This window comes from Caballeronia sp. ATUFL_M2_KS44 (assembly GCF_023630965.1).
In the GTDB taxonomy this organism is placed as follows: domain Bacteria; phylum Pseudomonadota; class Gammaproteobacteria; order Burkholderiales; family Burkholderiaceae; genus Caballeronia; species Caballeronia concitans.
The window spans coordinates 1-230686 of record NZ_JALQEA010000051.1 but is presented as its reverse complement, the minus strand read 5'-3'; the positions used below and the strand labels follow the sequence as shown (position 1 = coordinate 230686).

Here is a 230686-nt window from a genome sequence, read left to right as displayed (position 1 = left end):
CTCGACCATCTGCTGCTGCGTGAGCGTGAGATCGGAGACGAGTTCGTTGCCCTTCAGCCCGTTGCCCGGAAAGATTGCTTCGAGCTTCTCGCGCATGAGCTTCGTGGCCGTGCGCCGCCATCCGCGTCCACGCAGTTGCGGATGCACGATGCACATGTTCTCCGCGACCGTCAGGTTCGCGCACAGCGACAGCTCCTGGAACACGCAGCGCACGCCGGCTTCGCGCGCGGCGTTCGCGTCGTAATGCGGCGCGTCGCGGCCGTCCACTTCGATGCGGCCCTGCGTCGGCGCATGCACGCCCGCCAGCACGGCCATCAGCGTGGACTTGCCCGCGCCGTTGTGTCCCGCAATGCCGACGCACTCGCCCTGCATGAAGGTGAAGTCCACGTCGCTCAGCGCGCGCACGCGCCCGAAGGTCTTGCCGATGCCTTCGAAGCGTATCAGCGCTTCACGTCCGGCAACGGTGTCTCCTGTTCCGCCCATTCACATGCTCCATGCGTGGCGTTATGTTGGCGTTGCTTCGGTATGCTTGGCTCTTCGGAACATCGTGTCTCCTTTATTCTTGTGCTGAAGTCTTTTGTCGGTTCAATGCGTGATGCGTCAGCGCGATCTCTGCGATGCGCGCTGACAAGGAAGCGAAAGGTGCGGGGATGGATATGAGCCCGCGATGGAAGCGAGGCGCATGAAGACGCGGCGGCGAGCGCCGGCATGGAAGTACTGAAACGACATCATCATGAGCACGCCTCTTTGGAGCGCATCCGCGAAAACGCCGATGCTCTGCTTTCAAACAGTTGCCTTCAGGATTGCCTTCAGTTTCGTTGCGGTCTGGCCAATTTGAGTGGTCAGGCCACTGGACCGCCGAGGCAGTATAGCGACTGCAATTGCGTCGTGCAATTCGATTAACGAAGCGGGTAATGAAACGCGAATGAACCTGCCGATGGATGTGCCGAGCCTCAGGCCGAACGCGCCGCGAAGATCGCGATGCGCGCGCATCTGCGCAACGTGCATCGCCGATTGTTCGCCGATTAGCCTTCGTTCAGGTCTCCTTCGCTGGAACGAAACGTGCAATTACGCGTGTATCGACACCACCGGTACACGCATATGGACACCTCCCGCTTTACATCGAAAGTCGTCATCGTGACGGGCGCAGGCTCGGGCATCGGCGAAGGCACGGCGCGCCGGTTCGCCGCCGAAGGCGCGAATGTCGTGCTGGCCGGGCGCACACAGGAGAAGCTCGAACGCGTCGCGCGCGATCTCGACTCCGAACGCACGCTCGTTCACCGTTGCGACGTCTCGCGTTATGCGGACGCCGAGGACTTGATCGAGGCCGCCGTCGCGCGTTTCGGGCGCATCGACGTGCTCGTGAACAACGCGGGCGTCGCGCCGACGGGACGCATCGATGAAGCATCGCTCGACGACTGGCACACGATCATGTCGACCGATCTCGACGGCGTCTTCTATTGCAGCCGCGCGGCCATCCGTCATCTGATCGAGACGAAGGGTTCGATCGTCAATGTGTCGTCGGTATCGGGACTGGGCGGCGACTGGGGCATGAGTTTCTACAACGCGGCCAAGGGCGCGGTGACCAACTTCACGCGCGCGCTCGCGATGGATCATGGCCGCGACGGCGTGCGCGTGAACGCCGTGTGCCCGAGCCTGACCGCGAGCGATCTCACGCAGGACATGCTCGATAACGAGCAACTGATGGCGAAGTTTCGCGAGCGCATTCCGCTGGGCCGCGCTGCACAACCGGACGATATCGCCGCTGTCATCGCGTTCCTCGCAAGCGACGACGCGCGCTTCGTCACGGGCGTGAATCTGCCTGTCGATGGCGGCCTGAGCGCGTCCAACGGACAGCCGCCGCAAGCGTAGAACGTTGCGTCGAGGAAGCGCGCAAGGCTCGGCGTCGCGTTGAAACGCTTACAAGCCTTGCGCCCCGCGCGCGTTGTTCTTGCTGACCGGCGAAGGCTTGCCGGGTTTCGCGCCCGGCATGCCGGTGCCGCCCGTGTCGCGGCTCATGCCGCTGCCCTGGCCGCCGTTCGTCACGGCGCCGCCGGTTTGCGCGTTCGGCGACCCGTGAATGCGCGGCCCTTGTGTGGATGACGCCGCCGCTGCGTTGCCGCTCGATGGCAGGCCCGCGCCCTGTCCGCCCGATCCGCCGCCGGGGCAGCCTCCGCCGCCGCAGCCCAGACCGCCGCCCGCCGCGTGGACCGTGCTCGCGAGCGCAAGCAGCGCGCTCGACATGATGAGCTTGATGGTGTTCGCTTTCATTCGTCTCGTCGACTCGATCGATGTTGCACGCCGATGTTGCACGCGATTGTTCAAAGCGACAGCGCTTCGTGCTCGTCTATCCACGCAATCGCGCCCTCTTTCGCGAAGGCAATCGCCTCGTTCTCGTCGACGAACGACAGATGAAACTCCATGTCGTGCGACTCCACTTCGTCGCCGTCATTCACGGTCGGCAGGTAAATGCGCGCATCGCCGACGATGCTTTCGTTCTCGATGCTCGCCGACGTATGAATGGTGCATGACCGATATCTCGATTCCATGACGTGCCTCCGCGCTGAATTGTTCGAAAGATGCGCGACACCGCAGCATAAGCCGTGCCGGTGCGCCGGGCACGCCGAATGCACGACCGTAGCGATCGAAGCCATCATGAACGAGCGAGGACACAATGCAGAACGCTGAAGGCAACCCGTCGCAGACGCAGCAAAACGAAATGGCGGCGAAGAGTCCGGTCAAGACGCCCGCGAGCGGCACCGCCGGTCCGGACGCGCAAACGCAAGCCGCGGAGTTCGGCAACACGAAGAACGCGGGATCGGCTGAACCGGGCGCGGCGGAGCACAACAAGCCGTTGCCGTCGTTCGACGACAAAGCCGCCGAGCGCGACGCCGGCGACCCCGTTCAGCGCGCGAACAGCCGCATCCGATCGGTGGATTCGGACGGCATGGAATCCACGGACGATACGGTCGATACCGACGCGAAGTCGATCGAAGCGCGCCGCGATCTGTCGGGATGGCACGACAACGTCATCACGTCGAACGCGACCTTGTCCAATTACGTGCCGACGCCCGCGCTGGGACTCGGCGGCATCGAGAGCCGTCCGACGGGCAACCTGCCGTCGATCTTGCCGAAGAAGGGTTATCGCGTGGTCATGGGCGAAACGGAATACGACGAGCAGGTCAACGGTTCGAAGGCATCGCATGTATTCACGCTCGAACGCGTGGACGAAGCGTGACGAGCACGGTTTGCTGAAGGAGAAACACGGTGGGCATCTTTGGACGAGGCGCGGCGAGCGGCCTCTATGTGTCGGAGTTCGAGCAGTTCCTCAACCGGTTGAAGAACGATCATCCCGAGATGGACCGCAACCAGATGATCGGCCGCGCGCTGCTGTGGGACAAGCTGCCGCGACTGCCGGATTCCGGCGACGTAGCGGGCAAGGAAGGCGCGCTGCGCCAGCCGTCGTACGTGTATTACAGCGATAACGATTGAAGTCCGCGGTCACGCCGATGCATCGCGTTGTGCAAGATCGCCTTGCCCTTGCAGCCATGCGCAGAACGACTTCACGAGTTCATCGGCAGGTTTCGCGTCCGGAATGTACGTACAATACACGCGCGACGGCAGACGCGGCCCTTCGAACGGCATCACGAGACGGCCGGCGGCGAGATCGTCGGCGACGAGCGCGGTCGGTCCCATTGCAATGCCTATCCCGTCGATCGCGCCCTGCAGCGTCAAATAGAAGTGATCGAACGTGACGACCGCTGCGGGCCGCAATCCGGGCACATTCGCCTTCGTGAGCCAGTCGGGCCACAGTCGCGGCAGGCTCGACGTATGAAGCATGGTATGCCGATGCAAGTCGGCGGGCGTGCGTAGCGGCACGCGCTGCAACAGCGCGGGGCTGCATACGGGCAGACGCTCCTCCGAAAGGAAGGGCTGCATCGAATAACCATAGAACGTATCGGGACCGCCGCGAATGATGACGTCGTAGCCTTCCTTCAGCGCTTCGAGCGGCTCGTTGGACGTATCCACGTTCACGTCGATATCCGCATGCGCCGCGCGAAACTCCGCGAGTCTCGGCACGAGCCAGCGCAACGCGAATGTCGCGGGCGCATTCACGGACAACGTTCGCGGCACGGCCCTGGATAGGCCGTATCGCGCGGTGGCCTGGGCGAGCTGCTCGAACAACGGACCGATATCCGATAGATAAGCCTCCGCTGCCGCCGTCAACACGACGCGCCGATTGCGCCGCTCGAACAGCGATGCGCCGAGCCATGCTTCCAGAAGCCGCACCTGCTGGCTCACGGCGCCTTGCGTGACATGCAGTTCGGCGGCGGCGCTCTTGAAGCTGCCGAGCCGTCCGGCAGCTTCGAACGCGCGCAACGCATTCAGCGAAGGCAGGTCTCTTTTCATTCGCAAGAGCAAATCTAACGTGACGAGCCAATTTATCTGGTTTGTGGGGCCGGGACAAGATAGTTATTCTTCTCCATATTCTCTCGAACCGGATTCCGCATGCTCAGTTACACCGGCGGCTTCGTGCTCCTCGCCGCCCTGCTTCACGCAAGCTGGAACGCGATGCTGCACGGCAATCGCGACCGCTTTCTCTCGATGACATGGATGAGCATCGCGATGGCGGCGGTATCGTCGGTGGCGGTGATCGCATTGCCCTTGCCCGCCGATGCCGCGTGGCCCTGCATCGTCGCTTCGGGGCTCGTGCATATCGTCTATAACGTGAGCCTCGTGCGCTCGTATAAACGCGGCGATCTCGCGCAGGCGTATCCCATCGCGCGCGGCTCGTCGCCGATGCTCGTCACGCTGGGCGCGGCGGTCTTCGCGCACGAGGCGATCGGTCCGCTGCATGCGTTCGGCATCGTGCTGATCTCCGGCGGCATCATGGCGCTCGCGTTGCAGGGCCGGCATGTATCGCGTTCGAGCGCGCTCGCCGCGTTCGTCACCGGCGTGACCATCGCGGTCTACACGGTCATCGACGGCATCGGCGTGCGCGCATCGAACGGACAGGCGCTCGCGTACACCGCGTGGATGTTCATGTTCTACTGGCTCATGCCGCTGCTATTCGTTACGATGCGCGGACTTCCCGCACTCTGGACGCCCATGCGCGACGCGCCGATGGCCATCGGTTCGTCAGTCGTCGGCGGGCTTGTTTCGATCGCGGCGTACGGCATCGTGATATGGGCGATGCAGTCGGGCGCGATGGGTGCTGTATCGGCGCTGCGCGAAACGAGCGTCGTGTTCGCGGCGCTGATCGGCAGAGTGTTCCTGCGCGAAACGGTCAGCGCGAAACGCTGGCTCGCGTGCGTGGTCGTCGCGGCGGGCGCGGTGTGTCTCGGCATGTGAGGGCTTTGCATGGGGTATGTGATCGTACTGGTCGTCGGGCTCTTGGCCGGCGTGTTGAGCGGTATCATCGGCACGGGTTCGTCGATGATGCTCATGCCCGTGCTCGTCATCATGTACGGGCCGCAGCGCGCCGTGCCGATCATGGCGATCGCGTCGATCCTCGGCAATCTCGGCAAAGTGCTTTCGTGGTGGCGCGAAATCGACTGGAAAGCGTGCATCGCGTATAGCGTGACCGCCATGCCCGCCGCGATGCTCGGCGTTCGCACGCTGCTCGCGCTGCCTTCGCGCACCGTCGATCTCGCGCTCGGCGTGTTCTTCGTCGCGATGGTCCCCACGCGGCGATGGCTCGCACGCAGGTCCATCCGCTTCTCGCTCGTTCAGCTTTCGATGATCGGCGCGGTAGTGGGCTTTCTGACGGGCATCGTCGTCTCGACGGGGCCGATCACCGTGCCCGTGTTCATGAACTATGGCCTCGTGAAAGGCGCGTTTCTCGCGACCGAAGCAGCCGGTTCGCTCGCCGTGTACGGCGCCAAGGTGCTGACGTTCCGCGGGTCGGGCGCGCTGCCGCTGAGCATCGTCGCGCAAGGGTTGATCACGGGCGTCTCGATCATGGCGGGGACGTTCTGTGCGCGCGGCATCGTCGCGAGAATGTCGGCGGATGCGTTCAGGCTCGTCGTCGATGCGTTGATGCTGTCGTCGGGATTGACGCTGCTGTGGGCCGCGAGCCGATGAACCGGACGATACCGCGGCTTCATGCAGAAACCGCGGCATCGTACCGTCATTCAGCTCACTGCGACGCGCACGTGAAGCTCGACGCGACGTTCACGTTGCCCGAGCCGTTATAGCGCGGGAACGTCGGATACTCGCAGAGCGGCCGCGTGCGGCCCGGCACGCCCGCCGTATCCGCGACGGTCTGCGCGGGCGGCGTCACGCCTCGTTCGACCCAGTTTTCGAGCGTCGTCAGCGAATCCCACGAAGCGTTGAAGATGGTGCTGACCGAGTGCCCATAGCCGGGAATCTCGTAGTAACGCACGAAGTTCGCGACCGTCGATGCGCCCATCGTCTGCTGCAGACGCACGTAATACTGCTCCGTGGACTGCGTGCTGACGAGTGCATCGGACATGCCGTGCGCCATCAGTATCTTGCCGCCCTTCTGGTTGAACGCGGACAGGTCCGTCTTGTTCATGTCCTGTTCGGCAGTCAGCGCACTGATGCGCGCCTGATACGCGCCCGGATTCTGAGGATCGACGTTGAGCGAATTGACGTTCGGATTGCGCGCGACGAAGTATCGAATCCACTGGTCCCAGAAGGTGCTGAAGTAAGGCGCGGTCGTGGGCATGGGATTGGCCGGCGGCAACAGGTTCAGCGACAGCGTGATGACGCTCGCCTGCAACGCCGACGCATTCACGACACCGAGATCCGCGCCCCACACGTTGAAGCCCGGATATTGCGTCTCGCCGCTCGCGAGCGGATACGCGAACGTGATCGGCGTCGCGTAGACCTTCAGCGCGGTGATCTGCGCATCCGAGAGACACGTGAGGCCGGTATCGCCGCCGCCCGGGCAACGCAGCGGCGCGCCGTTGAGCATGGCCGTCGCGGGATCGAAGGTCGCGTTGCATGCGGGGATGTTGCTGATGAGGCCGTCGGCGACGCCGTCGAGCGCATCGCACGTGGCGGTGGCGGAATCGAGCAGGGCCTTGCGCTTCGCCTGGCTCAGGTACGCGCCGGGCTGCGCGAGCGCCCGCGTGATGCGGCCGAATTGCAGATCGAGCGTCGCGGCATTCCACGCCGGATACAGCGCGATGATGCCGTCCCAGTCCTGCGGCCAGCGCTGCGCGACGGCAAGCGCCTCGCGTCCGCCCGACGATCCGCCCGCGAAGTACGCGCGCTGCGGCTTGCTCACCGCATAACGCTTCGACAGCAGATAGAGAGCCGTGTCGCGCGTCTTCTTGAGCGCGTCGCTGGAGAAGTTCGCGACGGCTTCGTCGTTCACGCCGAACGAGCCGTCGCGGCTGCCGAGCGTACCGGCCTGGTGGCCCGAATCGCTGCCGAACACGGCGTAACCGCGTGCGAGCGGCGCGGGCTGCGCGGTCGGTCCGGCGGGCACGTTACCGGTCACGACGGGCACGGTGCCGTCGTATCCGCCGCCGCCGAGCATCACCATCTTGCTGTTCCACTGCGTCGGCATCGCGATCCGGAAGGTGATCTTCGGCGCGGCCTGATCGACCGGAGCGATGGTGCCATCGACCTGGCAATATTCGGGCGTCGCGCTGACGCCCGTTCCCGATGCCGCCACGGTCGTCGCGGCGGTGTCGGTCGCGCCCGTCGTCTGCAAGCCGATCGCGCTCGCCGGCACGTTCATGCCCGCGAGTTGCGCGCAAGTCATCGGCGTGGACGTGGACGATGACGAATCGTCGTCATGTCCGCCGCATGCCGCGAGCGCGAGCGCGGCGAGCGGTGCGGTAACGATTACCCCGTGATGAACCAAAGAGCGGCCGTTTCTGACTGGCATGTCCCTCTCCTCCTGGTTGTTTGCTTCGCTATATCGACGGTTTCAACGCGACGCCGTGCTTTCACTTGCAAGCTCGAAGCAAGGCGTGACGCATCGTCGTCGCAGGCGCGGGAGAACGTCAATCGGGATATGCACTTCATCGCGCAAGAAGGAAGGCCATTGGCGCTTTCCTCCTTGCGCGAACCACGCGGCCGCGTGCGATCAGTCGTAAAGCACTGCCGCGATCTTCGGGTCGTTCATGTTGCTCTTGTCGTACCAGTAGAAGCCGGTATCGACCTTCTTCGGCAGCTTCTCGCCCTTGAGCGCCTTCACCGCCGAATCCACCACGCATTTGCCGATGCCGATAGGATTCTGCGTGATCGCGCCCGCCATGAGCCCCGAGCTGATGTCCGCCTTTTGTTCCTTGCCGGAGTCATAGCCGATCAGGACGAGCTTCTTGCCCGACTCCTTCACGCCGATGGCCGCGCCCTCGGCGGAGCCTTCGTTCGCGCCGAAGATGCCCTTGATGTTCGGATTGCCCTGGATCATCGCCTTCGCGATCTCGGCGGATTTCAGGTGATCGCCGCCGCCGTACTGCACCGATACGATCTTGATGTTCGGATGCTTCGCCTTCATCTCGTTCAGGAAGCCGTCGCGACGATCGATGCCCGTGCGGCTCGTCTGGTCGTGAACGATCACGCCCACTTCGCCCGAGTTGCCGATGGCGTCGGCCATCTTGTCGGCGGCGAGCGCGGCGGCGGCGAGATTGTCGGTGGCGCACGTCGTGAGCGGAATGTCGCCGTCCACGCCCGAGTCGAACGCGATGATCGGAATCTTGTTGTTCTGCGCGCGCTTGAGCAGCGGAATGGCGGCCTTGCTGTCGAGCGCGGCGATGCCGATGGCTTGCGGCTTCTTCGCGAGCGCGGCGGAAAGCATGTCGATCTGCTTGTCGACCATGGCTTCGGTTTCAGGCCCTTCGAAGCTGATCTTGACCTTCTGTTCCTTCGCGGCCTGTTCCGCGCCGGACTTCACGGCCTGCCAGAACTGATGCTGGAAGCCCTTGGAAATGAGTGGAATGTAGGCTTCGTCCGCGTAGGCAGTGCTCGTCGCGGTGGCGATCGCGCTCAAACCAATCAGGACACCGATGATTCTTCTTTTGAACATAATGGATCTCCTCCAGAGGTAGGCTATCGGTTTCGACTCGTTGCACGAGTCTCGTTGTGCTCCTGTCTGATGCTTCTCTTCAGCGCTTTTTCAACGCTTCTTCAACGCTTCCTGCGCCGCAGAATATCCGCGTACACCGCGAGAATGATGATGAGGCCCGTCACGACGATCTGCCATTCCTGCGCAACCGACATGATGCGCAGGCCGTTGGTCAGCACGCTCATGATGAATGCGCCGATGATGGTGCCGAGGATCGTTCCCGCGCCGCCGCTCAGCGACGTTCCGCCGATGACCACCGCCGCGATTGCATCGAGTTCATAGCCTTGTCCGAGCGCGGGCTGCGCGGAGTTGAGGCGCGACGCGATGAGAAGACCCGCGATGCCGCAGATCGCGCCGCCGAGACCATAGATCGCGATCTTCCAGCGGTCCACGTTCACGCCCGAGAGCCGCACCGCTTCTTCGTTGCTGCCGAGCGCGAACGTGTAGCGACCGAGCGCGGTGCGATTGAGCGTGATGGAACTCACAATGGCGATGACGAACAGAATGAGCACGGCGTTCGGAATCGGCACGCTCGGCAAGAAGTAGCCGATCAGCGAGTCCTGCGAAATCATGTAGAAGTTCTCGGTGTCGGTGAAGTAGATCGGCTTGTTCGCGGAGACGACGAGCGACAGTCCCTTCAGCAGCATCATCATGCCGAGCGTCGCGATGAACGGCGGTATCTTCATCTTCGCCGTCAGCGTGCCGGAAATGGTGCCGCACAGCGCGCCCGTGCCGATGGCCGCGACGATGCCGAGCCACATCGGCAAATGCCAGTAAGTGAGGAACACGCCGCAGATCACGGCGGTGAAGGTCATGAGCGTGCCCACCGACAAGTCGATGCCGCCCGTGATGATGACGAACGTGGACGCAATGGCGAGCACGCCGTTGACCGCCGTCGCCTGCAGAATGCCGAGGATGTTGTCCATCTGCATGAACGCGGGCGAAGCGAAGCTGAAGAACACGAGCAGCAAGATAAGGCTCGCGAAAGCAAGCAGCTTCTGTAGCGCGGTCGGCGTGAAGACGCGGGCGCGCAGGCCGCTCGCGCGTCGCTGGCCGGCGAGCGCGGCGCTATCGGAAGGCTGGGATGGCTGGTTCATGGTCGTTCCTCGCGGCTCATGCCGCTTGCATGGTGGGACGCCGCGTCGCGAGCTGCATGATGCGCTCTTGCGTCGCTTCGCTCGCGGAAAGCTCGCCGGTAATGCGCCCTTCGCACATCACGACAATGCGGTCGCTCATGCGCAAAATCTCCGGCAGTTCGGATGAAATCATCACGATGGCCTTGCCCTGCCCGGCGAGCGCGCGCAATAGCCGATAGATCTCGCTCTTCGCGCCGACATCGATGCCGCGTGTGGGTTCATCGAAGAAGAGCACGTCGCAATCGCGTTCCAGCCACTTCGCGATGACGATCTTCTGTTGATTGCCGCCCGAAAGCAGGCGCACGGGCTGCGTGGGCGACGGCGTGCGTATCGCGAGCAGGCCGATGAAATGCGATGCGGACTTGCGGATGCGCATGCGCCGCAGGAACATGCCCGCCCACAGGAACTTGCCGAGATTCGACATGACGATGTTCGATTCCACATCCATGCCTGTGGCGAGGCCGAAGCGCTTGCGGTCTTCCGACAAATAGCCGATGCCGCGCGCCACCGCATCGCTCGGCTGTTTGATATGCGCCTTCGCGCCCTTCACGATGATCTCGCCGGACTCGATCGGATCCGCGCCGAACACCGCGCGCGCGACTTCTGTGCGGCCCGCGCCCATGAGGCCCGCGAAGCCGAGAATCTCGCCTTTGCGCAGCGTGAAGCTCACATCGCGCACGAGCGGCCCCGCGTTGAGATGCCTCACGTCGAGCGCGACATCGCCCTGTTCCGAGCCGCCCAGAAACGATGTCAGGTCCGTGAGCGTACGGCCCACCATCATGCCGATGATCGTGTCCACGCTCGTCTCGCGCGTGCTCACGGTCGCGACATATTCGCCGTCGCGCAGCACGGTCACGCGGTCCGATATTTGTTCCAGCTCGTCCATCTTGTGCGAGATATAGACGATGCCCACGCCCCGGTCGCGCAACTGGCGAATGATGCGAAACAGTTCGGCGATCTCGGCGTCGTTGAGCGCAGAAGTTGGCTCGTCCATGATGAGCACGCGCGAATCGAAGGACAAGGCCTTCGCGATCTCCACCATCTGCTGGCTCGCGACGGTAAGCGTGCCGACGATCGTGCGCGGATCGAGATTCACGTGCATGCGCGAAAGGATGTCGCGCGCGGCTTCGTTGAGCTTGTCTTCGTCGAGCAGGAGGCCCATGAGCTTGCGCGGCTCGCGTCCGATGAAGATGTTCTGCGCGACGGTCAGATGATTCATCAGATGCAGTTCCTGATGAATGATGCCGATGCCGAGCGCCTGCGCCTCGCGCGGGCTCGTGAATTCGACCGGCTGGCCGTCCACGAACATGTCGCCCGAATCGCGGCTATAGACGCCGGCAAGTATCTTCATCAGCGTGGATTTGCCCGCGCCGTTCTCGCCCATCAGCGCATGGACTTCGCCCGGCATGAGGTCGAACTTCACTTCATGCAGCGCGCGCACGCCCGGGAAACGCTTGCTGAGCTTGTCGACGGAAATGAGCGGAGTCATGGAGTCCCGTGTCATGTGGTTCGATCATGCTTGCCGATACCGCTGAACATCCACTGCTACTGCTCGAAGAGATCCGGTCTCTTTCCGGCCGAACGATGCAACTCCGCCACCACTTGATCGAGATGATCGTGCATGGCTTTGGCGGCGGCATCGGCTTCGCCTTTTCGTATCGCTTCGAAGATGTGTTCGTGCTCCGCGAGCGTATGCACGAGGCGCTCCGGACTGGCGAGAAGCTGCCGCGCACGATCCAGCGCGTTGCGCGATACCGCGACGATCTCCTTCACGCGCGGCAACGCAATGGCGTCGAGCAAAATCTCGTGAAACGCGAGGTCCAGTGCATGAAACGCGAGACGCTCGCCGTTCGCGACCGCCGCGCGCTGCTGCTCCAGATTGCCGGCCAATGCGTCGAGCGTGGCGGGCGCGAGCGTGAGCGCCACGCCGCGCACCGTTTCGACTTCCAGCGCGCTGCGAATGAAAAGATGCTGATGAATGTCCCGCAAAGCGATGGGCTTCACGCGCGTGCCGCGCTGCGGCAAGACTTCGACGAGACCCGCGTGCTCCAGTCTCGCAAGCGCAGCCGTGACAGGAAAACGCGATACGCCCATGCGCTCGCAGACTGCAATCTTGTCGATCATCATTCCCGGTTCGAGCGCCAGCGTGACGATGGCTTCGCGCAATGCCTCCTCGACCGCATCGGTCAGGCTGCCCCGCTGCGCGCTGCCGATCTTGTGCAACGCATCATACGGAGTACTGATGGTGGTCGTATCGGACGAAGTGCTCACGGCAGGCTTGATTTCCGATGAAGATGCTAGCATGCTAGAAAGCAGATTCGATGTTGTCAACGCGTGCAAATGCCTAGCCAATAGTTGAGACGCGCGGCGACATCGAAACTCACTGGTGTTCATTGGGTGTTCATTGGTATTTACCCGCAGACCGAAGTCGATCGCCATCGCCCCGGAGACCTTTCTGATGACCACGATCACCAACCTGTCCGTTCGGGACATTCGCTTTCCCACCTCGCGTTCGCTCGATGGCTCGGACGCCATGAACGCCGCGCCGGATTACTCGGCCACCTACGTCACACTCGAAACGGATTCATCGGCCGGACTCACCGGCCACGGCCTCACGTTCACCATCGGACGCGGCAACGAGATATGCGTCGCTGCGGTGCAGGCGCTCACGCCGCTCATCGTCGGCAAGACGCTCGAAGACATCACCGCGAACATGGGCGCGTTCTGGCGTGCGTTCACGTCGGACAGTCAGTTGCGCTGGATCGGCCCGGACAAGGGCGCCATTCATCTCGCGACGGCGGCGGTCGTCAATGCGGTCTGGGACTTGTGGGCGAAGGCGCAAGGCAAGCCGGTGTGGAAGCTGCTCGTCGACATGACGCCCGAGGAACTCGTGCGTTGCCTGGACTTCCGCTACGTGACGGACGCCATCACGCCGTATGAAGCCATCGCCATTCTGAATCGCCATGCGAAGACGCGCGGCGATCGCGAGAAGGAGATGCTCGAGCGCGGTTATCCGGCCTACACGACATCGGCGGGCTGGCTCGGTTACGACGACGAGAAGATTCGCCGCCTCGCGCGCGAAGGCGTGGCGCAGGGCTGGACGCATTTCAAGCAGAAGGTCGGCGGCAATCTGGAAGAAGACGTGCGGCGCGCGCGCATTCTGCGCGAAGAGATCGGCGCGGACTCGAAACTGATGATGGATGCCAATCAGGTATGGGACGTCGATGAGGCCGTGGCCAACATGCGGCGTCTCGCGGAATTCGATCCATGGTGGATCGAAGAGCCCACGAGCCCCGACGACATACTCGGCCACGCCGCCATCCGGCAGCGGCTGGGTTCCATCGGCGTGGCGACAGGCGAGCATTGCCAGAACCGCGTGATGTTCAAGCAACTGCTGCAAGCTGAGGCCATCGACTTCTGTCAGATCGACAGTTGCCGTCTCGGCGGCCTGAACGAAGTGCTCGTGGTGCTGCTCATGGCCGCGAAGTTCGGCGTGCCGGTGTGTCCGCACGCGGGCGGCGTCGGATTATGCGAGTACGTGCAGCATATTTCGCTCTTCGATTACATCTGCGTGTCGGGGTCGCTCGACAATCGCGTGCTCGAATACGTCGATCACTTGCACGAGCATTTCATCGATCCCGTCGTTATCCGCAACGGGCGATACATGCCGCCGCAGCAGCCGGGCTACAGCATCGAAATGAAAGCGGCCTCGCTCGACAGGCATGTGTTTCCTGACGGCGAGGCCTGGCGCACCTGAACGCATGCCCGGCCCTTCGCGGGTCGGCCAAGTTTCGATTGCCGATCAGCGAAGGCCGCCGCTTGCAATAAGGCTTTCGCCGGTCAGCCAGCGCGCATCGTCCGATGCGAGGAACACCGCGACCGCTGCGATGTCGTCCGGTTGACCGAGGCGGCCGAGCGGCGTTTGCGCGACGATGCCCGTTTGCATTTCCGACCCGATGATGCCTGCGGTGTTCGTGCCTTCGGTCACGACCATGCCCGGATTGATGGAGTTCACGCGGATTTGCTTCGGTCCGAGTTCGCGTGCGAGCGCCCCGGTGATGGCATCGACCGCGCCCTTCGTGCCGCTATAGACAGCGGATGCCGCCGGCGTGATGCGGCTCACGACCGAACTCACGTTGATGATGCTCGCGCCTTCGCCGAGATGCTTCGCGGCGGCTTGCGTCACGAGCAGCACGCCGAGCACGTTCACATTGAACTGCTTATGGAAGTGCTCTTCAGTGATCTCTTCGATGGTGCCGAACTCGTAGATGCCTGAGTTGTTCACGACGATATCGAGCCGTCCATACGTTTCCACCGCCGTGTTCACGATGCCTTGCGCATCCGCCGCTTTCGATACGTCGCCGCCTACTGCAACCGCCTTGCCGTTGGCTGCGGTGATATCGGCAACGACGGCATCCGCGCCGGCCCGGCTGCTCGAATAGTTCACGACGACCGAAGCGCCTTCCGCTGCGAGCGCCTTGGCAATGGCAGCGCCGATACCCTTCGACGCACCCGTGACGACAGCGACCTTACCCGCGAGCTTGCTCATGATGATTTCCTTAGAGGGATGGTTTGCGGCGGTTCATCCATCGAACCGAACTGCTAAGCGCAAATGTAGACAGGTCGTCGAGCGCGATAAAGCGGCTCGAAACGAATTGACTGGCGGGAAATCACGAACAATCGTTTTGCATTAATCGACTCGCGAACTCATGAAGCACTGACTGAACGCGACGACATGCGCCCCACGCGCTTTACTTTCGTGCGTGCGCCGTCATTGCCGCTCGCGACGAGTCCCGGCGACGCGAACATCTCCACGAGTTGCTCACGCAACCACATGTGTGCCGGCGATGTTTCATTGCGCTGATGCCAGAAGAGGCTGATCACGCGATCAGGCGCTTCGAGCGGCGCGCGCACGCTCACGAGTTCGCCCTTCGGCGCGATGCGCTTGCATAGATCGCTCGGCAATACGCCGATGAGATCGCTCGCGCGGATCATGTCGCATGCGACCGTGTAGTGATTCACCGTCGCGACGAGATTGCGCTTCAGTCCACGCGATGCGAGGAAGCTGTCGAACGACGGCTGCGTCTGCCCTGCGAGGCTCACATCGACATGACGTGCATTGAGAAAGCGCCGCGTGGTCAGCTTGCCCGTTGCGGCGAGCGGATGATCGCGGCGCATCACGCAGCCGTACTCGACAGGCCACAACGAAAGCGAACGGATATGCGACGGCGGCAGCGTTTCGTTCACGTACACGCCGATCAGATAGTCCACGCGATTGCCTTCGAGCAGCGCGGGTGCATCGAGCAAAATGTTCGGCACGGTCTGGAAGCGCACGCCGGGCGCGGTCTTGCTGAAGCGCGTAATGAGGCGCGGCATCACGATGCCCGCGACATAGTCGGACATCGACAGGCTGAAGTTGACTTCGGCGAGCGCCGGCAAAAAGGTCTGTTCGTCCAGCGCGCCACGGATGCGACTGAGCGATTCGCCGATGGGACCCCACAGCGCCATGGCGCGTTGCGTCGGCGTGACGCCCGCGCCGTGACGAACGAAGAGCGGATCGCCGAAGGCCTCGCGCAAGCGGCTCAACGCGTTGCTGACAGCGGGTTGCGTGAGCGACAACTTCGTCGCGGCACGCGTGACCGCGCCTTCGGTCATCAACGCTTCGAACACCTTCAGCAGGTTGAGATCGAGAGTTCGAAAGCTCATGGAAAGCCATTCACCGTATCAATGTGCAAGATCACGATTATAAATATGGTTGAGGTCGGACGGACCCTAGAATGGCGAGCTAAGTCATGTGCCCCGCTCTGCTCTGGAGAATCCTGTGTCGAACGTATCCGCGCGCATCGAACGTCTTCCATTTGGACGCTTTCACTGGCGGCTCTTGATGATGGGCGGCTTAGGCTATGCCTTCGACGCAATGGACGCCGCCGCGGTCGCGTTCGTGTTGCCCGTGCTGCGGCACGACTGGGCGCTGACGAGCGTGCAGACCGGCGTGCTCGGCAGCGGCAATTTCATCGGCTACTTCTTCGGCGCGCTCTTCGCGGGCACGCTCGGCGATCTCATCGGCCGGCGCAAGGTGATGATGTATGCGCTGCTGCTTTACAGCATCGCTTCCGTCGTCAGCGCGATGACCGATTCATGGCCCACGTTCCTCGCCTCGCGCATCGTCGCGGGCATGGGAACGGGCGCGGAGAGCGCGATCATCGCGCCGTATCTCGCGGAGTTCGTGGCGAAGCGCTATCGCGGCGTGTTCACGGGCGCGCTCGCGGGCTTCTTCTCGTTCGGCTTCGTGGCGGCGGCGCTGCTCGGCTACTTCATCGTGCCCGCGTTTCCCGAAGGCTGGCGCACGGTGCTCTTCATTACCGCAGCGCCGGTCGTGATGCTGTTGTGGTGGCGGCGTTCGCTGCCCGAATCGCCGCGCTGGCTCGAAAGCCGCAAGCGTCGCGATGAAGCCGAACGCGTGCTCGTCGATATCGAAGCGGACTTCGCGCGTCGCGGCATCGAATTGCCGCGCGCCGAAACAGCGACGCCGAGCGGCGAACCATCGGCTGAGACGGGCACGCTGATCGCCAATTTCCGCGCGCTGTGGGCGGGCCGCCAGGCGCGCATCACGGTGATGACATGGCTCATGTGGCTCTCCATCACCTTCAGCTACTACGCGTTCTTCACGTGGATTCCGGGCCTGCTCGTGCAGCACGGCATGAGCATCACGCGCAGCTTCGGCTATTCGCTCGCGATGTACGTCGCGCAAGTGCCCGGCTACTTCAGCGCGGCATGGTTCAACGAACGCATCGGCCGGCAGGCGACGATCGCGTCGTACATGCTGTGCGGCTGCGCCTGCGCGCTCGGCATGGCGTTCGCGAACACGAACGGCCAGATCATGATCGCGGGCATTCTCCTGTCGTTCTTCATGAACGGCACGTACGCGGGCGTCTATGCGTACACCGCCGAAGTCTTTCCGACCGCCGTGCGCACGACGGGCGCGGGAACGGCATCGGCAATCGGGCGCATCGGTGCGATCGTCTCGCCGATTCTCGTCGGCTATCTGTATCCGGTGTTCGGCTTCGCCGGCGTGTTCGGCGTGACGACCGTCGTCCTGCTGCTCGGCGCGATCGCCGTCGTCGTGATGGGTATTCCCACGCGCGGGCGCTCGCTCGAAGACATCGCGGCGGGCGAAGCATCGGCCATGACGTCGGTTACCGAAGCATCCGCGCGATGACGCGATAAGCCACACATCACGACGCAAAGCCATAACGCCGCTGCGCACGCTCGGGCAGCGGCTTTTTCATGGAGAAGATGACAGTGCAAAGCATCCTGTTCAGCAATGCTGCCGTGCTCGATCCCGCACGGGGCGAACTGCGCGAAGCGCATCACGTGCTCGTCGAAAACGGGCTCGTCAAGGAAGTGTCCGACAAGCCGCTGCAAAGCGCGGCATCGCGGGTGATCGACCTGAAGGGCAAGACGCTGATGCCCGGCCTCATCGATCTGCATGTTCACGTGGTCGCCGTGCAGCTCAATCTCTCGCAGCAAGTGCACATGCCGAACGTGCTCGTGACGCTGCGTTCCGTGCCTATCATGAGCGCGATGCTGCGGCGCGGCTTCACCACCGTGCGCGATGCGGGCGGCGCGGGACATCCGCACAAGGTCGCGGTGGAAAGCGGGCTCGCTGTCGGGCCGCGTCTTTTCGTGGCGGGACGCGCGCTCAGTCAGACCGGCGGACACGGCGACATGCGCGCGCGCTCCGACTACATGGGCAACAGCGCGCCGTGCGGATGCTGCGTGCGCGTAGGCGCGCTTGCACGCGTGGCCGATGGCGTCGATGAAGTGCGCCGCGCCGCGCGCGAAGAACTGCAGATGGGCGCGGATCATCTGAAGATCATGGCGTCGGGCGGCGTGGCGTCACCGACCGATCCCGTCGGCGCATACGGCTATGCGGAAGATGAAGTGCGTGCGATCGTCGAGGAAGCGCGCGCACGCCATACGTATGTGATGGCGCACGCCTACACCGCCGATGCAATCTCGCGCGTCGTGCGCTGGGGCGTACGCACGATCGAGCACGGCAATCTGATCGATGCGCCCGCCGCCAAGCTGATGGCCGAGCACGGCGCATACGTCGTGCCGACGCTCGTCACGTATGAAGCGCTGGCGTCCGAAGGCGCGCAATACGGCCTCGGCGAAGAAAGCGTCGCGAAGATCGAGGACGTGCGCGAGGCGGGCTTGCGCTCGCTCGAAATCTATCGCGATGCAGGCGTGAAGATGGGCTTCGGCTCCGACCTGCTCGGGCCTTCGCAGCGTCTGCAAAGCGACGAATTCCGCATCCGTTCGGAAGTGCTCGGCAACAAGGCGGCGCTGCTCGCCGCGACCACGACCGCCGCCGAAGTGCTCGGCTTGCCCGAGAAGCTCGGCTGCATCGCGCCGGGCGCATGGGCCGACATGATCGTCGTCGACGGCAACCCGCTCGCCGATATCTCCTGCATGCTCGGTCAGGGCGAGCGCATTCCGCTCGTGATGAAAGGCGGCGATATTCAGTTCAACGAACTGTGATTTCAAACCCGGCCGCGAGCTACAGCTTTCCCGGCCGCGGATCGCCGACGAAGCCATCGCGATTCGGCATCTTCACGCGCGGCAACGACTTCGCGTCGAGCCGCGCGTCTTCCGGAACGATCTTGTTCAGATAGAGCACATACGCGCTCACCGCATAGACGTCGTCCGCCGAAAGCGATTGCGGCGCGTTATACGGCATCGCGCGGCGAATGTAGTCGTAGAGCGTCGTCGCGTAAGGCCAGTAACTTCCCACGGTCTTCTTCGGCTTCTCGCTCGACAACGTGCCGATGCCGCCGACGAGCGGATCGCCGACGCCGCCCTCGCCGTTCGCGCCGTGACACATCGCGCATTTCGCGCCGAAGATCTGCTTGCCGTGCGCGACGTCGCCGGAACCTGCGGGCAGATTGTGGCCCGCTGCATCGACGTCGATGTTCCATGACGCAATCGCGTTGCGATCGATGGCATGTCCGATGCCGTAGTCGGTCGCGCACGCCAGCGCGGGTATCATGCACGCAACTGCAATCGATAAGGCCTTAAGCATTGCGCACCTCGCCGCTTTCATCGACGCGCCAGTTCTGGATGCCGTTGTAGTGATACTCCGAGTCGACCCCGCGCGCCGCGACGAGCGCTTCGCGCGTGGGCTGCACGTAGCCGGTTTCATCCGTCGCGCGGCTTTGCAGGTTCGCCGGGCCGCCGTCCCATTGCCAGTCCGCTTCGAAGCGCGTGAGCGCGCGGTCTTGAACCGCGCTCGTGAGACGCGCGGCGCGCCAGGTCTTGCCGCCATCGGTCGATACGTCCACGCTGCGGATGCGCCCGCGTCCCGACCATGCGTAACCGCTGATCGCATAGTAGCCGCGCTCCTTCAGCCGATGCCCCGCCGAAGGACGCGCGATGACCGACTTCGCATCCATCTCGAAGACGAACTGACGCGCGCGGCCATCGGGGAGAAGATCCGTGTACTTAGATGTTTCCTCGCGCGTCATTTCCGGTTCGCGCACGAGCTTCAGACGCCGCAGCCATTTGATGTTCGTGTTGCCTTCGAAGCCCGGCACGATGAGCCGCACCGGATAGCCGTTCTCCGCGCGCAGGCGTTCGCCGTTCTGCGCATAGACCACGAGCGCGCGCTCCATGATGCGATCGAGCGGCAGGCTGCGCGTCATGGCCGCGCCGTCCGCGCCTTCGGCCAGCAGCCATTGAGCGGAAGGATCGACGCCGACTTCATCGAGCAAGGTTGAAAGCCGCACGCCGGTCCATTCGCAGCATGAAAGCAGGCCGTGCGTGAGTTGCAAAGGCAGCCCGCTCGGCCCTTTCCACTCCATTCGGGTATTGCCGGAACATTCGAGGAAGTACACGTGCGACTCGGAAGGCAAACGCACGAGATCGTCCATGCTGAAGATGCGCGGCTCGCGCACGAGTCCGTGTATCACGAGCCGATGCTGGTCCGGATCGATCTTCGGCACGCCCGCATGATGCCGCTCGTACACGAGGCCGTTCGGCGTGAGCGCGCCGAAGAGATCGGCGAGCGGCGTCATCGAGGAGCCGGAGCCGGGCATCGCGGGCGGGCGCGCGGTGCGTCGAATGACTTCGCCTTCGAACGATGCAGGCACGCCATAAGCCGGCGACAGCAGCGGCGCGCCGGGTTCGCGTGTCCATGTGGGCACGGCGAGCGGCGCGATGGCATCGGCACGAAAGGCGGCGCCCGAAGCAACGGCACCGACCGCGCCGGCCGCGAGCTTGCGCATGGCATCGCGCCGGCCTTCGGACAAGGACGGACGCCGCGTCTTTCTCGTTGTTTCTTGCATCGTATGGATTCCGTAATAATTTCGCCAGCGACTCGCATGGACGGTCGCGGTCTTCATGGCATGACAACGCGGCGCACCATTCTATTCAAGGAGCACTCGTCCGCTAACCAAGGACGATTCATATCGTTATGAAGGAAGACGCAGCGCGCGCCTAATCAGGACAAGAACAGGGTGCTCAAAGCGGCTCTGCGGATTGGCGAGCACGAGTCCATCGTTCGTTTCGATCAGCACGCAACGACACGTGAGTTCGCCGCGTTGCAGCAGGCGCGGCGTCAGGACTTGTCGCCGCCTTGCGGCTTCACTTCGGACAGATCGTCCTTCCTCACTTCGGCTTCACGCACGGTCGTGCCTTCGTCGTCCGTTTCGGAAACATCGGTCGTGAACGTTTCGTCGCCGCCTGCTTGCGACGCTTCGTCGGCGTTCTGCGATTGATCCGGCTTGCCGTTCTGCGATGGCGTGCTCATGGCTCACTCCTGCGATGAATATCGATGGACGGAATACGGCGAATGCGGCGCGTGTCCGCGTGCTCACGCAAGCAATCGCAGTGCCCCGAAACGCTTAATTCTTAATCGGTGGAGTAGGCGAGCCGGAACGAAGATTGCTGCCCGACGTTAAGAGCTTCGAAAGCCAGGAGGCATCGATGAACGACCGTCACATGCAGGACCCGTTGATGCCGCTCGCGGCAGGCGTGGTCGCCGGTCTCGCGGCAGCGGCGGGCTTGTTGATCGGCCGTCGCGTGAACGCGCTCGCGCAAACGGGCAAGGGTCATTCGGCGAAGCATCGTCTGCTCGATCTGGCATCCGGCATGATGCAGCCGAAGTATCCGCTCGACGCCATGAGCACGTGGCTCAACGGCTTTCACATGTACGCGGACGACATGGGCCGCCAGGTCGAAGCGCATCACTTCTGCATTCATCTGCGGCACGACCTGCATCAATGCGTGATCTTCGATTCGAACCGGCCGGACGCGCGGCTCATCGGCATCGAATACATCATCTCGGAAGAGCGCTACCGGCAGTTGCCCGAAGAAGAGCGGCGGCTCTGGCATAGCCATCATTACGAGGTGAAGTCGGGCATTCTCGTGGCGCCCGGCATTCCCGAGATGGCCGAGCGCGCGTATTTCAACGATCTCGTCTCCACGTACGGCAAGACGTTTCATACATGGCAGATCGATCGCGACGATTTCCCGTACGGCGCGCCGCAATTGATGATGGGCTTCACGCAAGACGGTCAGCTCGACGAGTCCATGCTCGCCGAACGCGATGCGCGTCTTGGCGTCTCGTGGGAAGAACGCAGGCGCAAACGCTATGACATCCCCGTGCCGGACATCGCACCCGGCGCGAATGCGTGGGAAAGCGGCACGTCAGTGCAGACGACGCTCGAAGAGGTTCCGTTCAAGGACCGGCGCGACGCGTCGTGATCAACGAAACGCACCATGGAGGAAGGACAAATGCGCACGAACCACATCACCCGAATGGCAGTGCTCGCCGCAGTCGTCGCCGCGATGTCGCTCACGGCAGGCTGCAAGCGCGGCTCGGACACCACAGGCAGCACCGCGCCGGCAAGCGATACGGCCGCATCCGCGCCGATGGCGTCCGCGCCCGCCGCATCGCCTGCGCCCGCCACCGCCGCCAGCGACGCACCTTCCGGCGCGAGCCAGTAAGCGCACGGCGCGGCTGCTTCGTCACACAACAGCATGTTCATCGACATGCAGAAGGCGCCCAAGGGAATCGACTGTCCGGCGGGCAAGCAAACGCTGCTCGACACCGCGCGCAGCAACGGCGCGAGCGAGGAAATCACGAATGCGCTCGATGCGCTGCCCGATCGGCAATATGAAAGTCCCGCCGCCGTATCGAAGGCGGTCGGGCAGGAAGAGTAGAAAGCTTTCGTTCAACGGCAACCCGCGCACACGTTGCGCCGCTCTAACCAAAGGGGGAACACAATGAGCATTTTTTCGACCATCCTGAACAAGATTTTCCCGCATGACCATCCGGCCGCGACGGCATCGGGGGCGGCGACGCCGCCGGCTGCGTCGAACGCGGGTGGCGCGCCCGCTGCGGCGCAGGCGAATCCTGGAGCTGCACCGGCCACGGCGGGCACCGAGCCCGCGCGTCCTGCGGTCACGCCGATGCCCGAAGTCGATGTCGAAGCGGTCCTCTCGCAGATGCAGCAGCAGAACGGCGCGAATCTGAACTGGCGCACGTCGATCGTCGATCTGATGAAGCTGCTCGATCTCGACAGCAGCCTGCAGGCGCGCAAGGAACTCGCATCCGAACTGCATTACACCGGCAATACGGACGATTCCGCTTCGATGAACATCTGGCTGCACAAGGAGGTCATGAAGAAGCTCGCGGAGAACGGCGGCAAGGTGCCGGACGATCTCAAGAACTGAAGCATCGATGCACTGAATGACCGAGGCATCAATCAGCGCCATGGCCGGTTCGATCATGCGATCGTGCGTCCGAGGATTCGGCACATAACGTGCTAACCGTTTGCGTCGTTTCCTCAGAAGGATGTGATCGCCATGAAAGAACCGGTCTCCCGCCGCGCGAAGCTCGTCCTGTTTCCGTGGAAGAAAGACTTGTCGGCCAAACCCGGCCTCACCGAAGACGACTATGCGATCTACGCGTCGTATCGCCCGCATGTGAGCGGCGCGTTCGTCGGCACGCTGAAGGTCGTGCGTCTCACCGACGGGCGTCTGCTCTATCCGTTCGATGGCGCCGACGAGATCGGCCCGTTTACGCAGAAGGACGATGCGCGCAACGCGGCGCAGGCACGCGGCAAGGAGATCGTCGAGGCGGATCTCAAGATGCCCGAGCTTTGACTCGCATCCGGCTGAGAAAGACTCGCCATTCCACTCAAGCGAAAGCGCCGCGCACCGTCCGAGCGACGCACGAGCGCGTGCGGGACCGCACCTCGCCTTCGCACGGGAAAGCGCGCAAGCCGCTAGAATGTTCGGTTAGTGAACTTCCGCCCATGCCTTGCGAATTGCCCCGTACAGGGGCAACGAGTATAAGAACCGATGACGAGTGCCATGCGCAGCAGTGAGATACACAACGACGGCGCCCTCCGCGACTGGGCGCGGATCTGGATCGAATCGACGGCGAGCCTCGCGGCCTTCTGCCTGTCGCCCGAAGGCGTCATCCGCACATGGAACCCCGGCGGCGCGGCGATGTATGGCTATGCCGCCGACGAAATCGTCGGACGCCATTACTCCATTTTCTTTCCCGACGACGTCCGCGAGCACGGCATCGTCGAAACGGAACTGCGCGAAGCGCGCGAACACAGGAGCTTCGAGACGGAAGGATGGCGCAAGCGCAAGGACGGCTCGGTGTTCTGGGCGAGCGTGCTGACCACGTCGCTCACGGATCGCGACGGCACGCTGCTCGGCTTCGTCAAGATTGCTCGCGACGAAAGCGACAAGCGCAAGGCGCATGACGCGGTCATCGAAAGCGAGCGGCGTTTCAGGCTGCTCGTGGAAGGCGTCACCGACTATTCCATTTTCATGCTGTCGCCCGAAGGCCTCGTCACCAACTGGAACAACGGGGCGCGGCGCATCAAGGGCTATGCCGCCGACGAGATCATCGGCGCGCACTTCTCCCGCTTCTATTCCCCGGAAGACGCCGCAGCCGGACTGCCCCAACGCGCGCTGGACACCGCCGCGCGCGAAGGGCGTTTCGAGTCGGAAGGCTGGCGTCTGCGCCGCGACGGCACGCGCTTCTGGGCGCATGTGATCGTCGACGCCATCCGCGACGAAACCGGCACGCTCATCGGCTTCGCGAAGATCACGCGCGATGTCACCGAGCGGCGCGAAGCGGATCAACTGCTCGAAGAGACGCGCGCGGCGCTGTTGCAGGCGCAGAAGATGGAAGCGATCGGCAAGCTGACCGGCGGCGTCGCGCACGATTTCAACAACGTGCTTCAGGTGCTGCGCGGCAATCTCGAACTGCTGCGCAGCCGCTGCCTGCACGACAACTGGAGCATGGACCGCCTGGGCAGCGCCATCGACGCCGTCGAGCGCGGCGCCAAACTCGCATCGCAATTGCTTGCGTTCGGGCGCAGGCAGGCGCTGCGGCCGGTATCGGTCAATCTCGCGACGATGGTGCGCGGCATGGACGACCTGCTGCGCCGCGCGCTCGGCGAGACCATCGAAGTGGAGACGGTCGTATCGGGCGGACTGTGGAACGCGTTCGTGGATTCGCATCAGCTTGAAAACGTGCTGTTGAATCTCGCCATCAATGCGCGCGACGCGATGCCCGAAGGCGGCAAGCTCACGCTCGAACTCGCCAACGCCATGCTCGACGACCGCTACGTGCGCTCGCTGTCCGACGTGCCCGCCGGCCAGTACGTGATGCTCGGCGTGACGGACACGGGCATCGGCATGTCGCCGGAAATCGTGGAGCGCGCGTTCGATCCGTTCTTCACCACGAAGCCCGAAGGCGAAGGCACCGGCCTCGGCCTCAGCATGGCGTACGGCTTCGTGAAGCAAAGCGGCGGGCATATCCGCATCTATAGCGAAGTTGGACACGGCACGACGGTGCGCGTGTATCTGCCGCGATCGTCGGTGGAGGCGCATCAGCCCGTCGCGTGGCGCAACACGCCGGTCACGGGCGGCACGGAAACCGTGCTCGTCGTCGAGGACGACCAGAAGGTGCAGGCGACCGTCATCGAAATGCTGGCCGATCTCGGCTACAGCGTGCTGAAGGCGAACAACGCCGATCAGGCGCTCGTGGTGCTGAGCAGCGGCGTGCATGTCGACCTCATCTTCACCGATGTCGTCATGCCCGGTTCCGTGAAGAGTCCCGAAATGGCGCGGCGCGCGCTCGAACTGCAGCCGCAGGTGCGCGTGCTGTTCACGTCGGGTTATACGCAAAACGCGATCGTGCATGGCGGGCGACTCGACCCCGGCGTCGAACTGCTGAGCAAGCCGTATAGCCGCGAAGACCTCGCGTTCAAGATCCGGCAGATGCTCGGTTCTTCGGGCAAGGCCGTCGCCGAAGCCGCCGACGCACCGCCGCCCGCTCCCGTTCAGGCGGCGGGCAAGCGCGTGCTCGTCGTGGAAGACGACAGCGCGACGCGCGAGGCGGTGAGCGAACTGCTCGTCATGCTGGGCCACGATGCCGTCGGCGCGCCGAACGCCCTCGCGGCGCTGGACGCGATGACGCAAGGCACCTTCGACGTGCTCCTCACCGACATCAACTTGCCGGACATGACGGGCATCGATCTGGCGCGGCGCTGGATCGAGCGCTTTCCGCAGGTGCGCGTGATATTCGCGTCGGGCGACAACGTCATGCCGGAAGACGTGCGGGACTTTCCGTGGCAGGCGCTGCGCAAGCCTTACACGCTCGAGCAACTCGAACATGCGTTGCGGGAAGACGGCGGCACCTGACGCAACATTGAAGCGCTAACCGAACCCGCACATTTATCTCAAAAAATAGTTGACTGAAATGTTCGGGTTCGGGCATAATGCTTTTTGAAGTTCAAGAAGTCGATTGCTGTTCATCAATAGTTGGATTCCCCTCCGGTATTCGTTGTCCACTCCCTCCTTGCTGCTTCGCCCTGCTCACTGAGCGATCACACTTATTCATTTCAGGATTCTCATGGATACCGGTACGGTTAAATGGTTCAACGACACCAAGGGTTTCGGCTTCATCACGCCGGATAACGGCGGCGACGACCTCTTCGCACACTTCTCGGAAATTCGCGCCGACGGCTTCAAGAGCCTGGCAGAAGGCCAGAAGGTGAGCTTTGAAACGAAGCGCGGCCCGAAGGGCATGCAAGCCTCGAACATCAAGCCGCTGTAAGCCTGCTGCATCTGCTGCACATCGGGAGCTGAATAATCGGCTCCCGATTTCCTGCTGGTTCTGCCTCCCTTCCGCGTTTTTCTCAGGCCAAGCCGTTTCAGGCCAACTCCCCCCAAAAACGTCTCCCAGACGCAGCACCTACTTTCCGCTTTTTCGTCGGAAAGCATTTACATTTCAAAATTAAAAAATGACATCGATTCAAAATTACCGCGGTTATGCGGTGCATGCCTCCGCGCATCGTCTGCGCGATAACAGTTTCTCCGCGAACGTATTACTCGAACGCGCCGATCAAAATCCCAGCCATGGCGAATATCGCTTTTATTCGCTCGATTACTTCCGCAAGGAAGCCGACGCCATCGAATATTCCCGCCGATGGGCGCAGGACTGGATCGACACGCGCGGCTGATCGCCCGCCACAGCCAGTCGAAAATAAAACGAGCGGTTCGAAACCGGACCGCCGCCGCCTCTTCCGGTAACGTCGACCCGCTACCGCGTCACGCCAGCAGTTTTTCCCTCGCCGAACATTATCGGAATTACGCGCCCGATAATTAAGATTCAACGCGGCAAATGTTTCACACGCCCAAAACAGCCTCAAGCCGCCGCGCCGCCTGCCGATATTCCGTTACAGGGTGGCGTATCCGGCTTGCCGGGCAGGCCTCGTCTCCGGTCCCGGCTTGTAGTCGCATCGTTCCGTCGTTTCTGAGAGAACCACAAAAAGGAAAACATGCGCGTTGCTCCCAAAACGACGAATCGGCAGTTGTTCAACACAATCTGGCCATTCCTGGCGGTCGTCATTTCGCTTCTGGCGATGGCGGCCACGAGTCTCGCGATCATGTCGTCGGTGCGCGCCTATATCGGCGGGGAAAGCACCTGGTCGAAAGGACAGAAGGACGCGGTCTTCTACCTCGTCCGCTACGCCCAGACCGGCGACGAGCAGGCGTTCGCCGAATACCAGAACGCGATCGCGTATCCGCTCAACCTCAAGCGCGCGCGTCTCGCGCTCGATCGGCCCGATCCCGACGTGCCCGCCGCGCGGGCCGCGCTGCTCGCGAGCGGCGTTTATCCCGCCGACGTCGGCGCGGTCATCTGGGTCTTCCGCACGTTCCGGCGCGCGAGCTACTTTCAGGAAGCGGTCGCGTACTGGACCGCGGGCGATCTGCTCGTGGACCAGCTCGCCGACGCGGGCCGCCAGTTGCGCACCGCCGTCAAGCGGGGAGAGGCCGGTCACGACGAAGTCGATCATCTGACCGACGAAGTCTGGAACATCAACGGCACCATCGCGCCGATCTCGCGCGCGTTCGCCGACGTGCTCGGCTCCGCGTTCCGCCAGACGGCGATGCTGCTCTTCACGGTCAACGTCGTGGTCGCGGTGCTGCTCGTCTGCCTGTCCGGGTGGTATGCGCGGCGCTTCATCACCGCGCGGCTCGCCACGGAAAACGCGCTGCGCCGAAGCGAGGCGCGCGCGAAGGCGACGCTCGGCTCCATCGGCGAAGCGGTGATTTCGGTGGGGCCGTCGGGTCTCGTCGAGTTCATCAATCCGGCCGCCGAAAAGCTCTTTTGCCGCGAAGCCGCCGCCTGCGTGAACCGCCCGCTCGGCGCGCTCGTGACGGTGGCGCGCGAGTGGGACCGGCGTCCCGTCGACGTGATCGACGAAGCGCTGAAGGAATCGGAGCCGGAAGCCGTCTGCGGCGACCTCATCCTGACCAACGCGATGGGCGTCGATATCGTCGTGCAGGCCATCACGTCGGTCGTGCGCGATCACTCGGACACGCTCACCGGCGTCGTGCTGCTGCTGCGGAACATGACGCGCGAGCGCGAGTACGTGTCGAACCTCGCATGGCAGGCGACGCACGACGGGCTCACGGGCCTCTTGAACCGCACGGAATTCGAGCGGCGCCTCTCCACCGCGCTCGATCGCGAATCGGACGTCGATCCGTCGCATCGCGCGCAAATGCTGATGATGCTGGACCTCGACCAGTTCAAGGTCGTCAACGATACCTACGGTCACGCCGCCGGCGACGCCATGCTGCGCGAAGTCGCGCTCTTCATCGAAGAATGCCTGCGCGAAGAAGACGTGCTCGGCCGTCTGGGCGGCGACGAGTTCGGCGCGCTGCTCTGCAATTGCGACAAGCACACCGCCATGCAGATCGCGGAGCGGCTGAGAAAGGACGTCGCGGCGTTCGAGTGGTCGTGGGAGACGCACCGGCTGTCGACGAGCGTGAGCATCGGCGTCGTCGATCTTCGGCAAAACGGGCTCGATGTCGAAACGGCCATGCGTTACGGCGATATCGCGTGTTATCTCGCGAAAGAGCGCGGCCGCGACCGCGTGCATCTCGCGGTGCCGGGCGACAAGGAACTCACGCGCCATGCGAGCGAGATGTCGTGGTGCGGACGCATCAAGGATGCGCTCGCGAACGACCGCTTCTGCCTCTACGCGCAAGACATCTGCGCGACCGCGCTGCACGGCGTGCGCCATAACGGGACGGCGCATCCGCGTCATATGGAGATTCTGTTGCGCATGGTGGGCGAGCGCGGCGATATCGTGCCGCCCGGACTTTTCATGCCGGCAGCGGAGCGTTATGGGCTGATGTCCGCCATCGACCGCTGGGTGGTGCGCGCGGTGTTCTCGACGCTCGCGCAGATGCCGGATACCGACGGCATGGAGTACGCAATCAATCTGTCGGGCGCATCGATCGGCGATGAACGCTTTCTCCAGTATCTCAACGAGCAGTTCGCGATCACCGGCGTCGCCGCGTCGTCGATCTGCTTCGAAGTGACCGAGACCACCGCCGTCGCCAATCTCGCCGCCGCCGCGCGTTTCATCCGCGAGCTGAAGAAGCGCGGCTGCAAGTTCGCGCTCGACGACTTCGGCGCGGGCATGTCCTCCTTCGGCTATCTGAAGCATCTACCGGTCGATTACATCAAGATCGACGGCGGATTCATCAAGGACATGCTCAAAGATGCCGTTAATAAGGACATGGTAGCGGCCATCAACGATATCGGCCACTCGATGGGCCGTCTGACGATTGCGGAATACGTGGAAAGCGAGGCGATCCTTCGCGCGCTACGGGAGATGGGCGTCGATTACGTACAAGGCTTCCATGTCGGGCGGCCCGAACCCTGGGCACAGCACGTCGAACATATCAACATCTAAGAGGAGTGCACGTTTTGGATCCGACTTTTCAGCGGGTTGGCGACCTGAAGGACATCGCGAGTTACCCGGCATGGCTTGGCGACGTATTGAACGATACCAGCGAGGCGAAGCAGGCTATCGTCAAGCATCCGATTTTCGCGGCGATGCGCGAGGCGAAGCTCGAAGCTCGCCAGGCCGAAGCGTTCCTCGTGAACGGCTGGCCGGTCGTCGAGCAGTTCCCGCAATACATGGCGATGAACCTGCAAAAGGTGCGCTATGGTCATTCGCGCGGCGAAGACCTGGCGCGCCGCTATCTGACGCGCAATATCCGCGTCGAGCAGAATCACGCCGATTACTGGGTGGACTGGGCCGCCGCCCATGACGTGAGCAAGCGCGCGCTGATGAAGGCCAACGGCCCGACGCTCGCGTACGCGTTGAGCCACTGGTGCTGGAAGAGCAGCAGCACGGACCCGCTCGCGGCCAGCATCGCGGCGACGAACTTCGCGATCGAAGGCGTGACCGGCGAATGGGCGACGCTCGTGTGCAGCAGCGAGACGTACGCGAACAGCTTCCCGGTATCGATTCGCCGCAAGGCCATGCGCTGGCTCAGCCTGCACGCCCATTACGACGATGCGCATCCGTGGGAAGCGCTCGAAATCGTCGCTACGTTGCTCGGCAACGCGCCGGGCGTCGATGAAGTGCACGAAGTGCGTCGCAGCATCGCGATGAGCTACGAGTACTTCAAGATGAGCCTCGACTGCTGCCTGTAACCGACAGTCTTCCGCTGATTCAAGAGCGTCGTCCGTATCCGCCATGCGTTCGTCATGCGCGGAGCGGATTCGCTCTGCCCGGCAACCTGGAACCAATCTGGAAAAGCAATGAACAAGAAGCAATTTGCGTGTGCGGCCGCCGCGGCCCTATGTGTCACGGGCGCTCACGCACAGACGGCGGGCAGTGTCGTCGTCAACGCCGGGTGGATGCACTTCGCGCCGCAGGAATCGAGCGGTCCGTTCAACGTGACCGCACTGGGACAGACCGTGACGCAGCCGGGCGCGGGCGCATCCGTGAGCGACGCCGATACGTTCGGCTTCACCACGACGTACTTCATCACCGATCACATCGCCGCTGAAGGCGTGATCGGCGTGCCGCCCAAGTTCAATCTCTATGGCACCGGCACGCTGGGCCCGTTCGGCAAGCTCGGCTCGGCGCGCGAATGGAGCCCGACGCTGCTGCTCAAGTACTACTTCGGCAGCGCGCAAAGCCGCTTCCGTCCGTATCTCGGCGCGGGCGGCTCGTATGTGTGGTTCTCGGACGAGAAGCTGAACGGCGCGATGGGAAGCGGCGCGTTCCTCTACTCGAACCAGTACGGCAGCGCGCTGACGGGACCGACGAGCGTGAAGCTCAGCAGCTCGTTCGCGCCGGTGGTCAACGCGGGCTTCACGTATAACTTCACCGAACACTGGTCGGCGGCGTTCTCGGTATCGTATATGTGGCTGAAGTCGCGCGCGACGCTCGAAACGCAATCGGCGGTGGGCACGATCAAGAGCGAATCGAAGATCAAGCTCGATCCGGTCGTGACGTTCCTCTCGATCGGCTACAAGTTCTAAGCGGCTTGCCGACGTAGACGGCGATGCCGCCGCCGTTGCGCGCGGCGGCGTGTCTCGTCTTCGGCGCGTGGCGTCAGGACTTCTGTCCGCGGCCTGTTTTTTCCTGCAGTTCCTCGATCCGGCGCGAGGCATCCGCTTTCGTCAGCGACGGATCGAACGGCTCCTTCGCCTCTTCCGAGAGCGTCTTCAGATACGACGCCTGCGCGCCGGTCATCGGCTCGTCGCCGGTCACCCATTCGTCGGGATCCTTCTCGGCATTCGACGTGGGCGATGCCTTCGGGTTGTCGACGTGTTCCGCGTTTTCGCTGCTCTGCCCTTTCATGACGGTGTCCTCCTTGCGTGGCGCTTTATCGTCGATGCACGGCGCAAGGAGCGTGCCTCAATCGTCCGATCCGCGCGATAACGCCCCGCGCACATGCGACACGAAACGCGCGGTCACCGCATGTTCCCGCGCCGATGGCCACGCGAGCCCCACGCGCCACTTCGCCTGTCTGCCCGGCAGCGGCAACACGGTCGCATCGCGCAGCAAGTGTTGCGCGCGCGACGGAATGAACGCGACGCCCACGCCCGCCGCCACCGACGTCAGCACCGACTGCACGTCTTCCGCATGCTGCGTGACGTTCGGCACGAAGCGCCGCTCGCCGCACCATCGGTCGATCTGCGCGGCAAGGCCCGGCCCGCGTGCGCGCGACAACGCAATGAACCCGATGTCGTTCAGCACGTCGAGATTGGCGGGCAGGCGCTTGTAGCGGCTTTGCGCGGGCATGGCGAGCGCGAGGCCTTCATCGATCACCTTGAACGACGACAATCCCGCGTCCGCCGGCAAGCGCAGGAAACCCGCGTCGAGCTTGCCCGCGAGAAGCCGCCGCGCCTGTTCCGCCGACGACAGATCGCTCAACGTGATCGCCACGCCCGGATTCTCGCGCCGAAACCGCGCGATCACGCGCGGCACGAGCGTCAGCACCGACAGACAGATTCCGATGCGCAGATGACCGACGCGCCCGCTGCTCGCATCGCGCGCGCGGGCGAGCATGTCGTCGGCGTCGCTGACGAGCGATTGCGCATCGGGCAGAAAGCGCTCGCCGAACAGCGTGAGTTCCGCGCCGTGCCTGCCGCGCTCGAAGAGCTTGCCGCCGACGCTCGCCTCCAGCGCGCCGATCTGCTTGCTGAGCGCGGGCTGACTCATGTGCAGCGCGTCGGCGGCGCGGCTGAAATGACGCAGTTCCGCGACCGCGATGAACGTCTTCAGCAGTTTGATTTCCATTCGATTTGGTGATTGAACACGGATAATCATTCATTTTACAAATCGAATGATGCGGCGTTCAATGGCTTCCTCAACTTTCGTTCGAGGAGCGTGATATGTCCGTCAAGAAGCCCGCCGGCCGTGCCGATGCAGCGCCGCCCAAGCCTTCTCCACGCCCCCGGCGCATTCGGGTGGAAGAGCGTCCGGCACTCGGGTCGATTGCGTTGAGCTTTGCCGTGGTCCGGCGCGATCCGCGAAGTACGTCGCGGTAAGCGCGCCGCCGCGCGCTGCAGCAATCCGTGACACGCGCGATACTGACCGCCTCGCCCACACGCACGCGCCCTTTCACGAACATGACGCAAGACTCGCTCGTTTCCCTTCCCGCCGTCGATGCACGCAGGCTCATCGGTGACCGCGACGTATCGCCGGTCGAGTTGCTCGACGCGTGCATCGCGCGCATCGAAGCCGTCAATCCCGCCGTCAACGCCATGGCCGCGCGTTGCTTCGAACGCGCGCGCGTGGAAGCGCATCGCGCGGAAGAGGCCGTCATGCAGGGCGAGCCGCTCGGCCTGCTGCATGGCTTGCCCATCGGCGTGAAGGATCTGGAGGAAACGGCGGGCGTGCTCACCACGTACGGCTCGCCGCTTTATCGCGCGAACATTCCCGAGCACGACAACGCGATGGTCGCGCGCATCCGTGCGGCGGGCGCCATCGTCGCCGCGAAGACGAACACGCCGGAGATGGGCGCGGGCGCGAACACGCGCAACGTGGTGTGGGGCGCGACCGGCAATCCGTTCGCGCCTCTGCTGAACGCGGGCGGATCGTCGGGGGGATCGGCGGTCGCGCTCGCCACGAACATGCTGCCGCTTTGCACCGGCTCCGACACGGGCGGCTCGCTGCGCATTCCGGCGGCGCTATGCGGCGTGGTCGGCTTCCGTCCTTCGCCGGGACTCGTGCCGAGCGACCGGCGCGAACTCGGCTGGACGCCCATCACCGTGAGCGGGCCGATGGCGCGCACCGTCGCGGACACGCGCCTTCTGCTGGCGGCGCAAGCGGGCTTCGACGCGCGCGACCCGCTCGGCTACGAAGTCGATGCCAACGCCTTCGCGCAGCGCCGGCCGGTGGATATCGCGCGCTTGCGTATCGGCTTCACCGAAGACTTCGGCAATTGCGCATTGGATGACGCCACGCGCGCCACCTTCCGCGCGAAGATGCAGAAGCTCGCGGCGCATGTGGAGGTGTGCGAGCCCGTCGCGTTCGACATGACCGACGTGCATCGCGCTTTCGATGTCGTTCGCGCGCAGAACTTCATCGCGCAGTTTCGCGAGACGTACGAGCGCGATCCGTCGCTGCTCGGACCGAACACGCGCGCGAACTACGAAATGGGCGTCACGATGACGCTCGCCGATGTCGTGTGGGCGCACGCGACGCAAACCACGCTGTATCGGCGCTTTCAGCAGCAGTTGCAGCGCTACGACATCATCGTGTCGCCGACCACGCCCATCACGCCGTTTCCGTGGTCGCAATGGCATCTCGACGCGATCAACGGCAAGCCGCTCGACACGTACTACCGCTGGCTCGGCCTCACGTATGTCATCTCGCTGATGACGAACCCGGCGGTCTCGCTGCCGTGCGGCGTCGACCATGCGGGCATGCCGTTCGGCATTCAACTCGTCGGCGCGCTTCGTGGCGATGCGCGCCTGCTCGATATCGCCGAAGCGCTCGAAACCGCATTCGCCAACGACGATGCGCTCAAGCGCCCGACGCCCGACCTCGCGAAACTGCGCGCGCCGGTGGCGGAGCTGACATCGATCGTCACGCATCCGCCCGTGCACGGATAAGCGCCCGGTCAGATGCCCGGCATGATGGGATACGGAATGGTGTGGTCTTCCACGTACTTCACGCCGGGAATGTTCACCGAAGCGGTGCGCATGGCTTCGAGCTGTTCCGTGGACCAGACCGTGCCCCACAAATGCACGACGCCGTTGCGCACGACGATATTGCGCCCGGGAAACGCCCAGCCGCGCCCGGAGAGTTCGCCCATGAGCATCGCGCGGATTTCGTTATCGCTCGGGGAGACACCCGGCTCGGCTTCGTCGTCCGGCGCGGAAGCCAGCGCCTGCACGAGATTCGAACGGCTGACGATGCCGACGAGCCGACGCTCGCGCAGCACCGGCACGCGCTTGATGTGCCGGCTTTCGAGCAACGCGGCGATTTCCCCGAGCGACGCGTCTTCTTCCACGCCCACCACGTCGCGGCTCATGATCTCGCCGACCGTGCGCGCGTGCGACTTCACGTAGTCCGCAGCGCCATCGGAACCGACGAGATCGAGCCACCATGAACGCCGGCCCTGGCGCTTCTCGGTATCGGTCTCGCTGCGATGAAGCAGGTCGCCTTCGCTGACCATGCCGATCACATGCCCCTTTTCATCGACGACGGGCGTCGCGCTGATGCGATGCTTCACGAGCAGTTGCGCCAGTGCGCGGACGGTGGTGTCGGGCGTGACGGTCACGACGTTCGATGTCATCACATCGCGTGCTTGCATGATGGGCTCCGTTAATGTTGGATTCGAGTGAATTCGTCAGTTGATCGAAGCGAATGCCGCTTCTGACTCATGCGTGTCCACGATACCCTTCACGCCATGCGCAGCCTTGACGTGTGTCAATCGTGCGTCATATGGGCCACATCAGCGCCGCATGCAGGCCGCGCAGTCATGACGTGACGCGCCAAGTCGCGGCGTCTACACTGGCACATGCGGCCCGCACTTCAACCGATCCGAACCTCAATCGATCCGTTCATGACGCCCGACGAACCGACACTTTCTTCGCCCTTGCAGACCGACGCGCACTTCCGCCTTTTGGTGGAAACGGTCCAGGACTACGCCATCTTTCTGCTCGATGCACGCGGTCATGTCGCTACCTGGAACAATGGCGCGAAACGTATCAAGGGCTATGACGCCTGCGAAATAGTGGGCCGTCATTTTTCGGTCTTTTATCCGCGCGAAGATGTCGATGCGGGCAAGCCGCAACACGAACTCGATGCAGCGGCGCGCGCGGGCCGCATCGAGGACGAAGGCTGGCGCATTCGCAAGGACGGCACGCGCTTCTGGGCGAACGTCGTCGTCACCGCGCTGCATGACGCGAGCGGCAAGCTGATCGGCTTCGCCAAGGTCACGCGCGACATGACCGACCGCCTGCGCCTGGCTGAACTTCAGCATGCGCGCGATCTGTCCGCGCACGTGCAGGCCGCGCTCGAAAACGAACGCGCGTCGATTGCGCGCGAATTGCACGACGATCTCGGCCAGCAACTCGCCGCATTGAAGATGCAGATCGCCACGCTCGGCCATCCGCGCGCCGACGTCCAGCCGATCGAAGCGCAGATCGACACGATCATCGCTTCGGTCAGACGAATCGCGGCCGGCCTGCGCCCGCCCGTGCTCGACGACCTCGGCCTCTTCGCCGCCATCGAATGGCTCGTCAACGACTTTCGCCGGCGCTATGGCATCGAGATCGCGCTCGTGATCGAAGGCGAGGAGATGGAATTCGGCGCGGCGGCATCGACGTCGGTGTTCAGGCTCGTGCAGGAAGCGCTCACGAACGTCGCGCGGCACGCAGAGGCGAGCGAAGTGCGGATCGTCATCGGCTGCACGGCGGCGCACTGCACGTTGCGCATCGAGGACAACGGCCGCGGCGCGATGCTGGGCAAACGCGACCCGAGCGCATTCGGCCTGCTCGGCATGGGCGAACGCGTGCGGCAACTGGGCGGCGTCATCGTGTTTCATAGCAGGCCGGGCGAAGGGTTTCGCATCGACGTGACGCTGCCTTTGAGCGCGATGATGAGCGACGAACGCGCTTGACCTCAATCGCCGATGCGCAACACCGCCGCGCCGGAAAGACGTCCCGCGCGAAGATCGGCGAGCGCCTGGTTTGCATCGGCGAGCGCGTAGGTTTTCGTGCGAATGCGAAGCGCGACGGCGTCCGCGCAGGCCATGAACGCCGCGCCGTCCGCGCGCGTCAGGTTCGCCACCGATACGATGCGCCGCTCGCCCCAAAGCAGCGCATAAGGAAACGCGGGAATGTCGCTCATGTGGATGCCGCCGCACACCACCACGCCGCCCTTCGCCACCGCGCCGAGCGCGACCGGCACGAGCGCACCGGCGGGCGCGAAGATGAGCGCGGCATCGAGTTCGTCGGGCGCGCGTTCGTCGCTGCTGCCGGCCCAGTGCGCGCCGAGATCGAGCGCGAGCGACTGCGCCGCCGTATCGCCGGCTCGCGTGAACGCATAGACCGTGCGTCCTTCGTGCCGCGCCACCTGCGCGACGATATGCGCCGCCGCGCCGAACCCGTAAATGCCGATGCGCTTCGCGTCGCCCGCCATCTTCAGCGTTCTGTAGCCGATGAGTCCGGCGCACAGCAGCGGCGCGGCATCGACATCCGAATAGCGCGGCGGCAACGGCAGGCAGAATCGGCTATCGGCGACGATGCGCGTGGCATAGCCGCCATCGAGCGTATAGCCGGTGAAGCCGGGCGCATCGCACAGATTCTCGCGATGGCTCGCGCAATAACGGCAATGCCCGCACGTGTGGCCGAGCCACGGCACGCCGACGCGCTCGCCGGGCGAGAAGCCTTCGACGCCCGCGCCGACCGCCGCGACGCGCCCGACGACTTCGTGCCCCGGTATCACCGGGCGCTTCGGATGCGCGAGTTCGCCATCGACCACATGCAGGTCGGTGCGGCACACGCCGCACGCGGCGACATCGATCAGCAGTTGACCCGCGCCCGCGACGGGATCGTCGAGTTCGGCGGCGCGCAATTCGGGCGATGTTCCGTCGTAGAGCATCGCGCGCATCACTTGGCTCCGGGCGTCTCGCGTCCGTCGCGCGGTTTCCTCGCGGCTTCGGGCGGTTTCTGCAGCGCGGGTTCGTCACGCGCGGCGGGCGTGTCGCTCGTCACGTGCGAGTCGCGATGCGCGTTAAAGCTCTGCGGCACGCTGCCGCTGAACCGGAAGTAGCCGCTGCGAAGCACGACCGGCTTGCGTCCGACGCTCGTGAGCAATTGCTCGGCGGCGCCTTCTATCGCGACGCGGTTGTTCTCGAACGCGCGCCGCAAGTCCTCTTCCCGCGACGACGCCGCGCCGAAATGGTCGCGCAGCGCTTCCGCCGATATCGTGCAGGCGATGTGCTCGCCGTCCGCGACGGCGTCGAACGTGAGCGCGGGTTCGTCGCCCTGATAGACGGGCGGAGTGGCGGGAAACGCAATGTCCATGATGAGGGGCCTCGCAGGACGTGAGAAGCGCGCGGCGCATGCACCGTGACCTACGCTCTCAATCATCGCGCGCGAGTCTGCACGAACGTTGATGTAGATCAACGCCCGGACGTGCGTTGCCGCAACACCTGCTCCGCATGCTCGAACGCGCGGTGTATTGCGACGCCCGCCTCGGCAGCCGTCATGCCGGGTCCCGGCAACACCTCGAAGTCGCACGTGACCATGTCGAGCCGCGCGCGATGGAGCCTGCGGCCCGATTCGTCGTCGTAAGACTCGACGGTTAGATGACAGTCGAGAATATCGCTCGCCGCGCGCGAAAGGAGCACGAGTTCCGCGCCGGCATCGCGCTCGACCTCGCCGGGACTCGCGAATCCGAGGCACGCAATCTGCATTCCGAGGCCCATGATCGGCAACTCCCCTTGTTCTGTTCTGACTGCCCCGATGCGTTGAAGCACTGACTTCACAGCGTCATGCCGGAATCAGACGACCCACTCCACTTTGTCGATGCGCGCGAGCTTGCGCCGGATGCGATCGGCGAAGGCATCCAGCATGCGGCGTTCGTCCTCGGCGCCCGGATTGCCCCTGATCGCACAGCGCGCCACCGGCTGTTTGCCGCTCGTCGCCGTCATGTCCCTGAATGCGGTGGACTCGCCACGCATGTGCTCCGTGCAGAAAAAGGCGACGTACGGCAGCTTGCGCCGGTTGGCGAGAATCCACGAACGCACCGGCGCGCTCACGGTGCCCGCCCAGACCGGCGTGCCGATGACCACCAGCTCGTAGCACGCGGGCTCGTGCCGGGGCGCGTCGACGCGAACGGTGCGTCCGAACACGGTATCGATGATCGCGCGCGCATAGCCGATCGGCCCCGCGCGATCCTCAGGCTCTGCGACGGCTTCGAAATCGGCCTCGAGCCGTCTGGCGATCGCCGCGCCGACCGCGCGCGTCCGGCCGCTTCGGGAATAGCAGACCACGAGGACTCTGGACACGGCCATTCTCCGCAAGGAACGCGCTTCACGCCACTTCGATGATCACCTTCAGCGCGCCGGTCTCCGCCGCGCGGCTGAACGTGTCGTAGGCATCCAGCACGCGGTTCAGCCCGAAGCGGTGCGTGATGAGCTGCTTCGGCGCGAGCCGCCCCGCGCGCACGGTCTTGAGCAGCATCGGCGTGCTGACGGTATCGACGAGCCGCGTCGTGATGTTGATATTGCGGTCCCACAGCGTTTCCAGATGCAGGTCCGCCTTCACGCCATGCACGCCGACATTCGCGATGGTCCCGCCCGCCGCGATGATCGCCTGGCACAGCTCGAACGTCGACGGCACGCCCACCGCTTCCACCGCGCAATCGACGCCCGCGCCGTCGGTCAGGCGCAGCGTTTCCGCGACGGGATCGGTGCGCGCGATGTCGATGCACGCGCTCGCGCCGAACGTGCTCGCCACTTCGAGCCGATGCTTGTCGCGATCGATCATGATGATTTGCGCCGGCGTGTAGAACTGCGCGGTGAGCAGCGCGGCGAGCCCGATCGGTCCCGCGCCGACGATCGCGACGGTCGAGCCCGGCTGCACGCGGCCGTTGAGCACGCCGCATTCGAAGCCCGTCGGCAGAATGTCCGACAGCATCACGAGCGCTTCTTCCTCCACGCCCGCGGGCACCGGATAGAGGCTCGTGTCGGCGTGCGGAATGCGCACGTATTCGGCCTGCGTGCCGTCGATCTTGTTGCCGAGAATCCAGCCGCCCGTCGCGCAATGCGAGTACATGCCGCGCCGGCACGCATCGCATTTTCCGCACGACGAAATGCACGAGATCAGCACGTGATCGCCCGGCTTGAACGCCGCGACCGCCGCGCCGACATGCTCGACGACGCCCACGCCCTCGTGCCCGAGCACGCGGCCGGGCTCGCACGTCGGCACGTCGCCCTTGAGAATATGCAGGTCGGTGCCGCAGATGGTCGTGCGCGTCACGCGGACGATCGCATCCGTGGGCGCGACGACCTTCGGCAACGGACGTTCGTCGAGCGACTTTCTTCCCGGACCGTGGTAGACGAGTGCTTTCATCATCGGGCTCCTCACGCATTGGCGTTAGTTGAACCCGGCCACTTTATTCGCGCGGCGAAAACGCCCCTTGACCTGCGTCAAGCGATGCGCGAAGCGCGTGCGAAAACGTCAACGCGCCGCGCGCGCGATACGCTTTTGCGGCACGACTTCCGCGAGCAATTCGTCCTGCAGTCCGCGCAGGACATCGACGAACGCGGTGGCGAGCCGCTCGCGCGGCCTGTGCGGCGGAAAGAGCAGATACATCGGGAACAGCGTGGCCGGCAGAAACGGCCGAATGGCGATCTCCGGCCCCGCGAAGTCCCGCGCGACGATCGGATGCGCGAGCGTCACGCCCATGCCGTGCCGCACCATTTCGCAGCACATCGCGGTGTATTGCGCCTCGATGGCGAGCACGCGATTGACGCCCGCGCGCTGGAACACGTCGTCCATCATGGCGCGCGTGCCGTCGCCGTGACAGAGCGAAATGAACGATTCGCCTTCGAGATCCTCGGGCCGGATGACGCGCTTCGCCGCGAGCCTGTGCGCCGCCGGCATCACGCACACGGCCGCCACGCTGGAAAGCTGCTCGATCTCGCAGTCCGACGCCTCGCTGACATACACGGCCACGCCCAGATCGCAGAACTGCGATGCGGTCCAGTGGTTGATCGTGCCCGACGTATTCACGTGCAGCGACACCGTGACTTCAGGAAACAGCGCGACGAAGCGCTTGATGGCATGCGGCACGAGCGTCATGCCCGCCGATGGCATCGCCGCGATGCGAAGGCGCCCGCTGCCCAGATTGCGGATTTGCGCCGCTGCGTTGGCGAGTCCCTGCAAGCCGACGAACGCCCGCTCCACTTCGCGGAAGAACGCGGTGCCTTCGCTCGTCGGGATCAGGCGCACGCCGCTGCGCTGAAAGAGTTGCAGGCCCGTGTCGCGTTCGAGCTGTGAAATGAGGCGGCTCACGTTGGGCTGCGACGTGAACAGCGCCTTGGCGGCGGCGGTCATCGATCCCGAGACCATCACCGCGCGAAACGCCTCGATGTGCTTCAGATTCATGCGCGTTTTCCCTCATCGGAACAACCATGATCCATATCATTCTTGCATGGATAGGTATTTTATTCGTATTGGACGATATAAACCGCGAGCGCGACACTGCCTCTCAGGCTCAGGTTCGAAGCCGCCCCGCACATACCGGAACTGGAGATCGTCGTCATGAAAAGAGCGTTGCATCGCCGTCTGTCCGCCCCCGCCCTCGCCGCACTCTGCCTCGCTGCCCCGCTGCTCTCGCATGCCGAAACGACGCTCTATGTCGCCAACGTGGGCGGCTCGAACGAGCAGTTGTATCGGCAGAAGGTGATTCCGCCTTTCGAGAAGGCGCATGACGTCAAGATCGTCTATGTCGCCGGCAATTCCAGCGACACGCTCGCGAAATTGCAGGCGCAAAAGGGGCACCAGCAGATCAACGTCGCGGTGATGGACGACGGCCCCATGTATCAGGCGATGCAGCTCGGCCTCTGCGCGAAGATCGAAGACGCGCCCGTGATGAACGACCTCTATCCGCTCGCGAAGATCGGGCCGACGGCGGTGGGCGTCGGCATGGTGGCGACCGGCATCGGCTATAACGCGGAAGCGTTCAAGAAGGCGGGCCTGCCGCCGCCCGATTCGTGGAAGGTGCTCACGGACTCGCGCATCAAGGGCAAGCTCGGCGTGCCGCCGATCACCAACACGTATGGCCTGCACACGCTCGTGATGCTCGCGCGCCTGAACGGCGGCGGCGAGAAGAACATCGATCCCGGCTTCACCGCGATGACCAAGCAGGTCGCGCCGAACGTGCTTTCGTGGGCGCCGACGCCCGGCGAGATGGACGGCCAGATGCAATCCGGCGACGTGATTCTCGCGCCCTACGGCAGCGGCCGCGCCGTGGCCCTGCAAAACACGGGCTTTCCGCTCAAGTTCGTCTATCCGAAGGAAGGCGCGGTCGCGCTGCAGGTGGCCGCATGCGCCATCGCGGAGAACGCGCAGCCGCAGCTCTCGCAGCAATTCGTGCAGTACCTCCTCAGCCCCGAAGTGCAGGCGATGCAGGCGCAGGCCATCGGTCTCGGTCCTGTCAACAAGACGGTCAAGCTCACGCCGGACGTCGCCGCGCGCGTGCCTTACGGCCCCGATCAGATCGCGAAGCTCACGCCGATGGACTGGACGAGCATCAACCAGCATCGCACGGAATGGACGGAGCGCTGGAACCGTTCGGTCGAACGCTGATTCCCACACCGGCTCTGGTGCACGTGACTCGATGAAGGAGCAACACGCATGGCCTTCCTGACGCTGCAAGGCATTTCCAAACGCTACGGCGATTTCACCGCCATCGAGCAGCTCGATCTCGATGTCGAGCGCGGCGAACTTCTCTCGCTGCTCGGGCCTTCGGGCTGCGGCAAGACGACGACGCTGCAAATGGTCGCGGGCTTCGTCACGCCGAGCACGGGCCGCATTCTGCTCGATGGCCGCGACATCACGCACGAGCGCCCGGAGAAGCGCGGCATCGGCGTGGTGTTTCAGAGCTATGCGCTCTTTCCGCACATGACGGTTGCGGGCAATGTCGGCTTCGGGCTGGAAATGCGCAAGGTCAAGCGCAAGGAACGCGAAGCGCGCGTGGCCGAAGCGCTCGCGCTCGTGCGGCTCAACGGCCTCGGGCATCGCTATCCGAAGGAACTGTCGGGCGGCCAGCGGCAGCGCGTGGCCATCGCGCGGGCCATTGCGATGGAACCCGAACTGCTGCTGCTCGACGAGCCGATGTCCAACCTCGACGCGAAGCTGCGCGAAGAGATGCACATCGAGTTGCGCGCCATTCAGAAGCGCCTCGGCATCACGACGATTCTCGTCACGCACGATCAGGTCGAAGCGATGACCATGAGCGATCGCATCGCGGTGATGCATCGCGGGACCATCGCGCAACTGAGCACGCCGTACGACGCGTACGAACGCCCCGCGACGCCGTTCGCATCGACGTTCCTCGGGCGCACGAATGCGTTCTCGGGCGAAGTGCTGCGGCGCAATCCGCGTTGCGCGGAAGTATCCGTCGCGGGCGCGACGCTGCATGTGCCGCACGAAGGCCGTCATGTCGATGGCGCGGTGAACGTCTATATCCGCCCCGAAAAGCTGCACCTTTCCAATGGCGATGCGCGCGTGCGCGGACGCATTTCCACGCGCGTGTTCGTCGGCAATCAATGGCTGCTCGAAGTGGAGACGCATCTCGGCAAATTGCGCGTGGCGCAGCCCAATCATGGCGCGCCGCCACCCGAGGAAGGCGATGAAGTCGGACTCGCATGGACCGACGACGATCTGCGCGTGCTCACGCAAGACACGGCGGGAGGCGCGCATGGCCACGCTTGACGACGCGCGTCCCGGCGCCGCGCCGTGGCTGTTGTCCGGCCCCGCGCTGCTGCTTTTCATCGGCCTCCTGCTGGTGCCGCTGCTGCTCACGCTGATGCTGTCGTTCCGCGTCTTCAGCGACACCGCCGGCATTCAGAGCACGTACACACTGACGAACTATTGGGACGTTGTTAGCGATCCTTACTATGGCACGATCTTCCTGCGCACGGCGGGACTCGCGTTCGCGGTCACGCTGCTGTCCATCGTGCTCGGCGTGCCGGAAACCATCGTGCTCGCGCGCATGAAGCGGCCGTGGCAGTCGCTGTGCCTGTTGATCGTGCTCGGTCCGCTGCTCATTTCCGTGGTCGTGAGAACGCTCGGCTGGCAGATCCTGCTCGGCAACAACGGCGTGCTCAACAACGTGCTGCAGGCGCTGCACATCACGGACGAACCCATTCGCCTCGTCTTCACGATGACCGGCATGATCATCGCGCTCACGCACGTTCTCGTGCCCTTCATGGTGATGTCCGTGTGGGCGAACATGCAGAAGCTCGACAGCCAGGTGGAATGGGCGGGCCGCTCGCTCGGCGGATCGCCGTTCGCGGTGTTTCGGCGCGTGGTGTTGCCGCAGATCATGCCGGGCGTGCTGTCCGGATCGATCATCGTGTTCGCGTTGTCGGCATCCGCGTTCGCGACGCCCGCGCTCATCGGCGGACGGCGTCTGAAAGTGGTCGCCACCGCCGCCTACGACGAATTCCTGGGCACGCTGAACTGGCCGCTCGGCGCGAGCATCGCGGTGCTGCTGCTGATCGCGAACGTGGCGATCGTGATGGGCTGCAGCCGGCTCGCCGAACGCCGCTTCAAGCATATCTTCGACTGAGCGCGAGGCAAGGACATGAAACAGAACGGCATACTCGGCCTCGTCTATAACGCGTTTTTTCTCACGTTCATCATCGCGCCGCTCGCGGTGGTGATGCTCGTCGCGTTCACGGACAAAGGCTTCATCTCGATGCCCTTCGATGGCGCGTCGCTGCGCTGGTTCCGCGCGATCCTCGAGAACGGCGACATCGTCGCGGCCTTCTGGCTGTCGGTCCGCCTCGCGTTCGCGGCGGCGACCATCGGCGTGCTGCTCGCGGTGCCCGCCGCGCTCGCCATCGCGCGTTATCGCTTTCCGGGCCGCGCCGCGCTCACGAGCTTCTTTCTCTCGCCGATGATGATTCCCGCGGTCGTGCTCGGCATCGCGTTCCTGCGCTTCCTGTCGCTCATGCATCTGTCGGGATCGTTCTGGTCGCTGGTGTGCGCGCACGTCATCATCGTGCTGCCGTATGCGCTGCGGCTCGCGTTGTCGTCGGCGGTCGGACTGGATCGCGATGCCGAACGCGCCGCGCTCTCGTGTGGCGCGAGCCGCTTCACCGCGTTTCGCCGCGTGGTCCTGCCGATGATCCGCACCGGCGTCGCGGGCGGCTGGGTGCTGTCCTTCATCCAGAGCTTCGACGAACTCACGATGACCATCTTCGTCGCGACGCCCGGCACCACGACGCTGCCCGTCGCCATGTACAACCAGATCGCGCAGACGATCGATCCGCTGGTCGCTTCGGTGTCGGCGGTGCTGATCGTCGGCACGGTGCTCTTGATGATCCTGCTCGACCGCATGGTCGGACTCGACCGCATTCTGATCGGAGAAGCGCGATGACATCTTCCAGCCCCGACGTGCTGGTGCTCGGCGGCGGCCTCGTCGGTTCCGCCGTCGCATACGGCCTCGCCCGCGAAGGCGCGCGCGTGACCGTGCTCGACGAGGACGACGGCGGTTTCCGCGCCTCGCGCGGCAACTTCGGCCTCGTGTGGATTCAGGGCAAGGGCTACGGTCTTTCCCCTTATGCACGATGGTCGCGCAGTTCGGCCACGCGCTGGCCGCAACTGGCGGACGCGCTGTTGCAGGAAACGGGCATCGACGTGGCGCTCAAGCAGCCGGGCGGATTCCACTTCTGCTTCAACGACGCCGAACTCGCCGAGCGCGAAAAACGCCTCTCGACGCTGAAGGCGGAACTGGGCGACTATCCCTACGAAATGCTCGATGCCGCCGACGTGCGCGCGCGCATTCCGCAAATCGGCCCCACGGTGATCGGCGCGAGCTACACGCCGATGGACGGCCACGTCAATCCGCTCAAGCTGCTGCGGGCGCTGCATGTCGCGATGCAGGCGCGCGGCGTGAAGCTCGTGTCGGGCGAACGCGCGGAACGCATCGTGCCCGAGGCGAACGGCTTCGTCGTGCACGGCAAGCGCGGCACGTATCGCGCATCGCGCGTGGTGCTCGCGGCGGGCCTCGGCAATCGCACGCTCGCGCCGTTCGTCGGGCTGAACGCGCCGGTCGCGCCGAATCGCGGGCAAGTGCTCGTGAGCGAACGCGTCGCGCCGTTTCTTCACTATCCGACGCTCAACGTGCGTCAAACCGACGAAGGTTCCGTGCAGTTCGGCGATTCGATGGAAGAAGTCGGCTTCAACGATTTCACCACGACGCACGTGCTCGCCGACATCGCGCGTCGCGGCGTGCGCGCCTTTCCGATGCTGCAGAACGTGCGCCTCGTGCGCATGTGGGCCGCGTTGCGCGTCTACAGCCCCGACGGTTTCCCGATCTACAACCAGTCCGAAGCGCATCCGGGCGCGTTCGTCGTCACGTGTCATAGCGGCGTGACGCTCGCGGCGGCGCATGCGATGCGCATCGCGCCGTGGATCGCGGGCGCGCCGATGCCCGACGAATTGCCCGCGTTTTCCGCGCGCCGTTTCGAGAACGCCGAACAACTGACCCTCGCACACTGAATCCGACATGACTTCTCACACGACGTTGTTCAAGCCGCTAAACGGCGAAGGCGCGGCCATCGACATCTGGTTCAACGATCAGCGCCTGTCCGTGCCGGGCGGCCGTTCGGTCGCGGCGGCGCTCCTCGCGGCGGGCGTGTCGCGCTTTCGTGCGACGCCGGTTTCGGGCGCGCCGCGTGCGCCGTACTGCATGATGGGCGCGTGCTTCGAATGCCTCGTCGAAATAGACGGCGTGCCGAGCCGCCAGAGTTGCATGGTCGAAGTGAAGGCCGGCATGCGGATTCGCTCGCAGGAAGGCGCGCGCGATCTGCCGCCGATGAATCTCACCGATGCCCCTCTGGAGAACGCGCATGGCCGCTGATTTCGCATCCGAAGCCGTCGATGTGGTCGTCGTCGGCGCAGGCCCCGCCGGCATGCGCGCGGCAACCGTCGCGGCGCGCGCGGGCTTGAAGACCGTCTTGATCGACGAACAGGACGCCGTCGGCGGGCAGATTTATCGCGGTATCGTGAAAGCGGATACGCAGCGCAAGCAGATACTCGGCCCCGACTATGCAGCGGGCGCGACCATCGCCGAGTCCTTCGCTGCTTCCGGCGCGCGCCATATCACGAACGCGACCGTGTGGCAGGTCACGCGCGAACGCGGCGTCAATTATCTGAAGGACGGCAAGATCGGCAGCTTTGACGCGCAACGCGTGATTCTCGCGAGCGGCGCGCTGGAACGCCCCTTCCCGATTCCCGGCTGGACGCTGCCCGGCGTGCTCACGGCGGGCGCCGCGCAGATTCTCTTGAAGAGCGCGGGCGAAGTGCCTGCCGCGCCGCCGGTGCTCGCGGGCTGCGGGCCGCTGCTCTATCTGCTCGGCTGGCAATACGTGCGCGCGGGCGTGCCGATCCGCGCATTGGTCGACACGACGCGCCACGAAGATCGCTGGCGCGCGAAGCGTCACATGCTGTCGGCGTTGCGCGCGTGGCCGTTCCTGTCGAAGGGACTGCAACTGATCCGCACGTTGCGCGAAGCCGGCGTGCCGATCTTCGAGGCCGCCGACGATCTGCGCGTGGAAGCGCGCATCGGCACGGACAACGTGGAGCGCGCAGCCGCCCTCACCTTCACGACGCAAGGCGCGGCGCATCGCATCGAAGCCGATGTGATTCTGCTGCATCAGGGCGTCGTGCCGAACACGCAGTTCACGCAGGCGTTGCGCGCATCGCATCGATGGGACGACGCACAGCTCTGCTTTACGCCCAAGGTCGATGCATGGGGCGAGCTGGATGTGCCCGGCATCTTCGTCGCGGGCGATGGCGCGGGTATCGGCGGCGCGCAGGCGGCGGCCTTGCAGGGCATGCTCGCGGGACTCGCCGTGGCCGCGCAACTCGGCGCGATCAACGACGCGAAGCGCGATGCCGAAGCGCTTGCCCAGCGGCGCACGCTCGCGGGCGTGCTGCGCATCCGGCCGTTTCTCGACAGCCTCTATCGTCCGCGCGACGTCAACCGCATTCCGCGCAACGAGACCATCGTGTGCCGATGCGAGGAAGTCACGGCGGGCGAGTTGCGCAAGTTCGTGGAACTGGGTTGTGTGGGACCGAATCAGGCGAAGTCGTTCGGGCGCTGCGGCATGGGCCCGTGCCAGGGTCGCATGTGCGGCCTGACGGTGACGGAAGTCATCGCGGATGCGCGGCGCGTGTCGCCCGCCGAAGTGGGCTATTACCGCATTCGTCCGCCGATCAAGCCGCTCACGCTCGGAGAACTCGCCGGTGAATGACGCACGCGCGGTACAGGAAGCCGATGTGCTCGTGATCGGCGGCGGCCTGCACGGCACGAGCAGCGCGTTCCATCTGGCGCGTCGCGACGCGAAGGTCATCGTGCTCGAAGCGGATTACGTCGCGCGTCATTCGTCCGGCGTGAACGCGGGCGGCGTGCGCACGCTCGGGCGTCCGCTGCCGGAGATTCCGCTCGCGCTGATGTCGCGCGAGATATGGCACGGCATGACCGAACTCATCGGCGAGGATGGCGGCTTCGTTCCATCCGGACAACTAAAGATTGCCGAGACCGACGATGAACTCGAAGCGTGCCGCGAACGCGTCGCGCTGCTCGAATCGCACGGCTTCACGCATGAGAAGGTGATCGATCGCGAGACCGTGCGCGAACTGGAACCCGCGCTCGCGCGGCACGTGACGGGCGGCATTTGGGTCGAGCGCGATGGCTATGCGCTGCCCTTTCGCACGACCACGGCGTTTCGCCTTGCGGCGCAAAGGCTCGGCGTGTGGTTTCTCGAAGGCACGCCGGTGCGGCGCATCGAACAGCGCGGCGCGCGGTGGTTCGCACACACGCCGCAGGGCGCGTTCAGCGCGGAGAAGCTATTGGTCACCGCGGGCGCGTGGTCCGGCGAACTCGCGAAGCAAGTCGGCGAACCGGTGCCGGTGCATCCGGAAGGGCTGATGCTGATGGTCACGCATCGCGTCGCGCCCTTCTGTCGCGCGACGCTCGGCGCAACGGGCCGCCCGCTCTCGTTCAAGCAGTTCGACAACGGCACGGTGGTGATCGGCGGCAAGCTGATTGGCATTGCGGAGTTGGCGAATCGTCATGGCGAAGTGGATTTCATGCGCCTCGTGCGCAGCGCGCAGACCGTCACCGATCTCTTCCCGCATCTGCGTCATCTCGGCGTGAATCGCGCATGGGCCGGCGTGGAAGCGTTCACCGAGGATGAACTGCCGGTGATATCCGCGAGCCGCAAGGCGTCGAATCTCTATTACTCGTTCGGATATTGCGGCAGCGGCTTTCAACTGGGACCGGGCTGCGGCAAGCTCGTGTCGGAACTGATGCTGGATGGCGCGCCATCCCTTTCACTCGATGCATTCGCCATCGACCGATTCGAACCGCGCGTGGCTGCTTCAGACGCACATGTCAGGCATCTCGCCACTCACTGAATCACATACTCAACACCGGAGAACACGCATGAGCGATATCGTTCGCATTGAAACCAATCAGCGCATGAGCCGTGTCGTCAAGGCGGGCGGGCTCGTGTTCGTCGGCGGTCAGACATCCGCCGATCACACGCCCGATATCAAGCTGCAAACCGCGAAGGTGCTGGACAAGATCGACGCGTTCCTCGAAAAAGCCGGCATCGACAAGACGCGGCTCGTGTCCGCGCAAGTGTGGCTCGCGGATATCGACCGCGACTTCGCCGGCATGAACGCCGTGTGGGACGCATGGGTGCCGCAAGGCCACGCGCCCGCGCGCGCGACCGTGCAGGCGAAGCTCGCCGCTCCCGAGTTGCTCGTCGAGATCGCGGTCGTCGCGCTGGCCTGATCGCGTTATCGCGCGTGAATGGCGATGAGCGCGCTAGTTCATCGCTATCGCAGCCGCTGCACCCACGGGCGATCCTTCGATCGCCACCGACGCTCTTCCATCCGGTCCGACCGGCACATCGCCGACGAGCGTCGTGCGATAAAGCTGGCGATCGAAGTCGAGGTCGAAGATATCGCTCGGCGCGAGATGCGCGGTCGCACGGTTATCCCAGAACGCGATGCTGCCCGCTTCCCACTTGAAGCGCACCGTGAACTCGGGCCGCGTCACATGTTCCCACAGCAGTTCGAGCAACACCTGACTCTCGCGCGGCGCGAGTCCCACGATCTGCTTCAGGAAACTCGGGCTCACATACAGTGCGCGTTCACCCGTTTCCGGATGCACGCGCACGAGCGGATGTTCGCTGATCAGCGTGCGTGCATCGACCGCTTTCGAGAACGCATGCGTGCCGCTCGCGCCTTGTGGCGGCGCGAAGCGATGCACGCCGCGCAAGCCATCGACGAATGCGCGCAACGGCGCGGACAGCTTCTCGTACGCGATCACGAGATTGGTCCATTGCGTGTCACCGCCATAGGGCGGAATGGTCACGCCGCGCAGTATCGATGCAAACGGCGGATTCACTGCCGCCGTCACGTCCGTATGCCAGCCGGTCCACGGACGCAGCAGCGCTTGTCCTTCGAAACGCGTCGCCTTGCGGAACTTGGAGATCGAGTAGATTTCCGGGTGACCATCGACATGACCGAACACCGGATGTCCCACCGTCAATTCGCCGAACTGCGCGGAGAACGCGACATGCTGTTCGTGACTCAGAAACTGCTCGCGAAAAAACACGACGCGCCACTTCAGGAGCGCGGCGCGAATGGCCTTCACTTGCGCCGCCGACAACGTCTGCTTCAAGTCGACGCCGCTGATCTCAGCGCCGATATGCGCCGACAGCGGACTGACTTTCACACCGGCATCGTGGGCTTCGATCTCTTCGCGTGAATCATGGGCGATAACGGCTGCGTTCACTGAGGTGTCTCCGTTCGATGGATGAAAGGGCGCTCAACTGCCTTGGGCGTTGGGGTCGTCCGAGAAGAAGTAGTCGCGCCACGACGTCGGCTCGTGCTTGATCACGCCGACCTTGTACAGGAACGCGCCGAGCGAGAGCGTGTTGTTCGGCGTCGTGGCGAAGCTGACTTCCTTGTCGTTGAGAATGCGTTCGACGAATGCGGGCGCGAGCTTCGAGCCGTCCTGCCGGATGTAAATGGATGCCGCTTGCGCCTTGTCGTTTTCGATGAGACGCGCCGCGTCCGCGAGCGCCGCGCGTACCGCCGCGTAGGTCTTCGGATTGTCCTTGCGCCACTTGTCCGATGTGACCGCGACACTGCTCGTCGCGAGGCCGCCGATAATATCGGTAGAACTGATTACTTTGTGAATCTTCGGATCGTCGAGTTCCTGATACTGATACGGCGCATTCGAGAAATGCAGGCTGATGACCGAACTGCCCGAGAGCATCGCGGTTGTGGCGTCCGCGTGCGGCATGCTCACTTCGTAGCGATCGAGGCGTGCATATTGAGCGTCGCCGAACGCCTGCGCGGACGCCATCTGCAAGAGCCGCCCTTGCTGCGATACCGCGACGGACACCACCGCAATGCGGTCTTTCTCGCCGATATCCCTGATGCTGCGAATGCGCGGATCGTTCGAGACGAGGTACACCGGCACCGCGCTTTGCGCCGACATTGCGCGGAAGTCCTGATGCCCCCGCGTGCGATCCCATATCGTCATGAGCGGACCGATGCCGAGCGTCGCGATATCGGCCGCGCCTGACAGCAGCGCTTCGTTCACCGCCGCGCCGCCGGAAAGCGTGGTCCATTGAACGTCGATGGCGAGGCCTGCGCGCGCGCCTTCCTTCTCGATCAGCTTCTGGTCCTTCGCCACTTTCAGCAGCAAGGAACCGACGCCGTATTGATCGACGATCCTGACGCTGCCTTCAGCGTGCGCGCGACTCGAAGGCGCGGCGAACGCGGCGATCAGCGCGATGCAGGAAAAGATGCGTGTGAGCCGGGCGGATGTCGTCATACGATGAACGTTGAGGCGCGAAGCACCGAGAACGTTCACTGTACAGGCGGCATCCTTCTCGCCCAACGAAGAAAGGATGATAGGGATATGCGCTCACGCGCAAAGGCGATGAGCGGAGCGCATGCGCCCCGCCCGGCCCCGATTACTGCGCGGAGAAGTAGAACGCGGCGTTGCGTTGCGGCGTGACGCCGACCACCGTGAGCAAGCCGTTGACGACGGTCGCTTCGACGGGCACGGACACGTTGTTGAGATAACACGTCGAGCCGGAGAAATTCAGCGTGCCGTCGAGCAGATGCTTGCCCGTGGCGCGCGGCGTGAAGCTGCCGGCGAACGTGCACAGTCCGCGCGAATCGGCGGCTGCGCCTTTCGCGGTGCCATCGACGGCGATGGTGATCGTCGCGGCCGGCAAGATGCCCGATGTGCTCGACCACGTGCGCGCCACATCGCTGATGGCGAGCGGCGTGTCGTACGTCACGTTGTAGTTGCCGTTGAAGGGCGTGGTGCTCGTATCGTCCGCTTTCAAAGCGAGCGTCGTGGTTGCGCTGAGCGTGCTCTTCGTTGCGAACGTGCCGGACAGCGCTCCTGCGCGAATCGAGCTGGAAGCGGCGGCGATCGTCGTGGCATCGCTGAAGCTGCCGTTGGTGGCCGTCATGATGCCTTCGATCAGCCACGAGAACGAGCCTTGCTTGGTGAAGACGGTGAAGTACTGCCCTGTTTCCAGCACGATGGTTTGCGCCGCGACCGAGAAATCGCTATCCACCGCGCCGTACCAGATGCCTTCGGGAACCGCGTGCGACGTCTTCGGCACGCAGCTTCTCTGGAGGTTGTTGAGGTCGGTGACGCACGATTCGTCGTGGCCGCCGCCGCCGCAGGCCGCCAGCACGGGCAGCGCGAGCAGCATCGATCGGGAAAGCAGTTTCATGGGGCGTCTTCGTTGTCTTGTGGTTTATCCTGGCTGCCGCTTGTCTTACGGCACGCCGACAACGGGATAACGGATGGACGCCGGGAATCTTTAATGTCACTGCTACGCGGTGTCGCTCCATGCGCCGAAGTGCGCGATTGCTTCCAGCGGCAAGCGCGCACGCGGCGCGAGTTCGCGTTCGACCAACTCCGCAGGCAAAGCCCGCGCGTCGCCGTGATGCGCCACCGAGATCATGCTGAGCGCCGCGAAGCGCTCGGGCACGGCGAACATTCTGGCAAGGCCGATTGCGTCGAAGCCGCCCATGGCATGCGCGGCCAAATCTTGCGCGTGGGCTTGCAGAAGCAGGGCCATCGCGGCTGCGCCGGCATCGTAGCTTGCGCTCGGATTGACCGTGCCTTTCGCGGTGAGCGTGTCGGCGAGCACGGCGATCAACACTTGCGCGTGCTCGTTCCACTTCTGATTGAAGGGCACGAGCAGTGCGAACGCGCGATCGAACGCCTCGCGGTCCTGCGACTTCTCGAACACGAGAAAGCGCCACGGCTGCACGTTATACGCCGACGGCGCCCAGCGCGCCGCTTCCAGCAGCGCGACGACCTGCGCGTGGGGAACGGGGCGGTCCGCATAGGCGCGCGGGCTCCATCGTCCGGCGATGAGCGGATGAATGGCGATATCGGTCGGAGCGGGTCGATGTGTCATTGCAATGGATGCGCCGGGTACGTGATGAACGTTTCGAGCATACCGTCTGCGATAACGTGAAAGAAGCGCTTGCAACGAAGCGTTTGCGATATGCATTCCCGTGCGATCGCTATGGCGACAGTGAGCGTGCGCTGCCGCACTCATGCATATCCTTAGCGGAATTCGTGCGTTCCGGCGTGCGCGCGTGCTGGTTATGATGTCTGGCTCATGGCTTGCATCATTGCCGATCTCATACGAAGGGAGCCTGATCTTGACTCAGCATCAAACATCGAAGAGACCGCTTGTTGTCGGCATTGGCGGGACGACGCGACCGGCGTCATCGACTGAACGCGCATTGGCTTTTGCGTTGAAGGGCGCGCAGGAATCCGGCGCGCGCGTGCAGTTGTTCGGTGGTGCGTTCCTGCAAAGCTTGCCGCATTACGCGCCGGAAACGCGCGAATTGACCGACGAGCAGCACGAGTTGATCGAGGCGGTGCGTGCGGCGGATGCGCTTGTCATTGCGACGCCGGGATATCACGGCGGCATCTCGGGTCTGGTGAAGAATGCGCTGGATACGCTGGAAGAATTGCGCCTTGACGAGCGTCCGTATCTGGATGGCCGCGCGGTCGGCGGCATAGTGACGGCGTATGGATGGCAGGCAGCGGGCACGGTGTTGACTTCGTTGCGTTCGATTGTGCATGCGTTGCGCGGCTGGCCGACGCCGTTCGGCGCGGCCGTGAACACGTTGGAGACGCGCTTCGAAACGAGCGACACCTGCTCCGACCCGAAGGTGGTTGAACAGTTGCGCACGGTGGGAAGACAGGCTTGCACGTTTGCGCTTGCGTTCGGCGATGCGTATCACGTGGGGGAACATCAGGTAGCGGTGGCGCAGAGTTGATGCGTAGTGTGCGTATGGTTTTAGCGAGCCGGGGGGCTCGGAGGACGTGGTGCTCAGTGGGCGCGGAAGGTGATTCAGGGTTGTGTCAAGCTGAGTGCCAACGTGTGTCTACGGAGTGCACCGTCAACAAGAACAGCGGGCGAAAAAGCTGCTTTCTTTGGTTACTTTCTTTGCAGCAGCAAAGAAAGTGACCCCCGCCCCGGGGAGGGGCGACCTAATAGACCGACACGAAAAGAAAGCACATCAGTGCGGCATAAAATCCGCCGACATATGAAAGGCATCGACGGTATACCCCATATTGAAGTACCCGGCCCGAGCATAGATGGCGATCTGTTCGAGCCGCTCCGACGCGCTAGCGTTGAGTCCACGCTGATAACCCCGCACCCGCCGACGCTCGATAACGCGCTCCATCGGCGATGAAAAAGCCCGCAAGCAATGCATGAGAACGTGCGCCATGACTCCTCCATTCGCTGCGTGACGAGACCAATCTAGCAGCACAAAAAAAATCTGCAAAACGACATATCGTGCAATGCATTGCAAAGCACGCGCGATGCATCGCTCTGCAGAATGCCGCAGATAACGATAGCGCCCGAAATCATTTCCCAAGCGAGACAGCGGCCTCTAGCATCACGGACTCTTACGACACACGGGGAAAGCCGATCATGAAACTAAAAGCCGCACTAGCAACCGTCCTGCTCGCAAGCACCATCATCATCATCGGCACACAGGCAGCACAGGCCGCAGGCCAGACAATACGTGTAGGCATCATGTCGGGCGAAGACGAGGACGTCTGGCGCGCCGTCGCCGCGAATGCCGCAAAACAGGGCATCACCGTGAAGGTGACGACCTTCTCCGACTATACGCAGCCCAACGAAGCGCTCGCGCAACGCGACCTCGACGCCAATTCGTTCCAGCACAAGCCCTATCTCGATGCGCAGATCAGCGCGCGTCACTACGACATCGTCCCCGTGGGCTTCACGTACGTGCAGCCCATCGGCCTCTATTCGCGCAAGGTGAAATCCGTGGCGGCATTGCCGCAGAACGCGGCTATCGGCGTGCCGAACGATCCGAGCAATGAAGGCCGCGCGTTGTTGCTGCTTCAGGCGAACGGCATCATCAAGCTGCGCGACGGCGTCGGCTTGCTGCCGACGGCCCGTGATATATCAAGCAATCCGAAACATGTGCAGATAAAGGAATTGGACGCGGGCATTGTCGGACGTGCGATAGGCGATCTGGACGCTGCTGTCGTCAATACCGACTGGGCGATCAAGGCGGGCATCAAGATTCCGCAGGAACGCATTGCGCAAGAGAACGTGACGGGCAATCCGTATCGCAACTTCATCGCGGTCAATGCAAAGGATGCGCAAGCGCCCTGGGTCAAGACGCTGGTGCAGAGCTATCAGCAGGCGAACGTGGCGTCGGCGATTCTGACGGTCTATCACGGCGCGACACTGCCCGCGTGGGAAGGCGCGCCGCAACATTGAACGCGCACCGCGATCACGCGACGCTCAAGCCGCGGCCTCGATCTGTTCAGCCGACAGATTGAACTCGCGCGCAATCGATTGAAGTCGCTCGGACCACTCCCACTTGCCGAACACGTCGTGTACGTTCTGGAGACAACTGAGCAGGCTGATTGTCGAAGGATCGTACACGTTGATGCGTGCGCGGAGCAGGCCCTTCCTGAGCGCCGCAATGCCGGCGTCCATATAGGCCGGAATGCCCTCCGACGATTGCGCGCCGACATAGCGCACAGGGACGCCCTCCATCGCGGTGACATAGTCTTGCGGCTTGATGAAACTGCCTACGGGGCATCCTCCGCAGTAGCCGCGATACGCGCCACCGCCGCGTGGCAACAGCGCCGCGCGGCCCTGGGCCAAGAGATGGTCGACAGCGCGATCGAAGATCTGCTGATGGGTCAAGAAGGTCTGGGTTCGCATGATGCCGCTCCGCTATATCCTAACGTGACAATCAGAGTCTTCAGGTTAAGACGGTCCGCTTTCTCTCGACATAGACGGAGAGCGCTTTCTGAAGCTATCGCGGATGCCCTTGCCGGCTACCGTGATTGTGACGAGTCCGCATTGTATCGGCGCGTTCATCAAGACAGTTGGATACGCTCTCACTCGCAACGCACGGAGCCTGCGTCTGTGATGAATTTCTCGACGCTAAGCATCGCTTCATCATATGAAGCAGAAGAACTGATCTTGCCGCGCAAGATGGAAAATGCTCTCGGTGAATTGATCGCTAACGCGCCGACGACTCGGCCTTCGTGTTCATACACGCCGAGAAACGGCCGAGTGACCGGCGTACCCGTCAAGTTACGCAACTGACCGATGTCCGTGCGTCCGACCGATTGAATCTTCACGCCGTACTGATCCGACCAAAAATACGGCGCGGTTGAAAAACTCATTGCCGACTCCCGACCCGCGAGGAGATTCGCAGCGGCATGTTTTCCCTGGTCGCCGGACACCGTCCACTGTTCGCTTCGAGACGTCGTGCCGCTCCACTCGTTGAGCCAGCTTGCTACGTCGCCAGCGGCATAGATTCGATCGTGCCCGACATTCAACGTTCGATCGCACACGAGTCCGTTGTCGATGTTCAGCCCGGAACCCGCGAGCCATTCGGTATTGGGCACGCAACCGATGCCAACGACCACCACGTCAGCAGGAATCTCGGTTCCATCCGACAGTACGACGGATTGAACGCGGTCCTTGCCGCGAATGGCCTGCACCTGCGCATTGCAACGCAACTGCACGCCATTTTGCTCATGCAACGCGCCGAGCTGCGCCCCGGTAGTCGCGCCGAAAGCCCGCATCAGCGGAGCTTGAGCCGCCTCGAGCACCGTTACCTCCGCTCCGATCAGGCGCGCGCTGGACGCGACTTCCGCACCGATGAATCCCGCGCCGATGACAACCACGCGGGCGCCCGCATGCAATTGCTCTTTCAGGGCGAGTGCGTCGTCGAGCGTGCGCAGCGTGTGCATGCCGCTCAACGCTTCGCCGAAAGGAAGCGTGCGGGCTCGCGCTCCGGTTGCGATGATCAATCCGTCGAACGATATGTCGCCGTCGTCCACGCTGACGCGCTGGTTGACCACGTCCAACGCAGTCGCCCGCTTGCCTAGTAGCGCGTCGACCCGCTGATCGCGAAACCATTGCGCGTCGCGATAAGGAAGTACCGATGCATCGAGATCCCCGGTGAGAATCTGCTTCGAGAGCGGCGGCCGGTCATAGGGCAAATGCAGCTCGTCTCCGACGAGAACGATCTTTCCGTCAAAGCCGTTCTGACGTAACGACTCTACAGCCTTCAGTCCGGCAACATTCGCACCAACGATCAGGATTCGATTCAAACTCATGCGACTCCTCGGAGTTCTCTTTTTTTCTGGCATCTCGTCAGCTAAGCGACAGCCGCAACGCTCGTTCGCTTAAGCACGTAAATGCACCCATGCTCGTCGGGCGACGGATCGCCGGGTAGACCCGCCAGTCGCCGCCCTCATGTTCGAAGAAGTAGATCGTGACCGGCGCCGGCGCTTCGATGCCTTCCACGCGCACACATCGCCCTGTGTTCGGACTTTCCACCTGTATGCGACGCACCCGCAACGGTTGGGTGTGATCGAACCATTTGTCGATCGCCATGCGCAGCGACGCGTGACCGGTGCTCATATGACCCTCCTACCGACGTATGCCAGTGTTCGTGATGAAGAGGGTATGTGAGGGGCCGGCGGCCAAACATATACGGAAGCGGGCTTCTCGAACTACCGTGAATGTTCAACCGTTGCGCCGTATTGAGGCGGGAACCATGACAGTTTCATCAGTCGTTGGAGTGCCGCGTCGTCATCGGCCTCCGATGGCCGTGGGGCTTGCGTTCGCGCGAAGGTTTCATCTGTACAGGCCATCGCGACATAACGGCTTTTCCAGACCGTCATGACGCTTTTGGACGATATCGCTCACTGCACATGTTCGGCGAATTTTTTAATGCCGACGATCTGACTAAGACGCGGTCATCAGCGCGCGCACCTCGCCAGCAGAACAAGCGGAATCCGCGACGATCGACGGCGCCGGGGACAAGACAAAAAATGAAACGACGCCGGCTGCGCGAAGCGCCGTCCGCGGTCGGATTAAAGCGCTTAACTTACAGGAGACAATACGCATGCCTAATGATTACCGACAGCGTTCGAACCTATGGAACGAGGACCTTGCTCCAACCGATGCCCGTCATCGCACATGGCGCTGGCGGCACTTCGCCGCCCTGTGGACAGGCATGGTCATGTGCATTCCCTGCTACATCCTCGCGTCGGGACTCATCGATCAAGGGATGTCGGCAGTCCAGGCAGTCGGCACCGTGCTGCTCGGAAACGCCGTCGTGCTCATCCCGATGCTGTTGATCGGGCACTCGGGAACCAAGTTCGGTGTGCCGTTCGCCGTCATCGTCCGCTCGTCGTTCGGCACGAAGGGCGCGAAGTTGCCCGCATTCCTGCGCGCCATCGTTGCGTGCGGCTGGTTCGGCATTCAGTGCTGGGTCGGCGGAAACGCTATCTATGCAGTCGGCAATATTCTCTTTCATGGCGCGCTGGTCGGGCCAGTGATCGGCTGGGTAGGTATCGATGCAGCGCACCTCGCGTGCTTCTTTGTCTTCTGGGCCTTGCATCTCTACTTCATCTCGCGCGGCCCCGAGTCGATTCGATGGATCGAAACGATCACGGCCCCGGTGAAGATCGCTATCGTTCTCGCGCTGCTGTGGTGGGCTTATAACAAAGCGGGCGGCTTTGGTCCCATTCTGTCCGCGCCGTCTCAGTTCGTCGAAGGCGGGAAGAAGGCCGGTCAGTTCTGGTCGGTCTTCTGGCCCTCGCTGACTGCCATGATCGGCTTCTGGTCCACACTCGCGCTCAATATCCCGGACTTCACCCGGTTCGCCAAGTCCCAGCGCGATCAATGCGTGGGGCAGGCTGTCGGCCTTCCGGTGCCCATGGCCGGCCTTGCTTTCATAGGCGTTGCGGTGACATCGGCCACTGTCACGATTTACGGCAAGGCAATCTGGGACCCCGTCGATCTGGCCGGAAGGATGGAAGGAATCGGCGTGGCGATCGGTCTTGCCATCATCACGCTCGACACGCTTTGCGTGAATCTTGCAGCGAACACCGTCGGGCCGGCATATGATTTCGCGGCCATCTTCCCCCGGCGCATCACGTTCAGCACGGGCGGCTATCTGACTGCGGTGATCGGCGTGCTGATGATGCCGTGGAAGCTGATCGCGTCGACGCAAGGCTTCATCTTCACCTGGCTCATCGGTTATAGCGCGTTGCTTGGGCCCGTACTCGGGATCATGCTCGCGGACTACTGGCTGATTCGACGCCGCGAGATCGAGGTCGACGATCTCTTCAAAGAGCACGGCATCTATCGCTATAAGAACGGCTGGAACCCGGCGGCACTGATCGCGTTGATTCTTTCAGTGCTTCCTAACCTTCCTGGTTTTCTCGCCGTTGCCTTCCCTCAGAGTTTCAGTTGGGTGCCTGCCGGATTCAAGGACGTGTACAACTACTCCTGGTTCGTCGGAGTGTTTCTGTCCATCGTGATTTACTCGATCCTGATGCGTCCGGCGCCTCGCAAATCCACTCACTTCGACATCGAGAGCGTATAGATTTCTCATGGAGCCTTGCGCCTTGAGAGGCGCAGGGCAGGAGGGTTACCCGCATTCGTAATGAAGCGTCGAAGGAGACGCCATGGTCATGAAGCGAATCGTCGTGGTGGGCGGCAGCGTCGCCGGTCTGCGTGCAGTGGAGACGTTGCGCCTGGAAGGGTTCGAGGGAGCCATTACGCTCGTGTGCGGCGAGCCGCATCTGCCCTACGATCGGCCTCCTTTGACCAAGCAGATTCTCACCGGCGAGATCAACGCCGAGCAGTTGTGTTACCGGGATCATCAGTGGTTCGAGCGGAACGCGATAGACCTGTGCCTTGGCACGCCCGCAAGCGGACTCGATATATCCGCGGGCCGGGTTCATCTCGGATCGAGTTCTATACCCTTCGACGGATTGATTGTCGCAACCGGTGCCCGGCCGAAGGTATTCAGCCCGAGGAGTTCTCTACGCGGCATCTTCACGCTGCGGACCATGGACGACGCACTCGCGATCAAAGAGCGGATGTTGCCCGGCGTACGAATGATCTTGATCGGAGCGGGATTCATCGGCAGTGAGATTGCTTCGAGCGCGGCGGCGTGTGGCGTGCAAGTGACGATCGTGGAACTTGCGGAAGCAGCGATGATTCGCGCCGTGGGGCCTCAATTAGGGCGCATTCTGGCCGGACTCCATGACGAGTTCGGCGTAAACGTCGTTTGCAACGCGCGCGTGACGGGCTTCGGCGGTAAAGGATCCGTTGAAGCCGTCATGCTCGACGGCGGGTGGGAATTACCGGCGGACATCGTCGTAGTGGGTGTCGGCGTCGATCCCAACTGCGAATGGCTGATCGGATCGGGCTTGCGCATCGAAGATGGTCTCGCTTGCGACAGTACATTGAGCGCCGGTCCTCGCCACGTCTACGGCGCCGGCGATGTGGTTTCATGGCCGAACGAATGGTGGGGCGGCGTCATGCGGGGCCAGCAGTGGCTCGTGGCAGCGGACCAGGGCAAGCACGCGGCAAGAAATCTCCTTGCGGGTCCCGAGCGAGCCATACCGTTCTCGACGATTCCCTACTTCTGGACCGACCAGTATGGATGTCGTGTGCAGGCTGCCGGGAGAACCGATCTGGGGCAATTGATCGCTGTCGCGGGCGGACTTCGTCAGCGCCCGTTCATTGGCGTGTACAGGCACAACGGACAACTGACCGGCGTGGTGACCATCAACGCTCCGAAGGCGTTCGCCGCCTTGCGTACGTGCCTGCATGAGAAGAGCAGTTTCGATACCGCATTGGAGATGGCAGTAAGAAACTGCCCGCCACCGGATTGACTTCCATTCGAATCGTCATTTGAAAAGGTCTTCTTCCAAAGGACGTACATAACTTCGCGCGTGTGAGTTACTGCATGACTTCCACGCCAGTCCCCGGACGAGAATCGCCGGAGTGAGTCCGTCCTTCGCCATCAGAAGCCCGGCGGCGGCGGCCACCTCGTCTGCCGTTGCCTGTTGAGACACCTGCAACTGTCTGCCGAAAGCATCTCGCCTGCCGATCCAGCTATCCAGCGCCGGCACGCCCGACAGACCGATGGCGACATTGACCAGACCGCGACGCCACGGCCGGCCGAACGTATCGCTCACGATGACGCCCGGTTCGATGCCGGTGCGGTCGTAAATACGGCTCGCGATTCGACGCGCGCTGGCGTCCGGATCTTCGGGCAAGAGGAGAAGCGCATCATCGTCACCGACATTCGATTCGTCTATCGCCGCGTTCGCGCAAATCCATCCTTGCCGATGGCGGCTGATCAGAACGCCGTCCGGCGGGTGATCGCACGCCCGCACGATCTCTGTCGATTCATCCAGGACCGCCTGAACCTTTCTGGCGTCCTTACCCGTGATGCGTGCGTATTCGAGCGCTTCATCGGTCGGAACGATATCGGATGCTTTACGCACGCGCCCTTCCGCTTTCGAAACAATCTTCTGAGCGACGACCACGATATCGCCACGCTGCCAGCGCTTGCCATTCGACCGCATTGCGTCCGCGATCAGTCCGCCTACATCGTCTCCCGCTTTTACTTTGGGAATGCCTGTCAGAGCGAAGATTTCCAACGAATGTGCGTTCTTTTCCAACTTGGCCTCCAGCGTGGCTGGGAAACCAACCCCAGCAGAAATGAGCATGTTTCGACCAATTGGTCGCACATGAATCGATATTAAGTGCGCCGATGTCGACGAAACATGCTCAGACTCGTGAACGTCATCCAAGCGCTCAAGCCGGAATGTCATAACGTATTGGTGAAAATAGCAGTACGGTTCGGATGCAAAGAAAGTGCTGTCAATGGACAAAGATTCGACCGCGTGAAAAAGTCGATTCGAGTGCGCTACCGGAAGCAAACGAGTTCTGTCAGTTGCGGCCGGTACCCCGGCAGTTTCTCTTACGCCGCTTTTGCGCTTCCCTTCCCCTTAATCCTTCGTGCGAGAGGCAATATGTCAGTCAGTCACTCCAGCGCCGACAGTGAAAGGTTGAGGGTTCCGGAGACGCGAGACTCCACGCTCCTCGAGGAATTGCGAGTAGAGCGGCAACGCGGAATCAGCCTGGTCGGGCAGATCGTCGCCAAGCTCGAACAGATGGTCGAATCCGGTCGGCTTCGAGCGGGAACCAAGACGCCGTCCGTCCGCGAACTCGCGAAGCAGCTCGGCGTCAGTACGTTCACCGTGACGGAAGCCTACGACGTCCTCGTTTCGAAGCGCGTACTCACTTCGAGACCGGGCTCCGGGTATTTCGTCACGGCCCGCGTCGCGCATGTGCCGGTGCTTCCCAGCGAAGCGTTGGCCTCGCGCGTGGCCGATCCCGACGCGTGGATGCCCGTGCTCGTGTGGAATCGCAATCCGGATCTATTGCCTGTCGGTTCGGGCGTGCTTCCGCCCGAATGGTGCAGCGAAAGCATGATTCTCCAGGCGGTGCGGCAGGCCATCAAGATGCCGGCGGAGCGGCTCGTTGGATACGGCCATCCGTTGGGGTTTTATCGGCTCCGCCAGCTTCTTGCGCGCGGCTTCACGGAGCGCTTCTGCGCGGTCGCGCCGGAACAAATCATATTGACCAACGGTGTGTCCCACGGCCTGGATCTGGTCGTGCGAAGTCTCCTGAAACCGGGCGACACCGTTCTCATTGAAGACCCCACATACTTCAATATCCACCATCTGCTTCGCAACTATGGCGTCAAGGTGGTTTCGGTGAAACGAAATCACGATGGAATCGATCTCGATCAGCTCGCTTCATTGGCCGCGCTACACCGTCCCAAGGCGATGTATGTCAATACGGTGCTGCAGAATCCACTCTCGACGACGCTTTCGCCTGCGCAGGCGTATCGCATCATTGCGCTGGCGGAGCAGTTCGATTTTCTGATCATCGAGGACGATATCTTTCGCGACCTCGCTTCTCCGTCCGATCCTTCTCTTGCGTCGCTGGACGGACTCAATCGAGTGATTTGTCTTGGCGGATTTTCTAAAACCGTCGCTCCGTCTCTTCGGACAGGGTACATTCTGTGCCCGGGTCAGCTCGTCTCCGATGTCGTGCGTACCAAGATGGCCTGCGGACTGACGACATCCGAGTTGAACGAACGCTGCATTTTCGAGGTACTTTCGGACCCCGGGCATCGCCGATATCTCGATCGGCTACGCATGCGTCTTGCCAACGAGCGCGAGCAGTTTCTTTCGGTGTTGACCGACGTGGGCATGACCGCGCTCGCCACGCCTAAAGGTGGGCTCTTCGTTTGCGCGGGATGGCTTGTTCCGCCCAGTGCTCAATTCAACGCCGAACTCATCACTGAAAAAGCCTCGGAAGCCGGACTCGCCTTCTCACGCGGAGAACTCTTCTCTTTGTCCGCTAAAACGGAAACCGTGTGGTTTCGCTTCAACGTCGCGTATTGTGGGGCGCCGAAACTCAACGTGTTCTTGCGTGAGGTTTCGCGGATGGCTGCGCATCTCGCGAGGGTGCCGGGTCTGTAAGACGGCGCGAGCGGCTGCATGGAGCCGCTTGCTTCGAACGCGCTTCTTCTTGTTATCCGCCGGATAGCCGATGGAGTCCGGCGGCGTGAACAGACAGCAGTAAGTTTGCACAGCGAATGCCGTGCAAGTGCGATTAATATTCGCCCGTTTCGTTGAGCGTCCGATTGAGTGCTTCAGGCCCTTCCATCGCGGCCATGGCGATCTCGCGCATCCACTTTCGCCAGATGATATCCGGCTTGTCCGCAGGCACGGAAACCTCGTCTCTCGACTCGCCGATAGCACGCGGACGATGCGACGCGACGAGCGGCAAGTCTTCCGTCAGAACGATCGACTGCAACGCCAGATGCTCCTGCTCCGACGATCCGTCCGTCGAATGGCACGTGTACCAATAGCTCCGACAGTTCTCGGCGTCGATCGGAGTCGCGTGCATGAAGATCTGCGTGTCCCTCGTTTCCGACCATTTGAAGAACAGAAGAACCGTGAACGGCATATGAACGTGATAAGTGCCCGGACCGAGCATCTTCGAATCCGGACCCGTCGGCGGACCGTACGTGGCGTCTCCCGCGTTGAAGGCGAGGAAGGTGTCGACCTGAAACTCCAGACGCTTTTTATGCTGCGTCACGGGATAAGGCCTGAAACGCGTGTGCGGCGGACCGCCGAGCGTGCCCTGATGCCCATAAGCGAAGTGCGTGACGTCGGTGAAGTTTCCAATCCGACGCCCAGCCGACGCGGGCCAAAGATACGGCTCGCCGAGATGGCATGTCATCTCACTCGAATCCCACGCAGGGAAATGCGGAATAGTCGTATCCGCCCCGCCTTTCATGCGTACCCAGATGAGATCGTACTTGACTTCGCATTCGTACTCTTTCAGCTTCGCGCGTGCCGGGATCGCATCGCCTTCTTGCTGAGACGGAATATCGGTGCATTTCCCCGTCTGGTTGTAGCACCAGCCGTGATAGCGGCAACGAAGCTGATCGCCTTCGATCCATCCCAAACCGAGCGACGCACCGCGATGCGCGCACTTGTCGTCGAACGCACAGATACGGCCACCGAGGTCCACGAGCACGATGCGTTCGCCCAGCAGCATCGTGGTCATCGGACCTTTGCCGCCGTGCGTATGCGACCGAAATTCCTTGACGGTCGCCGCGACGTGCCAGAAGTACTTCCACGTCTCCGCTGTCGATCCGAGATCGTAGGCGACGTCAGGCTTGCTCAGCGGAACGAGCGTTCTGTATTCCGGCGGCTTGCACGGATTGCCGGGATCGATCACGTCGGATGAAGTGATCCACTCCGGCGGATGATAAGAGAGATTTGCATTCAACCAGTTCTGCGCCATTCTTGTCTCCAGATGTTCTAGTACAGGTCTACTTCCTTATCGTTCTCGAATAGAGCAATGCATTGCGTCGGGCAGCTTCGCGCAGCCTTGAGGAGCTGAGGGCGCGGGCACGCGGCCGCCTCGGGCAATACGCCCGCGACGCCGGAATCGAGAAGCACGAAGGCAAGAGGCGCCAAACTCACGCACATTTTCGATCCGCAGCAAATGGATTGATCCAGTTCTATTTTGATCACGAAAGTCTCCCGCACGAATTAGTCTTCGACTGTTGGTTCACGTTGAATACTCTCGACAGCAGCATCGATGGCCGCGAGTGCGATCGTGACGAGCGGCTTCTACGCCCGGCGCAGTCGATGCTTGCATGATCGGCAATCGAGGGTTCATCGAACAGAAGCAGTCGGCATTCGTTCCTTCTAGCGTCATGGGGCAATCGACAAACCGTCTAGCGGTTTCCAACTGTACAGTTCCGCCAACGCCCGCCGTCTTTCCAGTTCAAGCGCCATCCGTCGATTGACAAAGAGACGCTTAAACGATCTCCAGTGGCAGGCGCGAACCGACCGACGACAAGAGCCGGCTCGCCGTCGTTCCCGAGTGCGCCGCGACCTGATCCACGCTCACATGCTGTCCCCAAAGCTCGACGTCGCTTCCGACATGAGCGCCTGGACAGGGATCGAGATCCACGACGATGGTGTCCATCGAAACTCTCTCCAGCACACGCGTCACGATTCCGTCGATCGCGACGGGTGTTCCGGCTTCCGCGGTGTCGGGATAGCCGTCCGCATAGCCACAGGCCACGACACCGATCTTGCGCACCGCGCCCCAACGATTTCCCGCAGTGCCCGCCGACGCGACATCTCTCATGCAAACAACCTTGCTTACGAGTCTCATGACCGGCAGAAAACCCGCGAGGGCCGAACTTCCCGGCGCAGATGCAGGCGAAGCGCCGTATAAGATGACGCCCGCTCTCACCCAGTCGGGCATCGCAAGCGGTGGGTCGAGAATTTCAGCGGAGCCTCCACAACTTCTGTCGCCCTTCATGCCCGAGACCGTTTCGCGAAACTCAATGGCTTCGCGTTTTCTTTCATCCTTCGTCATGGCGTCAATGCGCCCGTAAAGCGTTGTCGACCTGATTGCTTCGACTCGCTTTACCCGTTCGAGTACATTGCGCAGTTCGTTCGGATGGAACCCGGGAATACCGTTGCGGTTCGCCACAGTGACTTCGATATAGATCGGCTTGGCAAATCTCGCGAGTTCCAGAAGACGCAATTGTTCCTCGGTCTGCACGGCCAGCGTCAGCGTGTGTTCCTCGACTGCGTAAAGGTCGCTCCGGTTGTAGGTTCCGTCGACGATCAGCACTGGTCCTTGCCAGCCTGTCTTTCGAAGCTCGACGCCCTGCTCCACGTCACAGACGGCGAATCCAGTGGTCGTGCGAAGGTGCGGAAGAACGACGTCGATCCGATGGCCATACGCATTCGCTTTCACGAGCGCCCAGGTCTTCGAATGAGGCGCGAGGCGACGGATGAGTGCAAGGTTGTGATGCAACGCACATGTATCGATCTTCAGCCCGGTTGGACGCGGCATATTTCGTCTCCAGATTTCCAGCGTCAATGTAACGACGACCGGCAACGGAGCCCCGATACAGTTCGATACTCATGCGCCTCAGCGTTCAGTCGCAACGCAACATGCCGTATTGGTCGAGATTCCAGGATGAGCCATGTCCGCACCCGTTCTGTTACTTCGGTTTCCTTATCTTTATAGACCGAACAACGACCTAAGCCGTTAATCCAGCATTGAGATTTCACCCCTTCCGGTCTGTTCAGGAATTTGGAGCAATACGGTTTCTGGAGACTTTCACCGACTGCCCATGTTGCATCGAATTTTGTCGGCCCACTCTACAGAAACAAGGTCGAGACAAGACACTTCATAAAACGAAGGGCCGTGACAGAAGGCCCGGCAACCTCGGAAGGTTTAGCGCGAGTGCGCGCAACTCTCCGACAGGAGGACAATCCGAAATCGATGGGAAGAGTGAAAGATGGCGAAGAGAAACGCAAGATTCGATGCGAGTTTCAAGCGGGAAGTGGCCCGAATGGTTCGAGACCAGCGGTTATCGGTCAGCGAAGTGTGCCGGTCGATGAACCTCGTCGAGGCAGCCGTGCGGCGTTGGGTAGCCCAGTACGACGCGAAGCCCGCTCGCGATCCGGGCGAAGATGAATCGTTCACGGATGAGCAGCAGCGCATCCGGCAACTTGAAGCGGAGAACCGGCAACTGCGCGAGGACAACGTACTCTTGAAACGAGCGTCGGCCATCCTCGCGCGGGAACTGGAATGACTTGGCGCGATGGATCAATCGCCGACAGAAAGCCGCATCGGATCGTTCACGCCTGTTTCAGAATACGCCGCAACACGCGATCCTCCAGCGCCGACGCTTCCGCCGACGCCTGCCTGCGCGGCCGGGCAAGCGGCACCGGCTGATCCAGCGCAATGCGCCCTTCTTCGATCAACAGAATGCGATCGCCGAGCACCACGGCTTCATGCACGTCGTGCGTGACGAGCAATGCGGTGAAGCGATGCTCGCGCCATAGCCGTTCGATCAGCGCATGCATTTCGATGCGCGTCAGCGCATCGAGCGCGCCGAGCGGTTCATCGAGCAGCAGCAGTTGCGGCCGATGCACCAGCGCACGCGCCAGCGCCACACGCTGTCTTTGTCCGCCGGACAATTGCGAAGGCCAGTCGTTTTCGCGCTCGAGCAGCCCCACTTCGGCGAGCACCGCGCGAGCCTGATCGCGGGCGCCGCGTTTGAGTCCAAGCATCACGTTCTGCAGCACCGTCTTCCACGGCAAGAGGCGCGCGTCCTGAAACATGATGCGCGTATCGAGCGTGGCGCCCTTGCTCGCGCGCTTGACCAACGCGCCGCCGGTCGGCGTTTCGAGTTCGGCGATAAGGCGCAGCAGCGTCGACTTTCCGCAGCCGCTGCGCCCGACGATCGTGACGAAGCTGCCCTGCTCGATCGACAAGTCGAGCGCCGACAATACCGTACGGTCTCCGAACCGTTTTTCGACGCCACGCAATTCGACGGCCACATCGATAGCGGTGCGCGCATGCGGTTGTACGCGTTCGACCGCGAAGCGCTCTTCCATCCTCAACGAAACAGATGCGCTCGCGCTCATGCCTTTCCTCCTCGTTGATACGCGGGATGCCAGCGCAGCGCCACGCGTTCTATCGCTTTCGCGAGCACATCCGCGAGCTTGCCGAGCACCGCGTAAAGCAGAATGCCCACCACGACGACATCGGTTTGCAGGAACTCGCGCGCGTTCATCGTCATATAGCCGATGCCCGATTGCGCGGAAATGGTCTCGGCCACGATCAGCATCACCCACATGAGGCCGAGCGCGAAACGCACGCCGACCAGAATGGAAGGCAATGCGCCCGGCAGAATCACATCGCGATACAGCGCGAAGCCCTTCACGCCATAACTTCGCGCCATTTCGATAAGGGCCGCATCGACCGAACGAATGCCATGAAAAGTATTGACGTAGACCGGAAAGAACACGCCTAGCGCAACCAGAAAAATCTTCGCTTCTTCCTCGATACCGAACCACAGGATCACGAGCGGAATCATGGCGAGCGCGGGAATGTTGCGGATCATCTGCACGGTGGAATCGAGCGCGACTTCGAACGGGCGAAAGAGTCCCGTCCAAAGCCCGAGCACGAGTCCCACGCCGCCGCCGATTACAAGCCCAAGCAACGCGCGCCACGCGCTGACCTTCACGTTGGCCCACATATCGCCGGACTGGATGAGCGCCCACGCCGATTTGACGACGGCAAGCGGCTCCGGCAACACGCGCGTGGACAGCACGCCGGCGCGCGCGGCGTATTCCCAGAGCAGCAGAATCGCAACCGGCACGAGCCACGGCGCGATGGCCGCGCCCACGCGCCTGAATACCGGACCCGCGCTGCGTTTGAACGGCTGCGTCGCGGGTATCGATTGAGTGAGGGCATCGGCCATGCTGCTAGTTCCTTCGATGAAGTGGCACGTTCATGATCAACTCTGGCTCGCGTTCGGCAGATAGCTATTGCCGACGATCTCGCCGAACGGTCCCGACAGCGGCCCCGAACGCTTTTCGACATGCGCGCCACGTTCGCCCAGCAATGGAAACACGAGTTCGGCGAAGCGATACGACTCTTCCAGATGCGGATAGCCCGACAGAATGAACGTCTCGATGCCGAGGTCCGCATATTCCTTCATGCGCGCCGCCACTTGTTCCGGATTCCCAACTAATGCCGTTCCCGCGCCGCCGCGCACGAGCCCCACGCCGGCCCACAGGTTGGGATAGATTTCGAGCGTCTCGCGGCCGCCGCGCTTGCCGCCGTGCAGTTGAGCCATGCGCCGCTGGCCTTCGGAATCCATCTTCGAGAACGCAGCCTGCGCACGCGCGACGGTTTCATCGTCGAGATGGCTGATGAGCGCGTCCGCTGCCGCCCATGCTTCGTCCTCGGTTTCGCGCACGATCACATGCAGACGAATGCCGAAGCGTATCGTGCGGCCCTGCGCTTCGGCGCGGCTGCGGATATCGTCGAGCTTCTTCTTCACGGCTTCGGGCGGTTCGCCCCACGTGAGATACGTGTCGATGTGCGTCGCGGCAATGTCATGCGCCGCCGCCGACGATCCGCCGAACCACAGCGGCGGATGCGGCTTCTGCACCGGCGGATACAGCGCCTTGCCGCCCTTCGATTGCAGATGCTTGCCGTCGAATTCGATCGCTTCGTTCGTATGCGATGCGCTCAGCAGATTGCGCCAGATATGCAGGAATTCATCGGTGATTTCATAGCGCGTGTCGTGATCGACGAAGACGCCGTCGCCTTCCAGCTCGGCGGGATCGCCGCCCGTCACGACATTGATGAGCAGGCGTCCGCCCGAAAGACGGTCGAACGTCGCGGCCATGCGCGCGGAGAGTCCCGGCGATGAAAGACCCGGACGGATCGCGACGAGAAACTTCAGTTTCTTCGTGGTCGCGATAAGGCTTGATGCGACGACCCACGCGTCTTCGCACGAACGTCCCGTGGGCAGCAGCACGCCTTGATAGCCGAGCGTATCGGCGGCGACTGCGATCTGCTGAAAATACGAGAGGTCAGCGGCGCGCGCCCCTTTCGACGTGCCGAGGTAACGGCTGTCACCGTGTGTCGGGATGAACCAGAACACATTCATGCGCTACTCCTCTTTGCCTTTCACAAGTGTTGTCGATGCCGTCGAAGACGAGTAAGCCAGTTTAAGGACGCGATTCGCGGCTGCGAACAATGGAATTCAGCTTTCGATTTCTGCTTTGATGCTTTGGAAGCGGTCGCGTCGCGCTCATCACCATCACGATGATTTGCTTAGATGCAAACGTCATTTCACGGCGCTTTCACGCTTCGCTAGCATGGCAAGCCGGGCCGCGATGACACGCAACACACGCAAGCTGCGCGGCCTCTGAATCCATATGCCGGAGGCTTTTCATCATGAAACACAGGACATTGCAAAGCCGCCGAATCTTTCTGGCCGCACTTGCCGGAACGCTTGGAACCATGGCGTTGCCGTCCTGGGCCAGGTTCGAGAACGACCGCTTCAGAATCGGTTATCAAAAGGCCGCGAGCACGCTCGTGCTGCTGAAGGCGAACGGCACGCTCGAAAAGCAACTCGCGCCGTTAGGCGTGAAAGTGAGTTGGACCGAATTTCCCGCTGGTCCGCAATTGCTCGAAGGATTGAATGTCGGCGCGATCGACTTCGGTTATGTCGGCGAAGCGCCGCCGGTTTTTGCGCAAGCGGCAGGCGCGGACTTCGTCTATACCGCGTATGAAATCCCGACGCCGCGCGCGGAAGGCGTGATCGTCGCGCAGGACTCGCCTATCAAGAGCGTCGCGGATTTGAACGGCAAGAAAGTCGCCTTCAACAAGGGATCGGACGTGCACTGGTTCATCGTCGCGCTGTTGCGCAAACATGGCCTCGAATACACGGACATTCATCCCGTGTTCCTCGCGCCCGCCGATGCACGCGCCGCGCTCGAACGCCAGTCCGTCGATGCATGGGCCATCTGGGACCCGTTCCTCGCGGCAGTGCGCGCGCAAAGCAATGCACGCCTGATCGCGGATGCCGAGGGCGTCGCGAGTCATCACCAGTTCTTTCTGAGCCAGCGTGAATTCGCGCAGAAGCGCAAGGACGTGATCGCCATCGCGATGGATGCGCTCGGCAAGCAAGGGCAATGGGTCAGGCAGAACACGGCGGAAGCCGCCGCGCAGCTCGCGCCGATTCAGGGACTCGATGCCGCGATCATCAAGGCCGGGCTCGCGCATTACGAGCACGTGTATCGCCCGATCGATGCGGCCGTGCTCGACCAGCAGCAGCGCATCGCGGATGCGTTCTACGACCTCAAGCTGATCCCGCGCAAGATCGTGACGAAGGACGCGGCGCTCGCCTAACGCGTCGTGGACGTGCTGGCGCGTAGGGCGATTACATCGACGATGAACGCCACGCCCAGCGCCGCCGCGCCGATGGCGAAGAGCAGCCGGTAATCGCCGCCGCTCTTCGAGAAGAGGAACGACAGCCCGTATGCGGATGCCGCCTGCATCACGGCGAAGCTCGTCGTCGCGGTGCGCCATGCGCGCTTCTGCGCGGCGGGATGATGCGCGAGCAGTTCGTTCGCGCGGCCGAGCACGAGCGGCACGATGCCCGGCGTGAACGCGCCGACCACCACGCTCGATATCATCAGCAACGCCGCATTCGATGAAAGCACCGGCAACACGACCGCCGCGAGCTGAACCAGCAACGCGACACGCAACGCGCGGCCGAAGCCGGCGCGATCCGCGAGATGGCCGCTCAGGAGCGGACCGGCTATCGCGCCGAGACCGTAGAGCACCCAGTAATACGCGCCCGCATCGACGCCACGGCCTAAGCCCCGCGCGACGTAATCGACGAGAAAGATCATGTGCGGCACGAGGCCGACCGCGTTCAGCCCGTACTCCGCGAAGAGCGCACGCAACGCGGGCGTCGGCGCGGGCTTCGTGTGCGGATGATCGCTCGCATGCGACGACGGCGCTTTGTGCGGCGGCCATCCGTTCCACGCGACGACCGTCAGCACGAGCGATACCGCCGCGAGCCCGAGCCATGTCTGGTGCAGACCCTGACGCAGGAGCAGCGGCACGATGGTCCCCGATGCCGCGATGCCGAGCCCGACGCCCGTGAAGATCGCGCCGCCCGCGAAGCCGCGTCGCGACGGCGCGACGTGCGCGAGGATCGTCGGCGCGGCGAGCACCATCAGCGCGCCGCCGGAGATACCCGATGCGAGCCGCCATGCGAAGAACCACGCAAACGAAACGGGATACGCGCACGCGACGAAGGCGATGGTGGCGAGCAGCATCATCGCGCGAAGGACGTTTGCGGCGCGCGCGTGACGCACGAGCGCGCCCGCCGTGAGCGCGCCGACGAGATAGCCGCCGAGATTGGCCGCGCCGAGATAAGCGGCCGTCGATGCCGGAAACCAGTGCGCGCCGATGATCGCGGGCAAGAGCGGCGTATAGGCGAATCGCGCAAGCCCGATGCCGACGAGACTCGCGCTCGCGCCCGCCAGCACGCCGCGCCATATCTGAAATGCCGCGCCCTTGGTTTGATTCGAGACTGCGTGTTGCATGGCGCCTCCGTGGGGATGCACGCAGTTTATAGGCGCGCGATTCGCGAGAGAATCCGCGCGTGACGAAATAGATTCTTCCGCTAGGCGAACGAGTGCTTGCGCGGATCGAGGTGCAATCGCCTGAATTCGCGGCGCAAACGCGGCGTCGCGAAATCGACGAACGCGCGCACTTTCGGCACCGCGAGCCGTCCTTCGGGCGTCAGCAGATGCACGGGCAGCGGCGCGTGCTCGCTATCGGGCAACACGATGCAGAGCGTCGCGTCCTTCACTTCCTTCGCGACGTGATACGAAAAGAGCCGCGTCACGCCCTGCCCATCGACGGCGTAAGCCACCGCCGCGCGCACGGTATTCACGATGATGCGCGGCGCGAACTGCACGACTTGCGGGATCGCCGAGCCGCCCGATGCCGGAAAGCTCCATGAATCGAGGCCGAAATGCGTCATCGAGACGATGCGATGCTGCGCGAGATCGGCGGGCGTTTCTATCGGCGGATGCGCGGCCAGATAGCGCGGCGACGCCGCCACGACGCGCCGCACTTCGCCCACCGGAATGGCGATGAGCGTCGAGTCCGCGAGATGCGCGATGCGCAGCGCGATATCGATGCCTTCATCGATCAGGCTCACGGGCCGGTCGAGCAACTGAAGGCGCACGGAAACGCCGGGAAAGCGGGCGAGGAAGTCGTCGAGCATCGGCGCGAGCAGCGCTTCGCCGGCGGCGACGGGCGCGGTGATCGTCAGAAGGCCGCGCGGCGCGGAACGTTCATGCGCGACGAGCAGGTCCGCTTCTTCGAGATCGGTGAGAATGCGCCGGCACGCGGACGCGTACCGCTCGCCTGCTTCGCTCAACTTGATGGTGCGCGTCGTGCGATGCAGGAGCGCGGTGCCCGTGTGCGCTTCGAGAAACGCGATCGCGCGGCTGACGGCGGCGGGCGACCGTCCGAGCCGCCGTCCCGCGCCCGCGAGACTGCCTTCGTCGAGGATAGCGATGAAGACTTTCATCGCGTCGATTCGGTCCATGTCGATGAGTGCAGTTCGATTGAGTGAGTTCGCCCGGCGCGGCACGCTTGCCGTATTGACCTTCGGAATATACATGAGGCGCTATTTCGCCCGTTATCGCCGCGAATAGCGCGATTGCAATGTACGATGCATGACCCATTGCGCATTCAAGGAGCACGCATCCCATGTCGTCCACTCACGCGATCGCAGCGAGAACCTTCGTTCTCATTCATGGCGCATGGCATGGCGGATGGTGCTGGCGCTTCGTCGCGGACCGGCTCAGGGCGCGCGGGCATCGCGTGTTCGCGCCTTCGCTGACCGGACTCGGCGACCGGCGTCATTTGCTCGCGGCGGCGACATCGCTCGATGTGCCGATAGCGGACATCGAGCACCTCATTGAATCGGAAGAACTGAGCGATGTCGTGCTCGTCGGTCATAGCTTCGGCGGGCTGGTGGCATCGGGCGTGGCGGACCGCAGGCCGGATGCCATTCGCGCGCTCGTCTTTCTGGATAGCCTGCTCGTCGAAAATGGACAGACCGCGTTCGACGTGCTGCCGGCAAGCGTCGTGAAAGAACGCATGGATTCGGTGACGGCGAGCGGGCAAGCGCTCGGGATGCCCGTCAATGGACTCGCGGGCACGGGCATACCGGACGATCATCCGCTTGCCGACTGGGTGCGTCGCAGGCTGACGCCGCATCCGGTGGCGACGTATCGCACGCCGCTGACGTTGAAGCATCCGCTTGGCAACGGCTTGCCGCGCACGTATGTGCATTGCGCGAATCCGTCGTATGAGACGCTCGCCGCGGTGCGCGAGCATGTCCGCGCGTTGCCGGGTTGGCAATGGGAAGCGATCGATACCGGCCACGACGCGATGGTGCTCGCGCCGGATCTGCTGGTGGATGTGCTGGAGCGGTTGGCGGGGTGAGGGTTACTGCGGCCGGCCCGCGTCGATCCACGCCTGCGTGACGGCGAATGTCAGCCGGTATCGGGCGCAGTTGAAGACTTCCAGCTTCGCAAGTTCGTCGAGCAGCATGGGCGCGAAGCCCGGGGCTTGCTCCTCCGTAAGCCCCAGTTCCTGCAGCACCGCAAGCCCGGGTTTGCGATCGCGCACGACGCGACCAATCGCTTCGGTAAGTTGCTCGCGATATCGCAGTCGCAGTGGATTCGGAGCGGCCATCGACTCCATCACGACGACGTACTTTTTCATCGAGCGTCTGTAGGTCCACGCGAACAGGTCGACCGCGCGCGAGACGTCCAGGAACTCATAGACGCCCAGCATCGCCTGTGCATAGTCGTGAGGATCGACATCCAGAAACGACAACGGTGAGCAGTTATAAAGCATCAACGGGATATTGGCCGCAAGGCGACTCGTGCGCTTGTTGCCATCCTCGAACGGCTGCAGGTACGCCAGATTCACCCACAAAAAGAACGCCGCCTCGATCGGGTTCTTGATGAGCCTCGCCTTGCTCAGGATGGTCCCGAGCATCTCTTCCAGCACGCTTGGCACTTGAGTCGGCACGTAGACCGTGTCGCTGATGTTCACCACTTTCTTGCGGATAGCGCCTAGCGCATCGGTGTCCGGAAGAAGGTCTTGCATGAGCACGGCATGCAGATTCCGGATGAGCGGAGTCGAGAGTCCCTGCAGTGGGACGGCATCGACAAGAAACTCGATCGCGGTCTTGTGGTTGAGGAGCATGACCGCGTCCGCGTCACCATCGGCGGTGCCGCGCTTGAACAGATCCTCGGTCGCCAGCAACGTGTAGCGATTGCCTTCCAGTCGCGATGACGACCACGACAGGTCGATCAACAACTGCTCCAGCACCTTGCGCGCATACGTGCCCGCGGGATGCTGCTCGCGCAGACGGCCATCGCGATAGAGCGACTCGGCCAAATCGGGCGGCATCAGCCAGCTCTCGTTCGGTACGTAGTCTTCGACGAAACTGGACCGATAGGTGACCGGATCGCGTGCGGCGAGGGGCAAGTCAAGCTTGCGGCCGAGTTCGATCGCAGCCGAGGACCATTGAGGATAAGCGCTCGCGGACAGGTTCGCGGGCGTTGTGGCCGGCGTCCCGGCAAGCCGGTACCGCGTTGCGCGCGCTTTGCCGCTGCGTGTGAGGCGCCCGCTCGCGTGCAGCATCTCGAGATATCGACGGACGGTCGCAACGCCTGCTCCCGTTATCTGTGCGATGTCAGAAGACGAAATAGCTTCTTGGCCCGATCTGGTCAGGCGCTGAACCACATCTAGAACCGTGGCTGGAGTCAATTTGGCCATTTTTTATCCGCTCAGTATCCGCTCAAGTGAGCGGATACTAGCAAAAAATGAGCGGATATTCGTGCTTTGAGCGGATACTGAGCGGATACTGAGCGGATACTGAGCGGATAGCGAGCGGATAGTGAGCGGATTTCAGATCCTTCGTTTTACGCCACCACCTTCTCCCCAAACGTCTTCGGCACGCCCGCCCGCGCGATAGCCCCGCTGAACGGCTCCCCGGGTAGCCATTCAGCCAGCGTCTCCCGCATCGCGAGCAGCTTGTCCAGGTCGATGCCCGTCCGCAAACCCTCGGCCTCCAGCAAGAACACCGTGTCCTCGGTATTGATGTTCCCGGTCGCATTCGGCGCGAACGGACAGCCGCCCAAGCCGCCGAGCGATGAATCGAACGCGCGCACGCCGGCATCGAGCGCGGCGAACACATTGGCGAGCCCGAGGCCGCGCGTATCGTGGAAATGACACGCCACCGGCACCGTGCCCGCCAGCGCGCACACCTTGCGCATCAACGCGCGCACCTGTCCGGGATTCGCATAGCCGACCGTATCCGCGACGGTGATCTCGTCCGCGCCCGCCTCGATCAGCGTCTCGACCAGGCCGAGCACGATGCGCTCCTCCACCTTCCCCGAGATCGTGCAGCCGAACGCGGTCGCCACGCCCGCGCCCAGCACCACCGGCTTCGCGCGCTCGTCCCGCTCCGCGACGATGCGCGCGAAATCCGCAACCGACTCCGCCGTGCTGCGCCGCACGTTCTTGAGATTGTGCGCATCGCTCGCCGAGAGCACGTAATGCACTTGCGCGACGCCCACATCGAATGCACGCTGCGCGCCCTTCAGATTCGGCACGAGCGCCGCCGCATGCAGGCCGTCTATCGAAAGCGCGCCGCGCGCCACGTCGACCGCATCGGCGAATTGCGGCACGATCTTCGGCGGCACGAACGACGTGACCTCGATCTCGCGCACGCCCGCATCCACCATGCGGCGGCACCATTCGAGCTTCTGCGCGGCCGTGAGGATGGTGCCGACCATCTGCAGGCCATCGCGCAAGCCGACTTCGCGCACACGGACAGCGGGCGTGCCAATTACTGCGTCATTCATTTCGATGTTCCTTTCAAAGCGTCGCATCCGCGACAGTCGCGCCGCCTTCCGCGCGGCCGTCTTCCTTCGCCATCGCAGCCGACGTCGACGGCGCGAACTTCACCGCCGCGATCGCGCCGAGCACCATCAGGAGCGCAATCGCGCCGAGACCGCCGACCATGCTGTTCGTGAGCGTCTTGATCGAGCCGATGATCATCGGGCTCACGAAGCCGCCGAGCAGCCCGAGGCAGTTGATCATCGCCACGCCGCCCGCCGCGCCGCTGCCGCGGATGTAGTCCGTCGAGATCGCCCAGATCAGCGGATTCGGCGCGAGAATGCCGGCGGTCGCAACCGAAAGCGCGGCGAGCGACAGCGCCAGATTGCCCGTCGTGAACGCGGCGACGACAAGCCCCGCCGCGCCGCAGATCATCGCGAGGGCGCAATGCCAGCGGCGCTCCATCGTGCGGTCCGAATGGCGGTTCAGCGTGATGAGCGCGATCCAGCTCACGAAGTACGGAATCGCCGAATAGCAGCCGATGGCAAGCGAACTCGTCACGCCCGCGCTCTTGATGAGCGTCGGCAGCCAGAAGCCGATCGCGAACACGCCCGCGATCTGCGTGAACCACACGAAACCCATCACGTAGACGCGGAAATCGCGCAGCGCGCGGCTGAACGTATGCTCCGTGTGCGTCGCGGAAACGCTCGACGTCTTGCGGATATCGCGCAGCACGAGGTTCTTTTCCGCCTGCGTCAGCCACTTCGCCTGCTCGGGGCCGTCCTGCAGATAGAAATACGCCATCACGCCGAGCACGCTCGCGGGCAGCCCTTGCACGATGAACATCCACTGCCAGCCGTGCAGTCCGCCATAGCCGTTGAAGTACGTCATCAGCGCGCCGGAAAGCGGGCCGCCGAAGAGACCGGCGATACCCGTCGCGCACGTGAAGATCGCGATGACTTTCGCGCGCCGCTCGACCGGATACCAGCGCGTGAGATAGAAGATCACGCCGGGATACAGCCCCGCTTCCGCGAGCCCGAGAAAGAAACGCACGGTGTAGAGATGCGAGGGCAGCGTGACGAACGCCGTCCCCGCCGCGATCAGGCCCCATAGGATCATGATGCGCGAGAACGTGCGCTTCACGCCGATGCGCGCGAGCAGCAGATTGCTCGGCACTTCCATCAGCACGTAGCCGAGAAAGAAGATGCCCGCGCCGACGCTATAGGTGAGATCGCTGAAGCCGACATCGTGCTTCATGTCGAGCTGCGCAATGCCGATGTTGATGCGGTCCAGAAACGCGAACACGTAGCACAGGAACAGGAACGGGATCAGCCTGCGCGTGATCTTGCCGTAGGTCCGCTCCGCGTCGGGCGCGTCGAAACTGCCAGGGTTGGGGGTCATGTCTGTCTCCTCCGGTGAGTCCGGGTATCGTGCCGGCCGGTCGATGCCGGCCGGTGCTTTGCTGCTTGCTGCCTGTCTCTGCTCGTCTGCTGCTTGCGCCGTCGATCAGCGGCCCTTGAACGCGGGCTGACGCTTCTCGTTGTACGCGCTGATGCCTTCCTGTCTGTCCGATGTCGGAATCAGGCGGTTGTACGCTTCGATTTCCACATAAAGGCCCGTGCGCAGATCGCCCTGAATGCCGAGGTCGATCGCCTTCTTCGCCTGCGCCACCGAAAGCGGCGCGCTCGTGCAGATGTCGCGCGCGGCTTCGATCGCATCGGCGAGCACGCGGCCGCGTTCGCACAGGCGATTGACGACGCCCCACGCGAGCGCTTCATCGGCGGTAAAGCGCGCGCCGCGGAAGATCAGCTCCTTCGCGCGCCGCGTGCCGATGGTGCGCGGCAACTGCTGCGTGCCGCCGCCGCCCGGCATGATGCCGCGCTTGACTTCGGTGAAGCCGAAGACCGCATCCTTCGCGGCGTACGCGAAGTCGCATGCGAGCAGCAGTTCCAGCCCGCCCGCCACCGCCGATCCGTTCGCCGCGCAGATCAGCGGCAGCGGGCAATACGTGATCGCGCGGTTCATGCGCTCGAAGAGATAGTGCTGCACGCCGAAGTCTTCGTCGGTCATGCCTTCGCGCTGTTTCAGATCCGCGCCGCCGCAGAACGCGCGATCGCCCGCGCCCGTCAAAATCACGCAGCGATACAGCGACGGGTCCGCCTCCAGCGCGCCGAACACGCGGATGATTTCGTGGCCCATCGTCGTGCTGATCGCATTCGATACCGCCGGACGATTGAGCGTCACGACCAGAATCTGCTGATCGATTTCTTCGAGTTGCAGCGTTTCGAGCGGCGAGTTGCCGAGTTGCTTTGCCAGTTTCAAGGTGTCTCCAGTGGCGTCTTGGCCAGCAGATGATTGTGTTCGCCGAGCTTCGGCGTGCGGCCGACCTGCGCGGGCCGCGCGCCGCCGAACGAAATGGGTACGCCGACGACCGTGGCCGCGCCGTCGTCAGTGGTGCGCAAAAGATCGAGCGCCTTCGTCTGTTCGTGCGCGACGACCTGATCGATGGTCTGCAGCGGACCGCTCGGAATGCCGGCGGCATCGAGCGCGGCGAGCCAGTGCGCGCTGCCCGCCTTCGCGAATTCCACATGCAGCAGTTCGATCAGCTCGACGCGGTTCTGCACGCGTGCGCCGTTGGTGGCGAAGCGCGCATCGGCGGCGAGCGCGGGAACCGCGAGCACATCGCACAGGCGGCGGAACAGGCGGTCGTTGCCGGCCGCGACCATGATCGTGCCGTCCGCGCATTCGAACGCCTGATGCGGCACGATCGCGGCCGTGCCGGAGCCCCATCGTCCCGGCAGCACGCCCGATGCAAGATAGTCGGCGATCTGAATGCCCGCCCAGCTAATCGCCGTTTCGTAGAGCGATACGGAGACCACTTCGCCTTCGCCCGTCGCCTGGCGGCGAAACAGCGCGGACAGCACGCCGATGGCGGCCCACAGTCCCGTGCCCATGTCGTTCACGGAAACGGGGATGCGGCTCGGCGGCTCGCCCGGCTGCCCGAGAAAGCTCATGAGGCCCGAGAGCGCCTGCACGAGCGGATCGTAGCCGGGCTTGTCGCGCAGCGGACCCGCCGTGCCGAACGCGCCGAGATTGCAGTACACGAGCGACGGCTTCATGCGCAGCATCTCGTCCGCGCCGAGACCGTATTTCTCGGTGCCGCCCGCCTTCAGATTCTGCAACACGACATCGGCGCGGGTGCGGATGAGTTCGCGCAGCGCACCGGCTTCATCCGCATTCGACAGCGACATCGCGATGCTCGACTTGCCGTGATTCACCGCATGGAAGAGCGCCGCCGCGCCGTCGATGAACGGCGGGCCCCAGTCGCGCGCATAGTCGCCGCCTTCCGCGCTTTCTATCTTGATGACCGTCGCGCCGAGCGAGCCGAGGATCATGCCCGCATACGGCGCGGCGAGGCTGTGGCCGATCTCGACCACGCACACGCCTGCGAGCGGCAACGGCTTGGCCATGTCGTCGTGCGTGCTCATTCGGCTGTCACCGCGAGCGCGGCTTCTTCGTGCGACACGGTCTCGCCGTCGCCGTAGAAGCGGCGCGCGGCTTCCTCGCTGATGTAGCCGTCGGCGATATCCGCTTCGACGCGTGCGCGTTCGCGCGTCGCCGGGTCGCCATAACCGCCGCTGCCCGCGGGCTGCACGGTCACGCGGTCGCCGCGATACACCACCGTCTGCCCGCCCTTCGCGGCCACTTTCTGCTCGCTGCCGTCCGCGCGCTGCACAGAGCACAGAAAGCGCGTGCCGGGCAAGCCGCCGAAGTGGCCTTCGGGCGCGGACCGTCCGCGTTCGCCGGATACCGTGAACGTGGCTTCGTCGTATTCGACGCGATACACGCGCCGCGACGTGAGACCGCCGCGCCTGCGACCCGCGCCGCCGCTATCGGTGACGAGCGACCATTCCTCGACCACGAGCGGCGACGTCGCTTCGATCATCTCGATCGACTGGCTGCCCGCGTTGCCCACATACACGCGCACGCCGCTCACGCCGTCCTTCTCGGCGCGCGCGCCCATGCCGCCCGCGTGGACATCGTGCATGGTGACGAACGCCTGGCCCGTTTGCGCGACGCGCGCCGCATCCGTATCGCGTCCGCTGAAAATGCCCGCGCACGACGCGCAATTGCTCTGCCCCGTGATGCGTTCCGGCACGGCGGGCGCGAGCGCCTTCAGCAAGAGATCGATCACGCGCGGCGAAGTCTCCGTATTGCCCGACACGACCGACGCCGGATACTGGCAATTCAGCACGCTGCCTTCGGGCGCGATGATCGTCACCGGGCGATAACAGCCCTGGTTGATCTGAATGGCCGGATCGGTCAGCGCCTTCACGGTGAACCACGTGCTGTTGCACGTGACCGACAGCGGACAGTTGATCCCGCCGCGCACTTGCGCGCCGGTGCCGGTGTAATCGAACGTGATGTGATCGCCTTCGACCGTCACCTTCACTTTCAGGAGCGGACGCTCCTGCTTCCAGCCCGGCGCTTCGATCGGATCGAGATACTCTTCCGCTTCGTACACGCCGTCCGGAATGCGCGCGATCTCCGCGCGAATCAGCTTCTCCGAATGATCGAGGCTCTGCGCCATGACTTCGGCGAGCGCCTCCGCGCCGTACTTCGCGACGAGTTCGCCGATGCGCCGGTCGCCCACGAACGTGCCCGCGTATTGCGCCTGAATGTCGAGCAGCAGTTCGTGCGCGTTGCGGCTGTTCTTCGTGAGCAGGTTCAGCATGTCCTTCACCGGCTCGTCGTTGCGATACAGCAGCACCGGCGGAATGCGGATGCCTTCGGCGAACACGTCCCACGTCGTCACGGTATAGCTGCCGGGCGATTGCCCGCCGATATCGGTCCAATGGCCGCGCGTCATCACGAACGCGACGATCTTGCCGTCCGCGAAAACGGGCCGCGTGAACTGCACGTCGGGCTGGTGATTGCCGCCGCCGACATACGCGTCGTTGCTGACGATGACATCGCCGGGGCGCAGGTTCTCGCGGCCCACGGCTTCCACGGAAACGCGCGTCGAGATGACGGCGGAGCCGAGCATCGTCGGGATGTCGTTGCCTTGCGCGACGAGCTGCATGTCGGCGTCGAAGATCGCGGCGGACGAGTCGCCGCTTGCGTGCATCAGCGGGCTGCCCGCCGTGCGCATCATCGCGATCTTCATTTCACGCGCGACCGCGAAGAGACTGCTGCGGATGATTTCGTAGGTAACGATGTCCATGAATCAGGCTGCCAGTTCGATAACGAGGTTGAGATCACGATCGACGCGCGCGACGTGCGACGCCTTCAGCACCGCGCAACTGCTGTGCTCTTCGATCACGGCCGGCCCTTCGATGCTCGCGCCCACCGGAATCTCGGTGCGGGCGAACACGGGCAGCGTGCGCACGTTGCCGTCGAAATACACGTCGCGGGTGCGCGTGGGCGCGGGCGTCGCGCCGCCGTCGCGTTGAGCCGCCGTGCCGCGCCAGCCGGTCGACGTGACCAGTTGCAGCCGCACGTTCGCGACGACGATCGGCTTGTCCTTGCTCACGAAGTTCCATTGCCGCAAATGCGCCGCCTCAAAGCTCGCCGCGAGCGCATCGCAGACGCCTTGCGTGTCGTCCTGCACTTCCACGGTGATGACATCGGGCTGGCCGGCGTAGCGGCAATCCGCGAGACGCACGACCTTCACGCCGTCCGCATCGACGCCGTGGCGCGCAAGCTCTTCCATGCCCTGCGTGCGCAGTTCGTCGAGCGCGCGGCTGAGCGTGGCGTCGTCGATCTTCGCGAGATCGCTTTCGAGCGGGCGCTGATAGTCGTATTGCTGATCGGCCACGGTCATGCCGAACGCGCTGAACAGCCCCGGCAGCGGCGGAATGACGACGCGGCGAATGCCCATTTCCTGCGCGAGATCGACCGCGTGCACCGGGCCCGCGCCGCCGTAGCAGATATAGCTGAACTCGCGCGGATCGTAGCCGCGCTCGACGGTCATGATGCGAATGGCCTGCGCCATCAGCGCGTTCGCGACCGAGCGCACCACTTGCGCGGCTTCCGGCACGGAAAGGCCGAGCGGCTTCGCGATCACGTCGTCGACGACGCGCCACGCGGCCTTCGCATCGAGCTTGAATTCGCCGCCCAGGAAGCTGTCCGGATCGATATAGCCGAGCACGAGATTGCAGTCGGTGACGGTCGGGCGCGTGCCGCCGCGTCCGTAGCACGCGGGACCGGGATCGGCCCCCGCGCTTTCCGGTCCGATACGCACGCCGCCGCCCGCATCGATCCACACGATGGAGCCGCCGCCCGCGCCGACCGAATCGATGTCGATGCTCGGCGAGCGCACCGTGTACGTGTGCAGCACGCTCTTGTTGCGCAGTTCGGGGCGGAAGTCGCGGATGAGCGAGACATCGAACGTGGTGCCGCCCATGTCGCCGAGAATCGCGTTCTTCAGTTCGCTCTTCTCGCAGTTGCGAATGGCCGCCGACACGCCGCCCGCCGGTCCCGATTCCAGCAGCACGATGGGACGGTCCGCGACCATCGCCGGGCTGGCGAGACCGCCGTTCGATTGCATGAAGAGGAACTTGCCCGCGAAGCCCAGTTGCGCGAGCGCGTTGATGAGCCGGCCGATATAGCGCCCGCAGACCGGGCCGAGCATCGCGTTGATGACGGTGGAGCTTGCGCGCTCGTATTCCATCGCTTCGGGATTGACTTCGTGCGATGCGCAAATGAAGCGGTCCGGCAACAGGCGGCGCAGCGTATCGACGGCTTCGCGCTCGTGCTGCGGATTCACATGCGCGTGCAGCAGACACACGGCGACGGCTTCGACATCGGACTCGCGAATCTGCGCGGCGATGGCTTCGAGTTGAGCGTGATCGAGCGGCGTCGCGACGGTGCCGTCGTAACGCATGCGCTCGGTCACTTCGAGCCGCCAGCGGCGTTCGACGAGCGGACGCGGATTGTCGAAGAGCAGGTCGTAAAGATCGGCGCGGTCGTGGCGCGACACGCGGCGCAGTTCGAGAATGTCGCGAAAGCCGTGCGTCGTGACGAGCGCGGTTTTCGCGCCGGTGCCTTCGACGACCATGTTGGTCGCCATCGTCGTGCCGTGTCCGAGGAAGGACACGTCCGTGCTCGCCGCGCCCGACAATTCGAGAATCTTGCGGAAGCCTTCCACGGTGCCGACAACGCGATCTTTCGGCGTCGTGGGAACCTTGGTCGACCAGATGCGGCCCGTTTCGTCATCCACCATGACGACGTCGGTGAAGGTGCCGCCGACATCGATACCGATTCGTTTCAATTGCGTCTCCATGTGCGTTGCGTGCTTTGCGCCCGATGCGCCCGTTGCGGCTATGATCGTGCCGCTCAGGGGGCCCAAGCATCGACGGAACCAGTGTAGAGACGCACGCCCCGCCCGGATAATGAAACCTTCGGATCAGGTGAGTCAGTGGAGTTATATCGGTGATAACCAGTATCGACGCGATCCTGCGGCGCTTGCGCGGGAACCACGTGGCGCTGTTGATCGCGCTCGACGATCACGGGTCGCTTCGCAAGGCCGCGCAGCAGGTCTCGCTTTCGCAGCCGGCGACGACGAAATCCCTGCGCGAAATCGAAGCGATGTTCGGCGCGGAACTGTTCGCGCGTTCGCCGCGCGGCATCGTTGCAAACGAATTGGGACGCTGCGTGATCCGGCATGCGCGCGCGGTGCGATCGGAGATCGGCGCATTGCGCGACGAACTCGCGGCGATCATGCGCGGCGGCGGCGGCACGCTCGCCATCGGCGCGGTGATGGGTTCGGTGCCCGTGTGGCTCACGCCGATCCTGCGATCGCTGCGCGAAGTGCAGCCGGACATTTCGGTGGAAGTGTGGGAGGACAACAGCGCGCGGCTCTTGTCGATGCTCGATCAGCGTCTGCTCGATCTCGTGATCGGCAGGCCGAGCATCAGCGTGCATCCGGATGCTTACGACTTCGTGCCGCTCGAAGCCGAGGAAGTGTGCTTCGTGGTGGATGGCGGCGATGCGCTCGCGAACGTGGAGCGCATCGAACTCGCGGATCTCGCGGACAATCCGTGGATCGTGCCGCAAGCCGCGCTGCCGATGCGCTCGCTGCTGGAGCAACTCTTCGACGAAAGGCAACTGCCGTTTCCGCGCTATGCGATCGAGACGTCATCGACATTCGCGACGCTCGCGCTGCTGCGCTCGGGAAACGGCACGGTCGGGCTCGTGCCGATGAAGGTCGCGCGCTACTTCGAGGAACACGGACTCGTTGCCGTGCTGCCGATCAGGATCGAGCGGCGCGGGCCGCCCTACGGCATCGCGACGCGGCGTGGCGCGACGCTGCCACAGCCGGTGCAAAGGTTCATCGATCTCTGTCTCGCCAGGCGCGACGGGGAAGCCTGACCTAAACTTTCTCGCCCGCCCATTGCTGGCGAATCATTTCGAGCATGCGGCCCCACTCGTAGTCCACGCTATCGGGCTGCATGCGCAGAACGCCCGCGCCCGGCGTGAACGTCAGTTCACCGAAGTAAATCTTGTCTCTCAGCGAATACAGATCGACGCGCACATATTCGAAGTCGCGCGCGAGCGCGCCCGCCGTTTCCAGCAACGCATCGAGATTCTCGGGACGCGGCACCGGCGTTTCGCTCGGCTTGTAATGGCCGAAGCGAATGTTTTGCGCGTTCCAGTTCGCATCGAACGTGTCGCCGTGCGGTATCGCGCCGAAGCGATCCGAGATCACCAGAATATAGATGGTCTGCTTGCCCGACTTCTCGTTGAACACATGGAACTTCAGATCGGGCGGAACGGTGCCGGTATCGTCGAGCAGCAATTCCTCGAAAAAGATGCGCGGCTTGATCGCACGATAATGCCGCTCGCGTGCGATGCGATAAAAATCCGTCGTCAGCCATTCCTGCGCCAATTGCGAAAGCTCTTCGAAAGACGTCGTCGATTTGTCGCGGACAACTTTAACGAAACCGCTTCCGTGATTCGCTTTCATGACGAAAGCCTTCGGCAATTCGTCGAATACGGTTTTAGTAAATACTGAAGGCGCTGCGAGCAGCGGAATCAGGTATTGCGGCCCGATTTTCCGGGCGATGTAATCGCGCACCGCCAGTTTGTCGCTCAAATCGACATAACGCGGATCGGGATGCAGGCAGCGCCGAAGGATTTGCTCGTTGAACGTCAAAGGACGCCGCAGATTAGGGAATCGCCCGATGCGCCTGCGATGAACGAAGCTCAGGAACACATCGTCGGGCAACCACACCTTTGCGCTGTCAAAGAGCCGTTTCGAAAGCGACATCCGGTATTCTCCGTGTGACTATTGTGTAATAGTGGTCGTGATTCAAGCCCCGTTTCGTGAGCGAGCGCCTGGGTCGTGCACCGGTTGGTGGACTGAAATCGTCCCAAGCCAGCGATGCCGCGACCGTGCGGCAGCCCACACTACTCACGCAAAAGACTTGCCTGCCTATTTTGGTTGTATTAAGCGGCTGGCAAAGCGCCGCTCTCATAAAACGAGCGTAGCAGACCGTCAATGGTGAGCGGAGCGCGTTTCCCCACGCTCGTGACCATATTTTTTTAGCTTGACACTTTTGCAAGCAAGGCGAAGTCCCGGTTATCACGGAATGCGAATCGTTTTTGCGAAACGCATTCGAACGTTCGCGAATCCTTCAGTGTCGGCTGCGCACGACGTTAATCGGCCAGATCGCCAAAGAGATCCGGCGTGGCGTCGCTCGCGGGATGTCGCGGCTGCAATGCGCCACCGCGCACCTGCTCCAGCATGTCCGGCGGCAGCCAGGTTTCTTCCATCGCGCCGATGCCGCGCTCGATCATCTGTTGTAGGAAAAACGACTGCTTGTGTCCCGTTACTTCTGCCAATAGCCGCAATCGCTGCTCGATCGCCGGCTCGACACGTACCGCGACCACCTTCAACTTGTTTTCGGCGGTCCTTCTCACCTTCTGCTCCCAGTTCATTGCCGATGCTTCGCGCCGCATCGCGACGCGCACGAAGCGGTGCTTCTACCATGATGTCTTGCTGCGGTGCAATGCTTTTGTGAGCCACGGGTAAGAATTGCGCGATGCATGTTGCACGGCTTGCAAACCGCATCGCCCATTCTTTACGAAGATGAAGCGCGCGCGTCGGCGTGATGAAGGTCGATTGCCAGCTTGCCGCATGGATTGCGCGAATCGCCATTCCTCGAAGAAATGATTGATTGCGACTGCTTAAGCGTCCCTTAAGCGCGCCGCCCGCAGCCTTCCGTTGAGTCCGCCCGTTCGCGACAGCGGACGACGGCAGCCGCTTCGGAGATGTCCATGCGAAACCGAATACCATTGGCCTCGAAAGCTGCGCCTGCGCCGACTGCGGAGGCGCCGGCATGAGCTTGCATTCCGTTCCGATTCCGCTTTGGGTGGTCATCGCGCTGTGCTGCGCGTCGTCGTTGTATGCGACGCTCGTGGCGCTCGTTCATCCGGGATGGCGCGCGTCGGCGCGGGCGTCGCGCATCGATGGCGACGATGCACGCGATATCGTCCACGCGCCGGTCAGCGTGCTCAAGCCGCTATGCGGCGCAGAGCCGCGCCTGTACGCGAATCTCGAGACGTTCTGCAATCAGACGCATCCGTCGTATCAATTGCTGTTCGGCGTCGGGAGCGCGTCGGACGCGGCGGCGCGCGTCGTGCGAACGCTGATGCGAAATTATCCGCGGCTCGATATCGAACTCGTGGTCGATGCCACGCCGCACGGCAGCAACCGCAAGGTGAGCAATCTCGCGAGCCTCGCGGCGCGCGCGCGTCACGATGTGCTCGTGATCGCCGACAGCGACATCGCCGTTCAGCCGGATTACCTCACGCGCGTCACCGCGCCGCTCGCCGATGCGAAGGTCGGCGTGGTCACGTGTCTGTATCGGGGCCGCCGTGTCGGCGGTTTCTGGGCGCGCATGGGCGTGCTTTTCATCGACAAGTGGTTCGCGCCTTCCGTGTATCTGGCGAACGCGCTCGATGTCGATGCCTTCGGCTTCGGCGCGACGATCGCCGTGCGGCGCGATGCGTTGTCGAAAAGCGGCGGCTTCGAAGCGCTGCGCGACATGCTCGCGGACGACTATCGGCTTTCGGAGCGCGTGCGCGCGCTGGGTTTGCGTACCGTGCTGTCCGACGTGGTCGTCACCACGGATGTGACCGAACGCGGCCTCGTCGCGCTATGGCAACGCGAGACGCGCTGGCTTCGCACCATTCGTTCGGTCAATCCGTCGGGGTTCGCCTCGCTGTGCATCACCATCACGACGCCCTGGCTCCTGACGAGCGGATTGCTCGGCTTACACCTCGATTCGAGCGGCGCGGACTTCACGCAATCGGTGGCGGACACCATCGTCGATCTGAGCACGTCGTTCGGATTGAGCGCACGCTTGCTGTTGCACTGGCGCACCGCGCGATCGATGCGCGCGTTCTGGCGCGACTTGCCGCTCATCCCTTTGCGCGACGCGCTGCTCATGCTCGAATGGTGCGCGGCGTGTTTCGGATCGAGCGTGCTGTGGCGCGGCTCGCGCGTTCCCGTCGATGATTCGAACGCGGCGAATCGCGTGCGCGAACAAAGCTCACCCGCCGTCGCCGATACAGGCGATGCATCCGACATCCACTAGCCCGTTTCCCTTGATCGCCAACGAGATCGCATCATGATGCAAACGCTCTTTCTGCAAGCGCCGTCGTTCGACGGCTTCGACGGCGGCGCCGGCTCGCGCTATCAGGCCAAGCGCGAAATCCGCTCGTTCTGGTATCCGACGTGGCTCGCGCAGCCCGCCGCGCTCATTCCCGGCAGCCGCGTGATCGATGCACCCGCCGACGGCCTCTCCGTCGAAGCCACGCTCGACATCGCCGCGCGATACGACCTCGTCATCATCCATACGAGCACGCCTTCCTTCTCGACCGATGCGCTCTTCGCGGAGCACTTGAAAGCGCGTGCGCCGTCGATTCGCATCGGCATGGTGGGCGCGAAGGTGGCCGTCGATCCGCACAACTCGCTTGCGGCCAGCGACGCCATCGACTTCGTGTGCCGCGAAGAGTTCGACTACACGTGCAAGGAAGTCGCCGAAGGCAAGCCTTACGCGTCCATTCAAGGGCTTTCGTATCGCTTGCCGGACGGGTCCATCGAACACAACGCGGCGCGCCCCGTCCTCGAAAACATGGACGAATTGCCGTTCGTCGCGCCCGTGTACAAACGCGATCTGAAGATCGAGAACTACTTCATCGGCTATCTGAACTATCCGTATGTATCGATCTATACGGGCCGCGGCTGCCGTTCGCGCTGCACGTTCTGCCTGTGGCCGCAGACGGTGGGCGGGCACCGGTATCGCGTGCGCTCCGTGGAGAACGTGCTGGAAGAAGTGAAGTGGATTCGCGACAACATGCCGGAAGTGAAAGAGATCATGTTCGACGACGACACCTTCACCGACTTCAAGCCGCGCGTCGAGGAAATCGCACGCGGTCTGGGCAAGCTCGGCGTCACGTGGTCGTGCAATGCGAAGGCCAACGTGCCCTATTCGACGCTCAAGATCATGAAGGAAAACGGCTTGCGCCTTCTGCTCGTCGGCTATGAATCGGGCGATGACCAGATCCTGCTCAACATCAAGAAGGGCTTGCGCACCGACATCGCGCGACGTTTCGCCGAAGACTGCCGCAAGCTCAATATCAAGGTGCACGGCACGTTCATTCTCGGTCTGCCCGGCGAAACTCGCGAGACGATCGAGAAGACCATTCAGTACGCAAAGGAAATCAATCCGCATACGATCCAGGTGTCGCTCGCCGCGCCGTATCCGGGCACGACGCTATATGCGCAGGCTGTCGAGAACGGCTGGCTGGAAGAGAACAAGGTGATCAATCTCGTGAGCAAAGAGGGCGTGCAACTCGCGGCCATCGGCTATCCGCATCTTCCGCGCGAGGACATCTATCACGAGCTGGAACGCTTCTATAAGCGCTTCTACTTCCGGCCGTCGAAGATATGGGAGATCGTGCGCGAGATGCTCACGAGCTGGGACATGATGAAGCGGCGCCTGCGCGAAGGCGTCGAGTTCTTCCGGTTCCTGCACGCGCACGAGGCGCATTGACGTGCGCGGCTTGATCGTCACGGCCGATGACTTCGGCCTGCATAAGCATGTGAACGAAGCAGTCGAACTCGCGCATCGTCAGGGCGTGCTGGACTGCGCGAGCCTGATGGTGAGCGGCGCGGCCGCGCGCGATGCGGTCCATCGCGCGCGCAGGCTGCCGCGCCTGCGCGTGGGCTTGCATATCGTGCTGGCCGATGGACTATCGACGTCGCCGGTCTACGAGATCCCCGCACTCGTCGATGCACACGGCCGCTTCGGCGATCGCATGGTGCGCGACGGCGTGCGCTTCTTCTTTCTGCCGCATGTTCGGCGTCAGTTGCGACACGAAATCCGCGCGCAATTCGAAGCGTTCGCCGCGACGGGTCTTAAACTCGATCACGTCAACGCGCACAAGCACTTTCATCTTCATCCCACGGTGCTTTCGCTGATACTCGAAATCGGCAAGGAATTCGGCATGCGCGCGATGCGTCTGCCTCGCGAGTTAGGCGGACCCGCGTTGCTCGCGCCGTGGACCGCGTGGATGAAAGCGCAATTGAGACGCGAAGGCATTGCGCATAACGACTGGGTCGCGGGCATCGCGGCCACGGGCCGAATGGACGAAGCGACGATGCTCGACGTGCTCGCCCGATCGCCCGAAGGCGTGCTCGAGCTATACAGCCATCCCGCCGTCGCCGGCGACGACGCACCGATCACCGCATCGATGCGCGACTATCGCCACGCGGACGAACTCGCGGCACTGTGCTCGCCGCGCGTGCGGCAAGCCATCGCTGCAACCGGCGCACGGCGCGGAGCATTTTCCGACGTCTTCGCCGTCGCATGATGTCGCTCGTCAAGCGACTCGCATGGCTGCGCTGGCCGATCGCACTGGCGTTATTGATCGCGCTCGCGCTGCACGAAGGCATCTTCGAAGCGTTCGCGCTCATCAAGCGTGCGGGGCCTGTTCTGCTGTGGCTCGTTCCGCTTCACGCGCTGCCGCTCGTGCTCGATGCGCGCGCGTGGCAAGTGCTGCTTCGCGATCGCCTGCCGTTGACGACGCTCTGGTGGATCGCGGTCGTGCGCGAAGCGGTCGGACGCCTGCTGCCCGTGCTCGGCATCGGCGGCGAACTGATCGGCATTCGGCTCGCGGCGCGCTATATGAGCGACGCCGCCGTCGTGAGCGCGTCGGTCATCGTCGAAACGCTCGTGACGATGGCCGTGCAATACGCGCTCGCCATGCTGGGACTCGCGTGCCTCTACATGACGCTCGGTCATGCAGACGGCCTGTCCGCGATCATCGCGTGGGGACTCGCCATGTCCTTGCCGGTTGCCGTCTGCGCATTCGTGGTCGCGCATCGCGGCGCACCGTTTCATCGGCTCGAAGCAATGGCCTGCCGATGGATCGGCGAGTCGCACAAGCTCGTCACGAAGCTCGACGGCAAGCGTCTGGACGCCGAAATCCGTTCGCTTCTGCAACGCACATCGCGATGCGCGTCTGCGTTCGCATGGCAACTCGCGGGCTATGTGCTCGGCGCATCGGAGATTTACCTCGGACTTGCGATGCTCGGGCATCCGGTATCCGTCGCCGGCGCGATAGCGATCGAAGCGCTGACGCAGTGCGTGCGCAATGCGTTCTTCATCATGCCGGCGGGACTCGGCGTGCAGGAGGCGACCATCGTGACCGTGTCGGCGGCGCTCGGCATCGAGCGTGAAGCGGCGTTGTCTCTCGCGCTGCTTCGACGCGCGCGCGAGTTCATCTGGGGCGGCATCGCGCTCACGCTTCTGCGCTTGCTGGGCGCGGCCGATGTGAAAGCGCGTTCAGGCGCGCCGGCCGGTCTGCCGTGATTATCGAATCATCACGATACCGACACGCCAAGCAGATGCCCGACGCCGAACGTGAACGCCGCAGCGGCCAGTCCGATCAGGATCTGGCGCACGGCGGAGAAAGCCGCGCCACGGCCGTTGAAGAGCGACGTGAACATCCCGATCGCGGCGAGCGCGAGGATGCTCAGCGCAATGCATTGAAGGATGGCGGACCGGCCTGAAGACCACAGAAAGGGCATGGCGGGAAACACGGCGCCCGCCGAAAACAGAAGAAACGACACCGCCGCCGCCGACCACGGATTGCCGCCGAGTTCCGCCGGATCGAGACCGAGTTCTTCGCGGGTCAAGGCATCGAGCGCCTTGTCCTTGTCGCGCATGATTTGCGCCGCCACGCGGCTGGCTTCGTCGCTGTCGAGCCCTTTGGCGCGATAGATCACGCGAAGCTCGTGCTCCTCGGCTTCGGGCGTGTGCTCCAGTTCGTCGGCTTCCTTTTGAATCTGCGTCCTCGCGAGTTCGCGCGCGTTGGTCACGGACAACCACTCGCCGAGCGCCATCGAACATGCGCCGGCGATGATGCCCGCGAGCGCCGTCAACAAGATGGATTTGTTCTGCGCGCCCGCCCCGGCGACGCCCATGATGAGGCAGAAGTTCGACACGAGTCCGTCGTTCGCGCCGAGCACCGCCGCACGAAGATCGTTGCCCGACGATACGCCCCGGTGCCACGACTCCGCACTGGCGATCTCATCGCCTTTGGTGGCTGAAGGCTTGCCCTCGTTGGCGAGCGACTGCACGACCTTCGCGTGCCGGTTTTCATCGGCTGACATCGTGGCCGTATCGGGATTGCCGGCGTATTTGTTGCGGTCGGCGAATTCGGCTGCAGCGAGCGACGGCAACACGAAGCGCGGACCGAACACGTGCACGAGTCCTTTCATCAGGACCGTCTTGAAGCTCGGTCCCGTGCGAACGCGCTGATGATTCGCGCCGAGCTTGTCCGCCCACACCTGCGCGTGCTGCTTTTCGGAGGCGGCGAGTTCATCGAACAGGCGCTTGCGATCAGGGCGTTTTTCGACACGCGCAAGCGTCTCGTACAGTTCCGCGCTGTGCAGTTCATCGGCGAGATTCAAGCGATACCGCCGCAGTTCGTGCTTCGATGCCATATCCGTGTTCCGTCGGATGAGACACACGACTGTAGCGCGAGGCTTGCGCGCACGCCGTATAACCCTCAAGTCCGCGATGACCGGAAATGGCAATAATTTGCATTCATGCACTCGGTCGCTTGAGTGCATGAAACATGCGACGGAGAGGCGCAACGTTGCGCCCTCTTAAGCATATCTTCAGCAGCGTCGGATAGACTCGGGGGCCCGTGTACGCCGAGTCATCCTTTCGAGGCAGCCATGAAACGCGATACCGTAGCGATCATTCGGGCACACCTGAAGACCGCTTGCGTTGCAGCGATGCTCATTCAGATCGCGGAACTCGTGAGCATCCAGATTGGGGGAACGAGCGAGACGGTGTTCGAGACGCTGCGGTTTCGACTGCTGGCGGGCACGATCATCGTTTTATTCGTTGTGCTCATGCGCGTGGCCAGCTATTTTGCGTATGTCGAAACCCAGTACCGCCGTTCCCCCGAAACACAGCGCTTCCTGATTCGCATGCATCATCGCTTCACGGGCCGCGAAATGCCAGGCTGAGCCATTACTGCTGGAATATTCACGATGCAACACGACAAACACCCCTCCACGCTTTCCAATGCCGCAACGCGCATCGCCGCCGGCGACGACCGAACGTCTTACGACCGCATTTCAATCGCGCTTCACTGGCTCACCGTCGTGCTCGTGCTGGCCCAGTTCGCGTTGTCGCAAGTCTGGGGCTTCTTCCCGCGCCCGACACGGCACGTTCTGATCGTCACGCACATGTCGTTCGGCATCTTGCTGACGGCGGTGATCGTCGTGCGAATCGTGTGGCGTCTGTCGCCGGGACATCAGGCGCCGGTCGCATCGTCCGGATGGGTGGAGCTTGCAGCCAAGGCCGTCCACTACCTGCTTTACGTGTTGCTGGCTGCGGAAGCCGTGCTCGGGTTCGTGCTGCGCTGGTCCGGCAATGAAGCGATGAGTTTCTTCGGATTACTGATCGCCCCGCCGTTCGCGCCGTTCAGCAAGGCGGCGCATCACACCATCGGCGAAGCGCACGAGTTCATCGGCTGGGCGATCATCGTGCTGGCCGCCGCGCACGCGGCAGCCGCGATGTTCCATCACTTCGTCGTGCGCGATGCCGTGCTCACGCGCATGCTGCCCGGATTGAAGCGGCGCTGAATCGCGCCCGGTTCAAGCCTCGACGCTGTCCGTCTCGCGCGCCGGCGCTTTCGCAACTTGCGCGCGCTGGCCTGCGGTCCAGTATTCGGTCCGCACGCCGATGTCATCGGAGACGAACGGGCCGCCGCGCGTGGCCCGATAATGCGCGAGCGCCTTATAAACGAGGCTTTGCCCGAGCAGCACGATCGGCACGTTGAGCAGCACCATGACGATGTTCATCAGGTCCGACAACGCCCACAGGTTCGGCAACTCCAGTCCGGCGAGCACGGTCAGCGCGCCGAACGGCACGAACACGAGCGATCCCACCACGCGAATGCCGGTAATGAAATGCCGGCTGCGCGAAATGAAGTTCGCGGATATTTCGGCGAACGAGATCATGCCGAGCAGCGTCGTGAACGCGAAGAGTCCATAGCAGACGCACATCACGATGCGAATGACATTGCCCGCCCACACCGGCACGAGCGCTTCGACCGACGCGAGATACACCGTGATCTTCGACGCGCGCACCGATTCCCACGCCTGACCATCCACGGTGCCGGTCCATACGTGCGCCATCACCACGATGAAGCCGGTCATCGTGCAGATGACCATGGTGTCGAAGAACACGCCGAGACTTTGCACGAAGCCCTGTTCGCAAGGGTGATCGTTGTCGGCGATGGCGGCGGCCATCGTGATGGTGCCCTGCCCCGCTTCGTTCGACATCAACCCGCGTTTGACGCCTTGCGCGAGCGCGGTGCCGATGGCGCCGCCGAACAGCGCATGCGGCGCGAACGCACCGACGACGACCTCACGAAAGAAGTAAGGAATCAGCGGCAAGTTGATGCCGATGATGACGAGCGACATCGCGCAGAAGAGCGTCGCCTTGATGGGCACGAGCACGTCGGTATAAGCGGTCACGCGCCGAATGCCGCCCATGATGATGAACGCGCACGCAAGCACGAGCCCCGCCGCGATGACGTAATAGACCGTCGATTGCCGCGCGAGATGCGTGCCGGCGACCGTATCGGCGATAGTGCCGATGGCCGTGAACACGTTAAACGTTTGCGGCGGAACGTTGAATAAAGCGTAGACGATGAACACGAGCGACAGGAACGTGCCAACGAAGCGCCGTCCGCCAAGAATGCGTCGTCCATAGAAGGGCAGGCCGCCGACGAATTCGTTCTGCTTCTTTTCCTTGAAGAGCTGCGCGAGCGTCGATTCCATGAAGGCCGTCGCCATGCCGAAGAACGCGGCGACCCACATCCAGAAGAGCGCGCCGGGTCCGCCGACCGAAATCGCGCCCGTAATGCCGACGATGTTTCCCGGTCCCGCGCGCATCGCGAGTCCGAGCATGAACGATGCAAGCGCGCTGACACCCGTGCTCGACGACTGTCTGCGCAGCATGGTGCGCACGATCTTGCGGACGTTCATCGTCTGGATGAAACGCGTGCGGATGCTGAAGTGAATGCCGACGCCGACGAGCAGCAGGATCGCGAATGGAAACTGCCCGAGCACGGGAATGCGCGAATACGCTTTGATGTTGGTGGGAAAGTCCCAGAGGAAGTCGGAGACGGGCGCGATGAACGCGAAGAATGCGTTCACGGATCGGAAAAGGTCATCCACGCTGGGCCTTTCTGTGTTGCTTCGAGCTGCTTACAGCAGGCATTCGAATTTGGGATATGAATAGCGCACGCGAAAACGCGCGGGCGGCTATTATACGGCCCTCCTTCGCAGCTAACCGCTCGCATCATCGGACGTGCAGGTCATGCAGGCATGAGATGAGCGCACGAATCCGGCGTTCCACTTCGCTTAGATCCTTCGATTCCGCGAGATACGACTCGCGGCGCTTGCACTCGGCTGCGGTGAACCACATGTCGATGAGACAGACGATATACGCAATCATGATGGGCCACTCCACGTTCGTCGTACCGCGGCCCATGTGACGAGCCGCGGCGCACGTCAACTTACTCAGCAGCGGGATTGAAGCCCGCGAAGACATCCGTGCCGCAATGAAGCGTGCGGCGGCGCAAGCCGGCCAGCGCCGCGCCGAGACGCTCGCCCTGCGCCTCGCTGACCATCCCGGTCAAGAGCTTTTCGAAGCGCGGTTCATCGATGCCGGACACGATGTACTGCCAGCGATACGCATCCAGCACGCCGGCATGCACGCGCGCCTCCTCGTCCTCGGACAACGCGCGATCGAGCAGCGCGAAGAAGCACTGAGCATCGGCGACGGCTTGCGCCTGCAGCATGCCGTCGATCGCGCCGACGAGATCGATCAGATCGCCGATGGCTTCATCACGCTCTGCACCGTCGACGCGCCCGTCCTCGCGCATCCACTCCAGTTCGTCGATGATCGCGTGCTGCGACTCTTCCTTCCAGTGAAACAGGAAGATGTCCTTGAAGAGCGGCGACATGCTGTCGTCGGTCTCCATGCTCTCGCGATAGTGCACCTGCGTGACGATTTCGATGCAACAGGTCAACGCTAGAATCGCCCACGTCGATTTGGTGAGGACGAACGCGGCGACGTCGTCGGCATTCGCCATGAAGCGGTAGCCGTACGGCATGACTTCGGCGGCCAGCGCCTCGACGCGCCGAAAGAGTTCCTGATGCTTCAGTTCCTCGTCGGTGAATCGCACGATCGCTTCGAACGCGGTCTGATCGGAAAGCGCGTGGCCGCGCCCGACGTCCATCATCTTCGCACCGATAAAGCGTTCGATCAGCCCGAACATGTTCGCGTAAGTACGGCCCTGAACCTGCGACATCAGACGCCGCTCGGCGGGATCGAGGAACGGCAGGCGGTCGATTTCCGTGAGGCCATCGGGCATGAATTTGTGCGACGGGTCGAAGCGGCGTCCGCGCAGGACGTCGCGGTCGATGTCCCATCGGATGCGCCGCGAAACCTCGATGCATCGCGCGTAGCGTTGTTGGGCGGTGGGCTGGGGAACGGCATTCATATGAGCTCCAGTGAACCTGTGCGTTGAGGAAACGACGGGTCGCCAGAGAAAGGGCTGCATTGCGTCACCGTCTGGAAGCCATTCTCCGAAGACGGCGCGCGGCAGACATGAGGCGGTTGTCCCGGTCGGCACCGGGACTTGAGCGCGCAATGGCCGTTAAGCGGGACACGTGTCCCGGTAGCGCACGTTGCTGGATTTCGCAGCGTCAGGCGGACGGCTGCGCATCGAAGCCCGCGCGCCTGGCAAGCACGATGGCCTGCGCGCGGTTCTCCACTTCGAGCTTCGAGAAGATGCTCGTGATGTGATTGCGCACGGTCTTCTCCGAAAGCGCGAGGCGCGCGGCGATCTGCGCGTTGTCGCGTCCGCCCGCGAGCAATTCGACGATATCGCGCTCGCGCGGCGTGAGTGTCGCGAACGCGGGATCGGCAATCGCCGATGCGGGCAGAAATCCGTGCACTTCTTCGCGCCAGCGCGTCCAGGCCGGCTCGCCTTCGAGCACGAGATGGTTGTCGCTTTCGAGCGGCACGAAGCGCGCCCCCGGAATGTTCCCGGCCAGCAGACGGCTCTCTTCGAAGGGCACGCGCGCGTCTCCGCTCGAATGCAGCACGAGCGTCGGGCACTGCACCTGCGGCAGCAGATCGACCACGTCGATACGATTGAAGACACGCATGATGCGCGCCGCGTTGACGGGCGTCGTGGTCAGCCGCTCCAGTTCGTTGAACCAGTGATGCTGCTCGGGCGTGCCGCCCGGAATGAACTGCGTCGTGAAGAATTGCCGGAACGCCGGATTGTGCTTGCCCCAGCCGAGTTCCGCGAGGCGCACGAGCATTTCGGCCTCTTCGCATTCGGCGGCGCTGCGTGCGCGGATCAGGCGTCCGCGAGCGTAGCCGCCGTGCAGCACGAGATGACTCACGCGCTCGGGATGCTTCACCGCGTAAGCCACCGCGATCGACGCGCCTTGCGAGATGCCGAGGAGCGGAAAGCGCGCGATGCCGCATGCATCGACGACGGTTTCGAGGTCCCACAGCCAGGCATCGAACGAAATATCGGCGACGTCGCGGTCGGAGAGTCCGCAGCCGCGCTGGTCGTATCGGATGAGGGTGTATCGGCTGCAAAGCTCCAGCATCAAATGGCTCCAGACCGGGCTCATGAAGTCCAGTTCCAGATGACTGAGCCAGTTGGCGGCCTTGATGAGCGGCGTACCCGAGCCACACGCCGCATAAGCGATGCGCGCGCCGTCGCTCGCCGTGCACAGGCGGATATGCTGCCGGGGCGGGGTTGAGCGCGGGGCCATCGGAGCGAAAGTATGTATGGAGTACGTACCTATGCGTGCCCGACAGCGCGCGGCCTTCGAGCGTTCCTATGCTCGCGCGCAATGGAATTGAAAGTCAAGAGGGTTGCAAATGTAGGGCGGGAAGTTGCAGTCGTCGGGTTCGCCTGATCGATGACGCATTGCGGCTAACGAGGAGCCTCCGGATGTACTACCGCCAAGCCCAGCCCCACTCCCGCGTTACCATACGTCGGCACGACACATGAAACGATGGTCATGAGGCGCGGAGACAGCTCATCGACGGCGCGGCGCGTTTGCCGCTCCCACGACGCGTCCGCCCAAACCAGGACGATAACGCGTGAACCAACGTGACGACCGAAGCGAAGCGCTCACCCAAAGCGACATCGACAGCATTTCTCCACCACGCACCGGGCTGACGCCGAACGACACGTCGTCCCTCACGCGCGACCCGAATCCGCTGCCCGCGCGCTCGCTCGCGATGGCGCTGTCGCTGGGGAGCGCCATCGCGCTGGGCTTCGCACGCTTTGCGTACGCGCTGCTGCTGCCGCCGATGAAGCAGGACCTCGCCTGGAACTTCGCCCAGGCCGGCGCGATGAACACGGCCAACGCGCTCGGCTATCTGCTCGGCGCGCTGGCCTTTGCACGCTTGTCCCGTCGATGGGCTTCGCAGTCATCGTTCGTCGCCGGCTGCATCGCGACGGCCGTGCTGATGGCGTGCAGCGGCGCCGTCATCCAAACCGACGCCCTGCTCCTCTTGCGCGTCGCCACCGGCGCCGCGAGCGCGCTCGTCTTCGTCAGCGGCGGCGTGCTGGCCGCGCGGCTCGCGTCGCTTTCGCCGCGCCAGGCCGGGCTCATCATCGGCCTGTATTACGGCGGCACGGGATGGGGCATCGTGATGTCGTCGATACTCGTGCCGCTCACCGTCGCGCCCGGCCCGCACGGCTGGCGCTTCGCCTGGTTCGCGCTCGCCGCAGCATGTGCCGCATGTTCGATCATCGGCGTGGCAGCGGCGCGGCGCATCGAGCGCGAACATCCGATCGCAGCGCCGGGTCGCACGGCCGACGCCGCGCACGAACGCGCCGTCCCACGACGACGTTTCGCCCTCGCGCTCGCGGGATACGCGTGCTTCGGCATCGGTTACATCGGCTACATGACGTTCATCGTCGCGCTGCTGAGAAACGCGGGCATGAGCGACGCCGTCGTCATCGGCTTCTATACGCTGCTCGGCGTTGCGACGATTGTTTCCGCGCGGATGTGGTCGGGGCTGCTCGATCGCATGCGCGGCGGTCAGGCGCTCGCGATCCTCAATGCGTTGCTCGCCGTGGCGACGGTCATCCCCGCCGTCGTCGCACATCCGCTCGCAGCGTTCGCGTCGGGCGTATTGTTCGGCGCGACGTTCCTGTCCGCCGTTGCATCGACGACCGCGTTCGTGCGGCACAACGTGCCCGCGAGCCAATGGGGAAGCGGGATCAACGCGTTCACGATCGTGTTTGCGTTCGGTCAGATCGTTGGGCCGACGGTCATCGGGCGCGTATCCGACAGCGCCGGACTCACGCGCGGCCTCGTTTATTCCGCGCTCATTCTCGCGGCCGGAGCGGCGCTGGCGGCGTGCCAGAAGCCTTTGAGCGATGCCGTCGCGAATGAATAAATCTATTCGTTCGGCATCCGAATCAATTACGGAAGCATAGCGCCCTGCTCCACGTGCCTCACGCTCCCGACCGCGTCTTCTTCAGTTTGATCAGAACGTGCGCGCAGAAGGCATCGGCGACCACGCGATTGACCGTGAGAATGTTCTCTGCGCTCAACGATTCGCGCGACAGACCCTGCTTTTCGATCAGCCGCTGCGGAATCAGCTGACTCACGAACGAGTGGCACAGGTCCTTGCGCAGTTGAGCATCCGCGGACTCGAAGAGCTCGCGGCCCGCACGAATCTCCTCGCTCATCTTGGCTCGAGCGGAGTCGTTCTGCGCCTGAATGGTCGCTTCGAGTTGCGCCTGCACGGACTCGCGTTCGCGGCGGCTCTTCTTGTCGTCCTCGAGCTGTTTCGCCTTGATGGCGGCCATCTTCCGGTCCGCATCGCCGATACGATAATTGCCTTCGAGCGCCTTGAAGAGATAGCCGCGCGGACTGACCGTGACCTTGCCTTCGTTCAGCTTGAACCGCGTGTATTCGATCGCCTGCTCCAGACGCTCGTCGGTCCACACCTCGCGATTCTTCGCGAGGCGCTCGAAGTCGGGGGTATCGAACGCGAATTCGTTGTGGAGCAACAGGTACATCGAATCCTGTATGCCCGCGCGCGCCGCGTCCGCGCCCTGCTTCTTGGTGAACCGAAAGCGGATCTTGAGCTTGTCGCGCGTGACGCGATCGGCGTTGGCCTCCCAACTGACATCGAAATCCGACACTTCGTTGAGCTGGTCGATAGCCGGTTCGAGAAAACGCTTCTTGAACTCCTTGACCTCTTTCCGCGACTCGCCGACCTTGCCCGGCCATTCGAGCACTTCGTCGAACGGAAACCATTCGGTGACGCCGTGCCCTTCGCACGGAATCAGTCGATCGTAAATGGCTCGCGCAAGCGAAAGCGAAAACGCAGTCGATGCGCGCAAGCTCAGCCAATGCGCCTTGTACGGGCTGATCAGATACTTGATGACGCGGCCCGATAGCAGCACGCAGACAACATTGCGCTCGATATAGCAGTCGCCGAGCAGGCTGATTGTTCCCCAGGAGTCTTTCTCGGTGAGTTCTTCGATCGACGGCGCGGTCATGATTTCGACGCGCGCCCGCGCCGCGGCCCGCATCTGCGCGATCAGGTGGCTGTGATTACGGCTGTCATAGCGCATGAGCCACTTGAAGTAATTCACATCGGCCGTGAACGTATAGACCTTGTCGTCGATCAGCTCGTCCGGCGCTTTCGTCGCCACGATGAAGTAAGCGGCGTCGAGAACGCGCCGCGCGGCGATGCCGAGTCCGCCGACGCGTGTGAAGATGTTGTTTCTGAGGAAGCCGATGTCACGCGTCGCCTCGGAGATAGCCGTGCCTTGCCCGGACATGTCTTCGTAAATGTCGAGCGCAAGCTGCTGAGGGGTGACGGTGAGATCCTGGTTTTCCATTCTTCGATTCGCAACGGTCCCCGGCACTCTAACAGGCAAGGAAAGCGTGTCAACACAAAAACCGCCCCGGTATTAACGGGAAAGTGGCAGCACAAAAACCGTCCCAGCCGACGCCCTTCGGCCCAAAATCCGCCCCTTCCGTCACAAAAACCATCCGGTCCCGCCCAACTTCCGAGGTACGCAGCACAAAAACCGCCCTGCTCCGCACAAAAACCGCCTCTATCCACAGGCTCGGTCATTGATTTCAAACGAAAATCGCGCCGCTGTTAGTTGGTGGGTGGGTGAAGGTTTACAAAGAACAAAACGAACCTAAAGACGCGCACGGGTTAATTCGCGCGCAATCGAAGCCGGTAACATGCTGATTTCACAGAGGATTTTCAACTCCGACGCGTCTGGCACAAAAACCGACCCGGGGTGCTTTTTGTGCTCGATGTGATTCTCCGCAGTTTCCTTTTCACAGATAGAGATGCGAGTGCCGATCAACATCGGCTCCGGCAGGCACAGGTGATTGCGAAATAGCGATAAAACGGCCTAAAAACTGAGATATTTCAGCGCTACGCAACCCTGTTTACGCGTATTCGTGTATTCTGCGCTTCAGCGTCAATACATGGAGAAAGCGCAGAATGGCCAACGTAGGCAGCCTACCTATGGAAGACCGCAAGGTCTCTCTTCGCGAGGTCGCGGAATTCGCGGACAACCTCGAGCCCTTTTCCGATAACTTAAGAGAACAGATTCTCGCTCCCCGTCCGCGCAAGACCGCTCCGATCTACACCATCAGCGAGCTGGCAGAGATGTGCAACCTGACGCGTCAGCAGATTCAATATCTGGTTACGAAAGGCGAGGGCGGATTGCCGGCGGGAACATTGAACGGTAACGGACGCAGCCGTACGTTCACCCTGCCCGAAGTGCGCGTCTGGGTGAAGATGGCCTCGGACATCTATCAAACCCGCCTCGAAGACGGTCAGGGCGACTTCAAGGGGAAAGTGCTGACGACGGCGCAACTGAAGGGCGGATCGGCCAAGACTACAACGACCGTTTGTCTCGCACAAGCACTGACGCTGTTGGGCCGCAAGGTGCTGCTCATCGACCTCGATCCGCAGGCCTCTGCTTCGGAGTTGTGCGGGCTCTACGCCGAGAAGGAAATTTCCGGCGACGACACCGTGCTCCCCTATATCTATGACCAGAATATCGAAGGCGGCTTGGGTGCGAGCGTTCAGTCGACGTACTGGGACGGCCTCGACATCATTCCCGGTCATACCTTCCTTTATGGCGCCGAGTTCCTGCTTCCGGCGCGGCAGAAGACCATTCAAGGGTACCGATTCTGGGCGGTCCTTCGCCAGGGCCTCGAACCTTTGCGCGCTCAATACGACTACATCTTGATCGACACGTCGCCGTCGCTGTCGTACATGAACCTGAACGCGCTTCTCGCCGCGGACGCGCTCGTCATGCCGATGATCCCCGAGAACCTCGACTTCATCAGCTCGCTGGCCTTTTGGCGGCTGTTCTCCGATGTCGCGGAAGATTTCCTGCCGTACGAGGAAGACAAGGTCTACGACTTCATCTCGATTCTGCTGTCGAAGGTGGACTACGGCAAGACTTCGTCGGCACCGGTTGTTCGTCAGTGGGCTCAAAGCGCTTACGGGCGTTGGCTCGATCCCTTCGAGATTCCAGCGAGTTCGGTGATGAGCGGCGGTGCGTTGTCGTTCTCGACCGCGCTCGACGTCGTGAGCACGCATTCGACTGCGAAGTCGCTTCAACGCGTTCGACAACCGATGATGCAATACGCCAAGTGGCTCGACGACATGTTCGTTAAATCCTGGAGGGAGGCGGCATGAGTAATAACATTCGCGAACAACTCATGGCCAAGACGGCCAACCTTCCCAAGCCTGCGGATTTCAAGGGCGATAAGAAGGATCGCTCGAATCGCGGACCGCAGACGATGCCCGGAATCACGAGCGCGCTGGCAGCGGCGCAGTTGCGGATTCAGGAACTGGAGTCGAAGGGTGTCGAGACGGCGATTCCGCTCGATGCGATCGCTCCTAACCCGTGGCAGCCGCGTCGACAGTTCAGCGAGGCGAAGCTGTCCGAACTGGCGCGTTCAATCGATGAAGTGGGTTTGCTTCAGGCGGTGACCGTACGACGCATCGGGGAGACGTTTCAGCTCGTCGCGGGCGAGCGACGCTTCCGCGCACACAAGCTTATCAACAAGGAATCGATCCGTGCCGTTGTGATCGATTGCACGGACCAGGACATGGCGGCGCTGGCGCTGATGGAAAACGTCACGCGCGACGACTTGTCCGACTACGAAATTGCAATCGCGATTCGGCGAGCCGAAGCGGAGTTTCCTAATCGGACGCGGTTGGCTGAAGCAATGGGGATTTCTCGAAGCGATCTGTACCGGTTTTTGGCGTTCGACTCACTTCCCGACTTTGTCAAGCGAGACCTGGATTTGACGCCGTCGGTGCTCGGTGCTTCTTCGGCGCAGGACGTTGTGAACGCTCTAAAGAAGGCGGGCGAAGCGGGGCTTAAGGCGCTTCATGAATTGTGGCCGCAGGTATTGTCCGGTGACTTGGTTCAGACGAAGCTTGCCGCCAGTTTGAATGCACAGGTAAGCCGAGGCGAGTCCGCCACCGATGCGGGGGGGCGCAGCATCCTGAAGATCTTCGCCGGCAAGGTGCAGGCGGGTAGTATCACAAAGGACGTGAAGGGGTTGACGTTCAAGTTTAAGGCCGGGGTCGTCACCGAGGAGCAGGAGAATCAACTGCGAGAACATATCGGGAAGATGTTTTCGATACGGTCGGAGTAGTCGAACCAACCCGCGCGAGCGGGTTTTTTTTCGCCTTGGTTCGACGCGGCGATGTTCGAATCGGACGGAGTCGCTGACGAACTTGACTCGGGAGTGTCCGAATTCGGACAGTCAAAGGCGACTGCAGACTGATCGTCGTCGTAACGGTTCAGATCGAAGAGTTGCCAAGGTTGCGAAGAGGGATTAACTGTCCAAGAAAATTTGAGGCGGCGACCAGAGGGCTTCCGGCATGTCTCCTTCCATGTGTCCGAATTCGGACACTGGCAGTCCATCGGCTTAAGCCTCCGCAGGCGGGTCAATTCGCGACGAGACTGTTGCGCTTTCTGAGAGCAAGACACCGGCGCGCAAGAACGTCTAGCGTCACGCGATAGATGGCGCTTTACACAACGGCCGTTGGTTCACAAGCTCGCAGTCTGGACCGGATAGCGTGGGCGCGGTCCTTCGCTAAGAAAATCCGCGTTAGCAAGCCGAAGTGTCCGAATTCGGACACTCGCGCCATCCGGTGGATCAGTACCGATGTGAACCAAAACGCGCATCGTAGGTGACGAGGGCGACGAGTCATTGCGGCATCGGCATGGCCAATTGTACGTCGCCGCCCGCGAAATCCGCAAAGGTCCTCGCGAATCCTCCTGTGACTCAACGCGTGCTTACGGCCGGAGACGCACCCTGTTCGCACACGCCCCGTTAGCGGTCACGTGGCAACTGCGGTCGCTTGCACGTCGGCAACGACACGAACCTTTGGTTGAGCGAGCAACGGGAACATCATTGGATAACATTGCTAAGCCATTTTGCCAGCGCGACTTCCGGGTCGGCGGGTGATTGTCCAACTACATGAGTCGCATGCACAGCGAGCGCTTGATGGACCATGCCGGTTAGCCAGCGTTGCGGAGCAAGTGTCCGAATTCGGACACTCACTGCCCATGCACCCGTGGACAACCCACGAGCAAAGAGTCGCAGCGAGCCAAGCGACGAACGTCACCTATCCCTGTGTCGAGTACCTTTCGATATGAATGGGAATCGCTCGAAACATCTATGCCGCGAAAAGCGTGTCTCTCTTGATGCAGTAAGCATAAAGTTTGCGCTGTGATCTGCGAAACCATCCGGCAAGAATAAGAGTCTGCGCGTTCAAATCTGCGATGCCTAATGAAAGACGTTCCGGAGCCTGCTCTTCGCGCGATCGGGCGCGACGAGCGCTTCGAGCAGCGCTCGCATGGACATTGGTCCGATCATCAGCCAGCAGTACTGCGTCGGCGGTGTCGGCCAACGCCTCCAAGTGCCGTTAGCTGGCGGGCCGCAGAATCCTTGCAGACGAGTTTAAACGCATCAGCTGGACGCTCGTACGCCGGTTCAGCGGGCGCGGGGTCGCCGCAGCATTGAAGCATCTGCGACCAATGTAGCTTCGTGGGTCGCTGCTTCGTCGGCGACTTGAACCGCGCCCAGAGTCGCTCGAGGTAGCGAAGGCCGCAGCGCGCAATGAGCGTGGCGCGCCACAGCACGCTAAGAGAAGGTCGGCCTCACCTCCGCAAGCGCGGTGCCTTCCGCCCACGCCAATGAACGGGCTAGCGCCGCACGGGCCAACCCGCGCCTTTTCATATGAAACCGGGCGCGTGTCGGCCATAGGTTACGCGTGGAACATCCCCGGTTGCCGGAAGAAACAAAAAAACGACTTAAAATCAATCGTCTATGCCATCTATCTCGCGTTGTTTCACGCATAGACGCCGGATCGGGACAGTTTTCGGGTCCGATAGGCCAAAAAATGCCAGCGACTGATACCGTCGAGGAAAATCGATACAATTCGTATTGATCGATACGGAAGCCGTAAGCTGCTCGCGGTGCCGACACGAACGTCAGGAGGGCGTCGCAATACAACCCGGCGTAGCCGATGCCCCGAAAGCGCTCAAGCCCGCCGCTTCTGCAAGTCGCGATACGGCTCACCCGCTTTCAGTTGTTCCAGTCTTGCACTTGCAACGGTAAGCGCGCCGAGGCTTGCCCGTCGCAGTTGATGATCGTAAAGCGACACAATCGCGGCCAACTGCTCCACGTCGTTTGCGTCGACGGTCCAGACTCTAGAGCGATCGCCACGATCGAACGTGCTGGCCATCGTTGCGTCTGCGTCTCGCAACGCTTCGTCGGGAAAACACCCATGTCCTGCCTCAGCGAGGAATCTCGCTAGAAGCATCACCTCGGCGACGTGTTGCGCTGGTTCAATGTCGGACGAACCGGCGCGCAGCGCCTCGAGCGACAGATGCGCCTGAAGAGCCAGGTTATCGGCAACGGCGCGGGGGATGGGAAGCAGTTGTGCCTTGCTCAGGCGCTTCTGCGTCGCTTGGGGCGAACGCGCGAAAGGGAGGGCGGTTGGCATATGTCGATCGTTGGTTGACCTCTTCCGGTTAACGAACGCGGCGGCGAAAACCTGAAGGGTCAACTTTCATCCGCCGAGACGAAGCGAATGGAAACTCTTGCGCTGGCTAGCGACGCATGTGCGGCGCGTGCCCGACGCTGGCGCAATATTTCTCTTGAACGCTCGCCCATCGCAGACAGCACCACGAGGAGTCGCGTCTCAGTGCAGCCTCGAAACTTCCAGCGCAAGCTGTGAAACTCTGGACGGTCACCGATATCGCTCTGAAAGCGAACAGCATGGCGTCGCCTAGGCGGATGGCGCTAATCGAATCGATTCATTCCCGTCTAACGCACGGCTTCATGTATGCAACTAACAGCAGGTTTGGCGCACGAAACGTGCGCTCGAACGCGATTGCGCGGACGCGAGCCACGCAACGAGTGAAACGCTGCCGCGCCGTGAGTGACGACGCGACGCAGCATCAACGGCGCAAAGGCATTGCATCGACATGCGTGCCATTGATCCGCGAAACGCGTCCCCTTGCTTTGATATCAAAACATTACCAGCGAGGACGCATGCAGGGCGGCAAGCGATGCGGTCAATCTCAACTTCCACAGAACCGCAGGCGCCGAAGGAGTATCAGAAGCACCGTTCAAGACGCTCCCCGGCTCTGCTAGAAGAAAAAGCACCAAAACAACCGATAAAGATTCCGAATTAAATATAGAGCCTCATGAAACCCCCACCGCCTCCCCCACCAACCCGAAGAACCGCCCCGCATGCTCCGAATTCAACCAGCGCACGACGACAGCCAATCGCGACGAAGGCTCGATCCACATAAACGAGCTTCCCGCCCCGACGCCAAAATAGCTGGATTCCGGCACATCAGGAAACATCTTCCGCCCCGTGTTGAGCCACACGAGATAGCCGTAGAAAGAAGCAAGAGAGCAGGGCGTCCGCATGCGATCGATCCACTCCTTGGACAACACCCGCCGCCCGCCGACGACTCCCTCATCGACCAGCATCTGCGCGATCTTCAACTGATCGTTGGCGCTGATCGACATGCCGCCGCCCCAATGCGTGCCGCCGGGCACGGACTGCATGCGCTTCCCGTCGATCTCGACCCACGCGTGGTCATATCCCGCCCAGTTCCAGTCGTCGCTCAGCCCGCAAGGACGCGCGATCGCCTCGCGAAAAACCTCGGGCAGCGGCGCACGAAACAGATGCAGCAGCGCAAGCGATAGCTGATTGATCCGCACATCGTTGTATTCCCAATACGTGCCGGGCGTTTGCAGCGGCCGCAGATCGCCCTTCTTGCCGTTGGGCGGATCACCGAACGTCACCGAGCGATAATGATCCGCCTGATCCGAAAGCCCGAAGCACTCGCCCTGCCATTCGCTCGTTTGCTGCAGCAACTGCGTCCACGTGATCGGCGCGTTATGCGGATCGTCGAAGCCGATGCCCGGCACACGCTCGCGCACGGGCTCGTCAGGATCGGGCAACAGGCCGCGATCGTGCGCGACGCCCGCCAGCAACGCGAGATACGTCTTCGCGATGCTGAAGGTCAGATCCGCGCGATCCGGCTCGCCCCACGTCGCCAGCACGCGGCCATCGAGCGCGATCGCGCCCGACACCGGCCCGCGATCGTGCACGGGCCCGAGCAGCCGGTTCCACGGCGGCGGATCGTTGACATGCACGCCCCAGTTGCCGTGAACTTGACGATCCCACGTCGATTCATGATCGATCGAAAACTGGATCGCGCGTTGCAATGCTTCATTCATGAGAGAGCTTCCTGACTGGATTCGAGATTCAACGCACGTCGAGGCGCTTGCGCGCCCAGACGAGCGTGAACAGGCTCACGACCGCGGCGATCATCAGATACAGCCCCGGCGCGAGATTGTTGTGCGTCACGGCGATGAGCGATGCCACCGCCAGCGGCGTGAAGCCGCCGAACACCGTCGTGCCGATGTTGTAGCCGAACGCCATGCCCGTCGTGCGCGTGGCCGTCGGGAAGAGTTCGGACATGAGCGCGGGAATCGGCGCGAAATACGTCGCCTTGAGCAGCGCGACCCAGATGACCGCGGCGAGCAGCGTCGGCAGCGACGGATGCGCGTTCATGAACATGAACGCCGGATAGACGGTGAGGAAGAAAATCACCCCGGTCACGAGCATGATGCGCGTGCGTCCGTACTTGTCCGACAGATGCCCGACCACCGGCACGAGGACCATCATGATGAAGCCCGCCGTCAGCGTCGCGATGAAGCCGGACGACGGCGCAAGCCCCAACTGACGCGCCGCGTACGTCGGCATATAGAGCAGCATGTAGTTCGCGGTCGTCGTGAGGACGAGCGATCCGATCGACACGAGCAGCCGTTCCTTCTGCGTCGCGAGCAATTCGCGCACGGGCGACGCGACCTTCTCCGCATGCTCGAACTCGGGCGTCTCGTCCATGCGTCGGCGGATATACAAACCGATCGGGCCGATCAGGACACCGAACAAAAATGGAATGCGCCATCCCCAGCCTTCGAGTTGCGCGGGCGTCAGCGTGCTGGTCAGCACCGCGCCGAACAGCGACGCAAGCAGCGTGCTCGCGCCCTGGCTCGAGAACTGCCAGCTCGACATGAAACCCCGGCGCTCCGGCGCGTGTTCGACGAGAAACGCCGTCGAACTGCCGAACTCGCCGCCCGCCGAGAAGCCCTGCATGAGCCGCGACACGAAGATGAGCACGGGCGCGGCGAGTCCGATGGTCGCGTAGGAGGGCATCAGCGCGACCATCGCGGTGCCCACCGTCATCATCGCGATGGACAGCGTGAGCGACGCCTTGCGGCCATGTCGGTCGCTATACGAGCCGAGCACGAGCGCGCCGACCGGCCGCGCGAGATACGAGAGCGCGAACGTGCCGAGCGTGAGCAGCAGCGAGACGGTGTGATCGTGCGTGGGAAAAAACAGCTTCGACAAGGTTCCCGCGAAGTAGCCGTACACGACGAGGTCGTAGAACTCGAGCGCATTGCCGACCGACGTCGCGACGATCAGCCGGGCGATCTTCTTCTGCGAGACCTGCTCTTGAGGCCGCGCCGAAAGGGTGACGGATTCAGTGCTCATCGCGAACGGCCTCCGGTCGTCTTGCGCGGCAGATGGCGCGCGGGGTTGTCGTCGCCGGCGTCGCCTTCACGCGCGCCGAGATCCCAGAACAGGCCCGCCATGATGCGCAAGCCCTCGCTCGCCACCGAGCCGAGCAGATGCTCGTCCGGCGCGTGCTGCGAACAGCCGGGATAGGAATGCGGCACCCAGAGCGTCGGCATGCCGAGGACATCGGCGAACACGTCGTTCGGCAGCGTGCCGCCGAGATTCGGCAGCAGCACGGGCCGCGCGCCGGTCGTCCGCTCGAGCGATCGCAGCGCCCACTGCACCCACGGATTGTCCGGATCGACGCGCGTGGCCGGCATGCCGCGCTCGACTTCGACATCGACCATCGGGAAGCCGTGTGCATCGAGATGACGGCGCACGATCTGCTGCAGATTCTTCCAGTGGGTGCCGACGACGAAGCGCATCTGCATGTGCGCATAGGCGCTCGGCGGGATCGCGTTCACAGGCTTCTCCGGATTGCCGGTGCGAAACGCCAGCACTTCGACGTTGTTCCAGCCGAACACGCGTTGCGTCGGCGTGAGGCCGGGCTCGCCGTAGTCGGCATCGACGTCCGGTTCGCCCGGATTGCCGCCCACCGTGATATCCGCGAGCGCGCGCACGACCGCATCCGGAATCGCGGGCGGGCGCAGTCCTTCGACGAGGATCTTGCCGTTCGCATCGACCATCGACGCAATCGCGTTCGCGAGCACGATGCCCGGATTGCGCAGCAAGCCGCCCCAGTTGCCCGAGTGATGCGCGCCGTCGCGCAGCTTCACGTCGAGCCTGAAATTGATGACGCCGCGCGAGCCCAGGAACATCGTCGGGCGATCGGCGGCGAGGCGCGGGCCGTCGGATGCGATCAGCACGTCGGCGGCGAGTTCGTCGCGCAATTGCTCGCAGACGGCGAAGAGGCCGGGCGATCCGACTTCCTCGCCGGTCTCGATCAAGAGCTTCAGGTTGAAGCCGAGCTTGCCGCCGCGCGCGTCGAGCACGGCTTTCAGCGCGGCGAGGTTGATGCTGTGCTGGCCCTTGTTGTCGGCGGTGCCGCGCCCGTACCAGCGATCGCCGTCGACCGTCACGCGCCACGGGGAAAGGCCTTCGGACCATTGCGCGTCGTAGCCGCGCACGACATCGCCGTGGCCGTAGCTGAGCACGGTCGGCAGATCGTCGCCTTCATGGCGATGCGCGACGAGAAACGGCCCCACGCCCGCAACCGGATTCGCGACGATGCGGCAACTGAAGCCCCAGTCGCCGAGCGTCGGCGTGAGTTCGTCGTTCAGATACGCGGCGAGGCGCTCGCCGCTGTCGGCCTCCTGGCTTTCGGTGCGATACGCGACGCGCCGCTGCAGGTCGTCGAGGAACGCGCCGGAATCGTAATGGCGCGTGGCGATTTGAATGGCGGTGTCGCGGGTCACATCGTTCTCCGTCTGATTCGAACAGGGCAGCCAGGGCCGCCGACGAATCATGCTGACGTGGACGATATTTCTGGACAATTACAATATTTCTCAGGAACCTTTGCCGTTTCGGCAAAGCGCGCATCGGCGAAAAGACTTCATGGATCAGACGGCGTTACGGTATTTCCTCGAAGTGGCGCGCAGCGGTTCGCTCAGCAAGGCGTCGGAGCGGCTCTTCGTGGCGGTGTCGGCGCTGAGCCGGCAGATCGCGAAAATCGAAGAGCAGATGGGCACGCCGCTTTTCGAGCGCCGTCCGCGCGGCATGGTGCTGACCGAAGCGGGGCGTCTGCTCGCGAATCACGCGCGGCGCAGCCAGTTGGAGGAAGAGCGCGTCATCGACGAAATCCAGGGCTTGAGCGCGGGCGGCCGCGCGACCATTCGCATCGCGGCGTCCGAAGGCGTCGCGCCGGATTTCTTGCCGCAGGCGTTCGCGCATTTCCTGAAGACGCATGCGCGCGCGCATTTTCAGCTCGATGTCTCCGCGCCGTCCATCGCGACGCAGCGCGTGCGCGACGGCACGCACGACATCGCCGTGTGCTTCAGCATGGCGCCCGAAGAGAATGTCCAGGTGCATTACGCGCAGCGCGCGCCCGTCTATGCGCTGATGCGGCGCGGGCATCCGCTCGCGTCGCGCGAAGCGGTGTCGCTGACGGATCTTCACGCGTGGCCGCTCGCGATGCACAACCAGGGCGGCACGCTTCGCCAGCTTTTCGATATCGCGTGCAGTCTCGAAGGCCTCGTCTTCGAGCCGGCGTTCGTCAGCAACTATCACACGGCGATGCAGAGCTTCGTCCGCCTCACCGACGCCGTCACGCTCACGGGCTATCTCACCGTGCGCAGCCGCCTCGAATCGGATGGACTCGCGGCCGTTCCCATCACCAATCCGGAGTTGCATCAACGCACGCTGCAAATCCAGACGATGGCCGGGCGCACCTTGCCGCAGGCGGTCATCGCGTTCGTCGAACTGCTGAAGCGGGCGATCGAGGAGCCGGCAATCATCGATTGAAGGCGGCCGGCGACGCCGCATCGCCTTGCGAATCGACTTTACAAAATCAAAACGTGGCCTCACAATCCGCCATCAAATAATAATGATTCGCATTTAATCATCTTCAGCATCGACCAAGAGACCGAGATATGAATTCATGCAAGACGAGCCCGGCCGCGCTGCGACCGTTGCGACTGGCGGCGCTGCTGTTGTTCGCGGCGACTCAGTGCGCCAACGCGCAATCGACGGATTCGCCCGCGACAGATGCCACCGCGCCCGCCGCATCCGCTTCGCCCGACGCGACATTGCCCGCGGTCAAGGTGACGGCGCAAGGCACTCAAGACTCGCCTTACGGTCCGACGAAAGGCTACGTCGCGAAGGAGAGTTCGACGGCGCTTAAAACCGGCACGCCGATACTCGAAACGCCGCAGTCGGTCTCCGTCGTGACGCAGGATCAGATCGAGCAGCAGAACGCGCAGACGCTGAACGCGGTCGTGCGTTATGTCTCCGGCGTGACGCCCGAGACGCGCGGCGGCATCGCGACGCGTTACGACTTGCTCAAGGTGCGCGGCTTCGACGCCGACACGTATTGGAACGGCCTCAAGCTCATCGGCAATGGATGGTATGCGGTGCCGCAGCTCGATCCGTACATGATGGATCGCGTGGAAGTGCTCAAAGGCCCGGTCTCCGTGCTCTACGGACAAGCCGGGGCGGGCGGTCTGCTGAACATGGAAAGCAAGCTGCCGACCGTGCAGCCGTTTCATGAAGTGGGCGTCGAATTCGGTAACTACGGACACGTGCAGGGCAAGTTCGATCTGTCCGGTCCCATCGCGGGCGATGACCGGTATCTGTTCCGCGTGACCGGCATAGGACGCAAGGAAGACGGGCAGGTGAACATGACGAAGAACGAGCGCATTGCGATTGCGCCGTCGTTCACCTGGCGTCCTGACGACAAGACGTCGCTCACGCTGTTCGCGCTCTATCAGCACGATCCGCGCAGCTCCGCCTACGGCAGCGTGCCGCCGCAAGGCACGGTGCTGTTCAATCCGAACGGCAAGCTGCCGAGTAATTTCTACGACGGCGATCCGAGCTTCGAGAGCTTCAATCGCGTGCAGGAATCCGTCGGGTACAAATTCGAACGGCGTCTCACGAATGCGTGGTCGTTCCGGTCGAACGCGCGCTTCCTGCATCTGGCGCAGGACTACAAGAGCGTCTACGCGAGCGCGCTCGAGGACGATCTGCGCACGCTGGATCGCGGCACGGCGTATTCGGTCGATAACCTCAACACGTTCGCCATCGACAATCAGGTCGAAGGCAATTTTTCGACTGGACCGATCGACCATACGCTGCTCGTCGGCTTCGACTATCAGCACTATGCGACGAACTTCATCTCGGGATTCGGCACGGCGCCGTCCATCGACATGTTCGCGCCGGTCTACAACCAGACCATTGCGCTGCCCGAGCTGTCGAAGCAGGTGTTGAGCGGCACGCAATACGGCGTGTATGCGCAGGACCAGGCGCGCTTCGGCAACGCCATCCTGACGCTCGGCGGTCGTGAAGACTGGGCGAGCAGCAAGACGCGCAACGATACGTTCGGCACTTCGTCGAGCCAGTTCGATCGCGCGTTCACGGGGCGCGCAGGTTTCACGTATGTGTTCGACAACGGCATCGCGCCGTATGTGAGCTATACGGAATCGTTCACGCCGCAAGCGGGCACCGACATCAACGGCAACGCGTTCGATCCGGAGCGCGGGCATCAATATGAAGTGGGCATCAAGTATCAGCCGAAGAACTACAACGCGCTCTTCACGGCGGCGCTTTTCAGTCTGACGCGCGAGAATCTGCTGACCGTCGATGCCGCGAATCCGAACTTCCAGTCGCAAAGCGGCGAGGCGCGTTCGCGCGGCGTCGAACTCGAAGCGAAGGTGAGCCTGACGGATGCGTTGAATGTCTCCGCGAGCTACACGTATCTCAACACCATCTATACGAAGGACAACGGCGGTCTGCAGGGCAAGCATTTGCCTGCGGTGCCGCAAAACGAGGCATCGTTGTGGGCGTATTACACGATCAATCGCGGGCCGCTCGCGGGACTTTCGCTCGGCGCGGGCGGGCGATATACCGGCACGACGTATAGCAGCGACAACGACTTCAAGGTGTCGAGCTTCTTCCTCGTCGATGCGACGCTTCGCTATGACCTGGGCCGCGCGGCATCGCAGTTGAAGGGCGCGGAGTTGTACGTCAACGCGCAGAATCTCTTCGACAAGGAGTATGTGGCTTCCTGCTACTACGGAAGCTGGTGCGCGTTCGGCTATGGCAGGCAGGTTTTCGCGGGCATGAACTATCGGTGGTGATGCGCATGCCGCGTCGTTTCGGAAGAAAAGGCGCGGGTGTTTTGGATGTGTGGCGGGCTAGTCTTTCGTTGGAACGCGGATAAATAATTCGGCATGCTGACGAATTGGTGGCGCACTGCGTTGCTGCGACCGCCGTCGAGATCGATGAACAATTCCCTGATGCCGTTCTCCAGATACCACCCCATTCCTCACACCGGAAACGCCGTCGTCGACAAAATCTCCCGCAACACGACGAACGTGCGTATCTGCCGCACGCCGGGCAGATAAAGCAGCTTCTCCGCATGCAGCCGATTGAAGCTGTCGCTATCGCGCGTGCGGATCAGCATGAAGAAATCGAATTCGCCGGTGACGACGTGACATTCCATGCAGCCCGGCACTTTCTGCGCCGCCTTCTCGAACGCGGTGAAGGACTCGGGCGTCGACCGGTCGAGCACCACGCCGATGAGCACGAGCATGCCGGCATCGAGCGCTTTCGGATTGAGCAGCGCGACGGTCGCGCGGATGAGACCCGCTTCGCGCAGCCGCTCGACGCGACGCAGGCACGCGGGCGGACTCAGATTGACCTTGGCCGCGAGCGCGACGTTGGAGATGGATGCATCGCGCTGAAGCTGGCGGAGAATCGCGCGGTCGACGCGGTCCGTCTGATGCGGCTCTTGCGAAAGCGAGGCTTTTTTCATTGCGTAAAATTGACCTGAAACGAAACGAATCCACGAAGCAAGCACAGACACATTCACAACGTTAGGCCGATCGCATTTTTTTCGCAACCCGGCTGATCGCGACTTTCCCTACGATTGACCACAAGGCATCGCGCAAACACGCGCGGCTGCCAAGGCTCAATCACGAGGATGCCGATCATGAATCTGCAACGTTTTCCCCGCTATCAGCTCACCTTCGGACCGACGCCCATCCAGCCGCTCAAGCGCTTGAGCGCCCATCTCGGCGGCAAGGTCGACCTGTATGCCAAGCGCGAGGACTGCAACAGCGGCCTCGCGTTCGGCGGCAACAAGACGCGCAAGCTCGAATATCTGATTCCCGAAGCGCTCGAACAGGGCTGCGATACGCTCGTCTCCATCGGCGGCATTCAGTCGAATCAGACGCGGCAAGTCGCGGCAGTGGCCGCGCATCTCGGCATGAAATGCGTGCTCGTGCAGGAGAATTGGGTCAATTACTCCGATGCCGTGTACGACCGCGTCGGCAACATTCAGCTTTCGCGGATGATGGGCGCGGACGTGCGGCTCGTCGCCGATGGCTTCGATATCGGCATCCGCAAAAGCTGGCAGGACGCGATGGACAGCGTGCGCGAAGCAGGCGGCAAGCCGTTCCCGATTCCCGCCGGATGCTCGGAGCATCCGCTGGGCGGGCTCGGCTTCGTCGGTTTCGCGGAGGAAGTGCGCCAGCAGGAAGCGGAACTCGGCTTCAAGTTCGACTACATCGTCGTGTGCTCGGTGACGGGCAGCACGCAGGCGGGCATGGTCGCCGGATTTGCAGCCGATGGCCGCGCGCGACGCGTCATCGGCATCGATGCATCGGCCAAGCCGCAGCAGACGCACGAGCAGATCACGCGCATCGCGAAGCACACGGCGGCGCTCGTCGAACTGGGACAGGACATCACGCGCGACGACGTGATTCTCGACACGCGCTTCGGCGGCCCCGAATACGGCCTGCCGAACGAGGGCACGCTGGACGCCATCCGCCTTTGCGCGCGGCTCGAAGGCGTGCTCACCGATCCCGTCTACGAAGGCAAGTCCATGGACGGCATGATCCAGATGGTGCGCAACGGCGAGTTCCCCGAGGGATCGAAGGTCTTGTATGCGCATCTCGGCGGCGTGCCCGCGCTGAACGCGTATAGCTTCCTGTTTCGCAACGGCTGACGCTTTACCTCCCGCGTAATCGACGCAACGCGCGGCCAGGCCGAAGATTCCCTCACGCGAAACAACACAAAGGGAGCTTTGAAATGACCGCCTACGCGATTGGCCATTTGCACGAAGTCGAAATGTGCGCGGACATCGTCGAATATCTGGAACGTATCGACGATACGCTCGCGCCGTTCGACGGCCGCTTCATCATCCACGGCGGACGCTGCGACGTGCGCGAGGGCGAATGGAAGGGCGATCTGATCGTGATCGCGTTCCCGGACCTCTCGCGCGCCCGCGACTGGTACGCGTCGGACGCGTATCGGCGCATTCTGCCGCTGCGCACGCGTCACGCGAGCGGCGCGATCTTCCTGATCGACGGCGTCGATGCCGCCCACCAAGCCACCGACATCCTCCGTTAGCGAGCCTTCGGCCGGCGACGGGCTAAACTTGCGGTTTCCCGCAGTTTTCAGCAGCTTTCGGCTTCGCGCACGCAAAAACGCGCGCGTGCGCGCGCAATCGCTCAACTTGTCTTATGACCGGGCATGGTTGATACTCGAAAGTTGCACCCAACCCGTACGTCGACTTAACGGTTTCGCTAATGAGCACAATTCTTGAAAGCCTTCCGACTGGGCAAAAAGTCGGTATCGCATTCTCAGGTGGCCTCGACACCAGCGCCGCGCTGCACTGGATGCGCCTGAAGGGCGCGGTGCCCTACGCCTACACGGCCAACCTCGGCCAGCCCGACGAAGACGACTACGACTCCATTCCCCGCCGCGCGACGCAATACGGTGCAGAAGGCGCGCGCCTGATCGACTGCCGCGCGCAGCTCGTCGCGGAAGGCATCGCCGCGCTGCAATGCGGCGCGTTTCATATTTCGACGGCCGGCGTCACGTACTTCAACACCACGCCGCTCGGCCGCGCGGTCACGGGCACCATGCTCGTCGCCGCGATGAAGGAAGACGGCGTCAACATCTGGGGTGACGGCAGCACGTACAAGGGCAACGACATCGAGCGCTTCTACCGCTACGGTCTGCTCGTGAATCCGGACCTCAAGATCTACAAGCCGTGGCTCGACCAGCAGTTCATCGACGAACTCGGCGGCCGCGCGGAAATGTCGGAGTTCATGCGCCAGTCGGGCTTCGAGTACAAGATGTCCGCCGAAAAAGCGTATTCCACCGATTCGAACCTGCTCGGCGCGACGCACGAAGCGAAGGATCTGGAAAGCCTGGAGTCGGGCATCCGCATCGTGAATCCGATCATGGGCGTCGCGTTCTGGCGCGACGACGTGAAGGTCGATCGCGAAGAAGTGACCATCCGCTTCGACGAAGGCCGCCCGGTCGCGCTGAACGGCAAGACGTTCACGGACCCGGTGGAACTGATGCTCGAAGCGAACCGCATCGGCGGGCGTCATGGTCTCGGCATGAGCGATCAGATCGAGAACCGCATCATCGAGGCGAAGAGCCGCGGCATCTATGAAGCGCCGGGACTCGCGCTGCTGCACATCGCGTATGAACGGCTCGTCACGGGCATTCATAACGAAGACACCATCGAGCAGTATCGCGAAAACGGGCGACGCCTCGGCCGTCTGCTGTATCAGGGCCGCTGGTTCGACTCGCAAGCCATCATGCTGCGCGAAACCGCGCAACGCTGGGTCGCGCGCGCGATCACCGGCGAAGTCACGCTCGAACTGCGCCGCGGCAACGACTACTCCATTCTCAGCACGAAGTCGCCGAATCTGACGTATCAGCCGGAGCGCCTGTCGATGGAGAAGGTCGCATCGACGTTCTCGCCGCGCGACCGTATCGGCCAGTTGACGATGCGCAATCTCGACATCACCGACACGCGCGACAAGCTGCGCATCTACGCGCAAGTCGGCCTGCTGACGCCGGGCGAGGCGTCGGCGCTGCCGCAAATCAAGGGCGACAGCGAGTAACGCTCGCATCCCGCTCGCCGGATGGGCGCGCCGCGTTCTGCGGGTCCGCGCTCATCCGCGTATCCTGTGCGTCTTGCAACCGATTCCAGGGAGCCGCACTTGACTCGACTGACCATTGCGCTCATCGGCGCAGGAAGCATGGGATCGGCAATCGGCAAGATGCTCGGCGCGTCCGGCGCGCGCGTGCTCACCACGCTCGAAGGCCGCAGCGCTGCGAGCGCTGCCCGCGCGCAGGAAGCCGGCATGGAAGACGCGAGCCTCGCCGATCTCGCCGCATCCGACTTCATTCTCTCCATCGTGCCGCCCGCCGTGGCCGCCGAAACCGCCGAACGTCTCGCGCCCGCGCTAAACGAAGCGTCCAGCAAGGCTGTTTATATCGACTGCAACGCGGTCAGCCCGCAAACCGTCGCGACGATCGCGCGAACCGTCGATGCCACCGGCGCGGCTTTCGTCGATGGCGGGATCATCGGCGCGCCTTCATCGCCCAAGTTTTATTTCTCCGGACCGCATGCGACGCGTGCGAACGTGCTCGGCAACGCCGGCCTCGCCGTGCGTCTGCTCGACGGGCCCGTGGGCGCGGCGTCGGCGCTGAAGATGTCGTACGCGGGCATCACGAAAGGACTGACGGCGCTCGGCTCGGCCATGTCGCTCGCGGCCATGCGCAACGGCGCGGGCGACGCGCTGCTCGCCGAGCTTGCCGAAAGCCAGCCGCAACTCGTCGCCTGGCTCGCGGGCAACGTGCCGCGCATGCCGCCGAAGGCGTATCGCTGGGTGGCGGAGATGGAGGAGATCGCGGCGTTCATCGGCGACGACTTCGCGGAACATCGCATCTACGAAGGCGCGGCGGGCCTGTACGCGCGGCTCGCCCACGATCAATCCGCCACCGATGCGCTCGCCCGCTTCTTCACCGAACGCGGCGAATGACCCCGAAGCGTGCGGTCGTGCGATTTACTGCGTATCCTTTAACGATGTTGCACGCTCGACGCACAGCCTTTCTCATCGAAGTGAAATTCGCGGCTGGCGGCACGCCGGCCCGGCCATCTTTCTAGCAAGAGGTGCTCAATGACCGCAGGAACGTATCAGAACACGCGTCTTTATATTAACGGCGAGTGGTGCGACGCAGAGGGCGGCGCAACCATCGACGTGCTGAATCCGGCTACCGGCGAGAAAATCGGCACGGTCGCGCGGGCCAGCATCGGCGATCTCGACCGCGCGCTCGCGGCGGCGCAAGCCGGCTTCGCGACGTGGCGCAGGATGACCGCGCTCGAACGCGCGTCGCTGATGCGCAAGGCGGCCGCCATCGTGCGCGAACGCGCCGATTCCATCGCCCGCCTGATGACGCAGGAACAGGGCAAGCCGCTCGTCGAAGCGCGCATCGAGGTGAATTCGGCGGCGGACATCATCGAATGGTTCGCGGACGAAGGGCGCCGCGTGTATGGCCGTATCGTGCCGCCGCGCAACGTGAACGCGCAGCAGACGGTGGTGAAGGAGCCGGTCGGGCCGGTCGCCGCGTTCACGCCGTGGAATTTCCCGGTGAATCAGGTCGTGCGCAAGCTCTCGGCTGCGTTGACCACGGGCTGCTCGTTTATCGTGAAGGCGCCGGAAGAGACGCCGGCATCGCCTGCCGAGCTGATCCGCGCGTTCGCCGACGCAGGCGTGCCGAACGGCGTGCTCGGTCTCGTGTTCGGCGATCCGCCCGAAATCTCGAAGTATCTGATCTCGCATCCGGTTATCCGCAAGGTGACGTTCACGGGTTCGACGGCCGTCGGCAAACAACTGGCCGCGCTCGCCGGCCAGTACATGAAGCGCGCGACGATGGAACTCGGCGGCCACGCACCGGTGATCGTCGCGGAAGATGCGGACGTCGAGCTTGCCGTGAAGGCGGCGGGCGCGGCCAAGTTCCGCAACGCGGGGCAGGTCTGCATTTCGCCGACGCGCTTTCTCGTTCACAACAGCGTGCGCGATGACTTCGCGAAGGCGCTGGTCAAGCACGCGGAAGGGTTGTCGGTCGGCGACGGCCTCGCCGAAGGCACGACGCTCGGGCCGCTCGCGAACGCACGCCGCATCACCGCGATGACGAGCGTGATCGAGAACGCGCGCAAGGCGGGCGCGACGGTGGCAACGGGCGGCGAGCGCATCGGCAGCGCGGGCAATTTCTTTGCGCCGACGGTGCTCACCGACGTGCCGCTCGAAGCCGACGTGTTCAACAACGAGCCGTTCGGCCCGGTCGCGGCCATTCGCGGCTTCGACTCGCTGGAAGACGCGATCAAGGAAGCGAATCGTCTGCCGTACGGTCTCGCGGGTTACGCGTTCACGCGTTCGTTCAAGAACGTGCATCTGCTGACGAACCAGCTCGAAGTGGGCATGCTGTGGATCAACCAGCCCGCGACGCCGTGGCCGGAAATGCCGTTCGGCGGCGTGAAGGATTCGGGCTATGGTTCCGAAGGCGGGCCGGAAGCGCTCGAACCGTATCTCGTGACGAAGTCGGTCACGGTGATGGCGGTCTGATTCCGCCGAAGTGTTTGCAAACGCCCGCGCGGTGACGAATCGCGCGGGCGTTTGTCATACATAGACGTACCGCACCAGATGAAAGAACACCGGCGCGGCGAAGCAGATCGAATCGACGCGATCCAGCATTCCGCCGTGCCCCGCGATCATCGATCCCCAGTCCTTCGCGCCGAGCGAGCGCTTCACCGCCGACAGCACCAGTCCGCCGACGAATCCCGCCAGCACGATCGCCAGCGACATGAAAAACGCCGCGCCGAAACCGAACGGCGTCACGCGATACAACGCCGCGCCGCATAACGTCGCGAGCAATCCGCCGCCGACGAATCCCTCCACCGTCTTCGACGGCGACAGCACCGGCGCGATCTTGCGTCGCCCGAAGAGCTTGCCGACGACATACTGCAGCACGTCGCTGATCTGCACGACGAGCAGGAAATAGAACAGCAAAAGCGCGTTCTGTCCGCGATAACCGGCGATATCGAGCGTGAGGAGCGCGGGCGCGTGGCTCAGTCCGTAGACGCACACCATGAGCGCCCAGTTGATGCGCGCGTTGCGGCTCAGGAAGTCGCGCGTGTCTTGCGTCAGGGCGGACAAGAGCGACATCGCGAAGAAAAGGTGCACCGGCACGAAGATGGAATACATGCCGTACCAGTCGATGCCGAGCAACACGTACTGCACCGGCACGGCGACGAAGAACGCGACGAAGAGCGTGGTGTGGTCGCTCTGCGTCGTGGGCGTGAGCGTGATGAACTCGCGCAACGCGAGATACGAGAGCAGCGCGAAGACGACGTAAGTCGCCTTGTCGCCGAGTCCGATGGCGATCGTCATCACCGCGATCATGCCCCACCACGCGCGAATGCGTTCGTTCAGATTGACGATGGTCGCGTTCGTGCGATTCGCCGCTTTGGCGCGCGCGCCGAGTATCGCGCCGATGATCGTCGCCACGACGAGGACGCCGGTGACGCCCGCCACGAGTTGCCAGAAAGTTGTCGGCATGATGTTTTCGATATGCGATGAAGGGACGCGCTCAGCGCGCGTTCGATTGCGGCGCGAGCGCGACGACGGCATCGCGCATGCGGGCGAGGAACGAAGCCTTGTCCTCGCCATCGCGGCGCGCCTGCGGTGCGCCGAAGTGCAGCTTGCAGATGAGCGGTATCGGGAAAATCGCGCCTTTCGGCATGATCCGCTGCAGGTTTTCGAGATAAACGGGCGCGAGTTCGACGTGCGGAAATTCGCTCGCCAGATGAAAGAGGCCGCTTTTGAAGGCTTGCGGCAACGTATCCGCGCCGCGCGTGCCTTCGGGAAAGATGATGATCGACGCGCCGCTTGCGAGCGCATCGCGTACGGGATCGAGCGGATCGCCTCCGGTCTCGCGGCGCCGGTCGATCAGCACGACGTTCAGCAGCTTCTGCGCGATGTGACGCTTGAGCGGACCCGAATCCCAGTAATCGCGCGCGGCGACGGGCCGCACCGCGTCGCGCAAGTGGCGCGGCAACGCGGCGAGCATGGCGAGCGTATCGATATGGCTCGTGTGATTCGAAAAGTACAGCTTCTGCGCGGCGGACGGCGGCCCGGCATGCCACACCGGATAAGCGCCGGCCACGAGCCGCACGAGCGTGAGAAGCAGATCGCGTTGCCAGATGTGCGTGAGTTTCATCGGTCGATGGTTCGAGGTTGAATGTGAACAGGGCGCTATTCCTGTCACAAGCTCAAGATCGACGCAACCGGCCGTGACGACATTTGCCAAATATCGTCGATGCGTTGACACATCCGCCTCTTTAACTAGCTTGGCATTCCTGATGGTTGACGCAAGCCGCGCGGGTCGTGATAGTAGCGCGTTTCATTTCTCGCGCGCCTGCGCGCCTCGTTCCATGAGTCTTTACGCACTGAAACCCCGTTTCCAGGGTCTTTTACGCCCGTTGACCGGCTGGCTGGCCCGCCATGGCGTCACGGCGAATCAGGTGACGCTTGCCGCTGCCATTGGTTCGGTCGCGGTCGGCGCGCTCGCGGGTTTCGCGTCGGCGCATCGCGCGCTGTTTCTGCTGATCCCCGTCTGGCTGTTCGTGCGCATGGCGCTCAACGCCATCGACGGCATGCTCGCCCGCGAGCACGGCCAGAAGAGCGTGCTGGGCGCGTATCTGAACGAACTCGGCGATGTCGTTTCGGACATCGCGCTGGTGCTGCCGTTTCTCGCGATCGGCGGTCTTGCCGCTGCGGATGTCTGGCTGTTCGCGCTGAGCGCGGTGATCGTCGAATGCGCGGGGTTGATCGGGCCGCTCGCGGGCGCGAGCCGTCGATACGATGGTCCGTTCGGCAAGAGCGACCGCGCGCTCGCCATCGGCGCGTTCGCGTTGTGGATCGGTGCGGGCGTAAGCGCGGGGGTTATCGGCACAATCGGCGTGTGGCTGTGGCGCGTGCTGATCGCGCTGGCCGTGCTGACGGCGATGCGTCGCGTGCGCGCGGGGATTGTGGAGACGCGGGCGCGCTAGCTGATGTACACGAGTTGATCGCCGTCGGCGTCGGCGTGTCGAAACGACAGGATGCGCCCGGCGCGCACGTTCAGCAGCACTTGATCGATGCCGTTCACTTCGACGCCGTCGCAACACCATCCGTCGATGGTGAGGAACGAATGGCCGGAGCGCGCGAATTGCCGCTTCAGGTCCATGAGACGCTTGATCGCGCCTTGCCTCGAAGTGAAGTATTGGGTCATTGAACTGGCCGGCGCCGGAATCGCATGAAGCCCGAAGCCTAAGGCGAATCGTCAGACTAATATGTGCGCCAGGCGACACAAGCCGCGTATGCGACACTTCGAAGCGGCGGGCGGACGCCGGCACAGCACGAAAGGACGAGAAAGGACGACGATGAACGACGTGATTCTCCCCGAGGACGACTACGGCGCGACGCTCGGCGACGTGCTCGCGCTTCTGGAGCAGGGCCGGCAGGCGGCGGCGCGCAGCATCAATGCGCTGATGACGGCGACTTACTGGCGCATCGGGCATCGGATCGTCGAATTCGAGCAGGGCGGCGCGGGCCGCGCGGCTTACGGGCAGGCGCTGTTGCAGCGGCTGTCGGCGGATCTGACGAAGCGCTTCGGGCGCGGCTTCGGCGTCGACAATCTGGAACTGATGCGGCTCTTCTATCAGGCGTATCCGGCGGCCGTGACGGAAGCGATTTCCGAATCGGCGGATCGGAAATCGGCGTCGGCGGGGAAGGCGAAATCCGAATCGGCGATTCGGAATTCATCGCTCGCGAATGTGGCCGAGCGATTCCCGCTTTCGTGGACGCACTACGTGCACTTGATGCGGCGCACGCGCTCCGACGACGAACGCCGCTTCTACGAAGGCGAAGCGCTGCGCGGCGGCTGGAGCGTGCGGCAACTCGACCGGCAGATCGGCAGCCAGTTCTATACGCGCACGCTGATGTCCCGCGACAAGCGCGCGATGATCGAGAAGGGAAGCATCGCGGCGCGCGGCGACATCGTGACGCCTGAAGAGGCCATCAAGGATCCGTACGTTCTGGAGTTCCTCGACCTCAAGGACGAGTATTCGGAGAGTCAGCTAGAAGATGCGCTGATTCATCGGCTCGAGGACTTCCTGCTCGAACTCGGTGGCGACTTCACGTTCGTCGGCAGGCAGCGCCGGTTGCGGATAGGCGATAGCTGGTATCGCGTCGACCTGCTGTTCTTTCATCGGCGGCTACGGTGTCTCGTGATCATCGATCTGAAACTCACCGAGCTGAATCACGCGGATGTCGGGCAGATGCACATGTACTGCAATTACGCGCGCGAGCACTGGACGCTGCCGGGCGAGAATCCGCCCGTCGGCCTGATTCTGTGCGCGCGGACCAATGCGGCGGTGGCGAAGTACGCGCTCGACGGGCTGCCGAACAAGGTGCTCGCGGCCGAGTATCACATGATGCTGCCGGACGAAGCGGTGCTGGCGGAGGAACTCGCGCGGGTGCGGCGGGAGTGGGAAGCGGAGCGGGGGAAGGAATGAAGAAAGGCGAGGGCTCATCCACACGCCCCCGCCTGCGCTTCAAGCCTTCGCCGACCGATGCCTCTCGTCCGTGCGACGCGATCCCTTCGTGAACACGAAGAGACTCGCTCCGGCCGCCGCAATCGCGATGCGGCTCGGATTGGCCTTCACGGCATCGATGCCCTTCGCCAGCGCTTGCGCCCACGTCGACGACGGCACGCGTTCGCGGCGCTCGATCTGCCGAACGCGCGGAACGGACGTCACCGAGACGACAGGCGCGGGCATCGGCACGGGGCCGGCTGCATCGGAAGCGGCAGGCGCGTTCGCATCCTCCGCGTCCGCCCGCACCGGCGCCTCACCGCGCGCTTCCACTCTCGTCGCCGCCGCTTCCGCGCCGAGCAGCACCACCGCCGCCGCGAAATACAGCCACATCAAGAGCACCGCGAGCGAGCCTGCCGCGCCGAACGCGTTGGCCGTTCCCGCGTGCGTCAGATAGAGCGCGAACAGCTTCTTGCCGACCGAAAACAGCACAGCGGAGATCGTGCCGCCGACGAGCGCATCGCGCCATTGCACGTGTCCATCGGGCAGATACTTCAGCAGCGCGCCGAACGCGGCGGACAAGATCACGAGCCCGAGCATGAACTGCACGATATCGCCGATGACCACGAGCGGCGACTCCCCGAAGACCCACTTCCCGGCGGCCTGCACGGCGGTGTCCAGCACGAGCGATACGATCAGCAGGAACGCCACGCCCATCACGAGGCCGAAGGAGATGAGGCGCACTTTCACCATCGTGGCGACGCCCGATTTCGGTTTGCCTTCGGCGGGCCAGATGATCGACAACGCCGTGTTCAGCGATGAAAACGTCGCCGACGCGCCCACCGCCAGCAGCACGAACGACACGATCGCCGCAATGCCGCCGCCGCCGCTGCGATGCGCGTGCTCGACGATGGCCTGCACGCTCGCGGCGGCATCGTTGCCGAGCATCCCGCTGATCTGGTGAAAGAGCTGCCCGCGCGCGGCCTCGGCGCCGAACACGAGTCCGGCAATGGCGATGACCATCACGAGCGTCGGCGCAAGCGAGAACGCCGAATAGAACGCGATGCTCGCGGCCATCGGCGCGCCACGGTCGGCGCTGAATCGTTTGAACGTGCGGGTGGGCCACGCGATCACGCGGCTCATGAAGGATTGGGAATGTTGCCCGGCGGTGTGGTCCATCGCTGCCTCCTCGGAATCGTGCCGTAAGCTCCTAGCATCGGGAGTGCCAGCCTTGAATCGGAAGCGATGACGTAGAAGAAGCCTAGCTATCCGTGCCCGGTCTCGACATATCCGGCGTGCCGCGCACGGGCTGTTGATCGGGCTGAAGGTCGGTGTTGTCGGGCAACGTGTCAGGCAACGTCTCCGGCGTGCGCGCGGGCGGCGTGCCGCGCGCTATCTCGGATTGCGAAGGATCGGGCTTTTGCGGATCGGAAGCATCTGGCATGGCGATTCTCCTTGGTGCCGTTTAGCGTGGGTGCGCATCACGCTCTCAGCAACGATCATGCTTGGCGGACACGCGGACGATTAACGCCCGCGTGCCCGAAAAATCACTGCTTGTCGGGCAACGCATACGCGATCACGTAGTCTCCGAGCTTCGTCAGGAACGAGCCATGACCGCCCGCCGCGATCAGCACGTACTGCTTGCCGTTCGCTTCGTACGTCATCGGCGTGGCCTGTCCGCCGGCCGGCAGGCGCGCGTTCCACAACTCGTCGCCGGTATCCGTGCTGAACGCGCGGATGTAGTCGTCCGCCGTCGCGCCGATGAAGAACACGCGGCCCGCCGTCGTCATCGGGCCGCCGAGCATCGGCATGCCCATCTTGAACGGAACCGGAATGGGCGATGCATCGCGCGTCGTACCGATGCGCTTCTTCCAGATCACCTTGTGCGTATCGAGATCGAGCGCCGACACGTAGCCCCACGCCGGCTGCTTGCACGGCAGGCGCAACGGCGAGAGGAACGGATTCAGCGTCACGCCGAACGGCACGCCGTATTGCGGCTGAATGCCGACCTCGGTGCCGGTGCCCGCCTGTCCCGCTTGCGGCGGCTCGATCGGATTGTTCGGCCCGCGCGGAATGAGCCGCGAGACGAACGGCAGCGCGATCGGATTCGCAATCGCAATGCGGCGGTCCGTATCGACGGCGAGCCCGCCCCATTCGAACATGCCGAGATTGCCGGGAAAGACGCGCGTGCCCTGTTCCGACGGCGGCGTGAACGGCCCTTCATAGCGCAGCCGATGAAAGATCACGCGGCACGCGAGCTGGTCGTACATCGTCGCGCCCCACATGTCCGCGCCGGTCAGGTTCTTCTGCGGCCGGTAGGTGAGTTCGGAGAACGGCTGCGTCGGCGAAACGTGATCGCCCGTGGCCGCGCCTTGCGGCACCGGCTGCTCGGGCGCGGGAATGATCGGCTTGCCGGTGCGGCGGTCCAGCACGAAGATGTTGCCGGTCTTCGCGGGCGCGTAGATGGCCGGCACGACGTTGCCGCTCGCATCGCGGATATCCGCGATGGTCGGCTGCGCGGGCAAGTCCATGTCCCATAGATCGTGATGCACCGTCTGATAGAACCACGCGAGCTTGCCCGTCGTTGCATTGAGCGCGAGCAGGCCGCTCGCATAGCGCTCCTGATCTGGCGTGCGATAGCCGCCCCAGATATCGGGCGTGGTGACGCCCATCGGCAAGTAGACCATGTCGAGCTGCGCATCGTAGGCGGCGGGCGCCCACGAGTTCGGCGAGTTCGGCGAATAGCCGTGCTGATCGTCGGGGATCGCGTTGGGATTGGCCGCGCCCGGATCGAAGGCCCACAGCAGCTTGCCGCTTTCCACGTCGAAGCCGCGGATCACGCCCGACGGCTCGTGCGTGCCGTAGTTGTCGGTCACCGCGCCCGCGACGACGATCACCTTCGACGTCACGATGGGCGGCGACGTCGGCTCGTACTGGCCCGGCGTCTTGACCGGCTGCAAGTGCTGGAGATCCACCACGCCGTTCGATCCGAAGCCGGGGCAGCGCTGGCCCGTGGCGGCGTCGAGTTCGAAGAGGCGGCCGTCGTTCACGGGCAGGATGATGCGGCGCGCGCACATCGGCAGCTTCGACGTGTCGTTCGCTTGGCGCGCCTGCGCGGCGGCGGGCGTCTCATAGTAGGAGACGCCCCGGCAAGTGACGTGCTGGAAGCTCGGGTCCGGCTTCAGCTCGGGATTGAAGCGCCATTTTTCCTTGCCGCTCGCGCCGTCGAGCGCGATGGCGTTCTGGTGCGGCGTGCAGAAGAAGAGCGTGCCGTCGACGGCGATCGGCGTGACTTCGTCGGTGATTTCGACGGGATCGTTCGGGCCTTTCATGTCGCCCGTGCGAAAGCTCCACGCTTGCTGGAGATCGCGGACGTTCTTGTCGTTGATCTGCGCGAGCGGCGAATAGCGCGTGCCGCCTTGCGAGTTGCCGTAGGCGAGCCAGTCGCCCGGACGCCCTGACGTTGCGGCAGCGGTAGCCGGTGCAGCCGACCCTTGCCGCGCGAACGATCCGTTGACTTCCTGCGGGTCGTTGAACGCCGCGTACACGAGCGCGATGCCCGTCAGCACGAGCGCCACCGCCACCGCGAGGCCGCCCTTGCCGACCGGACTTGCATACAGCCGATACGTGAACGGCAGCAACAGCCATATGCCGACGACGACGAGCACGTCGAGACGCGGCGCGAGCGCCCAGAAATCGAATCCCGCTTCGACGACCGCCCATATCAGCGTGCCGACGAGCAGCAGCGCGTAGACGAAGAGCGCCGACGCGTTGCGCCGCCCGATGAGCCACGCGACCGCGAGCATGAGGAGACCGGCGATCACGTAATAAGGCGATCCGCCGATGGTGACGAGCCATATGCCGACGCCGCCGAGATAAAGCCCCGATATCGCGAGGAACAGGATGGTGAGCCATTTCACGACGGGAGATGGCGAGCCGGCACGCGGCCGCACCGGCGGGGAGTTCGTATTCATTACGCACCTCTGTTCGGAACGATGGATGGTCGATACGGCCGCGCGGCACAGACGCAAACGTGAACGCAAGCGCCTGTGCCGCGGGCCTTCGGACAACGATCGCAACGATCGTATTGATCGGGACTGTCGGGCCTCAAGCACTCGACGTGCCACCGCCTTCTCCGGCTGCGTATTGCCGAAAGCGCGTGGCTTTCGCTATGCCTGCAATGCGCCGGTGTCCGAGTCGACGATGCTGGCCGCGCTCGCGCGGTTATCCGCCAGATCGCGATACACCGCGAGATAGTCGTGCGCCATGCGCTCCGCACTGAAGCGCTTCTCGAAGGTCTTGCGGCAGCGCGCGCGATCGATCGCGCCGAGATCGCGCACGGCTTGCACGGCTTCATCGACGTTATCGACGATCAGGCCGCTCACGCCCTGTTCGAGCACTTCGGGCACCGCGCCGCGCCTGAACGCGATGACCGGCGTGCCTGACGCCATCGCTTCGATCATGACGAGGCCGAACGGCTCTTCCCAGTCGATCGGAAACACGAGCGCACGTGCATTCGCAAAGAGCGCGCGGCGGGCTTCGCCGCCCACTTCGCCGAGATATTCCACGAACGATTGCGACGCCTCGAGCATCGGCGAGACCGTTTCCTTGAAGTACGCACGTTCGCCGGGATGCACCGCTGCGGCGATCTTCAGCGGCAGGCCCGCGCGCCGCGCGATTTCTATCGCGCGATCGATGCGCTTCTCCGGCATCACGCGTCCGACGAATAGCAGATAGTCGCCGCCGTCCTGCGAATAACGCATCTCGTCCAGCGGCAAGCCGTGATGAACCGTCGCGCGCCAATTCGCATCGGGCATGGCTTCGCGCTGACTGTCCGAGATGGAAACGAGCGGCGCATCCGTGAACGTGGCGAAGAGCGGGCCGTGATCGGCGGGCAGCAGGCGGCCATGCATCGTCGTGATCGACGGGCACGCGAGGAAGCGCTGCATCGGCAAATGCAGGGGTTCCGTGTGGAAGTGGATTACATCGAACTGCGATGAATGTTTGATGACCGCATCGAGCTGACGCAGATGATGACTCGTCGTGTCCCATACGCGTTCGTCGCGCCATAGCGCGGTGGGCGTGCTGCTGTGCAACTGCGCGTGCGTGCGCGAATCCGCCGTGGCGAACAGCGTGACGTCGTGCCCGAGCGCGACGAGCGCTTCGGTGAGGTAAGAGATGATGCGTTCGGTGGCGCCGTATGCGATAGGAGGGACGCTCTCGTAGAGCGGTGCGACCTGTGCGATTTTCATCGATGAATTCCTGTTCGGCCACGCCGATGCATGGCTTCGGTGATGCGGCTTCCGAAGCAATGTTCAGGCCGACGCGCCGCGTTGGATGCGATCGGCGCGCTCGTCGACGGCACGAGGCATGCTCAACCGATGGCCAGCGTTTTCAAACGGAGGACGTCATGACGAAGGTGGCAGAAGTAATGACACGCGGCGTGCAGAGCATTGCGCCGAACGAGAGCATTCGCCGCGCGGCCGAGTTGATGGATGAACTCAACGTCGGCGCGCTGCCCGTCTGCGACGGCGAGCAGCTCAAGGCCGTGATAACGGACCGCGATATCGTGGTGCGCGCGGTATCGGCGGGCAAGGACTCGACGTGCACCGTGCAGGAAGTCGCGAGCGAGCCGGTGGAATGGTGCTTCGAGAACGACGAGATCGAATCCGCGATGGAGCGCATGGAGCAACTTCAGATTCGGCGCATGCCTGTGGTGGACAACGCGAAGCATCTCGTCGGCATGCTCGCGCTGGGCGATATCGCGAGTTACTCGGACGGCGAAGTGTCATCGACGATTCAGGCGATATCCACGCCTTCCGTGCCCGACCGATGATCGCGTCGGCGGACTAGACGCTCACAGCCAGCATGTGAGCATCGCTTCCGGCTCGCTCACGCGCAACGTGTTGAGGATCACGCGCGCGAATGCCGCGCCGAAGATGCCCGTCGATATGACGAGCACCGCCGTCAACGAAGGAATGCCGCCGATGGACGTCGCCACGGCCATCGGCGCAAGCGATGCGAGAGCGCGTGAGCAAGCGCCAGTCCAGCCGACGAATGCACGGAATGCTCCTAGAATGAAGAAGCCGCTGACGTCGGCGGCCATCATTCGAACGATCAGGAGACAGCGATGACGCCTCGCCATGCAGCAGGACTCCTCACGGCAGTCGTGGTCGGCGTAATGGCCGGTTGCGGCGGTTCCGATCATCACGATGCCTACAACGACGCGCCGAAAGTCATCATCGACTCGGACTTCAACACGATGGGCGACGACGGCCAGCTCTTCGCCATGACGACGCAATTGATGGGGCAGGGCAAGGTCAATCTGCTCGGCCTGTGCGTCGTGACCGGCAACGACTGGCTGCTGCAGGAAGAAGCCGATGCGCTGAAGGCAGTCGAGCGCATGGGCGTGCAGGACAAGGTGGGCGTGTATGCGGGCGCGAATTATCCGCTGCAATATGACGTCGCGAGCATCCGCGCGCAGCAGGCCGCGAATCCGAACGGCTACTTCGGCGCGTGGATGCGGCCCGAGCCGACGCAGCAATCGCAACTCACGGCGCCGCCCGACGGCTTCGCGACATCGACGCAACTGAAGGCCGAAGCCGCCGCGGACTTCATGATCGATACGATCAAGCGCTATCCGAACCAGGTGACGATCATCGAAGTCGGACCGCCGACGAACCTCGCGACCGCCGTGCAAAAAGCGCCGGAGATCGTTCCGCTGATCAAGCAGATCGTCTATATGGGCGGCGCGATGAACGTGCCCGGCAACGCGAACGCGGTGGGCGAACTGAACTGGTGGTTCGATCCGGTGGCCGTGCGCACGCTCTTGCAGACGACCATTCCGCAGAAGGTCATTCCGCTCGATGTGACCGACACCGTGCCGCTGACGGAGAGTGTCTATAACCAGATCGTCAATCCGCCGACGGGACAGACGGCGGTGACGCAGGCGTATGCCATCGAGAACGCGGGCGCATTCGCGAACAACACGAATATCTACGACACGCTGACCATCGGATACTTTCTCGATCCGACTTATGCAACACAAACGCAGAGCGCCTACCTCGATATCGATACGACGCCCGGTGAAGATCAGGGACACGTGCGCGTGTATCCGGACGCGCCGGCTGCGGGCGCGTCGCCGCAGAAGATCACATACGTGACGCGGTATGACAACGACAGGTTCTTCAGTTTCTACGTGAACTTACTCACGAGCCCGGTGCCCGTGAAGTTTCAGTAAGTTCAGTCCATGCGCGCTTTGGGAGTGATGGCCGGCGTCACCGGTTCGACGGTTCTTTTGATGGCGCCGCCGAGCGCGCTGCGGTACACGTCGAGATAGGCATTGACCATCGAATCGGGGCTGAAGGTATCGGCGTGTTTGCGCAGCCTGTCATGCACGGACGGTTCCTTCAGCAACGCGATTGCTTCGCGAATCTTTTCGACGAGCGTCTCAGGACGTTCCATGTCGAACACGAGATTCGAGCGCGATTCGATGACTTCGGGAATGCCGCCGCGATTCGCACCGACGACCGGCACGCCATACGAATAGGCTTCGACGATCACGCGCCCGAACGGCTCATACCAGATCGACGGCACGATAAGAATGTCGATGCTTCGAAGGAAATCGTTTGGCTTCACGTGCCCGAGAAATTGCACGCGCGGATCGTCGTACTTCTCCTTCAGCGAGCGAATGTATTCGGGATCGCCATTGCCGCCGTAGACGAGTGTCCAGTCGAGCGTGTTGTCGGCGGTGAGCTGTTCGAGCACGACCTCCGAGCCCTTGTTGCGCTCCACGCGACCGAGCACGCCGAGCCGCACGGGGCCGCTCACGTAGGGCGGCCTTTCATGCAGGGCGGCGTCCTTGCTCGGCACATAGCAGTTGTTGATGACAGCCGTGCGCGTGGCTTGCGGAAAATAGCCGTTATTCAAGTGCTTTTGCAAAACGAAGCGGCTCACGCCGACGGCCACCTGAACGCGGGACGATGCGGCCTTCTTAGGCGCGGAATACAGCGCGCATGAACCGCATTGGCGCTTGCACGGTTCGACGTCGGAAAACATCGTCGTGGCGGGGCACAGCAAGTAGTAATCGCGCGCGGTATGAACAATGGGCACGCCCGCTTTGCGCGCGGCGCGCCATACGTCGACGGAAATGCAAGCGAGATTGCTTGTATGAATGATGTCCGGCTTTTCGCGCGCGATGATGCCGGCGAGCTTGCGCGACATGACGACGTTGACGACATCGATGGCATGCCAGACGAATCGGGCAACGCGCCCGCGTTTCTTCGGCGCATGCGGCCAATAGAGGTTGGCCGAACGCAGACGATAGACCTTGACTCCGTTGAAGTCGGAAACGCTATCCGCGCCTGCCCCCGTTGCACAAGCAACGCACACGTCCATGCCTGCCCTGACGAGCCCCTCGGCGAGCAGTTGCGTGGATACTTCAGCCCCGCCGATCTTGTCCGGGTAGTACAGCGTGTTGACGATGAGTATTTTCACGGCGTTTGAAGTAGTGTCGTCGTCCTTCGATGAGGCGCCCTCGGTCTTGCCTGAAAGATACATTCGTATGCGTTCATATACGTTCTCTGAGGCAAGGGGTACGCCGCTGCAGCCGTCGTGGAAATGAAGCACAACATGGTCCGCAGTTGCGCCATCGCTCCTGGTAAGCAGGAGTTTAGGATAAGCCAAAAAGCTTGAGAAGGCGCAAAGGCAAACGTAAGCAAATGCAAGGCTTCGTATTGCAACAATTCAAACTTCTGATGATGCGTTGGGGCAAAACTTTCTGCTTATGGTGACATCTGGTTACGAGTGAGTGTCAATAGTGCCGCTCGTACTTACTGTTGATTGCCAGTTTCCGCAGGGGATGAAAGGGTTTGGATGGACTGCCTGACAAAGGGTTCAATCGTATTCGTCTGAATGAAAATGGTTTCGTTTGAATCGGGCTAGTGAGTGTTCCGTCACCTTTCATTTGCAGTAGCATTTGCCGCAAGGTAATTAAGATATCTTAACGATTGGGACGAAATTTCTGTGTCGTAACCCACTCATTTATGCAACTTACTCCGCAACGAAGCAACATCGTTCATCGACCAAATGAAGCCGAGCGGCGGAATGAAGATGAGATAGACCTCGGGATGCCCGAAAAACCAGAAGAGATGCTGCCAGAGCAGCACGTCGCCGACTTTGGCCGGGTTATGGAAGTGCGTGCCGACGAGCCGGTCGAGAATGAGCGCCGTGTTGCATGGCATGACCGACGGCATCGCGAAGATCACCACGAACGTCGTCACGATGAAGCGTCGCGCGTCCGCCGCCTTCGGGCGCATAGCGCGCCTGCCACCACCATTGATATACCCCGTCACCTCGATATGCAGCGCGTTCGCCGCCGGCAAGCGCGATATCGCGCGATCCGTGACGACATCCGCGAAGACAAGCCCGACGAGCAGCAACGCGGAGACGATCGTCGCCGTGATCACCGAACGGCTGATCTTGTGCCCGGGCCTTGTGGAGCGCGGTTTGCTGGACGAATTCGGCCGTAAGGAGATTGCCAGCAAGACGAGCGAGGCCGAAAGCATGGATATCGCCAGACAAGTCGTTTCATTCCTCAGTTCGCGCGGCCTGATGCTCGCGACCGCCGAATCGTGCACGGCAGGCTACATCGCGTCGCTGGTTTCGTCGGTGCCGGGAAGCGGCAGTTGCCTCGACGTCGGCTTCGTCGCGTATTCGCCGACGGGCAAGGCCGGCTTTCTCGGCGTGCGCGAAGAAACGATGAAGGCACACGGCCTGACGAGCGAAGCAGTCGCGCGCGAGATGGCGGAAGGCGCGCTGATTCAGGAAGGATGCAGCGCGAATGTCGCGGTATCGAACACCGGTGTCGCCGATACCCCGCCCGACGACGGCCCGCCGTCCGGCACGCAATGCTTCGCGTGGTCCTACAAACTGCGCGGCGGCCCGATCGTGACCTTCAGCGAAACGAAACGCTTCGATGGCGATCGCAACGAAGTCAGAAGCGCCGCCGCGCATTACGCGCTGTCGCGCATCGAGCATTACTTCGATCGTCTGCCACGGCGTTGACTGCGAAACCACGGAAAAGGAGGCGAGCATGCTGGACAAGGACGGCGACGAGCGGCAGTGGCAGCGGCAGGTCATCGAGGAACTGGGCGTGCGCGAACGTTTCGACGCGAACGCCGAAGTCGAACGGCGCGTCGCTTTCCTCGCGGACTATCTGAAGTCGAGCGGACTTCGAACGTACGTGCTGGGCATCAGCGGCGGCGTGGATTCATCGACGGCAGGGCGTCTCGCGCAACTCGCCGTGGAGCGCCTGCGAGCGAGCGGCTACGAGGCGCACTTCGTCGCGGTCAGGCTGCCGTATGGCACGCAGGGCGACGAAGAAGACGCGCAGTTCGCGCTGCAATTCATCCGTCCCGACGAGACGTTCGCCGTCAACGTGAAGCGGCCATCGGATGAAATGCTCGCGGCGCTCAAGGAAGGCGGCGTGCAATACACCGACGATTTCCAGGAAGACTTCGTGCTCGGCAACATCAAGGCGCGCGAGCGGATGATCGCGCAATACGCGATGGCGGGCGCGCGGCGCGGCGTGGTCATCGGCACGGATCACGCGGCGGAATCGTTGATGGGCTTCTTCACGAAGTACGGCGACGGCGGCGCGGACATCCTTCCATTGTCGGGCCTCACCAAGCGCCGCGTGCGCGCGCTCGCGCGGGCGATGGGCGCGGACGAACGCCTCGTCATGAAGATGCCGACGGCGGACCTCGAAACGCTCACGCCACAACGTCCGGACGAAGACAGCTACGGCATCTCGTACGAGAACATCGACGACTTTCTGGAAGGCAAGGATGTCAGCGCGGAAGTGCTCACTACAATCCGCCGCTTCTACACCGCAACGCGCCACAAGCGGGCGCTTCCGGTCGAGTTGCCGCGCGACTGAAATGGGAATGCTGATTGCGCTGCTAACGCCGCATGACCGGCATCACACTGGTCGAACTCACTCATTTGAATTGGAGGCAACATGGCATCGAAAACTTTGCAGGACCTCTTCATTCACGCATTGTCGGATGTGTATAGCGCGGAGAAGCAATTGACGAAGGCGCTGCCCAAGCTCGCGCGCGCAAGCTCGAATGAGCAACTGAAGCAGGCGTTCCAGCAGCATCTGGAAGAAACGAATGGTCAGATCGAACGCATCGATCAGGTCGTGGAAGTGTGCGGGATCAAGCTCAAGCGCATCAAGTGCGTGGCGATGGAAGGCCTCGTGGAAGAAGGACAGGAACAGATCGAGGACTTCGAGCAAGGCCCGATTCGCGATGCCGCGCTGATCGCCGCCGCGCAGAAGGTCGAGCACTATGAGATCGCGACGTACGGCACGCTCGCCACACTCGCGAAGCAACTCGGCCACGAAGAAGCGATGAAGCTGCTCCTCGAAACGCTCCAGGAAGAAAAGTCCACCGACGAAAAACTCACCGAGCTTGCGAAGACTCAGATCGCGGGCGAGGCGCAGGCCGTGGGTTGATTGAGGGACTGCGCATCGCAGCATCACGCGCCGCATCGCCGGCGCGTTTTTTTTTTGCGTTCAGGGAAGGCGGCCGAAGGCGGTTAGAAAGGGAACATCCCTTGCTCGGGCGTTAATTAAAGACAACCAGAAGCCCGAGGCAAGAGACATGGCCGAATCAGACAACGGGGCGCGCAAGAGCGCCGCCTATCCCTATTCTTCCGGCGGCTGGGGATCGCTCAAGGCCGTCGCCAGCGTGCTCGTTCAGGAGAAAGTGCCGCTCAAGGACACGACGGTGCTGCTCAAACAGAACAAGCCGGAAGGCTTCGCGTGCGTGAGCTGCTCGTGGGCCAAGCCTGCGGACCCGCATACGTTCGAGTTCTGCGAAAGCGGCGCGAAGGCGACCGCATGGGACTTGACCGCGAAGCGCATGACGCCGCAGTTCTTCGAGCTTCACACGGTAACGCAACTCAACGCGTGGCACGATCATGATCTCGAAGAAGCAGGCCGTCTCACTGCGCCCTTGCGCTACGACGCTGCAAGCGACAAGTACGTGAGCGTGAGCTGGGAAGAAGCGTTCGAAGACATCGGCCGCGAACTGCGCGGGTTCAATCCGAAGAGCGTGGTGTTCTATGCGTCGGGCCGCGCATCGCTCGAAACGTCGTACATGTTCCAGCTTTTCGCGCGCATGTACGGCACGAACAATCTGCCCGACAGCTCGAACATGTGTCATGAAAGCACGAGCGTCGGGCTTAAAGAGGCCATCGGCGTGGGCGTCGGCACCATCACGCTCGACGACTTCGAGAAGACCGACCTCATGTTCTTCTTCGGACAGAACGTCGGCACCAATAGCCCGCGCATGCTGCATCAGTTGCAGGACGCGAGAAAGCGCGGCGTGCCCATCATCACGTTCAATCCGCTGCGCGAGCCGGGCCTGTTGCAGTTCTCGAACCCGCAATCGCCGGTGGAAATGATCACGCCCGCGCATACGGTCATCAGCACGCAATATCATCAGGTGAAGACGGGCGGCGATTCGGCCGCGTTGCTCGGCATCTGCAAGGCTGTCGTGACTGCCGACGACCGCGCGAAGGAAAGCGGCCAGCCGCGCATACTGGATGTCGAATTCATCGAGCAGCAGACGACAGGCTTCGAAGCGTTCGCGGACTACGTGCGCGCTGCATCGTGGGACGATATCGAGCGCTTGTCCGGTCTCTCGCGCGCGGACCTCGAAGCCGCTGCCGACGAATACATGCGCGCGAACGCCGCCATCGCGCATTACGGCATGGGCATCACGCAGCACAGGGAAGGCGTGCAGAACGTGCGCATGCTCTGCAACCTGCTCTTCTTGCGCGGCAACATAGGCAGGCCGGGCGCGGGGCCGTCGCCGGTGCGCGGGCATTCGAACGTGCAGGGACAGCGCACCGTCGGCATCACCGAGAAGCCGGAGCTTGCGCCGCTCGACAAGCTCGCGAGCCAGTTCCACTTCGAACCGCCGCGCGAAAAAGGCATGAATACCGTCGAAGCATTTCAGGCGATGCTCGAAGGCAAGGTCAACGCCGTGATTAATCTCGGCGGCAATCTCGTGCGTTCGGTGCCGGATCGCGGGCGCATCGAACCGGCGTGGCGCGATCTCGAACTCACTGTGAATATCGCGACCAAGCTCAATCGCAGTCATCTCGTGCACGGCAAGAAGTCGTATATCCTGCCTTGCCTGAGCCGCATCGAAATCGATACACAGGAAAGCGGCGCGCAAGCGGTATCGATGGAAGACAGCACCGGCTGCATTCATGGCTCGCGTGGCGTGGCGGAACCGGCATCGCCCGATGCGCGTTCGGAGCCGTATATCGTCGCGCAAATGGCGAAGCACACGCTCGGCGATCGCTCGACCGTGGACTGGGACCGCTGGCGCAACGACTATGCGCTCGTGCGCGATGAAATCGCGAAGACGTATCCCGAGACCTTCCACGACTTCAACGCGCGGATGTGGACGCCTGGCGGTTTCCCGCGCGATCTGCCCGCGCGCGAGCGCAAGTGGAAGACGAAGAGCGGCAAGGCGGAGTTCTTCGTGCCGGAATCCATCGTCGAAGATCCGGACATGCCCGAGCGCGATGCGCAGGCGCTCAGGCTCATGACGCTTCGCAGCGACAGCCAGTTCAACACGACGATCTATGGTCACGACGACCGTTTTCGCGGCATCAGCGGCGGCCGCATGGTGCTTCTGATGTCCGAAGCCGACATGCAGAGCCACGGCGTGAAGAAGGATGATCGCGTGACCGTGCAGACCATTGCGAACGATGGGTTCGAGCGGCGCGTCGCGGGCTTGCGCATACAGCCGTATGACATTCCCGTGGGCTGCATCGCCGGTTACTACCCCGAGTGCAATCCGCTCCTGCCGCTATGGCATCACGCGAAGGAAAGCAAGGTGCCGGCGGCGAAGTCGATTCCCGTGCATATCGTGGAAGTGAACGGGACGCCGCGCGCGCAATGAAGACGCGCGGCGTCACGTTAGATGCATGAGATGCGTTAAGCGTAGCCCCTTACGCGCTTCATGCGGCGCGATGCCGAAGGCCGCCGACAAGATGCGATAGCGAGCGCACCGAGCGAAACGACCATCAGCGACGCGAGCGGGAACGTACCCATCGTATTCGCCGCGATGGCAGCGGGCCGATGCTGCCCGACGAGCTGCATCCGTCGCACCGTCATGCGATGACCAAGCTCCGACAGCCGCGACGCCAGCGCGCGTTCTGCCGTGGGCAGCAGTACCGTTTCTTCATCCGCGACATGATGAATGACTTCGCGCATGAGCTGCATGAAGCGCGCGTCGTAGGCGGCATCGTCGGGGCCCATTGCGCGCAGCTTCGCGATGTCCTCGCGCATCTTGTCGTGCTCGGGCTTGCTCTTCGCGAGCGTGTCGTCGCCGGGCATGGCTTCGCCAAGCGCCGGATAGAAGATCTCTTCTTCGAGCTGCGCATGAATTTCCAGCGCCGTGCACGCGAGTTCGACGATAGCGCGCTTTCGCCACCACTGGCTGTCCGCGTGATAGCGATGAAACGCAGCCATGACGTGCGTGTGATCCATGCGGATCATCGTCGTGATGGAAGGCGAGCAGGATTGCATATCCACGTTGACTCCTTCTTGAATGTGGGGACATGTTTCTTGTTATGAACGCTCAGGCGCTTTTCGCCGCTTTGAATTGCGAGTGCGTGTAGGGCAAGAGCGCGTCGGGCGCGCGCATGTCACGGGGCATTTCGAATGTGCGAAGCGCTTCGCCGCGCATCGCGTCGGGCGCACGCGGGAAGCCGCTGCGATTGCGATACATCGACACATAGCGTTGCGTACGCACGTGCGATTCCGCTTCGTCGGCCCTGGAGAGCGAGAGCGCGGTATGCACGTCGAGTGCCGTGACGCCCGCGACGTTGACGATCGCGCCGAGCGCATGCGTGCGGCTCTCGTCCTTGTTCATGTCGGACGCGGAGACGAGCGTGGCGAGATCGAGCGCATCGCCGGCGACGCGCGCCCACAAATAAGGAGCGGGATCGCGCGACATCAAAATGCCGATGCCGCACGCAATCTCGCGCAGACCATAGAGCCGCATCAGCGCGGAGTTGGTTCGCACGCCGGCCGCGCGCGCGACCGCGTTAGGCGCGAGCAATTCGGCTGCGCCGAGTGCGAGGCTGTACCAGCCGAGTCCGCGCGCGATCGCCGCGGGCTTGCTGCGTGCATCGCTTTGATTCGCGGGCGACTTGGGAAAGGGGAAGGGGACTTCACTCATGAATTCACCTCTTTTGTGGGAACGGCGGGGGACGTGCTGTGTAAAAGCAAAGCACATTCCGCCTCGCGTCATGGAATGCCCCATGCTGCCGCGACAAGCTCACGTATCTACGACTTACGGCAAGGAGGCAACGCACGATGACAAACGAGAAGCGCCGACTCGGCGGCTGGCTTCCGCGCAAGGAAGACGCGGTCGCGCGGTTCCGCAAGGACTTCGCCGCTCAGGCGATGAAGCGCGCGGCGACGGCGAAGAGAAGCAGCGTCATCGAAGAGTTCGCTGCGTTCATACGCGAGGACCCGGTAGTTCGCATGAACTTCTCGCGCGCGATCGACGAGGCGCGTGCCGAAGGTTTCGAACTCGGTTACGCGAACATCGACGAATGCATGATCCTGCTCGATGCGATGCTCACTTATGCGCCGCCCTTCAGCGAGTCGAGCCTGATCCATTGCCCGATCAACGCGATACTCGACTGGCCGATGGTCATGCCATCGGGCTATGCGCTCTTTCGCGATCCCGCATTCAACAGGCACATGAAGCGCGTGCTGAACACGTGGTCCGGATTCTTGAGCGGACCGCATTCGCGGGAGCATCTGAACACGGACGCGCCGAACGGCTGGTTCAGCGCGGAAGCGGACGGCAAGATCGGCCTCTCGCAGTTTCTATGCGATCCCGAGAAGCCTTACTGGGGATTCTCTTCATGGAATCACTTCTTCACGCGCGAGTTCAGGCCGCACGCACGGCCCGTTGCGCAACCTGACAACGACAAGCTCATCGTCAGCGCGTGCGAGGCGTCGCCGTACAACATCGAGCACGATGTGAAGCTTGAAGATTCGTTCTGGATCAAGTCGCAGCCGTATTCGCTGAAGGAAATCTTCACGGCGAAGGAGACGGCGCTGGCGAAGCGCTTCGTCGGCGGGAGCGTTTATCAGGCTTTCCTGAGTGCGTTTTACTATCATCGCTGGCACGCGCCGGTGAGCGGAACGGTCGTTATCGAAAGGGATAAAAGTTCGTACGTGAGGGTAATAGTTTGTACGGAGGTCGTCGAAACGGCGAATGTAAGTTCGGCGCAGCAAAAGGGATCGGAGGCCTGGTTTGCGTTCGCGATCGCGAGGCGGCCAACGGATCCGTGCACCGGTGCTTTCGGACGCCCTGTAGAACCTCCGATTTTCGTGCGAGAAGACTCGGGTCGGTGAGTGATGAAGGCCCGCCGTCGAACACTGAGCGGCATCTGTTCAGTTGTACCATGACTGGCCGACGCGGCACCTACTTCAACTTCCGAATCGGACAAGCTGCGGCTTTAGGTTACGCCATCAACTCGGCGGGGCCAGCATCGATCGGGCGCCGACTCTATTCCCGCCCATGGCGTATCGCAATCATGCGAGATGAAATGCGCAACGCAGTTCCCAATGTCGTCCCGGACGCGAACACGAACACGCCCGCGCCGGCCGGCGAAACCAGTATCGTCTGGCCCGATGACGGTTCGCTGGGTTTCACGCCCATGGACGACGTGCACGAAGCGTTCTCTTCGCTTGCACTGGAACTGGTGAGCTGCACGGACGCCAAGGCCATCTCGGCGATCGAAGCGTTCGAGAAGCACGCCGTCAGCCATTTCGAACAGCGAGACGAGTGGATGCGCTCGACGAGCTTTCCTCCGCGCGACTGCCATCTCGACGAGCACGCCGCCGTATTGAAATCAGTAAGAGAGGTGGGAGAGGCGATCCGGCAGGACCGGGGTTTCGGCTCAACTCGTGCGAGATCTCGGCCGGTCGCTTTTCGAGTGGTTCCCCGGACACGCCGACTACATGGATTCGGCGCTGGCCGCGTGAATGACGAAACGAACGATGAGTGGAAAGCCTGTCGTGCTGCGGCGCAAGTTCTGACGGCGTCGTCGCGTGCCCGCTGTGCTGGCGCGGCCCACACTGCTTACACATCCTCCAGTGTCTCGCCGCGCTCCGCGATGATGCGCCCCAGCTCGCGCGTCGAGGGCACGCGCCGCATCGGATTCGTCGACTCGGCCTCGTCCTCGGCGAGATTCTCGATGATCGTCAGCAGTACCTTCCGCGCAACGTTGATATCGCGCTCACTCAACCCCGTTACGCTGATCTCGTTGACTTCTTCCGCGAGCGGCACCAGCTTTCTTTTCAGCGCGCGGCCCTCGGCGGTGAGGTACACATGCGTGTTCTTCTTGTTGTCCGGGCGCTGCTGACGTTCGACGAGTCCGAGCTTTTCCATCGCGGTGACGGCCGCAAACGTCGTGGGCGCCATCACGCCTGCCTGTTCGCTCAGCTCGCGCTGCGTGAGGCCATCCGTTTCCCACAGGATGCGCAAAAAAGTCCAGTGCCCGAACGAAACCGAATGCTCGGCGAGCCGCATCTGCAGCGCGCGCACCATCGAGCGCGTCGCGTCCTTCACCAGATGCGCGAGGCGGTCATGGGGCACGGCTTCGTGCCAGTGGCGCAAGATTTCAGCCGTCTCGCGCGGTGCGCCTTCCACAGTCTTCTTTCGTGTCATGACGATCTCTTCTTTCCGAACCAGAGGTCTTGCCCAGCCGACATCATATCCGCTCGATCCGCCGCCTTCGCATTCGCAGTCCGCGCCGCATGTCTCGGTGCAAACCCGAGCTTGTTCGCGTGGTGGCCGGTCCTTATCATTATAGTTAGATATCGAATAAAAAACTTTCGATGGGGGCTGGATTCGACCCCGCATCGTTCCTGTGTGCAGACGCAACGGAGACGTCTTGTGGCCAAATCCACAGTCACGGAGTTCATGTCGGAAGCCGACGCGACGGCCGCGCGTATCGAGGCCACTTATCACAAAGTCACGTGGCGGCTGATGTCGTTCATCTTTGTGTGCTGGGTGCTGAACTACCTCGATCGCGTGAACGTAAGTTTCGCGCAACTGAATCTGAAGCAGGATCTCGGTCTGTCCGATGCCGCTTACGGACTCGGCGTGAGTCTGTTCTTCATCGGCTATATCCTGCTCGAAGTGCCGAGCACGTTGTGGCTCAAGAAGATCGGCGCGCGACTCACGATATCCCGCATCATGATTCTGTGGGGTGGCATTTCCACGGCGATGGCCTTCATGACGTCGCCCACGCAGTTCTATGTCGCGCGCATTCTGCTGGGCGCCGCGGAAGCGGGCTTCTGGCCCGGCATCATCCTGTACCTGACGTATTGGTATCCCGGCGCGCGGCGTGCGCGCATCACGTCGCGTTTTTTGCTCGCGATTGCGGCGGCTGGGATCATCGGCGGTCCGCTCTCGGGCTGGATCCTGCACAACTTCAACGGCACGCTCGGATTCAAGAACTGGCAATGGCTGTTCTTCCTCGAAGGCCTGCCGGCGCTGGCGATGGGCATCGTTGCGTTCTTTTATCTGGTCGACCGGCCGCAGGACGCGCGCTGGCTCGACGACGACCAGAAGAAGATCATCCTCGATGCGCTTGCCGCCGACCGCGCGGAGAAGAAACCGGCGAAGCATACGCGCCATCAGCTGCTCGTCGCGCTCAAAGACCCACGCGTCTATATCCTCGCGGCGGGCTGGGGCACCGTGCCCCTATGCGGAACGATCCTGAATTACTGGACGCCGACGATCATCCGTCAGGCGGGCGTCGCGGACGTGCTGAACGTCGGCCTGTTGTCTGCGTTGCCGTACATCATCGGCGCGCTTGGCATGTTCGCGGTGGCGCGCAGCTCGGACGTGACGCTCGAACGGCGCTGGCACTTTTTCGTCTGCACGGCGGTGGGCGCACTGGGCGGCTTCCTGCTGCCGGTGCTTTCCGGAAATTCCGTCGCGGCCATCGCATGCCTCGGCATGATCTCGATTTCCTATTTCGGCGCGGCCGCGATCATCTGGTCGATTCCGCCTGCGTATCTATCGGACGACGCGGCGGCCGCAGGCATCGGCGCGATCAGTTGTCTCGGGCAAATCGGTGCGTTCTGCGGACCGATCGCACTTGGCTGGATCAAGACGATGACAGGCAGTCTCGCAATCGGCTTGTCCGCGATCGCCGCGCTCGTGGTTCTCGGCGGCTTTGCCGTGCTGATCGGCGTGCCCGCGAACAGCTTGCGCGAGCATGCGGAAAAGCACGCGTGAGTCGCTTGAATCACGCGGCCGCGGAGATCGGCTTTCTCGCAGCATGGCGGCGCCTTCCGGCGCCGTTTTTTTTGGATGGCTCCGCGCGATCCTTCAGGGAAAACCCCCTTGATTCAAAATCATTAGATATCTAATATTAAGTCCATGAATGCGGCGAGGATGAGCCAGCCGCGCAGATGATCAACGAAGCGGGAGAGTGCGGAAATGAGCGAGACGGCGAGCAACGAACTGTCCTTCAGGTCGCTCGTTGTGGTGAAGAAGAACCCCATCGCGGACGGCATTGTGAGCTTCGAATTGCGTGACCCGGAAGGCGGCGCGCTCGCGCCCTTCACGGCGGGTGCGCATGTGACAGTACGTGTGCCGAGCGGTGTGAACCGCAGCTATTCGTTGAGCAACGATCCGGACGAGACCGACCGATACGTGATCGCCGTGAAGCGCGACGCCTCCGGCCGAGGCGGCTCCCGCAGCATGACCGATGACGTGGCGGAGGGCGATCGCATCGAGGTATCGGAGCCGCGCAACGAGTTCGGATTGAGCGAGCGCGCGCGCAGCTTCGTGTTCGTCGCGGGCGGCATCGGCATCACGCCGATTCTGTCGATGATGCGTCATCTCAAGGCCACGTCCGGCCCGCGTTTCAAGCTCTATTACGTGTCGCGCAGCGCAGAAACGACCGCGTTTCTCGATGAATTGTCGAGCGCGGAGTGGAAGCCGCACGTGGTGATTCACCACGATCACGGAGACCTCGCCAACGCCTTCGATTTCTGGCCGGTCTTCGAAAAGCCCGGCAGCGGCGCGCATGTCTACTGTTGCGGTCCGCGCGCGCTCATGGACAGCGTGCACGACATGACCGGCCATTGGCCGGCCGGCGCCGTGCATTTCGAGAGCTTCGGCGTGGATCAGTCGCGCGCGGCGGAAAACACGTCCTTCAGCGTGAAGCTCGAACGCTCGGGCCGTTGTTTCGAGATCCCGAAGGACCGGTCGATCCTCGAAATTTTGCGCGACAACGGCATCCGCGCGCCGAGTTCGTGCGAGAGCGGCACCTGCGGATCGTGCCGCACCACGTTGTGCGCCGGCGAGGCGGACCACCGCGACATGGTGCTCGGCGACGACGAGAAGCACGATCAGATCATGATCTGCGTGTCGCGTGCGAAGAGCGAAGAACTTGTACTCGATCTTTGAAGTATCTGGAGAAGCGTAAATGCTCACACATGACGAAAACGAATTGCTGTGCCGTGTAGAAGGCAATGCACCGATGGGCCAGCTGATGCGCCGCCACTGGACGCCCGTCTGCCTCATCGAGGAAGTCAGCGAGCCGGACGGAGCGCCCGTGAAGGCGCGCGTGTTCGGGGAAGACCTCGTCGTGTTCCGCGATACCGATGGCAACGTCGGCGTGATGGACGAGTACTGTCCGCATCGGCGTGTCTCGCTCGTGTACGGGCGCAACGAGGATTGCGGCCTGCGCTGCCTCTATCACGGCTGGAAGATGGACGTGAAGGGCAACGTGATCGAGATGGTGTCCGAGCCTTCGTCCAGCGACATGACGAAGAAGGTCAAGCACAAGGCGTATGAAACGAAGGAATGGGGTGGCTTCGTGTGGGCGTACATGGGCCCGCAGGACGCGATTCCGGCGTTCGTGCCGCCCGCGTGGGCGCCGGCCGAAGACTCCCGCGTCTCCATCGCGAAAGCGATTCTTCCGTGCAACTGGGCGCAGATTCTCGAAGGCGCCATCGACTCTGCGCACAGTTCGAGCCTGCATTCGTCGGACTTCGTGCCGGCGCGCGTCGGCGGCGCGGAAGCGACTTCGAAGAACTGGCTGCGTCCGTCGACGGACAAGGCGCCGCGTTTGCAGGTGCATCGGACCGAATACGGCTTTCGCTACGCCGCATTGCGACGGCCGATCCAGAACGCCGCCACGCACGATTACGTACGCTCGACGGTGTTCGTCGCGCCCGCTACCGCGTTGATTCCGCCGAACAATCTGTACAACGTCGCCAATATCAATGTGCCGTGCGACGACACCAGCACCGCGTTCTATTTCATGGCGTGGGGCCATCCGGACAAGACGCCTGAGACGGAAACATGGCGCAAGTTTCTCGGGCAGCAGGTCGGCATCGATCTCGACGCTTTCTATCGGCCGCTGCGCAATCACGACAATCGTTTCTGGCAGGATCGTGAAGCGATGAAGGCGGGTAACTTCACCGGCATCAAGGGCTTCCCGAATCAGGACATCGCGATGTGGCTGACGATGGGCCCGATCGCGGATCGCACTGAAGAGCGGCTCGGCGCGAGCGATGTCGCCGTGGTCGAATTTCGGCGCCGCATGCTCGATGCGCTGAAGGCGTTCCAGGCGGGCGAAGCGGCCATCGGCACGGGCGACAAGGTGATCCCGCGCAGCGTGTGCTCCTTTCAGGCGATGGTGCCGAAAGACACCGACTGGAAGCAGTACCCCGCGCGGCCGGTGTGGGTCGAGGCGGCTGGGCAAGCCTCGCCTGAACTTGAATCGAACTATCAGGTTCAGGTCTGATGCAAAAGATCCGCCTGGGCATCGTGGGACTCGGCCGCGCTTTTTCGCTGATGCTGCCGACTTTTCTCGCGGACACGCGAGTGCAGCTTGTCGCTGCCTGCGATCCACGCGCGACGGCGCGTGCGCAGTTCGAGGCCGATTTCGATGCGCCGTCCTTCGACGACATCGACGCGCTCGCCCGCCGCCCTGACATCGATGCCATCTATATCGCGAGTCCGCACCAGTTCCATGCGGTCCATACGCGCGTTGCGGCGGCGCACGGCAAGCATGTGCTCGTCGAAAAGCCGATGGCGCTGTCGCTCGCCGAATGCGACGACATGATCGATGCATGCCGCGTGGCGAACGTGCATCTGATCGTCGGCCATTGCCACAGCTTCGATACGCCTTATCTGCGTACGCGTGAACTGATTGCGTCAGGCGCATTCGGCGCAGTCCGGATGATTCACGCGCTCAACTACACCGACTACCTGTACCGGCCGCGCCGCCCCGAGGAACTGAACACCGAAGAGGGCGGCGGCGCGGTGTTCAGCCAGGCGGCGCATCAGGTCGATATCGTGCGCATGCTCGCGGGCAGCCGTGCGACGCGCATTCGCGCGGCCGTCGGCAGGTGGGATGCAAAGCGTCCGACCGAAGGCGCGTACACCGCGACGTTGTGGTTCGAGAACGGCGCATTCGCCACGCTTTGCTACAACGGCTATGCGCATTTCGACTCGGACGAGTGGACCGGATGGATCGGCGAAATGGGACAGCGGCGCAATGCCGACGAATACGGCGTCGCGCGCCGAAAGCTGTCGCAGGCGACGTCGTCCGATGACGAAGCGCGTCTCAAGGCAGCCGGGACTTACGGCGGAAACGCCTATACGCCCGTATCGCCAATGGCCGATGCGCGCCGGCATCAGCACTTCGGCCCTCTCATCGTGTCGTGCGAGCGCGGCGATTTGCGGCCCTTGCCGCATCAGATAGTCGTGTACGGGGACGAACGGCGCGAGTGCATCGAACTCGACGCGCCGAGCGTGCCTCGCGCGGAAGTGATCGACGAATTGATCGGCGCCGTGCACGGCGGCATCGCGCCACTGCACGACGGCGAGTGGGCGCGCGGGACGCTAGAGATATGTCTCGCGATGCTTCGTTCGAACGCCGAATCGCGCGATGTGCTCATTGGCGGCTAAACAACCCATTCCAGGAAACGTTGACTATGGCGAAGCTGAATCTTTCTATTGCAGTGGGCAACTACGATCGCATGCGGCCGTTGGTCGACGGCGAAGTGCAGATCGACGGGGTCGATCCCGTCTTCATGCTTCAGGAACCGGAAGAAATTTTCTTTCGCGCCTTCCGCCATGCGGATTACGACATCTGCGAACTTTCGCTCTCCAGCTACAGCGTGAAGACCGCAGCGGGAACGAGCCCGTATATCGGCGTTCCGATATTTCCGTCGCGTGCGTTTCGCCATACGTCGATCTATGTGCGCAGCGATCGCGGCATCGAGACGCCGGCCGATCTGAAGGGCAAACGCATCGGCGTGCCCGAATATCAGTTGACGGCCAACGTGTGGGCGCGTTTGTTCCTCGAAGAGGATCACGGACTGAAGGCGTCGGACGTCACCTGGATTCGCGGGGGTTATGAGGAAGCCGGCCGTCTCGAGAAGATCAGTCTCAAGCTGCCCGGCGATGTTCGGCTCGAAAACGCGCCCGAGAATCAGACGATCTCCGGCATGCTCGCGTCCGGCGAAATCGATGCGCTCATCGGGCCTCGCGCGCCGTCGTGTTTCACGGACGGCCATCCGAATGTGAAGTATCTCTTCGACGATCCGCAGAAAGCCGCCGCCGACTGGTACTCACGCACGAAGCTCTTTCCGATCATGCATCTGCTGGGCGTGCGGCGTACGCTTGCGGAGCAGCACCCGTGGCTGCCGGGCGCGGTGGCGAAAGCCTTCGAAAAGAGCAAGGCGATCGCGCTCACGAAGCTGAGCGATACGTCCGCGACCAAGGTCACGCTACCTTTCGTCGAGGAGCAATTGCGCAATGCACGCCGGCTGATGGGACACGACTTCTGGCCATACGGCTTCGAGCCGAACCGGCATGTGCTGTCGCGCTTTCTGAAGCGCCATCACGAAGAAGGGCTGTCGAGCCGGCTGCTGCAGCCGGAGGAATTGTTTCATCCGGCTACGCTGGAGAGCTTCAAGATCTGAGCGTGCCCCGCGGCGTCCGCTCCGGCGTGATCCGGCGCATGACCGACTCCAGGAACGAGACGCCGCCGACTAAACGAGCCGCAAGCGGCAACGGGAGACATCATGCAGGCACGACATCCAGCAGATGAAACGCGCAGCGTGGTCCTGCAGGACGTGATCAACCAGCGCGGGTTATCGCGGTTCCAGGTCGTCACGTTCGTGCTTTGCTTTCTGATTCTCGTACTCGACGGCTACGACACCGTGGTGGTCGGCTACATTGCGCCGGCGCTAACGGCGCACTTCGGGGCCGCGCCCGCGCAGCTCGCACCGATGTTCGGGGCAGGTCTCTTCGGGCTGGCGCTCGGATCGTTTATCTTCGGTCCCGTTGCCGACCGCTTCGGACGCAAGCCGACGCTGCTTGCATCGATTGCGGTTTTCGCGCTCTTCAGTCTGATGTCGGCCTGGGCGAATTCGATCGGCATGCTCATCGCGTTGCGTTTCCTGACCGGTCTCGGACTGGGTGGCGCCATGCCGAACGCGTACACGCTGGCGGCGGAGTATTGCCCCGACCGCCTGCGTTCGACACTCGTCGCGCCCATCGGATGTGGAATCGCCGTGGGCGGCGCACTTGGAGGACTGGTCGCGTCGCGGATGATCGGCGCTTTCGGCTGGCAATCGATGCTTGTCCTGGGCGGTGTCCTGCCGCTGCTCGTCATTGCCGTACTGGCGCCCTGGCTCCCCGAATCGGCGCGATACCTCGTGGCGCGCGGTGGAAGGGAAAGGCAGGCGCGCTCGATCCTGCAAAAGATCGCACCCGACGCCGGTTTCGGTGATGTGGTGATCATGTGCGAAGAGAGGCGGGTGCAGGGCCAGCCGATCAGCCAGTTACTGGGGCCGGGCGTCGGCGGCGGCACCCTGTTGCTTTGGACGACGGCGTTCATGACGCTCTTCGTCATCTATTTCCTCGGCAACTGGCTGCCGATCCTGATTCAGCAGAGCGGGCTGTCGTTCCGGAACGCATCGCTGATGACGGCGCTCTATCTCACCGGCAACAGCCTCGGCGCGATTCTGCTTGGCGTGCTGATGGATCGCATGAATCCGCAGTACGTGCTGTGCGGCGCGTTCGTCTGTGCCGCGATCAGCCTCGCATCGTTCGGCTATCTTTCCGGCATGCCCGCTCTGGCATTGCTGGCGCTCTTCATCACCGGCGTGGGCACCGGCGGCACGATGACCGGCACGAACATTCTTTCGGCAGGCTACTACGCCACGGCGGGACGTGCGACCGGCGTCGCCTGGACGCTCGGCATGGGCCGTGTAGGCTCGATCGTTGGATCGATGACCGGCGGCGCGATGCTGGCCGCGCACTGGGGGCCGAAGGTCATCTTCGGCATCGTCGCTGCGCCACTTGTCGTCGCAGCAGTCAGCGTTCACGCGCTGGCGCGTTATCGTTCTCGACACGCCTATGCCAACCGGGAAGAAGAGGAAGCTGCAATCGGATCGCCGGCGCGTTGAAACGGGCGGAACGGCATGCCCCATTTACCGGTGACCGCTCGGCCCTCCTGCCGCCCGGACCCATGTCGTACATCAGCGAGCCGGGACCGTTCAGCCCTTCCACGTGCTCCAGCAGATTCACCGGCACTCGTGCAGCCGAGACCATGCCGTACAAACCGTTGAGCGCGACATCGGTGGCTTGCACCGCGAAGCCGCGGAGGCGTTCACCGCGACATCGCCAATGGTGCGGGCCTGCGTGTCCTGGATGAATCGTTCGGTGTAGCTGGTCGTGTCGAACGGCTGGTCGATCACGTTCGCCGAATCCAGCACGCCGATGCCGCCCCCGCATGCCACTTGTCCGCCCGCATAAGCTGCGCGCAATGCGCCGATGTGGCTGTGGCTTTGACGACCACGGCAGGCAATGCCGTGGCCGCGGGTATCCCGGTCCTACACAATGAGGCTGTCAACGTCGGACATGGCCCGATCGGCCTGTGCTGATTGGCAATTCCACGCGCGTTCCCCTCGCGAAGCCGACTCGTCCATTCACGATAGTGAATCCAAACCGTAACTTTTTATAACTTTTCCCAATATTCTTTCTCGCGCACGATGGTCCGATCCTTCCGCTATCCGTGATGCCTATAGGCATGCGCGGCAACTGCCTTGCGAGCGACGCAACGCATCGGTTTTTGCGAATTACATCAAGCGCCGAACGAGCGCAACGACACATAACGGAGACAGACATGGTGAGCGCAGATACGACAGCGGCCGGGCAGTGGCGCGGGCGTCATCAAAACAGGTGGGCGCAGTTGGCGATCGGTATCATCTGCATGGGGCTTGTCGCCAATTTCCAGTACGCGTGGACGTTGTTCGTCATGCCCATGGATGCAAAGCACCATTGGGGGCAGGCGGCGATTCAAACCGCCTTCACGATCTTCATCGTCACGGAGACGTGGCTCGTGCCTGTCGAGGGCTGGCTCGTCGATAAATTCGGACCGCGCCCGGTGGTGATGGGCGGCGCGATCTGCGCAGCGATCGGCTGGATCATCGACGCCCATGCCACGACGCTCATTCATTTGTACGTCGCCGCCGTGGTCACAGGAATCGGTGCGGGTTGCGTCTATGGCACGTGCGTCGGCACTGCACTGAAGTGGTTTCCGGACAAGCGTGGTCTCGCGGCCGGTCTGACGGCGGCTGGCTTCGGAGCGGGCGCAGCCATGACCGTGATCCCGATCTCCAACATGATTCAGAACTCCGGCTATGAGAGCGCGTTCACGTTCTTCGGCGCTTTGCAGGGCGCCATCATCTTTATCCTGGCGCTGTTTCTCGTGCGGCCCCATGCGCCTGCGAACATCGTGCCGGCCAAACGCGTCGTCGCGACCATGATCGACTATACGACCGGACAGATGGTGCGAGCGCCCATCTTCTGGGTGCTGTATCTGATGTTCGTCGCGGTCGCGGCGGGCGGCGTCATTGCCACTGCGCAGTTCGGGCCGATCGCCAAGGAATACGGCTTCGCAAGCTTGCCGGTCAGTCTTTTCGGCGCGACCTTGCCGCTGCTGACGATGACGCTGTCCATCGATAACCTGTGCAACGGCTTCACGCGTCCGCTGTGCGGTTTCATCTCCGACAAGATCGGCCGCGAGAACACCATGTTCATCATCTTTCTGAGCGAAGGGGTCGCGCTGCTGGGCTTGATGCAGTTCGGGCAGAATCCCTACCTGTTCATGCTGTTCGCGGCGCTGACGTTCCTGTGCTGGGGCGAGATTTTCTCGATCTTCCCGGCGACCTGCGCCGACACCTTCGGCAGTAAGTACGCGGCCGCCAACGCAGGCACGCTGTACACAGCCAAGGGGACCGCTTCGATGCTGGTGCCACTCGCGTCGGTGCTGGCGTCGCTCGGATCGTGGAACGCCGTTTTCATCGCTACCGCGATCACATCGATCGCGGCGGGCGTGTGCGCGAAGTTCGTACTCGCGCCTATGCGTCGACGCTGGATAGCGAACACGGTCACGCAGACTGCGTCCCAGCCGTCTCTCGACTTGTCTTTGCAGGCAAGCTGGACGGATGCGCCCAGCAAGTCGTCAGCTCGATGAAGACGTCCGGCACGCGCAGACGTAATGGCTGTATCAGCTGACATGGGTTCGAAGTTTCATGCGTGCGGACGCCGATTTCCCATCGCGCGGTCCGCATAGCCCGGCGTGCCCGAGAGATCACCGCGCTCGAAGATGAGTCCGCGGATGCAGCCTGGCTCACGGCACCACGCGCACGTCCGCGCTTGCCGGTTTCGGGCGCCGTCGCGCCTATTGCGCTGCCGGTCCGGTACACGAGCCTGATGGCACCGCAATGCGGCTCTCTTCAATTCTCACCGACGCTTCGCTCATTCCGCAGCAGTAAGCGCTGCCGGTCACGCGCCGAGGCGATCCCGCGTGGCAAGTGCCCGTCCGGGCGCCTCTCGGAATCTATTCATCTCTTCGCATAAGCGCGTTCACGGCGTTTTCCCTAATCCGACTACATTCAAAATGTAGTATCTTGTATATCAGAAGAGGGTTCAGCCGAAGTGTCGGCCGCGTTCACGCAAACGTCTCGCGCACGCGTTGTCCAACGGCGTAGGGAAGCGGCAGACGTCTCCATTGCGCGGTGATGCGGTCGATAGGCGATCCAACAATCGGTCGGTGCACGCACATCGCGGCACCGCAAATAGGAATCAGCAAGCGATGCCATCTGAAACTCGAACACCGGGAGGGGCCGAGATATCTGCCGGCGGATTGACGCTCTCGCTCGAACCCATCAGCGCGGCTGTTTCACTTCGCGATCAGGCTTACGTGAAACTGCATCAGTTGATCGCCAAGGCGGATATCTACCATTCACGAGATGAAATTCGTCTCGACGAGAAAGAGCTGACGGAAGCGCTCGGCGTATCGCGCACGCCGATCCGCGAAGCCATGGCGCTGCTTCAGCAGGAAGGTTTTCTGCGCACCGGCTCGCGCCGCGGTGTTTATATCCTGCGCAAGACCAAGCGCGAGATCGTCGAGATGATTCACATGTGGGCCGCGCTCGAGAGCGCAGCGGCGCAACTCGCGGTTCAGCGCGCCACCGATGAGGAAATTGCCCAGCTTCGCCGCATGTTCGACGACTTCCGGGATTCGACGCCTGCCGAGAATATCGACGAGTACTCGGAAGCGAACATCGCGTTTCATTCGGCCATCGTGCGATTGTCGAAGTCGCAAGTCATCTTCGACACCATCAAGAACATCTTCGTGCACGTGCGCGCCATCCGAAAGGTGGCGCTCCCACAAAGCGACCGCGTGTCGCGTTCGATTCTCGATCACATGCGGATTATCGAGGCGCTCGAAAGACGAGATTCGGAACTGGCCGAGCGGCTCGTGAAGGAGCATTCACTCGACCTGGCCGCCTTTGTCGAAGCCCATTGCGACCACCTTGATTGACAACGGTTCGCAGGCGATCGCGAAGGCCGCGTGACGGATATCCGCAGCCCGATACCCCAGCGTTTTCATGTCGACCCGGTGTGGGTGAGGAATGGTTTCACACGCTGCGTCGCTGCTGTTCCGATCTACTGGTTCACCCCTACCCCGAATCGAAATTAAAGCTTTGACAAATGCTGTATCTGATATCTAGTATATCACCAGCATAAACGGCCTTCAGGAGGAGACAAATGGCAGACGTACTCGAGGCAACAACACAGGAAGCCGCTGAAGTGAAGGCGCCGCAAATGACTGACGGTTTCCATCTCGTCATCGATGCGCTGAAGCTGAACGACATCGACACGATCTTCGGCCTTGTCGGAATTCCCATCACCGACCTCGCCAGACTCGCGCAGGCAGAAGGCATGCGCTTCATCGGCTTTCGCCATGAGCAGCATGCGGGCAATGCGGCCGCGATCGCCGGCTACATGACGCAGAAGCCCGGCATCTGCCTGACCGTGTCGGCGCCGGGCTTCCTGAACGGACTGACGGCACTCGCCAACGCAACGACGAATTGCTTCCCGATGATCCTCATCAGCGGATCGAGCGAGCGCGAGATCGTGGATTTGCAGCAAGGCGATTATGAAGAGATGGACCAGTTGAACGCGGCGAAGCCGTATGCGAAGGCCGCTTACCGCGTGCTGAATGCGGAAGATATCGGCATCGGTGTTGCGCGTGCAATCCGCGCGGCCGTGTCGGGCCGTCCGGGCGGCGTCTATCTCGATCTGCCCGCCAAGCTGCTCGCGCAGACGATCGAGGCGCTCAAAGGCCAGGAATCGCTCGTGAAGGTCGTCGACGCCGCGCCGCGTCAGTTGCCGTCACCGGATTCGGTGAAGCGCGCGCTCGACGTCATCAAGAGCGCGAAGCGTCCGCTGATTCTGCTCGGCAAGGGCGCGGCCTACGCGCAGGCCGACGCGCAGATTCGCGAACTGGTCGAGAAGAGCGGTATTCCGTATCTGCCGATGTCCATGGCGAAGGGTTTGCTGCCTGACACGCATGCGCAATCGGCGTCGGCGGCGCGTTCGTTTGTGTTGCAGGAGGCGGATTGCGTCGTGCTGATCGGCGCGCGTCTCAACTGGCTGCTTTCGCACGGCAAGGGCAAGACCTGGGGCGCGGCGCCCAAGCAGTTCGTGCAGATCGACATCTCGCCGACCGAGATCGACAGCAACGTCGCGATCGCCGCGCCGGTGATCGGTGACATCGGTTCGTGCGTGTCGGCGCTTGTCTCTGGCATCGACGCGGGCTTCCCGAAGCCGTCGAGCGAGTGGACGGGTGCGATCAACGAGCGGAAGAACAAGAACCTCGAAAAGATGGCGGCGACGCTCGCGAAGAATCCGTCGCCGATGAATTTCCACAGCGCGTTACGCGCCATCCGCGACGTGCTGAAGACGCGCCCCGACATCAACGTCGTCAACGAAGGCGCCAACACGCTCGACTATGCACGCAGCATCATCGACATGTACGAGCCGCGCAAGCGTTTCGATTCGGGCACCTGGGGAATCATGGGCATCGGCATGGGCTTCGCGATCGGCGCGGCGGTGACGAGTGGCAAGCAGGTGGTCGCGATCGAAGGCGACAGCGCTTTCGGCTTCAGCGGCATGGAACTCGAAACCATCTGCCGATATGACTTGCCGGTCTGCACCATCGTATTCAACAACAACGGCGTGTATCGCGGCACCGATGTGAACCCGACCGGCGGCAAGGACGTTGCACCGACCGTGTTCGTGAAGAACGCGCGCTACGACAAGATGATCGAGGCGTTCGGTGGGATCGGCTTCAACGCGACCACGCCGGAAGAACTCACGCATGCACTCGAAGAAGCGATCAAGTCGGGCAAACCGACGCTCATCAACGCAGTGATCGACGAAGCGGCCGGCACGGAGAGCGGTCGCCTGACGAACCTGAATCCGCAAAGCGCGGCGATGAAAAAGTAACCAAGACTAATCATCAAGGAGAACTCAATTGAGCGACAAACCACTCAAAGGCATCAAGATCATCGATTTCACGCACGTGCAAGCCGGTCCCGCATGTACGCAGATGCTGGCATGGTTCGGCGCCGACGTGATCAAGGTCGAGCGTCCCGGTTCGGGCGACGTGACGCGTAACCAGCTCCGCGACATTCCGGACGCCGATGCGCTGTACTTCACGATGCTCAACAGCAACAAGCGATCGCTGACGCTCGATACGAAGAAGCCGGAAGGCAAGGAGGTGCTGACCAAGCTCATCAAGGAATCGGACGTGCTGGTCGAGAACTTCGGACCGGGCGCGCTGGACCGCATGGGCTTTTCGTGGGAGAACATCAGGGAACTGAACCCGAAGATGATCGTGGCGTCCGTCAAGGGGTTCAGCGACGGTCACCACTACGACGACCTCAAAGTCTACGAGAACGTCGCGCAGTGCGCGGGTGGCGCGGCATCGACGACGGGCTTCTGGGACGGCCCGCCGACCATCAGCGCCGCCGCGCTCGGCGACAGCAACACCGGCATGCATCTCGCCATCGGCATTCTCACGGCGATCATCGGCCGGCAGCAAACGGGCCGGGGCCAGAAAGTCGCCGTGTCGATGCAGGACAGCGTGCTCAATCTCTGCCGCGTCAAGTTGCGCGATCAGCAGCGCCTGGAGCGCGTCGGCTATCTCGAGGAATATCCGCAATATCCGCACGGCACGTTCAGCGATGTCGTGCCGCGTGGCGGCAACGCGGGCGGCGGCGGACAGCCCGGCTGGGTGCTCAAGTGCAAGGGCTGGGAAACCGATCCGAACGCATATATCTACTTCACGATTCAGGGTCACGCGTGGGCGCCGATTTGCCGCGCCATCGGCAAGCCGGAATGGATTGAAGATCCGAACTACATGACGGCCGAAGCGCGCCAGCCGCACATCTTCGATATCTTCAACACGATCGAGGCATGGCTTGCGGACAAGACCAAGTTCGAAGCTGTCGATATCCTGCGCAAGTTCGATATTCCGTGCGCGCCGGTGCTCACGATGAAGGAACTCGCGAACGACGAATCGTTGCGCGCGAGCGGTTCCATCGTCGAAGTGGATCATAAGGTGCGTGGCAAATACCTCACGGTCGGCAGCCCGATCAAGTTCTCGGAGCTGAAGCCGGAAATCACGGGCTCGCCGCTTCTGGGCGAGCACACCGAGGAAGTGCTGCTCGAACTCGGCTATAGCAAGGAGCAGGTTGCAAGCATGCAGGAAGCGCGCGCCGTCTGACGCGTTTGTAGTGGCAGAAAAACGGTGATCGCCGCCTTCTTCCGTCTTCCTTTCGCTGCATCGGTGCGAAAAGCGATGGTGGAAGAACGGTGGCGGCCCTTCTAAAACGACGGATCGATTCGAGCGTGAGCTTCGATCGACTTCCCACGATCCGGATAACACCATGACCCCCACCATCGACTACGAGCAGCTCGTCAATGCAATTGGCGACGCCGTGATCATTTCGGATGCGAGCGGAGCGATCACCCTGTGGAATCCGGCGGCAGAGCGCATGTTCGGCTTTACCCAGCGCGAAGCATTGGGTCAGTCGCTGGATCTGATCATTCCGGAACGCCTGCGCGGCCGTCATTGGGACGGCTATAACAAAACGATGGCGACGGGCGAAACGCGCTACGGGCACGATCTGCTCAAGGTGCCGGCCGTCGATAAGGCCGGACGCGCGATGTCGATCGCATTTACCGTCGCGTTGTTGCGTTCGCCGCAAGGAGAATTGAGCGGCATCGTCGCGATCATCCGCGATGAAACGGCGCGGTTCCAGGAGGAGCGCGCGCTGCGCAAGCGCATTGCCGAGCTGGAGACGAAAGTCTCCGCCTGAAATTTCAGCGAAGTACAAAACGACAAGCAACAAGGAGACGGCGGCCCGCGTCTGCGCACCACAACGCGCACGGACGCGGCCGCAAGGAGAGAGCGGCCACCCATCCCGCCGGCCGCTTGACTCGATGCCCGCATTCGTGGCTGACCGACCAGGAATTGACCATCATTCGTACCTTGCGCCAGCTTCATGCTGACGCGAGGCGCAGGCGGCTGCGTGCGTCCGGACCATCTCGACGCATCGGCGCGGAAGGTTTTGAGACATCGGGAAAAAAGTGATGAGCTTGTGGATCCGCTATACGCACACGACGGCCGACGATGAGCGCCGCACCGGTTTTGGCTTACTCGACGACGCCAGCGTCATCGAATACGAAGGCGACATGTTCGCCTCGCCGCGTCCGACAGGCCGGACGTTCGATCTCGACAGGATTTCGCTGACGAGCCCGTGCGCACCGGGCCGGATCGTCGCGCTATGGAACAACTTTCATGCACTCTCCGCGAAGCTCGGCAAGGCGCTGCCGAGCCATGCGCTGTATCTGATCAAGCCTTCTACGTCGCTCGCGGGACCGGGCGACACGATCCAGCGTCCCGCCGCATACGGCGGCAAGATCGTCTACGAAGGCGAACTCGGAATCGTGATCGGAAAGCGATGCAGTCATGTGAGCGTCGAAGAAGCCGCCGATTACATATTCGGCTACACATGCGTGAACGACGTCACGGCCGCCGATAACCTGTTCGAAGATCCGAACTTTGCGCAATGGTGCCGCGCGAAAGGCTATGACACGTTCGGCTGCATCGGTCCGGCGATCGCGACCGCGTTCGACTGGAAAGACAAACATGTCGTGACCACGCTCGACGGCGTCGAACGACAGAACTACCCGCTTGCCGACATGGCGTTCTCGCCGCTGGAACAGGTGAGCCTCATTTCTCGCGATATGACCTTGCTGCCAGGCGACGTCATCGCGTGCGGCACTTCGCTGGGCGTGGGTTCGATGCGCGACGGGGCGACGGTCGAGGTCTCGATCGACGGCATCGGCAAATTGACGAACCACGTGTCCGAAGTATTCGCGACGGCTGAAGCACGATAACGCTTCCCGGGCGCGTTCCGCCGCACGCCCCTCAAGAATTCAAACTGTCGATTGGGAACACAGTCATGCCAATGATGATTGCAGTGCCACGGGAGCGCTATCCCGGGGAACGTCGCGTCGCGTTGACGCCGGAAGTCGTCGGACACTTGCTCAAGCTCGGTTTCGAGGTAACCGTCGAGACCGGCGCGGGCGAACACGCCGCATTCCCCGACGAAGCCTATCGCGCCGCGGGCGCGCGGATCGCGGAGAACGCGCCGTCGCTCTATGCGGGGGCGGATATCGTCGTGAAAGTGCGTGCGCCTTCCATCGCACCCGTGGGCGATGAAATCGAGTGGCTGCGCGAGGGATCGACGCTGATCAGCTTTGTCTGGCCGGCGCAGAATGCGGCGCTCTTGACGCAACTCGCCGCGCGCAACGTGACCGTGCTCGCGATGGACTGCGTGCCGCGCATCTCGCGCGCGCAAAAGCTCGATGCACTCAGTTCGATGGCCAACATGGCGGGTTATCGCGCGGTCATCGAAGCCGCGCACCGGTTCGGCCGCGGCTTCATGGGACAGATCACGGCGGCCGGCAAGATCGCTCCGGCGAAGGTGATGGTGATCGGCGCCGGCGTGGCCGGACTGGCCGCGATCGGCGCGGCGCGCAGTCTCGGCGCGATCGTCCGCGCCTTCGATACGCGGCCCGAAGTGCGGCAGCAGGTCGAGAGCATGGGCGCGGAGTTTCTCGAACTCGACTATGTCGAAAACGGCAGCGGCAGCGGCGGCTACGCGAAAGAGATGAGCCCGGAATTCATCGCCGCGGAAAAGGCGCTGTTCGCCGCGCAGGCGAAGGACGTCGACATCATCGTGACGACCGCGCTGATTCCGGGTAAGCCGGCGCCGAAACTGATCACCGCCGACATGGTGCGCAGCATGCGTCAGGGCAGCGTGATCGTCGACATGGCGGCGGAGCAGGGCGGCAACTGCGAACTGACGCAGCCGAACGAGGCGGCGTGCGTGGAAGGCGTCACGATCATCGGCTACACGGATCTTCCGTCGCGCATGGCGACGCAATCGAGCCAGTTGTACGGCACGAATGTGCGGCACCTTCTGACCGATCTGACGCCGCAGAAGAACGGCGAGATCGTGGTCAACAGCGATGACGAGGTGATCGGCGGCGTAGCAGTGATTCTGCGCGGCCAGTTGAGATGGCCGCTGCCGAAAAAGCCCGAGCCTGCGCCTGCCGCTGCCGCTGCCGCCCCCGCGAAGCCCGCGGCCACGATCGCGGTGACGGTCGAGCAGAAGCGCCGCGCGGGATGGATCGGCGTCGCGGGCCTCGTGGTTGCCGCTGCATTGCTCCTCGCGCTGGGCGCTGTCGCGCCGCCTGCGTTCGTCGCGCACTTCACGGTTTTCGTGCTCGCGATCTTCGTCGGCTATCAGGTCGTGTGGAACGTGACGCCGGCCTTGCACACGCCGCTCATGAGCGTGACGAACGCGGTGAGCGGGATCATCGTGACGGGCGCGCTGTTGCAGGTCGGCACGCCCAATAACCTGGTCGGGATTCTCGCGGGCATCGCGATACTGATCGCGACGATCAATATCGCAGGCGGATTTCTCGTCACTCAACGCATGTTGAGCATGTTCCAGCGCTAAGGAGATCGACATGCAAAACGGAATCGGAAGCATCGCCTATCTTGCGGCGAGCGTGTTGTTCATCCTGAGCCTGCGCGGGCTCAGCCATCCATCGACGGCGCCGCGCGGCAATCTCTATGGCGTCGTCGGCATGGCTATCGCAATCGTCACGACGCTGTGGCTCAACGGCGGGTCCGCGCTGCCGGTCGTCGCCGTGCTGATGACGATCGGCGTAGCGGGCGGCGCGATGCTCGCACGACGCGTCGAGATGACCCAGATGCCGCAGCTCGTCGCGGCGCTGCACAGCTTCGTGGGCCTGGCGGCGGTGCTGGTCGCCATTGCGAGCTATCTGTCGCCTTCCGCGGGGGCGGAGCCTGGCGACGTGGCGCGATCGGTCCACGATGTCGAGATCTATCTCGGCGTGTTCATCGGCGCGGTCACGTTCACGGGGTCCATCGCAGCGTTCCTGAAACTGCAGGGCACCGTGGGAGGCAAGCCCCTGTTGCTGCCGATGCGGCACGCGCTGAATCTCGTCGGCGTGTTCGCGTGCGTTGCGCTCGGCTATGTGTTCGTCACCGCGCCCGATGCGGATGTCGGCATCAGCACGCTGCTCACGATGACCGCGATCGCCGCGCTGATCGGCGTGCATCTGGTGATGGCGATCGGCGGCGCGGACATGCCGGTGGTCGTGTCGATGCTCAACAGCTATTCGGGCTGGGCCGCCGCCGCGACCGGCTTCATGCTCAGCAACGATCTGCTGATCGTGACCGGCGCGCTGGTCGGTTCCAGCGGCGCTATTCTGAGCTACATCATGTGCCGCGCGATGAACCGCAAATTTCTCTCCGTGATACTGGGCGGGTTCGGCACGGCGTCGTCGTCCGCGGCGAAGACGATCGAGGGCGAAGTCGCGCCCGTCACCGTCGATGAAGTCGGCTCGCTGCTGCGCGATGCGTCGGAAGTCGTCATCGTGCCGGGCTACGGCATGGCGGTCGCGCAGGCTCAGGCGACCATCAGCGAGATCACGAAGAAGCTGCGCAGCCAGGGCGTGAACGTTCGCTTCGGCATTCATCCGGTGGCGGGGCGCTTGCCGGGGCATATGAACGTGCTGCTGGCCGAGGCGAAGGTGCCCTATGACATCGTGCTCGAGATGGATGAAATCAACAACGACTTTTCCAATACGGATGTCGTGCTCGTGATCGGCGCGAACGACATCGTGAATCCGGGCGCACTGGAGGATCCGGGCAGTCCTATCGCCGGCATGCCCGTGCTGGAAGTGTGGAAGGCGCGCACGGTGGTCGTGTCCAAGCGAAGCATGGCGGCGGGCTATGCGGGTGTCGATAACCCGCTCTTCTACAAGGAGAACACGCGGATGCTGTTCGGCGATGCGAAGGGCAGTGTCGATGCGCTGCTCAGTCAGCTCAGCGCGTGAGCGCCGTCGCGCATCGAACATAGGAAAGCCGTGGCTGCGAGGGCCGGGACGAAGCGGAGTTTTCGGCCCTCGGCATTCTTGACGTGGGACAGGGAGTAACGATGAAGATCTGTGTCTATGGCGCCGGTGCGATCGGTGCATATCTCGGCGCGCAACTGGCGTCTGCTGGCGCCGACGTGAGCTTCGTCGCGCGTGGTCCACACCTCGCCGCGATGCAGAAGCATGGCGTACGGTTGCAAATCGATGGCGAGGAACGCGTCGTCAAGGTCCGATGCGCCTCGGACCCGCGTGAGCTGGGTCAGCAGGACTACGTGATTGTCGCGTTGAAAGCGCATTCGGTGCCGGGTGTCGTCGATCAGATACGGACTCTGCTCGGACCGGACACGGCAATCGTGACGGCGGTGAACGGGATTCCGTACTGGTACTTCTACAAGCATGGAGGAGAACTGGAAGGCACCACGCTCCATAGCGTCGATCCCGGAGCAACGCAATGGAGCGTGCTCGGGCCTGAGCGTTCGATCGGCTGCGTCGTGTACCCGGCTGCCGAGGTGGTCGCGCCGGGTGTCGTCCGCCATGTATATGGAAAGAAATTTCCGATCGGCGAACCCAATGGCGAGCGCACGGACCGCACTCAAAAGCTGCATGAAATCATGAGCGCGGCGGGTCTGGACGCGCCGATCCGCGAACAAATCCGTGATGAAATCTGGCTGAAGCTCTGGGGGAATCTCTGCTTCAATCCGATCAGCGCATTGACTCATGCAACGCTCGATGTCATTACGGGCAACCCGGCTACGCGCGCCGTGTCCAAGGCGATGATGCTGGAGGCCAAAGCCATTGCCGATCGCTTCGGCGTGCATTTTCGTGTCGATGTCGAAAGGCGTATCGACGGCGCGGGGGCCGTCGGCGCGCATAAGACGTCCATGCTTCAGGATCTCGAAGCCAACCGGCCGATGGAGATCGATCCCCTGCTCACGGTCGTCCAGGAAATGGGGCGACTCGTCGGGCAGGCGACACCGACGATCGATACGGTGCTCGCACTCATCAAACTGCGTGGGCAGATTGCGGAGCAATCGCATCGACTGGCGGCGACACCTGCGCCTGTGGTGGAGACGGCCGCATAGCGCTGCTGTTTGAGAACCACGCAATGATCCGTCGGTCGGAGTCACGGTCGAACCTGTCAGTGCGTGGTTCTCGTGGCGCCTGTCGGGCATGGTCTGCGAGGGATCTGGTGCAGATAAGGCGCGGCTTTTCCTGACGGTCAGGTGAATCCCTTTCCGCGGGCTGGCCGCTAACGGGCGGATCATCTCGCTTACCTGAAGAATGCGTTCGCCGTCGGAGCCCGCCCTTAGAAGCATCTCCGCACCGGCGCCGATCCGGACAAGCGGATTGCGAAGTTCATGCGCAAGCATCGCCAGGAATTCGTCCCTGCGCCGGTGCGCGTCGCGAAGCTCCTGCTCGGCGAGAACCATTTCCGTGAATATCGGCCTTGGCGCCGACCCACTTGACGACTTCACCGGTGTCGTTTTTTTACGGGCGCCGCACGCGCGAGTGTCCATCGGTACTCGCCTTGGCGGTAGGCGAACCCGGAAGCCAAAAAAGATCTCCGAGCACTCGCGCGGGACGACGCAAGTCACGCTTTCTCCACGCCGATCCAAGCCTAAGCTGAGAGCAAGCGCCCGCGCGCGCCGACGGACCCACAGCACCATAGCCATGCACCCAAGCGATTATGGCCTCGGTGAGCGTGTGGCCGAGCGCACAGCCACCTTCGCCAAGGCGCCGCGACGGTTCCCCTTGCCCGGTGTGTAGCGAACGCTGACCTCCAAGTAAGTGCGCCCTGCCGGGCGCACCCCAAAAAAAACCGACGTTGCGCGTCGGTCGGAAGAGTCCCTGACATTCCGAGGGCCGTAATAGTGAGCCAGGAACCTGAGAGAAGGCGAACTATGACCGTGCAAGCTTATGCGAGCCTTAAGTCCATCTAACTTTCGAGGCTGAAGGCAGTTCTGTCGCACAGCTGAGGCGGTCTTTCGTATCGAACCTGCACAACCCTCAGAACTTGTAGTCGAGCCCGACAGAAACTGCCATCGGGCGGCCGCCCGCGTAGCACAACGGGGCGCCTGCCGAAATGGAACTGCCGTCGTGGCAGTCATACGTGACGCTTCTGCCACCCGCGCCCAATGCATAGTGAGCATTTGCCTGGTTGATCAACAATGCGTAGTTTGCATAGATGGACAGGTTCTTGTCGACCACGTGTCGGTACAGCAATGAGAACATGTTGGCGGCATTCGGCGGATTTGCAATTCCGATCGCGTTAGGGTCGGCAGGCGCCGTATTGTGCTGACCGGGGTCCCCTGGCGTGCCGCCCGCATGCGCCCAGCCGAGGCTTGCGATGTCCTTCGGCGTGATGACCTGCGTCAGGGAGATCCAGAAGCCATTACGGCTGCGCTCGTTCTGCGACTCGAGGTACGACGGGATCTTCCGGCGGAGCCATTCATAGATCCCGCTGATCGTGGTACCCGTCGGAAACGTGTATTGGGCACCGATCTTGGCAGCCCATTCGTTGCCAACGTCGGACGGATCGGTGCCGTCCGCGGAAGCCGCTGCGGCAGGCGTGTTGGTGACGTCGCCGGACCGGTTCACGCCGCGGTGCAGTTCGTAGGCCGCCGTCATGTAGAGCGGACCGCGCGTGAACGCGACGTTGGCGCTGTACGCGGTTCCGTAGCTGCCGTCGTTGCAGGCGACAGGTCCGCCGCCGCTGCCGGGTATGTTGCCTCCGGTACAGTCGGATTCACCCGAAGCCTGCGTCGAGTTTTCGAACCCTCGGTTCTGCCCGGGGGAGACGAGCGCATTGAACGTCAAGCCGCTGAAACTGGGCGACTCATACCAGAGCGCATGATCAAGGCGCGTGCCGAATTCCACTCGATTGTCGCCGCCCGTATTGCCCATGATCGCCGCGTAGTCGCCCGGTGTGCCGGAGAACGGATTCATACGCTGTGTCGACGTCTTGTATGGCGCGTCGGTCTTGCCGATCTTCAATGCGCCCCACGCTGGAGCTGCCAACCCGATGAAGCTGTTTCTCGACGTCAACGCACCCTTCACCGTCGAATCCTGCGCGGAGTTCGAATTAGCCGTGCCCGCCGTCGCAGATACATCTATCTGTGTTTCCAACTGGAACACGAACGCCAAAGGCGCGGACCCGAACTTGTGGTTCCCGCGCACACCGAGATACGAGAGGTTCGAGGAGATGTCCGGCTGCCATCCCATGTTGCCTGATGGAGAGACGACGGTGCCGTCCGGGCGCACATAGCTGCTTTTCAGTCCCTTGCTCGCATAGTCGACAGAAAGGTTGAGATCGCCGTAGAACTCGATATTGCCGATCGCAGTGAGAAATTCTCTGACACGCGAAGGCATGCCGCTGCTCCAGCTCGGGCTGCTCGCCTCGGCGGCCGTGGACGATGCCGCGGCAGGCGCTTCCGCATACGCGGTCGCCGCCCGCGTGGCGGGAGCCGCTGCTTCCGCATGTTGCACAGGCGATGGGGTTTTGCCCGGCGCCGGACCAGGCTGACTTGATGTCAATTGATCCAGCCGCTTGCTCAAGGTGACAAGTTGTTGCCGAAGTTCTTGAATCTCCTGACTACGAGAGTCGGGCAGCGCCTGTGCATATGCGGAGCCGATACCTCCGGCTCCCATACCTGCAAGCAAAAGGAGGCACTCACCCAGCCATAGGCGGGCTGACAGTTTCATATGTTGTCTCCAAACATTCTCTTCGATTTTTTGGAATTGCGTGCAAAAGAGATTTGCACGAGATGAACGGATTAGTAGTCCTATTCGAATGCTTGTTACTAATCCGCCGGGAAACTCTAGGGACAAGATACGTGAAAGAATATTAATAATTTTTTATGGTAACGATCATCAAAACGCCAAACACCTTTCCACTTGCTTTCCTCGTTCTTTGCGTTTGTCATTCGCTACGCTAACAATATCAATTCACAACTACCGCGCAGTCACCGAGAGCGCACGAAAACCCTCGCAGGATAAGGCGTTGCGCCCATCGCTTGGGGTGTCGTACTTTTTGACGAAGACTCGACATTCGGACTGGGAAGTTTGCATGTAAATTACATGCAAACTTCCTTTGGAGAGAGTTTCTGGTTCGTTGCGTTAGCGCTGCCGCATAAGGTATTCAACCAGGACAGTGAGCAATTTCGACGATGCTGTGTGCGACTTCTAAAACCAGGTTATGAAAATCTTAGGAAATGCTTAAGGGCCCGATTTTAATTGAGCAGGGAAATTTTCGAGAAGGCGAAGCTATGGCGTCCGAGGCTCACGTTAATGCCTCGACCAGAATTCGCGAACTCGAAAATCAGTCACCATAATCCCTTAGGAAATGCTTAAGGAGCCCTTTTAATTCGGGCGTGGCTCGCTTCCGAGGAGGCGAAAGCTATGGCGCAGAGATATTAACGCCTTAACCAGGACGTCTCGAATGTCGACGTGCTTCAGAACCTGTTCGACCTGCCGCGGGACGCCGCCGGCGCGTCTGTCCATTTACGGAAACAGCTCGCAGCGCCTTTCCACAGTCGCGCTCGGCTAGATGTCAAAACCGTAATGATGTGCCTTACGAAATCTGCGTAGAATCGGAAAATTGTGCTGACGATCGGTTTGAGGCGCGGTATGCGGGTATTGATCATTGAGGACGAGCAGAAGGCCGGTGTGTACATCAAGAAGGGCCTAGAGGAGGCCGGCTTCGCGGTCGACGTCGTCGCAGATGGAGCCGAAGGCCTGATCCTCGCCACGGCAGAACATTATGACGTCATCGTTCTCGACGTCATGTTGCCGACGATGGATGGTTGGACCGTCATTAGAAATCTTCGTGAGTCGAAGTCGACGCCTGTGCTCTTTCTCACGGCCCGGGATGACGTCGATGACCGCGTACGCGGGTTCGAACTCGGCGGCGACGATTATCTCGTCAAGCCGTTCGCATTCGTCGAACTGCTTGCGCGTGTGCGCTCACTGGCCAGACGTGGCGCAGTGAGAGAAACGGATCTGATTTCAGTCGCCGACCTCGAAATCGACGTGACGCGCCGCAAGGTCAGGCGCGCGGGTAAGCGCATCGACTTGACGCCCCGCGAGTTCGCGTTGCTTCAACTGCTGGCGCGCCGGCAGGGAGAAGTATTGAGCCGCACGCAGATCGCCTCCTATGTGTGGGACATGAATTTCGACAGCGACACAAACGTCGTCGAGGTGGCGATACGGCGGTTGCGCGCGAAGATCGACGACGAGTTTCCCGTAAAACTTATCCAGACGGTACGCGGCGTGGGTTATGTGATCGATCCGCCGGATCAGGAATGATCCGCACCCGATCGCTCACCACCACCCTCGCTCTGGCCTTTGCGGCCACGACGCTCGCGGTGTTCGGCATCGTCGGCAGCTTCGTGTATCTCGCGCTGGAAACACAGGTTCGCGTGCAGGACGATCTGGACATCGTGCTTGCCGCGCGTCACACGCGGCGCCTGACCGAAGAACTCTCGGACTATGCGGACGTTCGTCGTCACGACGAGCGCCTGGAAAACCAGGTCTTGGGCAACGAGGCGCTTTCGCTGAGAATTGCCGACGCTTCGGGCAACGTGCTGGTGCAACACAACGTGGATGCGTCGGCTACGTCTTCGAAGGTAACCGGGCGCGCCGTTCCGAGCACGGAACAGATAAGCGATCACGCGATCATCGCCGCGGTCACCGTGGACAAGCAGCCGGTGCGTGTCCTTGAGGTCGAGGCTCGGCTGAAAAACGGAACCGTTGCGAGCATCGTCATCACGCGCAACATGCGGGATAGGTGGCGATTGTTGGATCGCTATCGGGACAGACTGCACCTGGCGGGCGTAGTCGGCGTCCTGCTTGCATTCGGCATCGGCTTCTTTCTCGTGCGGCGCGCGCTTCGTCCTCTCTCGGAGATAGCGAACAGCGCGGCCACGGTCACGTCGGCGAATCTCAATACGCGGATCGCCATGGACCGCGTGCCGACGGAGCTGGAACCGCTCATCGCAGCGTTCAACGCGATGCTTGCCGGGCTGGAGGAAAGTTTCCAGCGACTGTCGCAATACACGGCCGACCTTGCGCATGACATGAGAACGCCGCTCGCCAACATGCGTGGCGCCACGGAAGTCGCGTTGGCGCGGGGACGCTCGCCCGAGGAATATCAAGCGTTGCTGGCGTCCAATCTCGAAGAATGCGATCGTCTTTCGCGCATGATCGAGAACGTGCTGTTTCTCGCGCGTGCCGGGCATCCGCAGTTCGCGAAGAACATGCGTGTCTTCGACGTGAGTGAACAACTGCATCGAATCGCCGAATACTTCGAGGGATTGGCCGACGATGCTGGCGTGCGCATCGTCGTCACGGGAGATGGCCGCCTGCGGGCCGACGTCGAGCTATTCAGACGCGCGGTCAGTAACCTGCTTGCGAATGCAGTGCGACATACTCCGCGCGATGGTCTCATCACGCTGTCCGTTCATGCCGATGCGGCTTTCGTCCGCGTCTGCGTCGAGAATGAAGGCTCGCGCATCGATGCATCGTTGCTCGAACGCATCTTCGACCGCTTCTATCGTGTCGATCCCTCGCGCGTGGTCTCGGGCCATTCTGTCGGGTCCGCCGGGCTGGGACTGGCCATCGTCCGCAGCATCATGGCGTTGCATCAGGGCTTCGCGCACGCGGAGAGCGATGCACTCAGCACGCGCTTCATCCTCTCTTTTCCCCGGCTCGACGACGCGCCCTGAGCATCGGTACGCGAGGCTCGTCATTACGGTTCTGATTTCAAAATCGTAATCAGGCGGTCAGTTTCTGAACAGCCTGTGAATCGCACAATCATTCCAACGTCGTTGCCATGCGCGCGACGTTGGAAGGCAACCTGCAAACCCGCAGAGCCCTTCCTTTGGCCTAGCGGGAGACAAGCATGAAAAGACGCGTATTCGCTCTGCTTGCAGTGGCAGCGTTATTGCCGATGAGTAGTTTCGCTCAAAGCACGACCGGCGATGTGACGCGTGCGCAGGTACGTGGGGATTTGCAGCAACTCGAAGCAGCCGGATACAGGCCGAGCACTCACGAGTCGGACTATCCGCAAGCACTCGCGTCCGTAGAAGCAAAGGTGGCTGCAATGAGGGAACCCGAGCCTGGCTATGGCGGCGCATCAACCGGTGAGCAGGCGAGCGGTGGGTTACCTGCACGAGTGCATACCGCACATTGAAGCGGTCCCATTCGTGCCCATTGCCGTCTGCCTTGCAGAAATCAACCATTAATCACAGGTGATACTCATGAAAAAGATCGTATGTCTCATGCTCGCGTCGGTGTCGCTCGGCGTGACCTTTCAGGCATCTGCGCAAACACGTGAACTGACTCGCGCACAAGTGGAGCAACAACTGGTGCAGGCGCAGGCTCAGGGCTTGTTGCCGTCGAATGGTGTTCACTACCCGCCGAACGCACGGACGGTAGCCCGCAACCACGCGACGTACGCCGCGCAACACGACGCGCACGTCACCGCCTCGCCGACGAACTCGGGCTATGGCGGCGTCACGGACGGTCACGGCTCGGAATGATTCAAGGCGATGAGTCGGATGCAGGGTCGAGCAGTGCGGCGACGAACGCGCCCTGTGTCTGTTTCTATCCAATCCGGCGTGGCCATGAGAACCGGTTCGAAAGTCGCGCACGCAAAGCAGAAGCGATGCAGCTTGATGTCGGTCTCGCTCCGCAGAATTCCGATCGCCGCCAAGTGTCGCTTAAGCGTTCGTTATTGATCATCCATGCGCGTTAATCAATGCTGCTGCTCCGGACCAGCCGAAGCGGGGAGAGTTGCTTGCCTCTTTGTTCTGCCATCCTTTTCATTCACTCGAGATTCAGCCGATCAAGCCTCGCCGGATTGACGGGCGCTTGCTTGCTGACGCTATCGGGCTGCGCCTCGTATCATCGCGCGCCCCTGGCGCCGTACGCGGGCCGCACGTCATCGAGTCAATTGGAACGCGTTCAGATCGATTCATCGCGCATGCCCTTGCCTGAACTCGCCGCGCACCGTTTTGACCCGTCGGACGGCTTCGACATCGAAGAAGTGGCCATGCTGGCGGTTGCGAACAATCCGGCGCTCAAGCTCGCACGCGACGATCTGCATATTGCTTGCGCACAGGCTTATTCGGCGGGGCTCCTTCCCGACCCGCAACTCGGCCTTGCGCGCGACTTTCCCGGCGCATTCGGTGCAGTGCCCGCGTTCAGCTATGCGTTGAGTATCGACGTGATGGCAATCGTCACGCGCAGTGCGAACAAGCAATCGGCGGATGCCACTGTCGCCAGGACGGACCTTGGTCTGCTGTGGCAGGAGTGGCAGGCCGTTGCTCAAGCGAAGCAGCTCTTCGTCAAGACACGCTTCCAGACAGAGACGTTGCCGCTCTTGCAGCAGCAGCGCGATCTCACGCGCATGCGCTATGAGCATATGGCTCAGGCGCAACGAGAGGGCAATCTCACTTCGGATGCGCTCACCGCGGCGCTCACCGCCTACACGGACGCGAACCGGCAATATACCGACTTGCAGCGCGCAGCCTTGCAGACGCATCACGACCTGAACGCGCTTCTTGGCCTTGCGCCCGATGTGGAACTGAAGCTCACCGTCAGCGACGAAATCGCGCCGATGCCGGCAAGCACCATCGAAGCAGCGCTGCAGGCATTGCCGCAACGCCGCCCCGATCTGCTTGCCCTTCAGGCGGGCTACGAGGCACAGGAACAAAAGTACCGTGCGGCGATATTGGGTCAGTTCCCGAGCCTCTCGGTCGGCTTCGTGCGGGCCCGAGACACGGCTCCTATCTACACGAGCGGCTTCCAGATCAACCTCAGTCTGCCAATCTTCAACCGCAATCAGGGCAACGTCGCGATCGAGCGAGCCACGCGCCAGCGTCTGCACGACGAGTACGACGACCGGCTCAACACCGCATACGCAGACGTTGCGCAGATGCGCGCCGATACGGTGATCCTCGCTTCGCAGTTGCGTGCGATGGAATCCGCGCTGCCGGATGCCGATCGCGCGGCAAAGGACGCAGCCGCTGCGTACGCCGAACACAATCTTGCGCTGCCCGCGTATGTCGATGCACAAAGCGCGGCGCTGACGAAACGCATCGATGCCGCGACTTTGCGTGAGTCGCTCGCGGAACAGCGCGTCGGCTTGCAGGCACTGCTGGGCAGCGTGATTCCCGATGCCTACTCCTCCGATCAGCGATACACCGAATCCAATGCGAAATAACCGCGTCCGGCTCGTAGAGAGCCTTCGTGCTGCGCCTGTCGCAGTCGTCATCGCCCTCGTGTGTTCGCTCGCGCATGCGGATGAGGCGCCTATCCCCGTGACGGCAGTGCAGACCGTCGCACTGACGCGTGGCCCAATATCGCGGCCGGTTCACGCGTATGGCGTGGTGGCCGCTTCCGCGTCGAACGTGACGACAATCGACCTGCCTTATATCGCGCGCATCGTGCAAATGCGGGTGCAGGCGGGGCAGAGCGTCGTTCGCGGCGCGCCGCTCTTCCTCGTGCAGGCCGATCCTGGCGCCGTCGTCGCGGCAGCCCAGGCGAGAAGCGCGGCGCAGCTCGCAGACGACGAACTCGCACGCACGCAATCCCTGTTCGACAAGTCGCTCGCGACGCAATCGCAACTCGCCACTGCTCGCAAGGCCGCGCTCGACGCAAGGCAGGCGCTGGCGGCGCAGAATCAGCTTGGCGTCGGCAATGGAAAGACGACCGTCGTTGCGCCGCATGATGGCGTGGTGACGCAGGTGTCTGCCGGACAGGGCGACCAGGTTCAGGCCGGCGCTGCGATTCTTCAACTGTCGGCAGGAACGCGCGGTGGCGACGCACAGCCGAACGTGACGCTAGGCGTCGAACCCTCCGATATGCCGTCGATTCATCGCGGCGATAGCGTCACCGTGAGCGGACTGTCGACTGCACTGCAAAGCGCGCATATCGCGGGACGCGTCGTGATGGTAGGCGCAGCCGTCGATTCACAGACTCAGTTAGTCAGTGTCGGTGCGAACGTTCCGACGGGGCAGAGCGCCTTTATTCCGGGCACGCGCGTGAAGGCGGACATCGATACGCAGTCGGGCGTCCACTGGATCGTGCCGCGCAGCGCCGTGCTTCACGATGCGCAAGGCGATTACGTGTTCCAAGCGGGAAGCGACGGCAAGGCGCATCGGGCTAACGTGAGAATCGTCGTGGAAGACGGCGGCCGTTACGGTGTGGAGGGGTCGCTCGACGCGACGCGCCAACTCGTTGTCGTCGGCAACTATGAGCTGCATGACGGTGCACCCGTGCGCGTCGACAGCGCGAAGCAGGGACCGGCGCAATGAACTTCGGCCAGTGGATGCAACGACATTCGCGTTCGTTGCTGTTCGTCATCGCGCTCTTGGCCATTGCGGGCGGCCTCACGGCTTTCCGCATGCCGATTTCGCTCTTTCCCAACGTCGCGTTTCCACGAGCCGTCGTCTCGCTCGATGCCGGCGATCGGCCTGCGGAGCAGATGGCCACGCTCGTCACGATGCCCGTCGAGGAAGCCCTGCGCCGCGTGCCGAATGTGCGCGATGTCGAGTCGAGAACGAGCCGGGGATCGGCCGAGATTTCGATCAACTTCGATTGGGGCACGGACATGGCGCAGGCGACCTTGCAGGCGCAGTCCGCTATCAGCGAGATCCTGGGTACGTTGCCCCCGGGCACATCGATGCAAGTGCGCCGGATGGACCCGACCGTCTTTCCGGTGCTCGCCTACAGCCTCACGTCGCAGCGACAGTCGCAATCCGCGCTGCGGGATCTCGCGCAATTTCAATTGCGGCCCTTGTTGTCGTCGGTGGAAGGCGTGGCGCGCGTCGACGTGATGGGCGGCGCGCAGGACGAGTTCGAAGTGGCCATCCATCCGGCGCGTCTCGCGGCCTACAAGCTGTCGCTCGCGGACGTATCGAAAGCGATCGGGGCGAGCAACGTACTGATGGCGACCGGACGGATAGAAGACCACTACAAGCTGTATCTCGTCATCGCCAACACGACGATCACGCGCATCGACGAACTCGAGCACGTTGTCGTTGCGTCGAATGGCGGCACGCAGGTCTTGCTCGGCGACGTCGCCAAGGTGCGGCAAGGCGTCGTGCCGCAGTGGATGCGCGTGACCGCCGATGGCAAGGACGCCGTGCTCGTCAACATCTATCAACAGCCGGGCGCGAACAGCGTGGCAATGGCGCGGGCGATCCACGCGAAGCTCGCGGACTTTGAGCACAAGATGCCCCCCGGCGTGCATCTCGCGAACTGGTACGACCAGAGCGAACTGGTGATCGCGTCGGCAAGCAGCGTGCGCGACGCCATCATGATTGGCGTCGTGCTCGCTGCCATCACGCTCTTCGTGTTCTTGCGCAACTGGAAGATCACCGCCATCGCCGTTGCACTGGTGCCCGTGGTCATGGCGTCCACCATCCTGCTGCTCGATGTGTTCGGCATGGGCTTCAACATCATGACGCTGGGCGGCATGGCGGCGGCCGTGGGTCTTGTCATCGACGATGCGATCGTGATGATCGAGCACGTCGTGCGACGCATGCGCGAAGGCGGCGCGCGGGCATTTCATGGCCGCGTGATGGCGGCGGCGCTGGAGTTCACGCGTCCCCTTGCGGGCTCGTCCGGCGCAACGCTGATCATTTTCGTGCCCCTTGCGTTTCTTTCGGGCGTCACGGGCGCTTTCTTCAAGGCGCTGTCGGTAACGATGGCAAGCGCGCTGTTCATCTCTTTTCTCGTGACGTGGCTCGCGGTCCCGATTCTCTGCGACCGGTGGCTCAAGCCAAAGGATGCCGAGGAGCACAAGGAATCGCGCTTCGCCGCGTGGATGAACAGGCGCTATGCCGTTCTAGTCGCACGCGTGACCGCCAGGCCGCTGCTGGTTCTGGTGGGCGTCGTACCGCTGATAGCGGCTGCGGGCTTCGCGTTCACGCAGGTGGGTAGCGGCTTCATGCCGACCATGGACGAAGGCGGCTTTGTGCTCGATTACCACACGGCGCCGGGCACTTCCGTCGCGGAGACGAACCGCCTGATGCAGCAGATCGAAGCGATCCTCCAGTCGAATCCGAATGTCCTGACCTATTCGCGCCGCACGGGAGCCGGTCTCGGGGGCGATCTCAATGAGCCGAACAAGGGCGATTTCTTCGTGCGGCTGAAGTCGGGCGATCGTGAGCCGATCGAAACCGTCATGGAGGAGATACGCTCGCGCATCGACAGCCAGGTTCCGGGTGTCAGTATCGAGCTCGCTCAGTTGATGGAAGACCTGATCGGCGACTTGACGGCCGTGCCGCAACCCGTGCAGATCAAGATATATTCCGACGACCAGGAGACGCTCGATACCACTGCACGCAAGGTCGCGGCGCGAATTGGCAAGATACCCGGCGTGGTCGATGTGAACGACGGCATCAATCCGGCCGGCGATGCGCTCGAGTTGCGCATCCGTCCCGACGCAGTGGCTGCCGAAGGAATGGATGTGCAGTCGGTTGCGCAGGCGGTTTCGGACATGCTGCAGGGCAGTGTCGCGACGCAGTTTCAGAGCGGGCCTAAGACGGTGGGCGTGCGCGTGCACGTTGCGAACGCCTCGACGCTTACCGATACGCAACTCGGCCAGTTGCTGGTGCGCGCGCCGGACGGACATTTGTTTCCAGTGGGCCGCGTGGCGAACATGGTCAAGGTCACCGGGCAGCCTGAGATCAGTCGCGACAATCTCAAGCGCATGGTGGCGGTCACGGCACGCATCGATGGGCGGGACCTGGGTTCGACCGTCGCCGACGTGCAGAAGGCACTCGGCGAATCCGGCCTTTTGCCATCGAGCGTCTATTACGAGCTTGGCGGTCTCTATCAGCAACAGCAGATAGCGTTCAAAGGCCTTCTGACGGTGTTTGGCGCAGCTGTGGCGCTTGTGTTCGGCTTGCTGCTCTTTCTTTACGAGCGATTCCGCGTCGCCCTGGCAGTCATGGCCATGCCGCTGCTCGCGGCGGGCGCGGTATTCGTGGGGCTGTGGGTGACGCACATCGAACTCAACATCTCAGCGATGATGGGCATGACGATGATCATCGGCATCGTGACGGAAGTCGCGATCTTCTATGTGTCCGAGTTGCAAGGCCTGGTGCGCGACGACGGCATGGCGTTCGACCGCGCGCTGGTCGAAGCGGGGCGTAACCGCTTGCGGCCGATTGCGATGACCACCATTGCCGCGATTCTTGCGCTTCTGCCACTGGCCTTCGCTTTGGGACAAGGCTCCGCCATGCAGCAGCCGCTGGCGATCGCAATCATTTCGGGACTCGTTGTCCAATTGCCGCTTGTTCTGCTGCTCCTGCCTGTGCTGCTGCGCATCCTGATGCGGACACGAGGGGAGTAAATCCGCCACTGCTGCTCATCCAGGCGGCCTGGATGCCGGCTGAAATTCATAGTCGTAGCGTCGGTTGTCATCCAGCCTTCAGGCGATAGCGGACACCTCTCACCGTCACGAACTGCAGCGGTTCAATGAGTGCCCACAGTTCGTCGTCGAGTATCGGCTTGGCCATGTCCTTTTCGTCGTCGAAACAATGAAAAGGACATGGCATTCATCGATGGTAACAACCCCTTTTCTCATTTTGCTAAGGCATCCGAATGAAAATACGGGAAACAGCTTGCCTTCCGACTCGGGTGATGACGGACAGGCCGACGTCAGCGAAGCTCGGCTTAGCGACCGTTGCCCGGTGGTAGCGTCGACGCCCGCGATCCCGAACTGTGCTCCGCTCGCTCTGCGTCGTCACCCGATGCGCTGAACCAAGCTGGACGCATGCGTAAGAACCATCATCCCAATTCGTGGATCCGAATTTGGGTACTTCATACAAACAATCTGTTGTGGTGCATGAAGTCGGATCAACAGAATCAATAACTAACGACACCGTTCCGTACAAGCTACTATCCTCGTAGACAGTCGTGAAAGCCTATCTCGTCGATGGCACGTATTACTCCGATGCCGAATCGGAAGGCGAAGACCCCGGCGGTCTCAACGACTCGCAGGGATATATCAGCGCGGTGGCGGCGCGCGCGGTCATCGTGATCGATTGCGACGATGCCGCGATCGGCGAGGTCGCTTGCGTGTTCATCGGCATGGCGGAGGTGTCGTCATGCATGATCGAAGCGCTGCCGGGGCAACGCGTGCGCAAGGGCGATGAACTCGGCTACTTCCAGTATGGCGGATCGTCCATGTGCCTGATTTTCAGGCCCGGCGTGATCGAAAGTTTCGTTGTGAAGCCGCCCTTCAGCGACGAGCAACCGCCGATCAATGTGAACGCGCATCTCGCCACGGCGCGATAGGACGTCGTTGCGCCGCGCGCTCGATGCAAACGCGCGGCGCAACAATCAGCGGTGCGCAAGGGCCTGATCGCGCGCCGGCATGAACGCACGAACGAGCTGATAGATGCCCGCCAGCCCCACCAGGATATAAACGATACGCGCCCCCGGCGATCCCGCGCCGAAGATGGCCGCTACCAAATCGAAGTTGAGGAGACCCACGAGTCCCCAGTTCAACGCACCGATGATGATGAGCGCGCCGGTAATCCAGTCGACCGGATTGCGACGCATCGCGACGGTTCCATTCGAAGAAACAGTTGGCATGACTAAGCTCCGCATAGACAGTTATTGGACATCGAAACGGCCGCCCGCATGTCGCGCATGTCACTGCGACGGCGGGCGGCCTCACATTCGCCGATACCGCCCAGTCGCGGGCGATACCGGCGTTGCGACCTGCGTTACTGCGCCTGACCGGAGCCGAGATCGGCGCCGGTGGTCGGATCGCTCGCCGGGTCCGACGCGGTGCGCGTCGCGAGGGCTTGCAGCGCTTCGACTTCGGTCTGCGTGACCTGCACGCTCGCGGTGCCGTCGCCGCCATCGACTGCCGGCTGCGGGTCCGCGACGAATTCCCAGTCGCCGCCTTCGTTCCACGGGCCGCGCATGTCGTCGCCCTTCGACATGTTGAAGTACACGCTCGTGAACTCCGGCTTGCCCGGCAGCTTGCCTTGCGGGAAGTTCGGCTGGATGGAATGCAGCGCCTTCTCGAACGACTTCTGGTGCGCGATTTCACGCGTCATCAGAAAGCCGAGCGCATCCTTGATGCCGGCGTCATCGGTCACGTTGATGAGCCGCTCGTACACGATCTTCGCGCGCGATTCCGCCGCGATGTTCGAGCGCAAATCGGCCGTCGGGTCGCCGATGGTATCGATATAGGCCGACGTCCACGGCACCCCGGCGGAATTCGTGAGCGGTGCGCCCGAGCCGTACAGAATGGACGTGGTGTGCGAATCGTTGCCGTTCTGCGTGATGGTGCGATACAACTCCGCTTCCTCTTCCACGGCTTCGGCAAGCGTGCCCTTCGCGCCCTTGTTCAGCATGGCGACGATGCTGCCGATGATTTCCAGATGACTCAACTCTTCCGTGGCGATATCGAAGAGCAGGTCCTTGCGGCCTGCATCGTCTTCGGTGACGGCCTGCGTGAAGTAACGCATGGCAGCGGCGAGTTCGCCTTGAGGACCGCCGAACTGCTCCAGCATCAGGTTGGCGAGTCCGGGGTTCGGCGCAGCCACGCGGACCGTATATTGCAGGCGTTTGTTATGTACGAACATATCAACGGCTCCATTTTTTAGGGACGAACGTTTCCTTGCGACGCTCATGCGCGCAATGATCGGGTTTGCTCTCTTGTGTCTCGCAGCGACCGCGCGCGAAGCGCAATGCGTTGCGCACGATCGTCGTGCTGCGAGCCTCAGCGCGTATGAACCGTGCTGGCGTGATGCGGCCGAGAAACGCCGCGTGTGGAATGAGTCTGTCCGTCGTTTGCCTCGGAGCGCCTGAACGGGCAGACGCTTCGCTTTCAGCAACGCACGTGCCACCGTGCACCGCGTGGATATGGCGCACCTGGTCCACCAAATGTCGAACGCGGTCGCCCTGGCGTGCATCGATGCTCTGTACCTATCCCTCGCAATCGATGTGCCGCGAAGGAAGCATCGTTATCCGTACTAATGCGCTGAATCAAGGATCGAAAAGGGAATGTCGATTGCTCCGCGCCATTCGAATATGACGGAGACACGCGAATGAAATCGACATCCAATGACCTAATATTGCGAGCGATCTGCTCCGGCAGCACGGCGGGAATGACATCGGCGATGGCGGCGGCGGCGGGCGCATCGGCGTCGGGCCGTCGTCCTTATGCGGCGTTGAACGCGGTCACGCATTGCCTGTGGCCTAAGCGCGCGCTGCGCGAAGAAGACTTGAGCGCGAAGTACACCGGCATCGGCGCGGGCATTCATCTTGGCAGCGCGGTCTTCTGGGGCGTGTTGTTCGAAGCGCTGTGCGGCAAGCGTCCGCGCGCGGGAACGATTGCCGCCGCCGCCGCGACGACGGCCGCGGTCGCGTATGTCGTGGACTATCACGTGGTGCCCGATCGCCTCACGCCGGGATTCGAGGCGCATCTGTCGAAGCAGTCGCTCGCGCTGACGTACCTCGCGCTGGGCGCGGGCTTCGCGGTGGCCGCGCTCGCTCGCGCGCAATCGCACCGCTTGCGCTGACTATCCGCCTATGCCGATAGCGGCGTGAGCGGCGATCCATGCGTCGAGACGCGCGGTATCGTCGGCGTTCGCCTGAAGGCCGAGCTTGGTTCGCCGCCAGAGCATGTCGTCGGCGGTTTGCGCCCACTCGTGTTCGATGAGATAGCTCGCCTCCGCTTCGTAAAACCCCGGCGCGAGCAGCGCCCCGAGCGCATCCATCGAGCCGATGCCGTCCAGCATGATGTCCGCGCGCAGCCCATATGCGCGCGCATAACGCTGCGCCAGTTCGCGCGGCAAATACGGATGACGCTCGCGAAACCCCTTCAAAAAGCGCGCGAAGTCCGCATCGGGCATCTCGCCGCCCGGAAGCGGTGCGGCGTGCGTCCATGCGGGCGCGGTGATCGCAAGCGCCCCCGCGAGCTGTTCCACCGCTTCTTCCGCGAGCCGCCGATACGTCGTGATCTTGCCGCCGAACACGGTCAATAGCGGCGCGCGCGTGGTATCGAGTTGAAGCTGATAGTCGCGCGTGGCCGATGCCGCATCGTCCGCGCCGTCCGCGAGCAAAGGACGCACGCCCGCGTACGACCACACTACATCGCCGGGCGCGACAGGCTTGCGGAAGTATCGATTCACCGCCGCGCAAAGATAGCCGATCTCCTCGCGCGTGATGCGCACATCCGAAAGCGGCCCTTCGTAATCCACATCCGTCGTGCCGATGAGCGTGTAATCGCGCTGCCATGGAATGGCGAAGATGATGCGGCGGTCGTCGTTCTGAAGGATATACGCGTGGTCATGATCGAACAGCTTTCGCGTGACGATATGACTGCCCTTCACGAGCCGCATCGCGCGTGCGGTGGCATCTGCTTCGCCGGTTGCGAGCGCATTGACCCACGGCCCGGCCGCATTGACGAGCGCGCGTGCGCTGACTTCTTGCCGATGCCCCGCCGCATCGGCGAGCGTCACACGCCATTCGTGCTCGCCTCGCGATGCCGAAACGAAGCGCATGCGCGTTGCGATTCGCGCACCGCGTTCATGCGCGCCGAGCGCGTTGAGCACGACGAGGCGTGCGTCGTCGACGGCGGCATCGGAATAAATGAAGCCGCGCGTGATCGAATCGACGAGCGGCGCGCCCGCGAAATGCGTGCGCAAGTTCACGCTGCGCGAGCCTTCGAGCACGGCGCGGCGGCTCAGGTGATCGTAGAGAAAGAGGCCCGCGCGGATCATCCATGCGGGCCGCAGCTCCGGCACGTGCGGCATGACGAAGCGCAGCGGCGCGATCAGATGCGGCGCCACCGACAACAGCACTTCGCGCTCCTGCAGCGCCTTTCTCACGAGCCCGAACTCGCGATACTCCAGATAACGCAGGCCGCCGTGAATGAGCTTCGTGCTCGCGGACGACGTGTGTTGCGCGAGATCGTCCTGTTCGACGAGCATCACGCGTGCGCCGCGTCCCGCGAGATCGCGCGCGATGCCCGTTCCGTTGATGCCGCCGCCCACCACGAGAACGTCGTAATCGACGTGTGCCGCCCGCTCGGTCATGCTTTCCCCCGCATTTCGCATGGTTTTGGCGTTATAGGTGCGTCTGCACGTTTTCGCAACGCGTCTGAAATTTCGTGCAACCCAGACTATAAAGCGATCCGGCGAGCATGATGTAATGGCGTTTCCCCTGTCTTCGAGATTCCCGCGTATGCCGAGCCCCGTGTTCAAGGACGAAGCGAGCCAGTTCGCCGCCGCCGTGCAGGTCGCGAAGATGTACTACTACCAGGACATGACGACCGAAGCGATCGCGCAGGACATGAAGCTCTCGCGTTCGAAGGTGTCGCGGCTGCTCGGCATCGCGCATGCGAACGGTCTCGTGGAGATACGCATCAACGATCCGAGCGAGCGTTCGAAAAGCGTGGAAATGGAACTGACGCAGCGCTTCCGGCTGCACGCGGCGCGCGTGGTGCCGGTGCCGGAAGCGGCCGGCGAAGCGGAATGGCTGCGGCGCGTGGCGATGTTCACCGCGAGCTATCTGAACACCGTCGTCGATTCGAACATGGTCGTGGGCATCGCATGGGGCACGACGATGGCGGCGGTATCGGACCATCTGATTCCGAAATCGACCGCGAACGTGGACATCGTGCAACTGAACGGCGCGGGCAACGCGCAAGGCGTGACGAGCACGTTCAGCAGCAATCTCATCATGCGCTTCGCGATGAACTTCGACGCGCGGCCGCATCCGTTTCATGTGCCCGCGTTCTTCGACTATGCCGAGACCAAGCGCGCGTTGTGGCGCGAACGCAGCGTGCGGCAGATTCTCGATCTGCAAAGCCGCGCCGACATCATGCTGTGCAGCGTCGGCGTGATGTCGCCGCATATGACGAGCCACGTTTATAGCGGCGGCTTTCTGGAGAAGAGCGAACTCGAATCGCTGCGCCGCGATGAAGTGGTCGGCGATATCGCCACTGTGTTCTTTCGCGCGGACGGCACGTATCGCGATATCGCGCTCAATCGCCGCGCGAGCGGCCCGGACCTCGGTCTCTTGCGGCGCGCGAAGCACACGCTGTGCGTGGTGTCGGGGCGGCGCAAGGTGGAAGGCGTGCGCGGCGCGCTGCGTGGCGGCTTCATCAAGGAACTCATCATCGACGAACCCACCGCGCGTGCATTGCTTGCGGCGGAACGCGAACCGGTGTCATCGAGCGGGCGCAGAATCGGCAAACCGGCCTGAGACCTTCAAAGGAAACATCATGCTCATTGCACAGATCAGCGATCTTCACATCAAACGTCCCGGCAAGCTCGCGTATGGCCGTGTGGATACGGCGGCGTATCTCACGCGATGCATCGCGCAGTTGAACGCGCTCGATCCGCGGCCGGATGCCGTGCTCATCACAGGCGATCTCGTCGATTTCGGCGATGCCGAGGAATACGCGTATCTGCGAACGTTGCTCGCGCCGCTCGAACTTCCGTATTACCTATGCGTCGGCAATCACGATGGCCGCGATGCGTTGCGCGAAGTGTTCGCCGATCACGCGTATCTGCAGGAGCATCCGCGCTTCGCGCAGTATGCATTCGAGCTGGGCGCGCTGCGCGTGGTGGTCGCGGATACGCAAGATCCGCCGCACGGTGGAGGCCGCCTGTGCGACGAACGTCTCGAGTGGATCGCGCGGACGCTCGCCGATGGCGATGCGCGCCCCACGCTGCTCGCGATGCATCATCCGCCGTTCGCATGCGGCATCGAGCATATGGATGCGCAGCGTCTCGCGCCCGATGACGCCGCGAAGCTCGCGGCCATCGTCAAGAAGCATCCGGAGATCGAGCGCGTGCTGTGCGGGCATGTGCATCGCGCGATTCAGAGGCGCTTCGCGGGCACGATTGCGAGCGTGTGTCCCGCGCCCGCGCATCAGGTCGCGCTCGACTTGCGGGCGAACGGTCCATCGCGCTTCGTGATGGAGCCGCCCGCGTTCCTGCTGCATCGCTACGTGGAAGGCGAGGGCGTGGTGACGCACACGGCGTACATCGGCGATTCCGGCGGCACGTATCCGTTCTACGACGCCGACCACGCGCTCATCGACTAAACGGGACGATGCCGCACCGCCGCGCCACGCGCGGCGTTGGTATCGCCTGCGCTTTCTAGCGCGTTCAGTTCTTCGAGGCTCATGTTGCGCGTCTCGGGCGCGAGCCACACGGAGATGAGCAAGCCCGCGAGCGCGATGCCGAAGAAGAACCACAGCGCCGCGCTCGCGCCCCACCACGCGACGAAGTTCGGGAACACGAGCACGCCCATGATCGAACCGATGCGGCTCACGGACGTCGCCAGCCCCGATGCGCCCGCGCGCACGTTCGTCGGAAACAGTTCGGTCGGATAGACGAAGTTGAGAATGCCGCCGCCCGAATTGGCGAACAGCACCGCGCAACTGAACAGCACGATGAGAAACGCGAACGTCGGTTTCGAGTTCAGCGCGAGCACGAGCAGCGCCGCCGACAGTCCCGCGAACGACGTGATGAGCAAGGGGCGGCGGCCCCAGCGATCGACCAGATTCATGCCGATGATCGCGCCGATCATGCCGAGAATCGCGATGAGTCCCGAACCGACGATAGTCAGCACGCGCGAGCCGTGCGAGAACGGCGAGATGATGGTGGGCGCGTACATCGAAATGCCGTAGTAAGCCGTCGCGTAGCAGAACCAGAAGCCGAGCACGAAGAGCGTGCGTCGAAGCATCGGCTTCGAGAAGAGTTCGGCGAGGCTGCCTTTCGCTTGCACTTCGCGTTGCATCGGGATGCGTTCGCCCGTTACCGCGAGCATGACCGCTTCGGCTTCGTCGTGTCGTCCCTTCGATTGCAGCCAGCGCGGCGATTCGGGCAGCGTCATGCGAAACACGAACACGACCAGCGCGAACACCGCGCCCACGCCCAGCATGTAGCGCCATGCGTTCTCGCCCAGCGGCAGGCACGCGAGTCCGACGACATACGCGGCCACCGCGCCCACGAACCACATCGCCGCGAGAGAGGTGCCGTGCTGCCCGCGCTTGTGGCGCGAACTGAATTCGGCGACGAGCGTGGCCGAGATCGGATAGTCCGCGCCGATGCCCACGCCGAGCAGAAAGCGAAATGCGATAAGCTGCCACGCGTTCTGCGACACGGCCGTCAGGAGCGCGAACAGCACGAACGCGAGCAGGTCGATGGCGTACATCGCCTTGCGGCCGAAGCGGTCGGTGAGCCGCCCGAGCCACACGGCGCCGACGAACGAACCGATGATCGCCGACGACACCACGAGGCTTTGCGTGCCCGCGCCGAGTTGCCATTGCTTGATGACCGAAGGCAGCGCGACCGCGACGATGGTCAGGTCGAAGCCGTCCAGAAAGGTGCCGCCGGCTGAAAGCAAGGTGACCTTGCGCTGGAATCGCCGGACCTGTTGCGAATCGAGTTGATCGAAGCTCATTCGAATTCTCCCGCGCATGGGCGCATCGTTTTTTATAGTGGCTTTTGCACATCGTTGCAAAGGAGATGCGCGGATGTGCAATGCTTCGCGCCTTTCCTTCCTTCGTCTTTGCGACGCGGCATGGCGCTGGCTAGGGCAGTCGGGAAGGGAAGATTCGCGGCAGCGCGAGTGTGCCGCCGCACGATGTCAATTCGATGATAGGCGCCGCATCAGTGAGTGGCGCCAACCGTTTCCATACGACGATGAGAGAAAGGGCCACCATCATTTGCACCCGCGACGAGAAGATCCTGCTCGTCACGCGCAGGCGTTCGCGCTGGGCGTTGCCCGGCGGAACCATCCGCAGAAGGGAGACGCCTGAGGAAGCGGCGCGCCGCGAACTCGAGGAAGAGACAGGTCTCGTCGTAAGCGAATTGAAGTATCTGTTTCTGTTCGGCGGCATCAACAAGCATCACCACGTGTTCGGCGTGAACATCGCGCGGGACGCGAAGCCGGAGCCGCGCAACGAGATCGCGCGATGCGACTGGTTCAAGGCCGCGCATATCGCGACGCTGGCGACGAGCGTGCCGACGCGGGAGATCGTCGCGCTGGCGCGCACGCCGGCGGGCCGCGCGGAAGACGTCGCAATCGACTGGGCCGCAATCGACGCGCTCGTCTGACGCGCGGAAATCCGGCGAAGAGGAACGATGGATGCTTAGAGCATGGCGCATCCCTCATTTCCCTTACATCGGAACCGCCATGCGCATCAAACTGAAGCCTCTGCGTGAACAGACCATCGTGCTGACCGGCGCGACGAGCGGCATCGGGCTCGCCACCGCGCGCCTTGCGGCCAAGGCGGGCGCGCGGCTCATGCTCGTGTCGCGTGACGAAGGCGCGCTTTCATCGCTCGCGGAAGAGCTGACGAAAGAGGGTGGCCCGGACGTCGGCTACACGGTGGCGGATGTCGGCGACGAAAGCCAGTTGCAGGCCGTGGCCGACGCCGCCATCCAGCGCTTCGGCGGCTTCGATACGTGGATCAACAACGCGGGCGTCTCGGTGTACGGACGCATCGTCGATGTCACGCTGGAAGACCAGCGCAAGCTCTTCGATACCAACTACTGGGGCGTCGTGAACGGATCGCGCATTGCGGCGAAGCATCTGCGCGAACGTGGCGGCGCGCTCATCAATCTGGGCAGCGAATTGTCGGATGTGGCCGTGCCGCTGCAAGGCCCGTATGTCGCGTCGAAGCATGCGGTGAAGGGCTTCACCGATTCGCTGCGTCTCGAACTGAAGGACGAAGGCGCGCCCGTTTCGGTGACGCTGATCAAGCCTGCGGGCATCGACACGATGTTCGTCGAGCATGCGAAGAACTATCTCGATCGGGAGCCGAAGCTGCCGCAGCCGGTGTATGCGCCCGATGTCGTCGCGAAGGCGATCCTTCATGCGGCCACGCATTCCGAACGCGATATCTACGTGGGCGGGGCATCGCGTGCGATGTCCGGTTTCGGTCAGCGCGCGCCGCGTCTTTACGATGCCATCGCCAGCAAGATCGGCATCAGGATTCAACTGAAGAAGGAACCGCGACAAAGCGGCGATGCGCTCTACGAAGCCTCCGGCACGCTGCGGGAGCGTTCGGGCCGCAATGGTCCGGTGCGCGAGACGAGTCTCTATACCAACGCGCGCCTCCAGCCCGCGGGCGCACGCGCCGCGTTGACGGGCGTGGCCGCAGTGATGCTCGTGATGGCCGCGCGGCATTACGTTCGCCTCGCGCGCGACGCGGCCTGAAGCCTTCGCCATATCGATCAGGAATCCATCATGCACAGGATGAACCGCTGTCTTGCCGCCGTCACGCTCGCCTTGCTGACGCAAACGGGCTTCGCCCAGAACATGCCTGACGATGCAACCGCCTACGCGCATCGGGGCAATGCGAAGCTGCAACTCGTCGCGCGTTTCGAGCATCAGGTCACGGGCGTGACGGTATCGCCCGATGGCCGCACCTTCGTCAACTTCCCGCGCTGGACCGAGGACGCGCCGATCTCCGTCGCCGAACTCGGTGCGAACGGCGACGTGCGTCCGTATCCCGATGCCGACTGGAACGCGTGGCGCAACGCGCGCCGCGATGAACTGTCGCCGGCGGATCACTTCGTGTGCGTGCAATCCGTCGTCGCGGACAAGCAGGGCAATCTCTGGGTGCTAGATCCGGGCGCGCCCGCGCAGTCGCTCGTCGTGCCCGGCGCGCCGAAGCTCGTGCAGATCGATCTCGCGACGAACCACGTCGCGCATGTCTTCGCGTTCGACGAAAGCATCGCGCCGCAAGGCAGTTACCTGAACGATCTGCGCCTGAGCCCGGACGGACGCTTCATCTATATGACCGATTCCGGCGTGCGCGGCGCGCTCGTCGTGATCGACAGGACGACGGGCGTCGCGCGGCGCGTACTCGACGGCGATCCCAGCACGCAGGCGGACAAGACCGTCACCGTGAAAGTCGATGGCAAGCCGCTGCGTCAGACCGACGGGCGCGGCGTGAATTTCTCGGCGGACGGCATCGCGCTGACGCCCGACGGGCGCTATCTGTACTGGCAGGCGGTGAAGGGCAAGACGCTGTATCGCATTCCGACCGATGCGCTGCAGAACGCGCAACTGAGCGCGCAGCAAGTATCGGCGCGCGTGGAGACGGTTGGCATGGACGGTCCCGCCGATGGGCTTCTCTTCGACGAGCGCGGCAGGCTGTATGTGTCGTCGGTGGAGCATCACGCGGTGCGCGTGCGCGACGGCGACCGCTACTTCACGCTGCTGCGCGATCCGCAACTGCGCTGGCCCGACACGTTCACGCAAGGACCGGACGGCACCGTGTACGTGACCGATTCGCGCATCCCCGACATGAGCTGGTTCAAGCCCGACGATCCTATCGCGCTGCCGACATCGCTCTACGCCATCCGCCGCCGATAACGAGGTCACAGACCGAACGGAAACGTCTCGGGCGTTTCCGGCGCCTCCGCCGAGTCTTGCGACGCGGGCATCGCCTTGACGGCGCGCGTCGTGTCGAACCACACGAAGGCGTCGAACTGGGCGGGCAGTTCGGCCTGCGCGTAGTGGCTGTACAACTCCGTGTCCGGCCGATAAATCACGCCGATGAAGCGCTCCAGCCGCTCTTCGGCGAGCGCGTCGCGCAACGCATCGTCGATGCCGGGACGCAAATCGACCATGCACCGGTTCACGCCCGCGAGATGGAACTGCTGCTCGTAGCTGTCCGCGCGCGATGGCCGCACGTTCATCACCTGCATCGGCGCGTCCCAGTCGCTGGCCGCCGCGACCGTGCCCGCGTGCGTGCCGAAGCCGATCAGCGCGGCGTCGTCGCCGAAGCGTTCGCGGCAGAGCTGGCCGACGTTCAACTCGTCGCGCACGCGGCCCATTTCCGTCGCGGAGGCATCGCCGAGATGCGAGTTGTGCGCCCACACGACGGCGCGCGCGTCCGCGCCCCAGGCATCGAGCAGGCTCGTGAGCGTGTCGAACATATGCGTGTCGCGCAGGTTCCAGCTTTCGGCCGAGCCGCCATACATCGCGCGATAGTACTGCTCCGCCGACGCCACGAGCCGCGCGTTGTGCGTGGCGTCGAAGAGGCCGGGATCGGCGGCGGGCGAGGCGAGGCGCTTGTCGAGCAGATCGCGCAACTGAGCGATCACGGCCTTCTCGCACTTGCCGAAGCCCGCCTGCCACGCGGCGCGGCCGTACACCGCCGGGTTCTTCTGCCACGGCGTGAGACAGCCGTATCGCTCGCGGGCGATGCGCGCGGCGTCCGGATCCTGCTCGTCCAGATACGCGAGCACGGCGGCGATGGATTCCGACAGGCTGTACAGATCGAGGCCATGGAACGCGGCGCGGCGCTCGTCGGGCAGCGCGGCGTTGTGCGCGCGCATCCACGCGACGAACGCGCCGAATTCGGCGTTGCGCCACATCCATTGCGGAAAGCGCTGGAATGGCCGCGCATCGGGCCGCGCGCGGGGCCGGTGCCGCACGTGTTCGTCGATGATCGCGGCGTCCGGCCAGTCCGCTTCCACCGCGACGAAGCGAAACCCGTGTTCCTCGATGAGCCGCCGCGTGATGGCCGCGCGCGCTTCGTAAAACTCGGCGGTGCCGTGGCTCGCTTCGCCGAGGAGCACGACGCGCTTTTGCGCGAAGCGGTCGAATGCGTGCGCGAAATCCGGCGCGCTCGGCTCGGGCAGACGCACGGCGGCCGCGCGAATCCGCTCGGGCAATGAACGGGCCGCTGCGTTCGGTTCGGCATGCGGCATCGATGGCGCGGTGGGCCGAATGTCCGGCTCCTCTTCCCAGCCCGCCGCGCCGATCAGCGGCACGAACATCACGGAGCCGAGATCTTCCTGCTCGAACTCGTGTTTCCCGGTGCGCACGAACTTGACGAGGCGCTGGGCTTCGCGCGCATCGCCGACCGGCATTACGAGCCGACCGCCTATCTTCAATTGTTCGCGCCACGCCGAAGGCACATACGGGCCGCCCGCGGCGGCGAGGATCGCATCGAATGGCGCATGCTGCGGCAGGCCTTCGGTGCCGTCCGCATGATGAACGGCGACATTCGCGACGCCCTGCGCTTCGAGCGTGGCGCGGGCGGAATCGGCGAGTTCGCGGTGACGTTCCACCGATTCCACGCGCGCGCCGATGCACGCCATCACCGCCGCCGCGTAGCCCGAGCCGGTGCCGATGTCCAGCACGCGGTCGCCCGGCTGCACGTCGGCGGCTTCGAGCATCAGCGCGACGATGTACGGCTGCGAGATGGTCTGATTCGCGGCGATCGGCAGCGGATTGTCGTCGTAGGCGAATTCGGCGAGCGCGGAATCGACGAACGCGTGGCGCGGCACCTTCGCCATGCAGTCGAGCACGCGCGCGTTCGCGATGCCCCGGCCTTTCAACTGGCGCTCGATCATCCTGCTGCGCGCATCCTCGAACCGGTCCATCGCCGCTCCTTTCTTCGCATTTCCGCTGTCTGGCAGGGCCAGCAAGCGACGGACCCAGGTTCGACGTTTGCTCGACATGCAACATGTAAGCCGTGGAGAGAGTCTTTATGTCGCCGATGCCGCTCATCCTCGAATGGCCGGATGTGTGCATCCGCATCGTGCTTGCCGTCGTGGCGGGCGTGCTGATCGGATTGAACCGGGGCGAGTCGGGCAAAGTCGCCGGCTTGCGCACGACGCTGCTCGTCTGCCTGGCCGCGTGTCTCGCGATGCTGCAAGTCAATGCACTTCTTGCGCAGTCCGGCAAGACCGCGCAGTCGCTGGTCGAACTCGATCTGATGCGTCTGCCGCTCGGCATTCTGTCGGGCGTCGGGTTCATCGGCGCGGGCGCGATTCTGCGCAAGGAAGGTCTCGTGCTCGGCGTGACGACGGCGGCGACGCTGTGGTTCGTGACGGTCGTCGGCCTGTGCTTCGGCGGCGGGCAACTGGCGCTGGGCGGCATCGGGCTCGCGCTCGGCATCGTCGTGCTGTGGTTCATGAAAGCCGTCGAAATGCGCATTCCGCGCGACCGGCAGGCCGAACTGAAGATCGTCTACGAGCGCGGGCCGTTCTCGATGGAAACGCTCGCCGAGTCGATGCGCGCGTACGGTTGCAGCCTCGCCGCGATCGCGGGATCGGCGGGGGCGAACGGGAATCGCGTGGAAGAGCGGTTCAAGGTGAAATGGCGTGCCGCGCCGAACTCGCTGGACGTGCCGCCTTTCGTCGAAGCGGCGTCGGTGGCGGGCGTGGAAACGGTGGAGTGGTCGATCACGCGGTGACGGCGCGCCTCTCCATGCGATGAAATGCATTACGCTTCTAGCCGCCCGCCTTTCATCGCTTCGAAGGAGACCACGCATGAAGAAGCTCATCAACACGCCCGCGCGCGTCGTGCGCGACATGCTCGAAGGCATGGCCAGGCAAGCGCCGCACGTCGCCATTCTCGGCGATGAAAACGTGCTCGTTTCGCGCCCGCAGAGCGAAGCCGCCGACCGGCCCGTCGCGATCATCTCGGGCGGCGGCAGCGGCCACGAACCCGCGCACGGCGGATACGTCGGCGCGGGCATGCTCGCCGCAGCCGTGTGCGGCGAAGTGTTCACGTCGCCATCGACCGATGCGGTGCTCGCCGCGATCCGCGCGACGGCCGGCCCGCGCGGCGCCGTGCTCATCGTGAAGAACTACACGGGCGATCGCCTCAATTTCGGGCTGGCCGCCGAACTCGCGCGGGCCGAAGGCATTCCGGTGGAAGTGGTGATCGTGGCCGACGACGTCGCGTTGCGCAAACACGCGGATCGCAGCCAGCGGCGCGGCATCGCGGGAACGGTGCTCGTGCACAAGATCACGGGCGCGGCGTCGGCGCGCGGCATGGCGCTCGACGACGTCGCGCGCATCGCGCGGCACGCGGCGGCGAGTCTCGGCACGATGGGCGTGGCGCTCGACGGCTGCACGCTGCCCGGCGCTGACCGTTCGGGCTTCACGCTTGCCGACGATGAAATCGAACTCGGCTTGGGCATTCACGGCGAGAAGGGCGTCGAGCGCACCGCGCCGCTCGCCGCCGATGCGCTGACGGACGTGCTGATCGAAAACATCGTCGACGATTCCGCGCTCAAGCATGGCGAACGCGTCGCGCTGCTCGTGAACGGCCTCGGCGCGACGCCGCAGATGGAACTCGACATCGTCATGCGCGCGGCCTTCGAGAATCTCGCGCAACGCGGCATTCGCGTGGAGCGCGCGTGGTCCGGCACGCTGCTGTCGGCGCTCAATATGCCCGGCTGTTCCATCTCGCTGCTGCGCGTGGACGATTCCACGCTCGATCTGCTCGATGCCCCGACCGATGCCCGCGCCTGGCCCGGCGGCGGCGCGGTGAACGCGGATATCCGCATCGATGCGCCGGTGCCGCAGCCGCAAGCGAGCGCGCGCGTGGAAAGCGAGTCCGCGCATGATTGGGCGCGACGGATCAGGCTCGCGCTGAACGGTGTCGCGGATGCGCTGATCGCGAGCGAATCGCAGCTTACCGATCTCGACACGCAAGCGGGCGACGGCGATCTCGGCATCAGCATGACGCGCGCGGCGCACGCGATCCGCGACGTTCCGGATGCCGCGCTCTCGACGCCCGCCGAAGCGCTCGCCGCGCTCGGGACCGCGTTGCGGCGGGCGATCGCGGGCAGCTCCGGGCCGTTCTATGCAACGGCGCTGATGCGCGCATCGCGTCATCTCGCGGGCATCGACCATCCTTCGGCGAAAGACTGGGCCGCCGCGTTCGCGCATGCGGTGCAGGCTATCGGCGATCTGGGGGGCGCGAAGGCCGGCGATCGCACGATGCTCGATGCGTTGCTGCCGGCCGCATCCGCGTTCGAGGAAGCGGTGAGCGCGGGCCGTTCAGCCGATGACGCCTGGGGCCAAGCTGTCGCCGCCGCGCAGAAAGGCGCGCAGGGGACGGCTAGCATGACGCCGCGCGCCGGACGCGCGAGCTATCTCGGCGCGCGGGCCGTCGGCATTGCGGATGGCGGCGCGGTCGCGGTGGCGTGCTGGCTTGCCGCGCTGACGCCGCATCTGCACGGCTGATGCGCGGCTGATGCACGCCGTGCGGTAAAAAGTGCGCGCCGGCGCGGGACTCAGGCAGCCGGCGCGCAGTCCCTACCGCGTTCGCCTCAAGACGCGCGCGCATATGCCGTTAACTCGCCCATGCGAAGACCTCATCGAAAATGAACAAGGCAAGCGAGTGCGCGTCGATCTTCTTACCCTTTATTTACTTGCGATCGGAACGCTTCTCGCCAGCTCCGGGATGACGCTTTGGGAGCATCGGTCGCATCCCGGGCGCAGCCGTCAACTGAAGATTCTGGCTGCGGGATACGCGACGCTCGCGCTCGGCTGCGCGGCAGCGGCCATGCGCGGCGACTTGCCCGGCGCGTGGGGTGCCGCGTTGAGCAATCTCGTCATCGTCAGCGGCTATCTGCTGACGCTGCATGGCGTCGCGTCGCTGAATGGACGGCAGCATCGGCGCGTGTCCATCGGCATTCTCGTGGTGCTCGCGATGACGTGGGCGCTCGGCGGCGCGCGCTGGCTCGATCTCATCTGGGCGTATGCGAGCGCGGTGCCGATTGCGATCGCGTGCGGAATGACGTCGCTCGAACTGCTGCGTAACGACGGCAGCGCGGGCCAGCAATCGAGGCGCATTGCCGCGATCGTCTCGGGCGGTCATGCGCTGTTCTATGCGGCGCGCGCGTTCGTTCTGCCGTGGATGGTCACGTGGTTCGGGCAAGGCGTGCTCATTGTCGTCGGCAAGATCACGATGTACGAGGGCGTGCTGTATTCGGTCGTGTTGCCGATGACGCTGCTCCGGCTCGTGCGCGACGAAGCCCATGGCCAGCTCGTGCGTGAATCGAATACGGATTATCTGACGGGCGTCGGCAACCGCCGATGGTTCTTCGAGGAAGGCGCGCGGATGGTGCTGGAGCGAGGGGCATCGCGGCCGGTGGCGGTGCTTGCCATCGATCTCGATCAGTTCAAGACCATCAACGACCGGTACGGGCATCAGGCCGGCGACGACGTGCTCAAGTCATTCTCGGCGATCGCGCGAAACGTGCTCGGGCCGCATGCTGTTCTTGCGCGCATCGGCGGGGAAGAGTTCGCGGCGGTGCTTCCCGATCATGACGGCATTCGCGCGCGAGCGGCGGGCGAATCCATCGTTCGCCGTTTTGCCGGGGCGACTGCGCATGGCGCGGATGCGGTCGCGATTCGCGCGACGGTGAGCATGGGACTCGCGGTGTCGGGCAATGAGGCGCCTACGCTCGTGCAACTGCTGGCATCGGCGGATGAGGCGCTGTATCGCGCGAAGTCGCTTGGCGGCAATCGGCTCGAATGTGCATCGCGTGCACGTGGCGATTGTGTCGCGACGCATGATGCGCGTGTCGAGGAAGCGCATCGCTAGGGCGCACGCTTTTTCTTTCGCTTCGATCCGTCCGATCGTTCGTCGAGCGCATTGTCGGCGGAATCTGTCTGGCCGTATTCGGCGAGCAATTGCTTGCGCGCGCGATGGTAATACTCGTCTGCACGATCCGGCTGCCGGCCGTCCGCTTCCCACATGTAATACGCGAGCGTGCGAATGCGCTGCTCGAGCAGTTCGCCCTCCATCGGGACTTCCGCCAGGGTGTCGGGCTTGCTGGGGGTGTCGGGCATTTCTCGTCGATCCTTGAAGTTTCGAATGTGGGTTTTCGCCTGCGGACAGGTGCATTCGTCATGCCACATCTTTGCGCGCGCTTCGCTTGCTCGTTTTTCGCTCGGTTGATTCGCTCAGTTGATTCGCTCAGTTGATTCGCGGGTCATCGTACTCGGGAATGCAATGGGCGTTTTTTTATGCCTTCGCGCGTGGTCGGGCCTTTCATTCGTGTTTCTTTTTTTTCGCGTCGGTCTATTAGCACGCCCCTCCCCGGGGGCGGGGGTCACTTTCTTTGCTGCTGCAAAGAAAGTAACCAAAGAAAGCAGCTTCTTGGCCCGAAGCACTGAATGTCTAGTCACTTCGTAGACCCACGTTGGCACTCAGCTTGACACAACCCTGAATCACCTTCCGCGCCCACTGAGCGCCACGTCATGCGAGCCCCCCGGCTCGACAACACCCTTCGGGCACCACCGCTCACGCTTCAAAAAAGCCATTCCACGCCGCAACCACAAACCACAAACCACAAACCACAAACCACAAACACAAACCACAAACCGCAAGGCGCAAGGCGCGAGCAGCGCGTTTGGAAACATGTCAGAGGCGAAGTTTACGTGCGGGGGTGTTGACGAGTAGGTTTTGCGGTAGTTTGGGATGTAGCGTGGTGGGTTGAGGGCTGATGGTTTTGTCGAGCCGAGGGGCTCGCATGGGGTGGCGCTCAGCGGGCGCGGAAGGTGATTCAAGGTTGATTCAAGCTGAGTGCCAATCTGGTTCTACGGAGTGATTAGACAGTCAGTGCTTCGGGCCAGAAAAGCTGCTTTCTTTGGTTACTTTCTTTGCAGCAGCAAAGAAAGTGACCCCCGCCCCGGGGAGGGGCGAGCTAATAGACCGACACGAAAATAAGCACTGAAAGGAAAGCACTGAAAGGAAAGCACTGAAAGGAAAGCACTGAAAGGAATGCACTGAAAGGAAGTCAGATAAAAGAAACCCCAAGCCCGGCGAGGGCCAAACCAAACCTATAGAATGACCCGCGTCCTGTCCAAAGGAGAAGTCAACCAATGACGAAACCCTACCGCATCGCGGTAATCCCAGGCGACGGCATCGGCGTAGAAGTCATGCCCGAAGGCCTGCGCGCCCTCGACGCCGCCGCAAAGCGCTTCAACATCGCGCTCGAATACGACCATATCGAATGGGCGAGCTGCGATTACTACGCGCAGCACGGCCAGATGATGCCCGACGACTGGAAAAGTCGTCTCGCACAGTGCGACGCCATTCTCTTCGGCGCAGTCGGCTGGCCCGCCAAAGTACCCGATCACATCTCGCTCTGGGGGTCGCTCCTCAAGTTCCGCCGCGAATTCGAGCAATACATCAATCTGCGTCCCGCGCGCCTCTTCGATGGCGTGCCTTCGCCGCTCGCGAATCGCAAGGCCGGCGACATCGACTTCATGATCGTGCGTGAAAACACCGAAGGCGAATATTCATCCGTCGGCGGCGTCATGTTCGAAGGCACCGAACGCGAGTTCGTCTCGCAAACATCCATCTTCACGCGCAAGGGCGCCGAACGCGTGCTCAAGTTCGCATTCGACCTCGCGCAGCAGCGCAAGAAGAAGCTCACCGTCGCGACCAAAAGCAACGGCATCTCGATCAGCATGCCCTGGTGGGACGCGCGCGCCGCCGAAATGGCCGAGCAGTTCCCCGACGTAAGCTGGGACAAGCAGCACATCGACATTCTGAGCGCGCGCTTCGTGCTGAGCCCCGATCGCTTCGATGTCGTCGTCGCCACGAACCTGTTCGGCGATATCCTCTCCGATCTCGGACCGGCATGCACGGGCACCATCGGCATCGCGCCTTCGGCGAACATGAATCCGGAGCGCACGTTCCCGTCGCTCTTCGAGCCGGTGCACGGCTCCGCGCCGGACATCGCGGGCAAAGGCATTGCGAACCCCATCGCGATGATCTGGTCCGCCGCGATGATGCTCGACTTCCTCGGCGAACGCGAAGCCCACGACGCCATCCTGAACGCAATCACCGCCGTGCTGAAGGAAGGCCCGCATACCGGCGATCTCGGCGGCAAGGCGAACACGGCCGAAGTCGGCGAAGCAGTGGCGGCGCGCATCGGCTGAACATCGAACACAACATGAAGGAGACATGGCGCATGAATGACGACGACAAGAACAAGCAAGGCGAAGTGCGTTTGACGATTGAAGGCGCGGCGGCGCATATCGTGTTCGATCGCGCGGACGCGCACAACGCGATGACGTGGCACATGTACGAGCAACTCGAAGCCATCTGCGAGCGGCTCGCGAACGAGCGCGACGTGCGCGTGGCGACGTTTCGCGGCGCGGGCGGCAAGGCCTTCGTCGCGGGCACCGACATTCAGCAGTTCACCGCGTTCGAAAGCGCGGAGGATGGCGTGAACTACGAGCGTCGCATCGAACGCGTGCTATCGAAAGTGGACGGCTTGCCGATGCCCACGCTCGCTATCGTCGATGGATGGTGCGTCGGCGGCGGCCTCGCGATCGCCGCGTGCTGCGATCTGCGTATCGCGACACCGCAGGCGAAGTTCGGCGTGCCGATCGCGCGCACGCTCGGCAATTGCCTCGCGATCAGCAATACGGCGCGGATCGTCGCGGAGTTCGGCATCGGCCGCGCGAAGCGCATGCTCGTGCTCGGCGACATGCTCAACGTGGACGATGCCATCGCGGCGGGCTTCGTCATCGAAGGCGTCGAGCCGGATCAGCTCGATGCACGCGCGGCCGCGCTCGTGGACCGGCTCTCGCGCAATGCGCCCATCACCATGCGCGTGAGCAAGCAGTCCATGTCGCGCATGCTCGCCGCGCTGCCGCTCGAAGGCGATGACCTCGTGCGTCAATGCTACGGCAGCCACGACTTTCACGAAGGCGTCTCGGCCTTCACCGAGAAACGCCCGCCGGTCTGGACGGGCGCCTGAGGCGCGTCGGCGCGCCCGTTTCATCGCGGAACGGCGCGTCGATATCGTGTTCGTATATCCCGCGTTACGTACAGTTCTGGAACGTGGCTCGCCGCGCACAATACCCGTTCATACGCATACGTTTGATCGGAGGGATTGCATGACGCATATCAGTGGAAGACGCCCTAAACTCGTGCTGTTCCCCACGCGAAGTGTCTTGCCCGCACCCGGCGCAACCGAGGACGATTTCCATATCTACGCTTCTTATCGCGGCAGCAGCGCAAGCGGTTATTACGGCACGCTGAAGGTCGTCAGGAAAACAGATGGACGGCTTCTCTTTCCGTTCGATGGCGTCGATACGATCGGTCCTTTTCCCACCAAGGCTGCCGCAATAGAAGCGGCACAGCGGCGCGGCGATGAAGTCGTGAGAGCGGATCTCGTGCGGCCCGAGCTTTGAGGGTTTGCGCACATTGCGCTTGCGGCGGTACAGGGTTTTACGCAACGCTCGAAGGCTGCCGGTCGACTATGCTGAATATCAGACGGTATTCACAGCTTCGTCGCGGCAGCCTTTGCTTTTTCCGGTAACGAGTCAGAAATCGATAACGCTCACGGTGAATAATATGTCCACGTGAGCAGTCGCATTTGTCCATGAATTTCCGCATGCAGCGCGCCGCTCTCGAAGCCGGGAGCAGTAATTGCTGAATACATGCGAACGACGCGCCGTTAAATTCGCGAACATTCGTTCTTAAAGCGGTGAATCCGGGCGCGCAGTCAAGCCGGCCCCGGCGATATATCGAACGCAGACGCCGTCGGCGATCAATGAATTCCGGATCAATGAATACACCAGGGAGGCTGTAAATTGGGCATCGTCGTGTATGTCCTCGAGGAAGCCGAGGGCTTTCCAGCGCATGAGCGCGCATTGTTCGATATCGACGCCGCAGGCTATCTCGTCGAGATGAGCGCGGTGTTCATCGAGCAATGCAGTTGCGCGACGCCCGTGGCCTTGCGACCAGCGTTTCAGCGCGCCCTCAGGCGGCTGCGCGCGGGCGACACGTTCATCACGACCAAGCTCTGGGGTCTCGGCAACACGATCGGCGAAGTCATTGCGACGCTCGAACAACTCGAATCGCGCAAGGTGTCGGTCGTCTGCCTCGACTACGGCAACGAGGACATCAGCGCAGGCCCGGACCGCGCTTTTCTGCGCGCGCTTCAGCTCGCACAGGACCTCGAACGCTTCACGCGGCAGATTCGCGCGCGCGAAGCGGTGAGCGCCGCGAGAGAGCGCGGCGTGCCGCAAGGACGTCCCAACTCGTTGTCCAGGACACAGCAGCAAGATGCGCTGAAGGCGCTGAAGGCGGGCGGCTCGGTGGCGGAAGTCGCGCGCACGTTCAGCACGTCGCGGCAAACCATCATGCGTCTGCGCGATGCGCACCTCGCTTCGACTCCCGCCGATTCGTCGTCCGAACTCGACGAACTCGCGATCCACTCATCGCACGACGTTACCAGCGGGCATTGAAGGTCCGTCGCAACTCGTCGATGGCGGCTTCATCGAGCGGAGCGGGGCGCGGCGTCGCCATGAGCCAGAGGCGCGCAGTCTCCTCCAGTTCTTCCAGCGCATACGACGCATGCGACACGCTGCGTTCCCACACCACCGGCCCGAGCCGTTCCAGCAGCACCGCGCGCACGCGATCCGCGAGCGTCGCGATTTGCGCGGCGACTTGCGGATCGCCCGGGCGGCGGTATTTGATGAACGGCACATGGCCGACCTTCATCACGTAGTACGGCGTGATGGGCGGCAACACATCGTCGTCGCGCCACACGCCCGCGAGCGTCAGCGCAACGAGCGACGTCGAATGCGTATGCACGACGCCGCGCGTTTCCGAGTTCGCATCGTAAATCTGGCGATGCAGTTCCAGCGTCTTCGATGGCCGCGCGCCGGACACGTGACGTCCTTGCGCATCGACCTTCGCGATGTCGGCGGGATCGAGCCGGCCGAGACACGCATCGGTCGGCGTGATGAGCCAGCCGTCGTCGCAGCGCGCGCTGATGTTGCCCGCCGTGCCCACCGTGTAGCCGCGCGCAAAGAGACTCGCGCCGACCGTGCAGATTTCCTCGCGCAGCTTCGCATCGCTGCTCGCGCCGATGATGTTTTCGCTCACGCGCGTTCCCCCGCCGTATAACGCAGCGCCTTCGCGAAGAAGTCGCGCGCGCCGAAGTTGCCCGATTTGAGCGCGAGCGCAAGCGGCGTTTCACCGATCGTCACCGTCACGGGCACGCCCGGATCGATCGGCGGCCCGATTTGCAGCATGTCCACGCCGAGCGCCTGCACCACGGCGCCCGATGTCTCGCCGCCCGCCACCACGAAGCGCCGCACGCCGCGCGCCTTCGCCTCGCCCGCGATGGCCGCGAGCGCGTCTTCGACCAGCTTGCCGGCCGCCGCCACGCCGAGTTCCTGCTGGACCGCCTTCACTTCGTCGGGCGTGGCCGTCGCGTAGATCAGCACGGGCCGCGGCGCGTGTTCGTCGATGAACGCGAGCGCGGCATCGACGACTTTCTCGCCACGCGACAACGCGCGCGGATCGATGCGATACGCCGGCTTCGATTCGATCCAGTCGGCCACTTGCGCGTTGGTCGCCTTCGACGCGCTGCCCGCCAGCACGAGCGCCGCGCCATCGACGGCGGGAAGTTCGGCGGCTTTATCGTTCGATTCGAGAAGGCCCGCGCGCCGGAAATTCTCCGGCAAGCCGATCGCCACGCCGGAGCCGCCCGTGATGAGCGGCAGGTCCGCGCACGCCGCGCCCAGCGTGCGCAGGTCGGCGTCGGTGAGCGCGTCCGCGATGGCGAGGCGCACGCCGTCCGCGCGAAGCTGCGCGATCGCGTCGCGCACGGCCGCTTCGCCCGCCGCGACGGTTTCGCTCGCGATCAGCCCGACCTTCGACTTCGACTGACGCTGCAACACGCGCACGAGGTTGGGCTCGCGCATCGGCGTGAGCGGATGGTTCTCCATGCCCGATTCGTTCAGCAACGCGTCGCCCACGAACAGATGCCCGCGATAGATCGTGCGCTTGTTCTCGGGAAACGCGGGGCAGGCAATGGCGAAGTCCTCGGCGTCGTTCGTGGCGAGCGCATCGAGCAGCGCTTCCGCGACCGGGCCGATATTGCCCGCGTCGGTGGAATCGAAGGTCGAGCAGTATTTGAAGAAGAACTGCCGGCAACCTTGCGCGCGCAGCCATTCGAGCGCGGCGAGCGATTGCGCGACGGCGTCGGCCGCTTCGATGGTGCGCGACTTCAGCGCGACGACGAGCGCGTCCGCATCGATCGGCTCGGCGGATGCGGGCACGCCGATCGTCTGGATCGTACGCATGCCGCCTCGAACCAGCGTGCTGGCGAGATCGGTCGCGCCGGTGAAATCGTCAGCGATGCATCCCAGGACGGGACGCCGGATAGGTGTCTGCATGTGGGCCTCCATGTTTCGATTGTACGGGCGTTTGTCGTCTTGATGTTAAACGATGGTAAAAAAATTGACGATGATGATAAATAACGTTAAGGTCCGTGTTAGCGTTAGGCACCTGCTTAAGGTATGTGCTTTCGCCCACTTTCATCGTTAGCCGGCGCACGCGTTGCCGGCAACGCCTCTCTCGCGCGGATGCCAAGATGAACTACGAACTGCTGTTTTCCCCGCCATCGTCGGCGCAATCGGACCGGCCGGTGCGCTACGCGCTTACCGGCGCGAAGGGCGGCTTTGCACGCACGCTGCTCGCGCAGACACGGCTCATCGAACGGCTCGTGCCGGCGGCGCTGTGCGATCTGGATGTCGCCGGCCTGCGCGCGATGTGCATCGAACTCGGTTTCGACGATGCCTCGCTCATCGAATGCGCCGATGCCGCGAGCGTGTCCGCGCTCGAAGCCGGGCAGATCGCGCTCGTCGCGGACGTCGCGCTGCTCGCCGCCGCCCGATACGACATTCTGGTCGAAGCGACCGGCAATCCGTCGGTCGGGTATCGCGTGGCGGTGCAGGCGCTGCTCGCGAAGCGCCACGTCGCGATGGTCAGCAAGGAAGTCGATTCCGTCGCGGGCGTTTCGCTGGCGCGTCTCGCGGCGCGTCAGGGCGTGGTGTACACGACGGCGGACGGCGATCAGCCGTCGAACCTGATCGGCTGGGTGACGTGGGCGCGCGTGCTCGGCCTCGAAGTCGTCGCGGCGGGCAAGTCGAGCGAATACGACCTGATCTTCGACGCCGCCACCGGCAACGTCACGCAGCTCGATCAGACTTTCGCCGCGCCGGAACTGGCGAAGCTCATGACGCTCGGCGACGACATTCCCGCCACGCTCGCCGCGCGCCGCGAAGCGCTGAACGGCCGCAAGACATCGGCGACGGCGGATTACTGCGAGATGAGCGTCGTCGCGACGAGCACGAACCTCGTGCCCGACGTCGAACTGCTGCATTACCCGGTCGCGCGCACGACCGAACTCGCCGATATCTACGCGCTGCGCGAAGACGGCGGCGTGCTCTCGCGCGCGGGCGTGATCGACGTGTTCAACATGCTGCGCCGTCCGGATGAAGCGAGCTTCGCGGGCGGCGTGTTCGTCGTCGTGCGCACCTTCGACGCGCCGACGTGGGAACTGCTCGCGCAGAAAGGCCACGTGGTGAGTCGCAACGGCCGTTACGCGTGCATGTATCTGCCGTATCACTTCATGGGCGTCGAAACGCCGATCACGCTGTTCGACGCGGTGCTGCACGGCCGGGCATCGGGCGCGGCGAAGCCCGAGCAATGCGTGGTGCTGACGGGCCGCACGAACGTGGATATCGCGGCGGGCACGGTGCTGAACATGGGCGGCCATCATCACGACGTGACCGGCGTGCAGGCCGTGCTGCTCGATCGCCAGGCCGCTCCCGCCGATGTCGCGCCGCTCTATCTCGCGGCGCACGCCACGCTCGCACGCGACGTGAAGGCGGGCGAACTCATCACGCTCGGCGATCTGCAAGGCGTGGACGAAGCGCTGCTCGCCGCGTGGCAATCCGGCTGCGCGTGAACGTGAGCTTGGGCTTGAGTTTGAGCTTGAGCGGTACACGAAGAAGCACGACCCGGCGCTCGCCGCCGGGCTGAATGTATAAGCCAGAACTTGGAGAAGGCATGCGGGGAGAATTTGGAACCATCGTCATGGCGGTGATCGCCATTGGCGTCTTGATCGTGTTGATCGCGCGTTTCCGGCTGAGTCCGTTCATCGCGCTCACGTTGACCGCGCTCGGGCTCGGCCTCGCGGCGGGCGTGACGCCGGAACACGCCATCGACAGTTTCACGAAGGGCTTCGGCGGCGCGCTCGCGCGCACGGGGCCGGTGGTCGGCCTGGGCGCGGTGCTCGGCGGCATTCTGATCGGCACGGGCGGCGCGGATCGCATCGCGAATGCGTTCGTCGGCAAGCGGCCGTTGTGGCTCGCGCCGTGGACGGTGTGCGCGGCGGCGCTGCTCATCGGCATGCCGCATCTTTTCGATGTCAGCTTCATCATGCTCGCGCCGCTCGTCTATACCATCGCGCGTCGCACGGGCAGCCATCTGCTGTATATCGGCTTGCCGCTCGCGGCGGGGCTGTATGTCTCGCACGGACTGTTGCCGCCGCATCCGGCGCCGACGCTCGCCGTCACCGCCTATCACGCGAACACCGGCCTCACGCTGCTGTACGGCTTGATGATCGCGATTCCGAGCGCCGTGATCTGCGGCCCGCTTTTCACCGCGTTCGCACGACGCAGCTTCGGTCCCGCGCCCGATCTCGCGGCCGGGCCGGGCGGCACGCGCAGCGATGCGGCGACGAGCGCGAACGTGTCGCTCGCGCTGTCGGTGCTGTGCCTGCTGATTCCGCCGGGGCTGATGCTGGCGGGAACCGTCGGCATGGATCACAGCGTGAAGGGCACGGCGTCGTTCGTGTTCTTCCAGTCGCTCAACGATCCCATTCTTTCGCTGCTCGCCGCCGTGATCTTCGCGTTCTTCGCGCTCGGCACGAAGGGCGGCTTCGCGCTCGCGGACATGCAGAAGATGATCGGCAAGGGCATCGCACCCTTGAGCGCGATCCTGCTGATTCTCGGCGCGGGCGGCGGCTTCAAGCAGATGCTGACGTCGATTCATCTGGACACGATCATCGTCGCGCATACGGCGCACTGGTCGGTGAGCCCGCTCGTGCTCGCGTGGGTGATCGCGGCGCTGCTGCGCATTTGCGTCGGCTCGGCCACGGTCGCGACGGTCGCGGCAAGCGGAATCGTCGCGCCGCTGTTGCTGTCGCATCCGGGCGTATCGCCGGAACTGATGGTGCTCGCGACCGCGTCGGGCGCCGTGATGCTCTCGCACGTGAACGATTCCGGCTTCTGGCTCTTCAAGGAGTATTTCCAGTTGACGGTCGCGCAGACCTTGCGCACGTGGACGCTGATGCTCTCGCTGCAATCGGTCGTGGGGCTCGTGGGCGTGCTGCTCATCAACATGTGCATCGGCTAAGATACGCGTTGTTTTCGCGGGCGATGCCCTCGCCCGCATCGAAGGTCTTCCCATGTCGAGCCCAACCAAAACCGATGCCTCCGATGTCCCGCTGATTCCCGATCAGCGGCGCGAAGCCATGTTGCGGCAGTTGCGCCGCGACAAGGTGCTGTCGGTGCATCAGTTGATGGAATCGTTCAACTGTTCGCACATGACGGTGCGGCGCGACATCGCGGCGCTGGAGGAAGCGGGGCTCGTCTATACGGTGCCGGGCGGCGTGCGCATCGCGAGTCATCTGAACGCGGAGCCGAGCCATCAACTGAAGGCGGTGGTCGAGCAGCCGCAGAAGCAGGCCATCGCGCGGCGGGCGGCCGGGACGCTGCGTTCGGGCATGTCCATTTATCTCGATGCCGGCACGACGATGCTTTCGTTCGTGCCGCATATCGTCGAGCTGTCCGACATGACGGTGGTGACGAACGACTTTCAGATCGTGCGCGAGTTCGCCAGCGCGACGCATGTGAACGTGATTCACATCGGCGGGCAACTGGATCATGCGAACCTGTCGAGCGTCGGCACGCTCGCGGCCGCGACGCTGCGTCAGCTCGTGCTGGACGTGGCGTTCATATCGGCCAGTTCGTGGGATTTGCGGCGTGGCGTGACCACGCCTTCCGCGCCGAAAGTCGAAGTGAAGCTCGCCGCGATGGATGCCGCTTCGCGCACCGTGCTGACCGTCGCGAGTTCGAAGTACGGGACGGTCGGCTTGTACAAGGTGGCGAGTCTGGAACGCTTCGATCAGGTCATCACCGACGATGCGCTCGCGCCCGCAGCGGCCACGGGCATTCGTCAATCGGGCATCGATCTCGTGCTGGCGGAAGTGCAGTAGTTCAGCCGCGACGCCTCACTCGCCCAGCTTGTCCTGCGTGCGCGTATCGAAGTCCGATGCATCGTGCCGTTCGTGCAACTGGCTCGACGGTTCCCCGAAAACGCGATTGACCATGCGGCCGCGCTGCGCGGCGGGGCGCGCGTTGATCGCGTCGGCCCAGCGGCGAACGTGCGCGTATTCATCGACGGAAAGGAACGTCGCTGCGTTGTAGAGCCAGCCGTTCACGAGGCCGCCATACCACGGCCAGATGGCGATATCCGCGATGGTGTACGCGTCGCCCGCAACGTACGCGCTCTCTGCGAGACGCTTGTCGAGCACGTCCAGCTGACGCTTCACTTCCATCGCGAAACGGTCGATGGGATATTCCATTTTCGTCGGCGCATACGCATAGAAATGGCCGAAGCCGCCGCCCAGATACGGCGCGCTGCCCATCTGCCAGAAAAGCCATGAGAGGCATTCGGCGCGCTGGGCGGGGTCTGTCGGCAAGAACGCGCCGAACTTCTCCGCGAGATACAGCAGGATTGCGCCCGATTCGAACACGCGCACAGGCGTGGCGCCGCTGCGATCCAGCAACGCGGGAATCTTCGAGTTCGGATTCACTTGCACGAAGCCGCTGCCGAACTGATCGCCTTCGCCGATGCGAATGAGCCATGCATCGTATTCCGCGCCCGCGTGGCCGAGCGCGAGCAGTTCTTCGAGCATCACCGTGACCTTCACGCCGTTGGGCGTGGCCAGCGAATAAAGCTGCAACGGATGACGCCCGACGGGCAACTCCTTGTCATGCGTCGCGCCGGAAATCGGGCGATTGATACTGGCGAAACGGCCGCCGCTTTCCTTGTTCCAGGTCCAGACTTCCGGTGGCACGTACTCGGACGAATCGCTCATGCTCGACGCTCCTTCGCTCGGGGGATGGGTTCGGCCGAGGTTAGCAGGTCCGTGCGAATCCTGCCGATACGGCTCTTTGTCGAGCCGGCGCTTTCGCGCGGCTTGCAGCGCAGCCGTGACCCGGCACGGACGCCCTTTCGCAAGCTTTCTTTGACCGTTGTCATAAAACGCGGCTTCCTCGGAAATTAGGAATCGTCTGTTTGTGACGGCTGATTACCGTGGCGAGAATCGCGCCGGTGATTTGCTCGGTCGGGAAGCCGGAAAGAATGAACAAGAATTTGCATAAACTGATTTTTTGCCGCGTGCGGCGCATGGTTGTAGCAGTAGCGGAGTTCGTTACGTCGCATGCAACGGAACCGGGGAGCGGGACGGGCGCTAGCAACGTCACAAGCGCGCTTCCCGTGTTGCGCGCTGTCGCTTGTGTCGCGATGGTGTTGCTCGGCACGGCATCGACGTTGACGCTCGCGCAGATCGTGCCTTCGGCCGGATCGGGCGCGCAGGTCTTGCAGACACAGAACGGTCTGCAGCAGGTCAATATCGCGAAGCCTTCTGCGGCTGGCGTTTCGTTAAACAGCTATTCGCAATTCGACGTGCCCGGCAAAGGCGCGATCCTCAATAACTCGCCGACCATCGTTCAGACGCAGCAAGCCGGGTACGTCAACGGCAATCCGAATCTCGCGCCGGGGCAGTCGGCGGGGATCATCGTCAATCAGGTTCTCAGCAATTCGCCTTCGCAATTGCGCGGCTATCTGGAAGTCGCGGGGCCGAAGGCTGAAGTCATCGTGGCGAATCCGTCGGGCATTCTGGTGGATGGCGGCGGGTTCATCAATACGTCTCGCGCGATTTTGACGACCGGTACGCCGAACTTCGGCGCGAATGGAAGCCTCGCGGGATTCAATGTCGCGGGCGGCAATATCACCGTGCAAGGCGCGGGTCTCAATGCGACGAATGTCGATCAGGTGGACTTGTTGGCACGGGCCATTCAAGTGAACGCCGCGATCTATGCCAACAATCTGAACGTCGTTGCCGGGGCGAATCAGGTCGATCACAACACGCTGGCGACATCGACATTGCCGCGCGTTCGGTGCAGAACATCCGCACGGGCGCGGTGACGCAAGCGGGCACGCCGCAGGACGCGGGATCGACCACGCTGACGTTGTGGACCGCGGGCTTGTCCGGCGGCGATCTCGCGACTTATCACAGCAGCACGTTCCCTGAATGGAACTGGAACAACGGCGCGATCTCGGACCAGACGCTGCACGGTCTCGCGAATCCCGTCACCGTGACGGTGCCGAAGGACCAAGTGACGAACATCGATGCAAGCGCGCAGACGTTCTCGCTGACCGTTCCCGTGCAAGACACCAGCACGGTTCCCACCTTCAATCCGTCTACGGGTCAGGTGGAGTTTCAGCAAACGAGCCGCGTCGTCACGAACAACGCGAAGCAGTGGTACAACAGCCTGACCGATAACGGCGACGGCACGGTGTCGATCACGTTCTGGCCGGACTTCGATCCGAGCAAGAACATTCGCCCGGACCAGGCCGAAGTGCGATGGGACATCGGCAACCACGACCGATCAACTCGTGAGCACGAGCAACGCGGCGATGCTCCAGGCGCAAGGCGCGATACGCATCAATGCGGATGGCGGCGAACCATATAAAGGGCTAGACGCCACCCCGTCCCCACCTCTCCCCCCGCCGACGCGCCCCCACCACGATCCGATCCGACGCCAGCGCCGCGAGATTCGCCAGCCGCCGCCTCTGCGTCGTATCGATCGTGCGCGGCTGCCGGTCGATGCCGCACAGCGCGCCGAGCGCATTCCCATCCGCATCGCGCAAGGGCGCACCCGCATAAAACCGGATGCGCGGCTCATCGACAACCAGCGGATTCGCACTGAACCGCGCATCGCTCGCCGCATCTTCCACGACGAACACGTCGCTTTGCGTGATCGTGTAATTGCAAAACGCCCACGGCCGCGGCGTCTCGTGCGCATTGAGTCCCCAGCGCGCCTTGAACCACTGGCGATCCGGCGTCAGCAGCGTCATCAGACTGATCGGCACGCGCAATGTCTCCGCCGTCAACTGGACGATCTCATCGAACTCCGGCTCGCTCACCGTATCGACGAGACCCGTGCGCGCCACCGCCTGCAAGCGCGCAGCCTCGTTCGCCACGACCGGATACGGCGATGCGACCGCATCGTCGAAGGACGCAATCGCAAGACACTCGCGCAACGCGACGGCCAGCGCGGGCGTGTCGGCGGGCGCACGCACCACCGTCACACGCGACAACGCGCCCAGGTCCGCTTCGAGTTGCGCGCCGCTCAGGTCGGTCACGACAAGCATGCGCATATGCGCCAGATCACGCGACTGAAGCAGTCGGCGCGACATCGACAGACGCTCCCAGTCGCCACGCATCAATTCCACAGCGACGACGGCCGGCATCGCGATGCCCGCGTCGAGCATCGCGTTGAACGGATCGCTCTGGCCGATGCCGCGCAGTCCCGCCGCGGCCAACGCATCGAGATACGCGGGCAACGCCGCATCCGACGCGACAGCGAGCGCGAACGCGCTCCCGCTCTGCGACGACGCCTGCCGCCGGTTGCCGAGCCGCTCGCGCAGCGCCATGACCACGCTTTCGCGCACCCGCCGATGTCCGCCCGGCGTCTTCCACGACTCGATCAACCCCTGCTCGATCCACGTCTGCGCCGTCTTGACCGACACGCCAAGAATGGCAGCGGCATCGCGGGTCGTGAGGATCGGATCGTCTTTGGTTGCCATGAAAGTCCTTGTTCGAGGTCGCAAACGATAGCTGGCTTCGCCTTAAAGCACAATCGCCGAATTTGATAGAAATGGAAATAATAGGCTGCGCGATTTTTCAGTCAGGGTGGCAAGACTGTTCGCGTCCCGCCTTCTGAAGAACGTCGGCGCCGGAGTCGGACTCGGCAGGACCGACCATCTTCGACTGCGATCGCGATCGCGCCGCGTTTTTCAACCGCGAGCGCATCCGCTGTGCCGTCAGGAGGTCACGTGCATTTTTCGCATTTTCGCTCTGACGCAAATTAACGCATTTCCAGAAGATAAACCGCCTGCACAGCTTGCCTGGAAACGGTCGAGGTCCGCTGTTTGCTCTTGCGTTTAACTCGCGCGGGCTAAATTTCAGTGCCTCAAATGCTGCTTCTTGCGCCGGCACAGTCTCGGAAGACAAGCAACTCGGATTCGTCTTACTGGATTTTTACAAGCGGCTGACTAAAATCCGCTTCCCTTCGCAAATGAAGGCACCGCTCGCTCATGTCATCGCTCGCGATCGAGGCCAAGGCCGATTCAAGCGGCTTCTGGATTGCTCAAGCTTCATGCGCGACCAGCGGTTAATTGATCGATTCTCAGTTTATTAAAACAATTAGGAAACCTAAGTATGAAAAAGATCGGTATCTCGCTTGCCGTCGCGGCAATCGGTTTCATGAGCGCCGCAGCTCACGCAGCTCAGCCTAACGGCGGCACGGTGACCGTCAACGGTGCGCTGATCGCCAATACCTGCGACGTGAGCGGCAACGGTCAAGGCAACAACTTCACGGTCACGCTGCCGACGCTGTCGGCCGCTGAGTTCGCAACTGCTGGCGCTTCGGGCGGCACGACGGGTTTCAACATCGCCCTGAGCAACTGCACGCCGAACACGGGCAATGTACGTACGTTCTGGGAATACGGCGCGAACACGCTGGCTGACGGCAACCTGAAGAACAACGGCACCGCGACGAACGTCGAAGTGCGTCTGCTCGACTACAACGCGGGCCAGAAAACCATCGACCTGAGCAAGGCCGATGGCGCGCAGAACTCGCAGAACGTCGCGATCGCAGGCGGCAAGGCAACCCTGCAGTACGCAGCGCAGTACTACACGGCGGCAGGCAGCGCAACGGTCGGTAACGTGACGACGAGCGTCATTTACTCGATGTCTTATCAGTAAGGATTGCTGCGGACGATGGCGCACCGCGCCTTCGTCCGTCTGGGACGCTTGGGCAAGGTTCGGCCTCACAGCGCTATGTGCGTATGCCGCATCGCCACGCCGGTCCTTCCTCAAATGTCCCGATAACGCTTCTGATCGCGGTCGTTCGCATGATCGATCGTAAAAGACGGGCGCGCACGACGAGATCCGGCGCGTCTCTTCCAATTTTTGCTTGCTGGTTGCGCGTCATGAAAATCCCCCAATCCCTTTCCCATGTGCTGCTGACAGTCGTGCTTGCTGCGAGCGCACTGCTTTCGCCTGTCAGTGAGGCCTCGGTCGTGATCGCCGGAACACGTGTGGTGTACAACGCGAACGATAGCGAGGTGACGCTCAAGGTCTCGAACAAAGGGTCGTCGCCCACCTTGACGCAAGTCTGGCTCGACAAGGGCAATCCTAAGGAAGATCCGAGCAAGCTCGATCTTCCTTTCATCATGACACCGGCGCTTGCGCGTATCGATCCGCAGAAGTCGCAGACAATCCGTATTTCCTACACCGGCGAACCGCTGCCGCAGGATCGCGAGACGCTGTTCTGGTTCAACCTTCTCGAAGTGCCGCCTGAGCCGGCCAATGCGCAGGCCAACAACTATGTGCAGTTGGCGTTTCGTTCGCGCCTGAAGTTCTTTTTCCGTCCCGCTGGGTTGTCTGGCTCGGCCGACGATGCTCCGGACAAGCTGGTCTGGCGTCTGGTCAATCAGGGCGGAAAAGCGGCGTTGCAGGTGAAGAATCCGACGGAATATCACGTGACCATCATTTCGGCGCAGGTCGGCAGCGGCGAAAACGCGCCGAAGTTCGACGAGGGCGACATGGTGACGCCAGGCGGTGAGATCACGCTGCCATTGAACGCTTCGCCTGCGGCGGGCGGAAAAGTTTCGTTCAAGACGCTGAATGACTTCGGCGGGTCCGTGGCGCACGAAGCGGCGTTTCAGTAGGCGGACCTCACGCCGTCCGGCCGGGCGGATCGTAGGGGCAACGCAGATCTGTGGTTCTGCGTTGGTCATCTTCCGAACGTCGGGGCGCACATCGACCCGCTACGACGACATCAAACCATTCCTGTTGCGAGCCGGCAGAGTCAGGCCGACGCGTTTGCGCGTCCGCCGGACTCGGTACCGCGTGCGAAACAGCACAATATGAATAATTTCCGCTCCTCGAACATCCATACAAAGTTTGGCAATGCAGATTGTCTGTCGCTGAGTCAGGCGAGCGTCGCCGTGCTTCTCGCATTTACCGCCGTGCATGCGAAAGCCGATAACGCACTCGATCGGACTATCGCGGTGCAGCCCGGCGCGGGGGCGAACCAGCCTACGCCTGTGTACTCGCCACTCGACCCGGACTCACCGATCACGCCGGTCGGAACGAGCACTTCGGCGACGATCAACCGCAACATGGCTTCCCTGGCAGGAAGCACGCCGATCGATGCGCCCACCTTCACGGACGAAGATAACGCTTCGGTATCGCCCGCAGCGGCGACACACGTATCGGCTCCGGCTCCGGCTCCGCTTGCGCTGGCGGCTCCGGTCACGGTGGCCGTGGCGACGCCGCGTCCGGCGGTAGCGCCTGCTTCCGTCCCGGCCCCAGCGCCGGTCTTGCTCGCGGTAGCGGCTCCTGATTCGAAAGCCGCATCGGCACCGGCGCCGGTGAGCGCGCTGAAGCTGGCCGCCGCGCCCGTCGAACCGCGGAGTGTCGCGTTCAACTCGCAATTTCTTGTCGGTAGCGCGGCGAAGAGCCTCGATATCAGCCGCTACGGCAAGGGAAATTTCGCCATGCCGGGCCGTTATCGCGCTGCGCTCTACGCGAACGAGATCTGGATCGGTTCGACGGAAGTGACGCTGCGCGATCTCGACGGTCAGGGGAAATCTACCGAGCCGGTGTTCGATCGCGATCTCCTGATGCGCATCGGTGTCGACGTCACGCGTCTCGCCGATACCGCCCGCGCCGCGCTGGATGCGGCCGACAAGAGCGGCGGCGTGCCCTTGCGCGTTCTGATTCCACAGGCGACGGCCATGTTCGACGCAGGCGAGCAGCGTCTGGACGTGAGCATTCCGCAGGCGATGATGAGCCGCAACGCGCGCGGCTGGGTCGATCCGAAGTTTTGGGACGACGGCGTGCCGGCTGCAGTGGTGCAGTACAACGCAAACGTCTATCACAGCAGCGGCAAAGGTTTCTCGAACACGCAGAGCTATCTCGGTCTGAACACGGGTGTCAATATCGGCCCGTGGCGCTTTCGTTACAACGGCAGCATCACCCATTCGGCCGGCGCGGGCACGCATGTGCAGAGCATGCAGACCTTCATGCAGCGTTCGTTCGAACCAATCAAGAGCCAGCTCACGCTCGGCGATTCCTACACCGACGGATCGATATTCGATTCCTTCGGCATCCGCGGCGCGCAGATCGGCACCGACGACCGCATGTATCCCGAGTCGCAGCGCGGTTATGCGCCGACCGTGCGCGGCATTGCGAACACGAACGCGAAGGTCGAGGTCAGGCAAGGCGGCAACGTCCTTTATGAAACGACGGTAGCACCGGGGCCGTTCGAAATCGACGACCTGTACGCAACCGGCTATGGCGGCGACCTGCAGGTCGTCGTCACGGAGGCGGACGGCAGTCAGCACGTTTCGCTGCTGCCTTATTCCGCGCCGGTCAATGCGCTGCGCGAAGGACGCTGGCGCTACAACGTGGCAGCGGGCCTCTACCACAACACGTCGCTGAACACGTCGCCCTTCGTGTTTCAGACGGGTGTCCAGCATGGCCTGAACAATCTGGTCACGCTGTACGGCGGCGCGATGCTCGGCGAGAACTATGTGTCCGCCGCAGCCGGTATCGCGCTGGATACGCCTGCGGGCGCGGTGGGTTTCGACGTCACGCAGGCGCACGCGCAGATCGGCAACCTGAGTACCCACAACGGTCAGAGCTTGCGTCTGTCGTACTCGCGCACGTTTGCACCGACCGATACCGCCGTGACGCTTGCGGCCTATCGCTATTCGACAAGCGGCTTCCTCGACTTCCAGGACGCCATGGCCCTGAGCGCCGCCGCGAAGCAAGGCACCGCCTATGTGAATCAGAACATTCAGAAGGGCCGTCTACAGCTTACGGTCAACCAGAACCTGTTCAACTACGGCTCGGTGTACGCGTCGGGCTTCACGCAGAACTACTGGAACCGGGGAGGTCGCGATACCTCGTTCCAGGTCGGCTACAACACGAGCATTCGCCGGGTGGGCGTGGGCGTTTCGGCGTCGCGTGAACTCGAGGCCCAGAGCTCGCGCTGGAGCAATCGCTTCATGCTGAACTTCAGCATTCCGCTCGATCTCGGCGCGTCCACCGCGACTTCGATGACGAGCTTCTCTCACGATTCGCGTGACAACAGAAGCGAGATTCAGGAAACCTTCACGGGTGCGGCCGGCAAGGATTTCGAGTTCAACTACGGCGTGACCGCCGGACACGCGTGGGGCGATGGAACCGGCAACAGCCTCAGCGTCAACGCGGGCTATCTATCGCGGATCGCACAGCTTCGCGGCAACGCGGGCTCGGCAAACGGCTACAGGCAGGCGGGCGTCGGGGCGACGGGAACGCTGATCGCCTATGACGGCGGTGTGGTGATGACGCCGCAAACCGGCGACACCTTCGCGGTGATCGAGGCGAAGGATGCAAGCGGCGCGCGCGTGGCAAGCTCGCCCGGCGTGCATGTAGACCGGTTCGGCCACGCGGTGATCGCGGGCATGCAGCCGTTCTCGCTGAACACCGTCGAAATCGACACGAAGGGGCTGCCGATGGGCGTCGAGCTGAAGAGCACGGAGCAGCATTTCGCGCCGACGGCGGGTGCGGTGGTCCGCGTGAAGTTCGACTCGGAGAATCGCGGGCAGGCGGCGGTGATGCGCGTGCATCGTGCCAATGGCGACGTCGTGCCGTTCGGCGCGGACGTGCTCGACAGCCAGGGGAACATCGTGGGTACCGTCAGCCAGGGCAGCCGCGCGATGCTCTACGTGAGGAAGCCGGACGACCAGTTCACGATCAAGTGGGGCGAGCAAGGCAATCAGACTTGCAAGCTGCATTACGCGTTGCCTGACGCGAAGGCGACCAGGCCCGGCGCGCGCGCCGTTGGAGAGGCGACGTGTCAGTGATTTCGCGTGCTGATGGTGTGATACGCCGCGCGGCCTGGCGTCGGCACGGGCAAGCGCGGTTGCGGGCTTCGCCGGCAGACCCGTTTCAGATGGCGAGTCGATCCGCACGAGCGAAAGCAAGCTCCGCCAACCGGTGGATGGCCGCAAACTGCACGGATCGCCGTTTTAACGAAGACATGTACGGACACGTGATGTTGTCTGAGAATCGAATCATGAAATACACGAGAAAAAACGGTCTCAAACATTGGGTTGCGCGCGGTTGTCGCGCCTTGCTGACGCTGATGGTCCTTGCCATGAGCGTGGCGGGCGGGACAGCTCACGCAACGTGCACCTTTCGATCGGGCTATTCAATGACGAATTCGGTCATGACGTTGCCTGCCCAGCTCTCGGTTCCACTTAACGCGCCCGTCGGTACGGTGCTTTACGACTCGGGATGGGTTTCGGGGGGAGGAACCGATATATGGTGTCAAGGGGGAGAGGGTTTTTATGCGGGCTACGCCAGTCCGATGACACCCGTGTCCGGCATGGCTCACGTCTATCAGACGGGCGTGCAGGGAATCGGTATCAAGAGCGCCGGCTCTAACACGCTTTATGCCAATAACCACCCTGCTGACATCAATGCGGTCGGTAACGGGACCGCCTCATGGTTCCTCGAGTACCCGATGGCTTATATGGGCGCCACGCAGGCACTCGAATACATTCCTGCAGGCGTGTATCGCGTGCAATTGGTCGTGACCGGAACGCTGGCACCGGGAAGTACAAGGATGACCATTCCCAGTCCCACGGCAACGACCAAGTACGGTTCGTTCGTGACCAATATTTCGACCTTCACGGCAACGACCGTGAATATCGCGGGTATCGGTTGTCAGGTGAACACGACGAACATCGTCGTGCAATTGCCACCTGTGCTGGCGTCCGATATGCGAGCAGTCGGTACAACGAAAGGCGCGACGGGTTTCCAGATTCCGCTCGTCTGCGATTCCGGCGTCAAGATTGCCTACGAGATCGACGGCACGTCGGGGTCGAGCGCGACAGGCGTGCTTGCAAACCAGACGGGATCGGGCTACGCGACAGGCGTCGGTGTACAGGTGCTGCAGAATTCCACGCCGGTGACGCTCAATCAAATGTCGGGAAACTACATCACGACCTCCGCCGCGAATCAGACTGTCAATATCCCGTTCACCGCGCAGTACTATCAAACCGCGACGACAGCGACGCCGGGCTCTGTCAAAGGTTTGGCGACGTTTCAGATGAATTATCAATAAAGGTGGCGCAATAAAGGAAAGATGCCTGGGCGCAGCGCCCAAGCGTCTTTTTCGTCGATCGGGTGGCTACGTGCGGCGGCCCGACGGCCTTGCTTCACCTGCATCTATACTCCGGCGTCTCGCCGCAACCGCGGACACGATGGGAGTCGAAGCGGTGTGCGCATCTCGCACGATGACATCGGTGCTGGCCATCCAGTTTCGCTATGCGCACGCGTCGCTCCGATTCCTATCTGCCGTACAGCACGGCCCTTCAACGCAGCGGCACGATGCCTTCCGCGACGCCCGCCGGCATGCAGATGTGCTTCAGCTCGGTGAAGTCCGCGAGCGCATCGTGGCCGTGCAAGCGGCCGAGTCCGCTTTGCCTGTAGCCGCCCGTTTCGGCTTCGGCGAAGAGCTTGTTGTGATCGTTGATCCACACGGTTCCATTGCGCAGCGCCCGCGCGATGCGCAACGCGCGCGGACCGTCGTTCGTCCACACGCTCGCTGAGAGACCGAAGACCGTATCGTTGGCCTTCGCTATCGCTTCCTGTTCGGTCTCGAAGACTTCCAGCGTCACGAACGGCCCGAAGATTTCGTCCTGGCAGAAAAACGCTTTCGGATCGCCATGTTCGACGAGCGTCGGCGACAGGAACGCATGCCCCGACCGTTCGCCGCGCAACAACACGCGATCCGCCATGCTAGAGGCGCGTTCGATGGTGCGATCGATTGCATCGCGCGTGTTCGCGTCGATGAGCGCGCCGATATCCGTCGCCGGATCGATGCCCTGTCCCACCTTCAGCGAGGCGAGCGCCGCAGCAAGCTGCTCGCGCATTGCCTGCGCACGCGATGCATGCACGAGGACGCGCCGCGCCGCCGTGCATTGCTGCCCCGAGATGATCGTCGCGGCGCGCGCGAGACGCGGGGCGATGGCGGCGATATCGGCATCGTCGAACACGACGCAACATGACTTGCCGCCGAGTTCGAGCGAGAGCTTCTTCATGCTGTCCGCCGCCGCGGTCATGATCTTCTTGCCCGTTGCCGTCGATCCCGTGAAGCTCACCACGTCCACGTCATGCGATTCCGCGAGCCGCTGGCTTGCCGCGTGTCCCTGTTCGTTGACGAGATTCACCGCGCCCTTCGGCAACGCCGTGCGATCGAAGCAGCGCAGCATCGCGGCCGTGACGAGCGACGTCTGCGCGGCGGGCTTCACGACGGCCGTGCAACCCGCCGCGAGCGCGGGCGCGAGCGAGCGCACGAGCAGCACCGCCGGCGCGTTCCACGGCACGATGATCGCGGCGACGCCGGCCGCTTCGCGCAGCATCGTCGATATCGTGCCGGGTTCGGCTTCGAGCACGTGTCCCGCGATATGCCGCGCGAGTCCCGCGTAATAGCGCACTTCGGATATGGCGCCCGCGATTTCTCCGCGCGATTGCGCGATGGCCTTGCCGTTCTCGCGCGTGAGCAGCGTCGCCAGCGCGTCGCGTTCCGCTTCGAGCGCTGATGCCCAGCCGAGCAGCACGTCCTGGCGCAAACGCGCGTCCTGCGCCCATGTCGTGCGATCGAAGACACGGCGCGCGGCGGCGATGGCTGCATCGGCTTCGGCAGCGCCCCCGTCCGCGAACTGGCCGATGGCTTCGCCCGTCGCGGGATCGATGCTGTCGGCGTCGGGTGTGCCGGTCCATTCGCCGGCAATCCAGTGTCGTGCGTTCATGCTGAGCGTTCCTTGATGGTGGTAGATGATTCGGATGCCGAACTATTCGATGCAAGGTGCAATTCGTCGCCGATGATCGCGATCAGCGCTTCGGCTGCGGCGCTCAAAGGCCGTCGCGGATGGCTGACGCAGATCACGTGCCGCACGATGCGCGGCGCGAGAATGGGACACGCGCGCAAGGTGCCGTGACGCGCCGCACGTTCCACGACGATGCGAGGCAGGATGGTTGCAAAGCGCGTGTGCTCGACGAGCTTGAGAATGGTCGATAACACGTCGATCTCGAAGCGCGGCGCGAGCAGCACGTCTTCGTGTTGCGCCGCGCTGTCGAGCACGCCGCGCAAGCCGTGGCGCTTCGTCGGCAGCACGAGTTCCAGTTCGGGCAGTTGCGCGAGTTCGATCGCATGCGGCAGATCGGGGCCATGCGCGGCGCTGGTGGCGAGCACCATCTCTTCGTCGAGCAACGCACGCGAATCGAGCGAAAGGCGCGCGCGCGGCTTGTTGATGATCGCGGCATCGAGCTGTCCGCCCGCGACCCAGTCGATGAACGTCGCGCTATAGCCATCCGCGACGGTGACTTCGACATCCGGATAACGCGCATGAAAACGCGAGAGCGAATCCGCGAGCACGCTTTCCGTCACCGACGCAATGAGTCCGATGCCCACATGTCCCGTCACGACTTCCTCGCGCTGCACGAGCTGCTGCCGCGCGTGCGCGAGGTCGCGCATGATCGGAAGAAAGAGGCGATACATGAGCCGTCCCGCTGCGGTCGGCGCCATGCCGTGCGCGCCGCGCTCGAAGAGCTGCTGATGCAGTTCGTCTTCGAGCTTCGCAATCTGCATGCTCAACGCCGGCTGCACGATGTTCAACCGCTTGGCCGCCCGCGTGACGGAGCCGTCCTCGAACAGCGCGATGAAGTATTGGATTTGCTTGAGGTCCATGTTCCCTTGGGGCATCAGCAACGCTAATAGACGGTATCACCATTATCAAGTGACTTCGTAAGGCATGCAGCGCGCGTCATGCCTGTGTGCCTCTCGACAGGGCGCGTATGAGCGGTCTATTGATACGTAACTGTAAGAACGCTGTCATCCGGGCTAATACGGATATAAGAGCGAATGATCCGCCGCATCAATAAACAGTATTAGATGTTATGGGGCGATCTCGCTACGCTTCATCCAATGCGCTTGCCATGGCAGGCGCGCACAGATGGAGACGCTGATGAATACACGCGATGCCGCGACGAACGGCATTCCCTCATTCGCCTGGGCCCCGAAGGGCGCCGACACCGGCTCGCTTTCGCTGCGCGACTGGCTCGCGCATCTCGCGCAGACCGGCCGCGTCGCGACCATCGACAAGCCCGTTGCGCTCGAACACGAACTCGCGGCCATCGCGAAACGGCTCGACGGCACGCAAGCCGCGTTCTTCACGCAGCCGGGCGGTCACGCGATACCCGTCGTGAGCGGCTTCATGTCGAAGCGCGCATGGATTGCGGAAGCAATGGGCGTCGATGAATCCGCGTTGCTCGCGCGCTTCTCCGCAGCGGCCGCCGCGCCGCTCGAATCGAAACTCGTCGGACGTGAAGACGCGCCGTGCCAGCAAGTGGTGCATGCGAGCGACATCGACCTTCACGCGCTCCTGCCGATTCCCACGCACAGCGAACACGACAACGGTCCGTACATCACAGCCGGTCTCGTGATTGCGCGCAATCCGCGCACGGGCGTGCAGAACGTGTCGATCAATCGTATTCAGGTGCATGGCCGCGACCGCATGGCGATCCTGCTGCTGCCGCGCCATCTCTATGCATTTCAGCGCGCGGCGGAAGAAGCCGGCGATGCGCTCGACGTGGCCATCGCAATCGGCGTCGATCCGCTCACGATGCTCGCCTCGCAAGCGATCACGCCCATCGATCACGACGAATTGGAAATCGCGGGCGCGCTGCACGGTGCGCCGCTGCCTGTCGCGCAATGCGTGACGAACGGCGTGCATGTGCCCGCGTTCGCGGAGATCGTCATCGAAGGGCGCATTCTGCCGAACGTGCGCGAGCCGGAAGGCCCGTTCGGCGAATTCCCGAAGTACTACAGCGCGAAGGAAGCGCGCGAAGTCATCGAAGTGACGGCGGTCACGCATCGGCGCGACCCGGTGTTTCATACGATCATTCCCGCTGAAATGGAGCATCTGCTGCTCGGCGGGATTCCGCGCGAAGCCACGCTGCTCGCGCACTTGCAGCGCAGCCATCCGGCGGTGAAGGACGTGCATCTTTCGGTGGGCGGCGTGTGCCGCTATCACCTGTGGGTGCAGTTCGACAAGAAGCGCGAAGGCGAAGCGAAGAACGTCATCCTGTGCGCGTTCGGCGCGCATTACGACATCAAGCAGGTCGTCGTCGTGGATACGGACGTGAACGTGCACGATCCCGCCGAAATCGAATGGGCCATCGCGACGCGCTTCCAGGCGGATCGCGATCTCGTCGTGATCGAAGGCGCGCAGGGTTCGCCGCTCGATCCGTCGACGACGGTCGGCCAGCCTGACGACGCGCCCGCGCATCTGCAAGGCGTGAGCGCCAAGATGGGCTTCGATGCGACGCGCCCGGTGGTGTATCCCGCGCATGTGTTCACGCGCGTGCGCATTCCGGGGCAGGACACGGTCGATCTGAACGCGCTCGTCGCCGCCGATAACCGTGCGTTCGACGCCTACCTCTCGCGCGATCATGGCTGAGCGCAAGAAGCGCATCGTCGTCGGCATCTCGGGCGCGAGCGGCGCGGTCATCGGCGTGCGCCTGCTCGCCGCGTTGCGTCGCTTAGGCACGCACGAGACGCATCTGATCGTGTCGGCATCGGGCGCGGTGACGGCCGCGCAGGAACTCGGCCTCACGCGCGGCGACATCGATTCGCTCGCGGACGTCGTGCATAACGTGCGCGATATCGGCGCGGCCGTGGCGAGCGGATCGTTCCTGACCGAAGGCATGGTCATCGCGCCGTGTTCGATGAAAACGCTCGCGGGCGTGGCGAACGGTTTCGCGGACAACCTGCTCACGCGCGCCGCCGATGTCATGCTCAAGGAGCGCCGCCGCCTCGTGCTGGTCGCGCGCGAAACGCCGCTCAATCTCGCGCATCTGCGCAACATGACGCTCGCCACCGAGATGGGCGCAATCGTGATGCCGCCGGTGCCCGCGTTCTACGCGCATCCGAAGACCATCGACGACGTGGTCGATCACACGGTCGGGCGCATTCTGGATCTGTTTAGCATCGAGCACGCTGAGATTGCGCGCCGCTGGAGCGGTCTCGCCGATGAATTCAGCGGCCGCGCCGAAGGTGAGGTGTAACGCGATGAACCAGCGCGAAACCGCAATCGCCGAAATCGACGCGCCGCAACGTCACGTCGGCCGTTCGATGCAGCGCCTCGAAGACCCCGCGATCCTCACGGGCCGTGGCCGCTATGGCGACGACATCGCCGTGAAGCCGGGCACGCTGCACGCCGCGATCCTGCGCTCGCCGCATGCGCACGCGGATATCGTTTCCCTCGATATCGAAGCCGCGTCGAAGCTCGCGGGCGTGCGCGCCGTGCTCACGCGCGACGACTTGCGGCCGTGGTCGCGTCCGTTCGTCGTCGGCGTGAAGTCGCCGATGGAACAGTGGGCGCTCGCGATGGATCGCGTGCGTTATGTCGGCGAGCCGGTCGCGGTCGTGATGGCGGAATCGCGTGCGCTCGCGGAAGACGCGCTCGATCTCATCAAGGTCGAATACACGATGCGCGATCCGGTGACGTCCATCGAGCAATCCGCGATGGACGACGCGCCCGTGCTGCACGAGCGCGTCGGCACCAACGTCATCAGCGAGCGGCATTTCCGCTACGGCGAGCCGGAAGCGGCGTTCGCAAGCGCGCCGCATCGCGTGAAGCTGGTCGCGCATTATCCGCGCAATACGTGCGCGCCGATCGAATGCGGCGTGGTCATCGCCGAGTACTTGTCGGGCGACGAAGGCTACGAAGTCACGTCCAATTTCATGGGGCCGTTCTCGCTGCACGCCGTCATGGCGATGGCGCTCAACGTGCCCGCGAACCGTCTTCGTCACAAGGCGCCGCGCGATTCCGGCGGCAGCTTCGGCGTGAAGCAGGCGGTGTTTCCGTATGTCGTGCTGATGTGCCTCGCGTCGCGCAAGGCGGGCGCGCCCGTCAAGTGGGTCGAGGACCGGCTCGAACATTTGAGCGCGGCGACATCGGCGACGGCGCGCGTATCGACGATAGAAGCCGCCGTCGAAAGCGATGGCCGTATCGTCGCGCTTTCGTACGATCAGATGGAAGACGTCGGCGGTTACGTGCGCGCGCCCGAACCCGCGACGTTCTACCGGATGCACGGCTGTCTGACGGGCGCCTACGCGATCCCGAATCTCGTCGTGCGCAATCGCGTGGTGCTCACCAACAAGACGCCGACCGGACTCGTGCGCGGCTTCGGCGGGCCGCAAGTGTACTTCGCGCTGGAGCGGCTGATGCAGCGCATCGCCGTCGAACTGAAGCTCGATGTGCTCGACGTCTATCGCCGCAACTTCGTTCCCGCCGACGCGTTTCCGTATCGCGCGGCAGCGGGCGCGCTGCTCGATTCGGGCAACTATCAGGAAGCGCTGCGCCGCTCGATCGACGAAGGCGGATACCGCGAACTCGTCACGCGCCGCGATGCCGCGCGCAAGGAAGGGCGGCTTTATGGCATCGGCTTCGCGGCGATCGTGGAGCCGTCGGTATCGAACATGGGTTACATCACGACCGTGATGCCCGCCGACGCGCGCCGAAAAGCCGGCCCGAAGAACGGCGCCATCGCGAGCGCGACGGTGAGCGTCGATCTGCTGGGCGGCGTGGTCGTGACCATTGCATCGACGCCGGCGGGGCAGGGCCACATGACGGTGTGCGCGCAAGTCGTCGCGGACGTACTCGGGCTCGATCCGAAAGATATCGTCGTCAACGTCGAATTCGATACGCACAAGGACGCGTGGTCCGTCGCGTCGGGCAATTATTCGAGCCGGTTCGCGGGCGCGGTGGCGGGCACGGTGCATCTCGCCGCCACGCGCGTGCGCGACAAGCTCGCGCGCGTGCTCGCGAAGCAGTTCGGCTGCGCGCCCGCCGACGTGCGCTTCGAAGGCGCGCGCATCTTTCCGAACGATGCGGAAGATCGCGCGCTGCCGTTCGCGCGCGCCGCGAGCAATGCGCCGCACTGGGCGCCCGCGTTGTTGCCCGACGGCGAAGAGCCGGGCCTGCGCGAGACCGTGTTCTGGTCGCCGCCGCACATGGACGCGCCGGACGAGCAGGACCGCATCAATACGTCGGCGGCGTATGGCTTCGCGTTCGACATGTGCGGCGTCGAAGTGGATCGCGCGACGGGGCGCGTGCGCATCGACCGGTACGTGACCGTGCACGATGCCGGCACGATCCTCAATCCCGCGCTCGCCGATGGCCAGATTCGCGGCGCGTTCGCGCAGGGCGTGGGCGCGGCGCTGATGGAAGAGTTTCGCTACGGCGCGGACGGCAGCTTCCAGTCCGGCACGCTCGCCGACTATCTGATGCCGACGACCTGCGAAGTGCCCGATCCCGTGATCGTGCATATGGAAACGCCGTCGCCGTTCACGCCGCTCGGCGCGAAGGGACTCGGCGAAGGCAACAACATGAGCACGCCGCCGTGCATTGCGAATGCGGTGGCGGATGCGCTCGGCGTCGAGGACATTCGCTTGCCGCTCACGCCGCCCAAGGTGATGGCGATGATCGGTATCGACGATCCCGAGCCTTCGCGGCCCGAATATCGCGAAGCATCCACGACGAAACCCGCGACGCCGGGCGGCGGACGCGCGCTCACGGCGCAAGGCACGGTCGATCTGCCCGCGACGCCCGAAGCCGTGTTCGCCGTGCTCCTCGATCCGAAGGCGCTCGCGAACGTGATACCCGGCTGTCATGCGCTCGACGAAACCGCGCCGAACCAGTATCGCGCGGACGTGACGGTGGGCGTCGGCATGATCAAGGCGCGTTTCGAGGCGCGCATCGGCTTGTCGGAAATCGATGCGCCGCGCCGCCTGCGTCTCGCGGGCGCGGGCATCTCGCCGCTCGGCAGCGCGCGCGGCAGCGGCATCGTCGAACTGACGCCGCAGGGCGAAGGCACGCGCCTCACGTACGACTACGAAGCGCAGGTGTCGGGCAAGGTCGCGGCGGTCGGCGGCCGCATGCTCGAAGGCGCGGCGAAGGTCGTGCTGAAGCAGTTGTTCGAGTCGCTCGGAAGGCAGGCGGCGGGCAAGCCGGTGCACGCGAAAGGATCGTGGATCGCGAAACTCATCGCCCGTTTCGGGAGGCGCGCATGAAGCCCGCGCCGTTCGACTACCTGCGCGCGATGACCACGCAAGACGCGCTCGATGCGCTCGCGCAATACGGCGAAGACGCGCGCGTGCTGGCGGGCGGCCAGTCGCTGATGGCCGTGCTCAACATGCGGCTCGCGCAGCCGAAAGTGCTCGTCGATATCTCGCGCACCGCCGAACTCGATGCCGTGCGCGTGGACGAGCGCGCGGGGCATCTCGTCGTGAACGCGGCGGCGACGCAAGGCAGCGTCGAATGGCGCGCCACGCTCGCCGGCGAAGCGCCGCTGCTCGCGATGGCCTTCCCGCATATCTCGCACTTTCAGATTCGCAATCGCGGGACCGTGTGCGGGTCCATCGCGCATGCGGACCCGAGCGCGGAGTTGCCGCTCGTGCTGTCCGCGCTCGGCGGCGACGTGATGCTGCGTTCGAAGAAAAAGCGCCGCACGCTCGCGGCAGCCGACTTCTTTCAGGGCATGTTGATGACCGCGCGCGAGCCGGACGAACTCGTCGAAGCCGTGCGCTTTCCGCTGCGCAAGCCGGGCGAGCGCTACGCATTCACGGAATTTTCCGCGCGTCACGGCGACTTCGCGATCGTCGCGTGCGCGGCGGTCGTCACCGACGATTCCATTCGCATCGCGGTGGGCGGCGTCGCGGACCGGCCGGTGACGGAGCGCTGGCCGCGCTTGCAAGGCGACGACTTGCGCGGCGCGCTGAACGATTTGAGCTGGAAACTGAACGCGCAGGACGACGCGCACATCAGCGCGAAGTATCGCCGGAATCTGGTCCGGCAACTCGGATGGCGCGTGATCGAGGAGGCGAAGTGAGCAAGATGTCGGACACCCTCATGCGGCACGGCGAAGCGCGGCGCATCACGCTGACGCTCAACGGCCGCGAACGAAGCGGCCATTGCGAGCCGCGCGAACTGCTGTCGGACTTCATCCGGCACGAACTCGGCGCGACGGGCACGCACGTGGGCTGCGAGCACGGCGTGTGCGGCGCATGCACGGTGCATGTCGATGGCGTCGCCGCGCGCTCGTGCCTGATGCTCGCGGTGCAGGCCGATGGACGGCGTATCGATACCGTCGAAGGCCTCGCGCCCGACCAGACGCTCGGCGACTTGCAGCAGGCGTTTCAGCGGCATCACGCATTGCAGTGCGGCTTCTGCACGGCGGGCATTCTGATGTCGTGCGCGGATTATCTGCAGCGCGTGCCCGATCCGACCGAAGCGCAAGTGCGCGAGATGCTGTCCGGGCATATCTGCCGCTGCACGGGCTATACGCCGATCGTCGCCGCCGTGCTGGATGTGGCGGCGCGCCGCCGGACGACCGCATATGCTAAGGATACCGAATATGCTTGATCTCGGGCGCACCTTCCTGCAAAGCGTGGAGCGCAGCCCGAACGCGCTCGCGCTCGTCGATGGCGACGTGCAACTGACTTACACGCAGTGGCATCGCACGATCCTGAATGTCGCTAATGGCTTGCGCGAACTCGGCATCGAGCGCGGCGACCGGCTGCTCGTCGTGCTGCAAAACCGCTGGGAAATGGCGACGCTGCATTGGGCCGGGCAATTCGCGGGCATCGTGATCGTGCCGCTCAACTGGCGCGCGAAGCCCGAGGAACTCGACTACTGCGTGACGGACGCGGGCGTGAAGGCGATCGTCTACGAACCCGTTTCCGCCGATGCCGTCGTGCAAAGCCCCGCCGCGCAGAACGTGCCGCGTATCGCGCTCGACGATGCGCCCGGCGGCACGATGAACTTCGATGCGCTCATCGTCGAAAAAGAGAGCGCCGAAGAAACGACGCATGCCACCGCCGACGACATCTCGCTGATCCTCTACACGTCCGGCACCACGGGGAAGGGCAAGGGCGTGCCGCGCAGGCATCGGCATGAACGCGCGGGCGCGCTCGCACACGTCGCGCAGAACCTGTATAAGCGCGGCGAACGCACGCTCGGCGTGATGCCGCTCTATCACACGATGGGCGTGCGCTCGCTGCTTTCGATGGCCCTCGTCGATGGCCTCTTCGTCTGCGTGCGTCGCTGGAATGCGAAGCTCGCGCTCGAATGCATCTCGAAGCATGCGCTCACATGCCTCTATCTCGTGCCGACGCTTTATCACGACCTGCTGGCGGACAGCGCGTTTGTTAGCACGGATACGTCGTCGGTACGCAAGTTAGGCTTCGCGGGCGCGCCGATGAACGACGGCCTGCTCAAGCGCCTTTCAGCCGCGTTCGAGCCGGAACTGTTCGTCAATCACTACGGCTCGTCCGAGGTCTACACGTTCAGCATCGATCAGGACGCGACGAAAAAGCCCGGCAGCGCGGGCCGCGCGGGCATCAACACGCGGCTGCGCGTGGTGAAGCTCGATGCGCTCTCGCCCGACGAGATCGCACAAGCCGGCGAGGAAGGGCAGATCGTCGTGGACCTGCTCGGCGACGAAGCGTTCGAAGGCTACTGGAATCGGCCGGACGCGAACGCGAAATCCTTACGCGGCGGCTGGTACTTCACCGGCGACACCGGCTATCTCGACCGCGACGGCGATCTCTACGTGACCGGCCGCGTCGACGACATGATCATCAGCGGCGGAGAAAACATCTCGCCGGTGGATATCGAATCGGTGTTGTCGCTGCATCCGGCTGTCGACGAAGTCGCGGTCGCGGGCGTCAAGGACGAGCGCTGGGGCCAGCGCGTGGTCGCGTTCATCAAGCGTCGCGAGTACGTCGATTCCGACGCGCTCGATGCATGGTGCCGCCAGTCGAACCTCGTCAACTTCAAGCGTCCGCGCGACTACGTGTTCGTCGACGACATTCCGAAGTCGCCGGTCGGCAAGATCCTGCGCCGCAAGCTCCAGGCGGGCGAATACGCGCCCGACGCGAATGCACGGCCCGCACAACCTACAGAGACTACGAAGGAGTAACGCCCATGAGCGATTTGAACCATCGCGGCCACACGCTGCTGCAAGACCTCGACGGCTTCTCGGTCGAAATCGACGCCACGCGCGAGCGCGCGGACATCGTGCTGCATCGCCCGCCGTTCAATGTCATTTCGATGCACGCACGCGACCAGTTGCGCGCCGTGTTCGAAGCACTCGATGAAGACGACCGCGTACGCGTGATCGTCGTGCGCGCGACGGGCGAGCACTTTTCGAGCGGCGGCGACATCAAGGGCTTTCTGGAAGCATCGCCGGAACACGTGTCGAAGCTCGCGTGGAATATCGCGGCGCCCGCGCGCTGCTCGAAGCCGGTGATCGCGGCCAATCGCGGCTTCTGCTTCGGCGTGGGCTTCGAGTTGTCGCTCGCGTGCGATTTCCGCATCGTCACCGATACGACCTTCTACGCGCTGCCGGAGCAGAAGCTCGGCCAGATTCCCGGCTCGGGCGGATCGGCGCGTTTGCAGTCGATGGTCGGCATCGGCCGCACGAAGGACATCGTGATGCGCTCGCGCCGTATCCCCGGCAAGCAGGCGTATGACTGGGGCATCGCGGTCGATTGCGTGGCCGATGCGGAACTCGAATCGGCCACGGATGCGCTCGTCGACGAGTTGCGCGCGTTCTCGCCGCTCGCGCAGCGCACCGCGAAGAAGCTGCTCAACGATACGGAAGACTCGCCGCTTTCGATCGCCATCGAACTCGAAGGGCATTGCTATAGCCGGCTGCGCGCATCCGACGACTTCCGCGAAGGCGTCGAAGCGTTCCATGGCAAGCGCAAGCCCGCGTTTCGCGGTCGCTGAACCAAACCAGGAGACAGGCGATGGATCGCTTCGACTACGTGATCGTGGGCGGCGGCTCGGCGGGATGCGTGCTCGCGCATCGGCTGTCGGCGGCGCCGTCCGTGCGCGTCGCGCTGATCGAAGCGGGCGCGGATACGCCGCCGGGCGCGGTGCCCGCGGCCATTCTCGACAGCTATCCGATGCCGGTCTTCTGCGGCGACACGTACATCTGGCCCGAGCTTGAAGCGAAGGCCACGAAGCACGCCGCGCCGCGCGTCTACGAGCAGGGCCGCGTGATGGGCGGCGGATCGAGCATCAACGTGCAGTCGGCCAATCGCGGCTTGCCGCGCGATTACGACGACTGGGCCGCGAACGGCGCCGATGGCTGGTCGTGGCGCGACGTGCTGCCGTACTTCCGCAAGCTCGAACGCGACGTGAACTTCCCCGGCGGCGAACTGCACGGCAGCGATGGTCCGGTGCCCATTCGCCGCATCATGCCGAAGGACTGGCCCGCGTTCTGCCATGCGTTCGCGAACGGCATGCGCGCGAACGGCCTCGCGCAATTGCAGGACCAGAACGGCGAATTCGGCGACGGCTTCTTTCCCGGCGCGTTCTCCAATATCGACGACGCGCGCGTGTCCACGGCTATCGCCTATCTCGACGAAGCCACGCGCAAGCGACCGAATCTCAGCGTGCATGCGAATCTGCGCGTCGAGCGCATCGTGATGGAAGGGGCGGCTGCGCGCGGTGTCGTCGCGATTGCGGGCAACGGCGAGCGTGTGCGTTTCGATGCCAACGAAGTCGTGCTCTGCGCGGGCGCGTTGCAGTCGCCCGCGATGCTGCTGCGCGCCGGCATCGGCGATGCGCGCGAACTCGCGGCGCACGGCATTGCGTGTACGGTGGATTTGCCGGGCGTCGGACGCAATCTGCAGGATCATCCGTCGCTCACGTTCTGTCATTTTCTCGAGCCGCGCTTTCGCATGCCGCTCGCACGACGCCGCGCGAGCATGACGGCGGCGCGCATGAGCTCGGGCGTCGCGGGCTGCGATGATTCGGACATCTATCTATCGAGCGCGACGCGCGCTGCGTGGCACGCGCTCGGCAACCGGCTCGGCCTCTTCTTCCTGTGGTGCAACCGGCCGTATTCGCGTGGCCGCGTGCAGCTCGCATCGCCCGATGCGGCCGCTGCGCCGCGCGTCGATCTGAACCTGCTCGACGACGAACGCGACCTGCAACGGCTCGCCGTGGGCGTGCGCATGCTCGCGCGCATTGTCGATGCATCGGGTCTCGGCCGCGATCCGCGCGACTTCTTTCCGGCCGCGTTCTCGCCGCGCGTAAAGGCGTTGAGCCGCGTCGGCGACGGCAATGCGCTGCTGACGTCGATGCTCGGCGTGCTGCTCGATACGCCCGCGCCGCTCAGGCGCTTGCTGATCGAACGCTTCTTCACGCGCGGCATGAAGATGTCGGCCCTGATAAACGACGACCGCGCGCTCGACGATTTCATCCGCGCGAACGTGTTCGGCGTGTGGCACGCGAGCGGCACGTGCCGCATGGGCGGTCCGCAAGACCGCGACGCCGTGACGGACACCGAGGGGCGCGTGCGAGGCACACAAGGGCTGCGTGTGGTCGATGCATCGCTGATGCCGCGCCTGCCATCGGCCAATACGAACATACCGACCATCATGATCGCCGAGAAGATCGCCGATGCGATGGTCGCCGGGCGAAGAGCGGGCGCCGAATCGCGCATCGCCGCCGCGCACTGAAGGACCGGCACGACGATTCCTTAACCTCGACAAGAGCACGCATCGAAAAAAGCGTGCCTGTACACACATGGAGATGCATATGTCCGCAGCAGCGCAAGACGGGGCCGCCGTGCTTCCGGCCAATCAACGGCAGATCATGGGCGCGGTCATGGCGTCGTGCATGGGCTGGGCCCTCGATCTGTTCGACCTGTTCGTGTTGTTGTACGTCGCGCCGGTGGTCGGGCGGCTCTTCTTCCCATCCGAGCACGCGATGCTTTCGCTCGCGGCGGTCTATGCGTCGTTCGCGGTGACGCTTCTGATGCGTCCGCTCGGCTCCGCGCTTTTCGGCTCTTACGCGGACCGTCACGGCCGCAAGGGCGCGATGATCTTCGCGGTCGTCGGCGTGGGCGTGTCGACGGCGGCCTTCGGCGTGCTGCCGACCGTCGCGCAGGCCGGTCTTCTCGCGCCGATTCTCTTCCTGCTGCTGCGTCTCGTGCAGGGCGTGTTCGTCGGCGGCGTGGTGGCATCGACGCATACCATCGGCACCGAATCCGTCGCGCCGAAGTATCGGGGCGCCGTGTCGGGACTGATCGGCGGCGGCGGCGCGGGACTCGGCGCGCTGCTCGCATCGCTCACGTATCTGGCGATGTCCGCCCTCTTTCCCGGCGATGCCTTCGATACGTGGGGCTGGCGCTGCATGTTCTTCACCGGCATTCTGAGTTCGGTGCTCGGCCTCTTCGTGTTCAACAGCCTCGAAGAATCGCCGCTGTGGAAGAAGCTCGCCGCCGAGAAGGCCGCGAAAGCCGCCGCGCAGACGAAGAGCGCGACGGCGGAAGTGGTGCGCTCGCCCGTTCGCACGCTGTTTTCGCGGGAGTATCGCGGCGTGTTGTTCGTGAACCTGCTGCTGACTATCGGCGGCGGCAGCGGCTACTACCTCACGTCGGGCTATCTGCCGACGTTCCTCAAGGTCGTGAGTCATGCGCCGAACGGCGCGGCCGCCGCGATCCTGATGATCTGCAGCGTGGCCGTGGTGGTCGCATCGGTGGCGGCGGGGCATGTCAGCACGTTCATCGGGCGCAAGGGCGCGTTCATCTGGATCGGCGTCATCCGGCTTTTCGCGCTGCCCGGCCTCTTCCTGCTCTTGCCGACGGCGCAAAGCATCACGATGATCGGCGTCTATGCGGTGCTGCTCTCCGCGCTCGGCAGCGCGGGTTATGCGCCGGTGCTGATCTTCCTGAACGAGCGCTTCCCGACCGCCATCCGCGCGACGGGCACGGGCCTTTCGTGGAATATCGGCTTCGCGATCGGCGGGATGATGCCGACGTTCGTCTCGCTCGTCGCGAAGGATGCGAGCCAGTTGCCCTCGACGCTCGCGATCTTCGTCGGCGCGATCAGCGTGATCTTTCTCGTGGGCGCGTTCGTGGTGCCGGAGACGCTCGGCAAGCTCGACAACGGCGCGGCGCGCAATCCTTCGTGAGCGCGCTTATTCGACCGGCGCGCCCGTGGTCACGCGCCGGATTTCCTCGGTGATGATCGCGATCAGCGCCGCTGCCGCCGGCCCGATCGGCCGCTTCGGATGCGTGACCTGAATGATGTGGCGCACGATCGGCGGGACCGCGATCGTGCGCGCGCGCAGCAGGCCTTCATCGACCTTCGCCTGCACGACCACGCGCGGCAGGATCGTCGCGATGCTGCTCTGCTCGACGAACTGCACGATCGTGCTGAGCAGATCGATCTCGAACTTCGGCTGAATGACGACGTCGGCGGCCATGAGCGCGGCATCGAGCGCGCCGCGCAGCCCGTTGCGGCGCGTGGGCAACACGAATTCGATGCCGGACGGCGCCGTGAGATCGATGGCGCCGGGCAGGTCGGGGCCGTGCGCCGCGCTCGTCACCAGCACCATTTCCTCGACGAGCAAGGGTTCGACATCGAGCGTGAGCCGCCCGCGCGGCTTGTTGATGATGGCGGCATCGAGCCGGCCGGATTCGACGGCGTCGATGAGTTGCGCGCTGAAGCCATCGGCGACGGAGACTTCCACTTGCGGATATAGCGCATCGAAGCGCGCGAGCGATTCGGGCAACACGCTCTGCGCTTCCGACGACACCATGCCCAGCGACACGCGGCCCGTCACGATGACATCGCGCCGGCTCAGATGCTCGCGCGCGTGGTCGATGTCGCGCATGATCGGCGTGTAAAGGCGATACATGAGCCGCGCGGCTTCGGTGGGCGCCATACCGTGCGGACCGCGCTCGAAGAGCTTCTGCCGGATCTCGGTTTCGAGCTTGGCAATCTGCATGCTGAGCGCGGGCTGCGCGATATTCAGCCTTTTCGCTGCGCGCGTGACCGTGCCCTCTTCGAACAGGGCGATGAAGTACTGAACCTGCTTCAATTCCATGCGTGACCGTTTTTCGAGGCTGCGGCTGAAGCATGCAAGTGTAGTCTGCGCGGCGCGGCCTGACACGAGGCACGCGTATTGCGCACGATTTCCGCATCAGCGCATACAAGGAGCCGCAATTGGAAACGACGATCGCACGAGTGTTTCAATCGTTGGAGGAAGCGGAAAAGGCGCGCGATGCGCTCGTGACTTCGGGCGTGCCGCGCGAAGCCGTGGAACTGACTTTTCAGGCCGACGAAGCCGGTCCCGTGCGCGGAAATTTTCTGACGGGCGACAGCACGGATTCCATCGGCTGGAAGGAAGAATACGATGCGCGCTTCAGGCATCAGGGCGAAGTATCGCGATTCATTCTGACCGTGCGCGTGGACGAGGCGCGGGCCAGCGACGTCGAAGCGTTATTGCAGCATGCGGGCGGCAGGACCATCGACGCGGTAAGCAGCGGCCCGCACGCGGGCGATTAGAACCTTCGGCAGCGCAGCAGGCAGCACCACGCGCCGGACGGTTCTCTGGGCGCGCGCATGGAACGACGATACCGCCTCGATCTTCCGGGCGGCCTTGCCCTCGACGCCCTTGACACCGATGCGCGCGGCCATCGCGATCGGCGCGAAGCAGGCGAACCACACGACGACGCTCTGCGCGGTCTCATCGATACCTCGTTGAGTGGTTGAATACCAGTGTCGATGCCAATGGCGCCGCGTGTGTCGAAAAGCGAAACAATCGATTAGCTATCCGATGTAATTTGACTTCGACAGTCAATGGTATGCGCTCGCCACCGATCGCAACAGGTCGATGTGTTCGCTGTCGGACAGAGGACGTTCTCTTTAATCGCTTCAATGCTGCGAGGCGCTTTCCTCTGCGCGGCGCCTCGCAACTTTCAGCTACCGCGGTAGAGATTGCACGACAGGCCGGTGACGCATTGCGAGGGTTGCCCGCTGTCGTAGGTGCCCGAGCGTGCGCCGCCCATCGATGATGACGAGTCTGAATCCGTGGATTGAGCGTAGGCGATGCTGCCTAGCGAGAGCAGAACGCCTCCCGATACCGCTAGAAATAGGGCCTTCATGATCGATACTCCGTCGATGACTCGACGTCGCATTCCAGGACGTGCGACATCCGAATCCGGTCATGGCGCTGTCGATATCGCAGGTCGTTAGGCAAGCGAAAATTGGGTCGACAGGCACGCGCCGGATGCAATGAGCCCGCAGCGATTGCGCGGGCGAGAATGCGCTTCAGTCGTTGTACGGCTCGAGTTTTGTAGGTGTCGTGCGGGTGAGCACTGGACGCCGGGATCGATACGTCGTCACTCTGTTATAGACGAACGCGTGAAGGGAATTTTAATTTCTCTGCACTCGCGCATCGCTTACAACCCTGACATATGACACGAATTTTCATGGCCAAATAGGAACTCGCTGAGTGCCCGGAACAAGCCCGGCCCGCGACAATTTTCGGTTGACTTACACAGCCGAAGATTGAACGAATGAACAAAGGCTTATACAAGGTAGTTTTCTGTCGCCTGCGTCGCATGCGGGTCGCAGTCGCCGAATTCGCAGTTTCCCATGCAGCAGAACCCGGAAGTGGCACGGGCGCTCGCAGCGCCGCGAGCGCGCTTCCCGTATTGCGCGCCGTTGCTTGTGTCGCGATGGTGTTGCTCGGCACGGCATCGACGTTGACGCTCGCGCAGATCGTGCCTTCGGCCGGATCGGGCGCGCAGGTCTTGCAGACGCAGAACGGCTTGCAGCAGGTCAATATCGCGAAGCCTTCTGCTGCTGGCGTTTCGCTAAATAACTACTCGCAATTCGACGTACCCGGCAAAGGCGCGATCCTCAATAACTCGCCGACCATCGTTCAGACGCAGCAAGCCGGGTACATCAACGGCAATCCGAATCTCGCGCCGGGGCAGTCGGCGGGGATCATCGTCAATCAGGTTCTCAGCAATTCACCTTCGCAATTGCGCGGCTATCTGGAAGTCGCGGGGCCGAAGGCTGAAGTCATCGTGGCGAATCCGTCGGGCATTCTGGTCGATGGCGGCGGGTTCATTAATACGTCGCGCGCCATTTTGACGACCGGTACGCCGAACTTCGGCGCGAATGGAAGCCTCGCCGGATTCAATGTCGCGGGCGGCAATATCACCGTGCAAGGCGCGGGTCTCAATGCGACGAATGTCGATCAGGTGGACTTGTTGGCACGGGCCATTCAAGTGAACGCCGCGATCTATGCCAACAATCTGAACGTCGTTGCCGGGGCGAATCAGGTCGATCACA

At 63.2% G+C, this 230686-nt stretch carries 202 protein-coding genes and 7 pseudogenes (1 of these 209 cut by a window edge); 121 read left to right on the top strand and 88 right to left on the bottom strand.

The window, feature by feature from the left end; translation table 11 throughout:
- Positions 1–483, bottom strand: partial view of a sugar ABC transporter ATP-binding protein gene (locus NCR39_RS21735; protein ID WP_250454136.1) — the beginning only. It extends 1002 nt beyond the left edge of the window; only the first 483 of its 1485 coding nucleotides appear in the window; its start codon is at positions 481–483; its stop codon lies beyond the left edge, outside the window.
- A gap of 618 nt (positions 484–1101) precedes the next feature.
- On the opposite strand from NCR39_RS21735, the gene budC reads away from it, so the two are divergent.
- Positions 1102–1872 (top strand): meso-2,3-butanediol dehydrogenase, encoded by a 771-nt coding sequence (gene budC, locus NCR39_RS21730; protein ID WP_250454135.1) that lies wholly within the window; start codon positions 1102–1104, stop codon positions 1870–1872.
- Between the two features lie 48 nt (positions 1873–1920).
- On the opposite strand, the gene NCR39_RS21725 is transcribed toward budC, so the two are convergent.
- Together NCR39_RS21725 and NCR39_RS21720 are read right to left on the bottom strand one after the other, a co-directional pair.
- Positions 1921–2271, bottom strand: a complete 351-nt coding sequence (locus tag NCR39_RS21725; RefSeq protein ID WP_250454134.1) for a hypothetical protein — start codon at positions 2269–2271, stop codon at positions 1921–1923.
- A 50-nt stretch (positions 2272–2321) separates the two neighbouring features.
- The gene (locus NCR39_RS21720) at positions 2322–2549 is read right to left on the bottom strand and encodes a hypothetical protein (RefSeq protein WP_250454133.1); all 228 of its coding nucleotides are present in this window, start codon (positions 2547–2549) and stop codon (positions 2322–2324) included.
- Between the two features lie 125 nt (positions 2550–2674).
- On the opposite strand from NCR39_RS21720, the gene NCR39_RS21715 reads away from it, so the two are divergent.
- Both NCR39_RS21715 and NCR39_RS21710 read left to right on the top strand, forming a co-directional pair.
- Positions 2675–3238, top strand: a complete 564-nt coding sequence (locus NCR39_RS21715) for a DUF3005 domain-containing protein (protein ID WP_250454132.1) — start codon at positions 2675–2677, stop codon at positions 3236–3238.
- Between the two features lie 29 nt (positions 3239–3267).
- Positions 3268–3492 carry a DUF3460 family protein gene (locus tag NCR39_RS21710; RefSeq protein ID WP_250454131.1) on the top strand — a complete coding sequence of 75 codons (225 nt, stop codon included), beginning with the start codon at positions 3268–3270 and terminating at the stop codon, positions 3490–3492.
- A gap of 9 nt (positions 3493–3501) precedes the next feature.
- Here NCR39_RS21710 and gcvA read toward each other — a convergent pair whose 3' ends face one another.
- Entirely contained in the window at positions 3502–4410 is a 909-nt protein-coding gene (gene gcvA / locus NCR39_RS21705; protein ID WP_250454130.1) for a transcriptional regulator GcvA, read from the bottom strand.
- A 99-nt stretch (positions 4411–4509) separates the two neighbouring features.
- On the opposite strand from gcvA, the gene NCR39_RS21700 reads away from it, so the two are divergent.
- Both NCR39_RS21700 and NCR39_RS21695 read left to right on the top strand, forming a co-directional pair.
- Positions 4510–5352, top strand: a complete 843-nt coding sequence (locus NCR39_RS21700; RefSeq protein ID WP_250454129.1) for an EamA family transporter — start codon at positions 4510–4512, stop codon at positions 5350–5352.
- 9 nt (positions 5353–5361) lie between these two features.
- Positions 5362–6084 carry a sulfite exporter TauE/SafE family protein gene (locus NCR39_RS21695; RefSeq protein ID WP_250454128.1) on the top strand — a complete coding sequence of 241 codons (723 nt, stop codon included), beginning with the start codon at positions 5362–5364 and terminating at the stop codon, positions 6082–6084.
- A gap of 55 nt (positions 6085–6139) precedes the next feature.
- Here NCR39_RS21695 and NCR39_RS21690 read toward each other — a convergent pair whose 3' ends face one another.
- The 5 genes from NCR39_RS21690 to NCR39_RS21670 form a co-directional block, all read right to left on the bottom strand.
- A complete protein-coding gene (locus NCR39_RS21690) occupies positions 6140–7864 on the bottom strand; it encodes a tannase/feruloyl esterase family alpha/beta hydrolase (protein ID WP_250454127.1) in 1725 nt (574 codons plus the stop codon).
- Between the two features lie 201 nt (positions 7865–8065).
- Positions 8066–9007, bottom strand: coding sequence for an ABC transporter substrate-binding protein (locus tag NCR39_RS21685; protein ID WP_250454126.1), 942 nt, complete (start codon positions 9005–9007; stop codon positions 8066–8068).
- Positions 9008–9108: 101 nt separating this feature from the next.
- Positions 9109–10143 carry an ABC transporter permease gene (locus NCR39_RS21680; RefSeq protein ID WP_250454125.1) on the bottom strand — a complete coding sequence of 345 codons (1035 nt, stop codon included), beginning with the start codon at positions 10141–10143 and terminating at the stop codon, positions 9109–9111.
- A gap of 16 nt (positions 10144–10159) precedes the next feature.
- The gene (locus NCR39_RS21675) at positions 10160–11671 is read right to left on the bottom strand and encodes a sugar ABC transporter ATP-binding protein (RefSeq protein WP_250454124.1); all 1512 of its coding nucleotides are present in this window, start codon (positions 11669–11671) and stop codon (positions 10160–10162) included.
- A gap of 56 nt (positions 11672–11727) precedes the next feature.
- A complete protein-coding gene (locus tag NCR39_RS21670) occupies positions 11728–12486 on the bottom strand; it encodes a GntR family transcriptional regulator (protein ID WP_250454123.1) in 759 nt (252 codons plus the stop codon).
- A gap of 154 nt (positions 12487–12640) precedes the next feature.
- Between NCR39_RS21670 and NCR39_RS21665 the strand changes: the two genes are divergently transcribed.
- On the top strand, positions 12641–13939 hold the full coding sequence (locus NCR39_RS21665; protein WP_250454122.1) for an L-fuconate dehydratase: 1299 nt from the start codon (positions 12641–12643) through the stop codon (positions 13937–13939).
- A gap of 45 nt (positions 13940–13984) precedes the next feature.
- Here the strand turns inward: NCR39_RS21665 and NCR39_RS21660 are convergent, their stop codons facing one another.
- Both NCR39_RS21660 and NCR39_RS21655 read right to left on the bottom strand, forming a co-directional pair.
- The gene (locus NCR39_RS21660; RefSeq protein WP_250454121.1) at positions 13985–14731 is read right to left on the bottom strand and encodes a glucose 1-dehydrogenase; all 747 of its coding nucleotides are present in this window, start codon (positions 14729–14731) and stop codon (positions 13985–13987) included.
- A gap of 158 nt (positions 14732–14889) precedes the next feature.
- Positions 14890–15888, bottom strand: a complete 999-nt coding sequence (locus tag NCR39_RS21655; protein ID WP_250454120.1) for a LysR family transcriptional regulator — start codon at positions 15886–15888, stop codon at positions 14890–14892.
- A gap of 115 nt (positions 15889–16003) precedes the next feature.
- Here NCR39_RS21655 and NCR39_RS21650 point away from each other — a divergent pair, with 115 nt between their 5' ends.
- Both NCR39_RS21650 and NCR39_RS21645 read left to right on the top strand, forming a co-directional pair.
- A complete protein-coding gene (locus NCR39_RS21650; protein WP_250454119.1) occupies positions 16004–17401 on the top strand; it encodes an MFS transporter in 1398 nt (465 codons plus the stop codon).
- Positions 17402–17484: 83 nt separating this feature from the next.
- A complete protein-coding gene (locus NCR39_RS21645; protein ID WP_250454379.1) occupies positions 17485–18726 on the top strand; it encodes a metal-dependent hydrolase family protein in 1242 nt (413 codons plus the stop codon).
- A gap of 19 nt (positions 18727–18745) precedes the next feature.
- Here the strand turns inward: NCR39_RS21645 and NCR39_RS21640 are convergent, their stop codons facing one another.
- The 3 genes from NCR39_RS21640 to NCR39_RS21630 all read right to left on the bottom strand — a co-directional run bounded on the left by NCR39_RS21640 (position 18746) and on the right by NCR39_RS21630 (position 20992).
- Positions 18746–19267, bottom strand: coding sequence for a c-type cytochrome (locus NCR39_RS21640; RefSeq protein WP_250454118.1), 522 nt, complete (start codon positions 19265–19267; stop codon positions 18746–18748).
- The gene (gene soxC / locus NCR39_RS21635; RefSeq protein WP_250454117.1) at positions 19260–20528 is read right to left on the bottom strand and encodes a sulfite dehydrogenase; all 1269 of its coding nucleotides are present in this window, start codon (positions 20526–20528) and stop codon (positions 19260–19262) included. The genes NCR39_RS21640 and soxC overlap by 8 nt, the downstream gene beginning before the upstream one ends.
- Positions 20529–20800: 272 nt before the next feature.
- Complete coding sequence (locus NCR39_RS21630; protein ID WP_250454116.1) at positions 20801–20992, bottom strand: hypothetical protein; 192 nt, start codon at positions 20990–20992, stop codon at positions 20801–20803.
- 176 nt (positions 20993–21168) lie between these two features.
- Here NCR39_RS21630 and NCR39_RS21625 point away from each other — a divergent pair, with 176 nt between their 5' ends.
- From NCR39_RS21625 to NCR39_RS21575, 11 genes are all read left to right on the top strand, one after another.
- Positions 21169–21948, top strand: a complete 780-nt coding sequence (locus NCR39_RS21625) for an OBAP family protein (RefSeq protein WP_250454115.1) — start codon at positions 21169–21171, stop codon at positions 21946–21948.
- 15 nt (positions 21949–21963) lie between these two features.
- Entirely contained in the window at positions 21964–22191 is a 228-nt protein-coding gene (locus tag NCR39_RS21620) for a hypothetical protein (protein WP_250454114.1), read from the top strand.
- Positions 22192–22224: 33 nt separating this feature from the next.
- Complete coding sequence (locus NCR39_RS21615; protein WP_250454113.1) at positions 22225–22407, top strand: DUF2795 domain-containing protein; 183 nt, start codon at positions 22225–22227, stop codon at positions 22405–22407.
- Between the two features lie 63 nt (positions 22408–22470).
- The gene (locus NCR39_RS21610; protein ID WP_250454112.1) at positions 22471–22920 is read left to right on the top strand and encodes a DUF3597 domain-containing protein; all 450 of its coding nucleotides are present in this window, start codon (positions 22471–22473) and stop codon (positions 22918–22920) included.
- A 132-nt stretch (positions 22921–23052) separates the two neighbouring features.
- Positions 23053–23352, top strand: a complete 300-nt coding sequence (locus NCR39_RS21605; protein WP_250454111.1) for a DUF6723 family protein — start codon at positions 23053–23055, stop codon at positions 23350–23352.
- A 198-nt stretch (positions 23353–23550) separates the two neighbouring features.
- On the top strand, positions 23551–25917 hold the full coding sequence (locus tag NCR39_RS21600) for a hybrid sensor histidine kinase/response regulator (protein ID WP_250454110.1): 2367 nt from the start codon (positions 23551–23553) through the stop codon (positions 25915–25917).
- A gap of 211 nt (positions 25918–26128) precedes the next feature.
- The gene (locus NCR39_RS21595) at positions 26129–26332 is read left to right on the top strand and encodes a cold-shock protein (RefSeq protein ID WP_040050662.1); all 204 of its coding nucleotides are present in this window, start codon (positions 26129–26131) and stop codon (positions 26330–26332) included.
- Positions 26333–26519: 187 nt separating this feature from the next.
- Positions 26520–26738 carry a hypothetical protein gene (locus tag NCR39_RS21590; RefSeq protein ID WP_250454109.1) on the top strand — a complete coding sequence of 73 codons (219 nt, stop codon included), beginning with the start codon at positions 26520–26522 and terminating at the stop codon, positions 26736–26738.
- Between the two features lie 351 nt (positions 26739–27089).
- Positions 27090–29486 (top strand): EAL domain-containing protein, encoded by a 2397-nt coding sequence (locus NCR39_RS21585; protein ID WP_250454108.1) that lies wholly within the window; start codon positions 27090–27092, stop codon positions 29484–29486.
- Positions 29487–29500: 14 nt separating this feature from the next.
- Positions 29501–30235 (top strand): iron-containing redox enzyme family protein, encoded by a 735-nt coding sequence (locus NCR39_RS21580; protein WP_167550945.1) that lies wholly within the window; start codon positions 29501–29503, stop codon positions 30233–30235.
- Between the two features lie 108 nt (positions 30236–30343).
- A complete protein-coding gene (locus NCR39_RS21575) occupies positions 30344–31072 on the top strand; it encodes an OmpW/AlkL family protein (RefSeq protein WP_250454107.1) in 729 nt (242 codons plus the stop codon).
- Between the two features lie 73 nt (positions 31073–31145).
- On the opposite strand, the gene NCR39_RS21570 is transcribed toward NCR39_RS21575, so the two are convergent.
- Positions 31146–31394: a DUF3072 domain-containing protein gene (locus NCR39_RS21570; RefSeq protein WP_250454106.1), complete on the bottom strand. Its 249-nt coding sequence runs from the start codon at positions 31392–31394 to the stop codon at positions 31146–31148.
- 57 nt (positions 31395–31451) lie between these two features.
- Positions 31452–32336 (bottom strand): LysR family transcriptional regulator, encoded by an 885-nt coding sequence (locus NCR39_RS21565; RefSeq protein WP_250454105.1) that lies wholly within the window; start codon positions 32334–32336, stop codon positions 31452–31454.
- Between the two features lie 332 nt (positions 32337–32668).
- On the opposite strand from NCR39_RS21565, the gene NCR39_RS21560 reads away from it, so the two are divergent.
- On the top strand, positions 32669–34156 hold the full coding sequence (locus NCR39_RS21560; RefSeq protein ID WP_250454104.1) for an amidase: 1488 nt from the start codon (positions 32669–32671) through the stop codon (positions 34154–34156).
- Positions 34157–34164: 8 nt separating this feature from the next.
- Here the strand turns inward: NCR39_RS21560 and NCR39_RS21555 are convergent, their stop codons facing one another.
- On the bottom strand, positions 34165–34860 hold the full coding sequence (locus tag NCR39_RS21555; protein ID WP_250454103.1) for a CBS domain-containing protein: 696 nt from the start codon (positions 34858–34860) through the stop codon (positions 34165–34167).
- Positions 34861–35112: 252 nt separating this feature from the next.
- Between NCR39_RS21555 and NCR39_RS21550 the strand changes: the two genes are divergently transcribed.
- Positions 35113–36171, top strand: coding sequence for a PAS domain-containing sensor histidine kinase (locus tag NCR39_RS21550; protein WP_250454102.1), 1059 nt, complete (start codon positions 35113–35115; stop codon positions 36169–36171).
- Between the two features lie 2 nt (positions 36172–36173).
- Here NCR39_RS21550 and NCR39_RS21545 read toward each other — a convergent pair whose 3' ends face one another.
- The 6 genes from NCR39_RS21545 to NCR39_RS21520 all read right to left on the bottom strand — a co-directional run bounded on the left by NCR39_RS21545 (position 36174) and on the right by NCR39_RS21520 (position 40669).
- Positions 36174–37163, bottom strand: coding sequence for a zinc-dependent alcohol dehydrogenase family protein (locus NCR39_RS21545; RefSeq protein WP_250454101.1), 990 nt, complete (start codon positions 37161–37163; stop codon positions 36174–36176).
- On the bottom strand, positions 37163–37579 hold the full coding sequence (locus tag NCR39_RS29820; RefSeq protein WP_350029689.1) for a DUF1488 family protein: 417 nt from the start codon (positions 37577–37579) through the stop codon (positions 37163–37165). Before NCR39_RS29820 ends, NCR39_RS21545 begins: the two co-directional genes overlap by 1 nt.
- Positions 37580–37677: 98 nt before the next feature.
- Positions 37678–37983: a hypothetical protein gene (locus NCR39_RS21535; RefSeq protein ID WP_250454100.1), complete on the bottom strand. Its 306-nt coding sequence runs from the start codon at positions 37981–37983 to the stop codon at positions 37678–37680.
- 75 nt (positions 37984–38058) lie between these two features.
- On the bottom strand, positions 38059–38571 hold the full coding sequence (locus tag NCR39_RS21530) for a flavodoxin family protein (RefSeq protein ID WP_250454099.1): 513 nt from the start codon (positions 38569–38571) through the stop codon (positions 38059–38061).
- 19 nt (positions 38572–38590) lie between these two features.
- The gene (locus NCR39_RS21525) at positions 38591–39631 is read right to left on the bottom strand and encodes a zinc-dependent alcohol dehydrogenase family protein (RefSeq protein ID WP_250454378.1); all 1041 of its coding nucleotides are present in this window, start codon (positions 39629–39631) and stop codon (positions 38591–38593) included.
- Between the two features lie 108 nt (positions 39632–39739).
- The gene (locus NCR39_RS21520) at positions 39740–40669 is read right to left on the bottom strand and encodes a LysR substrate-binding domain-containing protein (protein ID WP_250454098.1); all 930 of its coding nucleotides are present in this window, start codon (positions 40667–40669) and stop codon (positions 39740–39742) included.
- Between the two features lie 156 nt (positions 40670–40825).
- Here NCR39_RS21520 and NCR39_RS21515 point away from each other — a divergent pair, with 156 nt between their 5' ends.
- Genes NCR39_RS21515 through NCR39_RS21475 form a run of 9 tightly spaced genes read left to right on the top strand, consistent with a single transcriptional unit; the run spans position 40826 to position 49100 of the window.
- Positions 40826–41872 carry an ABC transporter substrate-binding protein gene (locus tag NCR39_RS21515; protein WP_250454097.1) on the top strand — a complete coding sequence of 349 codons (1047 nt, stop codon included), beginning with the start codon at positions 40826–40828 and terminating at the stop codon, positions 41870–41872.
- Positions 41873–41920: 48 nt separating this feature from the next.
- Positions 41921–43000: an ABC transporter ATP-binding protein gene (locus NCR39_RS21510; protein ID WP_250454096.1), complete on the top strand. Its 1080-nt coding sequence runs from the start codon at positions 41921–41923 to the stop codon at positions 42998–43000.
- Positions 42987–43859 (top strand): ABC transporter permease, encoded by an 873-nt coding sequence (locus NCR39_RS21505; RefSeq protein WP_250454095.1) that lies wholly within the window; start codon positions 42987–42989, stop codon positions 43857–43859. Before NCR39_RS21510 ends, NCR39_RS21505 begins: the two co-directional genes overlap by 14 nt.
- A gap of 15 nt (positions 43860–43874) precedes the next feature.
- A complete protein-coding gene (locus tag NCR39_RS21500) occupies positions 43875–44672 on the top strand; it encodes an ABC transporter permease (protein WP_250454094.1) in 798 nt (265 codons plus the stop codon).
- A complete protein-coding gene (locus NCR39_RS21495; RefSeq protein ID WP_250454093.1) occupies positions 44669–45796 on the top strand; it encodes an NAD(P)/FAD-dependent oxidoreductase in 1128 nt (375 codons plus the stop codon). The genes NCR39_RS21500 and NCR39_RS21495 overlap by 4 nt, the downstream gene beginning before the upstream one ends.
- A gap of 7 nt (positions 45797–45803) precedes the next feature.
- Entirely contained in the window at positions 45804–46157 is a 354-nt protein-coding gene (locus NCR39_RS21490; protein WP_040050677.1) for a (2Fe-2S)-binding protein, read from the top strand.
- On the top strand, positions 46147–47553 hold the full coding sequence (locus tag NCR39_RS21485) for an FAD/NAD(P)-dependent oxidoreductase (RefSeq protein WP_250454092.1): 1407 nt from the start codon (positions 46147–46149) through the stop codon (positions 47551–47553). The genes NCR39_RS21490 and NCR39_RS21485 overlap by 11 nt, the downstream gene beginning before the upstream one ends.
- Positions 47546–48718 carry an NAD(P)/FAD-dependent oxidoreductase gene (locus NCR39_RS21480; RefSeq protein ID WP_250454091.1) on the top strand — a complete coding sequence of 391 codons (1173 nt, stop codon included), beginning with the start codon at positions 47546–47548 and terminating at the stop codon, positions 48716–48718. The genes NCR39_RS21485 and NCR39_RS21480 overlap by 8 nt, the downstream gene beginning before the upstream one ends.
- A gap of 28 nt (positions 48719–48746) precedes the next feature.
- Positions 48747–49100 (top strand): RidA family protein, encoded by a 354-nt coding sequence (locus NCR39_RS21475; protein ID WP_250454090.1) that lies wholly within the window; start codon positions 48747–48749, stop codon positions 49098–49100.
- Between the two features lie 33 nt (positions 49101–49133).
- On the opposite strand, the gene NCR39_RS21470 is transcribed toward NCR39_RS21475, so the two are convergent.
- From NCR39_RS21470 to NCR39_RS21455, 4 genes are all read right to left on the bottom strand, one after another.
- A complete protein-coding gene (locus NCR39_RS21470; protein ID WP_250454377.1) occupies positions 49134–50069 on the bottom strand; it encodes a TauD/TfdA dioxygenase family protein in 936 nt (311 codons plus the stop codon).
- Between the two features lie 72 nt (positions 50070–50141).
- Positions 50142–51158, bottom strand: a complete 1017-nt coding sequence (locus tag NCR39_RS21465) for an ABC transporter substrate-binding protein (RefSeq protein ID WP_250454089.1) — start codon at positions 51156–51158, stop codon at positions 50142–50144.
- Positions 51159–51300: 142 nt separating this feature from the next.
- Positions 51301–52080, bottom strand: a complete 780-nt coding sequence (locus NCR39_RS21460) for a hypothetical protein (RefSeq protein ID WP_250454088.1) — start codon at positions 52078–52080, stop codon at positions 51301–51303.
- 102 nt (positions 52081–52182) lie between these two features.
- Positions 52183–52776: a nitroreductase family protein gene (locus tag NCR39_RS21455; protein ID WP_250454087.1), complete on the bottom strand. Its 594-nt coding sequence runs from the start codon at positions 52774–52776 to the stop codon at positions 52183–52185.
- 193 nt (positions 52777–52969) lie between these two features.
- Here NCR39_RS21455 and NCR39_RS21450 point away from each other — a divergent pair, with 193 nt between their 5' ends.
- Positions 52970–53653, top strand: a complete 684-nt coding sequence (locus NCR39_RS21450) for an NADPH-dependent FMN reductase (protein ID WP_502800261.1) — start codon at positions 52970–52972, stop codon at positions 53651–53653.
- Between the two features lie 243 nt (positions 53654–53896).
- Here NCR39_RS21450 and NCR39_RS21445 read toward each other — a convergent pair whose 3' ends face one another.
- Complete coding sequence (locus tag NCR39_RS21445; RefSeq protein WP_250454085.1) at positions 53897–54109, bottom strand: hypothetical protein; 213 nt, start codon at positions 54107–54109, stop codon at positions 53897–53899.
- Positions 54110–54315: 206 nt separating this feature from the next.
- Between NCR39_RS21445 and NCR39_RS21440 the strand changes: the two genes are divergently transcribed.
- Positions 54316–55137, top strand: coding sequence for a MetQ/NlpA family lipoprotein (locus NCR39_RS21440; RefSeq protein WP_250454084.1), 822 nt, complete (start codon positions 54316–54318; stop codon positions 55135–55137).
- 24 nt (positions 55138–55161) lie between these two features.
- On the opposite strand, the gene NCR39_RS21435 is transcribed toward NCR39_RS21440, so the two are convergent.
- The 3 genes from NCR39_RS21435 to NCR39_RS21425 all read right to left on the bottom strand — a co-directional run bounded on the left by NCR39_RS21435 (position 55162) and on the right by NCR39_RS21425 (position 57309).
- Positions 55162–55590, bottom strand: a complete 429-nt coding sequence (locus tag NCR39_RS21435) for a hypothetical protein (protein ID WP_250454083.1) — start codon at positions 55588–55590, stop codon at positions 55162–55164.
- 179 nt (positions 55591–55769) lie between these two features.
- Positions 55770–57002, bottom strand: coding sequence for an NAD(P)/FAD-dependent oxidoreductase (locus NCR39_RS21430; protein WP_250454082.1), 1233 nt, complete (start codon positions 57000–57002; stop codon positions 55770–55772).
- 37 nt (positions 57003–57039) lie between these two features.
- Positions 57040–57309, bottom strand: coding sequence for a hypothetical protein (locus NCR39_RS21425; RefSeq protein ID WP_250454081.1), 270 nt, complete (start codon positions 57307–57309; stop codon positions 57040–57042).
- A 487-nt stretch (positions 57310–57796) separates the two neighbouring features.
- Here NCR39_RS21425 and NCR39_RS21420 point away from each other — a divergent pair, with 487 nt between their 5' ends.
- Together NCR39_RS21420 and NCR39_RS21415 are read left to right on the top strand one after the other, a co-directional pair.
- Positions 57797–59284: an NCS1 family nucleobase:cation symporter-1 gene (locus NCR39_RS21420; RefSeq protein ID WP_250454080.1), complete on the top strand. Its 1488-nt coding sequence runs from the start codon at positions 57797–57799 to the stop codon at positions 59282–59284.
- Between the two features lie 88 nt (positions 59285–59372).
- The gene (locus NCR39_RS21415; protein WP_250454079.1) at positions 59373–60584 is read left to right on the top strand and encodes an NAD(P)/FAD-dependent oxidoreductase; all 1212 of its coding nucleotides are present in this window, start codon (positions 59373–59375) and stop codon (positions 60582–60584) included.
- 15 nt (positions 60585–60599) lie between these two features.
- Here the strand turns inward: NCR39_RS21415 and cofE are convergent, their stop codons facing one another.
- Positions 60600–61592 carry a coenzyme F420-0:L-glutamate ligase gene (cofE, locus tag NCR39_RS21410; protein ID WP_250454078.1) on the bottom strand — a complete coding sequence of 331 codons (993 nt, stop codon included), beginning with the start codon at positions 61590–61592 and terminating at the stop codon, positions 60600–60602.
- 141 nt (positions 61593–61733) lie between these two features.
- Between cofE and NCR39_RS21405 the strand changes: the two genes are divergently transcribed.
- A complete protein-coding gene (locus tag NCR39_RS21405; protein ID WP_250454077.1) occupies positions 61734–63254 on the top strand; it encodes an aminotransferase-like domain-containing protein in 1521 nt (506 codons plus the stop codon).
- 133 nt (positions 63255–63387) lie between these two features.
- On the opposite strand, the gene NCR39_RS21400 is transcribed toward NCR39_RS21405, so the two are convergent.
- The 3 genes from NCR39_RS21400 to alr form a co-directional block, all read right to left on the bottom strand.
- Positions 63388–64590, bottom strand: a complete 1203-nt coding sequence (locus NCR39_RS21400) for a Rieske 2Fe-2S domain-containing protein (RefSeq protein ID WP_250454076.1) — start codon at positions 64588–64590, stop codon at positions 63388–63390.
- A 17-nt stretch (positions 64591–64607) separates the two neighbouring features.
- On the bottom strand, positions 64608–64823 hold the full coding sequence (locus NCR39_RS29815) for a ferredoxin (protein ID WP_350029688.1): 216 nt from the start codon (positions 64821–64823) through the stop codon (positions 64608–64610).
- A 289-nt stretch (positions 64824–65112) separates the two neighbouring features.
- Complete coding sequence (gene alr, locus NCR39_RS21395) at positions 65113–66168, bottom strand: alanine racemase (RefSeq protein ID WP_250454075.1); 1056 nt, start codon at positions 66166–66168, stop codon at positions 65113–65115.
- Positions 66169–66619: 451 nt separating this feature from the next.
- On the opposite strand from alr, the gene NCR39_RS21390 reads away from it, so the two are divergent.
- Positions 66620–66916, top strand: a complete 297-nt coding sequence (locus NCR39_RS21390) for a transposase (protein ID WP_250454074.1) — start codon at positions 66620–66622, stop codon at positions 66914–66916.
- A gap of 49 nt (positions 66917–66965) precedes the next feature.
- Here the strand turns inward: NCR39_RS21390 and NCR39_RS21385 are convergent.
- From NCR39_RS21385 to ssuD, 3 genes and pseudogenes are all read right to left on the bottom strand, one after another.
- Positions 66966–67787, bottom strand: a pseudogene (locus tag NCR39_RS21385) (ATP-binding cassette domain-containing protein); the annotation flags it as partial.
- Positions 67751–68593 carry an aliphatic sulfonate ABC transporter permease SsuC gene (gene ssuC, locus NCR39_RS21380; protein ID WP_250454073.1) on the bottom strand — a complete coding sequence of 281 codons (843 nt, stop codon included), beginning with the start codon at positions 68591–68593 and terminating at the stop codon, positions 67751–67753. The pseudogene NCR39_RS21385 and the gene ssuC, both read right to left, overlap by 37 nt.
- A 36-nt stretch (positions 68594–68629) precedes the next feature.
- Entirely contained in the window at positions 68630–69793 is a 1164-nt protein-coding gene (gene ssuD, locus NCR39_RS21375; protein ID WP_250454072.1) for an FMNH2-dependent alkanesulfonate monooxygenase, read from the bottom strand.
- A 290-nt stretch (positions 69794–70083) separates the two neighbouring features.
- Here ssuD and NCR39_RS21370 point away from each other — a divergent pair, with 290 nt between their 5' ends.
- Positions 70084–71040 (top strand): sulfonate ABC transporter substrate-binding protein, encoded by a 957-nt coding sequence (locus tag NCR39_RS21370; RefSeq protein WP_284507296.1) that lies wholly within the window; start codon positions 70084–70086, stop codon positions 71038–71040.
- On the opposite strand, the gene NCR39_RS21365 is transcribed toward NCR39_RS21370, so the two are convergent.
- Positions 71037–72248 carry a YbfB/YjiJ family MFS transporter gene (locus NCR39_RS21365; protein ID WP_250454070.1) on the bottom strand — a complete coding sequence of 404 codons (1212 nt, stop codon included), beginning with the start codon at positions 72246–72248 and terminating at the stop codon, positions 71037–71039. The two genes, NCR39_RS21370 and NCR39_RS21365, sit on opposite strands and share 4 nt — an antisense overlap.
- A gap of 80 nt (positions 72249–72328) precedes the next feature.
- Positions 72329–73264 (bottom strand): LysR family transcriptional regulator, encoded by a 936-nt coding sequence (locus tag NCR39_RS21360; RefSeq protein WP_250454069.1) that lies wholly within the window; start codon positions 73262–73264, stop codon positions 72329–72331.
- A gap of 164 nt (positions 73265–73428) precedes the next feature.
- Here NCR39_RS21360 and NCR39_RS21355 point away from each other — a divergent pair, with 164 nt between their 5' ends.
- Positions 73429–74169, top strand: a complete 741-nt coding sequence (locus NCR39_RS21355; protein WP_250454068.1) for an alpha/beta fold hydrolase — start codon at positions 73429–73431, stop codon at positions 74167–74169.
- Between the two features lie 3 nt (positions 74170–74172).
- On the opposite strand, the gene NCR39_RS21350 is transcribed toward NCR39_RS21355, so the two are convergent.
- From NCR39_RS21350 to NCR39_RS21320, 7 genes are all read right to left on the bottom strand, one after another.
- Entirely contained in the window at positions 74173–75516 is a 1344-nt protein-coding gene (locus NCR39_RS21350) for a Fic family protein (RefSeq protein ID WP_250454067.1), read from the bottom strand.
- A 146-nt stretch (positions 75517–75662) separates the two neighbouring features.
- Positions 75663–76607 (bottom strand): hydroxymethylglutaryl-CoA lyase, encoded by a 945-nt coding sequence (locus NCR39_RS21345; protein ID WP_250454066.1) that lies wholly within the window; start codon positions 76605–76607, stop codon positions 75663–75665.
- Between the two features lie 13 nt (positions 76608–76620).
- Entirely contained in the window at positions 76621–77982 is a 1362-nt protein-coding gene (locus tag NCR39_RS21340; RefSeq protein ID WP_250454065.1) for an MFS transporter, read from the bottom strand.
- Positions 77983–78087: 105 nt separating this feature from the next.
- Entirely contained in the window at positions 78088–78903 is an 816-nt protein-coding gene (locus tag NCR39_RS21335) for an enoyl-CoA hydratase-related protein (protein ID WP_250454064.1), read from the bottom strand.
- Complete coding sequence (locus NCR39_RS21330) at positions 78900–80069, bottom strand: CaiB/BaiF CoA transferase family protein (protein WP_250454063.1); 1170 nt, start codon at positions 80067–80069, stop codon at positions 78900–78902. The genes NCR39_RS21335 and NCR39_RS21330 overlap by 4 nt, the downstream gene beginning before the upstream one ends.
- Positions 80066–81805: a hydantoinase B/oxoprolinase family protein gene (locus tag NCR39_RS21325; RefSeq protein WP_250454062.1), complete on the bottom strand. Its 1740-nt coding sequence runs from the start codon at positions 81803–81805 to the stop codon at positions 80066–80068. The genes NCR39_RS21330 and NCR39_RS21325 overlap by 4 nt, the downstream gene beginning before the upstream one ends.
- 3 nt (positions 81806–81808) lie before the next feature.
- A complete protein-coding gene (locus NCR39_RS21320; RefSeq protein WP_250454061.1) occupies positions 81809–83854 on the bottom strand; it encodes a hydantoinase/oxoprolinase family protein in 2046 nt (681 codons plus the stop codon).
- 161 nt (positions 83855–84015) lie between these two features.
- Here NCR39_RS21320 and NCR39_RS21315 point away from each other — a divergent pair, with 161 nt between their 5' ends.
- Positions 84016–84954, top strand: coding sequence for a LysR family transcriptional regulator (locus NCR39_RS21315; protein WP_250454060.1), 939 nt, complete (start codon positions 84016–84018; stop codon positions 84952–84954).
- A 1-nt stretch (position 84955) separates the two neighbouring features.
- Here NCR39_RS21315 and NCR39_RS21310 read toward each other — a convergent pair whose 3' ends face one another.
- Both NCR39_RS21310 and NCR39_RS21305 read right to left on the bottom strand, forming a co-directional pair.
- On the bottom strand, positions 84956–85852 hold the full coding sequence (locus NCR39_RS21310) for an ATP-grasp fold amidoligase family protein (protein ID WP_250454059.1): 897 nt from the start codon (positions 85850–85852) through the stop codon (positions 84956–84958).
- Between the two features lie 389 nt (positions 85853–86241).
- Positions 86242–86505 carry a YlcI/YnfO family protein gene (locus tag NCR39_RS21305; RefSeq protein ID WP_250454375.1) on the bottom strand — a complete coding sequence of 88 codons (264 nt, stop codon included), beginning with the start codon at positions 86503–86505 and terminating at the stop codon, positions 86242–86244.
- A gap of 419 nt (positions 86506–86924) precedes the next feature.
- Here NCR39_RS21305 and hpnI point away from each other — a divergent pair, with 419 nt between their 5' ends.
- The 4 genes from hpnI to NCR39_RS21285 are packed head-to-tail and all read left to right on the top strand — an operon-like array spanning position 86925 to position 91466.
- Positions 86925–88184 carry a bacteriohopanetetrol glucosamine biosynthesis glycosyltransferase HpnI gene (gene hpnI / locus NCR39_RS21300; protein ID WP_250454058.1) on the top strand — a complete coding sequence of 420 codons (1260 nt, stop codon included), beginning with the start codon at positions 86925–86927 and terminating at the stop codon, positions 88182–88184.
- Positions 88185–88220: 36 nt separating this feature from the next.
- Entirely contained in the window at positions 88221–89645 is a 1425-nt protein-coding gene (hpnJ, locus tag NCR39_RS21295) for a hopanoid biosynthesis associated radical SAM protein HpnJ (protein WP_250454374.1), read from the top strand.
- Position 89646: 1 nt separating this feature from the next.
- Positions 89647–90465 (top strand): hopanoid biosynthesis-associated protein HpnK, encoded by an 819-nt coding sequence (hpnK, locus tag NCR39_RS21290; protein WP_250454057.1) that lies wholly within the window; start codon positions 89647–89649, stop codon positions 90463–90465.
- Complete coding sequence (locus tag NCR39_RS21285) at positions 90462–91466, top strand: lysylphosphatidylglycerol synthase domain-containing protein (RefSeq protein ID WP_250454056.1); 1005 nt, start codon at positions 90462–90464, stop codon at positions 91464–91466. Before hpnK ends, NCR39_RS21285 begins: the two co-directional genes overlap by 4 nt.
- Positions 91467–91477: 11 nt before the next feature.
- Here NCR39_RS21285 and NCR39_RS21280 read toward each other — a convergent pair whose 3' ends face one another.
- On the bottom strand, positions 91478–92602 hold the full coding sequence (locus NCR39_RS21280) for a VIT1/CCC1 transporter family protein (protein WP_250454055.1): 1125 nt from the start codon (positions 92600–92602) through the stop codon (positions 91478–91480).
- 237 nt (positions 92603–92839) lie between these two features.
- Here NCR39_RS21280 and NCR39_RS21275 point away from each other — a divergent pair, with 237 nt between their 5' ends.
- Both NCR39_RS21275 and NCR39_RS21270 read left to right on the top strand, forming a co-directional pair.
- Positions 92840–93136 carry a hypothetical protein gene (locus NCR39_RS21275; RefSeq protein ID WP_250454054.1) on the top strand — a complete coding sequence of 99 codons (297 nt, stop codon included), beginning with the start codon at positions 92840–92842 and terminating at the stop codon, positions 93134–93136.
- Positions 93137–93160: 24 nt separating this feature from the next.
- Entirely contained in the window at positions 93161–93757 is a 597-nt protein-coding gene (locus NCR39_RS21270) for a cytochrome b (RefSeq protein ID WP_250454053.1), read from the top strand.
- 12 nt (positions 93758–93769) lie between these two features.
- Here NCR39_RS21270 and NCR39_RS21265 read toward each other — a convergent pair whose 3' ends face one another.
- The 4 genes from NCR39_RS21265 to NCR39_RS21250 form a co-directional block, all read right to left on the bottom strand.
- On the bottom strand, positions 93770–95359 hold the full coding sequence (locus tag NCR39_RS21265; protein ID WP_250454052.1) for an alanine/glycine:cation symporter family protein: 1590 nt from the start codon (positions 95357–95359) through the stop codon (positions 93770–93772).
- Between the two features lie 124 nt (positions 95360–95483).
- The gene (locus NCR39_RS21260; RefSeq protein WP_502800260.1) at positions 95484–95675 is read right to left on the bottom strand and encodes a hypothetical protein; all 192 of its coding nucleotides are present in this window, start codon (positions 95673–95675) and stop codon (positions 95484–95486) included.
- A gap of 25 nt (positions 95676–95700) precedes the next feature.
- Positions 95701–96690, bottom strand: coding sequence for a hypothetical protein (locus NCR39_RS21255; RefSeq protein WP_250454051.1), 990 nt, complete (start codon positions 96688–96690; stop codon positions 95701–95703).
- A 205-nt stretch (positions 96691–96895) separates the two neighbouring features.
- On the bottom strand, positions 96896–97984 hold the full coding sequence (locus tag NCR39_RS21250) for an alpha/beta fold hydrolase (protein ID WP_250454050.1): 1089 nt from the start codon (positions 97982–97984) through the stop codon (positions 96896–96898).
- A 475-nt stretch (positions 97985–98459) separates the two neighbouring features.
- On the opposite strand from NCR39_RS21250, the gene NCR39_RS21245 reads away from it, so the two are divergent.
- Complete coding sequence (locus NCR39_RS21245) at positions 98460–99629, top strand: YbfB/YjiJ family MFS transporter (RefSeq protein WP_250454372.1); 1170 nt, start codon at positions 98460–98462, stop codon at positions 99627–99629.
- A gap of 58 nt (positions 99630–99687) precedes the next feature.
- Here NCR39_RS21245 and NCR39_RS21240 read toward each other — a convergent pair whose 3' ends face one another.
- Entirely contained in the window at positions 99688–101088 is a 1401-nt protein-coding gene (locus NCR39_RS21240) for a replication initiation protein (protein WP_250454049.1), read from the bottom strand.
- A 623-nt stretch (positions 101089–101711) separates the two neighbouring features.
- Here NCR39_RS21240 and NCR39_RS21235 point away from each other — a divergent pair.
- On the top strand, positions 101712–102923 hold the full coding sequence (locus NCR39_RS21235; RefSeq protein ID WP_250454048.1) for a ParA family protein: 1212 nt from the start codon (positions 101712–101714) through the stop codon (positions 102921–102923).
- Entirely contained in the window at positions 102920–103894 is a 975-nt protein-coding gene (locus NCR39_RS21230; RefSeq protein ID WP_250454047.1) for a ParB/RepB/Spo0J family partition protein, read from the top strand. The genes NCR39_RS21235 and NCR39_RS21230 overlap by 4 nt, the downstream gene beginning before the upstream one ends.
- A gap of 1897 nt (positions 103895–105791) precedes the next feature.
- On the opposite strand, the gene NCR39_RS21225 is transcribed toward NCR39_RS21230, so the two are convergent.
- From NCR39_RS21225 to NCR39_RS21210, 4 genes are all read right to left on the bottom strand, one after another.
- Positions 105792–106256 carry a hypothetical protein gene (locus NCR39_RS21225; protein ID WP_250454046.1) on the bottom strand — a complete coding sequence of 155 codons (465 nt, stop codon included), beginning with the start codon at positions 106254–106256 and terminating at the stop codon, positions 105792–105794.
- 704 nt (positions 106257–106960) lie between these two features.
- Positions 106961–108010 carry a serine hydrolase domain-containing protein gene (locus NCR39_RS21220; RefSeq protein ID WP_250454045.1) on the bottom strand — a complete coding sequence of 350 codons (1050 nt, stop codon included), beginning with the start codon at positions 108008–108010 and terminating at the stop codon, positions 106961–106963.
- Between the two features lie 28 nt (positions 108011–108038).
- The gene (locus NCR39_RS21215; protein WP_250454044.1) at positions 108039–109331 is read right to left on the bottom strand and encodes an MFS transporter; all 1293 of its coding nucleotides are present in this window, start codon (positions 109329–109331) and stop codon (positions 108039–108041) included.
- The gene (locus NCR39_RS21210) at positions 109328–110770 is read right to left on the bottom strand and encodes a M20 family metallopeptidase (RefSeq protein ID WP_250454043.1); all 1443 of its coding nucleotides are present in this window, start codon (positions 110768–110770) and stop codon (positions 109328–109330) included. The genes NCR39_RS21215 and NCR39_RS21210 overlap by 4 nt, the downstream gene beginning before the upstream one ends.
- 139 nt (positions 110771–110909) lie before the next feature.
- Between NCR39_RS21210 and NCR39_RS21205 the strand changes: the two genes are divergently transcribed.
- A complete protein-coding gene (locus tag NCR39_RS21205; protein WP_250454042.1) occupies positions 110910–111815 on the top strand; it encodes a LysR family transcriptional regulator in 906 nt (301 codons plus the stop codon).
- Between the two features lie 128 nt (positions 111816–111943).
- Positions 111944–114145, top strand: coding sequence for a TonB-dependent siderophore receptor (locus tag NCR39_RS21200; protein ID WP_250454041.1), 2202 nt, complete (start codon positions 111944–111946; stop codon positions 114143–114145).
- A gap of 188 nt (positions 114146–114333) precedes the next feature.
- Here NCR39_RS21200 and NCR39_RS21195 read toward each other — a convergent pair whose 3' ends face one another.
- Positions 114334–114822, bottom strand: coding sequence for an Lrp/AsnC family transcriptional regulator (locus tag NCR39_RS21195; RefSeq protein ID WP_040050719.1), 489 nt, complete (start codon positions 114820–114822; stop codon positions 114334–114336).
- Between the two features lie 177 nt (positions 114823–114999).
- On the opposite strand from NCR39_RS21195, the gene NCR39_RS21190 reads away from it, so the two are divergent.
- From NCR39_RS21190 to NCR39_RS21170, 5 genes are all read left to right on the top strand, one after another.
- Positions 115000–116016: a 1-aminocyclopropane-1-carboxylate deaminase gene (locus tag NCR39_RS21190; RefSeq protein WP_250454040.1), complete on the top strand. Its 1017-nt coding sequence runs from the start codon at positions 115000–115002 to the stop codon at positions 116014–116016.
- A gap of 83 nt (positions 116017–116099) precedes the next feature.
- Complete coding sequence (locus NCR39_RS21185; protein WP_250454039.1) at positions 116100–116420, top strand: DUF1330 domain-containing protein; 321 nt, start codon at positions 116100–116102, stop codon at positions 116418–116420.
- 179 nt (positions 116421–116599) lie between these two features.
- Positions 116600–117934, top strand: coding sequence for an argininosuccinate synthase (gene argG / locus NCR39_RS21180; protein ID WP_250454038.1), 1335 nt, complete (start codon positions 116600–116602; stop codon positions 117932–117934).
- Between the two features lie 99 nt (positions 117935–118033).
- Positions 118034–118858 (top strand): NAD(P)-dependent oxidoreductase, encoded by an 825-nt coding sequence (locus NCR39_RS21175; protein ID WP_250454037.1) that lies wholly within the window; start codon positions 118034–118036, stop codon positions 118856–118858.
- 138 nt (positions 118859–118996) lie between these two features.
- Entirely contained in the window at positions 118997–120442 is a 1446-nt protein-coding gene (locus NCR39_RS21170) for an NAD-dependent succinate-semialdehyde dehydrogenase (RefSeq protein WP_250454036.1), read from the top strand.
- 54 nt (positions 120443–120496) lie between these two features.
- Here NCR39_RS21170 and NCR39_RS21165 read toward each other — a convergent pair whose 3' ends face one another.
- Positions 120497–121435, bottom strand: coding sequence for a phosphatidate cytidylyltransferase (locus NCR39_RS21165; protein ID WP_250454035.1), 939 nt, complete (start codon positions 121433–121435; stop codon positions 120497–120499).
- 31 nt (positions 121436–121466) lie between these two features.
- Positions 121467–122096, bottom strand: a complete 630-nt coding sequence (locus NCR39_RS21160) for a lysophospholipid acyltransferase family protein (RefSeq protein ID WP_250454034.1) — start codon at positions 122094–122096, stop codon at positions 121467–121469.
- A 214-nt stretch (positions 122097–122310) separates the two neighbouring features.
- On the opposite strand from NCR39_RS21160, the gene NCR39_RS21155 reads away from it, so the two are divergent.
- A complete protein-coding gene (locus tag NCR39_RS21155; RefSeq protein ID WP_250454033.1) occupies positions 122311–122928 on the top strand; it encodes a CDP-alcohol phosphatidyltransferase family protein in 618 nt (205 codons plus the stop codon).
- Here the strand turns inward: NCR39_RS21155 and NCR39_RS21150 are convergent.
- Positions 122925–123149: a hypothetical protein gene (locus tag NCR39_RS21150; protein WP_250454032.1), complete on the bottom strand. Its 225-nt coding sequence runs from the start codon at positions 123147–123149 to the stop codon at positions 122925–122927. The two genes, NCR39_RS21155 and NCR39_RS21150, sit on opposite strands and share 4 nt — an antisense overlap.
- A gap of 151 nt (positions 123150–123300) precedes the next feature.
- Here NCR39_RS21150 and NCR39_RS21145 point away from each other — a divergent pair, with 151 nt between their 5' ends.
- Positions 123301–124434 (top strand): PDDEXK nuclease domain-containing protein, encoded by a 1134-nt coding sequence (locus tag NCR39_RS21145; protein ID WP_250454031.1) that lies wholly within the window; start codon positions 123301–123303, stop codon positions 124432–124434.
- 39 nt (positions 124435–124473) lie between these two features.
- On the opposite strand, the gene NCR39_RS21140 is transcribed toward NCR39_RS21145, so the two are convergent.
- The 4 genes from NCR39_RS21140 to NCR39_RS21125 all read right to left on the bottom strand — a co-directional run bounded on the left by NCR39_RS21140 (position 124474) and on the right by NCR39_RS21125 (position 129704).
- Entirely contained in the window at positions 124474–125631 is a 1158-nt protein-coding gene (locus NCR39_RS21140; RefSeq protein ID WP_502800259.1) for a YihY/virulence factor BrkB family protein, read from the bottom strand.
- Between the two features lie 82 nt (positions 125632–125713).
- The gene (locus NCR39_RS21135) at positions 125714–125896 is read right to left on the bottom strand and encodes a hypothetical protein (protein ID WP_250454030.1); all 183 of its coding nucleotides are present in this window, start codon (positions 125894–125896) and stop codon (positions 125714–125716) included.
- Between the two features lie 103 nt (positions 125897–125999).
- A complete protein-coding gene (locus NCR39_RS21130) occupies positions 126000–128426 on the bottom strand; it encodes a glucose/quinate/shikimate family membrane-bound PQQ-dependent dehydrogenase (RefSeq protein WP_250454029.1) in 2427 nt (808 codons plus the stop codon).
- 195 nt (positions 128427–128621) lie between these two features.
- Positions 128622–129704, bottom strand: a complete 1083-nt coding sequence (locus NCR39_RS21125; protein WP_250454028.1) for a glycosyltransferase family 4 protein — start codon at positions 129702–129704, stop codon at positions 128622–128624.
- Between the two features lie 158 nt (positions 129705–129862).
- Between NCR39_RS21125 and NCR39_RS21120 the strand changes: the two genes are divergently transcribed.
- Positions 129863–130288: a CBS domain-containing protein gene (locus NCR39_RS21120; protein WP_250454027.1), complete on the top strand. Its 426-nt coding sequence runs from the start codon at positions 129863–129865 to the stop codon at positions 130286–130288.
- 21 nt (positions 130289–130309) lie between these two features.
- Here NCR39_RS21120 and NCR39_RS29925 read toward each other — a convergent pair whose 3' ends face one another.
- Positions 130310–130597 carry an LrgB family protein gene (locus tag NCR39_RS29925; protein ID WP_502800257.1) on the bottom strand — a complete coding sequence of 96 codons (288 nt, stop codon included), beginning with the start codon at positions 130595–130597 and terminating at the stop codon, positions 130310–130312.
- On the opposite strand from NCR39_RS29925, the gene NCR39_RS21110 reads away from it, so the two are divergent.
- Positions 130583–131692 carry a nucleoside hydrolase gene (locus tag NCR39_RS21110; RefSeq protein WP_250454026.1) on the top strand — a complete coding sequence of 370 codons (1110 nt, stop codon included), beginning with the start codon at positions 130583–130585 and terminating at the stop codon, positions 131690–131692. The two genes, NCR39_RS29925 and NCR39_RS21110, sit on opposite strands and share 15 nt — an antisense overlap.
- A gap of 2 nt (positions 131693–131694) precedes the next feature.
- Here NCR39_RS21110 and NCR39_RS21105 read toward each other — a convergent pair whose 3' ends face one another.
- Entirely contained in the window at positions 131695–132948 is a 1254-nt protein-coding gene (locus NCR39_RS21105) for a glycosyltransferase family 4 protein (RefSeq protein ID WP_250454025.1), read from the bottom strand.
- Positions 132949–133529: 581 nt separating this feature from the next.
- Positions 133530–133736 (bottom strand): annotated as a pseudogene (locus tag NCR39_RS21100) (cbb3-type cytochrome c oxidase subunit I); the annotation flags it as partial.
- A gap of 280 nt (positions 133737–134016) precedes the next feature.
- Between NCR39_RS21100 and NCR39_RS21095 the strand changes: the two are divergent.
- From NCR39_RS21095 to NCR39_RS21080, 4 genes are all read left to right on the top strand, one after another.
- On the top strand, positions 134017–134517 hold the full coding sequence (locus NCR39_RS21095) for a CinA family protein (protein ID WP_250454024.1): 501 nt from the start codon (positions 134017–134019) through the stop codon (positions 134515–134517).
- 28 nt (positions 134518–134545) lie between these two features.
- Positions 134546–135391: an NAD(+) synthase gene (gene nadE / locus NCR39_RS21090; protein ID WP_250454023.1), complete on the top strand. Its 846-nt coding sequence runs from the start codon at positions 134546–134548 to the stop codon at positions 135389–135391.
- A gap of 81 nt (positions 135392–135472) precedes the next feature.
- On the top strand, positions 135473–135970 hold the full coding sequence (locus NCR39_RS21085; protein WP_250454022.1) for a YciE/YciF ferroxidase family protein: 498 nt from the start codon (positions 135473–135475) through the stop codon (positions 135968–135970).
- A 148-nt stretch (positions 135971–136118) separates the two neighbouring features.
- Positions 136119–138437: an FdhF/YdeP family oxidoreductase gene (locus NCR39_RS21080; RefSeq protein ID WP_250454021.1), complete on the top strand. Its 2319-nt coding sequence runs from the start codon at positions 136119–136121 to the stop codon at positions 138435–138437.
- A gap of 35 nt (positions 138438–138472) precedes the next feature.
- Here NCR39_RS21080 and NCR39_RS21075 read toward each other — a convergent pair whose 3' ends face one another.
- Both NCR39_RS21075 and NCR39_RS21070 read right to left on the bottom strand, forming a co-directional pair.
- Complete coding sequence (locus NCR39_RS21075) at positions 138473–139066, bottom strand: hemerythrin domain-containing protein (RefSeq protein WP_250454370.1); 594 nt, start codon at positions 139064–139066, stop codon at positions 138473–138475.
- 52 nt (positions 139067–139118) lie between these two features.
- Entirely contained in the window at positions 139119–139721 is a 603-nt protein-coding gene (locus NCR39_RS21070; RefSeq protein ID WP_250454020.1) for a hypothetical protein, read from the bottom strand.
- Between the two features lie 137 nt (positions 139722–139858).
- On the opposite strand from NCR39_RS21070, the pseudogene NCR39_RS21065 reads away from it, so the two are divergent.
- Together NCR39_RS21065 and NCR39_RS29810 are read left to right on the top strand one after the other, a co-directional pair.
- Positions 139859–140707, top strand: a pseudogene (locus tag NCR39_RS21065) (phosphatidylserine decarboxylase family protein); the annotation flags it as partial.
- Positions 140708–141108: 401 nt separating this feature from the next.
- Positions 141109–141547 (top strand): annotated as a pseudogene (locus NCR39_RS29810) (bacteriohemerythrin).
- 97 nt (positions 141548–141644) lie between these two features.
- Here NCR39_RS29810 and NCR39_RS21060 read toward each other — a convergent pair.
- Positions 141645–142232, bottom strand: coding sequence for a MarR family winged helix-turn-helix transcriptional regulator (locus tag NCR39_RS21060; protein ID WP_040053308.1), 588 nt, complete (start codon positions 142230–142232; stop codon positions 141645–141647).
- A 228-nt stretch (positions 142233–142460) separates the two neighbouring features.
- On the opposite strand from NCR39_RS21060, the gene NCR39_RS21055 reads away from it, so the two are divergent.
- From NCR39_RS21055 to NCR39_RS20985, 15 genes are all read left to right on the top strand, one after another.
- Positions 142461–143813, top strand: a complete 1353-nt coding sequence (locus NCR39_RS21055; RefSeq protein ID WP_502800256.1) for an MFS transporter — start codon at positions 142461–142463, stop codon at positions 143811–143813.
- Positions 143814–144017: 204 nt separating this feature from the next.
- Positions 144018–144992 carry a PDR/VanB family oxidoreductase gene (locus tag NCR39_RS21050; protein WP_250454018.1) on the top strand — a complete coding sequence of 325 codons (975 nt, stop codon included), beginning with the start codon at positions 144018–144020 and terminating at the stop codon, positions 144990–144992.
- A 19-nt stretch (positions 144993–145011) separates the two neighbouring features.
- A complete protein-coding gene (locus NCR39_RS21045) occupies positions 145012–146337 on the top strand; it encodes a Rieske 2Fe-2S domain-containing protein (protein WP_250454017.1) in 1326 nt (441 codons plus the stop codon).
- A complete protein-coding gene (locus NCR39_RS21040; protein WP_250454016.1) occupies positions 146337–147506 on the top strand; it encodes a Gfo/Idh/MocA family protein in 1170 nt (389 codons plus the stop codon). The genes NCR39_RS21045 and NCR39_RS21040 overlap by 1 nt, the downstream gene beginning before the upstream one ends.
- A 26-nt stretch (positions 147507–147532) precedes the next feature.
- The gene (locus tag NCR39_RS21035; RefSeq protein WP_250454015.1) at positions 147533–148525 is read left to right on the top strand and encodes an ABC transporter substrate-binding protein; all 993 of its coding nucleotides are present in this window, start codon (positions 147533–147535) and stop codon (positions 148523–148525) included.
- A 102-nt stretch (positions 148526–148627) separates the two neighbouring features.
- Positions 148628–150016, top strand: a complete 1389-nt coding sequence (locus NCR39_RS21030; RefSeq protein WP_250454014.1) for an MFS transporter — start codon at positions 148628–148630, stop codon at positions 150014–150016.
- 719 nt (positions 150017–150735) lie between these two features.
- Positions 150736–152088, top strand: a complete 1353-nt coding sequence (gene oxlT, locus NCR39_RS21025) for an oxalate/formate MFS antiporter (RefSeq protein ID WP_250454368.1) — start codon at positions 150736–150738, stop codon at positions 152086–152088.
- 621 nt (positions 152089–152709) lie between these two features.
- Positions 152710–153441, top strand: coding sequence for a GntR family transcriptional regulator (locus NCR39_RS21020; protein ID WP_250454367.1), 732 nt, complete (start codon positions 152710–152712; stop codon positions 153439–153441).
- Positions 153442–153668: 227 nt separating this feature from the next.
- Positions 153669–155411 carry an oxalyl-CoA decarboxylase gene (gene oxc, locus NCR39_RS21015; RefSeq protein ID WP_250454013.1) on the top strand — a complete coding sequence of 581 codons (1743 nt, stop codon included), beginning with the start codon at positions 153669–153671 and terminating at the stop codon, positions 155409–155411.
- Positions 155412–155439: 28 nt separating this feature from the next.
- Entirely contained in the window at positions 155440–156693 is a 1254-nt protein-coding gene (frc, locus tag NCR39_RS21010) for a formyl-CoA transferase (protein ID WP_250454012.1), read from the top strand.
- 163 nt (positions 156694–156856) lie between these two features.
- The gene (locus NCR39_RS21005; RefSeq protein ID WP_250454011.1) at positions 156857–157288 is read left to right on the top strand and encodes a PAS domain-containing protein; all 432 of its coding nucleotides are present in this window, start codon (positions 156857–156859) and stop codon (positions 157286–157288) included.
- A 274-nt stretch (positions 157289–157562) separates the two neighbouring features.
- Positions 157563–158372, top strand: coding sequence for a fumarylacetoacetate hydrolase family protein (locus tag NCR39_RS21000; RefSeq protein ID WP_250454010.1), 810 nt, complete (start codon positions 157563–157565; stop codon positions 158370–158372).
- 65 nt (positions 158373–158437) lie between these two features.
- On the top strand, positions 158438–160003 hold the full coding sequence (locus tag NCR39_RS20995) for a Re/Si-specific NAD(P)(+) transhydrogenase subunit alpha (RefSeq protein WP_250454009.1): 1566 nt from the start codon (positions 158438–158440) through the stop codon (positions 160001–160003).
- A 10-nt stretch (positions 160004–160013) separates the two neighbouring features.
- The gene (locus tag NCR39_RS20990; protein WP_250454008.1) at positions 160014–161411 is read left to right on the top strand and encodes an NAD(P)(+) transhydrogenase (Re/Si-specific) subunit beta; all 1398 of its coding nucleotides are present in this window, start codon (positions 160014–160016) and stop codon (positions 161409–161411) included.
- A gap of 101 nt (positions 161412–161512) precedes the next feature.
- Positions 161513–162532 carry a 2-dehydropantoate 2-reductase gene (locus tag NCR39_RS20985; RefSeq protein WP_250454007.1) on the top strand — a complete coding sequence of 340 codons (1020 nt, stop codon included), beginning with the start codon at positions 161513–161515 and terminating at the stop codon, positions 162530–162532.
- 207 nt (positions 162533–162739) lie between these two features.
- Here the strand turns inward: NCR39_RS20985 and NCR39_RS29675 are convergent.
- A pseudogene (locus NCR39_RS29675) lies at positions 162740–162880 on the bottom strand (histidine kinase dimerization/phospho-acceptor domain-containing protein); the annotation flags it as partial.
- A gap of 577 nt (positions 162881–163457) precedes the next feature.
- Positions 163458–165152 carry a porin gene (locus NCR39_RS20980; RefSeq protein WP_250454006.1) on the bottom strand — a complete coding sequence of 565 codons (1695 nt, stop codon included), beginning with the start codon at positions 165150–165152 and terminating at the stop codon, positions 163458–163460.
- Between the two features lie 924 nt (positions 165153–166076).
- Between NCR39_RS20980 and NCR39_RS20975 the strand changes: the two genes are divergently transcribed.
- The 8 genes and pseudogenes from NCR39_RS20975 to NCR39_RS20940 form a co-directional block, all read left to right on the top strand.
- On the top strand, positions 166077–166754 hold the full coding sequence (locus tag NCR39_RS20975; protein ID WP_250454366.1) for a heavy metal response regulator transcription factor: 678 nt from the start codon (positions 166077–166079) through the stop codon (positions 166752–166754).
- Positions 166754–168172, top strand: a complete 1419-nt coding sequence (locus tag NCR39_RS20970) for a heavy metal sensor histidine kinase (RefSeq protein ID WP_250454365.1) — start codon at positions 166754–166756, stop codon at positions 168170–168172. Before NCR39_RS20975 ends, NCR39_RS20970 begins: the two co-directional genes overlap by 1 nt.
- A gap of 176 nt (positions 168173–168348) precedes the next feature.
- Positions 168349–168639, top strand: a complete 291-nt coding sequence (locus tag NCR39_RS20965) for a DUF4148 domain-containing protein (RefSeq protein WP_284507295.1) — start codon at positions 168349–168351, stop codon at positions 168637–168639.
- Between the two features lie 67 nt (positions 168640–168706).
- Complete coding sequence (locus NCR39_RS20960) at positions 168707–168988, top strand: DUF4148 domain-containing protein (protein WP_250454005.1); 282 nt, start codon at positions 168707–168709, stop codon at positions 168986–168988.
- A gap of 443 nt (positions 168989–169431) precedes the next feature.
- A complete protein-coding gene (locus NCR39_RS20955; RefSeq protein ID WP_250454004.1) occupies positions 169432–170673 on the top strand; it encodes a TolC family protein in 1242 nt (413 codons plus the stop codon).
- 97 nt (positions 170674–170770) lie between these two features.
- On the top strand, positions 170771–171766 hold the full coding sequence (locus tag NCR39_RS20950; RefSeq protein ID WP_250454003.1) for an efflux RND transporter periplasmic adaptor subunit: 996 nt from the start codon (positions 170771–170773) through the stop codon (positions 171764–171766).
- A complete protein-coding gene (locus tag NCR39_RS20945; protein WP_250454002.1) occupies positions 171763–174813 on the top strand; it encodes an efflux RND transporter permease subunit in 3051 nt (1016 codons plus the stop codon). Before NCR39_RS20950 ends, NCR39_RS20945 begins: the two co-directional genes overlap by 4 nt.
- 563 nt (positions 174814–175376) lie before the next feature.
- A pseudogene (locus NCR39_RS20940) lies at positions 175377–175760 on the top strand (phosphatidylserine decarboxylase); the annotation flags it as partial.
- Positions 175761–175805: 45 nt separating this feature from the next.
- On the opposite strand, the gene NCR39_RS20935 reads toward NCR39_RS20940, so the two are convergent.
- Positions 175806–176060: a DUF378 domain-containing protein gene (locus NCR39_RS20935; RefSeq protein ID WP_250454001.1), complete on the bottom strand. Its 255-nt coding sequence runs from the start codon at positions 176058–176060 to the stop codon at positions 175806–175808.
- A gap of 134 nt (positions 176061–176194) precedes the next feature.
- On the bottom strand, positions 176195–177064 hold the full coding sequence (locus NCR39_RS20930; protein ID WP_250454000.1) for a manganese catalase family protein: 870 nt from the start codon (positions 177062–177064) through the stop codon (positions 176195–176197).
- A 465-nt stretch (positions 177065–177529) separates the two neighbouring features.
- Between NCR39_RS20930 and NCR39_RS20925 the strand changes: the two genes are divergently transcribed.
- Positions 177530–178003: a hypothetical protein gene (locus tag NCR39_RS20925; RefSeq protein ID WP_250453999.1), complete on the top strand. Its 474-nt coding sequence runs from the start codon at positions 177530–177532 to the stop codon at positions 178001–178003.
- Here the strand turns inward: NCR39_RS20925 and glpD are convergent, their stop codons facing one another.
- The gene (gene glpD, locus NCR39_RS20920; protein WP_250453998.1) at positions 178004–179521 is read right to left on the bottom strand and encodes a glycerol-3-phosphate dehydrogenase; all 1518 of its coding nucleotides are present in this window, start codon (positions 179519–179521) and stop codon (positions 178004–178006) included.
- A gap of 148 nt (positions 179522–179669) precedes the next feature.
- Between glpD and NCR39_RS20915 the strand changes: the two genes are divergently transcribed.
- Both NCR39_RS20915 and NCR39_RS20910 read left to right on the top strand, forming a co-directional pair.
- The gene (locus NCR39_RS20915) at positions 179670–180692 is read left to right on the top strand and encodes a sugar-binding transcriptional regulator (protein ID WP_250453997.1); all 1023 of its coding nucleotides are present in this window, start codon (positions 179670–179672) and stop codon (positions 180690–180692) included.
- A 19-nt stretch (positions 180693–180711) separates the two neighbouring features.
- Positions 180712–181539 (top strand): phosphodiesterase, encoded by an 828-nt coding sequence (locus NCR39_RS20910; protein ID WP_250453996.1) that lies wholly within the window; start codon positions 180712–180714, stop codon positions 181537–181539.
- Here the strand turns inward: NCR39_RS20910 and NCR39_RS20905 are convergent.
- A complete protein-coding gene (locus tag NCR39_RS20905) occupies positions 181536–182903 on the bottom strand; it encodes an MFS transporter (RefSeq protein ID WP_250453995.1) in 1368 nt (455 codons plus the stop codon). The two genes, NCR39_RS20910 and NCR39_RS20905, sit on opposite strands and share 4 nt — an antisense overlap.
- 242 nt (positions 182904–183145) lie before the next feature.
- Here NCR39_RS20905 and NCR39_RS20900 point away from each other — a divergent pair, with 242 nt between their 5' ends.
- The 3 genes from NCR39_RS20900 to NCR39_RS20890 all read left to right on the top strand — a co-directional run bounded on the left by NCR39_RS20900 (position 183146) and on the right by NCR39_RS20890 (position 185828).
- Positions 183146–183559, top strand: coding sequence for an NUDIX domain-containing protein (locus tag NCR39_RS20900; protein WP_250453994.1), 414 nt, complete (start codon positions 183146–183148; stop codon positions 183557–183559).
- A gap of 79 nt (positions 183560–183638) precedes the next feature.
- Positions 183639–184664 (top strand): SDR family oxidoreductase, encoded by a 1026-nt coding sequence (locus tag NCR39_RS20895; protein WP_250453993.1) that lies wholly within the window; start codon positions 183639–183641, stop codon positions 184662–184664.
- A 102-nt stretch (positions 184665–184766) separates the two neighbouring features.
- A complete protein-coding gene (locus NCR39_RS20890) occupies positions 184767–185828 on the top strand; it encodes an L-dopachrome tautomerase-related protein (protein WP_250454363.1) in 1062 nt (353 codons plus the stop codon).
- 5 nt (positions 185829–185833) lie between these two features.
- On the opposite strand, the gene NCR39_RS20885 is transcribed toward NCR39_RS20890, so the two are convergent.
- Positions 185834–187849, bottom strand: coding sequence for a protein-L-isoaspartate(D-aspartate) O-methyltransferase (locus tag NCR39_RS20885; RefSeq protein WP_250453992.1), 2016 nt, complete (start codon positions 187847–187849; stop codon positions 185834–185836).
- Positions 187850–187956: 107 nt separating this feature from the next.
- Here NCR39_RS20885 and NCR39_RS20880 point away from each other — a divergent pair, with 107 nt between their 5' ends.
- The 3 genes from NCR39_RS20880 to NCR39_RS20870 all read left to right on the top strand — a co-directional run bounded on the left by NCR39_RS20880 (position 187957) and on the right by NCR39_RS20870 (position 191813).
- A complete protein-coding gene (locus NCR39_RS20880) occupies positions 187957–188664 on the top strand; it encodes an MgtC/SapB family protein (RefSeq protein ID WP_250453991.1) in 708 nt (235 codons plus the stop codon).
- Positions 188665–188740: 76 nt separating this feature from the next.
- Positions 188741–190447 (top strand): dihydroxyacetone kinase family protein, encoded by a 1707-nt coding sequence (locus NCR39_RS20875; RefSeq protein WP_250453990.1) that lies wholly within the window; start codon positions 188741–188743, stop codon positions 190445–190447.
- Between the two features lie 157 nt (positions 190448–190604).
- Positions 190605–191813: a GGDEF domain-containing protein gene (locus NCR39_RS20870; protein ID WP_250453989.1), complete on the top strand. Its 1209-nt coding sequence runs from the start codon at positions 190605–190607 to the stop codon at positions 191811–191813.
- On the opposite strand, the gene NCR39_RS20865 is transcribed toward NCR39_RS20870, so the two are convergent.
- The gene (locus NCR39_RS20865; RefSeq protein WP_250453988.1) at positions 191810–192061 is read right to left on the bottom strand and encodes a DUF2934 domain-containing protein; all 252 of its coding nucleotides are present in this window, start codon (positions 192059–192061) and stop codon (positions 191810–191812) included. The two genes, NCR39_RS20870 and NCR39_RS20865, sit on opposite strands and share 4 nt — an antisense overlap.
- Before the next feature lie 1035 nt (positions 192062–193096).
- Here NCR39_RS20865 and NCR39_RS20860 point away from each other — a divergent pair.
- From NCR39_RS20860 to NCR39_RS20845, 4 genes are all read left to right on the top strand, one after another.
- Positions 193097–194161: a tartrate dehydrogenase gene (locus tag NCR39_RS20860; protein ID WP_250453987.1), complete on the top strand. Its 1065-nt coding sequence runs from the start codon at positions 193097–193099 to the stop codon at positions 194159–194161.
- A gap of 32 nt (positions 194162–194193) precedes the next feature.
- Positions 194194–194988: an enoyl-CoA hydratase/isomerase family protein gene (locus NCR39_RS20855; protein ID WP_250453986.1), complete on the top strand. Its 795-nt coding sequence runs from the start codon at positions 194194–194196 to the stop codon at positions 194986–194988.
- Positions 194989–195184: 196 nt separating this feature from the next.
- Complete coding sequence (locus NCR39_RS20850) at positions 195185–195424, top strand: DUF6723 family protein (protein ID WP_502800255.1); 240 nt, start codon at positions 195185–195187, stop codon at positions 195422–195424.
- Between the two features lie 402 nt (positions 195425–195826).
- Complete coding sequence (locus tag NCR39_RS20845; RefSeq protein WP_250453984.1) at positions 195827–196483, top strand: recombinase family protein; 657 nt, start codon at positions 195827–195829, stop codon at positions 196481–196483.
- On the opposite strand, the gene otnC is transcribed toward NCR39_RS20845, so the two are convergent.
- Complete coding sequence (gene otnC / locus NCR39_RS20840) at positions 196467–197126, bottom strand: 3-oxo-tetronate 4-phosphate decarboxylase (protein WP_250453983.1); 660 nt, start codon at positions 197124–197126, stop codon at positions 196467–196469. The two genes, NCR39_RS20845 and otnC, sit on opposite strands and share 17 nt — an antisense overlap.
- Entirely contained in the window at positions 197123–198424 is a 1302-nt protein-coding gene (otnK, locus tag NCR39_RS20835; protein WP_250453982.1) for a 3-oxo-tetronate kinase, read from the bottom strand. Before otnK ends, otnC begins: the two co-directional genes overlap by 4 nt.
- Positions 198425–198621: 197 nt before the next feature.
- Between otnK and NCR39_RS20830 the strand changes: the two genes are divergently transcribed.
- From NCR39_RS20830 to NCR39_RS20820, 3 genes are all read left to right on the top strand, one after another.
- Positions 198622–200001, top strand: coding sequence for a homoserine dehydrogenase (locus NCR39_RS20830; protein WP_250453981.1), 1380 nt, complete (start codon positions 198622–198624; stop codon positions 199999–200001).
- A gap of 101 nt (positions 200002–200102) precedes the next feature.
- Positions 200103–201452 carry a GntT/GntP/DsdX family permease gene (locus NCR39_RS20825; RefSeq protein ID WP_250453980.1) on the top strand — a complete coding sequence of 450 codons (1350 nt, stop codon included), beginning with the start codon at positions 200103–200105 and terminating at the stop codon, positions 201450–201452.
- Positions 201453–201504: 52 nt separating this feature from the next.
- Entirely contained in the window at positions 201505–202314 is an 810-nt protein-coding gene (locus NCR39_RS20820; protein ID WP_250453979.1) for a DeoR/GlpR family DNA-binding transcription regulator, read from the top strand.
- 15 nt (positions 202315–202329) lie between these two features.
- On the opposite strand, the gene yghU is transcribed toward NCR39_RS20820, so the two are convergent.
- Positions 202330–203199 carry a glutathione-dependent disulfide-bond oxidoreductase gene (gene yghU / locus NCR39_RS20815; RefSeq protein WP_250453978.1) on the bottom strand — a complete coding sequence of 290 codons (870 nt, stop codon included), beginning with the start codon at positions 203197–203199 and terminating at the stop codon, positions 202330–202332.
- Positions 203200–203465: 266 nt separating this feature from the next.
- Between yghU and NCR39_RS20810 the strand changes: the two are divergent.
- Both NCR39_RS20810 and NCR39_RS20805 read left to right on the top strand, forming a co-directional pair.
- Positions 203466–204272, top strand: a pseudogene (locus tag NCR39_RS20810) (two-partner secretion domain-containing protein); the annotation flags it as partial.
- Between the two features lie 11 nt (positions 204273–204283).
- On the top strand, positions 204284–204859 hold the full coding sequence (locus tag NCR39_RS20805) for a hypothetical protein (protein WP_250453977.1): 576 nt from the start codon (positions 204284–204286) through the stop codon (positions 204857–204859).
- A 4-nt stretch (positions 204860–204863) separates the two neighbouring features.
- Here the strand turns inward: NCR39_RS20805 and NCR39_RS20800 are convergent, their stop codons facing one another.
- Complete coding sequence (locus NCR39_RS20800) at positions 204864–205976, bottom strand: helix-turn-helix domain-containing protein (RefSeq protein ID WP_250453976.1); 1113 nt, start codon at positions 205974–205976, stop codon at positions 204864–204866.
- Between the two features lie 634 nt (positions 205977–206610).
- On the opposite strand from NCR39_RS20800, the gene NCR39_RS20795 reads away from it, so the two are divergent.
- From NCR39_RS20795 to NCR39_RS20780, 4 genes are all read left to right on the top strand, one after another.
- Complete coding sequence (locus tag NCR39_RS20795; protein WP_250453975.1) at positions 206611–207156, top strand: fimbrial protein; 546 nt, start codon at positions 206611–206613, stop codon at positions 207154–207156.
- 149 nt (positions 207157–207305) lie between these two features.
- Positions 207306–208124 (top strand): fimbria/pilus periplasmic chaperone, encoded by an 819-nt coding sequence (locus NCR39_RS20790; RefSeq protein ID WP_250453974.1) that lies wholly within the window; start codon positions 207306–207308, stop codon positions 208122–208124.
- A 279-nt stretch (positions 208125–208403) separates the two neighbouring features.
- On the top strand, positions 208404–211310 hold the full coding sequence (locus NCR39_RS20785) for a fimbria/pilus outer membrane usher protein (protein WP_250453973.1): 2907 nt from the start codon (positions 208404–208406) through the stop codon (positions 211308–211310).
- Between the two features lie 212 nt (positions 211311–211522).
- Positions 211523–212575: a fimbrial protein gene (locus NCR39_RS20780; protein WP_250453972.1), complete on the top strand. Its 1053-nt coding sequence runs from the start codon at positions 211523–211525 to the stop codon at positions 212573–212575.
- Positions 212576–212825: 250 nt separating this feature from the next.
- On the opposite strand, the gene NCR39_RS20775 is transcribed toward NCR39_RS20780, so the two are convergent.
- On the bottom strand, positions 212826–214265 hold the full coding sequence (locus NCR39_RS20775) for an aldehyde dehydrogenase family protein (RefSeq protein WP_250453971.1): 1440 nt from the start codon (positions 214263–214265) through the stop codon (positions 212826–212828).
- A complete protein-coding gene (locus NCR39_RS20770; protein ID WP_250453970.1) occupies positions 214262–215203 on the bottom strand; it encodes a LysR family transcriptional regulator in 942 nt (313 codons plus the stop codon). The genes NCR39_RS20775 and NCR39_RS20770 overlap by 4 nt, the downstream gene beginning before the upstream one ends.
- Before the next feature lie 277 nt (positions 215204–215480).
- Between NCR39_RS20770 and NCR39_RS20765 the strand changes: the two genes are divergently transcribed.
- From NCR39_RS20765 to NCR39_RS20725, 9 genes are all read left to right on the top strand, one after another.
- Positions 215481–216974, top strand: coding sequence for a UbiD family decarboxylase (locus NCR39_RS20765; protein ID WP_250453969.1), 1494 nt, complete (start codon positions 215481–215483; stop codon positions 216972–216974).
- A complete protein-coding gene (locus NCR39_RS20760; RefSeq protein WP_250453968.1) occupies positions 216967–217581 on the top strand; it encodes a UbiX family flavin prenyltransferase in 615 nt (204 codons plus the stop codon). The genes NCR39_RS20765 and NCR39_RS20760 overlap by 8 nt, the downstream gene beginning before the upstream one ends.
- A 4-nt stretch (positions 217582–217585) precedes the next feature.
- Positions 217586–220591 (top strand): xanthine dehydrogenase family protein molybdopterin-binding subunit, encoded by a 3006-nt coding sequence (locus NCR39_RS20755; protein ID WP_250453967.1) that lies wholly within the window; start codon positions 217586–217588, stop codon positions 220589–220591.
- Positions 220588–221409, top strand: a complete 822-nt coding sequence (locus tag NCR39_RS20750; protein ID WP_250453966.1) for an FAD binding domain-containing protein — start codon at positions 220588–220590, stop codon at positions 221407–221409. Before NCR39_RS20755 ends, NCR39_RS20750 begins: the two co-directional genes overlap by 4 nt.
- 5 nt (positions 221410–221414) lie before the next feature.
- A complete protein-coding gene (locus tag NCR39_RS20745; protein ID WP_284507306.1) occupies positions 221415–221942 on the top strand; it encodes a (2Fe-2S)-binding protein in 528 nt (175 codons plus the stop codon).
- Entirely contained in the window at positions 221935–223500 is a 1566-nt protein-coding gene (locus NCR39_RS20740; protein WP_250453964.1) for an AMP-binding protein, read from the top strand. Before NCR39_RS20745 ends, NCR39_RS20740 begins: the two co-directional genes overlap by 8 nt.
- Before the next feature lie 5 nt (positions 223501–223505).
- Positions 223506–224312 carry an enoyl-CoA hydratase/isomerase family protein gene (locus NCR39_RS20735; RefSeq protein ID WP_250453963.1) on the top strand — a complete coding sequence of 269 codons (807 nt, stop codon included), beginning with the start codon at positions 223506–223508 and terminating at the stop codon, positions 224310–224312.
- A 20-nt stretch (positions 224313–224332) separates the two neighbouring features.
- On the top strand, positions 224333–226054 hold the full coding sequence (locus NCR39_RS20730; protein ID WP_250453962.1) for a GMC family oxidoreductase: 1722 nt from the start codon (positions 224333–224335) through the stop codon (positions 226052–226054).
- A 79-nt stretch (positions 226055–226133) separates the two neighbouring features.
- Complete coding sequence (locus NCR39_RS20725) at positions 226134–227510, top strand: MFS transporter (protein WP_250453961.1); 1377 nt, start codon at positions 226134–226136, stop codon at positions 227508–227510.
- A 6-nt stretch (positions 227511–227516) separates the two neighbouring features.
- Here NCR39_RS20725 and NCR39_RS20720 read toward each other — a convergent pair whose 3' ends face one another.
- Entirely contained in the window at positions 227517–228428 is a 912-nt protein-coding gene (locus NCR39_RS20720; RefSeq protein ID WP_250453960.1) for a LysR family transcriptional regulator, read from the bottom strand.
- A gap of 119 nt (positions 228429–228547) precedes the next feature.
- Here NCR39_RS20720 and NCR39_RS20715 point away from each other — a divergent pair, with 119 nt between their 5' ends.
- Positions 228548–228889 carry a hypothetical protein gene (locus NCR39_RS20715; protein WP_250453959.1) on the top strand — a complete coding sequence of 114 codons (342 nt, stop codon included), beginning with the start codon at positions 228548–228550 and terminating at the stop codon, positions 228887–228889.
- Between the two features lie 1013 nt (positions 228890–229902).
- On the top strand, positions 229903–230686 hold a 784-nt coding region (locus NCR39_RS20710; RefSeq protein WP_250453958.1), incomplete at its 3' end, for a two-partner secretion domain-containing protein.

What these genes read in the sequence shown, in the direction of transcription:
- budC (WP_250454135.1), top strand. Translation starts at nt 1,102, where the DNA reads ATGGACACCTCCCGCTTTACATCGAAAGTCGTCATCGTGACGGGCGCA.
- NCR39_RS21725 (WP_250454134.1), bottom strand. Translation starts at nt 2,271, where the DNA reads ATGAAAGCGAACACCATCAAGCTCATCATGTCGAGCGCGCTGCTTGCG.
- NCR39_RS21720 (WP_250454133.1), bottom strand. Translation starts at nt 2,549, where the DNA reads ATGGAATCGAGATATCGGTCATGCACCATTCATACGTCGGCGAGCATC.
- NCR39_RS21715 (WP_250454132.1), top strand. Translation starts at nt 2,675, where the DNA reads ATGCAGAACGCTGAAGGCAACCCGTCGCAGACGCAGCAAAACGAAATG.
- gcvA (WP_250454130.1), bottom strand. Translation starts at nt 4,410, where the DNA reads ATGAAAAGAGACCTGCCTTCGCTGAATGCGTTGCGCGCGTTCGAAGCT.
- NCR39_RS21700 (WP_250454129.1), top strand. Translation starts at nt 4,510, where the DNA reads ATGCTCAGTTACACCGGCGGCTTCGTGCTCCTCGCCGCCCTGCTTCAC.
- NCR39_RS21695 (WP_250454128.1), top strand. Translation starts at nt 5,362, where the DNA reads ATGGGGTATGTGATCGTACTGGTCGTCGGGCTCTTGGCCGGCGTGTTG.
- NCR39_RS21690 (WP_250454127.1), bottom strand. Translation starts at nt 7,864, where the DNA reads ATGCCAGTCAGAAACGGCCGCTCTTTGGTTCATCACGGGGTAATCGTT.
- NCR39_RS21685 (WP_250454126.1), bottom strand. Translation starts at nt 9,007, where the DNA reads ATGTTCAAAAGAAGAATCATCGGTGTCCTGATTGGTTTGAGCGCGATC.
- NCR39_RS21680 (WP_250454125.1), bottom strand. Translation starts at nt 10,143, where the DNA reads ATGAACCAGCCATCCCAGCCTTCCGATAGCGCCGCGCTCGCCGGCCAG.
- NCR39_RS21675 (WP_250454124.1), bottom strand. Translation starts at nt 11,671, where the DNA reads ATGACTCCGCTCATTTCCGTCGACAAGCTCAGCAAGCGTTTCCCGGGC.
- NCR39_RS21670 (WP_250454123.1), bottom strand. Translation starts at nt 12,486, where the DNA reads ATGCTAGCATCTTCATCGGAAATCAAGCCTGCCGTGAGCACTTCGTCC.
- NCR39_RS21665 (WP_250454122.1), top strand. Translation starts at nt 12,641, where the DNA reads ATGACCACGATCACCAACCTGTCCGTTCGGGACATTCGCTTTCCCACC.
- NCR39_RS21660 (WP_250454121.1), bottom strand. Translation starts at nt 14,731, where the DNA reads ATGAGCAAGCTCGCGGGTAAGGTCGCTGTCGTCACGGGTGCGTCGAAG.
- NCR39_RS21655 (WP_250454120.1), bottom strand. Translation starts at nt 15,888, where the DNA reads ATGAGCTTTCGAACTCTCGATCTCAACCTGCTGAAGGTGTTCGAAGCG.
- NCR39_RS21640 (WP_250454118.1), bottom strand. Translation starts at nt 19,267, where the DNA reads ATGCTTAAGGCCTTATCGATTGCAGTTGCGTGCATGATACCCGCGCTG.
- soxC (WP_250454117.1), bottom strand. Translation starts at nt 20,528, where the DNA reads ATGCAAGAAACAACGAGAAAGACGCGGCGTCCGTCCTTGTCCGAAGGC.
- NCR39_RS21630 (WP_250454116.1), bottom strand. Translation starts at nt 20,992, where the DNA reads ATGAGCACGCCATCGCAGAACGGCAAGCCGGATCAATCGCAGAACGCC.
- NCR39_RS21625 (WP_250454115.1), top strand. Translation starts at nt 21,169, where the DNA reads ATGAACGACCGTCACATGCAGGACCCGTTGATGCCGCTCGCGGCAGGC.
- NCR39_RS21620 (WP_250454114.1), top strand. Translation starts at nt 21,964, where the DNA reads ATGGAGGAAGGACAAATGCGCACGAACCACATCACCCGAATGGCAGTG.
- NCR39_RS21615 (WP_250454113.1), top strand. Translation starts at nt 22,225, where the DNA reads ATGTTCATCGACATGCAGAAGGCGCCCAAGGGAATCGACTGTCCGGCG.
- NCR39_RS21610 (WP_250454112.1), top strand. Translation starts at nt 22,471, where the DNA reads ATGAGCATTTTTTCGACCATCCTGAACAAGATTTTCCCGCATGACCAT.
- NCR39_RS21605 (WP_250454111.1), top strand. Translation starts at nt 23,053, where the DNA reads ATGAAAGAACCGGTCTCCCGCCGCGCGAAGCTCGTCCTGTTTCCGTGG.
- NCR39_RS21600 (WP_250454110.1), top strand. Translation starts at nt 23,551, where the DNA reads ATGACGAGTGCCATGCGCAGCAGTGAGATACACAACGACGGCGCCCTC.
- NCR39_RS21595 (WP_040050662.1), top strand. Translation starts at nt 26,129, where the DNA reads ATGGATACCGGTACGGTTAAATGGTTCAACGACACCAAGGGTTTCGGC.
- NCR39_RS21590 (WP_250454109.1), top strand. Translation starts at nt 26,520, where the DNA reads ATGACATCGATTCAAAATTACCGCGGTTATGCGGTGCATGCCTCCGCG.
- NCR39_RS21575 (WP_250454107.1), top strand. Translation starts at nt 30,344, where the DNA reads ATGAACAAGAAGCAATTTGCGTGTGCGGCCGCCGCGGCCCTATGTGTC.
- NCR39_RS21570 (WP_250454106.1), bottom strand. Translation starts at nt 31,394, where the DNA reads ATGAAAGGGCAGAGCAGCGAAAACGCGGAACACGTCGACAACCCGAAG.
- NCR39_RS21565 (WP_250454105.1), bottom strand. Translation starts at nt 32,336, where the DNA reads ATGGAAATCAAACTGCTGAAGACGTTCATCGCGGTCGCGGAACTGCGT.
- NCR39_RS21560 (WP_250454104.1), top strand. Translation starts at nt 32,669, where the DNA reads ATGACGCAAGACTCGCTCGTTTCCCTTCCCGCCGTCGATGCACGCAGG.
- NCR39_RS21555 (WP_250454103.1), bottom strand. Translation starts at nt 34,860, where the DNA reads ATGCAAGCACGCGATGTGATGACATCGAACGTCGTGACCGTCACGCCC.
- NCR39_RS21550 (WP_250454102.1), top strand. Translation starts at nt 35,113, where the DNA reads ATGACGCCCGACGAACCGACACTTTCTTCGCCCTTGCAGACCGACGCG.
- NCR39_RS21545 (WP_250454101.1), bottom strand. Translation starts at nt 37,163, where the DNA reads ATGCGCGCGATGCTCTACGACGGAACATCGCCCGAATTGCGCGCCGCC.
- NCR39_RS29820 (WP_350029689.1), bottom strand. Translation starts at nt 37,579, where the DNA reads ATGGACATTGCGTTTCCCGCCACTCCGCCCGTCTATCAGGGCGACGAA.
- NCR39_RS21535 (WP_250454100.1), bottom strand. Translation starts at nt 37,983, where the DNA reads ATGGGCCTCGGAATGCAGATTGCGTGCCTCGGATTCGCGAGTCCCGGC.
- NCR39_RS21530 (WP_250454099.1), bottom strand. Translation starts at nt 38,571, where the DNA reads ATGGCCGTGTCCAGAGTCCTCGTGGTCTGCTATTCCCGAAGCGGCCGG.
- NCR39_RS21525 (WP_250454378.1), bottom strand. Translation starts at nt 39,631, where the DNA reads ATGAAAGCACTCGTCTACCACGGTCCGGGAAGAAAGTCGCTCGACGAA.
- NCR39_RS21520 (WP_250454098.1), bottom strand. Translation starts at nt 40,669, where the DNA reads ATGAATCTGAAGCACATCGAGGCGTTTCGCGCGGTGATGGTCTCGGGA.
- NCR39_RS21515 (WP_250454097.1), top strand. Translation starts at nt 40,826, where the DNA reads ATGAAAAGAGCGTTGCATCGCCGTCTGTCCGCCCCCGCCCTCGCCGCA.
- NCR39_RS21510 (WP_250454096.1), top strand. Translation starts at nt 41,921, where the DNA reads ATGGCCTTCCTGACGCTGCAAGGCATTTCCAAACGCTACGGCGATTTC.
- NCR39_RS21505 (WP_250454095.1), top strand. Translation starts at nt 42,987, where the DNA reads ATGGCCACGCTTGACGACGCGCGTCCCGGCGCCGCGCCGTGGCTGTTG.
- NCR39_RS21500 (WP_250454094.1), top strand. Translation starts at nt 43,875, where the DNA reads ATGAAACAGAACGGCATACTCGGCCTCGTCTATAACGCGTTTTTTCTC.
- NCR39_RS21495 (WP_250454093.1), top strand. Translation starts at nt 44,669, where the DNA reads ATGACATCTTCCAGCCCCGACGTGCTGGTGCTCGGCGGCGGCCTCGTC.
- NCR39_RS21490 (WP_040050677.1), top strand. Translation starts at nt 45,804, where the DNA reads ATGACTTCTCACACGACGTTGTTCAAGCCGCTAAACGGCGAAGGCGCG.
- NCR39_RS21485 (WP_250454092.1), top strand. Translation starts at nt 46,147, where the DNA reads ATGGCCGCTGATTTCGCATCCGAAGCCGTCGATGTGGTCGTCGTCGGC.
- NCR39_RS21475 (WP_250454090.1), top strand. Translation starts at nt 48,747, where the DNA reads ATGAGCGATATCGTTCGCATTGAAACCAATCAGCGCATGAGCCGTGTC.
- NCR39_RS21465 (WP_250454089.1), bottom strand. Translation starts at nt 51,158, where the DNA reads ATGACGACATCCGCCCGGCTCACACGCATCTTTTCCTGCATCGCGCTG.
- NCR39_RS21460 (WP_250454088.1), bottom strand. Translation starts at nt 52,080, where the DNA reads ATGAAACTGCTTTCCCGATCGATGCTGCTCGCGCTGCCCGTGCTGGCG.
- NCR39_RS21455 (WP_250454087.1), bottom strand. Translation starts at nt 52,776, where the DNA reads ATGACACATCGACCCGCTCCGACCGATATCGCCATTCATCCGCTCATC.
- NCR39_RS21450 (WP_502800261.1), top strand. Translation starts at nt 52,970, where the DNA reads ATGATGTCTGGCTCATGGCTTGCATCATTGCCGATCTCATACGAAGGG.
- NCR39_RS21445 (WP_250454085.1), bottom strand. Translation starts at nt 54,109, where the DNA reads ATGGCGCACGTTCTCATGCATTGCTTGCGGGCTTTTTCATCGCCGATG.
- NCR39_RS21440 (WP_250454084.1), top strand. Translation starts at nt 54,316, where the DNA reads ATGAAACTAAAAGCCGCACTAGCAACCGTCCTGCTCGCAAGCACCATC.
- NCR39_RS21435 (WP_250454083.1), bottom strand. Translation starts at nt 55,590, where the DNA reads ATGCGAACCCAGACCTTCTTGACCCATCAGCAGATCTTCGATCGCGCT.
- NCR39_RS21430 (WP_250454082.1), bottom strand. Translation starts at nt 57,002, where the DNA reads ATGAGTTTGAATCGAATCCTGATCGTTGGTGCGAATGTTGCCGGACTG.
- NCR39_RS21425 (WP_250454081.1), bottom strand. Translation starts at nt 57,309, where the DNA reads ATGAGCACCGGTCACGCGTCGCTGCGCATGGCGATCGACAAATGGTTC.
- NCR39_RS21420 (WP_250454080.1), top strand. Translation starts at nt 57,797, where the DNA reads ATGCCTAATGATTACCGACAGCGTTCGAACCTATGGAACGAGGACCTT.
- NCR39_RS21415 (WP_250454079.1), top strand. Translation starts at nt 59,373, where the DNA reads ATGAAGCGAATCGTCGTGGTGGGCGGCAGCGTCGCCGGTCTGCGTGCA.
- NCR39_RS21405 (WP_250454077.1), top strand. Translation starts at nt 61,734, where the DNA reads ATGTCAGTCAGTCACTCCAGCGCCGACAGTGAAAGGTTGAGGGTTCCG.
- NCR39_RS21400 (WP_250454076.1), bottom strand. Translation starts at nt 64,590, where the DNA reads ATGGCGCAGAACTGGTTGAATGCAAATCTCTCTTATCATCCGCCGGAG.
- alr (WP_250454075.1), bottom strand. Translation starts at nt 66,168, where the DNA reads ATGCCGCGTCCAACCGGGCTGAAGATCGATACATGTGCGTTGCATCAC.
- NCR39_RS21390 (WP_250454074.1), top strand. Translation starts at nt 66,620, where the DNA reads ATGGCGAAGAGAAACGCAAGATTCGATGCGAGTTTCAAGCGGGAAGTG.
- ssuC (WP_250454073.1), bottom strand. Translation starts at nt 68,593, where the DNA reads ATGGCCGATGCCCTCACTCAATCGATACCCGCGACGCAGCCGTTCAAA.
- ssuD (WP_250454072.1), bottom strand. Translation starts at nt 69,793, where the DNA reads ATGAATGTGTTCTGGTTCATCCCGACACACGGTGACAGCCGTTACCTC.
- NCR39_RS21370 (WP_284507296.1), top strand. Translation starts at nt 70,084, where the DNA reads ATGAAACACAGGACATTGCAAAGCCGCCGAATCTTTCTGGCCGCACTT.
- NCR39_RS21365 (WP_250454070.1), bottom strand. Translation starts at nt 72,248, where the DNA reads ATGCAACACGCAGTCTCGAATCAAACCAAGGGCGCGGCATTTCAGATA.
- NCR39_RS21360 (WP_250454069.1), bottom strand. Translation starts at nt 73,264, where the DNA reads ATGGACCGAATCGACGCGATGAAAGTCTTCATCGCTATCCTCGACGAA.
- NCR39_RS21355 (WP_250454068.1), top strand. Translation starts at nt 73,429, where the DNA reads ATGTCGTCCACTCACGCGATCGCAGCGAGAACCTTCGTTCTCATTCAT.
- NCR39_RS21350 (WP_250454067.1), bottom strand. Translation starts at nt 75,516, where the DNA reads ATGGCCAAATTGACTCCAGCCACGGTTCTAGATGTGGTTCAGCGCCTG.
- NCR39_RS21345 (WP_250454066.1), bottom strand. Translation starts at nt 76,607, where the DNA reads ATGAATGACGCAGTAATTGGCACGCCCGCTGTCCGTGTGCGCGAAGTC.
- NCR39_RS21340 (WP_250454065.1), bottom strand. Translation starts at nt 77,982, where the DNA reads ATGACCCCCAACCCTGGCAGTTTCGACGCGCCCGACGCGGAGCGGACC.
- NCR39_RS21330 (WP_250454063.1), bottom strand. Translation starts at nt 80,069, where the DNA reads ATGAGCACGCACGACGACATGGCCAAGCCGTTGCCGCTCGCAGGCGTG.
- NCR39_RS21325 (WP_250454062.1), bottom strand. Translation starts at nt 81,805, where the DNA reads ATGGACATCGTTACCTACGAAATCATCCGCAGCAGTCTCTTCGCGGTC.
- NCR39_RS21310 (WP_250454059.1), bottom strand. Translation starts at nt 85,852, where the DNA reads ATGTCGCTTTCGAAACGGCTCTTTGACAGCGCAAAGGTGTGGTTGCCC.
- hpnI (WP_250454058.1), top strand. Translation starts at nt 86,925, where the DNA reads ATGAGCTTGCATTCCGTTCCGATTCCGCTTTGGGTGGTCATCGCGCTG.
- hpnJ (WP_250454374.1), top strand. Translation starts at nt 88,221, where the DNA reads ATGCAAACGCTCTTTCTGCAAGCGCCGTCGTTCGACGGCTTCGACGGC.
- NCR39_RS21285 (WP_250454056.1), top strand. Translation starts at nt 90,462, where the DNA reads ATGATGTCGCTCGTCAAGCGACTCGCATGGCTGCGCTGGCCGATCGCA.
- NCR39_RS21280 (WP_250454055.1), bottom strand. Translation starts at nt 92,602, where the DNA reads ATGGCATCGAAGCACGAACTGCGGCGGTATCGCTTGAATCTCGCCGAT.
- NCR39_RS21275 (WP_250454054.1), top strand. Translation starts at nt 92,840, where the DNA reads ATGAAACGCGATACCGTAGCGATCATTCGGGCACACCTGAAGACCGCT.
- NCR39_RS21270 (WP_250454053.1), top strand. Translation starts at nt 93,161, where the DNA reads ATGCAACACGACAAACACCCCTCCACGCTTTCCAATGCCGCAACGCGC.
- NCR39_RS21260 (WP_502800260.1), bottom strand. Translation starts at nt 95,675, where the DNA reads ATGGGCCGCGGTACGACGAACGTGGAGTGGCCCATCATGATTGCGTAT.
- NCR39_RS21255 (WP_250454051.1), bottom strand. Translation starts at nt 96,690, where the DNA reads ATGAATGCCGTTCCCCAGCCCACCGCCCAACAACGCTACGCGCGATGC.
- NCR39_RS21250 (WP_250454050.1), bottom strand. Translation starts at nt 97,984, where the DNA reads ATGGCCCCGCGCTCAACCCCGCCCCGGCAGCATATCCGCCTGTGCACG.
- NCR39_RS21245 (WP_250454372.1), top strand. Translation starts at nt 98,460, where the DNA reads ATGGCGCTGTCGCTGGGGAGCGCCATCGCGCTGGGCTTCGCACGCTTT.
- NCR39_RS21240 (WP_250454049.1), bottom strand. Translation starts at nt 101,088, where the DNA reads ATGGAAAACCAGGATCTCACCGTCACCCCTCAGCAGCTTGCGCTCGAC.
- NCR39_RS21235 (WP_250454048.1), top strand. Translation starts at nt 101,712, where the DNA reads ATGGCCAACGTAGGCAGCCTACCTATGGAAGACCGCAAGGTCTCTCTT.
- NCR39_RS21230 (WP_250454047.1), top strand. Translation starts at nt 102,920, where the DNA reads ATGAGTAATAACATTCGCGAACAACTCATGGCCAAGACGGCCAACCTT.
- NCR39_RS21225 (WP_250454046.1), bottom strand. Translation starts at nt 106,256, where the DNA reads ATGCCAACCGCCCTCCCTTTCGCGCGTTCGCCCCAAGCGACGCAGAAG.
- NCR39_RS21220 (WP_250454045.1), bottom strand. Translation starts at nt 108,010, where the DNA reads ATGAATGAAGCATTGCAACGCGCGATCCAGTTTTCGATCGATCATGAA.
- NCR39_RS21215 (WP_250454044.1), bottom strand. Translation starts at nt 109,331, where the DNA reads ATGAGCACTGAATCCGTCACCCTTTCGGCGCGGCCTCAAGAGCAGGTC.
- NCR39_RS21205 (WP_250454042.1), top strand. Translation starts at nt 110,910, where the DNA reads ATGGATCAGACGGCGTTACGGTATTTCCTCGAAGTGGCGCGCAGCGGT.
- NCR39_RS21200 (WP_250454041.1), top strand. Translation starts at nt 111,944, where the DNA reads ATGAATTCATGCAAGACGAGCCCGGCCGCGCTGCGACCGTTGCGACTG.
- NCR39_RS21195 (WP_040050719.1), bottom strand. Translation starts at nt 114,822, where the DNA reads ATGAAAAAAGCCTCGCTTTCGCAAGAGCCGCATCAGACGGACCGCGTC.
- NCR39_RS21190 (WP_250454040.1), top strand. Translation starts at nt 115,000, where the DNA reads ATGAATCTGCAACGTTTTCCCCGCTATCAGCTCACCTTCGGACCGACG.
- NCR39_RS21185 (WP_250454039.1), top strand. Translation starts at nt 116,100, where the DNA reads ATGACCGCCTACGCGATTGGCCATTTGCACGAAGTCGAAATGTGCGCG.
- argG (WP_250454038.1), top strand. Translation starts at nt 116,600, where the DNA reads ATGAGCACAATTCTTGAAAGCCTTCCGACTGGGCAAAAAGTCGGTATC.
- NCR39_RS21170 (WP_250454036.1), top strand. Translation starts at nt 118,997, where the DNA reads ATGACCGCAGGAACGTATCAGAACACGCGTCTTTATATTAACGGCGAG.
- NCR39_RS21165 (WP_250454035.1), bottom strand. Translation starts at nt 121,435, where the DNA reads ATGCCGACAACTTTCTGGCAACTCGTGGCGGGCGTCACCGGCGTCCTC.
- NCR39_RS21160 (WP_250454034.1), bottom strand. Translation starts at nt 122,096, where the DNA reads ATGAAACTCACGCACATCTGGCAACGCGATCTGCTTCTCACGCTCGTG.
- NCR39_RS21155 (WP_250454033.1), top strand. Translation starts at nt 122,311, where the DNA reads ATGAGTCTTTACGCACTGAAACCCCGTTTCCAGGGTCTTTTACGCCCG.
- NCR39_RS21150 (WP_250454032.1), bottom strand. Translation starts at nt 123,149, where the DNA reads ATGACCCAATACTTCACTTCGAGGCAAGGCGCGATCAAGCGTCTCATG.
- NCR39_RS21145 (WP_250454031.1), top strand. Translation starts at nt 123,301, where the DNA reads ATGAACGACGTGATTCTCCCCGAGGACGACTACGGCGCGACGCTCGGC.
- NCR39_RS21140 (WP_502800259.1), bottom strand. Translation starts at nt 125,631, where the DNA reads ATGGACCACACCGCCGGGCAACATTCCCAATCCTTCATGAGCCGCGTG.
- NCR39_RS21135 (WP_250454030.1), bottom strand. Translation starts at nt 125,896, where the DNA reads ATGCCAGATGCTTCCGATCCGCAAAAGCCCGATCCTTCGCAATCCGAG.
- NCR39_RS21130 (WP_250454029.1), bottom strand. Translation starts at nt 128,426, where the DNA reads ATGAATACGAACTCCCCGCCGGTGCGGCCGCGTGCCGGCTCGCCATCT.
- NCR39_RS21125 (WP_250454028.1), bottom strand. Translation starts at nt 129,704, where the DNA reads ATGAAAATCGCACAGGTCGCACCGCTCTACGAGAGCGTCCCTCCTATC.
- NCR39_RS21120 (WP_250454027.1), top strand. Translation starts at nt 129,863, where the DNA reads ATGACGAAGGTGGCAGAAGTAATGACACGCGGCGTGCAGAGCATTGCG.
- NCR39_RS21110 (WP_250454026.1), top strand. Translation starts at nt 130,583, where the DNA reads ATGACGCCTCGCCATGCAGCAGGACTCCTCACGGCAGTCGTGGTCGGC.
- NCR39_RS29925 (WP_502800257.1), bottom strand. Translation starts at nt 130,597, where the DNA reads ATGGCGAGGCGTCATCGCTGTCTCCTGATCGTTCGAATGATGGCCGCC.
- NCR39_RS21095 (WP_250454024.1), top strand. Translation starts at nt 134,017, where the DNA reads ATGGATATCGCCAGACAAGTCGTTTCATTCCTCAGTTCGCGCGGCCTG.
- nadE (WP_250454023.1), top strand. Translation starts at nt 134,546, where the DNA reads ATGCTGGACAAGGACGGCGACGAGCGGCAGTGGCAGCGGCAGGTCATC.
- NCR39_RS21085 (WP_250454022.1), top strand. Translation starts at nt 135,473, where the DNA reads ATGGCATCGAAAACTTTGCAGGACCTCTTCATTCACGCATTGTCGGAT.
- NCR39_RS21080 (WP_250454021.1), top strand. Translation starts at nt 136,119, where the DNA reads ATGGCCGAATCAGACAACGGGGCGCGCAAGAGCGCCGCCTATCCCTAT.
- NCR39_RS21075 (WP_250454370.1), bottom strand. Translation starts at nt 139,066, where the DNA reads ATGCAATCCTGCTCGCCTTCCATCACGACGATGATCCGCATGGATCAC.
- NCR39_RS21070 (WP_250454020.1), bottom strand. Translation starts at nt 139,721, where the DNA reads ATGAGTGAAGTCCCCTTCCCCTTTCCCAAGTCGCCCGCGAATCAAAGC.
- NCR39_RS21060 (WP_040053308.1), bottom strand. Translation starts at nt 142,232, where the DNA reads ATGACACGAAAGAAGACTGTGGAAGGCGCACCGCGCGAGACGGCTGAA.
- NCR39_RS21050 (WP_250454018.1), top strand. Translation starts at nt 144,018, where the DNA reads ATGAGCGAGACGGCGAGCAACGAACTGTCCTTCAGGTCGCTCGTTGTG.
- NCR39_RS21045 (WP_250454017.1), top strand. Translation starts at nt 145,012, where the DNA reads ATGCTCACACATGACGAAAACGAATTGCTGTGCCGTGTAGAAGGCAAT.
- NCR39_RS21040 (WP_250454016.1), top strand. Translation starts at nt 146,337, where the DNA reads ATGCAAAAGATCCGCCTGGGCATCGTGGGACTCGGCCGCGCTTTTTCG.
- NCR39_RS21035 (WP_250454015.1), top strand. Translation starts at nt 147,533, where the DNA reads ATGGCGAAGCTGAATCTTTCTATTGCAGTGGGCAACTACGATCGCATG.
- NCR39_RS21030 (WP_250454014.1), top strand. Translation starts at nt 148,628, where the DNA reads ATGCAGGCACGACATCCAGCAGATGAAACGCGCAGCGTGGTCCTGCAG.
- oxlT (WP_250454368.1), top strand. Translation starts at nt 150,736, where the DNA reads ATGGTGAGCGCAGATACGACAGCGGCCGGGCAGTGGCGCGGGCGTCAT.
- NCR39_RS21020 (WP_250454367.1), top strand. Translation starts at nt 152,710, where the DNA reads ATGCCATCTGAAACTCGAACACCGGGAGGGGCCGAGATATCTGCCGGC.
- oxc (WP_250454013.1), top strand. Translation starts at nt 153,669, where the DNA reads ATGGCAGACGTACTCGAGGCAACAACACAGGAAGCCGCTGAAGTGAAG.
- NCR39_RS21005 (WP_250454011.1), top strand. Translation starts at nt 156,857, where the DNA reads ATGACCCCCACCATCGACTACGAGCAGCTCGTCAATGCAATTGGCGAC.
- NCR39_RS21000 (WP_250454010.1), top strand. Translation starts at nt 157,563, where the DNA reads ATGAGCTTGTGGATCCGCTATACGCACACGACGGCCGACGATGAGCGC.
- NCR39_RS20995 (WP_250454009.1), top strand. Translation starts at nt 158,438, where the DNA reads ATGCCAATGATGATTGCAGTGCCACGGGAGCGCTATCCCGGGGAACGT.
- NCR39_RS20990 (WP_250454008.1), top strand. Translation starts at nt 160,014, where the DNA reads ATGCAAAACGGAATCGGAAGCATCGCCTATCTTGCGGCGAGCGTGTTG.
- NCR39_RS20985 (WP_250454007.1), top strand. Translation starts at nt 161,513, where the DNA reads ATGAAGATCTGTGTCTATGGCGCCGGTGCGATCGGTGCATATCTCGGC.
- NCR39_RS20980 (WP_250454006.1), bottom strand. Translation starts at nt 165,152, where the DNA reads ATGAAACTGTCAGCCCGCCTATGGCTGGGTGAGTGCCTCCTTTTGCTT.
- NCR39_RS20975 (WP_250454366.1), top strand. Translation starts at nt 166,077, where the DNA reads ATGCGGGTATTGATCATTGAGGACGAGCAGAAGGCCGGTGTGTACATC.
- NCR39_RS20965 (WP_284507295.1), top strand. Translation starts at nt 168,349, where the DNA reads ATGAAAAGACGCGTATTCGCTCTGCTTGCAGTGGCAGCGTTATTGCCG.
- NCR39_RS20960 (WP_250454005.1), top strand. Translation starts at nt 168,707, where the DNA reads ATGAAAAAGATCGTATGTCTCATGCTCGCGTCGGTGTCGCTCGGCGTG.
- NCR39_RS20955 (WP_250454004.1), top strand. Translation starts at nt 169,432, where the DNA reads ATGCCCTTGCCTGAACTCGCCGCGCACCGTTTTGACCCGTCGGACGGC.
- NCR39_RS20945 (WP_250454002.1), top strand. Translation starts at nt 171,763, where the DNA reads ATGAACTTCGGCCAGTGGATGCAACGACATTCGCGTTCGTTGCTGTTC.
- NCR39_RS20935 (WP_250454001.1), bottom strand. Translation starts at nt 176,060, where the DNA reads ATGCCAACTGTTTCTTCGAATGGAACCGTCGCGATGCGTCGCAATCCG.
- NCR39_RS20930 (WP_250454000.1), bottom strand. Translation starts at nt 177,064, where the DNA reads ATGTTCGTACATAACAAACGCCTGCAATATACGGTCCGCGTGGCTGCG.
- NCR39_RS20925 (WP_250453999.1), top strand. Translation starts at nt 177,530, where the DNA reads ATGAAATCGACATCCAATGACCTAATATTGCGAGCGATCTGCTCCGGC.
- glpD (WP_250453998.1), bottom strand. Translation starts at nt 179,521, where the DNA reads ATGACCGAGCGGGCGGCACACGTCGATTACGACGTTCTCGTGGTGGGC.
- NCR39_RS20915 (WP_250453997.1), top strand. Translation starts at nt 179,670, where the DNA reads ATGCCGAGCCCCGTGTTCAAGGACGAAGCGAGCCAGTTCGCCGCCGCC.
- NCR39_RS20910 (WP_250453996.1), top strand. Translation starts at nt 180,712, where the DNA reads ATGCTCATTGCACAGATCAGCGATCTTCACATCAAACGTCCCGGCAAG.
- NCR39_RS20905 (WP_250453995.1), bottom strand. Translation starts at nt 182,903, where the DNA reads ATGAGCTTCGATCAACTCGATTCGCAACAGGTCCGGCGATTCCAGCGC.
- NCR39_RS20900 (WP_250453994.1), top strand. Translation starts at nt 183,146, where the DNA reads ATGAGAGAAAGGGCCACCATCATTTGCACCCGCGACGAGAAGATCCTG.
- NCR39_RS20895 (WP_250453993.1), top strand. Translation starts at nt 183,639, where the DNA reads ATGCGCATCAAACTGAAGCCTCTGCGTGAACAGACCATCGTGCTGACC.
- NCR39_RS20890 (WP_250454363.1), top strand. Translation starts at nt 184,767, where the DNA reads ATGCCTGACGATGCAACCGCCTACGCGCATCGGGGCAATGCGAAGCTG.
- NCR39_RS20885 (WP_250453992.1), bottom strand. Translation starts at nt 187,849, where the DNA reads ATGGACCGGTTCGAGGATGCGCGCAGCAGGATGATCGAGCGCCAGTTG.
- NCR39_RS20880 (WP_250453991.1), top strand. Translation starts at nt 187,957, where the DNA reads ATGTCGCCGATGCCGCTCATCCTCGAATGGCCGGATGTGTGCATCCGC.
- NCR39_RS20875 (WP_250453990.1), top strand. Translation starts at nt 188,741, where the DNA reads ATGAAGAAGCTCATCAACACGCCCGCGCGCGTCGTGCGCGACATGCTC.
- NCR39_RS20865 (WP_250453988.1), bottom strand. Translation starts at nt 192,061, where the DNA reads ATGCCCGACACCCCCAGCAAGCCCGACACCCTGGCGGAAGTCCCGATG.
- NCR39_RS20860 (WP_250453987.1), top strand. Translation starts at nt 193,097, where the DNA reads ATGACGAAACCCTACCGCATCGCGGTAATCCCAGGCGACGGCATCGGC.
- NCR39_RS20855 (WP_250453986.1), top strand. Translation starts at nt 194,194, where the DNA reads ATGAATGACGACGACAAGAACAAGCAAGGCGAAGTGCGTTTGACGATT.
- otnK (WP_250453982.1), bottom strand. Translation starts at nt 198,424, where the DNA reads ATGCAGACACCTATCCGGCGTCCCGTCCTGGGATGCATCGCTGACGAT.
- NCR39_RS20830 (WP_250453981.1), top strand. Translation starts at nt 198,622, where the DNA reads ATGAACTACGAACTGCTGTTTTCCCCGCCATCGTCGGCGCAATCGGAC.
- NCR39_RS20825 (WP_250453980.1), top strand. Translation starts at nt 200,103, where the DNA reads ATGCGGGGAGAATTTGGAACCATCGTCATGGCGGTGATCGCCATTGGC.
- NCR39_RS20820 (WP_250453979.1), top strand. Translation starts at nt 201,505, where the DNA reads ATGTCGAGCCCAACCAAAACCGATGCCTCCGATGTCCCGCTGATTCCC.
- yghU (WP_250453978.1), bottom strand. Translation starts at nt 203,199, where the DNA reads ATGAGCGATTCGTCCGAGTACGTGCCACCGGAAGTCTGGACCTGGAAC.
- NCR39_RS20800 (WP_250453976.1), bottom strand. Translation starts at nt 205,976, where the DNA reads ATGGCAACCAAAGACGATCCGATCCTCACGACCCGCGATGCCGCTGCC.
- NCR39_RS20795 (WP_250453975.1), top strand. Translation starts at nt 206,611, where the DNA reads ATGAAAAAGATCGGTATCTCGCTTGCCGTCGCGGCAATCGGTTTCATG.
- NCR39_RS20790 (WP_250453974.1), top strand. Translation starts at nt 207,306, where the DNA reads ATGATCGATCGTAAAAGACGGGCGCGCACGACGAGATCCGGCGCGTCT.
- NCR39_RS20780 (WP_250453972.1), top strand. Translation starts at nt 211,523, where the DNA reads ATGAAATACACGAGAAAAAACGGTCTCAAACATTGGGTTGCGCGCGGT.
- NCR39_RS20775 (WP_250453971.1), bottom strand. Translation starts at nt 214,265, where the DNA reads ATGAACGCACGACACTGGATTGCCGGCGAATGGACCGGCACACCCGAC.
- NCR39_RS20770 (WP_250453970.1), bottom strand. Translation starts at nt 215,203, where the DNA reads ATGGACCTCAAGCAAATCCAATACTTCATCGCGCTGTTCGAGGACGGC.
- NCR39_RS20765 (WP_250453969.1), top strand. Translation starts at nt 215,481, where the DNA reads ATGAATACACGCGATGCCGCGACGAACGGCATTCCCTCATTCGCCTGG.
- NCR39_RS20760 (WP_250453968.1), top strand. Translation starts at nt 216,967, where the DNA reads ATGGCTGAGCGCAAGAAGCGCATCGTCGTCGGCATCTCGGGCGCGAGC.
- NCR39_RS20755 (WP_250453967.1), top strand. Translation starts at nt 217,586, where the DNA reads ATGAACCAGCGCGAAACCGCAATCGCCGAAATCGACGCGCCGCAACGT.
- NCR39_RS20750 (WP_250453966.1), top strand. Translation starts at nt 220,588, where the DNA reads ATGAAGCCCGCGCCGTTCGACTACCTGCGCGCGATGACCACGCAAGAC.
- NCR39_RS20745 (WP_284507306.1), top strand. Translation starts at nt 221,415, where the DNA reads ATGTCGGACACCCTCATGCGGCACGGCGAAGCGCGGCGCATCACGCTG.
- NCR39_RS20740 (WP_250453964.1), top strand. Translation starts at nt 221,935, where the DNA reads ATGCTTGATCTCGGGCGCACCTTCCTGCAAAGCGTGGAGCGCAGCCCG.
- NCR39_RS20735 (WP_250453963.1), top strand. Translation starts at nt 223,506, where the DNA reads ATGAGCGATTTGAACCATCGCGGCCACACGCTGCTGCAAGACCTCGAC.
- NCR39_RS20730 (WP_250453962.1), top strand. Translation starts at nt 224,333, where the DNA reads ATGGATCGCTTCGACTACGTGATCGTGGGCGGCGGCTCGGCGGGATGC.
- NCR39_RS20725 (WP_250453961.1), top strand. Translation starts at nt 226,134, where the DNA reads ATGTCCGCAGCAGCGCAAGACGGGGCCGCCGTGCTTCCGGCCAATCAA.
- NCR39_RS20720 (WP_250453960.1), bottom strand. Translation starts at nt 228,428, where the DNA reads ATGGAATTGAAGCAGGTTCAGTACTTCATCGCCCTGTTCGAAGAGGGC.